The 230,686-nt window shown below is 61.3% G+C and carries 204 protein-coding genes, 2 tRNA genes and 3 pseudogenes (1 of these 209 running past the window's edge); 106 read left to right on the top strand and 103 right to left on the bottom strand.

From position 1 onward, the window contains the following. A protein-coding gene (locus tag PSH86_RS02465) for a PAAR domain-containing protein (protein WP_109752063.1) crosses the window boundary here: on the bottom strand, positions 1-196 show its 5' portion. 338 nt of this gene lie to the left of the window's left edge; only the first 196 of its 534 coding nucleotides appear in the window; it begins with the start codon at positions 194-196; its stop codon lies beyond the left edge, outside the window. A gap of 579 nt (positions 197-775) precedes the next feature. After that, entirely contained in the window at positions 776-1,219 is a 444-nt protein-coding gene (locus tag PSH86_RS02460; RefSeq protein ID WP_134922538.1) for a DUF2846 domain-containing protein, read from the bottom strand. Positions 1,220-1,465: 246 nt separating this feature from the next. Between PSH86_RS02460 and PSH86_RS02455 the strand changes: the two genes are divergently transcribed. Next, positions 1,466-1,879, top strand: a complete 414-nt coding sequence (locus PSH86_RS02455; protein ID WP_163855629.1) for a hypothetical protein — start codon at positions 1,466-1,468, stop codon at positions 1,877-1,879. Here the strand turns inward: PSH86_RS02455 and PSH86_RS02450 are convergent. Next, positions 1,869-2,771, bottom strand: coding sequence for a LysR family transcriptional regulator (locus PSH86_RS02450; RefSeq protein WP_116834001.1), 903 nt, complete (start codon positions 2,769-2,771; stop codon positions 1,869-1,871). The genes PSH86_RS02455 and PSH86_RS02450 overlap by 11 nt on opposite strands. A gap of 221 nt (positions 2,772-2,992) precedes the next feature. Between PSH86_RS02450 and PSH86_RS02445 the strand changes: the two genes are divergently transcribed. Continuing rightward, a complete protein-coding gene (locus tag PSH86_RS02445) occupies positions 2,993-4,168 on the top strand; it encodes an MFS transporter (protein WP_269154843.1) in 1,176 nt (391 codons plus the stop codon). Positions 4,169-4,431: 263 nt separating this feature from the next. Here the strand turns inward: PSH86_RS02445 and gspM are convergent, their stop codons facing one another. From gspM to PSH86_RS02325, 24 genes are all read right to left on the bottom strand, one after another. Next, positions 4,432-4,878 (bottom strand): type II secretion system protein GspM, encoded by a 447-nt coding sequence (gspM, locus tag PSH86_RS02440; protein WP_109752058.1) that lies wholly within the window; start codon positions 4,876-4,878, stop codon positions 4,432-4,434. Further along, on the bottom strand, positions 4,878-5,981 hold the full coding sequence (gene gspL, locus PSH86_RS02435) for a type II secretion system protein GspL (RefSeq protein WP_109752057.1): 1,104 nt from the start codon (positions 5,979-5,981) through the stop codon (positions 4,878-4,880). Before gspL ends, gspM begins: the two co-directional genes overlap by 1 nt. Further along, entirely contained in the window at positions 5,982-6,827 is an 846-nt protein-coding gene (locus PSH86_RS02430) for a type II secretion system protein GspK (RefSeq protein WP_305487519.1), read from the bottom strand. It lies immediately after the preceding gene. Beyond that, a complete protein-coding gene (locus PSH86_RS02425; protein ID WP_305487516.1) occupies positions 6,824-7,357 on the bottom strand; it encodes a type II secretion system protein GspJ in 534 nt (177 codons plus the stop codon). The genes PSH86_RS02430 and PSH86_RS02425 overlap by 4 nt, the downstream gene beginning before the upstream one ends. After that, positions 7,350-7,736 carry a type II secretion system minor pseudopilin GspI gene (gspI, locus tag PSH86_RS02420; protein WP_116833996.1) on the bottom strand — a complete coding sequence of 129 codons (387 nt, stop codon included), beginning with the start codon at positions 7,734-7,736 and terminating at the stop codon, positions 7,350-7,352. Before gspI ends, PSH86_RS02425 begins: the two co-directional genes overlap by 8 nt. Next, positions 7,729-8,196, bottom strand: a complete 468-nt coding sequence (gene gspH, locus PSH86_RS02415; protein ID WP_109752053.1) for a type II secretion system minor pseudopilin GspH — start codon at positions 8,194-8,196, stop codon at positions 7,729-7,731. The genes gspI and gspH overlap by 8 nt, the downstream gene beginning before the upstream one ends. A gap of 2 nt (positions 8,197-8,198) precedes the next feature. Then, complete coding sequence (gene gspG, locus PSH86_RS02410; protein ID WP_109752052.1) at positions 8,199-8,654, bottom strand: type II secretion system major pseudopilin GspG; 456 nt, start codon at positions 8,652-8,654, stop codon at positions 8,199-8,201. Positions 8,655-8,657: 3 nt separating this feature from the next. Beyond that, positions 8,658-9,866 carry a type II secretion system inner membrane protein GspF gene (gene gspF, locus PSH86_RS02405; RefSeq protein WP_109752051.1) on the bottom strand — a complete coding sequence of 403 codons (1,209 nt, stop codon included), beginning with the start codon at positions 9,864-9,866 and terminating at the stop codon, positions 8,658-8,660. Between the two features lie 4 nt (positions 9,867-9,870). Then, on the bottom strand, positions 9,871-11,343 hold the full coding sequence (gene gspE, locus PSH86_RS02400; RefSeq protein ID WP_305487510.1) for a type II secretion system ATPase GspE: 1,473 nt from the start codon (positions 11,341-11,343) through the stop codon (positions 9,871-9,873). Then, on the bottom strand, positions 11,340-13,256 hold the full coding sequence (gene gspD, locus PSH86_RS02395; protein ID WP_305487507.1) for a type II secretion system secretin GspD: 1,917 nt from the start codon (positions 13,254-13,256) through the stop codon (positions 11,340-11,342). Before gspD ends, gspE begins: the two co-directional genes overlap by 4 nt. Positions 13,257-13,263: 7 nt before the next feature. Beyond that, a complete protein-coding gene (locus PSH86_RS02390; RefSeq protein ID WP_116833992.1) occupies positions 13,264-13,791 on the bottom strand; it encodes a type II secretion system protein N in 528 nt (175 codons plus the stop codon). Beyond that, a complete protein-coding gene (locus PSH86_RS02385; RefSeq protein ID WP_163855644.1) occupies positions 13,788-14,330 on the bottom strand; it encodes a cytochrome b in 543 nt (180 codons plus the stop codon). The genes PSH86_RS02390 and PSH86_RS02385 overlap by 4 nt, the downstream gene beginning before the upstream one ends. Positions 14,331-14,397: 67 nt before the next feature. Beyond that, complete coding sequence (gene gbpA, locus PSH86_RS02380) at positions 14,398-15,864, bottom strand: N-acetylglucosamine-binding protein GbpA (protein ID WP_116833990.1); 1,467 nt, start codon at positions 15,862-15,864, stop codon at positions 14,398-14,400. A gap of 343 nt (positions 15,865-16,207) precedes the next feature. Continuing rightward, positions 16,208-17,275: a uroporphyrinogen decarboxylase gene (gene hemE / locus PSH86_RS02375; RefSeq protein WP_116833989.1), complete on the bottom strand. Its 1,068-nt coding sequence runs from the start codon at positions 17,273-17,275 to the stop codon at positions 16,208-16,210. Positions 17,276-17,554: 279 nt separating this feature from the next. Next, positions 17,555-18,973 carry an FAD-dependent oxidoreductase gene (locus PSH86_RS02370; protein ID WP_003196992.1) on the bottom strand — a complete coding sequence of 473 codons (1,419 nt, stop codon included), beginning with the start codon at positions 18,971-18,973 and terminating at the stop codon, positions 17,555-17,557. A 33-nt stretch (positions 18,974-19,006) separates the two neighbouring features. After that, positions 19,007-23,455, bottom strand: a complete 4,449-nt coding sequence (gltB, locus tag PSH86_RS02365) for a glutamate synthase large subunit (protein ID WP_109752044.1) — start codon at positions 23,453-23,455, stop codon at positions 19,007-19,009. Between the two features lie 349 nt (positions 23,456-23,804). Then, positions 23,805-25,388, bottom strand: a complete 1,584-nt coding sequence (locus tag PSH86_RS02360) for an AAA family ATPase (RefSeq protein ID WP_176688758.1) — start codon at positions 25,386-25,388, stop codon at positions 23,805-23,807. Between the two features lie 10 nt (positions 25,389-25,398). Further along, positions 25,399-26,499: a 3-dehydroquinate synthase gene (gene aroB, locus PSH86_RS02355; RefSeq protein WP_109752042.1), complete on the bottom strand. Its 1,101-nt coding sequence runs from the start codon at positions 26,497-26,499 to the stop codon at positions 25,399-25,401. A 148-nt stretch (positions 26,500-26,647) separates the two neighbouring features. Then, the gene (aroK, locus tag PSH86_RS02350; RefSeq protein ID WP_003196983.1) at positions 26,648-27,166 is read right to left on the bottom strand and encodes a shikimate kinase AroK; all 519 of its coding nucleotides are present in this window, start codon (positions 27,164-27,166) and stop codon (positions 26,648-26,650) included. A gap of 4 nt (positions 27,167-27,170) precedes the next feature. Further along, entirely contained in the window at positions 27,171-29,258 is a 2,088-nt protein-coding gene (gene pilQ / locus PSH86_RS02345; protein WP_116833986.1) for a type IV pilus secretin PilQ, read from the bottom strand. A gap of 13 nt (positions 29,259-29,271) precedes the next feature. After that, positions 29,272-29,799 carry a pilus assembly protein PilP gene (locus tag PSH86_RS02340; RefSeq protein ID WP_109752040.1) on the bottom strand — a complete coding sequence of 176 codons (528 nt, stop codon included), beginning with the start codon at positions 29,797-29,799 and terminating at the stop codon, positions 29,272-29,274. After that, entirely contained in the window at positions 29,796-30,419 is a 624-nt protein-coding gene (gene pilO, locus PSH86_RS02335; RefSeq protein ID WP_109752039.1) for a type 4a pilus biogenesis protein PilO, read from the bottom strand. The genes PSH86_RS02340 and pilO overlap by 4 nt, the downstream gene beginning before the upstream one ends. Next, positions 30,416-30,982, bottom strand: a complete 567-nt coding sequence (locus PSH86_RS02330; RefSeq protein WP_305487495.1) for a PilN domain-containing protein — start codon at positions 30,980-30,982, stop codon at positions 30,416-30,418. The genes pilO and PSH86_RS02330 overlap by 4 nt, the downstream gene beginning before the upstream one ends. Beyond that, the gene (locus PSH86_RS02325) at positions 30,982-32,046 is read right to left on the bottom strand and encodes a pilus assembly protein PilM (RefSeq protein ID WP_109752037.1); all 1,065 of its coding nucleotides are present in this window, start codon (positions 32,044-32,046) and stop codon (positions 30,982-30,984) included. The genes PSH86_RS02330 and PSH86_RS02325 overlap by 1 nt, the downstream gene beginning before the upstream one ends. A gap of 207 nt (positions 32,047-32,253) precedes the next feature. Between PSH86_RS02325 and PSH86_RS02320 the strand changes: the two genes are divergently transcribed. Further along, positions 32,254-34,698: a penicillin-binding protein 1A gene (locus PSH86_RS02320; protein WP_178082464.1), complete on the top strand. Its 2,445-nt coding sequence runs from the start codon at positions 32,254-32,256 to the stop codon at positions 34,696-34,698. A 294-nt stretch (positions 34,699-34,992) separates the two neighbouring features. Here the strand turns inward: PSH86_RS02320 and PSH86_RS02315 are convergent, their stop codons facing one another. After that, entirely contained in the window at positions 34,993-36,261 is a 1,269-nt protein-coding gene (locus PSH86_RS02315; RefSeq protein ID WP_109752035.1) for a malic enzyme-like NAD(P)-binding protein, read from the bottom strand. Positions 36,262-36,564: 303 nt separating this feature from the next. After that, positions 36,565-36,789, bottom strand: coding sequence for a 50S ribosomal protein L31 (gene rpmE, locus PSH86_RS02310; RefSeq protein ID WP_003196965.1), 225 nt, complete (start codon positions 36,787-36,789; stop codon positions 36,565-36,567). A gap of 207 nt (positions 36,790-36,996) precedes the next feature. On the opposite strand from rpmE, the gene PSH86_RS02305 reads away from it, so the two are divergent. The 10 genes from PSH86_RS02305 to PSH86_RS02260 all read left to right on the top strand — a co-directional run bounded on the left by PSH86_RS02305 (position 36,997) and on the right by PSH86_RS02260 (position 50,167). Next, the gene (locus PSH86_RS02305; protein ID WP_305487492.1) at positions 36,997-39,216 is read left to right on the top strand and encodes a primosomal protein N'; all 2,220 of its coding nucleotides are present in this window, start codon (positions 36,997-36,999) and stop codon (positions 39,214-39,216) included. A gap of 210 nt (positions 39,217-39,426) precedes the next feature. After that, positions 39,427-41,163: an arginine--tRNA ligase gene (gene argS / locus PSH86_RS02300; RefSeq protein WP_109752033.1), complete on the top strand. Its 1,737-nt coding sequence runs from the start codon at positions 39,427-39,429 to the stop codon at positions 41,161-41,163. A 1-nt stretch (position 41,164) separates the two neighbouring features. Further along, a complete protein-coding gene (locus PSH86_RS02295; protein ID WP_003196959.1) occupies positions 41,165-41,860 on the top strand; it encodes an SPOR domain-containing protein in 696 nt (231 codons plus the stop codon). Positions 41,861-42,127: 267 nt separating this feature from the next. Further along, entirely contained in the window at positions 42,128-42,658 is a 531-nt protein-coding gene (gene hslV, locus PSH86_RS02290; protein WP_003196958.1) for an ATP-dependent protease subunit HslV, read from the top strand. Positions 42,659-42,708: 50 nt separating this feature from the next. Further along, positions 42,709-44,046: an ATP-dependent protease ATPase subunit HslU gene (gene hslU / locus PSH86_RS02285; RefSeq protein ID WP_212801764.1), complete on the top strand. Its 1,338-nt coding sequence runs from the start codon at positions 42,709-42,711 to the stop codon at positions 44,044-44,046. A gap of 195 nt (positions 44,047-44,241) precedes the next feature. Next, a complete protein-coding gene (locus tag PSH86_RS02280; protein WP_109752031.1) occupies positions 44,242-44,619 on the top strand; it encodes a gamma-butyrobetaine hydroxylase-like domain-containing protein in 378 nt (125 codons plus the stop codon). Between the two features lie 278 nt (positions 44,620-44,897). Then, on the top strand, positions 44,898-46,577 hold the full coding sequence (gene phaC, locus PSH86_RS02275) for a class II poly(R)-hydroxyalkanoic acid synthase (RefSeq protein WP_305487485.1): 1,680 nt from the start codon (positions 44,898-44,900) through the stop codon (positions 46,575-46,577). Positions 46,578-46,836: 259 nt separating this feature from the next. Next, on the top strand, positions 46,837-47,691 hold the full coding sequence (gene phaZ, locus PSH86_RS02270) for a poly(3-hydroxyalkanoate) depolymerase (protein ID WP_109752028.1): 855 nt from the start codon (positions 46,837-46,839) through the stop codon (positions 47,689-47,691). 112 nt (positions 47,692-47,803) lie between these two features. Beyond that, on the top strand, positions 47,804-49,486 hold the full coding sequence (gene phaC / locus PSH86_RS02265) for a class II poly(R)-hydroxyalkanoic acid synthase (RefSeq protein ID WP_305487481.1): 1,683 nt from the start codon (positions 47,804-47,806) through the stop codon (positions 49,484-49,486). Between the two features lie 60 nt (positions 49,487-49,546). Then, positions 49,547-50,167 carry a TetR/AcrR family transcriptional regulator gene (locus tag PSH86_RS02260; protein ID WP_109752026.1) on the top strand — a complete coding sequence of 207 codons (621 nt, stop codon included), beginning with the start codon at positions 49,547-49,549 and terminating at the stop codon, positions 50,165-50,167. 206 nt (positions 50,168-50,373) lie between these two features. Here PSH86_RS02260 and PSH86_RS02255 read toward each other — a convergent pair whose 3' ends face one another. The 3 genes from PSH86_RS02255 to PSH86_RS02245 all read right to left on the bottom strand — a co-directional run bounded on the left by PSH86_RS02255 (position 50,374) and on the right by PSH86_RS02245 (position 52,251). Continuing rightward, positions 50,374-51,273: a phasin family protein gene (locus PSH86_RS02255; RefSeq protein WP_109752025.1), complete on the bottom strand. Its 900-nt coding sequence runs from the start codon at positions 51,271-51,273 to the stop codon at positions 50,374-50,376. A gap of 10 nt (positions 51,274-51,283) precedes the next feature. After that, a complete protein-coding gene (locus PSH86_RS02250; protein ID WP_039592410.1) occupies positions 51,284-51,706 on the bottom strand; it encodes a phasin family protein in 423 nt (140 codons plus the stop codon). Between the two features lie 269 nt (positions 51,707-51,975). Further along, the gene (locus tag PSH86_RS02245; RefSeq protein WP_109752024.1) at positions 51,976-52,251 is read right to left on the bottom strand and encodes a polyhydroxyalkanoic acid system family protein; all 276 of its coding nucleotides are present in this window, start codon (positions 52,249-52,251) and stop codon (positions 51,976-51,978) included. A 155-nt stretch (positions 52,252-52,406) separates the two neighbouring features. Between PSH86_RS02245 and ubiE the strand changes: the two genes are divergently transcribed. From ubiE to PSH86_RS02180, 14 genes and pseudogenes are all read left to right on the top strand, one after another. After that, positions 52,407-53,177: a bifunctional demethylmenaquinone methyltransferase/2-methoxy-6-polyprenyl-1,4-benzoquinol methylase UbiE gene (gene ubiE, locus PSH86_RS02240; RefSeq protein ID WP_003196937.1), complete on the top strand. Its 771-nt coding sequence runs from the start codon at positions 52,407-52,409 to the stop codon at positions 53,175-53,177. Continuing rightward, positions 53,177-53,801, top strand: a pseudogene (locus PSH86_RS02235) (SCP2 domain-containing protein). Before ubiE ends, PSH86_RS02235 begins: the two are co-directional and overlap by 1 nt. Next, the gene (gene ubiB, locus PSH86_RS02230; protein ID WP_109752022.1) at positions 53,798-55,402 is read left to right on the top strand and encodes a ubiquinone biosynthesis regulatory protein kinase UbiB; all 1,605 of its coding nucleotides are present in this window, start codon (positions 53,798-53,800) and stop codon (positions 55,400-55,402) included. Before PSH86_RS02235 ends, ubiB begins: the two are co-directional and overlap by 4 nt. A gap of 81 nt (positions 55,403-55,483) precedes the next feature. Continuing rightward, positions 55,484-55,882 (top strand): phosphoribosyl-AMP cyclohydrolase, encoded by a 399-nt coding sequence (gene hisI, locus PSH86_RS02225; protein WP_003196931.1) that lies wholly within the window; start codon positions 55,484-55,486, stop codon positions 55,880-55,882. Beyond that, a complete protein-coding gene (locus PSH86_RS02220; RefSeq protein WP_003186671.1) occupies positions 55,875-56,207 on the top strand; it encodes a phosphoribosyl-ATP diphosphatase in 333 nt (110 codons plus the stop codon). The genes hisI and PSH86_RS02220 overlap by 8 nt, the downstream gene beginning before the upstream one ends. A gap of 24 nt (positions 56,208-56,231) precedes the next feature. Further along, positions 56,232-56,519, top strand: a complete 288-nt coding sequence (locus PSH86_RS02215; RefSeq protein WP_109752021.1) for a twin-arginine translocase TatA/TatE family subunit — start codon at positions 56,232-56,234, stop codon at positions 56,517-56,519. A gap of 10 nt (positions 56,520-56,529) precedes the next feature. Continuing rightward, the gene (gene tatB, locus PSH86_RS02210; RefSeq protein ID WP_116833979.1) at positions 56,530-56,949 is read left to right on the top strand and encodes a Sec-independent protein translocase protein TatB; all 420 of its coding nucleotides are present in this window, start codon (positions 56,530-56,532) and stop codon (positions 56,947-56,949) included. Next, positions 56,946-57,743 carry a twin-arginine translocase subunit TatC gene (gene tatC / locus PSH86_RS02205; protein WP_109752019.1) on the top strand — a complete coding sequence of 266 codons (798 nt, stop codon included), beginning with the start codon at positions 56,946-56,948 and terminating at the stop codon, positions 57,741-57,743. The genes tatB and tatC overlap by 4 nt, the downstream gene beginning before the upstream one ends. Then, a complete protein-coding gene (locus PSH86_RS02200; protein WP_163855672.1) occupies positions 57,740-58,447 on the top strand; it encodes a 16S rRNA (uracil(1498)-N(3))-methyltransferase in 708 nt (235 codons plus the stop codon). The genes tatC and PSH86_RS02200 overlap by 4 nt, the downstream gene beginning before the upstream one ends. Positions 58,448-58,561: 114 nt before the next feature. Continuing rightward, on the top strand, positions 58,562-60,466 hold the full coding sequence (locus PSH86_RS02195; RefSeq protein WP_305487472.1) for a methyl-accepting chemotaxis protein: 1,905 nt from the start codon (positions 58,562-58,564) through the stop codon (positions 60,464-60,466). Between the two features lie 205 nt (positions 60,467-60,671). Beyond that, positions 60,672-61,685: pseudogene (locus PSH86_RS30500) on the top strand (methyl-accepting chemotaxis protein); the annotation flags it as partial. 9 nt (positions 61,686-61,694) lie between these two features. Continuing rightward, complete coding sequence (locus PSH86_RS30495) at positions 61,695-62,588, top strand: methyl-accepting chemotaxis protein (RefSeq protein WP_370873793.1); 894 nt, start codon at positions 61,695-61,697, stop codon at positions 62,586-62,588. A 141-nt stretch (positions 62,589-62,729) separates the two neighbouring features. Beyond that, complete coding sequence (locus PSH86_RS02185; RefSeq protein WP_163855679.1) at positions 62,730-64,646, top strand: methyl-accepting chemotaxis protein; 1,917 nt, start codon at positions 62,730-62,732, stop codon at positions 64,644-64,646. A 1,320-nt stretch (positions 64,647-65,966) separates the two neighbouring features. Further along, the gene (locus tag PSH86_RS02180) at positions 65,967-66,308 is read left to right on the top strand and encodes a DUF6124 family protein (RefSeq protein ID WP_109752015.1); all 342 of its coding nucleotides are present in this window, start codon (positions 65,967-65,969) and stop codon (positions 66,306-66,308) included. Between the two features lie 63 nt (positions 66,309-66,371). Here PSH86_RS02180 and PSH86_RS02175 read toward each other — a convergent pair. The 18 genes from PSH86_RS02175 to hutC all read right to left on the bottom strand — a co-directional run bounded on the left by PSH86_RS02175 (position 66,372) and on the right by hutC (position 89,476). Beyond that, positions 66,372-67,594, bottom strand: a protein-coding gene (locus tag PSH86_RS02175; protein WP_122568800.1) for an IS3 family transposase whose coding sequence is annotated in 2 segments (ribosomal slippage) — positions 66,372-67,243 and positions 67,243-67,594 — 1,224 coding nt in all. Because the reading frame shifts where the segments join, the coding sequence is not laid out codon by codon here. 103 nt (positions 67,595-67,697) lie between these two features. After that, positions 67,698-70,268, bottom strand: coding sequence for a glucans biosynthesis glucosyltransferase MdoH (gene mdoH / locus PSH86_RS02170; protein WP_305487468.1), 2,571 nt, complete (start codon positions 70,266-70,268; stop codon positions 67,698-67,700). Next, a complete protein-coding gene (locus tag PSH86_RS02165) occupies positions 70,261-72,030 on the bottom strand; it encodes a glucan biosynthesis protein G (RefSeq protein ID WP_109752357.1) in 1,770 nt (589 codons plus the stop codon). Before PSH86_RS02165 ends, mdoH begins: the two co-directional genes overlap by 8 nt. A 320-nt stretch (positions 72,031-72,350) precedes the next feature. After that, positions 72,351-72,788 (bottom strand): D-aminoacyl-tRNA deacylase, encoded by a 438-nt coding sequence (dtd, locus tag PSH86_RS02160; protein WP_109752013.1) that lies wholly within the window; start codon positions 72,786-72,788, stop codon positions 72,351-72,353. Further along, positions 72,785-73,756: a prolyl aminopeptidase gene (gene pip, locus PSH86_RS02155; protein ID WP_003196909.1), complete on the bottom strand. Its 972-nt coding sequence runs from the start codon at positions 73,754-73,756 to the stop codon at positions 72,785-72,787. Before pip ends, dtd begins: the two co-directional genes overlap by 4 nt. Positions 73,757-73,861: 105 nt before the next feature. Beyond that, positions 73,862-74,776: an alpha/beta hydrolase gene (locus PSH86_RS02150; RefSeq protein ID WP_305487463.1), complete on the bottom strand. Its 915-nt coding sequence runs from the start codon at positions 74,774-74,776 to the stop codon at positions 73,862-73,864. A gap of 161 nt (positions 74,777-74,937) precedes the next feature. Further along, the gene (locus tag PSH86_RS02145) at positions 74,938-75,885 is read right to left on the bottom strand and encodes a choline ABC transporter substrate-binding protein (RefSeq protein ID WP_305487460.1); all 948 of its coding nucleotides are present in this window, start codon (positions 75,883-75,885) and stop codon (positions 74,938-74,940) included. A gap of 297 nt (positions 75,886-76,182) precedes the next feature. After that, positions 76,183-76,986 carry an N-formylglutamate deformylase gene (gene hutG / locus PSH86_RS02140; RefSeq protein ID WP_116833971.1) on the bottom strand — a complete coding sequence of 268 codons (804 nt, stop codon included), beginning with the start codon at positions 76,984-76,986 and terminating at the stop codon, positions 76,183-76,185. Between the two features lie 11 nt (positions 76,987-76,997). After that, positions 76,998-78,200, bottom strand: a complete 1,203-nt coding sequence (gene hutI, locus PSH86_RS02135; RefSeq protein ID WP_109752009.1) for an imidazolonepropionase — start codon at positions 78,198-78,200, stop codon at positions 76,998-77,000. A gap of 102 nt (positions 78,201-78,302) precedes the next feature. Further along, a complete protein-coding gene (hutH, locus tag PSH86_RS02130; protein WP_109752008.1) occupies positions 78,303-79,835 on the bottom strand; it encodes a histidine ammonia-lyase in 1,533 nt (510 codons plus the stop codon). Positions 79,836-79,949: 114 nt separating this feature from the next. Further along, complete coding sequence (gene hutH, locus PSH86_RS02125) at positions 79,950-81,473, bottom strand: histidine ammonia-lyase (RefSeq protein ID WP_232201465.1); 1,524 nt, start codon at positions 81,471-81,473, stop codon at positions 79,950-79,952. A gap of 171 nt (positions 81,474-81,644) precedes the next feature. Next, the gene (locus tag PSH86_RS02120) at positions 81,645-82,475 is read right to left on the bottom strand and encodes a glycine betaine/L-proline ABC transporter ATP-binding protein (protein ID WP_050586211.1); all 831 of its coding nucleotides are present in this window, start codon (positions 82,473-82,475) and stop codon (positions 81,645-81,647) included. After that, positions 82,472-83,323 (bottom strand): proline/glycine betaine ABC transporter permease, encoded by an 852-nt coding sequence (locus tag PSH86_RS02115; protein WP_109752006.1) that lies wholly within the window; start codon positions 83,321-83,323, stop codon positions 82,472-82,474. Before PSH86_RS02115 ends, PSH86_RS02120 begins: the two co-directional genes overlap by 4 nt. A 70-nt stretch (positions 83,324-83,393) precedes the next feature. Further along, complete coding sequence (locus PSH86_RS02110) at positions 83,394-84,362, bottom strand: ABC transporter substrate-binding protein (RefSeq protein ID WP_014336129.1); 969 nt, start codon at positions 84,360-84,362, stop codon at positions 83,394-83,396. Between the two features lie 69 nt (positions 84,363-84,431). After that, positions 84,432-85,898, bottom strand: coding sequence for a cytosine permease (locus tag PSH86_RS02105; protein ID WP_176688770.1), 1,467 nt, complete (start codon positions 85,896-85,898; stop codon positions 84,432-84,434). A gap of 153 nt (positions 85,899-86,051) precedes the next feature. Beyond that, positions 86,052-87,740, bottom strand: coding sequence for a urocanate hydratase (gene hutU, locus PSH86_RS02100; RefSeq protein WP_039592729.1), 1,689 nt, complete (start codon positions 87,738-87,740; stop codon positions 86,052-86,054). A gap of 459 nt (positions 87,741-88,199) precedes the next feature. Then, the gene (locus PSH86_RS02095; RefSeq protein ID WP_109752003.1) at positions 88,200-88,769 is read right to left on the bottom strand and encodes a HutD family protein; all 570 of its coding nucleotides are present in this window, start codon (positions 88,767-88,769) and stop codon (positions 88,200-88,202) included. Continuing rightward, entirely contained in the window at positions 88,766-89,476 is a 711-nt protein-coding gene (hutC, locus tag PSH86_RS02090; RefSeq protein ID WP_170845945.1) for a histidine utilization repressor, read from the bottom strand. The genes PSH86_RS02095 and hutC overlap by 4 nt, the downstream gene beginning before the upstream one ends. A gap of 143 nt (positions 89,477-89,619) precedes the next feature. Here hutC and PSH86_RS02085 point away from each other — a divergent pair, with 143 nt between their 5' ends. Beyond that, entirely contained in the window at positions 89,620-90,984 is a 1,365-nt protein-coding gene (locus tag PSH86_RS02085; protein WP_163855691.1) for a formimidoylglutamate deiminase, read from the top strand. 120 nt (positions 90,985-91,104) lie between these two features. Here the strand turns inward: PSH86_RS02085 and PSH86_RS02080 are convergent, their stop codons facing one another. Next, positions 91,105-91,674 (bottom strand): lipocalin family protein, encoded by a 570-nt coding sequence (locus PSH86_RS02080; RefSeq protein ID WP_109752001.1) that lies wholly within the window; start codon positions 91,672-91,674, stop codon positions 91,105-91,107. 31 nt (positions 91,675-91,705) lie between these two features. Then, positions 91,706-91,960 carry a lipoprotein gene (locus tag PSH86_RS02075; protein WP_018608002.1) on the bottom strand — a complete coding sequence of 85 codons (255 nt, stop codon included), beginning with the start codon at positions 91,958-91,960 and terminating at the stop codon, positions 91,706-91,708. A 284-nt stretch (positions 91,961-92,244) separates the two neighbouring features. Between PSH86_RS02075 and PSH86_RS02070 the strand changes: the two genes are divergently transcribed. Then, a complete protein-coding gene (locus PSH86_RS02070; protein ID WP_204334266.1) occupies positions 92,245-94,137 on the top strand; it encodes a methyl-accepting chemotaxis protein in 1,893 nt (630 codons plus the stop codon). Between the two features lie 123 nt (positions 94,138-94,260). Here the strand turns inward: PSH86_RS02070 and PSH86_RS02065 are convergent, their stop codons facing one another. From PSH86_RS02065 to PSH86_RS02045, 5 genes are all read right to left on the bottom strand, one after another. Beyond that, positions 94,261-94,857: a DUF924 family protein gene (locus tag PSH86_RS02065; RefSeq protein WP_249015853.1), complete on the bottom strand. Its 597-nt coding sequence runs from the start codon at positions 94,855-94,857 to the stop codon at positions 94,261-94,263. Between the two features lie 3 nt (positions 94,858-94,860). Further along, positions 94,861-95,871 (bottom strand): class 1 fructose-bisphosphatase, encoded by a 1,011-nt coding sequence (locus PSH86_RS02060; RefSeq protein WP_116833968.1) that lies wholly within the window; start codon positions 95,869-95,871, stop codon positions 94,861-94,863. A 251-nt stretch (positions 95,872-96,122) separates the two neighbouring features. Further along, positions 96,123-97,499 carry a DUF3999 domain-containing protein gene (locus PSH86_RS02055; protein ID WP_212801753.1) on the bottom strand — a complete coding sequence of 459 codons (1,377 nt, stop codon included), beginning with the start codon at positions 97,497-97,499 and terminating at the stop codon, positions 96,123-96,125. Next, a complete protein-coding gene (locus tag PSH86_RS02050) occupies positions 97,496-101,119 on the bottom strand; it encodes a DUF2339 domain-containing protein (protein WP_305487441.1) in 3,624 nt (1,207 codons plus the stop codon). Before PSH86_RS02050 ends, PSH86_RS02055 begins: the two co-directional genes overlap by 4 nt. Before the next feature lie 284 nt (positions 101,120-101,403). Further along, positions 101,404-103,854, bottom strand: coding sequence for a glycogen/starch/alpha-glucan phosphorylase (locus PSH86_RS02045; RefSeq protein WP_109751995.1), 2,451 nt, complete (start codon positions 103,852-103,854; stop codon positions 101,404-101,406). Positions 103,855-104,106: 252 nt separating this feature from the next. Here PSH86_RS02045 and PSH86_RS02040 point away from each other — a divergent pair, with 252 nt between their 5' ends. After that, the gene (locus PSH86_RS02040) at positions 104,107-104,544 is read left to right on the top strand and encodes a YkgJ family cysteine cluster protein (protein WP_003196865.1); all 438 of its coding nucleotides are present in this window, start codon (positions 104,107-104,109) and stop codon (positions 104,542-104,544) included. A gap of 221 nt (positions 104,545-104,765) precedes the next feature. On the opposite strand, the gene typA is transcribed toward PSH86_RS02040, so the two are convergent. Further along, on the bottom strand, positions 104,766-106,586 hold the full coding sequence (gene typA, locus PSH86_RS02035) for a translational GTPase TypA (RefSeq protein ID WP_053117555.1): 1,821 nt from the start codon (positions 106,584-106,586) through the stop codon (positions 104,766-104,768). Positions 106,587-106,724: 138 nt separating this feature from the next. Then, on the bottom strand, positions 106,725-108,179 hold the full coding sequence (thiI, locus tag PSH86_RS02030; RefSeq protein ID WP_305487437.1) for a tRNA uracil 4-sulfurtransferase ThiI: 1,455 nt from the start codon (positions 108,177-108,179) through the stop codon (positions 106,725-106,727). A gap of 328 nt (positions 108,180-108,507) precedes the next feature. Between thiI and glnA the strand changes: the two genes are divergently transcribed. The 6 genes from glnA to ntrC all read left to right on the top strand — a co-directional run bounded on the left by glnA (position 108,508) and on the right by ntrC (position 114,829). Next, positions 108,508-109,914: a type I glutamate--ammonia ligase gene (gene glnA / locus PSH86_RS02025; protein ID WP_003196860.1), complete on the top strand. Its 1,407-nt coding sequence runs from the start codon at positions 108,508-108,510 to the stop codon at positions 109,912-109,914. A gap of 122 nt (positions 109,915-110,036) precedes the next feature. Beyond that, positions 110,037-110,600, top strand: a complete 564-nt coding sequence (locus tag PSH86_RS02020) for a chorismate mutase (RefSeq protein ID WP_305487433.1) — start codon at positions 110,037-110,039, stop codon at positions 110,598-110,600. A 321-nt stretch (positions 110,601-110,921) separates the two neighbouring features. Further along, entirely contained in the window at positions 110,922-111,437 is a 516-nt protein-coding gene (locus PSH86_RS02015) for a DUF4124 domain-containing protein (protein WP_109752355.1), read from the top strand. Then, the gene (locus PSH86_RS02010; RefSeq protein ID WP_116833964.1) at positions 111,434-112,057 is read left to right on the top strand and encodes a DUF4124 domain-containing protein; all 624 of its coding nucleotides are present in this window, start codon (positions 111,434-111,436) and stop codon (positions 112,055-112,057) included. Before PSH86_RS02015 ends, PSH86_RS02010 begins: the two co-directional genes overlap by 4 nt. A 253-nt stretch (positions 112,058-112,310) precedes the next feature. Beyond that, positions 112,311-113,396 carry a nitrogen regulation protein NR(II) gene (gene glnL, locus PSH86_RS02005; RefSeq protein ID WP_053117539.1) on the top strand — a complete coding sequence of 362 codons (1,086 nt, stop codon included), beginning with the start codon at positions 112,311-112,313 and terminating at the stop codon, positions 113,394-113,396. Continuing rightward, the gene (gene ntrC, locus PSH86_RS02000; protein ID WP_109751990.1) at positions 113,393-114,829 is read left to right on the top strand and encodes a nitrogen regulation protein NR(I); all 1,437 of its coding nucleotides are present in this window, start codon (positions 113,393-113,395) and stop codon (positions 114,827-114,829) included. Before glnL ends, ntrC begins: the two co-directional genes overlap by 4 nt. A gap of 527 nt (positions 114,830-115,356) precedes the next feature. On the opposite strand, the gene PSH86_RS01995 is transcribed toward ntrC, so the two are convergent. Further along, entirely contained in the window at positions 115,357-115,797 is a 441-nt protein-coding gene (locus PSH86_RS01995; protein ID WP_163855699.1) for a hypothetical protein, read from the bottom strand. Between PSH86_RS01995 and trmL the strand changes: the two genes are divergently transcribed. Beyond that, the gene (gene trmL / locus PSH86_RS01990; RefSeq protein ID WP_058546236.1) at positions 115,796-116,251 is read left to right on the top strand and encodes a tRNA (uridine(34)/cytosine(34)/5-carboxymethylaminomethyluridine(34)-2'-O)-methyltransferase TrmL; all 456 of its coding nucleotides are present in this window, start codon (positions 115,796-115,798) and stop codon (positions 116,249-116,251) included. The two genes, PSH86_RS01995 and trmL, sit on opposite strands and share 2 nt — an antisense overlap. 185 nt (positions 116,252-116,436) lie before the next feature. On the opposite strand, the gene secB is transcribed toward trmL, so the two are convergent. The 3 genes from secB to PSH86_RS01975 are packed head-to-tail and all read right to left on the bottom strand — an operon-like array spanning position 116,437 to position 117,628. Next, positions 116,437-116,919, bottom strand: a complete 483-nt coding sequence (secB, locus tag PSH86_RS01985) for a protein-export chaperone SecB (RefSeq protein WP_109751988.1) — start codon at positions 116,917-116,919, stop codon at positions 116,437-116,439. 39 nt (positions 116,920-116,958) lie between these two features. Then, positions 116,959-117,213, bottom strand: a complete 255-nt coding sequence (grxC, locus tag PSH86_RS01980) for a glutaredoxin 3 (RefSeq protein WP_109751987.1) — start codon at positions 117,211-117,213, stop codon at positions 116,959-116,961. Position 117,214: 1 nt separating this feature from the next. Further along, positions 117,215-117,628: a rhodanese-like domain-containing protein gene (locus PSH86_RS01975; RefSeq protein ID WP_109751986.1), complete on the bottom strand. Its 414-nt coding sequence runs from the start codon at positions 117,626-117,628 to the stop codon at positions 117,215-117,217. Between the two features lie 152 nt (positions 117,629-117,780). On the opposite strand from PSH86_RS01975, the gene gpmI reads away from it, so the two are divergent. The 4 genes from gpmI (at position 117,781) to PSH86_RS01955 (ending at position 122,950) form a co-directional block, all read left to right on the top strand. Then, positions 117,781-119,310 carry a 2,3-bisphosphoglycerate-independent phosphoglycerate mutase gene (gpmI, locus tag PSH86_RS01970; RefSeq protein ID WP_176688776.1) on the top strand — a complete coding sequence of 510 codons (1,530 nt, stop codon included), beginning with the start codon at positions 117,781-117,783 and terminating at the stop codon, positions 119,308-119,310. Between the two features lie 217 nt (positions 119,311-119,527). Further along, entirely contained in the window at positions 119,528-120,820 is a 1,293-nt protein-coding gene (locus tag PSH86_RS01965) for a murein hydrolase activator EnvC (RefSeq protein ID WP_109751984.1), read from the top strand. 32 nt (positions 120,821-120,852) lie between these two features. After that, complete coding sequence (locus PSH86_RS01960) at positions 120,853-122,169, top strand: S41 family peptidase (protein WP_109751983.1); 1,317 nt, start codon at positions 120,853-120,855, stop codon at positions 122,167-122,169. 1 nt (position 122,170) lies between these two features. Continuing rightward, positions 122,171-122,950 carry a divergent polysaccharide deacetylase family protein gene (locus tag PSH86_RS01955; protein ID WP_116833962.1) on the top strand — a complete coding sequence of 260 codons (780 nt, stop codon included), beginning with the start codon at positions 122,171-122,173 and terminating at the stop codon, positions 122,948-122,950. Positions 122,951-123,097: 147 nt separating this feature from the next. Here the strand turns inward: PSH86_RS01955 and PSH86_RS01950 are convergent, their stop codons facing one another. The 7 genes from PSH86_RS01950 to PSH86_RS01920 all read right to left on the bottom strand — a co-directional run bounded on the left by PSH86_RS01950 (position 123,098) and on the right by PSH86_RS01920 (position 128,884). Continuing rightward, complete coding sequence (locus PSH86_RS01950) at positions 123,098-123,844, bottom strand: ABC transporter substrate-binding protein (protein ID WP_109751981.1); 747 nt, start codon at positions 123,842-123,844, stop codon at positions 123,098-123,100. 63 nt (positions 123,845-123,907) lie between these two features. Next, complete coding sequence (hisF, locus tag PSH86_RS01945; protein ID WP_003196830.1) at positions 123,908-124,678, bottom strand: imidazole glycerol phosphate synthase subunit HisF; 771 nt, start codon at positions 124,676-124,678, stop codon at positions 123,908-123,910. Positions 124,679-124,687: 9 nt separating this feature from the next. Then, complete coding sequence (gene hisA / locus PSH86_RS01940; RefSeq protein ID WP_134922465.1) at positions 124,688-125,425, bottom strand: 1-(5-phosphoribosyl)-5-[(5-phosphoribosylamino)methylideneamino]imidazole-4-carboxamide isomerase; 738 nt, start codon at positions 125,423-125,425, stop codon at positions 124,688-124,690. Positions 125,426-125,467: 42 nt separating this feature from the next. Beyond that, entirely contained in the window at positions 125,468-125,722 is a 255-nt protein-coding gene (locus tag PSH86_RS01935; RefSeq protein ID WP_305487414.1) for a DUF2164 domain-containing protein, read from the bottom strand. Further along, positions 125,722-126,360 (bottom strand): imidazole glycerol phosphate synthase subunit HisH, encoded by a 639-nt coding sequence (gene hisH / locus PSH86_RS01930; RefSeq protein ID WP_305487412.1) that lies wholly within the window; start codon positions 126,358-126,360, stop codon positions 125,722-125,724. The genes PSH86_RS01935 and hisH overlap by 1 nt, the downstream gene beginning before the upstream one ends. Further along, positions 126,360-126,953 carry an imidazoleglycerol-phosphate dehydratase HisB gene (gene hisB / locus PSH86_RS01925; protein WP_003186751.1) on the bottom strand — a complete coding sequence of 198 codons (594 nt, stop codon included), beginning with the start codon at positions 126,951-126,953 and terminating at the stop codon, positions 126,360-126,362. Before hisB ends, hisH begins: the two co-directional genes overlap by 1 nt. A gap of 269 nt (positions 126,954-127,222) precedes the next feature. Then, positions 127,223-128,884: an OFA family MFS transporter gene (locus PSH86_RS01920; protein ID WP_109751978.1), complete on the bottom strand. Its 1,662-nt coding sequence runs from the start codon at positions 128,882-128,884 to the stop codon at positions 127,223-127,225. A 528-nt stretch (positions 128,885-129,412) separates the two neighbouring features. Between PSH86_RS01920 and PSH86_RS01915 the strand changes: the two genes are divergently transcribed. From PSH86_RS01915 to PSH86_RS01870, 10 genes are all read left to right on the top strand, one after another. Continuing rightward, positions 129,413-131,644, top strand: coding sequence for an AsmA family protein (locus PSH86_RS01915; protein ID WP_109751977.1), 2,232 nt, complete (start codon positions 129,413-129,415; stop codon positions 131,642-131,644). Beyond that, positions 131,641-132,708 carry an A/G-specific adenine glycosylase gene (mutY, locus tag PSH86_RS01910; RefSeq protein WP_109751976.1) on the top strand — a complete coding sequence of 356 codons (1,068 nt, stop codon included), beginning with the start codon at positions 131,641-131,643 and terminating at the stop codon, positions 132,706-132,708. Before PSH86_RS01915 ends, mutY begins: the two co-directional genes overlap by 4 nt. Then, on the top strand, positions 132,705-132,977 hold the full coding sequence (locus PSH86_RS01905; RefSeq protein WP_109751975.1) for an oxidative damage protection protein: 273 nt from the start codon (positions 132,705-132,707) through the stop codon (positions 132,975-132,977). Before mutY ends, PSH86_RS01905 begins: the two co-directional genes overlap by 4 nt. A 102-nt stretch (positions 132,978-133,079) precedes the next feature. After that, positions 133,080-133,155: transfer RNA gene (locus PSH86_RS01900), tRNA-Phe, on the top strand. A gap of 116 nt (positions 133,156-133,271) precedes the next feature. Further along, positions 133,272-133,601: a DHCW motif cupin fold protein gene (locus PSH86_RS01895; RefSeq protein WP_109751974.1), complete on the top strand. Its 330-nt coding sequence runs from the start codon at positions 133,272-133,274 to the stop codon at positions 133,599-133,601. A gap of 61 nt (positions 133,602-133,662) precedes the next feature. Further along, positions 133,663-134,070: a hypothetical protein gene (locus PSH86_RS01890; protein WP_109751973.1), complete on the top strand. Its 408-nt coding sequence runs from the start codon at positions 133,663-133,665 to the stop codon at positions 134,068-134,070. Positions 134,071-134,271: 201 nt separating this feature from the next. Further along, on the top strand, positions 134,272-135,321 hold the full coding sequence (locus tag PSH86_RS01885; RefSeq protein WP_109751972.1) for a YhcG family protein: 1,050 nt from the start codon (positions 134,272-134,274) through the stop codon (positions 135,319-135,321). A gap of 100 nt (positions 135,322-135,421) precedes the next feature. Beyond that, positions 135,422-136,027 (top strand): biliverdin-producing heme oxygenase, encoded by a 606-nt coding sequence (locus PSH86_RS01880; RefSeq protein WP_305487401.1) that lies wholly within the window; start codon positions 135,422-135,424, stop codon positions 136,025-136,027. Next, entirely contained in the window at positions 136,024-138,258 is a 2,235-nt protein-coding gene (locus tag PSH86_RS01875) for an ATP-binding protein (protein WP_305487399.1), read from the top strand. Before PSH86_RS01880 ends, PSH86_RS01875 begins: the two co-directional genes overlap by 4 nt. 40 nt (positions 138,259-138,298) lie before the next feature. Beyond that, positions 138,299-138,745 carry a hypothetical protein gene (locus PSH86_RS01870; RefSeq protein ID WP_109751969.1) on the top strand — a complete coding sequence of 149 codons (447 nt, stop codon included), beginning with the start codon at positions 138,299-138,301 and terminating at the stop codon, positions 138,743-138,745. A gap of 9 nt (positions 138,746-138,754) precedes the next feature. Here the strand turns inward: PSH86_RS01870 and PSH86_RS01865 are convergent, their stop codons facing one another. Next, complete coding sequence (locus tag PSH86_RS01865; RefSeq protein ID WP_109751968.1) at positions 138,755-139,192, bottom strand: carboxypeptidase regulatory-like domain-containing protein; 438 nt, start codon at positions 139,190-139,192, stop codon at positions 138,755-138,757. A 379-nt stretch (positions 139,193-139,571) separates the two neighbouring features. On the opposite strand from PSH86_RS01865, the gene PSH86_RS01860 reads away from it, so the two are divergent. The 7 genes from PSH86_RS01860 to PSH86_RS01830 all read left to right on the top strand — a co-directional run bounded on the left by PSH86_RS01860 (position 139,572) and on the right by PSH86_RS01830 (position 145,087). After that, positions 139,572-140,345, top strand: a complete 774-nt coding sequence (locus PSH86_RS01860) for an ABC transporter ATP-binding protein (protein WP_003196795.1) — start codon at positions 139,572-139,574, stop codon at positions 140,343-140,345. 13 nt (positions 140,346-140,358) lie between these two features. Then, complete coding sequence (locus PSH86_RS01855; protein ID WP_163855710.1) at positions 140,359-141,108, top strand: ABC transporter substrate-binding protein; 750 nt, start codon at positions 140,359-140,361, stop codon at positions 141,106-141,108. 77 nt (positions 141,109-141,185) lie between these two features. After that, on the top strand, positions 141,186-141,881 hold the full coding sequence (locus tag PSH86_RS01850; RefSeq protein ID WP_305487392.1) for an ABC transporter permease: 696 nt from the start codon (positions 141,186-141,188) through the stop codon (positions 141,879-141,881). Beyond that, positions 141,878-142,567, top strand: coding sequence for an ABC transporter permease (locus PSH86_RS01845; protein WP_109751965.1), 690 nt, complete (start codon positions 141,878-141,880; stop codon positions 142,565-142,567). Before PSH86_RS01850 ends, PSH86_RS01845 begins: the two co-directional genes overlap by 4 nt. Next, the gene (locus tag PSH86_RS01840; RefSeq protein WP_305487389.1) at positions 142,548-143,801 is read left to right on the top strand and encodes a methyltransferase; all 1,254 of its coding nucleotides are present in this window, start codon (positions 142,548-142,550) and stop codon (positions 143,799-143,801) included. The genes PSH86_RS01845 and PSH86_RS01840 overlap by 20 nt, the downstream gene beginning before the upstream one ends. Positions 143,802-144,111: 310 nt before the next feature. After that, positions 144,112-144,957 (top strand): FkbM family methyltransferase, encoded by an 846-nt coding sequence (locus PSH86_RS01835; protein WP_176688788.1) that lies wholly within the window; start codon positions 144,112-144,114, stop codon positions 144,955-144,957. A gap of 54 nt (positions 144,958-145,011) precedes the next feature. After that, positions 145,012-145,087, top strand: a tRNA-Thr gene (locus tag PSH86_RS01830). A 179-nt stretch (positions 145,088-145,266) separates the two neighbouring features. Here PSH86_RS01830 and PSH86_RS01825 read toward each other — a convergent pair. Next, positions 145,267-145,593: pseudogene (locus PSH86_RS01825) on the bottom strand (BRCT domain-containing protein); the annotation flags it as partial. Positions 145,594-146,071: 478 nt separating this feature from the next. Between PSH86_RS01825 and PSH86_RS01820 the strand changes: the two are divergent. Together PSH86_RS01820 and PSH86_RS01815 are read left to right on the top strand one after the other, a co-directional pair. After that, positions 146,072-146,350: a DUF3077 domain-containing protein gene (locus tag PSH86_RS01820; protein WP_305487385.1), complete on the top strand. Its 279-nt coding sequence runs from the start codon at positions 146,072-146,074 to the stop codon at positions 146,348-146,350. A gap of 283 nt (positions 146,351-146,633) precedes the next feature. After that, the gene (locus PSH86_RS01815; RefSeq protein WP_116833954.1) at positions 146,634-148,241 is read left to right on the top strand and encodes a methyl-accepting chemotaxis protein; all 1,608 of its coding nucleotides are present in this window, start codon (positions 146,634-146,636) and stop codon (positions 148,239-148,241) included. A gap of 138 nt (positions 148,242-148,379) precedes the next feature. On the opposite strand, the gene PSH86_RS01810 is transcribed toward PSH86_RS01815, so the two are convergent. Together PSH86_RS01810 and PSH86_RS01805 are read right to left on the bottom strand one after the other, a co-directional pair. After that, positions 148,380-149,057 (bottom strand): RES family NAD+ phosphorylase, encoded by a 678-nt coding sequence (locus PSH86_RS01810; protein ID WP_109751958.1) that lies wholly within the window; start codon positions 149,055-149,057, stop codon positions 148,380-148,382. Then, complete coding sequence (locus tag PSH86_RS01805; protein ID WP_109751957.1) at positions 149,057-149,467, bottom strand: MbcA/ParS/Xre antitoxin family protein; 411 nt, start codon at positions 149,465-149,467, stop codon at positions 149,057-149,059. The genes PSH86_RS01810 and PSH86_RS01805 overlap by 1 nt, the downstream gene beginning before the upstream one ends. A gap of 292 nt (positions 149,468-149,759) precedes the next feature. Here PSH86_RS01805 and PSH86_RS01800 point away from each other — a divergent pair, with 292 nt between their 5' ends. Next, the gene (locus PSH86_RS01800) at positions 149,760-150,686 is read left to right on the top strand and encodes a LysR family transcriptional regulator (protein ID WP_109751956.1); all 927 of its coding nucleotides are present in this window, start codon (positions 149,760-149,762) and stop codon (positions 150,684-150,686) included. On the opposite strand, the gene PSH86_RS01795 is transcribed toward PSH86_RS01800, so the two are convergent. The 9 genes from PSH86_RS01795 to PSH86_RS01755 all read right to left on the bottom strand — a co-directional run bounded on the left by PSH86_RS01795 (position 150,603) and on the right by PSH86_RS01755 (position 160,190). Further along, positions 150,603-150,920, bottom strand: a complete 318-nt coding sequence (locus tag PSH86_RS01795) for an AzlD domain-containing protein (protein WP_109751955.1) — start codon at positions 150,918-150,920, stop codon at positions 150,603-150,605. The two genes, PSH86_RS01800 and PSH86_RS01795, sit on opposite strands and share 84 nt — an antisense overlap. Next, positions 150,899-151,612, bottom strand: a complete 714-nt coding sequence (locus tag PSH86_RS01790) for an AzlC family ABC transporter permease (RefSeq protein ID WP_109751954.1) — start codon at positions 151,610-151,612, stop codon at positions 150,899-150,901. Before PSH86_RS01790 ends, PSH86_RS01795 begins: the two co-directional genes overlap by 22 nt. Further along, positions 151,609-152,046, bottom strand: coding sequence for a GNAT family N-acetyltransferase (locus PSH86_RS01785; protein WP_176688789.1), 438 nt, complete (start codon positions 152,044-152,046; stop codon positions 151,609-151,611). The genes PSH86_RS01790 and PSH86_RS01785 overlap by 4 nt, the downstream gene beginning before the upstream one ends. Positions 152,047-152,059: 13 nt before the next feature. Next, positions 152,060-152,806 (bottom strand): 2OG-Fe dioxygenase family protein, encoded by a 747-nt coding sequence (locus PSH86_RS01780; RefSeq protein WP_163855720.1) that lies wholly within the window; start codon positions 152,804-152,806, stop codon positions 152,060-152,062. Between the two features lie 235 nt (positions 152,807-153,041). Then, on the bottom strand, positions 153,042-154,328 hold the full coding sequence (locus tag PSH86_RS01775) for an OprD family porin (protein WP_109751952.1): 1,287 nt from the start codon (positions 154,326-154,328) through the stop codon (positions 153,042-153,044). Between the two features lie 248 nt (positions 154,329-154,576). Continuing rightward, positions 154,577-155,248 carry a DsbA family protein gene (locus tag PSH86_RS01770; protein ID WP_109751951.1) on the bottom strand — a complete coding sequence of 224 codons (672 nt, stop codon included), beginning with the start codon at positions 155,246-155,248 and terminating at the stop codon, positions 154,577-154,579. Positions 155,249-155,465: 217 nt separating this feature from the next. Continuing rightward, positions 155,466-155,666 carry a hypothetical protein gene (locus PSH86_RS01765; protein ID WP_109751950.1) on the bottom strand — a complete coding sequence of 67 codons (201 nt, stop codon included), beginning with the start codon at positions 155,664-155,666 and terminating at the stop codon, positions 155,466-155,468. Between the two features lie 244 nt (positions 155,667-155,910). Next, on the bottom strand, positions 155,911-157,017 hold the full coding sequence (gene aguA / locus PSH86_RS01760) for an agmatine deiminase (RefSeq protein ID WP_109751949.1): 1,107 nt from the start codon (positions 157,015-157,017) through the stop codon (positions 155,911-155,913). A gap of 260 nt (positions 157,018-157,277) precedes the next feature. After that, positions 157,278-160,190 (bottom strand): aminotransferase, encoded by a 2,913-nt coding sequence (locus PSH86_RS01755; RefSeq protein WP_305487371.1) that lies wholly within the window; start codon positions 160,188-160,190, stop codon positions 157,278-157,280. A 209-nt stretch (positions 160,191-160,399) separates the two neighbouring features. Here PSH86_RS01755 and rfbB point away from each other — a divergent pair, with 209 nt between their 5' ends. The 7 genes from rfbB (at position 160,400) to PSH86_RS01720 (ending at position 167,535) form a co-directional block, all read left to right on the top strand. Next, positions 160,400-161,482 (top strand): dTDP-glucose 4,6-dehydratase, encoded by a 1,083-nt coding sequence (gene rfbB / locus PSH86_RS01750; protein ID WP_109751947.1) that lies wholly within the window; start codon positions 160,400-160,402, stop codon positions 161,480-161,482. Beyond that, entirely contained in the window at positions 161,479-162,354 is an 876-nt protein-coding gene (gene rfbA / locus PSH86_RS01745) for a glucose-1-phosphate thymidylyltransferase RfbA (RefSeq protein WP_109751946.1), read from the top strand. The genes rfbB and rfbA overlap by 4 nt, the downstream gene beginning before the upstream one ends. Next, positions 162,351-162,896: a dTDP-4-dehydrorhamnose 3,5-epimerase gene (gene rfbC / locus PSH86_RS01740; protein WP_109751945.1), complete on the top strand. Its 546-nt coding sequence runs from the start codon at positions 162,351-162,353 to the stop codon at positions 162,894-162,896. Before rfbA ends, rfbC begins: the two co-directional genes overlap by 4 nt. Beyond that, positions 162,893-163,774, top strand: a complete 882-nt coding sequence (gene rfbD, locus PSH86_RS01735) for a dTDP-4-dehydrorhamnose reductase (RefSeq protein ID WP_305487365.1) — start codon at positions 162,893-162,895, stop codon at positions 163,772-163,774. The genes rfbC and rfbD overlap by 4 nt, the downstream gene beginning before the upstream one ends. A 71-nt stretch (positions 163,775-163,845) precedes the next feature. Beyond that, positions 163,846-165,654: an ATP-binding protein gene (locus PSH86_RS01730; protein ID WP_109751943.1), complete on the top strand. Its 1,809-nt coding sequence runs from the start codon at positions 163,846-163,848 to the stop codon at positions 165,652-165,654. Next, a complete protein-coding gene (locus PSH86_RS01725; protein ID WP_116833951.1) occupies positions 165,651-167,042 on the top strand; it encodes a sigma-54 dependent transcriptional regulator in 1,392 nt (463 codons plus the stop codon). Before PSH86_RS01730 ends, PSH86_RS01725 begins: the two co-directional genes overlap by 4 nt. A 37-nt stretch (positions 167,043-167,079) precedes the next feature. Continuing rightward, positions 167,080-167,535, top strand: coding sequence for a YiiD C-terminal domain-containing protein (locus tag PSH86_RS01720; RefSeq protein WP_176688793.1), 456 nt, complete (start codon positions 167,080-167,082; stop codon positions 167,533-167,535). Positions 167,536-167,625: 90 nt separating this feature from the next. Here the strand turns inward: PSH86_RS01720 and cysQ are convergent, their stop codons facing one another. Continuing rightward, positions 167,626-168,453, bottom strand: coding sequence for a 3'(2'),5'-bisphosphate nucleotidase CysQ (gene cysQ, locus PSH86_RS01715; RefSeq protein ID WP_116833950.1), 828 nt, complete (start codon positions 168,451-168,453; stop codon positions 167,626-167,628). Then, a complete protein-coding gene (nudE, locus tag PSH86_RS01710) occupies positions 168,450-169,016 on the bottom strand; it encodes an ADP compounds hydrolase NudE (RefSeq protein ID WP_116833949.1) in 567 nt (188 codons plus the stop codon). Before nudE ends, cysQ begins: the two co-directional genes overlap by 4 nt. Positions 169,017-169,104: 88 nt before the next feature. Here nudE and yrfG point away from each other — a divergent pair, with 88 nt between their 5' ends. Further along, the gene (yrfG, locus tag PSH86_RS01705; RefSeq protein WP_232201396.1) at positions 169,105-169,767 is read left to right on the top strand and encodes a GMP/IMP nucleotidase; all 663 of its coding nucleotides are present in this window, start codon (positions 169,105-169,107) and stop codon (positions 169,765-169,767) included. Between the two features lie 107 nt (positions 169,768-169,874). Here the strand turns inward: yrfG and lysM are convergent, their stop codons facing one another. Then, positions 169,875-170,315 (bottom strand): peptidoglycan-binding protein LysM, encoded by a 441-nt coding sequence (lysM, locus tag PSH86_RS01700; RefSeq protein ID WP_163855738.1) that lies wholly within the window; start codon positions 170,313-170,315, stop codon positions 169,875-169,877. A 135-nt stretch (positions 170,316-170,450) separates the two neighbouring features. Between lysM and PSH86_RS01695 the strand changes: the two genes are divergently transcribed. The 4 genes from PSH86_RS01695 to PSH86_RS01680 all read left to right on the top strand — a co-directional run bounded on the left by PSH86_RS01695 (position 170,451) and on the right by PSH86_RS01680 (position 175,393). After that, positions 170,451-171,338, top strand: coding sequence for a LysR family transcriptional regulator (locus PSH86_RS01695; RefSeq protein WP_305487357.1), 888 nt, complete (start codon positions 170,451-170,453; stop codon positions 171,336-171,338). Between the two features lie 93 nt (positions 171,339-171,431). After that, positions 171,432-172,271, top strand: coding sequence for a formate dehydrogenase accessory sulfurtransferase FdhD (gene fdhD, locus PSH86_RS01690; protein ID WP_305487355.1), 840 nt, complete (start codon positions 171,432-171,434; stop codon positions 172,269-172,271). Beyond that, entirely contained in the window at positions 172,268-174,616 is a 2,349-nt protein-coding gene (locus PSH86_RS01685) for an FdhF/YdeP family oxidoreductase (RefSeq protein ID WP_116833947.1), read from the top strand. The genes fdhD and PSH86_RS01685 overlap by 4 nt, the downstream gene beginning before the upstream one ends. A 294-nt stretch (positions 174,617-174,910) precedes the next feature. Beyond that, positions 174,911-175,393 carry a glycine zipper domain-containing protein gene (locus tag PSH86_RS01680; protein ID WP_176688795.1) on the top strand — a complete coding sequence of 161 codons (483 nt, stop codon included), beginning with the start codon at positions 174,911-174,913 and terminating at the stop codon, positions 175,391-175,393. Between the two features lie 85 nt (positions 175,394-175,478). On the opposite strand, the gene PSH86_RS01675 is transcribed toward PSH86_RS01680, so the two are convergent. The 3 genes from PSH86_RS01675 to PSH86_RS01665 form a co-directional block, all read right to left on the bottom strand. Then, positions 175,479-175,898, bottom strand: a complete 420-nt coding sequence (locus PSH86_RS01675) for a thioesterase family protein (RefSeq protein ID WP_109751931.1) — start codon at positions 175,896-175,898, stop codon at positions 175,479-175,481. A gap of 45 nt (positions 175,899-175,943) precedes the next feature. Next, positions 175,944-177,170: a 3-hydroxyacyl-CoA dehydrogenase gene (locus PSH86_RS01670; protein WP_163855746.1), complete on the bottom strand. Its 1,227-nt coding sequence runs from the start codon at positions 177,168-177,170 to the stop codon at positions 175,944-175,946. Between the two features lie 107 nt (positions 177,171-177,277). Continuing rightward, positions 177,278-179,206: an ATP-dependent DNA helicase RecQ gene (locus PSH86_RS01665; RefSeq protein WP_109751929.1), complete on the bottom strand. Its 1,929-nt coding sequence runs from the start codon at positions 179,204-179,206 to the stop codon at positions 177,278-177,280. A gap of 255 nt (positions 179,207-179,461) precedes the next feature. Between PSH86_RS01665 and PSH86_RS01660 the strand changes: the two genes are divergently transcribed. Next, a complete protein-coding gene (locus tag PSH86_RS01660; RefSeq protein ID WP_163855750.1) occupies positions 179,462-180,526 on the top strand; it encodes a S8 family peptidase in 1,065 nt (354 codons plus the stop codon). Positions 180,527-180,607: 81 nt separating this feature from the next. Here the strand turns inward: PSH86_RS01660 and PSH86_RS01655 are convergent, their stop codons facing one another. Both PSH86_RS01655 and PSH86_RS01650 read right to left on the bottom strand, forming a co-directional pair. Then, a complete protein-coding gene (locus PSH86_RS01655; RefSeq protein WP_305487345.1) occupies positions 180,608-180,862 on the bottom strand; it encodes a colicin E3-like toxin immunity protein in 255 nt (84 codons plus the stop codon). 7 nt (positions 180,863-180,869) lie between these two features. Beyond that, the gene (locus PSH86_RS01650) at positions 180,870-182,117 is read right to left on the bottom strand and encodes a colicin E3/pyocin S6 family cytotoxin (RefSeq protein WP_305487342.1); all 1,248 of its coding nucleotides are present in this window, start codon (positions 182,115-182,117) and stop codon (positions 180,870-180,872) included. A 189-nt stretch (positions 182,118-182,306) separates the two neighbouring features. Between PSH86_RS01650 and PSH86_RS01645 the strand changes: the two genes are divergently transcribed. After that, entirely contained in the window at positions 182,307-182,660 is a 354-nt protein-coding gene (locus PSH86_RS01645; RefSeq protein WP_109751924.1) for a DUF1493 family protein, read from the top strand. 138 nt (positions 182,661-182,798) lie between these two features. Here the strand turns inward: PSH86_RS01645 and PSH86_RS01640 are convergent, their stop codons facing one another. The 3 genes from PSH86_RS01640 to PSH86_RS01630 form a co-directional block, all read right to left on the bottom strand. Continuing rightward, a complete protein-coding gene (locus tag PSH86_RS01640; RefSeq protein ID WP_109751923.1) occupies positions 182,799-184,343 on the bottom strand; it encodes a phosphoenolpyruvate carboxykinase in 1,545 nt (514 codons plus the stop codon). Positions 184,344-184,521: 178 nt separating this feature from the next. After that, positions 184,522-185,424: an Hsp33 family molecular chaperone HslO gene (gene hslO, locus PSH86_RS01635; protein WP_305487337.1), complete on the bottom strand. Its 903-nt coding sequence runs from the start codon at positions 185,422-185,424 to the stop codon at positions 184,522-184,524. 256 nt (positions 185,425-185,680) lie between these two features. Next, positions 185,681-186,085: an RNA-binding S4 domain-containing protein gene (locus PSH86_RS01630; protein WP_109752348.1), complete on the bottom strand. Its 405-nt coding sequence runs from the start codon at positions 186,083-186,085 to the stop codon at positions 185,681-185,683. A gap of 296 nt (positions 186,086-186,381) precedes the next feature. On the opposite strand from PSH86_RS01630, the gene PSH86_RS01625 reads away from it, so the two are divergent. Further along, complete coding sequence (locus PSH86_RS01625) at positions 186,382-186,804, top strand: ATP-dependent zinc protease (RefSeq protein ID WP_232201460.1); 423 nt, start codon at positions 186,382-186,384, stop codon at positions 186,802-186,804. Then, on the top strand, positions 186,801-187,706 hold the full coding sequence (gene rimK, locus PSH86_RS01620) for a 30S ribosomal protein S6--L-glutamate ligase (protein WP_003196697.1): 906 nt from the start codon (positions 186,801-186,803) through the stop codon (positions 187,704-187,706). Before PSH86_RS01625 ends, rimK begins: the two co-directional genes overlap by 4 nt. Positions 187,707-187,843: 137 nt before the next feature. Here the strand turns inward: rimK and PSH86_RS01615 are convergent, their stop codons facing one another. Continuing rightward, positions 187,844-189,157: an ATP-binding protein gene (locus PSH86_RS01615; RefSeq protein ID WP_003196694.1), complete on the bottom strand. Its 1,314-nt coding sequence runs from the start codon at positions 189,155-189,157 to the stop codon at positions 187,844-187,846. 113 nt (positions 189,158-189,270) lie between these two features. After that, positions 189,271-190,011 carry a two-component system response regulator OmpR gene (gene ompR, locus PSH86_RS01610; RefSeq protein ID WP_003196691.1) on the bottom strand — a complete coding sequence of 247 codons (741 nt, stop codon included), beginning with the start codon at positions 190,009-190,011 and terminating at the stop codon, positions 189,271-189,273. 358 nt (positions 190,012-190,369) lie between these two features. On the opposite strand from ompR, the gene PSH86_RS01605 reads away from it, so the two are divergent. The 7 genes from PSH86_RS01605 (at position 190,370) to tauD (ending at position 198,705) form a co-directional block, all read left to right on the top strand. After that, positions 190,370-192,694: a Tex family protein gene (locus PSH86_RS01605; protein WP_116833940.1), complete on the top strand. Its 2,325-nt coding sequence runs from the start codon at positions 190,370-190,372 to the stop codon at positions 192,692-192,694. Beyond that, positions 192,694-193,077: a PaaI family thioesterase gene (locus PSH86_RS01600; protein ID WP_109751919.1), complete on the top strand. Its 384-nt coding sequence runs from the start codon at positions 192,694-192,696 to the stop codon at positions 193,075-193,077. The genes PSH86_RS01605 and PSH86_RS01600 overlap by 1 nt, the downstream gene beginning before the upstream one ends. A 271-nt stretch (positions 193,078-193,348) precedes the next feature. Then, the gene (gshA, locus tag PSH86_RS01595) at positions 193,349-194,932 is read left to right on the top strand and encodes a glutamate--cysteine ligase (protein WP_109751918.1); all 1,584 of its coding nucleotides are present in this window, start codon (positions 193,349-193,351) and stop codon (positions 194,930-194,932) included. A 246-nt stretch (positions 194,933-195,178) separates the two neighbouring features. Continuing rightward, positions 195,179-196,156, top strand: coding sequence for a taurine ABC transporter substrate-binding protein (gene tauA, locus PSH86_RS01590; RefSeq protein ID WP_116833939.1), 978 nt, complete (start codon positions 195,179-195,181; stop codon positions 196,154-196,156). 21 nt (positions 196,157-196,177) lie between these two features. Next, complete coding sequence (tauB, locus tag PSH86_RS01585; protein WP_109751916.1) at positions 196,178-196,972, top strand: taurine ABC transporter ATP-binding subunit; 795 nt, start codon at positions 196,178-196,180, stop codon at positions 196,970-196,972. Beyond that, entirely contained in the window at positions 196,972-197,811 is an 840-nt protein-coding gene (gene tauC / locus PSH86_RS01580; RefSeq protein WP_109751915.1) for a taurine ABC transporter permease TauC, read from the top strand. Before tauB ends, tauC begins: the two co-directional genes overlap by 1 nt. 51 nt (positions 197,812-197,862) lie before the next feature. Then, positions 197,863-198,705: a taurine dioxygenase gene (gene tauD, locus PSH86_RS01575; protein ID WP_305487327.1), complete on the top strand. Its 843-nt coding sequence runs from the start codon at positions 197,863-197,865 to the stop codon at positions 198,703-198,705. 186 nt (positions 198,706-198,891) lie between these two features. Here tauD and mgrA read toward each other — a convergent pair whose 3' ends face one another. Both mgrA and PSH86_RS01565 read right to left on the bottom strand, forming a co-directional pair. After that, positions 198,892-199,929 (bottom strand): L-glyceraldehyde 3-phosphate reductase, encoded by a 1,038-nt coding sequence (gene mgrA, locus PSH86_RS01570; RefSeq protein WP_305487324.1) that lies wholly within the window; start codon positions 199,927-199,929, stop codon positions 198,892-198,894. 206 nt (positions 199,930-200,135) lie between these two features. After that, positions 200,136-201,026: a LysR family transcriptional regulator gene (locus tag PSH86_RS01565; protein WP_305487321.1), complete on the bottom strand. Its 891-nt coding sequence runs from the start codon at positions 201,024-201,026 to the stop codon at positions 200,136-200,138. A 131-nt stretch (positions 201,027-201,157) separates the two neighbouring features. Between PSH86_RS01565 and PSH86_RS01560 the strand changes: the two genes are divergently transcribed. Beyond that, positions 201,158-201,898, top strand: a complete 741-nt coding sequence (locus PSH86_RS01560; protein WP_116833935.1) for an SDR family oxidoreductase — start codon at positions 201,158-201,160, stop codon at positions 201,896-201,898. Positions 201,899-202,051: 153 nt separating this feature from the next. Here PSH86_RS01560 and betT read toward each other — a convergent pair whose 3' ends face one another. Further along, positions 202,052-204,013, bottom strand: coding sequence for a choline transporter BetT (gene betT, locus PSH86_RS01555; RefSeq protein WP_162893935.1), 1,962 nt, complete (start codon positions 204,011-204,013; stop codon positions 202,052-202,054). A gap of 410 nt (positions 204,014-204,423) precedes the next feature. Between betT and PSH86_RS01550 the strand changes: the two genes are divergently transcribed. The 12 genes from PSH86_RS01550 (at position 204,424) to PSH86_RS01495 (ending at position 216,813) form a co-directional block, all read left to right on the top strand. Continuing rightward, a complete protein-coding gene (locus PSH86_RS01550; protein ID WP_109751909.1) occupies positions 204,424-205,422 on the top strand; it encodes a D-cysteine desulfhydrase in 999 nt (332 codons plus the stop codon). A 303-nt stretch (positions 205,423-205,725) separates the two neighbouring features. Continuing rightward, a complete protein-coding gene (tcyJ, locus tag PSH86_RS01545) occupies positions 205,726-206,520 on the top strand; it encodes a cystine ABC transporter substrate-binding protein (RefSeq protein WP_109751908.1) in 795 nt (264 codons plus the stop codon). Further along, positions 206,520-207,185 (top strand): cystine ABC transporter permease, encoded by a 666-nt coding sequence (gene tcyL / locus PSH86_RS01540; protein WP_305487316.1) that lies wholly within the window; start codon positions 206,520-206,522, stop codon positions 207,183-207,185. The genes tcyJ and tcyL overlap by 1 nt, the downstream gene beginning before the upstream one ends. A 3-nt stretch (positions 207,186-207,188) precedes the next feature. Then, positions 207,189-207,950, top strand: a complete 762-nt coding sequence (gene tcyN / locus PSH86_RS01535; protein ID WP_109751906.1) for an L-cystine ABC transporter ATP-binding protein TcyN — start codon at positions 207,189-207,191, stop codon at positions 207,948-207,950. A 501-nt stretch (positions 207,951-208,451) separates the two neighbouring features. After that, a complete protein-coding gene (locus PSH86_RS01530) occupies positions 208,452-209,219 on the top strand; it encodes a hypothetical protein (RefSeq protein ID WP_109751905.1) in 768 nt (255 codons plus the stop codon). Positions 209,220-209,587: 368 nt separating this feature from the next. Then, positions 209,588-210,829: an SfnB family sulfur acquisition oxidoreductase gene (locus PSH86_RS01525; protein ID WP_109751904.1), complete on the top strand. Its 1,242-nt coding sequence runs from the start codon at positions 209,588-209,590 to the stop codon at positions 210,827-210,829. Positions 210,830-210,852: 23 nt separating this feature from the next. After that, entirely contained in the window at positions 210,853-212,046 is a 1,194-nt protein-coding gene (locus PSH86_RS01520) for an SfnB family sulfur acquisition oxidoreductase (protein ID WP_305487309.1), read from the top strand. Continuing rightward, positions 212,046-213,404, top strand: coding sequence for an LLM class flavin-dependent oxidoreductase (locus PSH86_RS01515; RefSeq protein WP_109751902.1), 1,359 nt, complete (start codon positions 212,046-212,048; stop codon positions 213,402-213,404). Before PSH86_RS01520 ends, PSH86_RS01515 begins: the two co-directional genes overlap by 1 nt. 40 nt (positions 213,405-213,444) lie before the next feature. Then, a complete protein-coding gene (locus PSH86_RS01510; protein ID WP_109751901.1) occupies positions 213,445-214,254 on the top strand; it encodes a MetQ/NlpA family ABC transporter substrate-binding protein in 810 nt (269 codons plus the stop codon). 2 nt (positions 214,255-214,256) lie between these two features. Continuing rightward, positions 214,257-215,381, top strand: a complete 1,125-nt coding sequence (locus tag PSH86_RS01505; protein ID WP_116833930.1) for a methionine ABC transporter ATP-binding protein — start codon at positions 214,257-214,259, stop codon at positions 215,379-215,381. Then, on the top strand, positions 215,371-216,015 hold the full coding sequence (locus PSH86_RS01500) for a methionine ABC transporter permease (RefSeq protein ID WP_025211262.1): 645 nt from the start codon (positions 215,371-215,373) through the stop codon (positions 216,013-216,015). The genes PSH86_RS01505 and PSH86_RS01500 overlap by 11 nt, the downstream gene beginning before the upstream one ends. A gap of 168 nt (positions 216,016-216,183) precedes the next feature. After that, positions 216,184-216,813 (top strand): bifunctional 2-polyprenyl-6-hydroxyphenol methylase/3-demethylubiquinol 3-O-methyltransferase UbiG, encoded by a 630-nt coding sequence (locus PSH86_RS01495; RefSeq protein WP_176688804.1) that lies wholly within the window; start codon positions 216,184-216,186, stop codon positions 216,811-216,813. A gap of 161 nt (positions 216,814-216,974) precedes the next feature. Here the strand turns inward: PSH86_RS01495 and PSH86_RS01490 are convergent, their stop codons facing one another. Continuing rightward, a complete protein-coding gene (locus PSH86_RS01490; protein ID WP_109751898.1) occupies positions 216,975-217,541 on the bottom strand; it encodes a transporter substrate-binding domain-containing protein in 567 nt (188 codons plus the stop codon). A gap of 133 nt (positions 217,542-217,674) precedes the next feature. Between PSH86_RS01490 and PSH86_RS01485 the strand changes: the two genes are divergently transcribed. Then, positions 217,675-218,100: a DUF4399 domain-containing protein gene (locus tag PSH86_RS01485; RefSeq protein WP_109752346.1), complete on the top strand. Its 426-nt coding sequence runs from the start codon at positions 217,675-217,677 to the stop codon at positions 218,098-218,100. 178 nt (positions 218,101-218,278) lie between these two features. Here PSH86_RS01485 and serA read toward each other — a convergent pair whose 3' ends face one another. Further along, on the bottom strand, positions 218,279-219,508 hold the full coding sequence (gene serA, locus PSH86_RS01480; RefSeq protein WP_003186856.1) for a phosphoglycerate dehydrogenase: 1,230 nt from the start codon (positions 219,506-219,508) through the stop codon (positions 218,279-218,281). A gap of 205 nt (positions 219,509-219,713) precedes the next feature. On the opposite strand from serA, the gene PSH86_RS01475 reads away from it, so the two are divergent. The 4 genes from PSH86_RS01475 to PSH86_RS01460 all read left to right on the top strand — a co-directional run bounded on the left by PSH86_RS01475 (position 219,714) and on the right by PSH86_RS01460 (position 224,009). Further along, positions 219,714-221,108: an FAD-binding oxidoreductase gene (locus PSH86_RS01475; protein WP_109751896.1), complete on the top strand. Its 1,395-nt coding sequence runs from the start codon at positions 219,714-219,716 to the stop codon at positions 221,106-221,108. A 22-nt stretch (positions 221,109-221,130) separates the two neighbouring features. Next, positions 221,131-221,796 (top strand): fumarylacetoacetate hydrolase family protein, encoded by a 666-nt coding sequence (locus tag PSH86_RS01470; RefSeq protein ID WP_109751895.1) that lies wholly within the window; start codon positions 221,131-221,133, stop codon positions 221,794-221,796. Between the two features lie 244 nt (positions 221,797-222,040). Beyond that, the gene (locus tag PSH86_RS01465; RefSeq protein ID WP_116833928.1) at positions 222,041-222,973 is read left to right on the top strand and encodes an SdiA-regulated domain-containing protein; all 933 of its coding nucleotides are present in this window, start codon (positions 222,041-222,043) and stop codon (positions 222,971-222,973) included. Between the two features lie 121 nt (positions 222,974-223,094). Then, the gene (locus PSH86_RS01460) at positions 223,095-224,009 is read left to right on the top strand and encodes an SdiA-regulated domain-containing protein (RefSeq protein ID WP_109751893.1); all 915 of its coding nucleotides are present in this window, start codon (positions 223,095-223,097) and stop codon (positions 224,007-224,009) included. Positions 224,010-224,169: 160 nt separating this feature from the next. On the opposite strand, the gene rpiA is transcribed toward PSH86_RS01460, so the two are convergent. Continuing rightward, complete coding sequence (rpiA, locus tag PSH86_RS01455; protein WP_249015826.1) at positions 224,170-224,844, bottom strand: ribose-5-phosphate isomerase RpiA; 675 nt, start codon at positions 224,842-224,844, stop codon at positions 224,170-224,172. 137 nt (positions 224,845-224,981) lie between these two features. On the opposite strand from rpiA, the gene ilvA reads away from it, so the two are divergent. Together ilvA and PSH86_RS01445 are read left to right on the top strand one after the other, a co-directional pair. Next, positions 224,982-226,496, top strand: a complete 1,515-nt coding sequence (gene ilvA / locus PSH86_RS01450) for a threonine ammonia-lyase, biosynthetic (RefSeq protein WP_109751891.1) — start codon at positions 224,982-224,984, stop codon at positions 226,494-226,496. 44 nt (positions 226,497-226,540) lie between these two features. Further along, the gene (locus PSH86_RS01445) at positions 226,541-226,966 is read left to right on the top strand and encodes a DUF2269 family protein (RefSeq protein WP_163855766.1); all 426 of its coding nucleotides are present in this window, start codon (positions 226,541-226,543) and stop codon (positions 226,964-226,966) included. 104 nt (positions 226,967-227,070) lie between these two features. Here PSH86_RS01445 and PSH86_RS01440 read toward each other — a convergent pair whose 3' ends face one another. Further along, positions 227,071-227,727, bottom strand: a complete 657-nt coding sequence (locus PSH86_RS01440) for an HAD family phosphatase (protein ID WP_305487295.1) — start codon at positions 227,725-227,727, stop codon at positions 227,071-227,073. A gap of 143 nt (positions 227,728-227,870) precedes the next feature. Here PSH86_RS01440 and PSH86_RS01435 point away from each other — a divergent pair, with 143 nt between their 5' ends. Both PSH86_RS01435 and ptsP read left to right on the top strand, forming a co-directional pair. After that, positions 227,871-228,350 (top strand): RNA pyrophosphohydrolase, encoded by a 480-nt coding sequence (locus PSH86_RS01435; protein WP_003186867.1) that lies wholly within the window; start codon positions 227,871-227,873, stop codon positions 228,348-228,350. A gap of 22 nt (positions 228,351-228,372) precedes the next feature. Next, complete coding sequence (gene ptsP, locus PSH86_RS01430) at positions 228,373-230,652, top strand: phosphoenolpyruvate--protein phosphotransferase (RefSeq protein WP_116833926.1); 2,280 nt, start codon at positions 228,373-228,375, stop codon at positions 230,650-230,652. The last annotated feature ends 34 nt before the right edge of the window (positions 230,653-230,686 follow it).

Genomic DNA, 230,686 nt, shown 5'->3' with positions numbered 1-230,686 from the left:
GGCTACCCTCGGTGGCCACCCGGTAAATAGCGATTGGGGGATGAGCCATGACGAACGCTTTTTGTTGATTAAGAAATGTGATGACTTTTTCGTCAAAACCATCAAGCGGCTGTTGCTCCAAGTACAAATCGTCCAAATGACGGAGATATTCACGAGAGACTTCGTTGGTGTATGGGGTGTAGGAAGATGAGTGCATTTCCAAGGGCCTTATTCACGGGCTTTGGGCTACTTCCCTTTCCGCCGGGAAGGAGCATTGGGCCAGACAATTCGGAATGATGAATAAGACGTTGCTACGCTGGTGACTCGCAACCCCAGCAGCGTGGACATCTGGAGCAAATAGGAAACATCGCAACTAGGAATGCGAATTTCCCTACAGCCAACAGGAACTCTATGCAGGGCGCTCGTGGTTTGTACGGGGGGCTCCAGCATGTTCTCTTCCTGAAAGTTTTCGGAAGAAATAACCTATCGAAGACGCGCGAAGAGGGGGCGATATATAGATACCGCATGAGGCGGTGTCAGGCGGTGTACAGGTGTTGTGGATACATAATCCGTGTGGGGACGTACTAGCTCGTGATGAACCCTGGCGGTAATTGGGGGCCTCGCATCATGCTGGCCGGTTCAGGTACTGGCATGCAGTCAGTCCCAACGCTTTGACAATTTTTTGTTCAATGGTCCTGGAAAGTTCAGACAACGCATTGATCACCATCAGGCTAACCCCATAGAAAAGGGCGCTTTTCAGCGCCCTCTCAAACAGCACGGATCAGAGACAGTCGAGTCACTCAGCTTGAATCAACTTGCTTTCCACTACCCCGGCACGGCCGGTTTTTTCATCGACAACCTGCAGGTTGTTACGAGCCTTGATGAAACCCACTTTCACTTCCTGCCAGACAAAATAGTTCTTGCCCGCTTCTGTGCTGAGCTTGAGCTCTGAATCGTTTTCCGCAGACGACACCAACGTCTGCTGGCCAGCCGGTACCGATAGCATCAAATACGACTTGGCAACGGTCTGCCCGACAGCTTTACCGTTGAGCGTTACCGGCATTTTCACCCCGGCGCCCATGCTTTCGTTGCGATAAACGTAGATGTTCGCTTTGTCAGGAACGGTCTGGAAGGTTTTCGCCTGAGCATCCTGGGTGTCATCCGCCATTTTTACCGAAGCACACCCCGTGGTCAGCGCGGCGACTGCCAGCAAGGCAGTAAAGGTCAACTGCTTGAACATCCTGTTTCTCCATGATTGGGTAGGTCGAACAATGGGATATCGGCTGAGACGGTGAAAAACTGAAGCAATGTTGGCTTGCTCGGTCACGGGTGGCGCCTGGCAACAGCAAGCCTCAAGCCCAGACAGGTAACCTTCCGTAAAACTTGTAATCCATTTCCCAAGCTGTCATTAGGGCATTGAGTCTCTTATTCATGCGTGCTCAATTAGCCGTCAAAATAAGCAATGCCATGGATAGGGATAAAAATCGTGAAAACAAAACACTCTCTTTGGTCTTACCTGATGAGCCTTTCAACCACTCTAATCATTGGCAGTTATAACTTATTCGCAAACTATACAAACAACCTCTACCCAGCCGAACATGACATTATCGCCATCCCATTCGCAGCAATGATCGGCACCCTGCTCACATTACTACTCCTGCTACTTTTCCAGCATCCTTATCGCTTAAGAAAAGCAAATAACGCGCCCAATACCCTTCTTACCAAATCCGCGAGCGTCCTCGCCACGACCGTAACGGTGATCCTGTTGCTGGAGCACATACTCTATTGGTCAACGCCAAAACATTTGCCAACTTTCTGGATTTTCCTTACCACCCTCTGTTTTTACATTCATTACCAACTTCAACTTTATAGTTTCATCCGCGCCGACATTAACCACTAGGTAACTCCACCTCATCGGTCAACAACGCCACAAACGCCTTCGCCATCGGCGACCGCTGGTCCTTGCGCTGTACCAGCCACACCGCCGACACCGCCGCCGGGTCGAGCAGCGATCGATAGACCACGCCGTCGATACGCATGCGCTGGTATGACGCCGGCAGGACTGAGACACCCAGCCCCGCCGCGACCAGGCCGATGATGGTCATGGCTTCACCGGCCTCTTGGGCGAAGTGTGGGCTGAAGCCGGCGTCGCGGGCCAGGCTCAGGAGTTGCGCGTAGAGGCCGCTGCCGTAGCTGCGAGGGAAGAACACGAAGGGTTCCTGAGCCAGCGCCGAGAGGAACAGGCCCGCTTCGCTGCCCTGGGCCAGGGGATGCTTGGAGCTGAGCACGGCCACCAGCGGTTCGCGGCTGAGTTCGATTTCCTGCAAGGAGTCGGGCAGTGGCAGCGGACGCATGATGCCCACCTCGATCGCTTCGTCTACCAATGCATCCGCGACCTGGGTGCTGCTCATTTCCCGCAGGTTCAGGTGCACGGCCGGGAAGCGTTGGCGAAACGTGAAGATCGCTTGGGGAATGGTCGAGTTGAACGGCGCCGAGGAAGTGAAGCCGATTTTCAGCTCACCCAACTCGCCTAACTGGGCACGGCGGGCCACGTCAGCCGCCTTATCGACCTGAGCCAGTACCCGTCGCGCCTCTTCGAGGAACAGTCGCCCGGCCTCGCTCAGTTCGACCCGACGATTGGTGCGCTCGAACAGCCGTGCACCGATCTCCTGCTCCAGCGCCTGGATCTGCTGGCTCAAGGGCGGTTGGGAGATGCCCAGGGCCAGGGCCGCGCGGCCAAAATGCAGCTCTTCGGCCACGGCGATGAAGTAACGCAGATGACGCAATTCCATGGGCAATCCAATAGGTCGTAAAACGTCTTAAACAGGTCGAACAATATATTGGATAGAAACATTAGCCGGCTATATGCTTTTTTCATTGCCTGCCTGGCCGTGTTCGTTCGAGGTCCACCGTGAAAACTGCTGTCGCTCCACTGGCCCATGAAATCCCACCTAGTGTGCAGGATGACGTCGTCGCCGAATTGAAGGACATCTACATCGAGAAAGGCACGCCGATGTTCATGCGCACGGTGCTGGCGCTGTTCAGCGGTGGCTTTGCGACCTTCGCCTTGCTGTACTGCGTGCAACCGATGATGCCGCTGCTGTCCAAGGAGTTCTCCATCAACGCGGCGCAGAGCAGCCTGATCCTGTCGGTGGCGACCGGCCTGCTCGCCATCGGTCTGCTGGTCACCGGCCCGATTTCCGACCGCATCGGTCGCAAGCCAGTGATGGTCGCGGCGCTGTTCGCGGCCTCGGTGTGCACGATTGCCAGTGCCATGATGCCGACCTGGCAAGGCGTACTGGTGCTGCGCGCCTTGGTGGGTTTGTCATTGAGCGGGTTGGCAGCGGTGGCGATGACCTACTTGAGCGAAGAGATCCACCCCAAGCACATCGGCCTGGCGATGGGCCTGTACATCGCCGGCAACGCCATCGGCGGCATGTGCGGGCGCCTGATCACGGGGGTCTTGATCGACTTTGTCAGCTGGCACACCGCGATGCTGGTGATCGGTGGCCTGGCCCTGATCGCGGCGGCGGTGTTCTGGAGGATTCTGCCCGAGTCGCGCAACTTCCGCCCGCGCTCGCTACACCCGCGCAGCCTGCTGGACGGTTTCACCATGCACTTTCGCGACGCCGGTCTGCCGCTGCTGTTTCTCGAAGCCTTCGTGTTGATGGGCGCATTCGTGACGTTGTTCAACTACATCGGCTACCGCTTGCTGGCCGAGCCTTATCATCTGGATCAGGCGTTCGTCGGATTGTTGTCGGTGGTGTACCTGTCGGGTATCTACAGCTCGGCGAAAGTCGGTGCACTGGCAGACAAACTCGGTCGGCGCAAAATGCTCTGGGCCACCATCGCCCTGATGCTGGCCGGGCTCGCGCTGACCATGGCCACGCCACTGTGGCTGGTGGTCCTGGGCATGCTGGTGTTCACCTTCGGCTTCTTCGGCGCCCACTCGGTCGCCAGCAGCTGGATCGGCCGCCGCGCCCTCAAAGCCAAGGGCCAGGCATCGTCGCTGTACCTGTTCAGCTACTACGCTGGGTCGAGTGTGGCGGGTACGGCGGGCGGCGTGGCCTGGCACCTGGGCGGGTGGAACGGTATCGGCCTGTTCATCGGTGGCTTGCTGGTGGTGGCGTTGCTGGTGGCGGTGAAACTGGCAAAGTTGCCGTTGTTGCCGGGGAATGTGCAGGTTTAGATCCAAGGCAGGGACAGAGTAGACACTTTGTGGCGAGGGGATTTATCCCCGCTGGGCTGCGCAGCAGCCCTAAAGCAGTGAACTCAATCTTCCTGGCCCACCGAGTTGCCTGGTGTGGGGGCCGCTTCGCAACCCAGCGGGGATAAATCCCCTCGCCACAGGGCTTGTTTCTTGCTCGGCAGCGCAGCGTCGAAGACGCGGCGGCCACTCTCTCACCACAAAAACCTCATACCCCTGGCCAAAATTGCTGTGTACTCGATCGATCATTGACGTAACACCACGCGCGCCTCCAGCACACGATCACGCGCTTCCAGGGTCAACGACTGCAGTGCCGCGCCCTCCTGCTCACGTTGATCCAACCAATGAAGCAACGAATTGGCATCGCCACTGACGACGAGCCGCAACGAATCGCCGTCGACCTCCATCTCTGCAATGTCCAACCCCGCCGCGCTTGCACTGTCATTGACGCGCACCGACAAGGGTCGTGTCGCGGTGGTCAGATCCCGGGGGGGGTCGGCGCGCTGGATTCGGGCGTGCAGCTCAGCCTGTTGGCGATACTGCCGCTCGGCAACTTCCAGCCGTTGCCGGGTCGGTTGCCAAATCGAGGTGTAGGCCACGACCACCAACAACAGCCCGGCCAGGCCCAGCAACAATTGTTGCTCACGGCGTGACACCCTCCCCCAGGCCTGGATCAAGCGATTGAAGTTCATCAACTGTTCTCCAGCGTGAGCGTGGCCTGCACTCGGTTGTTCTGTTTGCTGGCACTGCCCAGGGTAACTGGCAGTCCGGTTTGCTGCCCGCGTTCGCGCAGTTGCTCAAGCTCGACAAAGCTGTTGGCGGTCAGCTGGATTTTCCAACCTTCGTCCTCACGAAAATCGACGCGTTGCACTTCGACGTTGCTCGCGCCAATGACCTGCTCCGTCAGACGGACCAGACGCGCAACCTGGGTGTCCTGACTTTGCCCACGACGACTCTGCAACGCCTGGAACTGCGCCGCCAGGTCGACGATGCGGGTTTGCTCGGGATACAGCGACCTGAATCGCTGCTCGTCCTGGGTGTACAGATAACGAGTTTCGCCTTCAAGAAATCGTATGCGAGCCTCGCTGAACGCCCAGGTGAGCAATAACAATCCCGACGCAGCAACCGCCACGCCACGCCACGGCAAAGGCTGACGACGTCGACGAAACTCGCCCTGCAACAGGTCGATGGGATGTCCGCCAGCGCTGAGCAGCCACTCATCGATACCTTCGCGATCGCGTCCCTCGTCCAGCCAGTGAATGTCCTCGGGCAAGTCAGGCTTGAGCGTTGCCAGGGCCCGGGGCGACAGCGATACCCGCGCCGGCAACGCCCCGCCCAACAGCCAGCGACCGAACCAACGCACGGCAAAAGCCTTGTCATCGGGAAGCAGGTCGGCATCGACATGCATCGCACGTACATCGAAGCCTTGCGCGGCCAGCAACGCCAGCAATGCCTGGAACCGGCTTCGCTCGGTCACCATCAGCGGGTAGCGCTGCTGACGATCCCGCGCGCCGACGCTGATGTGCAACGTCTCCAGATTTTCACTCAACTGTTCTTCGATGGCGAATGCTAGGGCCTGGGGTCGCGGCTGGCGCCGTGACGGCCACGGATCGCTGCGCAGCCAGCTGCACATTTCCATCGGCAACAGCACGTCGACGACTCGCCCGTGCAACTCGCGGGCGGCTTCATGCAAGGGCAGGCAGCGTCGTTCGCCCGTGGGCGACCACACACAACACGGCCAGTTGGCGCAAAGCGCCTCCATACCGTCGGCCGTCAGGTAAAGCCAGGTTTTCATCTAAGGGTGCTCGCTGAGGCTGATGGGTAAAAAACGACGCTGAGTCACCGTCCAGCGTCCGCTAACGGGATCTCGCTCAATGTCCGAGGCCAGGCGCAGACGGCTGCCGGCACGGGCCACGCTCACGGTGATTCGAAACCAGCGGCTACTCACGCCCAGGCCATGGCTGCCAATGCCCAACCCGGACAACAGCGGGTCATTGGTAAAAGCCTGCACGCTGGCGTATGGCGCGTGGCGACGCTGGTTGATCAACGCTTTGGCCGGCCCATCCTCCATACCCTCCAGGCTCATCAACACTGGCAGCGGGGCGGTATTGATATTCAACAGGGCCTCCCTGGGTAGCAATACCACCCAAGGCTCCAGGCGCCGCAGCGTCTGGCCGTCGATGCCCGGCAACAGACGCAGTTGACTCAACTCCTGCACCGAGCCGACCTGGGGCAATGCCTGCGCGGGTAAATCCAGCAACGCCAACAATCGCGTCCAACGACCGAGCGTGACTTGATCGGTTTGACCCTGGGCCAGCAGCGCGTTGAGGTTCAGGCGCCCGGCCAGATCCTCGATATCGACGTGAACCTCGGCGTCTTCCATTTCGAATGCAGGTTTGAGCCGGGCCCAATCCTGGCTCAGGTCTACCGGCCCGGACGAAGTGATCGCGCTATCTTCCAACACTGCCTGCGCCCAGGCTTCAGCGGCCAACCCCAACTGACGCAGCTGGACCTGCTGCAACTGCTGCGCGCTGCTCTGCAACAGCAGGCGATGACTGCGCAACAGGCCGGCGGTGAGCAGCAGCGCCAGGCTCAGGACCAACAGCACACTGATCAGCGCCACGCCCCGTTGTCGCTTCACGGCAACGCCCCAGGCAACAGCAGCACGCGACGGATCTGCTGGAAACGTCCCGTGGAAATCACCAGTTCCAGCGCCAGTGGCGCGTTGCCGCGCACGGTTTCGCCGTGCCAGCCCCGCTGCGCGTCGAACACACGCCAGCTCAGGCTACGTACGTCCTCGAGCAATTTCTGCTGTTGCACGCTGACCGGCCCTTCACCACGACTGTCGCGCCACAACACCGCTCCCTCGAGTCGATAGTTCACCGTTTGCCGCTCGCTGCGTGGCTGGTCCAGTGGATTGGCCCAATGGCTGCGCTGCAATTGCAGGCGCCCTGACGCGAGCCCGATGGAACCGGCAACGACCTGCCACACATCCCGTTCGATCACCCCCACCGCACGTTGCAAGACCCTGACTTCACGCTCATGTTGACCGGTGCCCTGCTGGGTACGCACGACACTGTCGAACAGGCGCCAACTGGCCAGGCCAAGCAGGGCAAAAATGGCGATAGCGATGACCAGCTCCAACAAGGTGAAGCCCGACTGTCTATTCATGACGGTTGCGGATCCATCCGGTGGTGCGGTGCACGGCAGCTGGGCTGCCGGCCCGGCTGACCTGAATCTCGACCTGGAGCAGACGCGGGTCGCGGGCCGGGGCGACACGCTGGTGCAAGAGCCAATCGCGCTGATCCAGGCGTCGGGCCAGGCGCTGTGCGCCAAGTGGCGTAGCGCCTTGCAGACGGAGCTCGCTGAGTTGGTTGTCCGCTAGCCAGGCGCCGAACAGACGATCCTCGAGCCCGGCGCTTTGCTTGAGCACGAACTGGCTGGCCGACAGCACCGCAGCCGCCAACGTGGCGAAAATCGCCAGCGCGACCATGATTTCCAACAGCGTGAATCCCTGGCAATCGGCGGCCAGCCTGCGAGCGTCAGCCATCGATCAGCGGCTCCGCCAAGCCATCACTCACGACCTGGGAAATCGTCTGGCCGGCAACTTTGACGAACAATCTGAACGGACTGATCTCATCACTGCTGAGCATCAGCAACTGTGGCGGGCCTTGGGCATCATCGAGCGCCAGGACATGGCCGTCCTGCTCCAGTCCAAACGTCAGGCTTTCAGGCAGCCGATGCGACGCCGACACCGCTGTCCACCCCAGGGACTCGAGGCGCAACGCCTGATAGCCGCGAGGCTGTACGCGCACCCCATACTCCAGCCCATCCAACACCGCGCGTTCGCGCAACTGCTGCACCACACGGATGAAGTCCTGGGCTTGCTGCCGGGCCTCACGCGCCGGGCTCGGACCGAGAGCCAGACTGACCATGCCCATCACGACTCCGATCAACACAATGACGACCATCAGTTCCAGCAAGGTGAAGCCCCGAGAATGACCGCCCATGTTCACTCGGCCCAATTGCCGATATCGGCGGCGAAGCCCTCGCCGCCCGGCGCGCCATCGGCGCCCAGCGAGTACAGGTCATAGCCGCCATCGAGTGACTTGAGGCCAGGGTTGAGAAACTGGTAGGGCGTGCCCCAGGGATCGACCGGCAGGCTTTTCAAATAACCCTGAGGGTTCCAGTTCTTTGCCACGGGCGTACCGGCCGGACGCTTGCTCAGCGCCTCCAGGCCTTGCTGGGTCGAAGGGTAATGAGCGTTGTCGAGACGGTACATTTCCAGGGCCGTGGCTATCGCCTGGATATCGGTGCGCGCGGCGGTGACCTTGGCTTGGTCGGGCCGGCTCATGAACTGCGGCACGACGATGGCGCCGAGGATGCCGATGATGACCACCACCACCATGATTTCGATCAGGGTGAAGCCGCGCTGAGGACGTGCCGGTCGGTTGCTGTGGAGTTTCATGGGTCAATTCACCAATTGGTTGAGGCTCAAGATAGGAAGCAGAATGGCCATGACGATCAGCAGCACGACGCCGCCCATCAGCACCAACATGGCCGGTTCGAAAAGGCTCACCACCAGCGCGATGCGCGCTGCGAGGCTGGCCTCCTGTTGTTCGGCGGCGCGGGCCAACATGCTGTCGAGTTCGCCGGCACGTTCGCCGCTGGCAATCATGTGCAGCATCAGCGGCGGGATATCCCCGCCGAGCTCCAGGCCACGGGTCAGGGTCCCGCCCTCGCGCACCGAACGAGCGACGTCGGCCATGCGTGCGCGAATGGTCAGGTTGCCGATCACCTGCGCGGCGATGTGCAAGGCGTCCACCAAAGGCACCGAACTCTTGCTCAGGATCGCCAGGGTGCTGGCGAAGCGGGCCGCTTCCATCGCCCGCAGCACCTCACCCAACAACGGCAACCTGAGCAACAAGCGATGCCAACGCAGACGCCACGACGGCTGGCGCAGGCTCCAGCGCCACAGCCCGAGCAGCCCGGCCAGGGCCCCGAGCAGCAGCAGGCCGTAGCGACGCAAGCCGTCGCTCACCGCGATCAGCGCCTGGGTCAGCCAAGGCAACGGCTGGCCACTGTCGACGAAAATCTTCACCACATCCGGCACCACGTAGCCCAACAGGAACGCGACAATCGCGACACAGGCCAACATCAGGATCAGCGGGTACACCAACGCCAGTTGAATGCGCTGGCGCGATGCCTGGCGCGCCTGGGTGTAGGTCGCCAGTTGCTCCAGCACCTGGCCCAAATGGCCGGATTGCTCACCCGCGGCAACGGTGGCGCAAAACAGCTCGGGGAAGGCCTGGGGAAATGCCCTCAGCGCCGTCGCCAAGGCGTGGCCTTCCATCACCCGGCTGCGCACCGCCGACAGCAAGTGGACGACTCGCCGCTTCTGGCTCTGTTGCGCCACGGCCCCCAAGGCTTCCTCAAGGGGCAGGCCGGCCTGGATCAAGGTGGAAAGCTGCAACGTCAGCAACGCCAGGTCAGCCGGGCTCAAACGTCCCCCCGAAGGCCGGAAGCCGATCGTTCGCGACTCCCCGGCTTCACGTAACTCGCTGGGCAGCAAGCCGCGCTCGCGCAACAACTGACGGGCATGCCGGGGGCTGTCGCTTTCCACACGGCCCTTGCAGCGGCGGCCCTGGGCATCTTCGGCCCGGTAGTCGAAGGTCGGCATGGCGCTAATCCTCCTGAGTGATGCGCAGCAGTTCATCGACGCTGGTCAGGCCTTCGAGAACCCGCTGGCGCCCGTCCTGGAACAGACTGCGGGAGCTCTTGCGCGCCTCAGAGGCCAACGCCTGCTCGGTGGCCCCCTGATGAATCAACTGCGACAACGCAGCACTGACGTTCACCAGTTCGTAAATGCCGATGCGCCCGCGATAACCTTTCTGGCATTGATCGCAGCCCTGGGCCTTGAACAGCCGTGGCGCGGCACCGGCCTCAAGGCCCAGGCGCAGACAAGTGGCGGCGTCGGCCACATAAGGTGTCTTGCAGCATGGGCACAAGGTGCGCAACAAGCGCTGGGCGACGATGCCGGCCAGGGACGAGGCCAGCAGATAGGCATCCACCCCCATGTCCATCAGCCGCGTGACCGCGCCGACGGCGGTATTAGTGTGCAGGGTCGAGAGCACCAGGTGCCCGGTCAGGGACGCCTGGACGGCGATTTCGGCGGTCTCGCGGTCACGGATTTCACCGACCATCACCACGTCCGGATCCTGGCGCAAAATAGCCCGCAGGCCGCGAGCAAAGGTCATGTCGACTTTCGGATTGACCGGCATCTGGCCGATGCCCGGCAGGTGATATTCGATCGGATCTTCGACGGTGAGGATGTTGCGGCTCTGGTCATTGATGCTGCTCAACGCCGCGTACAGGCTGGTGGTTTTGCCCGAGCCCGTGGGCCCGGTGACCAACACGATGCCGTGGGGTTTGCCGAGCAATTGGCGCAACCCGGCCAGGGTGTCGTCGGGCAGGCCCAGGCGTTGCAGGTCCAGGCGTCCGGCCTGCTTGTCGAGCAGACGCAACACCACACGCTCGCCATGGGCCGACGGCAAGGTCGAGACCCGCACATCGACTTCGTGCCCGGCCAGCCGCAAGGCCATTCGCCCGTCCTGGGGCACGCGCTTTTCGGCGATATCCAAACGGGCCATGACCTTGATCCGCGACACCAGCAGGTTCGCCAGCTCCCGGCGCGGACGGAGCATTTCCTGCAACTGACCGTCGATGCGCATGCGCACCGACAGGTATTGCTCGAACGTTTCCAGGTGCACGTCCGAGGCGTGTTCGCGGACCGCCTCGCTGAGCAGGGCATTGATCAGCCGGATGATCGGCGCATCACCTTGTTGCTCCAGCAAGTCGGTGGTCTGCGGCATCTGGTCGGCCAGGCTGAGCAGGTCCAGCTCCTCGTCCAGGCCCTGGGCCACCTGCTCGGCGGCACTCTGGCCCTGGCGATAGACGTTGGCCAGGCGCGTGGCGAACGGCGCCGGCTCCAGCACCTGGATGGGCAAATCCCGACCGCACAGGCGCCGTACTTCCGCCACGGCGGTCAGGGGCGTGTCACCGCGCATCACCAGGGTCAAGGTCGGCCCCGTGCCTTCGAGCAGCACGCCGAAACGCCTGGCGAAGCCAAAGGGCAACGGGGCCTGTGGGTCCGTCACAGGGCCCCCGAACGCTGTTGCGGATCGGCCGTGTCCGTGGATGAGTCGAACAACTGGCGGGCATCCCGGGGCAACAACAGCGAGTTGTTTTTCCGCGAGCCCGGTTTGCTCAGGTCCCGGAGCGCGTCGTAGCGTTGACGGCTGACCTCGGCCAGGTCTTCGTTACTGCGCACAATGATCGGGCGCAGGAACACCATCAGGTTGCTTTTGGTCTGGGTGTCGCGGTTCCAGCGAAACAACGCGCCCAGGTACGGAATACTGCGCAGCAAAGGAACACCGCTTTGCTGGGTGCGGACGCTGTCGCGGATCAGCCCGCCGATCACGATGATCTCACCATCGTCCGCTAGGATCGTGCTCTTCAAGGCGCGCTTGTTGGTGATCAGGTCAGAGGAATCCACACCGGAGACCGATGGCGCGATGTCCGAGACTTCCTGCTCCACTTCCAGGCGCAAGGTCGAGCCCTCATTGATGTAGGGCTTGACCTTGAGGCTGATGCCGACGTCCTTGCGCTCCACGGTGGTGAACGGATTGTCCGCACCGTTGCCGCTGGTGGCGTAGGAACCCGTTTTGAACGGGACGTTCTGGCCGACGATGATTTCCGCTTCCTGGTTATCCAGGGTCAGCAGGCTGGGGGTGGACAGCAGGTTGCTGTGGGCATTGCTCGCCAGTGCCGAGACCAGCGCACTGAAACGATCGCTGCCCAGGCGCAGGAACGCGCCTTCGGTCTTTTTATCGAGCTTATTGAGGTCCAACCCGATGATCGGGATGGCGGTTCCCGGAAAATTGATGGCCCCTGTCGCGCTGCCGCTCTCCAGCCCCCACTGCACCCCCAGCGCTTCGGAAATATCGCCGGTGACCTCGACGATGGCCGCATGAATGAGCACCTGAGCCCGGGGTTGGTCCAATTCACGGACGATGTTCTCGATGATGCGAACCTGAGCAGGTTCGGCGATCAGCACGAGGGCATTCTGGCTTTCATCGGCCTTGATCATGAACGAGCTGGCGGCGGCAGTTTCCCGCAAGCCGGTCAGTGCTGGCGTGGTTTTCTTATCCTGGCCGACAGCCTCCAGCACCTCGGCCAGTTGCTTGGCATCGCTATGGCGCAGGCGGATAACCCGGGCGTTGTCCTGAGAGGCGGCGGCCGGGACGTCGAGGGTCCGGGCCAGATCGACCAGGCGCTGGCGCACCGCCGGCGCGCCGATGATCACCAACCGATTGCTACGGGCATCGGCGATCACCAGGCCCGCCGTATCGCCATCGCGCTTGCCGCCAGAGGTTTCCATCAACGGCGCGATATCCCCAGCCTGGGCATGCCGCAACCGCACCACCACATGATTGCGGTTGCGCCCTGAGTCCAGCTGTCGAACCACGTCGGCGATGCGCTGGACATTGGCGGCGGTGTCGGTAACCACCAAGGCATTGGACGATACCGAAGGGCCGACGTAACCATTGCCCGACACCAGGGGCCGGATCAACCCGGCGACGTCGGCGGCGATACTCGATTGCAGGTCGAGGACCCGGGTGACGAACTGCGACGGCGTGGCGCTTTTGGCATCGGCGATTCCGGCCCGCGTCTTGGCATCGCTGACCGGGGTAATGAGGATCCGCTCGCCTTCGTCGATCACGGTGAAGTTATGTGCATCGAGTACCGAATAGAACAACCGACGCACACCCTCGCGGTCCAGCGCCTGGCGGGACATGACTGTAATGCGCCCTGACACCCGGGGATCGAGCACCACGGTCTTGCCCAGGATCGCGGAGAATTCCTCGACCACGTCGCGCAGTTCCGCATTGTTCATCGCCAGTTGCCATTGGGCCTCCTCGGCCCGCAGCGCACTGGGGAACATCAGCGGGCAGGCCGCGGCAAGGCAGAACAGGACGCATGACACACGGCCTCGGATAAAGCTGTTCATGATTCGATCACTCTGATTGCCCGGCCACCGGGCGTAGGTATTGCGAGGAATGAAGCGTGGCATGGCGCCCGTCTTCGAGATCCAGCCGGCGCAGCAAGGGCTTGACCGCTTGCTGCAAGGCCAACCGCTCTTCACGGCCGTTGCGCCACAACGTCACATGGCTGGCCTCGACCCGGCGCAGCACGCTGCCACCGGGCAAGCGCTCGCCCACCTGGTAAATGCGCGGGCCGGCGGCATCCGCCAGCAATGCCCGCGACAAGCCTTCGCCGGCGACAAAACTGGCCTGCAACGTAATCGGTTCGGCGCTTGGCGCCTGGGCACCTTCAGGCGCCAGGCCGAGCACGGTCGCCACGGCTTGAACGTTGGGCAAGTCGCGAGCCGGCGCCGCCGGCGAGTCCACCACCACTGGCACGTCACGGCCCAATGCATGGCGAAAACGCCATTCCTGCCCGGCCAGCAATACCCCGTAGAGCAGCGGCACGAGCACCAGCACCAGCCTCGGCAGACGGCTGTCGACCCGAAACGACAGGCTCACCGTTGCGCTCGCTCAAGCGTGCCCGCAGGCTTGGCAAAGGACATTCGCCGCACCACTCTGCGCCCGGAAAACTCATGCCAGAGCACCGCGCACAGGTGCAGCGCGACGAGCATCGAAAGCACCACGCAAGACAGGGTGTGGACGGTGTTGGCCAGCTCGATCAACGTCGGATCAGCCAATGGCTGGGGGAAGCGAACAAGGCCGAAGACACTGATGGCGCTTTTCATCATCAGCACGCCGGTCACCAGCACGACGCCGATGACCAGGTAGATCAGCGCATGCACCGCCGAGGCCAGCCTCTTGCTCCCTGAAAGCGCCGTCCCGCGCGGCTCCAGTTCGTAAAAAAACAGCCAGGCCCGCCACACGAAAAACGGAATGAACAGCGTGGTCAGCGACACATTGAGTGACCCAACCCACTGTTCGGTCGAAGCTGGCACCGGATTGAACGCCACATAAAAACCGGACGCCAACGCCCATAAGATAATGACCGCCGACAGCCAGTGCAGCAGCACCCGGCGCCTGGAGTAATGGATAGACATCACTGCGCACTCGTCTGAAGGCCCCAGGCAACCCGTATGGATCGCCTGGGACCATGCCTGTCAGGACTTACAGCTTGTCCCAGGCGCTTTGCCAGGAGGCACCGACACCCGGTTCGAAACCGTTCGCCGACGGGCTGTACTGCTTGCAGTAGCCGGACACGGCGCCAGACTTGCATTCGAAGACTTCGTCAGTCTTGGGCTGCAGCACTTTCGTGCCGGCGGTGTAGTCGCTGATGCCTTCCGGGAACACGAAGTCGTACTCGATGCCGGCGCCTTCGCCAGTCAGGGTGACGGCTTGGGTATCCTGGCGAGTCGTGCGCCCGTCTTCGGTGGTGCCCACCAGCGTCAGGGTGTGCGCGCCAGGGGCGGCGCCGCGCAGGTCCAGGCTCAGGCCTGTATTGCCTTCACCTACGGTTTGCACGATACCCACCTGCTTGTTCTTCTCATCGAACAGCGTGGCTTCAAGGTTCATCCGGCGGTTTGCCTGCGCAGTGAACGCCATGCTGACCCGACCTTTGTCGAGAACGTACTCTGGTTGCAGGGAGGAAATCTCCATGCTGGCGCTGGCGTCTTCCTGCATGTCCAGTTGCACTTCGTAGCGATTCACACCGCTTTCTTTCTGGGCGTACAGGCTGTTGGCGCCCTTGACCGGCGTGATATTGCCCTCATCATCACGAATACCGGCACGAATCAGGGCATGGGCGTTGTTGATGGCTTCGGCCAGTTTGAACGACCAGTTCTCAGCCTTGCCTTCCTCGGCGTTGTCGATGCTGATTTCTACGCTGTACTGGGCATTTTCGCCGGTGGCGGTGAATGCCCGGGCCTTGACCTTGTCACCCACCAGCAACTGGGTCGATGGCGCAATGCTGCCCACCGCCGACCAGCCGCCCGGCAACGCGGCTTCGGCGAGGATGTTCACATCGACCGGGTCGTAGAACGCGTTATCGGTGTCGCCTACTGTCCAGACGGCCAGGATGACGTGATGACCCGACTTGCTGTCAGGAATGACGCAGTTATGCGGGGCACCGCCTACCGGCACTTGATTGCCACCTTCCACCGTACAGAACGGCGCGCTGTCGAACGAGGCACGCTTGAGCGCTTCGTTCGGGTTCCAACCGTCGCGGGTAATGAAGTATTCGTGTTTGGTCGCCGGGTGCGCGGCGGAGTATTGCCATTGAAAGGTAATGTCCCGGTCCCTGATTTCAGTCAGGTGCCAGCGCGAAGCCGATTGCGCATCGAGGGCAGAGAACCGGGCAATGCCGCCACTGGCGATTTTACCGTCGATAGGGCCTTGCAGCGGCGCACCACCTGCACCATTCGGGAAGCCCTTGAAGGTTTCACCGGTACTCTGCGGTTCGTATTGCGCGCCACCGCACTGTTGGTTGACACCTTTCTGGCACAACAGCGCACGGGAAGGCGGCACTTCGACGAAACCGTGGGCAAACACACCCTGGGACGCCACCATCGCCGACAACAGAACTAACGACGAAGCACACCCCGTTAACACACTGTTCTTCTTGAAGTTGTTGTTCATATAAATTCCAGACTACTCATCGAGATTGAAAAGACGTATCACCGTCATCTTGAAAGGTGCGCTGGGTCGTTCAGCGCTGAACCTGACAAGCGCCGAACCTTATAGAAAGTTGAATATTTCCTATGTAGGAAAAATCTCTCAAAACAGAAGGAATGATCTCTGAAGCCATTTCTATTACATAGTTCGAGAAACTTCTTACGAATAGAAATAACTATCAAACAAACACAAACAGATACTTCACACAAAACAACTAACGAGTTTCACATTGAGCCGAATAAACAACCGGGCAAAAAAAAGCCTGTCCGGCACGGGTCCGGACAGGCTGGGTGACACAGGGTGGCGATTACGGGTGATATTGCGCCGACAACTCATGTACCGCCCGCAGGAAGGCACCGGCGTGTTCCGGGTCGACTTCCGGGGTAATGCCATGGCCGAGGTTGAACACATGGCCGCTGCCGCTGCCGTAGCTGGCCAGGATGCGTCCGACTTCAGCGCGAATCGCTTCGGGCTTGGCGTAAAGCACGGTCGGGTCCATGTTGCCTTGCAGGGCGACCTTGTGACCGACACGCTCGCGGGCGTTGCCAATGTCGCAGGTCCAGTCCAGGCCCAGGGCGTCGGCACCGGCATCGGCGATGCTTTCCAGCCACAGGCCGCCGTTCTTGGTGAACAGGATCACCGGCACTTTACGGCCTTCATGCTCGCGGATCAGGCCACTGACGATCTTGCGCATGTAGGCCAGGGAAAACTCCTGGTACGCTGCCGCCGACAGGTTGCCGCCCCAGGTGTCGAAGATCTGCACCGCTTGCGCACCGGCCAGGATCTGGCCGTTGAGGTAGGACGTGACCGACTGGGCCAGCTTGTCCAGCAACAGGTGCATGGCTTGCGGGTTGTCGTAGAGCATCGCCTTGGTCTTGCGGAAGTCCTTCGACGAACCGCCTTCGACCATGTAGGTGGCCAGGGTCCAAGGGCTGCCGGAGAAACCGATCAGCGGCACGCGACCGTTGAGTTCACGGCGAATGGTGCTGACCGCGTCCATGACGTAACCCAGGTCCTTCTGCGGATCGGGAATCGGCAGGGCCTCGATATCAGCCAGGGTGCTGATGACTTTCTTGAAGCGCGGACCTTCGCCGGTCTCGAAGTACAGGCCCTGGCCCATGGCATCGGGAATGGTCAGGATGTCGGAGAACAGGATCGCCGCGTCCAGTTGCGGATAGCGATCCAGCGGCTGCAGCGTGACTTCACAGGCGAACTGGGGGTTCATGCACAGGCTCATGAAATCACCGGCCTTGGCGCGGCTGGCGCGGTATTCCGGCAGGTAGCGACCGGCCTGGCGCATCATCCACACCGGGGTGACGTCTACGGGTTGCTTGAGCAGGGCGCGAAGGAAACGATCGTTCTTCAGGGCAGTCATGTCGGCATCCGGAAAAAAAGTGCGGGCATTTTCTCAGAGCGCGACGCAAAAGGCACGGCAAGAGCCGTGCCTTTTATCTATCGGGGCAATTTGTCGCGGTGCAACTCGATCTGCTTAACACTGCAAAATGACTGTGGGAGGCATTTTTGTGGGAGCAAGGCTTGCCCGCGATGAAAACACTGCGGTCTCCTGGGTACCGAGGCGCCTGAATCGCGAGCAAGCTTTGCTCCCACAAAGCTCGCTCCCACAGGTTTACTCCATTGCAACTCTGGATCGAGGTCAGACTTGCAGGTAATCCAGAATCCCTTCCGCCGCATTGCGGCCTTCGAAGATCGCTGTCACCACCAGGTCGGAACCCCGGACCATGTCGCCACCGGCGAAGATCTTCGGGTTGCTGGTCTGGTGCTTGTACTGGCCCTGTTCCGGGGCCACGACGCGGCCCTGGCTGTCGGTCTGGATGCTGAACTGCTCGAACCACGGTGCCGGGCTCGGGCGGAAGCCGAAGGCGATGACCACGGCATCGGCCGGGATGATCTCTTCGGAACCGGGGATCGGCTCGGGGCTGCGGCGGCCACGGGCGTCCGGTTCGCCGAGACGGGTCTCGACCACCTTCACGCCTTCGACCTTGTCTTCACCGACAATGGCGATCGGCTGGCGGTTGTAGAGGAACTTCACGCCTTCTTCCTTGGCGTTCTTCACCTCTTTGCGCGAGCCGGGCATGTTCGCTTCGTCACGACGGTAGGCGCAGGTCACCGACTTGGCGCCCTGGCGAATCGAGGTGCGGTTGCAGTCCATCGCCGTGTCACCACCGCCGAGCACCACGACCTTCTTGCCTTTCATGTCGACGAAATCTTCCGGCGACTTTTCAAAGCCAAGGTTGCGGTTGACGTTGGCGATCAGGAAGTCGAGGGCGTCATAGACGCCTGGCAGGTCCTCGCCGGCGAAGCCGCCCTTCATGTAGGTGTAGGTGCCCATGCCCATGAATACCGCATCGTATTCTTCGAGCAGTTGCTCCATGGTCACGTCCTTGCCCACCTCGGTGTTCAGGCGGAACTCGATGCCCATGCCGGTGAAGACTTCGCGACGATTGCTCAGCACGGTCTTTTCCAGCTTGAACTCGGGAATACCGAAGGTCAGCAGGCCGCCGATTTCCGGGTTCTTGTCGAACACCACCGGAGTCACGCCACCACGCACCAACACGTCGGCACAGCCCAGGCCCGCCGGGCCGGCACCGATGATCGCCACACGCTTGCCGGTCGGCTTGACCTTGGACATGTCCGGGCGCCAGCCCATGGCGAACGCGGTGTCGGTGATGTACTTCTCCACCGAACCGATGGTCACCGCGCCGAAACCGTCGTTGAGGGTGCAGGCACCTTCACACAGGCGATCCTGCGGGCACACCCGGCCGCAGACTTCCGGCAGGGTGTTGGTCTGGTGGGACAGCTCGGCGGCCTGGAGGATGTTGCCCTCGGCCACCAGTTTCAGCCAGTTGGGAATGAAGTTGTGCACCGGGCACTTCCATTCGCAATACGGGTTACCGCAACCCAGGCAGCGATGGGCCTGGTCGGCCGACTGCTGGGGTTTGAAAGGCTCGTAGATTTCCACGAACTCTTTCTTGCGTTGACGCAACAGTTTCTTCTTCGGATCCTTGCGCCCGACATCGATGAACTGGAAGTCGTTATTCAGACGTTCAGCCATTGTTAAAACCTCATCAAACTCTTCAGGCGCATATCACTGCGGGTTGGCACGAGTGCTGGAAAGCAACGATTTCAGGTTGGCAGCCTTGGGCTTGACCAGCCAGAAACGGCGCAAGTAGTCATCGAGGTTTTCGGCGAGTTCACGACCCCACTCGCTGTCGGTTTCCGCGACGTACTCGTTCAGCACGTTTTGCAGGTGGCTGCGGTAGGCTTCCATCGCCTCGCCGCTGATCCGCTGGATTTCCACCAGTTCGTGGTTGACCCGGTCAACGAAGGTGTTGTCCTGGTCGAGCACGTAGGCGAAACCACCGGTCATGCCAGAGCCGAAGTTATAACCGGTCTTGCCCAGCACGCAGACAAAACCACCGGTCATGTACTCGCAGCAGTGATCGCCGGTGCCTTCCACCACAGTGTGGGCCCCGGAGTTACGCACGGCAAAACGCTCGCCCGCGGTGCCGGCGGCGAACAGCTTGCCGCCCGTGGCGCCGTAGAGGCAGGTGTTGCCGATGATGGCACTGTCCTGGGTCTTGTAGACGCTGCCCTTGGGCGGAACGATGACCAGCTTGCCGCCGGTCATGCCCTTGCCCACGTAGTCGTTGGCATCGCCTTCCAGGTACATGTTCAGGCCACCGGCGTTCCAGACGCCGAAGCTCTGGCCTGCGGTGCCCTTGAAACGGAAGGTGATCGGCGCCTTGGCCATGCCCTGGTTGCCGTGCTTGCGCGCGATTTCACCGGAGATCCGCGCACCGATGGAACGGTCGCAGTTGCAGATATCCAGCTCGAACTCGGCACCGCTCAGGTCGTTGATCGCCGCAGCGGCCATGTCGACCATCTTCTCGGCCAGCTCACCCTTGTCGAATGGCGGGTTGCGGTCGACCTGGCAGAACTGTGGCTTGTCCGCCGGGATGAGATCGCTGCCCAGCAACGGGGTCAGGTCCAGGTGATGCTGTTTGGCGGTCTGGCCTTCGATCACTTCCAGCAGATCGGTACGGCCGATCAGCTCTTCAAGCGAGCGCACGCCCAGCTTCGCCAGCCACTCACGGGTCTCTTCAGCCACGTAGGTGAAGAAATTCACCACCATGTCGACGGTGCCGATGTAATGGTCCTTGCGCAGCTTGTCATTCTGGGTCGCCACGCCGGTGGCGCAGTTGTTCAGGTGGCAGATGCGCAGGTATTTGCAGCCCAGGGCGATCATCGGCGCAGTGCCGAAGCCGAAGCTCTCGGCGCCGAGGATGGCGGCCTTGATCACGTCCAGGCCGGTTTTCAGGCCACCGTCGGTCTGCACCCGGACCTTGCCGCGCAAATCGTTGCCGCGCAGGGTCTGGTGGGTTTCGGCCAGGCCCAGTTCCCACGGCGCACCGGCGTACTTGATCGAGGTCAGCGGCGATGCACCGGTGCCGCCGTCGTAGCCGGAGATGGTGATCAGGTCGGCATAAGCCTTGGCCACACCGGCGGCGATGGTGCCGACGCCGGCTTCCGCCACCAGTTTCACCGAGACCAGCGCCTTGGGGTTCACCTGCTTGAGGTCGAAGATCAGTTGCGACAAGTCTTCGATCGAGTAGATGTCGTGATGCGGCGGCGGCGAGATCAGGGTCACGCCAGGGACCGCGTAGCGCAGCTTGGCGATCAGGCCGTTGACCTTGCCACCGGGCAGTTGGCCGCCCTCACCGGGCTTGGCGCCCTGGGCCACCTTGATTTGCAGCACTTCAGCATTGACCAGGTATTCCGGCGTCACACCAAAGCGGCCAGTGGCGACCTGCTTGATTTTCGAACTCTTGATGGTGCCGTAGCGCGCCGGGTCTTCACCGCCTTCGCCGGAGTTGGAACGCGCACCGAGGCGGTTCATGGCTTCGGCCAAGGCTTCGTGGGCTTCCGGGGACAGTGCGCCCAGGGAAATACCAGCCGAATCGAAACGCTTGAGCACCGATTCCAGCGGCTCCACTTCACTGATGTCCAGCGGCGTGTCGAGGGTCTTGACCTTGAGCAGGTCGCGGATCATCGATACCGGACGGTTGTCCACCAGCGAGGTGTATTCCTTGAACTTGCTGTAGTCGCCCTGTTGCACGGCCGCTTGCAAGGTGTTGACCACGTCCGGGTTGTAGGCGTGGTATTCACCACCATGGACGAACTTCAACAGGCCGCCCTGCTGGATCGGCTTGCGCGGGCTCCAGGCTTCGGCTGCCAGGGCTTTCTGCTCGGCTTCGATGTCGACGAAACGCGCACCCTTGATGCGGCTCGGCACGCCACGGAAGCTCAGCTCGCAGACTTCTTCCGACAGGCCGATGGCCTCGAACAATTGCGCGCCGCGATACGAGGCGATGGTCGAGATGCCCATCTTCGACAGGATCTTGAGCAGGCCCTTGGTGATGCCCTTGCGGTAGTTCTTGAACACCTCATACAGGTCGCCCAGCACTTCACCGGTACGGATCAGGTCGCCCAGCACTTCGTAGGCCAGGAACGGATACACCGCCGAGGCGCCGAAACCGATCAGCACCGCGAAGTGATGCGGATCGCGGGCGGTGGCGGTTTCCACCAGGATGTTGGAGTCGCAGCGCAGGCCTTTTTCGGTCAGGCGATGGTGCACCGCACCGGTAGCCAGCGAGGCGTGGATCGGCAGCTTGCCCGGCGCGATGTGACGGTCGCTGAGCACGATCTGGGTACGCCCGGCGCGCGCGGCTTCTTCAGCCTGATCGGCAACGTTGCGGATCGCCGCTTCCAGGCCGACGCTTTCGTCGTAGTTCAGGTCGATGACCTGGCGCGCGAAGCCCGGACGGTCGAGGTTGGTCAGCGAGCGCCACTTGGCCGGGGAAATGACCGGCGAGCTGAGGATCACCCGCGAGGCGTGTTCCGGCGACTCCTGGAAAATGTTGCGCTCGGCACCGAGGCAGATCTCCAGGGACATCACGATCGCTTCGCGCAGCGGGTCGATCGGCGGGTTCGTCACCTGGGCGAACTGCTGGCGGAAATAGTCGTACGGCGTGCGCACGCGCTGGGACAGCACGGCCATCGGCGTGTCGTCGCCCATGGAGCCGACCGCTTCGTAGCCCTGCTCGCCGAGTGGACGCAGCACCTGGTCACGCTCTTCGAACGTCACCTGGTACATCTTCATGTACTGCTTGAGCTGATCGACGTCGTAGAAAGCCGAGCCATGGTCGTTGTCTTCCATGGTCGCCTGGATGCGCAGGGCATTCTTGCGCAGCCATTGCTTGTACGGATGACGGGACTTGAGGCGGTTGTCGATCGCATCGGTGTCGAGGATCTGGCCGGTTTCGGTATCCACGGCAAAGATCTGGCCCGGGCCTACGCGGCCCTTGGCGATGACGTCTTCGGGCTGGTAGTTCCAGACACCGATTTCCGAAGCCAGGGTGATGAACCCGTTGGTGGTGGTGACCCAGCGCGCCGGACGCAGACCGTTACGGTCCAGCAGGCACACGGCATAGCGACCGTCGGTCATGACGATACCGGCCGGGCCGTCCCACGGCTCCATGTGCATGGAGTTGTATTCGTAGAAGGCCCGCAGGTCCGGGTCCATGGTCTCGACGTTCTGCCACGCCGGCGGCACCAGCATGCGCACGCCGCGGAACAGGTCGATGCCACCGGTCACCATCAGTTCCAGCATGTTGTCCATGCTCGAGGAGTCCGAGCCCACGCGGTTGACCAACGGGCCGAGCTCTTCGAGGTCCGGCATCAGGTCGTTGGCGAACTTGGTGCGCCGGGCCACGGCCCAGTTGCGGTTGCCGGTGATGGTGTTGATCTCGCCGTTGTGGGCGAGGAAGCGGAATGGCTGGGCCAGCGGCCATTTCGGCAGGGTATTGGTGGAGAAGCGCTGGTGGAACACGCAGATTGCGGTTTTCAGGCGCTCGTCGCTCAGGTCCGGATAGAAGGCGGTGAGGTCCGCCGGCATCATCAGGCCTTTGTAGATAATGGTCTTGTGGGAAAAGCTGCAGATGTAGTGATCGGTGTCGGCGGCATTGGCCACGGACGAACGACGACGAGAGCTGAACAGCTTGATCGACATGTCCTGGTCGCTCAGACCGTCACCTGCGATGAACACCTGTTCGATCTGCGGCAGGCGCTCAAGGGCCAGGCGGCCGAGGACGCTGGTGTCGATCGGCACTTTGCGCCAGCCCACCAGTTGCAGGCCGGCGGCCAGGATCTCGCGGTTCATGTTCTCGCGAGCCGCCTCAGCCTTCACCGGGTCCTGGTTGAAGAACACCATGCCCACGGCGTACTGCTTGGGCAGGGTCACGCCAAACGTTTCCTGGGCAACGGCACGCAGGAACTCGTCAGGCTTTTGAATCAGCAAGCCACAACCGTCGCCGGTCTTGCCGTCGGCGTTGATCCCACCGCGGTGGGTCATGCAGGTCAGGGCCTCAATGGCCGTTTGCAAAAGGGTATGGCTGGGCTCGCCCTGCATATGAGCTATCAGGCCGAAACCGCAGTTATCCTTGAATTCATCTGGTTGGTACAGACCTGCTTTCATAGACACTTTCTCACCAGGCTGCCTCTAATCGAGGCAAATTTCTTTTCAATTCAACCAGTTGCATGCCGCGCCGAACGTACGCCAGCTTTGCGGGGGCAAAAGGGAGGTCATTGTACACACCGACACAGAGGCTCACAAATTTGACGACGAACTGTCGCAAATCCATGTCGCATTTGTGAAAGGTTTAAAGCTATATGCTGTGCTAGTCAAAACTTTTTTGGGTTCGACCGCTACGACTCAAACACTACTGTGACGCAGACACCACAAGGCGCGCGGCCTGAAAGGTCGCCCGCCCTTGCGGAATTTTGAGGTTGCCGGGAGAGGCGGCCTGGGTAAGGCCGCCGAATCTTCAGCGAGTTGCAGCCAGTTCCTGTTGGACGCTGGCGACAGTGCGAGGCCAAGGTTTACCAGCCTGAACCTTCGCTGGCAAGGCCTTGATAGCGGAAACGGCTGCATCACGACTGGCAAAGCTGCCGTAGGTGATGACATACAGTGGCTTGCCGTTGAGCACTTTCTTGAAATAGCGGTACTCGCCGCCCTGCTCCTTGACGAAGTTCTGCGCCGTGGCTTCAGAGCTGGTGCCGAGGATCTGCACCACGTAGTTACCCGGTGCCTGGCCGGCGTACCAGCTACCGCCCGCGGCCTTGGCCGGAGCAGCAGGCTTGGCGGCCGGTGCTGGCGCGGCAGGCTTGGTCGCGGGCGCTGGAGCCGGGGCAGGCTTGGCGGTGGCTATCTGGGTCGGTGCCGGAGTCGGCTTGGCCGCCGGAGCAGGCGTTGGCGTCGGCGCAGGACCGGCCGGCACGCCCGCCGGTGGTGAGGTGGTGGTCACGGTCGGCGGCACGTCGCTGCTGTCGTCGATCGGTGGCGCCGCGCCGTCGTCGCCTTCGGTGATGCCACCGGCCGCTTCGGCCAGCGGGCCGCGCATGACCGGCTGCGACTGGCCGACCAACGGCAGCGGCATCGGCTGGGTGTTGCCGGCGAATTCCACTGCCGGAGCACCACCGTTGGGTTGCGGCGTACCCTGGCCGAGGGGCAGTTGCGCCTGCTCGTTGGCAGGAGTGCCCGTGGTCGGCGCCTTGTTGCGGCCCGGCATCAGCCAGGCGGCGGCAACCGCGACCACAACGACAGCGGAAATTGCCAATACGTGTTTCTTCGGCATGTTGAACCCCATACTTGGACGCTTCACCGCTGAGCGGCTGGCAATCATGACTTCGATCAGAGCATCGCGGGCGACCTGGTTGATGTTGCCAGGCCAACCACCTGCGCTTTCGTGAATCTCAGAGATCTGATCGGCGGTAAAAAGTTCGATACCCCGGCCCGCCCCCTCAAGACGCTGGGCCAGGTATTCACGCGTCTCTTCCTCGGTGTAGGGCGCCAGCTCGATAACGTGGAAGCGCTCTTCCTCAAGACTCAGTTGATCCAGATCAGCGATCAGCGACGACTCGCCGAACAGGAACACATGGGGACGACCTTCCGGCGCACCGGCAGCCAGGGCCAGCAGGGCTTCCAGGGCCGACTCGTCGAGCTGCTCGGCGTCGTCCACCAGCAGATAGACTTCCTGCCCGGTCAGCGCCAACTGCACGATCTGATCGAGAATCGCCCCGATTTCGGCCTGGGCGACATTCAGCGCCTGGGCCACCTGGCGCAACACACCGGCGGCATCGCCGGCGCCGCGGGCGGAGACCACCACGCTTTGCACCGACTGCTTGTTGGTACTGGCCACCAGGGCCTGGCGCAGCAAGGTCTTGCCGCTGCCCTGGGGACCTGTGACCACCAACAGCAACTGGCTGTAGCGTGCCAGGTGATGCAACTGGCCCAGCACCGGTTTGCGCTGGGCGGGGAAGAACTTGAAGCCCGGGACCCGTGGAGCGAAAGGGTCATGACTCAATTGGAAATGGCCGAGGAAAGCCTCGTCGGCATGCAAACTAGTCATCGGAATCTTATTAACCTTTAAGCTGAGCCAGGGCGCGGTAGTCCGCTCCCAGCGTGGCCTGTAGAACTGCTTTCGGATAATCGTCGGTCACCACCGCTTCGCCCATGTGGCGCAGCAGCACCAGACGCAGACGACCGTCGATCACTTTTTTGTCGATTGCCATGTGTTCAAGGAAATCCGCCTCAGTCATTTCCTCGGGCGGAACCACCGGCAGCCCGGCGCGCTGGAACAGACGAATGCCGCGATCGCGCTCCTGCTCGCTGATCCAGCCCAGGCGCGCAGACATCTCCAGGGCCATGACCGTGCCGGCCGCAACCGCCTCGCCATGCAGCCAGACACCATAGCCCATATGGGTTTCGATGGCATGGCCAAAGGTGTGGCCCAGGTTGAGCGTGGCCCGCACTCCCGACTCCCGCTCATCGGCACCGACCACGGCGGCCTTGGCGGCGCAGGAACGTTCAATGGCGTAGGTCAGGGCCGCCTGATCCAATGCACGTAGACGGTCGACATTCTCTTCGAGCCAGCCCAGGAACGGCTCGTCGCAGATCAGCCCGTATTTGATGACCTCCGCCAGCCCCGCAGACAGTTCACGAGCAGGCAAGGTGTTGAGGGTAGCGGTATCGATCAGCACCACGTTGGGCTGATAGAAAGCCCCCACCATGTTCTTGCCCAGCGGATGGTTGATCCCGGTCTTGCCGCCCACTGACGAATCGACCTGGGACAGCAGCGTGGTGGGGATCTGGATGAAATCGACGCCACGCTGATAGCAGGCGGCGGCAAAACCGGCCATGTCGCCGATCACGCCGCCACCGAGGGCAATCACCGTGGTGCGCCGATCGTGCCGCGCACTCAGCAGGCCGTCGAAAATAAGCTGCAAGGTTTCCCAATTCTTGAAGGCTTCACCGTCGGGCAACACCACGGAAATGACCGAGAAGGCCGACAGGCTGCGGGTCAGACGTTCCAGATACAGGGGCGCGACGGTTTCATTGGAAATGATCGCCACTTGCCGCCCGGCGATATGCGGCGCCAGCAGTTCGGGCTGGTCCAGCAAGCCTTCGCCAATATGAATCGGGTAGCTGCGCTCGCCCAGGTCGACCTTAAGTGTCTGCATGTGTCCCCACAGTGAAGATGGAATCAGGCGTCCTGCCTGCAATTAACGAAAGTCCACGGTGCTTGTTCTGACGCCAGTTAATGGCCATCCGCCACGCCCCAGCCGGGCCACGACGGGACGTCGAGGATAGCGCATTTCGCCAAGCGCATTAACGGGGAGGCAGTTGCTGAAGACGATCAAGGATGTCGAGCACCACCATCCGCGGCGGCCGCTCGTCGGTTTCCACCACCAGGTCGGCGATCTCCCGATACAACGGGTCACGCAGCTCCAGCAGATCCCGCAGGGTTTTGGCCGGGTCGGCGGTACGCAACAGCGGACGGTTGCGATCCCGGGCCGTGCGGCCGACCTGTTGTTCGACGGAGGCATGCAGGTAGACCACTCGTCCGCCGGCATGCAGCGCCCGACGATTGGCTTCGCGCATGACCGCGCCGCCGCCGGTGGCCAGCACCACGCCATCGAACGCGCACAGCTCGGCGATCATCGCCTGCTCACGGTCACGAAAGCCCGGTTCGCCTTCCTTGTCGAAAATCCATGGGATATTAGCGCCCGTGCGCAATTCAATTTCCTTGTCGGAATCTTTGAATGGCAGGCGCAGCTCTTTGGCCAGCAAACGGCCGATGGTGCTTTTTCCAGCGCCCATCGGCCCTACAAGAATCAAATTTCGCACAGAATCAACGACTCACAGCAATCGCCTGGTTGTTCATGATACGCGGAGTGAGGAACACCAGCAGCTCGGATTTTTTCTCCGAGACTACATCACGCCGGAAAAGGCGGCCAAGATACGGCACATCGCCAAGAAATGGCACCTTATCTACAACCTTGCTCTGAGTATTTGAGAAAACCCCGCCAATCACAATGGTCTCGCCGTCATTGACCAAGACCTTGGCGTTGACCTCGTTTTTCTTGATTGGCGGCACATCCTGCACCTTGTTCAAGTAGTCCGGTTCATCCTTGGTGACCTTGACCTCCATGATGATGCGGTTGTCCGGGGTGATCTGCGGAGTCACCTCCAGCGACAGCGAAGCCTCCTTGAACGACACCGACGTGGCACCGCTGGAACTGGCTTCCTGATAAGGGATTTCCGTGCCCTTGAGGATTTTTGCCGTCTCCTTGTCGGAGGTCACCACCTTGGGCTGGGAGACGATTTCGCCGTTGCCGGTCTTTTCCATGGCCGTCAGTTCAAGGTCCAGCAAGACGTTGTCGGTAATGAACGCAATGCCGATGCCCGAGGTATTGCCCGAGGCCCCCATGTCGACGAACGGCTGGTTGGTGCTGGTGCTGCCTGGCGTGCCAATGGTGGTGGAATCGCCGGTGGTCACCCCTGAGGTGTTCCAGTTGCCCTTGTTCTGAATCGACCCACCCCAGCGCACACCCAGGCTTTTGTCGTAGTCGACGTTGGCCTCGACAATCCGCGCCTCGATCATCACCTGGCGCACCGGAATATCCAGTTGCGCCACGATCCTGCGCAGTTCGTCGAGCCGGTCCTGGGTCTGGTAGGCAATGATGTTGTTGGTGCGCTCATCGACCGTGATCGTGCCGCGCTCGTCGGCTTTCGCCTCGGCACTGGTCACCGACTGGAACAGCTTGGCGATGTCCGCCGCCTTGGCGTAGTTGACCTGCAACAGCTCACGCCGCAGTGGTGCCAGGTCGGCAATCTGCTTCTGCGACTCCAGCTCCTGGCGCTCGCGAGCGGCAATTTCATCGGCCGGAGCCACCAGCAGCACGTTGCCGACCTTGCGCTTGTCCAGACCCTTGGTCTTGAGCACCAGATCCAGCGCCTGGTCCCAAGGCACGTTCTGCAAGCGCAGGGTGATGCCGCCCTGCACCGTGTCGCTGGCCACCAGGTTCAGGTTGGTGAAATCGGCGATCAATTGCAGCACCGAGCGCACCTCGATGTCCTGGAAGTTGAGCGAGAGCTTCTCGCCACTGTAGGCCGCGCGGTCGGCGTTGCGTTTTTGCAGGTCGTCGACGGTCATGGGACGGACGCTGACGGTGAGCTTGTTGTCGGTCTGGTAGGTCGAGTAGTCGAAGGTGCCGCTGGGTTCGATGCTGATGGTCGCCCGGTCGCTGCCGGCGCTGGCATTGACGAACTGCACCGGGGTGGCGAAGTCCTTGACGTCCAGGCGCACCCGCAATGGCTCGGGCAACTGGGTCCTGGCGAAATTGAGGATGATCTTGCCTTCGCGCTCCTGGATGTCCGGGGCGATGGACGGATCAGACAGATCAATTACCACGTTGCCTTCGCCCTGGGTCCCACGCTGGAAGTCAACCCCACGGATCGCCTTGCCCACTGGCGCACTGGCCCTCGCGGGCGCCGCGCTGGCAACCGCCGTGCGCGGGGCCTGGACGGTGTTCTTCGCAGCAGCGCTCTTCGCAGAGCCCCCCTTGCCGACCACCACGAACAGATGGTTACCTTCGACCCGGGTATCGTACGGCGCCAGTTGGGTAAGGCCGATGATCAACCGGGTGCGATCCCCGGCCTCGACCACGGTGGCGCTGCGTGCATTGCCCCCGCCCAGGTCGTGGTTCTTGCTAGCCAGTTGATTGGTCACCCCGGGCAGGTCCAGGGCAATCCGGGCCGGTTGTTCGGTGGTGTAGCCCCGAGGAGTCGGCGGCGGACCATCGAAGGTAAGCTTCAACTCGACACGGTCCCCCGGCAACGCCGCCACATCCAGCGTCTTCAGACTGGCCCCATGAACCATCGGCGACAACAGCGCTATCCATAGCGAAATACCGAGGGCTGAAAAAATCCTGTTCATTGTTCGAGTTCCACTATGAATGCTCTTTCAAAGGAATGGTCCGTGGTCGCTCCAGCCAGGCACCCTCGCCATCGGGAACGATTTCGACCACATCGACCTGAGTGGCACTGATGGCGACGATCCGCCCGTCGTTGCGACCCAGATAGTCGCCGACCTTGAGCCGATGCACCCCGCCCGCGCCACGCAGGAGCGCGAAGGAGCCACTGACGTTGGAGATCGTACCGACCATTTCGAACTGCTCGATGTTGAAGCCCTCCAGGTACTGCTTGACCCGGTTGGGGTCGGGCCGGACATTGCGCGAGCCCCGCTGCCGGTCGGCCTGGTCCACGCGAACCTGCCGGGAAAACGGACTGCGCAGGTTCGCGGCGCTGTAGGTAAAGGTTTCGTAGGGCCTGAACGTGGGTGTCGGCTCGATCTTGCCAGGCGGGCGCAGGCGCACTTCGTTCATATAGGCGTCCAGGTCGCTGAAACCATTGTCGTTGTTGCAGCCCGCCAGCGCGACCAGGCCTGCCAGCAGGCAGATGCGACACACCGGCCTCATGGTTGCGCCTCCTGCTCGTTGTACCGGTAGGTCTTGGCCTGAATACTCATGCGCAGCTTCGTGCCCGCCTCGGGCTCCATCGGGGCGATCTCGAAATCATGCAGCGTGACGATCCGGGGTAGCCCGGCCACCCCACTGACGAACGTCGCCAGGTCGTGGTAGCCCCCGGTCACGGTGATCTGGATCGGCAACTCGATGTAGAACGGCTGGGTGACCTCCGGCAGCAGCTTGATTTCCTCGAACTCCAGGCCGCTGCCCAGGCCGGTGCGAGTGATGTCCTCCAGCAGGCCCGGCACTTCGGTATCGCTGGGCAATTGCCGCAACAGCACACCAAAAGACGTTTCCATCTGCTTCATCTGCTCGGTGTAGCGCTCCAGGTTCGCGGCCATGTGGGCCTTGCCCGCGAATTGCGCCTTGAGGGTGTTTTCTTCCTCGCGCACCTGCTGCAACTGGTTTTCCAGGTCACTCAAGGCAAAGTTATAGCCCAGCCCCAGCACCAGGACCACCAACAGGACGCCGGCCAGCCATTTGATGGGCGCCGGCCAGGAACCGATGTTGTTGGTGTCCAGGTCACTGAGGTCGATCTTGCGCAGCGCGTCGAACCACTCCCCTGGTTTCATTGGGCGTCCTCCGCATCGGCCGGGCGGGTCTGGCGCACCGTCAGTTGGAAAACGTTGGCCTGGTCGAGTTGCCCGGCGGTGGTGGCCTTGACCTCCGTCAGGTTGGGCGTGTCGAACAGGTCCGACGAGTCCAGGTTGCGCATCAGGTCCGAGACCCGGTTGTTCGATTCCGCGACCCCCTTGATCGAGAGCGTGTGGTCTTCCATCTTCACTTCGGTGAAATAAACACCTTCCGGCAAGGTCCTCGCCAACTGGTCGAAAATGCGCCCGCTGACCGGCCGGTTCCCCTGCAAGTCCTGAATGATGCGCATACGCTCCAGCAATTGCTGGCGACGAGCCTTCAATTCGCTGATCTGCTTGATGCGCTCGTCCAGCACGGCGATCTGCTCCGAGAGATGGTTATTGCGAGCGACCTGGTGGTCGATGGCGCCGTCGATGTATCGGACCGCAACCAGGACCACGCCGACCGCACCGACCAGCGCGCCCACCAAGGCCAGCAAAAAGCGTTTGCGCCGTTCTTCGCGCAGTTCTTCGCGCCAGGGTAGCAGGTTGATCCGCGCCATCAGTCGAAGCTCCTGAGGGCCAGCCCGCAGGCAATCATCAGCGCCGGTGCATCACTGGCCAGCGCCCCGGCATTGACCTTGCTGCCCAGGGCCATGTTGGTAAACGGGTTGGCCACCTGGGTCGGGGTACCCAGGCGTTGTTCGATCAGCCGATCCAGGCCGGCGACCGAAGCCGTGCCCCCGGCCAGCAGGATGTGGTCGACCGCACTGTACTGGCCCGAGGCGAAGAAGAACTGCAGGGATCGCGAGACCTGCTGTACCAGAGCCTCGCGAAAGGGTTGCAACACTTCGCTCAGGTAATCGTCCGGCAGCCCTCCCTGCTTCTTTGCCAAGCCGGCCTGCTCGGGCGTCAAGCCATAGCGGCGCTGAATTTCCTCGGTCAGTTGGCGGCCGCCGAACAATTGTTCGCGGGTATAGATGATGCGCCCGTTGTGCAGCACGCTGAGGGTGGTCATGGTGGCGCCGATGTCGATAACCGCCACAGTCAGCCGTTCCTGGGAGGCGGCCAGTTGCGTGGCGAGCAAGCCGAAAGCACGCTCCAGCGCATAAGCCTCCACGTCGACCACCCGGGCCGTCAGCCCGGCGAGCGCCAACGCGGCCTCGCGGACCTCGACGTTTTCCTTGCGGCAGGCCGCCAGCAGCACTTCGACGCGCTCGGCACTGCGCGGCGAAACGCCCACCACTTCGAAATCGATGGCCACCTCATCCAGCGGATAGGGAATGTATTGATCGGCCTCGATCTTGAGCTGGTTTTCCATGTCATCGTCGGACAACCCGGCGTCCATCTCGATGGTCTTGGTAATCACCGCCGACCCCGCAACGGCCACCGCCACGCTACGCACGGGCGTCTTGGCCTTGGCCAACAGCCGTGACAATGCCTGGCCCACCCCTTCGAGATCGGCGATGTTCTTCTCGACCACGGCGTTGGCCGGCAACGGTTCGACCGCGTAGGACTCGACGCGATATCGCTCGCCCTGGCGGCTCAACTCGAGCAGCTTCACCGACGTGGAGCTGATGTCGATCCCCAGAAGCGTATGGGCTTTTTTATTGAAGAGTCGTAGCACTACCAATTCCCTATGACTATCCGTGAGTTACGGACTCTCTAATATGCATTGCGTTCAATCACTCCGGTCCGACGGACGTCCGGATGGCATTCGCGACGAAAAAAAATGCTTATAATGCCCAGCGTTTTTTTCGCTTTGTTGCAAGCACGGGTCCATCCCTGCACCTGGCGCCTTTTTCATTCTTTGCCTGGATATCCAAAAGCCTTGATTCGTCTGCTGAAATTTTTCGGATGGTCCATCGTCGCCGTTTTCTGCGGACTGCTCTTGGGCCTGAGCGGTGCCTTCCTTTACCTTAGTCCGGGATTGCCGTCCGTGGAGGCGCTGAGAAGTATTCAGTTGCAGATTCCTCTGCGGGTGTACAGCAGCGATAACAAGCTGATTGCCGAATTTGGCGAAATGCGCCGCACACCGATCCGTTTCGCCGACATTCCCCCCAATTTCATCAATGCGTTACTAAGTGCTGAAGACGATAACTTCGCCAACCACTATGGCGTCGATCCCGGCAGCCTGATGCGCGCCGCCAGCCAGTTGGTCAAGAGCGGGCACATCCAGTCCGGCGGTAGCACCATCACCATGCAGGTGGCCAAGAACTTCTTCCTGACCAGCGAGCGCAGCTTCTCGCGCAAGACCACCGAGATCCTCCTGGCCCTGCAAATCGAGCGACAGCTGACCAAGGATGAAATCCTCGAGCTGTACGTGAACAAGATTTACCTGGGCAACCGCGCCTACGGCATCGAGGCGGCCGCACAGGTGTACTACGGCAAGTCGATCCGCGATGTGAGCCTGGCGCAGATGGCGATGATCGCCGGCCTGCCCAAGGCACCGTCACGCTTCAACCCGCTGGCCAACCCGGCGCGCAGCAAGGAGCGTCGCGACTGGATCCTGGGGCGCATGTACAAGCTCGGCAAGATCAGCGAGGCCGACTACACCGCAGCGATCAATGAACCGCTGAACGCCAGCTATCACGTACCGACCCCGGAAGTGAACGCCCCGTATATCGCCGAGATGGCCCGTGCCGAGATGGTCGGGCGCTATGGCAGCGACGCTTATACCGAAGGTTTCCGCGTGACCACCACGGTACCGAGCAACTTGCAGGAAATGGCCAACACCGCCCTGCACGAGGGCCTGATGACCTACGACCAGCGCCACGGCTACCGCGGCCCTGAATCGCGCCTGCCGGGCAAGACCAAGGAAGCCTGGGCCCTGGAGTTGACCAAGCAACGCACCATCAGCAGCCTGGAGCCGGCGATCGTCACCTCGGTGGACAAGGACGGCATCAAGGTGCTGACCCGCAACGGCGAGCTGGAAGAGCATGTGGCCTGGGACACCATGAAATGGGCCCGTCCGTTCCTCAATACCAACAGCATGGGCGCCAACCCACGACAGCCATCCGACGTGGCCCAGGTCGGCGACCTGATCCGCGTCCAGCGCCAGGCGGACAACACCCTCAAGTTCAGCCAGATCCCGGCCGCCCAGGGCGCGCTGGTGTCCCTCGACCCGCAGGACGGTGCCATCCGTTCGCTGGTGGGTGGTTTCGCCTTCGAGCAGAGCAACTACAACCGGGCGTTGCAGGCCAAGCGCCAGCCGGGCTCGAGCTTCAAGCCGTTCGTCTACAGCGCCGCCCTGGATAACGGCTACACCGCCGCCAGCCTGGTGAACGATGCGCCGATCGTGTTCGTCGATGAGTACCTGGACAAGGTCTGGCGGCCGAAGAACGATACCAATACATTCCTCGGCCCGATTCGCCTGCGTGAGGCGCTGTACAAATCCCGCAACCTGGTATCGATCCGCCTGTTGCAGGCACTGGGCGTGGACCGCACCATCGACTACATCAGCAAGTTCGGCTTCAACAAGCAGGACTTGCCGCGCAACCTGTCCCTGGCCCTGGGCACCGCGACCCTGACGCCGATGGAAATCGCCACGGGCTGGAGTACGTTCGCCAACGGCGGGTACAAGATCACCCCGTACATCATCGACAAGATCGAAAGCCGCAACGGCGAGACGCTGTTCGTTGCCAACCCGCCACGCGTGCCCACGGGCGAGCAGGCCAGCGATGGCCTCGCCGCGCCGTCCACCGAGACGTTCACGGTCAATGCGACGCCGGGCGAAGCCACGACGGCCCCAGGCCTGCCGCAAGCGCCCGCCGTCGCGGAGCGCATTATCGATGGCCGCACCACCTATATCCTCAACAGCATGCTCCAGGACGTGATCAAGCTCGGCACCGGTCGCCGCGCACTGGCCCTGGGCCGCACCGACCTGGCGGGCAAGACCGGTACCACCAACGAATCCAAGGACGCCTGGTTCTCCGGCTACAACGCCGATTACGTGACCACCGTCTGGACCGGTTTCGACCAGCCCGAAAGCCTGGGCCGCCGTGAGTTCGGTGGCACCGTGGCGCTGCCGATCTGGATGAGCTACATGGGTGCCGCCCTCAAGGACAAACCGCCTCACACCCAGCCGGAACCGGAAGGCATCCTCAGCCTGCGGGTCGACCCGGTCAGTGGTCGCGCAGCCACGCCAGGTACCCCGGGCGCGTACTTCGAACTGTTCAAGAGCGAAGACACGCCACCGTCGGTCAACGAGCTGGGCAACGGCGCTGCGCCGGGCAGCCCGCTGCCGGCGGACGAGGCGGCGCCGATCGATCTGTTCTGACCGCCCCCCAAAGCCCCGCCTTCGGAAGAAGTGCGGGGCTTTTTTTTGCAGGCTATCTCGTGGCGAGGGGATTTATCCCCGCAGGGCTGCGCAGCAGCCCAAAAACCAGGCAGCACGGAACAACAGATGAACCGGCGCCAGCCGGATTACGACTGCTGCGCAGCCGAGCGGGGATTTATCCCCTCGCCACGGGTTCTGACTTCTGGAAAGATTTCTAACCACCCACAACCCCACAGGCAATAAAAAACCCCGACTCACAGGAGCCGGGGTTTTTCGTTGAAGCGCTACAACGGCTTAGCCGTTGAACACGTCATCCACGCTCTTGAGCGGGTAGTTCTTCGGATACGGCAGGGTCGCCACGCCAGTCTCGATGGCGGCCTTGGCCACGGCGTCGGAGATCAGGGTGATCAGGCGGGCGTCCATTGGTTTCGGAATGATGTACTCGCGACCGAACTCCAGCTTGATACCGCCGTAGGCGTCGCACACTTCCTGTGGCACCGGCAGCTTGGCCAGTTCGCGCAGGGCGTTGGCGGCCGCGACTTTCATTTCTTCGTTGATGCGCTTGGCGCGAACGTCCAGGGCACCGCGGAAGATGAACGGGAAGCCCAGTACGTTGTTGACCTGGTTCGGGTAGTCCGAACGGCCGGTGGCCATGATCACGTCGCTGCGGGTAGCGTGAGCCAGCTCCGGGGAGATTTCCGGATCCGGGTTCGAGCAGGCGAACACGATCGGGTTCGGCGCCATGCGCAGCAGGTTTTCCGGGCTCAGCAGGTTCGGACCCGACAGACCGACGAATACGTCGGCACCGTCCAGCGCGTCCGCCAGGGAGCGCTTGTCGGTCGCGTGGGCGAACACGGCCTTGTACTGGTTCAGGTCGTCACGGCCGGAGTGGATCACGCCGGTACGGTCGACCATGAAGATGTTTTCGATCTTGGCGCCCATGCTCACCAGCAACTTCATGCAGGAGATGGCCGCGGCGCCGGCACCCAGGCAGACGATCTTGGCTTCAGGCAGGGTTTTGCCAGCGATTTCCAGGGCGTTGATCATGCCGGCCGCGGTGACGATGGCGGTGCCGTGCTGGTCATCGTGGAATACCGGGATGTCGCACTGTTCGATCAGGGCGCGCTCGATCTCGAAGCACTCAGGTGCCTTGATGTCTTCCAGGTTGATGCCGCCGAAGGTGATGGAGATACGCTTGACGGTGTCGATGAAGGCTTGCGGGCTCTCGGAGTCGACTTCGATGTCGAATACGTCGATACCGGCGAAGCGCTTGAACAGCACACCCTTGCCTTCCATGACCGGCTTGGAGGCCAACGGGCCGAGGTTACCCAGGCCGAGAATCGCGGTGCCATCGGAAATGACTGCAACCAGGTTGCCTTTACCGGTGTATTTGTAGGCCAGTTCAGGGTCGCGAGCGATTTCGCGTACTGGTTCGGCTACGCCGGGGCTGTAGGCCAGCGACAAGTCGCGAGCAGTAGCGGTGGCCTTGGTGAGCTCGACACTCAGCTTCCCTGGACGAGGATTAGCGTGATATTCGAGAGCGGCAGTTTTCAGATCAGACATGTGGGCATTCCGCTTTTTACTGTGTTGGACAGACGGACCGCCGAGGATACGCGCCTCGTAAAATCCCCACAAGACTGACCAGTCACTACTGTCAAGCGCCCTGCCCTACGACTTTGGGCCAAGAGCCATGAAACACAAGGGCTACATGCATACAATCAGATAGAAAAATGTCTACAATTTTTAATCAAGCCCTCTCGCGCAGCCCGATACCTTGCTTTATCGCAGGCACAAAAAAGGCGTCCACAAGGGACGCCTTCTTTATCAATCTGGAAGGGTCGAGACGACCTTCCAAAATGATCAGCCTCAGGCTTTTGGAGTAACTTTGCCGAAAGCACCGAAACGATCGGCGAACTTCTGAACGCGGCCGCCGGTATCCAGAGTCTTTTGCTTACCGGTGTAGAACGGGTGGCATTCGTTGCAAACGTCGATCGCCAGGGCTTTGCCGTAGGTCGAACGCGTTTCGAACTTGTTGCCGCAGCTGCAGGTTACGGCAATTACTGGGTATTCCGGATGGATATCGGTTTTCATGCTGTTTTCCTCAGGCTAGCGTGCCGCCACCCAACACTATTGTTGAATACCGCACGTAAATAGGCCGCGGATTCTACCAGACAACGTCAATCACGCAAGCTATGACTTGCACCAACCGTCTGCTAGGCTCCCCGCCTCATGCGCAAGCTCTTCCACAAGGGTTGTGCCAAGCCTTCTGAATTTGTCTGTATATCGAGACCCTCCCGCGTGCCCGACGCCATCCTGCGCCTCGCCCTGCCTTCGCCCCTGCGCCGCCTGTTCGACTACCGCGCCCCGGCCGGGGTCCTGCGCGCCCAGTTGCAACCAGGCATGCGCCTGCGGGTACCGTTCGGCCGCCGGGAGATGATCGGGATCCTGGTTGAGGTCACCGATCACAGCGAAGTGCCGGCCGACAAGCTCAAACCGGCCCTGGCCCTGCTCGATGCCACGCCACCCTTGCCGGCGTCGCTGTTCAAGCTGTGCCTGTGGACCTCCCAGTATTACCAGCACAGCCTCGGCGATACCTTGAGCTGGGCGCTGCCGGTACTGCTGCGCCAGGGCGAACTGGCCGAGGCGCGCCAGGAGCGGTTCTGGTCGGTGGCCCCGGGAGCCTCGCTGGACGATCCGCGCATCGCCCGTGCCCCGCGCCAGCGCGAAGCCCTGGCGACCCTGGCCCAACATCCCCACGGTGTGGCCCATCAATTGCTGAGCAAACTGATGCTCAGCAAGGACAGCCTCGACCTGCTGCTGGCCAAGGACCTGGTCCAGGTGGAGATCCGCAGGCACGCTCCCGGCGCCCGCCATGAACATTGGCTGGCCCAGCCGGAACTGCCGCTCAACGCCGAACAACGGGCCGCTTGCGAAGCGATCCGGGCAGGCTTCGACAGTTATCACGCTTTTCTGCTGGCGGGCGTCACCGGCAGCGGCAAGACCGAAGTTTATCTACAGCTGATCCGCCAGACCCTGGAAGCCGGCAAACAGGCCCTGGTGCTGATTCCGGAAATCAACCTCGGCCCGCAAACCCTGGCGCGCTTCGAACAACGCTTCAACGCCCGGATCGCCCTGGTGCACTCGGCGGTCAACGACCGCGAACGCCTGGAGGCCTGGCTGGCCGCCCGCGATGGCGAGGCCGACATCATCATCGGCACCCGTTCGGCCCTGTTCACGCCGATGAAAAACCCCGGCCTGATCATCATCGACGAAGAACACGACGGCTCCTATAAACAGCAGGAAGGCCTGCGCTACCACGCCCGCGACCTGGCGTTGGTGCGCGCGCGCCAGGAAAACATCCCCATTGTCCTGGGCTCGGCGACGCCGTCCCTGGAAAGCCTGCACAACGCCTATACCGGCCGCTACGGCCTGCTGCGCCTGAACGAACGGGCCGGCGGCGCCAAGCAACCGCGCTTCCTGCGCCTGGATGTGAAAAGCCGTCCGCTGGACAGCGGTATTTCCGGGCCGATGCAGCAAGCCATCGGCCAGACCCTGGCCGCCGGGCAGCAGGTCCTGGTGTTTCTCAATCGCCGCGGGTTTGCCCCGACCCTGTTGTGTCACGACTGCGGCTGGATGTCCGGTTGCGAACGCTGCGACGCGCGGATGACCGTGCATCAGCGTCACGGCGAGCTGCGTTGCCACCACTGCGGCCACGTCGAGCGGGTGCCAAGGCATTGCCCACAGTGTGGCAAAGTGGATTTGCGCCCGGTCGGCGCCGGCACCGAACGTGCCGAAGAACGGCTGGGCATCCTGTTTCCCGATTACCCGGTATTGCGGGTGGATCGCGACAGCACCTCGCGCAAGGACGCGATGAACCAGTTGTTCGCCACGATCCAGAAGGGCCAGCCGTGCATCCTGGTGGGCACGCAGATGCTCGCCAAGGGGCACCACTTTCCCCGGGTCACGCTGGTGTCAATCCTCGACGCCGATGGCGGCCTGTTCTCCGGTGACTTCCGCGCCAGCGAGCGCATGGCGCAATTGATCGTCCAGGTGGCGGGGCGGGCCGGGCGGGCCGAGGAGCCGGGCAAAGTGATTATCCAGACGCACCTGGCCGATCACCCATTGTTGATCCAACTGACCGAGCAAGGTTATTTCGCTTTCGCCGAACAGGCCTTGAGCGAACGGCGCAGCGCCGGCCTGCCGCCCTTTGCCCACCTGGCGCTGCTGCGAGCCGAAGCCCACAAGCCGGGGCAGGCCGAAGCATTCCTCGACGAGGCCTGCAACGAGGCAGAACGCTTGCTGGCAGAGCAGAGCCTCACCGGTATCGAACTGTTGGGCCCGGTACCGGCACCGATGGAACGGCGGGCCGGGCGCTATCGCGCGCAGCTTTTATTGCAAGCCAATGCCCGGGCGCCACTGCATCGTCTGCTGAGTGCCTGGCTGCTGGTGCTGGAACAAATGCCCAGCGGGCGAGCGGTGCGCTGGTCGCTGGATGTGGATCCGGTGGATTTGTATTGACCCAGGCATCGTCATCGCGAGCAGGCTCGCTCCCACATGGGAATGCAATTTTCTGCGGGAGCGAGCCTGCTCGCGATGAGGCCCGAATAATCACCACACATCCCCAACCGACCCGCTACAGTTGGCAAGCCCGCCTTCGCCACGGATAATGCCCAGTTTTTCCACCAGCGCATCGAAGCGCCGCCGCGCCTGCGGTTGAAAGAGAAGACCATGAAAGACACCATTCGCCAGCTCATCCAGCAAGCCATCGCCCAACTCGTCGCTGAAGGTGTGCTGCCAGAAGGCCTGTCGCCGGCGATTCAGGTCGAAAACACCCGCGACAAGACCCACGGCGACTTCGCCAGCAATATCGCGATGATGCTCGCCAAACCGGCCGGCATGAAACCGCGGGACCTGGCGGAAAAAATCATCGCCGCGCTGCCGGCCGACGAAAATGTCAGCAAGGCGGACATTGCCGGACCCGGCTTCATCAATTTCTTCCAGAACACCCAGGCCCTGGCTTCGCGCCTGGACGCGGCCCTGGCCGACGTGCGCCTCGGCGTGCGCAAGGCCGGCCCGTTGCAGCGCACCGTGGTCGACCTCTCGGCGCCCAACCTTGCCAAGGAAATGCACGTCGGCCACCTGCGCTCGACCATCATCGGCGACGGCGTGGCCCGGGTCCTGGAGTTTCTTGGCGACACCGTGATCCGCCAGAACCACGTCGGCGACTGGGGCACCCAGTTCGGCATGCTGATGGCCTACCTGCAGGAAAACCCGATCACCAGCGACGAACTGTCGGACCTGGAGAACTTCTATCGCGCCGCCAAGCAACGCTTCGACGAGTCGCCCGAGTTCGCCGACCGCGCCCGTGGCCTGGTGGTCAAGCTGCAGGCCGGCGACGCCGAGTGCCTGGCGCTGTGGAGCAAGTTCAAGGACATCTCCCTGTCCCACTGCCAGAAAATCTACGAACTGCTGAACGTCAAATTGACCATGGCCGACGTGATGGGCGAAAGCGCCTACAACGACGACCTGATCAATGTAGTCAATGACCTCAAGGCCAAGGGCATGCTGGTGGAAAGCAACGGCGCCCAGTGTGTATTCCTCGACCAATTCAAGACCGCCGATGGCGAGCCGCTGCCGGTGATCATCGTCAAGGCCGACGGTGGCTACCTCTACGCCACCACTGACCTGGCGGCCGTGCGCTACCGCAACGGCGTGCTCAAGGCCGATCGAGTGCTGTACTTCGTCGACCAGCGCCAGGCCCTGCACTTCCAGCAGGTGTTCGAAGTCGCGCGCCAGGCCGGTTTCGTGACCCGTCCAATGGAAATGGAGCACATGGGCTTCGGCACCATGAACGGCGCCGACGGTCGTCCGTTCAAGACCCGTGACGGCGGCACGGTGAAGTTGATCGACCTGCTGACCGAAGCTCAGGAGCGCGCCTACATCCTGGTCAAGGGCAAGAACCCGGACCTGGCCGAAGACGAACTGCGCAAGATCGCCAAGGTCGTGGGCATCGACGCGGTGAAATACGCCGACCTGTCCAAGCATCGCACCAGCGACTACAGCTTCAACTTCGACCTGATGCTCAACTTCGAAGGCAACACCGCGCCGTACCTGCTGTACGCCTACACCCGCGTGGCCGGGGTATTCCGCAAGCTCGGCAAAAGCTTCAGTGAAGTAGACGGCCAGATCGTGCTTGAAGCCGCCCAGGAACAGGAACTGGCGGCGAAACTCGCGCAGTTCGGTGAAGTGCTGAACAACGTCGCCGACAAGGGCACACCGCACATCCTGTGCGCCTACCTGTACGATGTAGCCGGCCTGTTCTCCAGCTTCTACGAGAACTGCCCGATCCTCAATGCGCAAACCCCAGAGCAAATGCAGAGTCGCCTGCGCCTCGCCGCGCTGACCGGTCGTACGCTCAAGCAAGGCCTGGAGCTGCTGGGCCTGGAAACCCTGGAGCGCATGTAAGTTGGCCGCCAAGAAAAAACCTGCACCCAAGCGCGGCGCCAGTCGTTACCAGCCTCCAGCCAAGAAACCGATTCCGGGCTGGTTGTGGATGGCCATCGGCCTGACCGTCGGCGCTTTCATTGTGTTCCTGATGAAGCTGGAGCCGGGCCAGGGCGATGACGTCAAGCGCGTCCGGCAGGAGCAGCAGAAAGCCACGCGCATCGCCGAGGCCAACAAGACCCCGCCGAGCCCGACGCAACCGGTGAAGCCGAAGTACGACTTCTACACCTTGCTGCCGGAATCGGAAGTCATCGTGCCGCCCGATGCCGTGCCGGAGAAAACCCTGCCGACACCGCAAGTGCCCACGACACCGGTGACCCCGGCCGAAGCGGCGAAAATCGACACCGCTCGCGCCCAGGCAGCCCTGGCCGGCATCACGCCGCCACCGGCCCCGCCGGTGCAGAAAGCCGCGCCGGTGACCAAGTTCTTCCTCCAGGCCGGATCGTTCCGCAAGGAGGCCGACGCCGACAAGGTCCGGGCGCAGATCATTCTGCTGGGCCAGTCCGTGTCGGTGGAGTCCGGCACCGTCAAGGACGAAACCTGGTACCGGGTATTGGTCGGACCATTCAGCAACCGGGAAGAATTGACCAAGGCCCAGAAACAACTGGCCGGCAGCGGTTTCAGCAACCTGTTGTTACAACAACGCCAGAGCCGCTGATTTCTGCTGAAAACACCCGGTGCTGTGGGGCTTTTGTGGCGAGGGAGCTTGCTCCCGCTGGGCTGCGTAGCAGCCCCAAAAGCTTGGGACCGCTGCGCGCTCCAACGGGAGCAAGCTCCCTCGCCACAGTGAATGCCTTTGCCACAAACTTGATTGCCCCCCAGGGCGCCGCTCGTCCCCTCTCCCTCCCCACAGTTGAAAAACCCCGCGCCACCCCCATATGAGTTCCATCCGGGCATTTTCGCCCCGCTGCGTGGAGACTCTCCCTTGACCACCATCGTTTCAGTCCGCCGTCATGGCAAAGTCGTCATGGGCGGTGACGGCCAGGTTTCACTGGGCAACACCGTGATGAAAGGCAACGCGAAGAAAGTCCGCCGCCTGTATCACGGCGAGGTCATCGCCGGTTTTGCCGGTGCCACTGCCGACGCCTTCACGTTGTTCGAACGTTTCGAAGGCCAGCTGGAAAAACACCAGGGCCATCTGGTCCGTGCCGCCGTGGAACTGGCCAAGGAATGGCGCACCGACCGCTCTCTGAGCCGCCTCGAAGCCATGCTCGCGGTCGCCAACAAGGACGCCTCCCTGATCATCACCGGCAACGGCGATGTCGTTGAGCCCGAGGACGGCCTGATCGCCATGGGTTCCGGCGGCGCCTACGCCCAGGCGGCGGCCAGCGCGCTGCTGAAAAAAACCGACCTGTCGGCCCGTGAGATCGTCGAGACTGCCTTGGGCATCGCCGGCGACATCTGCGTCTTCACCAATCACACCCAGACCATTGAGGAGCAGGACCTCGCCGAATAAGCCTGCCACTTGCGCACCGGCTCATTCATGCTTGAGGACCGCCAATTACTATGTCCATGACTCCCCGCGAAATCGTCCACGAACTCAATCGCCATATCATCGGCCAGGACGATGCCAAGCGCGCCGTCGCCATTGCCCTGCGCAATCGCTGGCGGCGGATGCAGTTGCCCGAAGAGCTGCGCGTCGAGGTGACCCCCAAGAACATCCTGATGATCGGCCCGACCGGTGTCGGTAAAACCGAAATCGCCCGGCGCCTGGCCAAACTCGCCAACGCGCCGTTCATCAAGGTCGAGGCCACCAAGTTCACCGAAGTCGGCTATGTCGGCCGCGACGTCGAGTCGATCATCCGTGACTTGGCCGATGCCGCCATCAAGCTGCTGCGCGAACAGGAAATCACCAAGGTTCGCCACCGCGCCGAAGACGCCGCCGAAGAGCGCATCCTCGACGCCCTGCTGCCACCGGCGCGCATGGGCTTCAACGCCGACTCTGCCGCAACCCAGGACTCCAACACCCGCCAGCTGTTCCGCAAGCGCCTGCGCGAAGGCCAGCTGGATGACAAGGAAATCGAGATCGAAGTCGCCGAAATGGCCGGCGTCGACATTTCCGCGCCACCGGGCATGGAAGAAATGACCAACCAGTTGCAGAGCCTGTTCGCCAACATGGGCAAGGGCAAGAAAAAGAGCCGCAAGCTCAAGGTCAAGGAAGCGCTGAAACTGGTGCGCGATGAAGAGGCCAGCCGCCTGGTCAACGAAGAAGAACTGAAGGCCAAGGCGCTGGAGGCGGTCGAGCAACACGGCATCGTGTTCATCGACGAAATCGACAAGGTCGCCAAGCGCGGCAATGTCGGCGGCGCCGATGTGTCCCGCGAGGGTGTACAACGCGACCTGCTGCCGCTGATCGAAGGCTGCACGGTCAACACCAAGCTGGGCATGGTCAAGACTGACCACATCCTGTTCATCGCTTCCGGTGCCTTCCACCTGAGCAAGCCGAGCGACCTGGTGCCGGAGCTACAGGGTCGCCTGCCGATCCGTGTCGAGCTCAAGGCGCTGACGCCGGAAGACTTCGAGCGCATCCTGAGCGAGCCTCACGCGTCCTTGACCGAACAGTATTGCGCACTGCTCAAGACCGAAGGCCTGAACATCGAGTTCGCGCCAGAAGGCATCAAGCGCCTGGCCCAGATCGCCTGGCAGGTGAACGAAAAGACCGAGAACATCGGTGCCCGTCGCCTGCACACGCTGCTCGAACGCCTGCTGGAGGAAGTCTCGTTCAGCGCCGGCGACCTGGCCAGTGCCCATAATGAAGCGCCGATCCTGATCGACGCCGAGTACGTCAACAGCCACCTGGGTGAACTGGCGCAGAACGAAGACCTGTCGCGGTATATCCTGTAAGTAGCAGTTACAGGCGAACGCAGACCTGTGGGAGCGGGCTGTGTGGGAGCAAAGCTTGCTCGCGATCCAGGCGCTGCGGTCCTCAAGAGACCGCGGCGTTTTCATCGCGGGCAAGCCTTGCTCCCACACAGCCCGCTCCCACATTGACTGTGTCGTTTTATAGATCAAGGCTCCTTCAGAGACGGATCACAGGCCATGACCAAACTCCCCACCGCCATCAACCTGCACAAAGCCTCCAGGACCCTGACGCTCAAGTACGCGCCAGACGAGGAGTACCACCTGCCCGCCGAATTCCTGCGAGTGCACTCGCCTTCCGCCGAGGTCCAGGGCCATGGCAAACCCATCCTGCAATACGGCAAGCTCAACGTCGGCCTGACCAAGGTCGAACCGGCCGGCCAGTACGCACTGAAACTGACCTTTGACGACGGCCACGACAGCGGACTGTTCACTTGGGATTATCTCTATCAGTTGGCGGTGCGCCAGCAAGACCTGTGGAACGATTATCTTGGCGAACTCAAGGCCGCCGGAAAAACCCGCGATCCGAACGAGTCCGTCGTCAAGCTGATGCTCTAGCTCAAGGGCTGGCGCTTTAGGGGGATTTTTCTAGACTCATCTGCTTGAATGCCCGCGCAGCAACGTCAATGACTGGCCTGCTTGCGAAAAAAATTAAACTCGGGTAACCAATGGAGCTGGCAAGTTACCTGCAAAGGAACCGACGAGTTCCTGGCATACGTTTCCTCATTGGCCCTCGATGCGGAATTAATGGTCACCCGAGCAGCGTACCTGGTATTGGCTGTGTGGCTTCATGGCACGATACGGGTACTCGTCTGAAGGACAATGGAGCGTCGTAGATGAGCAACAAGAACAACGATGACCTGAAGTACCAGGCCTCGGAAAATACCCTGGGGTTGAATCCCGTCGTCGGCTTGCGCAGGAAAGACCTGCTGGCCTCTGCCCGCATGGTACTGACCCAGGCCATCAAGCAACCGCTGCACAGCGTCAAGCACGTCGCTCATTTCGGCGTCGAACTCAAGAATGTCCTGTTCGGCAGATCCGAACTGCAACCGGCCGGCGACGACCGTCGCTTCGTCGACCCGGCGTGGAGCCAGAACCCGCTCTACAAACGTTACCTGCAAACCTACCTGGCGTGGCGCAAAGAGCTGCACGCCTGGATCGACGACAGTAAGCTCTCGCCGGCGGACATCAGCCGCGGGCACTTCGTGATCAACCTGATGACCGAAGCCATGGCGCCGACCAACTCGGCGGCCAACCCGGCGGCGGTCAAGCGCTTCTTCGAAACCGGCGGCAAGAGCCTGCTGGACGGCCTGTCCCACCTGGCCAAGGATCTGGTGCACAACGGCGGGATGCCGAGCCAGGTCAACATGGGTGCGTTCGAGGTCGGCAAGAGCCTGGGCGTGACCGAAGGCGCCGTAGTGTTTCGCAACGACGTGCTGGAGCTGATCCAGTACCGGCCCATCACCGAGCAGGTCCACGAGCGACCGCTGCTGGTGGTGCCACCACAGATCAACAAGTTCTACGTTTTCGACCTGAGCCCGGACAAGAGCCTGGCGCGCTTCTGCCTGCGCAGCAACGTGCAGACCTTCATCGTCAGTTGGCGCAACCCCACCAAAGAGCAGCGCGAGTGGGGCCTGTCGACCTACATCGAGGCACTCAAGGAAGCGGTGGACGTGGTCACGGCCATCACCGGCAGCAAGGACGTGAACATGCTCGGGGCCTGCTCGGGCGGCATCACCTGCACCGCGCTGCTGGGCCATTACGCCGCCCTCGGCGAGAAAAAGGTCAACGCCCTGACCTTGCTGGTGAGTGTGCTCGACACCACCCTGGACACCGACGTGGCGCTGTTCGTCGACGAGCAGACCCTGGAAGCGGCCAAGCGCCACTCCTACCAGGCCGGCGTACTCGAGGGCCGCGACATGGCCAAGGTGTTCGCCTGGATGCGCCCCAACGACCTGATCTGGAACTACTGGGTCAACAACTACCTGTTGGGCAACGAACCGCCGGTGTTCGACATCCTGTTCTGGAACAACGACACCACGAGGCTGCCGGCGGCGTTCCACGGCGACCTCATCGAAATGTTCAAGAACAACCCACTGATCCGTCCCAATGCACTGGAAGTGTGCGGCACGCCCATCGACCTCAAGCAGGTCACTGCCGACATCTTCTCCCTGGCCGGCACCAACGACCACATCACACCGTGGAAGTCCTGCTACAAGTCGGCGCAGTTGTTTGGCGGCAAGGTGGAGTTCGTGCTGTCGAGCAGCGGCCATATCCAGAGCATCCTCAACCCGCCAGGCAACCCCAAGTCACGCTACATGACCGGCGAGGACATGCCGGCCAAGGCCGAGGACTGGCAGGAAAACTCCACCAAGCACACCGATTCCTGGTGGCTGCACTGGCAGGCCTGGCAGGCCGAGCGCTCGGGCAAACTGAAAAAAGCCCCTACCGTGCTGGGCAACAAGGCCTACCCGGCCGGTGAAGCGGCGCCTGGCACCTATGTGCATGAGCGGTAGGAAATGCAACTCGTCTGCTGCGGGAATGAGCTTGCTCACGAATACATCCCGCCAGCCGACACCGAATGCAAGGCCCACAGCGCTGGGGAACATAAAACCCATGTTCACAGCAGATCCCCTGTGGAGCGAGCCTGCTCGCGATAACGGTGTGTCAGCCCACATTGATGTTGGATGTACCGCCGTCATCGCGAGCAGGCTCGCTCCCACAGGGGATAGGGGAAAAATGAAAGACAGCGATCCAACCCATAGGGCTTGAAGCATGCCGCAACCGTACATCTTCCGTACCGTCGATCTGGATGGCCAGACCTTGCGCACCGCGGTACGTCCCGGCAAGCCTCACTTGACGCCCCTGCTGATTTTCAACGGCATCGGCGCCAACCTCGAGCTGGTGTTCCCGTTCATCCAGGCCCTGGACCCGGACCTGGAAGTCATCGCCTTTGACGTGCCCGGTGTCGGCGGCTCATCGACGCCCAACCGGCCGTATCGCTTTCCCGGGCTGGCAAAACTCACTGCGCGGATGCTCGATTACCTGGACTACGGACAGGTCAACGTGATCGGCGTGTCCTGGGGGGGCGCCCTGGCCCAGCAGTTCGCCTATGACTACCCGGAGCGCTGCAAGAAGCTGGTCCTGGCGGCCACGGCGGCTGGGGCGGTGATGGTGCCGGGCAAACCGAAGGTGCTGTGGATGATGGCCAGCCCTCGGCGCTATGTTCAACCGTCCCACGTGATGCGTATCGCACCGCTGATCTACGGTGGCTCGTTCCGCCGCGACCCGAGCCTGGCGGCCAGCCATGCGGCCAAGGTTCGTTCGGCGGGCAAGCTTGGGTATTACTGGCAACTGTTCGCCGGTCTGGGCTGGACCAGCATCCACTGGCTGCACAAGATCCACCAGCCGACCCTGGTGCTGGCCGGCGACGACGACCCGCTGATTCCACTGATCAACATGCGCATGCTGGCCTGGCGCATTCCCAACGCCCAATTGCACATCATCGATGACGGCCATCTGTTCCTGATCACCCGGGCCGAAGCGGTGGCACCGATCATCATGAAATTCCTGGAGGAAGAACGTCAGCGTGCAGTGATGCATCCGCATCCCTCGCCGCTGGGCGGCTGAAACCGCCCATTAGCGCCTGGCAGGACGCCGGACCGCGCAACGACCCGAAACAGCGACTATGTTGTCTGGTTCGGTGTGTTTGTTTTTAGCCTGATGACGAAGGAGTTGACTCATGCGCGACAAACCGGCGAAGGGTTCCATGCCCGCCCCTGCCAGCTTCATCAACGCACAAAGTGCAGTCACCGGCTTGCGTGGCAGAGACCTGCTGTCCACCTTGCGCAGCGTGGCCGCACATGGCTTGCGCAACCCGGTGCACAGTGCCCGGCATGCGTTGAAGCTGGGCGGTCAACTGGGCCGTGTGCTGCTGGGCGAGACCCTGCACCCCACCAACCCCAACGACCAGCGTTTCGCCGACCCCACCTGGCAGCTCAATCCGTTCTACCGCCGCAGCCTGCAGGCCTACCTGAGCTGGCAGAAACAGGTCACGAGCTGGATCGACGAAAGCACCATGAGCCAGGATGACCGCGCCCGCGCCCACTTCGCCTTCGCCCTGCTCAACGATGCCGTGTCGCCGTCCAATACCTTGCTCAACCCACTGGCGGTCAAGGAACTGTTCAACTCCGGCGGCGCCAGCCTGGTTCGAGGTATCAGCCACCTGGTAGACGACCTGCTGCACAACGACGGCTTGCCGCGCCAAACCACGCCCCACGCCTTTGAAGTCGGCAAGACCCTGGCGACCACACCCGGAGCGGTGGTGTTTCGCAACGAATTGCTCGAGCTGATCCAGTACCGGCCCATGAGCGAAAAACAGTACGCCAAGCCCTTGCTGATCGTGCCGCCGCAGATCAACAAGTTCTACATTTTCGACCTGAGCCCTTCCAACAGCTTCGTTCAGTACGCCCTGAAAAACGGTTTGCAGGTCTTCATCATCAGTTGGCGCAACCCGGATGTACGCCACCGCGAATGGGGCCTGTCCAGTTATGTCGAGGCTGCGGAGGAGGCCATGAATGTCTGCCGGGCGATCACCGGCGCCCGCGAGGCCAACCTGATGGGTGCCTGCGCCGGGGGCATGACCATCGCCGCCCTGCAAGGCCACCTGCAAGCCAAGCGCCAGCTACGCCGGGTCGCCAGCGCCACGTATCTGGTGAGCCTGCTGGACAGCCAGATCGACAGCCCGGCCACGTTGTTCATCGACGAACAGACCCTCGAAGCCGCCAAGCGCCGCTCCTACCAGAAGGGCATCCTCGATGGTCGCGACATGGCCCGGGTATTCGCCTGGATGCGCCCCAACGATCTGATCTGGACCTACTTCATCAACAACTACCTGCTGGGCAAGGAGCCGCCGGCCTTCGACATCCTCTACTGGAATAACGATTGCACCCGGCTGCCGGCGGCTTACCACGGTGACCTGCTGGACTTCTTCAAGCACAACCCACTGACCCATCCCGGCGGCCTGGAAGTGTGCGGCACGCCAATCGACCTGCAGAAAGTGACGGTGGACAGTTTCAGCGTGGGTGGCATCAACGACCACATCACGCCCTGGGACGCGGTGTACCGCTCGACGCTGTTGCTCGGTGGCGAAAAACGCTTCGTGCTTTCCAACAGCGGCCATGTCCAGAGCATCCTCAACCCACCGGGCAACCCCAAGGCCAATTACATCGAAAGCGCGAAACTGAGCAGCGACCCACGGGCCTGGTACTACGACGCCAAGCACGTCGAAGGCAGTTGGTGGACCCAGTGGCTGGGCTGGATCCAGGAGCGTTCCGGCGCCCAACACGAAACCCAGATGACCTTGGGCAACGCGAACTACCCGCCTCTGGACGCAGCCCCGGGGACCTATGTTCGCGTGCGCTGAAGGCCCCACTCCACGGCCAGGTTATTGGCCGTGGCACGACTTGATCACTAAGAAGAACGGATGAAAACCCGCGACCGCATCCTCGAATGTGCCCTGCAGTTATTCAACGAAAAGGGCGAACCGAACGTATCCACCATGGAAGTTGCCAACGAAATGGGCATCAGCCCGGGCAACCTCTACTACCACTTCCATGGCAAGGAGCCGCTGATCCTCGGGTTGTTCGAGCGATTCCAGAGCGAACTGGCACCGCTGCTGGACCCTCCGGCGGACGTGCAGTTGGCGCCGGAAGACTATTGGTTGTTCCTGCATCTGATCGTCGAGCGTCTGGCCCAGTACCGGTTTCTGTTCCAGGACCTGTCGAACCTGGCCGGGCGCTTGCCGAAACTGGCCAAGGGCATTCGCCAACTGCTCAATGCCCTGAAGCGAACCCTCGCCTCGTTGCTGGCGCAACTCAAGGCCCAGGGGTTGCTGGTCAGCGATACCCAGGCCCTGGGGCAACTGGTGGAACAGATCACCATGACCTTGCTGTTCTCGCTGGACTATCAACGGATCCTCGACCGTGAGGGCGAGGTCCGGCTGGTGGTCTACCAGATCATGATGCTGGTGGCCCCGCACCTGCCGCCTGCGACCAAGGTGGCGACCGAGCAATTGGCGTTGCGCTACCTGGAAGAACACGAGTAAGTACCTTGTGGGAGCGAGCCTGCTCGCGATGACGGTCGCACATCCAACATCAATGTGGCTGACACACCGCAATCGCGAGCAGGCTCACTCCCACATTATTTTCTGGGTGATTTCAATATTTGCACCACCACTCCCACAGGTTGACCTGCGTACAAACAAAAACGCCCGACCTTCACAGGCCGGGCGTTTTGGCATGTCCTCAAGAATCAGGACTGGGTGGGTGGCGTCGTTGGAGCCGGCGCGGTAGTCGGAGTGGCGACCGGGGTCGGCGCTGCGGCGGAGTTCGCCGTGCTCACCGGGGCAGCCGGTTTGGCGGCCGCGGTCGGCGCCTTCGGTGCAGTTGCTTTTGGCGCCGCCGGTTTTTTCACAGCCGGTTTTTTTGCCACCGCAGGTTTAGCGGCTGCTTTGGCAGCAGGCTTGGCAGCAGGCTTGGCTGCCGCTTTGGCCGTAGCAGGTTTGGCCGCTGCGGTTTTAGCAGCAGGTTTGGCCGCTGGCTTGGCTGCCGCTTTCGCCGCCACCGGTTTGGCCGCCGCTTTGGCAGCAGGTTTGGCCGCTGCGGTTTTAGCCGCGGGCTTGGCCGCTGCTTTGGCAGCAGGCTTGGCGGCGGTTTTTGCCGCGGCCTTGACCAATGGCTTGGCTGCCGTTTTGGTCGCCGGCTTGGCCGCTGCCGTCTTGGTCGCTACCGGTGCGACTTTGGCGCCAGTGAGTTTTTCGATCTGCTTGGTCAACGTATCGACCTTGCTGTGCAGCGCCTTCACTTCATTGCGGCTCGGCACGCCCAGACGCGAGATCGCACTGTTCAGGCGCTTGTCGAAAGCCCCTTCCAGTTCGTCCCATTTGCCCAGTGCACGATCCTTCACGCCGCCGATTCGCGACTTGGCGGACTCGGCAGTGCCCTTGGCCGCATCGACTTGTTTGCCGACGGCCGTCTTGGTGAGTTTTTCGGCCTTTTCGCCGTCCTTAACCAGGGACTCGAAGAGTTTGCTGCCGTCAGTGTCGATCTTCGAGTACACGCCTAAACCAGCAAGCCAGATTTTGCGGGAGTATTTTTCAATCTTCCCGGCCCACGAGCTGCCTTCTTTTTCAGTGATCTTTTTGCCAGCCATCCCGTTCTCCTTAATGTTTACGCGCGACACGTTCGAGCAATGCTGTCAGCTCATCGAGCTTAGCAGAGAGTGTCTCAACGTCATGTTTAGACGGAATGCCGATACGATTCAAGGCACTTGCAACACGGGCATCAAATACCTTCTCGACTTTATCGAGTTGTACTTCAACCCGGGCCTTGAAAGTATTGACGTCGGTCTTGGCTTCAATCAATTCGCTGTTGGCCGCTTCAAGTTTTCCGGCAATTTTCTTTTTGCCTTTGGTTTCAATAACTTCGCCAGCCTTTACCAACTCCTGGAAGTACTCGCTGCCTTCCTGGCCGACCTTCGTGTAGGCGCCCAGGCCAGCCAGCCAGATCTTGCGCGCGTACGTTTTCACGTCGCTGAGCGTGGAAGATTCAACGTCGGTTTTTTTCTTCAGAATAACTTTGGCCATGGTGCACCTCACTCGAAAAAAGGTTTGAGGAACTGCCCGCGCATGGACGGGCTCAGGCACAAAGTAGTGACAATAATTAGAAAGGGCACCCTAACAACTGACAGACATCCTGTTGGCGCTGACTTCCCATGTGGGAGCGAGCCTGCTCGCGATAGCGGAGCGTCAGCCAACTTTGATGTGACTGATGCAATGCAATCGCGAGCAAGCTCGCTCCCACAGGTGAATAGGTGGTGAACTTGAGTCACGCATTCCATCCACCCTTCGATCAATCAAACCAACGCCTTATCCAGCGCCTTTTCGATTTCCGTCTTGATCGTGCCGCTCATGGCCGACATCAACATGCCCAGCTCCACATCGACGCGGATCGAATCCTCGCCCACATGCACTTCGCCCTTGACCCCGGAACGCTTGAGTTTCAGGGTATCGCCCTCCCACTGCGGCTCCAGGCCATAGCTGTCGGACAACTTCTGGGCCAGCTTGTCGGCCTTCTCTCGCGCCGCTTCCTTGCCCAGGCCATGGGCACGCTCAACAGTTATACGGGCCATCGGGTGACTCCTGTTTTATCGGGACTTGCCTGAACGTTTCAGACCCTGGCTGCGTCAAAACGTCCCGGCGGTAGCCCATCTTACCTTCAGCCTTGCCAAGACAAAGCCCTCCACCGGGATTAGAATGTCCCGCATTCTTTTTTGGTGACCGCGATATGACTGATCAGCGCAAAGGCAGCGATGCCGAACCCACCACTCACTTCGGCTTCAAGAACGTGCCGGAAAGCCAGAAAGCGGAAAAAGTCGCCGAGGTTTTCCACTCCGTGGCCGCCAAGTATGACTTGATGAACGACCTGCTCTCGGGCGGCATGCACCGCCTGTGGAAGCGTTTTGCGATCGAGCTGTCGGGCGTGCGCAGCGGCAACCGCGTACTGGACATCGCCGGCGGCACGGGCGACCTGACGAAGAAGTTTTCCCACATCGTCGGGCCGACCGGCCAGGTGGTGCTCGCCGACATCAACGAATCCATGCTCAAGGTCGGCCGCGACCGCCTGCTGGACCTGGGTGTGGCCGGCAATGTCGAGTTCGTCCAGGCCGACGCCGAGAAGCTGCCGTTCCCCGACAATCATTTCGACTGCGTGACCATCGCCTTCGGCCTGCGCAACGTCACCCACAAGGAAGACGCCCTGCGCTCGATGCTGCGCGTGCTCAAGCCCGGCGGTCGCCTGCTGGTGCTGGAATTCTCCAAGCCAACCAACGCGCTGATGTCCAAGGCCTACGATGCCTACTCGTTCGCCTTCATGCCGCTGATGGGCAAGCTGATCACCAATGACTCGGAAAGCTATCGCTACCTGGCCGAATCGATCCGCATGCACCCGAACCAGGAAACCCTGAAGTCGATGATGGTCGAGGCCGGTTTCGACCGCGTGACTTACCACAACATGACCGCAGGCATCGTCGCCCTGCATCGCGGCATCAAACCCTGATGCTGCTCACCGGCCTGCTCGCCAGCGTCGAACTCGGCCTCAACCGGGTGCTGCGCCTGGACAGCACGGCGCTCGCGCGCCTGGCGCACTTGAGCGGCACAGTGATCGCCGTGGACTGCCGCAGCCCGGCGTTGCGGCTGTTCATCCTGCCCAGCGACGAAGGCCTGATGCTCGCCGCCCACTGGGAAGCCGAGGCCGACTGCACGCTGCGTGCCCCGGCGTCGAGCCTGCTGAACCTGGCCCTGGGCAAGGACAAGACTGCCGTGCTGCACAGCCCTGACGTGGAACTCGACGGCGACAGTGGCGTGCTGCTGGAGCTGGCGGCGACTCTCCAGGACCTGGAGCTGGATTGGGAATACGAAGTGTCTCGCTGGATCGGCCCGGTGGCGACCCAATTGCTCAGCGGCCATTTGCGTAGCCGCGGCCGCTGGTATCGCCAGGGCTTCGCCAGCCTGGGGCAGAATCTGAGTGAATACCTGGCCGAAGAATCGCGTACCCTCGTAGGCCAACGCGAAGCCCAGGCCCGCTTTAATGAACTGGACCAGGTCAAGCTTGACCTGGAACGTCTCGAGGCGCGTTTCGAGCGCCTTTCCCGATCCCTTGAAACCAAGCGATAACGCATGAAGCTGCTTGCCGTCCGCCGTTTGTTGCGCATCCAGCGCGTCGTGATCCGCTACCGCCTCGATGACCTGCTGTTCGCCCTGCCGTTGCCCTGGTTTCTCCTGGCACTGCGTTTCGTGCTGCCGTGGCGCTGGTTCCCCCGGCGAACGCTGGACCTGACGCGCGGCGCACGCCTGCGCCTGGCCTTGCAGGACCTGGGCCCCATCTTCATCAAGTTCGGGCAGATTCTCTCGACCCGTCGCGACCTGTTGCCCGAAGACATCGCCGATGAGCTGATGCTGCTGCAGGACCGCGTGCCGCCGTTCGACTCCAAGCTGTCGGTGGCGCTGATCGAAGAGCAACTGGGCAAGAAGGTCAGCGAAGTCTTCAGCCGTTTCGACGTCGAGCCCCTGGCCTCGGCCTCGGTGGCCCAGGTGCATGCCGCGCAGCTCAAGAGCGGCGAAGAAGTGGTGGTCAAGGTCATCCGCCCGGGCCTCAAGCCGATCATCGCCCAGGACCTGGCGTGGCTGTTCATCCTCGCTCGCGCCGCCGAGCGGCTGTCGGCCGACGCCCGCCTGCTGCATCCGGTGGACGTGGTCCAGGACTACGAAAAAACCATCTACGACGAACTCGACCTGCTGCGCGAAGCCGCCAACGCCAGCCAGTTGCGCCGCAACTTCGAGGGCTCGCCGCTGCTCTATGTGCCGCAAGTCTATTGGGACTGGTGTCGCCCGAAAGTGTTGGTGATGGAGCGCATCTACGGCATCCAGGTCACCGACCTGGCAACCCTGGCCGACCAGCGTACCGACATGAAGCTGCTGGCCGAGCGTGGCGTGGAGATTTTCTTCACCCAGGTATTTCGCGACAGCTTCTTCCACGCCGACATGCACCCGGGCAACATCTTCGTCAGCACCGTGCAACCGTGGAGCCCGCAATACATTGCCATCGACTGCGGCATCGTCGGCAGCCTGACTCCCGAGGACCAGGATTACCTGGCGCGCAACCTGTTCGCCTTCTTCAAGCGTGATTACCGTCGTGTCGCCCAACTGCACATCGATTCGGGCTGGGTCCCGGCCGAGACCAAGCTCAACGAATTCGAAGCGGCGATCCGTACCGTGTGCGAACCGATCTTCGAAAAACCGTTAAAAGATATTTCCTTCGGCCAGGTGCTGATGCGCCTGTTCCAGACCGCGCGCCGCTTCAACATGGAGGTTCAGCCACAGCTGGTACTGTTGCAGAAAACCCTGTTGAACATCGAAGGCCTCGGCCGCCAGTTGTATCCGGACCTCGACCTGTGGAACACCGCCCAACCGTTCCTCGAACGCTGGATGCGCGAGCGCGTCAGCCCCAAAACCTTGCTGGGCAACGTGCAGAGCCAGTTCGAGCAGCTCCCGCACCTGGCCAACATGACCCGCGACCTGCTCGAACGCATGTCCCAGCCCCATGCCCACGACCCGGCGCCACCATGGCACCGACGCAAGGATGACTGGTTCCTGCGCCTGCTCGGCGCAGCTCACCTGGGAGGTGGCGCAATGCTGGCGGCTGGTGGGCCGTTGAGCGAATTGGGCCATTGGCCCGCCGCAATCATGGTGATCGTCGGCTTGTATCTGGTCGTTCGCCGATAGCCAGCACCGGTTCGCGCTGGCACACTGTTTCAACGCTGGGCCCGCCGACTTCAGGTGCGTGGCCCATGGTCGGAGTCAAAGATGAAAAACTGGCAGGACGAGATCAAATGGGACGCTGACGGCCTGGTGCCAGCCATCGCCCAGGACCACAAGACCGGGCGCGTACTGATGATGGCCTGGATGAACCGCGAAGCACTGGCCCTGACCGCCGCCGAGAACCGCGCCATCTATTGGTCACGTTCCCGTGGCAAGCTGTGGCGCAAAGGTGAAGAATCCGGGCATGTGCAGCACCTGCATGAGATGCGCCTGGACTGCGACGGCGACGTCATCATCCTGATGGTCGAACAAGTCGGTGAGATTGCCTGCCACACCGGCCGTCAAAGCTGCTTCTATCGCGTCTTCGAGAACGGCGACTGGAAAACCGTCGACCCGGTGCTCAAGGACCCGCATGCCATTTATTCAGGACATACCCATGAGTGACACCCTGACCCGCCTGGCCCAGGTGCTGGAAGAGCGCAAAGGCGCCGCGGCCGACAGTTCCTATGTCGCCAGCCTGTACCACAAGGGTTTGAACAAGATTCTGGAAAAAGTCGGCGAAGAGTCGGTCGAGACCATCATCGCCGCCAAGGACGCCGCCATCAGCGGCGATTGCAGCGACGTGATCTACGAGACCGCCGACCTGTGGTTCCACAGCCTGGTCATGCTGGCCCAACTGGGGCAGCATCCGCAGGCCGTACTGGATGAACTGGACCGTCGCTTCGGTCTGTCCGGGCACGTCGAAAAAGCCTCGCGCCCGTCCGCCTGATCAACTTTTGAGAGGAATAGCCACATGGGTATCTTTGACTGGAAACACTGGATCGTCATCCTGGTTGTCGTGGTGCTGGTATTCGGTACCAAGAAACTGAAAAACCTCGGCACCGATGTCGGCGAGTCGATCAAGGGCTTTCGCAAAGCCATGAACGATGACGAAAAACCGGCCGACCCGACGGCTGCCCCGGCGCAACCGGTACAGCCAGCCCAACCGGTACATCCCCAGGCCACCCAGCCTGTGAATGCGCCGCACACCATCGACGTGCAGGCACAAAAAGTCGAAGAGCCCGTCCGCAAAGACTCGTGAGCACTGACTAATGTTTGGGATCAGCTTCACTGAACTGCTGCTCGTCGGCCTCGTCGCCCTGCTGGTACTGGGCCCAGAGCGCCTGCCGGGTGCTGCGCGTACCGCCGGTCTGTGGATCGGGCGCCTGAAGCGCAGCTTCAATGCGATCAAACAGGAAGTTGAACGTGAGATCGGTGCCGACGACATCCGTCGGCAACTTCACAACGAACATATCCTGTCCCTGGAGCAGGAAGCGCGGAAAATCTTCACGCCGACCCAACAGGAGCCGACGCCGGTTCAGCCTGCGGTCGAGCCGACGATTGCGCCACAGGCGTCGGTGGACAACACGACGCCCGTGGTGGCCGAGCCGGCCCAACCGGTGGAACCCGCCGCGACAGTAACAACGCCAGCAGCTCCCAACGACCCTACTTTGCCGCCGCGAGCCCCATGAGCGATATCCCTGAAAACGACCAGCCGATGCCGCTGGTATCGCACCTCACCGAGTTGCGCACCCGCCTGCTGCGTTGCGTCGCGGCGGTTTTCATCATCTTCGCCGGGCTGTTTTCCTTCACCCAGCAGATCTACACCTTCGTTTCCACGCCGCTGCGCCAGTACCTGCCGGTAGGGGCAACGATGATCGCTACCGACGTGTCGTCGCCGTTCCTGACGCCACTGAAGCTGACGATGATGGTCTCGCTGTTCCTGGCGATCCCGGTGATCCTGCACCAGATCTGGGGCTTCATCGCACCGGGCCTGTACAAGCATGAAAAACGCATCGCCGTGCCGCTGCTGGTGTCCAGCATCCTGCTGTTCTATACCGGCATGGCCTTCGCCTATTTCCTGGTGTTCCCGCTGATCTTCAAGTTCTTCGCCGCCGCTACGCCGGCAGGCGTGGAGATGATGACCGACATCACCAGCTACCTGGATTTCGTCATGACGCTGTTCTTCGCCTTCGGCGTGGCGTTCGAAATCCCCGTGGCGGTGGTCCTGCTGGTGTGGATCGGCGTGGTGGACGTGGCCTACCTGAAGAGGATCCGCCCCTATGTGATCATCGGCTGCTTCGTGGTCGGCATGATCCTGACCCCGCCGGATATCTTCTCCCAGACCCTGCTGGCCGTTCCGATGTGGCTGCTGTTCGAGATCGGTATCCTGTTCGGTGGCCTGGTGCGCAAGCGCCGGGAAGAAGAGCCCGAGGACCAGCCGGTCGATGACCACAACGACCAGCCGCCTGCGACCCAAGCGTGAACCTGCTGCTGCTCGAAGAGGCCGATTTCATCGGGCCTGACCGGGTCGTGCTGAGCGATCGCCGGTTGACCCACATGCAGGAAGTCCATCGCAGCGCTGTCGGCGACAGCCTGCGGGTCGGGCGTATCGGCGGCTTGATGGGCACGGCCCAGGTGCTGCGCCTGGAGGCTCGCGAGGCCGAACTGCAAGTGACCCTCGACCAGCCGCCACCGGCCAAGTTGCCGCTGACCCTGGTGCTGGCGCTGCCGCGTCCGAAAATGCTCAGGCGAGTGTTCCAGACCGTCGCCACCATGGGTGTGCCGCGGGTGGTACTGGTCAACAGCTATCGCGTGGAAAAGAGCTTTTGGCAGACGCCGTTCCTCGAACCCGAGGCTATCCGCGAGCAACTGATCCTGGGCCTGGAACAAGCCCGGGACAGTGTGCTGCCAGACATCATTATCGAAAAACGCTTCAAACCCTTCGTCGAGGACCGCCTGCCGGCCATCGCCAACGGCACCCTCGGACTGGTCGGGCACCCTGGCAACCACCCGCCCTGCCCGCGAGCGCTAACAGAACCGGTGACCTTGGCCATCGGCCCCGAAGGCGGTTGGATTCCCTACGAGATCGACCTGCTGGGCAAGGCCGGCTTGCAACCGGTGCAGTTGGGCGAGCGGATCCTGCGGGTCGAGACCGCGGTTACGGCGCTGCTCGCACGACTGTTCTGATCCCTTTGGTTTACCACGGTATTCAAAACGCATCTAACTCATTTCTCCTGTTCCCCCTTTCTGGGCCGATAACGCTTTATACAAAGCAGTTCCGCCCTTCAAGGGAGTATCAGCATGTTCCAATGGCTAGGTAACGTAGGCGTTAATCGCAAACTTGGCTTCGGTTTCGGCCTGGTGCTGTTCTTAACCTTGATGATCGCTTTCACCGGATGGATCGGCCTGGGCCGCGTGATTGCCCACGGCGACATGCTCGGGCTCATTGCCAGCCTGAACGACCAGACCAAGGACCTGCGTACCGCGCGCATGGACTATTTTTCGACCCGCGGCGAAAAGGGCCCAGGGGAAATCAACGATCTGCTCGGAAAATTGGAGCCTGGGCTCCAAACCGCCCGTCAATCGATCGAGCAGCCAGCCGACATGGCGCTTCTCGACAAACAACTGGGGGCTATCGCCGACTACAAAGTTGCCTTCACCGAACTGACCCGCGCCATTGCCAATCGTGAGGATGCACGCGGCAAACTGGGCGCCAATGCCGATAACGCCGTAGCCCGTGTCGCCACCGTTGAAAACGCCCTGCGGCAAAGCGACAACGTGGCTCAATTCGACAGCGTGGTCAGCCTGAGCAAGGCCATCCAGCAAGCCCGCTATCAGGTTCGTGGCTACACCTACAGCGGCCAGGCCGACGCCGAACAGCCTGCCCTGGATGCCATCGATAACGCGTTGAAAATCCTCGCCAGCCTGCCGCCCCAACTACCAGACGAACACGCCGCCAACCTGCAGCAGGCCAACGAATCGTTCAAGACTTATCGTGCAGCGGTCGGCCAGTTCCGTGATGCCCAGACCGCAAGCGCTGCCGCGGTCAAGCGCATGTCCGACTTGGGGGTGGTGCTACGCGAGGCCAGCAGGAATCTCACCCAGTCCCAGACCATCGTGCGCGACCATGAAGCCAGCGATGCCAAGATTTTGCTGGCATCGGCCGCCGCGCTGGCCTTCCTGTTCGGCGTGATCGCCGCCCTGGCGATCACCCGGCAGATCGTCACCCCGCTGGAGCAGACCCTCAAGGTCGCCGAACGCGTGGCGGCAGGCGACTTGACCCACAATCTCACCTCCGAGCGCCGCGACGAACTGGGCCAACTACAGCGCACCATGCAGAGCATGACCGTGGGCCTGCGGCAATTGATCGGCGGCATCAGCGAAGGCGTCACGCAAATCGCCAGCGCCGCCGAACAGCTTTCAGCCGTTACCGAACAGACCAGCGCCGGGGTCAACAGCCAGAAGGTGGAAACCGATCAGGTCGCCACCGCCATGCACGAAATGACCGCTACGGTGCAGGAAGTGGCGCGCAATGCCGAGCAAGCGAGCGAAGCAACGGCCGCCGCGGACCAACAGGCTCGCGAAGGCGAAAAGGTGGTCGGCGAAGCCATCGCCCAGATCGAGCGCCTGTCCAACGCGGTGGGCAATTCCACCGATGCCATGGGCCACCTCAAACGCGAGAGCGACAAGATCGGCAGCGTCCTGGACGTGATCAAGTCCGTGGCCCAGCAAACCAACCTGCTGGCCCTCAACGCGGCCATCGAGGCGGCCCGGGCCGGTGAAGCCGGGCGTGGGTTCGCGGTAGTGGCCGACGAGGTGCGCAGCCTGGCCCAGCGCACCCAGAAGTCCACCGAAGAGATCGAGCAACTGGTCCTTGGCCTGCAGACCGGAACCGAACAGGTCGCGACCAGCCTGGACAACAGTCGCAGCCTGACCGACAGCAGCGTCGAACTGACCCGCCGTGCCGGTGGCTCACTGGAAAACATCACCCGCACCGTCTCGGCGATCCAGTCGATGAACCAACAGATCGCCGCCGCGGCCGAGCAACAGAGCGCCGTGGCCGAAGAGATCAACCGCAGCGTGCTGAATGTTCGCGACGTGTCCGAACAAACGGCTGCTTCCAGTGAAGAAACCGCCGCCTCCAGCGCCGAACTGGCGCGGCTTGGGGTTCATTTGCAGACGCTGGTGGGACGCTTCAAGGTCTAACCTGAAGGGCAGGCATAAAACCCGTGGCGAGGGCGCTTGCTCCCGCTAGGGCGCGAAGCGGCCACCGGCGGGCGTTCGGAGGGGCAACGACTTCGCAGCCGAGCGCCCTCACCAAGGAAACGCCCCTACCTATTTCCTACAGATCCCCGTCACATAGTCGATACTCTCCTCATAAGACCTACAAAAGGTTCGAAGGAGTATCAGCATGTTCAGTTGGCTGACCGAAAAGCTGGGAAACGTAAGCGTCAATCGCAAACTGGGTTTCGGTTTTGGCCTGGTACTGCTCATGACCCTCCTGAGCACCTTCGCGGGCTGGAACAGCCTGGGCAGCGTGATCAGCCGCGCTGACAAGCAGGCGTCTATCGCCAGTCTCAATGAGTTGGCCAAGGATCTGCGAGTCGCCAGTCTCGACTATGAGATGCGGCGTGGCGAACAAGGGCCCGCTGTCGTCAGCGAGTTCCTGGGCAAGCTTCAGGAAAGCATACAAGCGGCCCTCAAACGGTTTGTACGTCCGGCAGACCAGGAGTTGCTCAATCAGCAACTGGCCATCCTCGATGAGTACAAACGCGCCTTCGGCGACCTGACCCAGGCGACGCAGAACCGCGAATCGGCCCGATCCAAGCTTGGCGCCAACGCCGACAATGCCGTGGCCAAAGTGAAGGAGGTCGAAAATGCCTTGCGCCAAGGCGACAGTGTTGCGCAATTCGACAGTGTGATCGAGCTGAGCAAACTGCTACAGCAAGCGCGCTACCAGGTTCGCGGCTACACCTACAGTGGCAAGGCCGATGCCGAGCAACCGGCGCTGGAGGCCATCGATAGTGTCTTGAAAAACCTTGAAAGCCTGCCGGGCAAACTGCCGGAACAACACACCGCCAACCTGCAACAAGCCACTGAATCGATGAAGGCCTATCGTGCCGCCGTCAGCCAGTTCCGCGATTCGCAGGTGGCCAGCGCATCAGCCCTCAAGAGAATGGTCGACCAGGGCGCCCGTTTGAATGACCTGAACAACCATTTGACTACCTCGCAGATTGAGAAACGCGACCTGGAGACGACGCATGCGAAAGAAGTGCTGATCATCGTCACCATCCTGGCATTAGCGTTTGGCCTGCTAGCGGCCTGGATCATTACCCGGCAGATCGTTGTTCCACTGCAGCAGACCTTGGTTGCCGTTGAACGTGTCGCCTCCGGCGACTTGAGCCATAACCTGGTGGTCACCCGCCGTGACGATATGGGCCAATTACAAGGCAGCCTACAGCGAATGGTGATCAGCCTGCGGCAACTGATCGGAGGCATCGGCGAAGGCGTTACGCAAATCGCCAGCGCCGCTGAACAGCTCTCCGCCGTCACCGAGCAGACCAGCGCCGGGGTCAACAGCCAGAAAGTGGAAACAGACCAGGTCGCCACCGCCATGCACGAAATGACCGCCACGGTGCAGGAAGTGGCGCGCAACGCCGAAGAAGCCTCCGAAGCGGCCGTCGCCGCAGACCAACAGGCTCGCGAAGGCGAAAAAGTCGTGGGCGAAGCCATTGCCCAGATCGAACGCCTGTCCAAGGAAGTAGGCAATTCCACCGAAGCGATGGGCCATCTCAAGCGCGAGAGCGACAAGATCGGCAGCGTGCTGGATGTGATCAAGTCTGTGGCCCAGCAAACCAACCTGCTGGCCCTCAACGCGGCGATCGAGGCGGCCCGTGCCGGTGAAGCCGGACGTGGGTTCGCGGTGGTGGCCGACGAGGTTCGCAGCCTGGCCCAGCGCACCCAGAAGTCCACCGAAGAAATCGAAGAGCTTATCCTCGGCCTGCAATCGGGCACCGAACAGGTCGCGACCACCCTGGACAACAGCCGCAACCTGACCGATAGCAGCGTCGAATTGACCCGCCGCGCCGGTGGCTCGCTGGAAAACATCACCCGTACCGTCTCGGCAATCCAGTCGATGAACCAACAGATCGCCGCCGCCGCCGAGCAGCAGAGTGCCGTGGCCGAAGAGATCAACCGCAGCGTCGTGAACGTTCGCGATGTGTCCGAACAGACGGCTTCTTCCAGCGAAGAAACCGCCGCCTCCAGTGCCGAACTGGCACGGCTGGGGGTTCATTTGCAGACGCTGGTTGGACGCTTCAAGGTCTGACCCAAAAGAGCTGGCATAAGCCTGTGGCCAGGGCTTGCTCCCTCGCCACAGGAATGCATTACGTCTATTTTTCTACAGATCCCGGCAAAACCGCCGATACAACCCTGATAAAACCAATCAGCGCTACAAGGGAGTATCAGCATGTTCCGGTGGCTTGCCCAGGGTCTGGGAAACGTAGGCGTTAATCGCAAACTCGGCGCAGGCTTCGGCCTGGTGCTGTTCCTCACCTTGATGATTGCATTCACCGGCTGGTCCGGCCTGGGCAATGTCATCAGTCGGGGCGACAAACTGGGCTTCATTGCCAGTCTCAACGACTTGAGCAAAGACTTGAACCTGGCCAGCATCGACTACAACACCACGCGGGGCGAGAAAGGACCGCAAGCGGTCAACGACCTGCTGGGCAAGCTCGAAGAGGGCCTGAAGACTGCTCGCCAGTTGATCGAACAACCGGCCGACGTCGCGCTGATCGATGCGCAACTGGCCGCCGTCGCCGAATACAAGGGCGCCTTCGCCCAGATGACCCGCGCCACCGTCAACCGCGAAGATGCCCGTAGCAAACTCGGCGCCAGCGCCGACAACGCCGTGGCCCGCGTCGCTGAAGTTGAAAAGTTGTTGCTGCAAGCCGGCGACATCACCCCGTTCAACAGCGTGGTCACCCTGAGCAAGGCCATCCAGCAAGCCCGCTACCAGGTTCGTGGCTACACCTACAGCGGCAAGAGCGAAGCCCAGCAACCGGCCCTCGATGCCATCGACACCGTCCTCAAACTGCTCGCGCGCCTGCCAGACCAATTGCCCCAGGAACACGCCGCCGACCTGCAGCAGGCCAGCGACTCGTTCAATCTCTATCGCGCGGCGGTCGCCCAATTCCGCGACTCGCAAATCGACAACGCTGCGGCCCTCCAGCGCATGACCGAGCAAGGTCAAATACTGATCGACGCCAGCCAGAAGCTGACCGTATCCCAGACCGCCGTGCGTGACCACGACGCCGCCCAAGCCAAGACGGTCCTGATCGTAGCGGCCGCCCTGGCGCTGCTGTTTGGCGTGATCGCCGCCCTGTTCATCACCCGGCAGATCGTCGGACCGCTCGGCCAGACCTTGAAGGTTGCCGAACGCGTGGCCGCCGGTGACCTGACCCACAACCTGACCTCCGAACGCCGCGACGAACTGGGCCAGCTGCAACGCGCCATGCAGAGCATGACCGTGGGCCTGCGGCAGTTGATCGGTGGCATCAGCGAAGGCGTTACCCAGATCGCCAGCGCCGCCGAACAACTCTCGGCCGTGACCGAACAGACCAGCGCCGGGGTCAACAGCCAGAAAGTGGAAACCGACCAGGTCGCCACCGCCATGCACGAAATGACCGCCACCGTGCAAGAAGTCGCACGCAACGCCGAGGAAGCTTCCGAAGCCGCCGTCGCTGCCGACCAGCAGGCCCGCGAGGGTGACAAAGTGGTTGGCGAGGCCATTGCCCAGATCGAACGTCTGGCTAAGGAAGTCGGCAACTCCACCGCCGCCATGGGCGACTTGAAGCGTGAAAGCGACAAGATCGGCAGCGTCCTGGACGTGATCAAGTCCGTGGCCCAGCAGACCAACCTGCTAGCCCTCAACGCCGCCATCGAAGCCGCCCGCGCCGGCGAGGCCGGACGTGGTTTTGCGGTGGTGGCCGATGAAGTCCGCAGCCTGGCCCAGCGCACCCAGAAGTCCACCGAAGAAATCGCAGAACTGATTGTCGGCCTGCAAAGCGGCACCGAACAAGTCGCGACCATCATGGACAACAGCCGCAGCCTGACCGACAGCAGCGTCGAACTGACCCGCCGCGCGGGGGGCTCGCTGGAGAACATTACTCGCACGGTTTCGGCGATCCAGTCGATGAACCAGCAGATCGCCGCGGCGGCGGAGCAGCAGAGTGCGGTGGCTGAGGAGATCAACCGTAGTGTGCTGAATGTGCGTGATGTGTCGGAGCAGACGGCGTCGTCCAGTGAGAAGACTGCCGCTTCGAGTGCTGAGCTGGCGCGGTTGGGGGTTCATTTGCAGACGTTGGTGGGGCGGTTCCGGGTCTAGCAGGCCTACGCAAAACCTGTGGCGAGGGAGCTTGCTCCCGCTTGAGTGCGCAGCGCTCACAATATTGCAGGGAGCAGCGGCTGCGCCATCTTGAGTTGGTGGTCTGTGGGTCTTGGGTGTATATCCGTTATTTAGGTAACGGCTGCTGACGGTTCCGCCCTTACGGCGGCTCACTTTTGAAAAGCGCAAAAGTAAGCAAAACGCTTCTGCCCACCACTCGGCACCTCGCCTAGGCTCGGTGTGCCCTCACTCCGGCATTGCTCCGTGGGCCGCCGCGAAGGGCCATCCATGGCCCAGCGCGGCTAACCCGGCATCCATGCCGGGTTGCCCACTGCGCAATGCCTGCGTTCGGCCAGCGTGGTTAACGGGGCGCCCGAGATCAACGTCCACCGCGAGGCGGCCTGATAGCCGACCTAGCTCTTGGTAAAACCGCGTTCCTCCTGTGGGAGCGGGCTTGTTCGCAAAGACCATGTCACAGCCAATGAAGATATCGAATGTGTCGGCCTCTCACCGTTGATCTTCAGCGGGCACAACATTCATGTACACCGCAAAGCCATTGTGGGAGCGAGCCTGCTCGCGAAGGCGGTGCTACAGTGGATGAAGATGTCGGATGTGGTGGCCTCATCGCGAGCAGGCTCGCTCCCACAGGGGAGTGCGGTCACCCAGAACCAGGTCGGCTCTCAGGCCGCCTCGCGGTGGACGTTGATCTCGGCGCCCCGTTAACCACGATGGCCGAACGCAGGCATTGTGGAGTGGGCATCCCGGCATGGATGCCGGGATAGCCGCGCTGGGCCATGGATGGCCCTTCGCGGCGGGCCCACGGAGCAATGCCGGAGTGAGGGCACACCGAGCCTAGGCGAGGTGCCGAGTGGTGGGGCAGGAGCGTTTTGCTTACTTTTGCGCTTCTCAAAAGTGAGCCGCTGTAAGAGCGGAACCGTCAGCAGCCGTTACCTAAATAACGGATATACACACAAAAATCCCCCTCCCACAATCCGTCATCCCAAGGCTACGGCGCCTTGCGCCATTGCCTACAACTACGCCAGAATCCGCCGGCTTGTACGCCTTAGGCCTGGGCTTTAACGTTTGCAGGTCGCTGTCAGTTCAGCGATCGGGTTTAGCAGCCTGAACAATCCTAGACGTACGCTCTCCACATGCGTGAGCAGGCTTCAGCGCCTGCACATCTATGTCATGGCGGTTGTGCGTGGGAGACCTTCGGGTCTGCCGGGTTCTAGGGTCCCGGTCTGCTAACCCGCGTACAGTCGCCACCCTTCTCGTTTAGCAGCGATATCTGGCGGCTCCATTACCCTAGGAGCGTCAACCATGTACAAGGTCACACCCAACCCACCAGAACCCGAAACCGATCCCAAGAAACTCCAGGAAGCCACCGATCGCGCGCTCGATTACTACCTGAACCCCAAGCAGCCCAAACCAGAAAACGAACAACCATCGGGCCAGCTTTTCACCGTCCTGGACCACATCGACACCGAAACCCTACTGGCCAACCTCAGCGAAACCCTGGCCTCAGCCGATGCCATGACCAACGACCTCGCATTCGACCTGGAAGGTTCACGACGCCATATTGCTCTGGGCATCCAACAACTGATCGAACTGAGCGGCCTGTTGGCAAACCGAGTGCTGGACAGAATCAATGCACAACCCTGACCTCGCCACGGCGAACTAAAACAGCCTGTCTAGTCCTGAAATAGGTTTACACCTGTTTCAGTCTCAAAACGCCCGATGCACCGCATCGGGCGTTTTGTATTTCAGGGCCAAATGAGGTCGCTTACGGTTATAGATTTCTATCGATTCCTCAACCATGCGCTTGGCTTGGGCGAGGTCTTTGGGACGGTGTAAAAGAAATTCTGTTTTCAGAATCCCATTCACTCGTTCCGCTAGGGCATTCTGGTAGCAGTCGTAGCCATCCGTCATCGAACACCTGACGCCATGCTTGGCGTGCAGCTTTTGGTAGAGATCAGAGCAGTATTGCGAGCCCCGATCGGAGTGATGTACCAGTGGCTGATTGGTTCTTCGGTGTCGAAGAGCTTTCGTCATCGCCCGGATGACTGACTCGGTATGCAGGCTTTCATGCACATGATGGCCGACTATTTTGCGCGAGAACGCATCAGTGACCAGACTTACGTAAGCGACGCTTTGCTCGGTCGGTAAATAGGTTATATCCGCCACCCACACCTGTTCCGGGCCGGTGGCAGTGACTTGGTCAGGGCCGGGCTTGAGCCGATTCGGATGTCGACGGAAGCGATGATGACTGTCGGTAGTCTTGTGATAAGCGCGTTTGCGTGGGACCAGTTGTCGATGGTCTCGCAGAATATCGAACAATCGATCTCGGCCTACCGTTTGCGTTAGTTCAGGTTCGGCTTGCATTAGCCCATGCAGCTTACGGGTGCCCAACCGAGGCATTTCAAGGCGTGCCTCCAGCACAAACCCCAGCACCTTTTGCGCATGGCTAGCTTGCGCGTCGTAAGCTCGATTGCGCTTGTAATACGCCTGCCGTGAGATGCCCAGAAACTGGCAAGCCCTGGTGACACTCAGGCCTTCGATTTGCCCTTGGCTGAGGACTTGCCGGATCGCTTTTTTACGACAGAAACACCGTAATCGTTTTTCAGCACGTCAACGACAGCTTCAAAAAATTGGGCTTTCTGGTTGGCAAGGGCCAGCTTTTCTTCCAGCTCCTTGATTCGCTGCTCTGGTGTCAGCGGCAAATTTGGCTCGGCCATCGGTCGGTTCCTCTGGGCACGAATGGAGGCGCCTTGGCTCCAGTCCTGCCGCCCATGCTTGCGTAACCATACCAACACAGTCGACCGGCCCTGAATCCCATAACGCCGTTGAGCCTCTTTATAACTCAGTTCGCCCTTTTCAACCTGATCGACAACCGCCAATTTAAAGCCCAGCGTGTAATCACGCTGACTACGCCTTCTTCCTGAATCCATTGGTTCCTCCTGAGGATAGGTCAGAAGGTGTAAACCTTATTCAGGACGAGACAGCCCCCAACAAAAAGCCCCGCTTCCTTTCAGAAGCGGGGCTTTTTGCGTATCAAGCCACTTGCGATTGTACGCTCACCGGCTGTAGCGGCAGCAGCGGTGCATGGGGATCGGCCTTGACCGATTCACGCCAGGCCGCCAGCCACTCGGGATGCGCCTCGCTCCAAACCTGCTCGTGCAGGCGGGACAAGGCCACCGGATCGCTCAGCAGTGCCAGTCGCTCAGCGTTGCTGAGACCGGCAGGACCGGCCTTCAAGGCGTGACGAACACGTTCGACCCGCAGCCATTCAATCGGCTCGGCCTGGCCGTGACGCGAAGTGGCCAGGGCATACGCCAAGGCATTCTGTTGTGGATCGACCACTGCCCGGATGAAGCCGTCGTTCAGCGCGTGCCAACGGTTTTCATGGGTGTACTGGTCCGTCGACAGCAGTTCCTGCGGCGGTGCGTATTCCTCAGGGATCAGGAACAGGCTCTCATCACGGGACTTCAAGCCCAGGCCCACGCGACTGGAGATCACCGACACCGGGATCGACAGCATCAGCGAACCGACGATCGGCACCAGCCACCACAGGAAGCTCGGGTTCAGCCAGATCACCAGCAAGGCCCAGAAGAAGCCCAGCAGGGTCTGCGGACCGTGGCGCTTGACCGCTTCGCTCCAGGGCGTGGAGTCGTCGTCACGTTGTGGCGAGTTCCAGGTCGCGGCCCAGCCCAGGAACGCGGCGAGCACGAAGCGGGTGTGGAAAATCATCCGCACCGGCGCCAGCAACATGGAGAACAACATCTCCAGCAGCATCGACAGCGTCACCTTGAACTTGCCACCGAACTCCTTCGCACCCTTGGCCCAGATCAGCACGATGCTCAGCAGCTTGGGCAGGAACAGCAGCACGATGGTCGTCGAGAACAAGGCGATGGCCTTGTCCGGATGCCATTGCGGCCACAGCGGATAAAGCTGGCGTGGTTCGAGGAAGTATTGCGGTTCCATCAGGGTGTTCACCGCCAGTAGCGCAGTGGAGAGCACCAGGAAGAAGAACCACAGCGGCGCCGACAGGTAGGACATCACGCCCGTCAGGAACACCGCACGGTGCACCGGGTGCATGCCCTTGACCAGGAACAGCCTGAAGTTCATCAGGTTGCCGTGGCACCAGCGACGGTCACGCTTGAGTTCGTCCAGCAGGTTCGGCGGCAGCTCTTCGTAGCTGCCCGGCAGGTCATAGGCAATCCACACGCCCCAGCCGGCACGGCGCATCAGCGCGGCTTCGACGAAGTCGTGGGACAGGATCGCACCGGCGAACGCGCCTTTACCGGGCAACGGCGCCAGGGCGCAGTGCTCGATGAACGGTTTCATGCGGATGATCGCGTTGTGGCCCCAGTAGTGGGATTCGCCCAACTGCCAGAAGTGCAGGCCGGCGGTGAACAGCGGACCGTACACCCGGGTGGCGAACTGCTGCATGCGCGCATACAGCGTGTCCATGCCCGAGGCACGTGGCGCTGTCTGGATGATGCCAGCGTCCGGCGTGGCTTCCATCAGGCGCACCAGGCTGGTCAGGCACGTGCCGCTCATGACGCTGTCGGCGTCGAGTACGACCATGTACTTGTAGTCGCTGCCCCAACGACGGCAGAAGTCGTCGAGGTTGCCACTCTTGCGCTTCACGCGACGGCGACGGCGGCGATAGAAGATCTTGCCGAAGCCGCCGGCTTCACGGCAGACGTCCAGCCAGGCCTGTTGTTCGGCGACGCAGATGTCGGTTTCGTTACTGTCGCTGAGGACGAAGAAGTCGAAGCGATCCAGGTCACCGGTAGCGGCCACCGACTCGAACGTCGCGCGCAAACCGGCAAATACCCGTGGCACGTCTTCGTTGCAGATCGGCATTACCAGCGCGGTGCGGGCGTCCTTGGGAATCGGCTCGTTGCCGGCGCTGGCACCAGAGATCCGGTACTTGTCGTGGCCGGTGAGCAATTCGAGGAAGCCCATCAGCGCCGTCCAGAAACCTGCCGACACCCAGCAGAACAGGATCCCGAACAGAATCAGGATGCTGGTTTGCAGCGCATACGGCAGCACTTGCGTGGCGGTCTGCGATAGCGGTTGGTGCAGGACTTCGTCCAGGTCCACCAGCGACCAGCCCTGGTACGGCATGATGCCTTTCATGTACCAGCCGGCGACGATGGTCTGGCCGAGCATCAATATCAGCAGGATGTAGCGACGGGTCGAACCCACGGTACGCCAGCGTGCATGGGGCAGCACGCGTTCATCCTTGGGCGGCTTCGGCGGGTTGGTACGACCGGTCAGGCGCCGCCAGGCGCGCACCAGGATATTGGTGCGCCACGGCTCCGGCACGACCTTGGTCCGACGGATCGGCGGCGTCGCCTTGAGGCACACCCGACCACTGGCGTCGAGCCCGAGCATTTCGGCTTCTTCGAGCTCTTCGGCGGTGCTCAGGGTCAGTCGGCGGCCTACCGAGGCTTGCACCGCCTCGGCGGGCGCGTCGAAGGTCGAAGACGACAGGCGTTCGTGCAATTCGCTGAAGGACTTGCAGCCCGCCAGTTCGGCGCGCTGCTCGTCGGTCATGGGTAAATGCGCCAGGTACTCGCTGAGCGTCTCTGGCTGTACTGGAGTATTACTCATCGGCTGGCAACTGATAGCTCCAGGTCTCGGTCAGGACTTGTTCAGTCGGTTCCGGTTCCTGCGGGGTTGGGGTCGGTTCAACAGCGGCGTCCGCCGCCTTGACGGCTTTGGCTTCGTCTTTCGCTTTTTCTATCGCGAGTTCTTTTTCGGTCTGCTGGCGGGCGACTTTGTCGGCCTTGGCCAGGGTCGTGGTCACGGAGTGCGAGGCGGCCGGGGCTTCGACAGGCGTCAATGGACGCACCAGCGCCGCACGCATTTCGGTGGCCTGTTTCGAGTCCTTGATCTTCAACCGCAAGGTCAGGCGCCAGCCCTTGGTTTCCGGGTTGTAGCGCACGCTATTCTCGACGATCTCGCCGTTTTCGCCGACGCTCACCTGGCTACGCACATCGGCGTCTTCCGGCAGGGCTTGCAGGGACGGGCCTTCGAAATCCACCAGGTAGGCCACGCTGCCATCCGGCTGACGGATCAGGTTGGATTGCTTCACGTCACCGGTGGAACGCAGGGTCTGCTTGACCCAGGCACTGTCCGGCGAGTGCAGGCTGGCCTCGTCGAGGGTCCAGTGCAGGCGGTAGCTGAAGTCCAGCGGCTGGCCTGGCTCAGGCAGTTTTTCCGGGCTCCAGAAGGCAACGATGTTGTCGTTGGTTTCGTCGGCGGTCGGAATCTCTACCAGGTCGACGGTACCCTTGCCCCAATCGCCTTTCGGTTCGATCCAGGCACTTGGGCGCTTGTCGTAGCGGTCGTCCAGGTCTTCGTAATGGCTGAAGTCACGGCCACGTTGCAGCAGGCCGAAACCGCGCGGGTTTTCCACCGAGAAGTTGCTCACGGCCAAGTGCTTGGGATTGTTCAGCGGGCGCCAGATCCACTCGCCATTGCCGGCATGGATCGACAGGCCGCTGGAGTCATGCAGCTCGCGACGATAGTTCAGCACCTTGGACGGCTGGTTGGCGCCGAACAGGTACATGCTGGTCAACGGGGCCACACCCAGCTTGGTCACGCGGTCACGCAGGAACATGCGCGATTTTACGTCGACCACAGTGTCGGTGCCCGGACGCACGGTCAGGCGATAGGCACCGGTAGCCCGTGGCGAATCCAGCAGGGCGAAAATCACCAGGTGCTTGTCGGTCGGTTTCGGACGTTGGATCCAGAATTCGCGAAAGCGCGGGAATTCCTCGCCCGATGGCAGCGCGGTGTCGATGGCCATGCCACGTGCGGACAGACCGTAGGTCTGGCCTTTGCCGATGACGCGGAAATAACTCGCGCCCAGCATGGTCATGATCTCGTCCTGCTTGTCAGCCTTGTTGATCGGGTACAACACGCGGAAACCCGCGTAACCCAGCTGCTCAGTGGCCTTCGGATCGAATGTCACATCGGCGAAGTCGAAGCGCGACGGGTCGTACTTGATCTCCTCGACGGTCGTCGCGGTGATTTCGTTGATCTTCACCGGCGTGTCGAAATGCATGCCCTGGTGATAGAAGGAAAGCCTGAACGGCGTCTTCTGGTCGGCCCATTCGGCTTTTTCGGTGCGGAAACGGATTTTTTGATAGTCAGCGAATTTCATCTCGCGGAATTCGTTCGGCAGATTGCTGCGCGGGGCTTCGAATTTTTGCCCGGCCAGTTCTTGAGCCTTCGCCGATACATCATCCAGGCTGAATGCCCACAGTTGGCCCGCGCCAAACAGGCACAACAGGGCCGAGCCCGCTACCAGAGCGTTTCTAAACCGTTTGGCAGTCATTTTTGGTGCATTACAGGGACTAACAATCACGAGCAACCCTCGCCGAAAACAGATCAAAAAACCAACGGCCAGATAAAGTATCCACACGGTATCGGCATTGAAAAACCGATCCTGCAGACCACTCTTGCCAAGTTGGCGAGCATTGTTCCGACTCCGGTGGGAGAAAATGATTCCCCAAACGGACCAGGACAAGTCTCTACCTAAGTCAAATGGACCAGCGAACGCTGGTCCCCCGTAGCGCGCGATTATCTAGTAGCCCGCGTGACAACGCATCAGGGATAGCAAAGTATTTATCGAGAAAACTCCCCGTTTAGCCTCGAAACAGATCCGAAAAGATGTTTCAAACGCTTTCAGGCCTGTAACAGGAAGGTTACCGGGCCATCATTGACCAAATGCACTTGCATGTCGGCGCCGAATCTACCTGATGCCACAGTGCCATGCACCTGTTTCGCCCGGGTTAGCAAATAGTTGAACAACTCTTCTCCCAGGGCCGGAGGCGCGGCGGTCGAAAAACTCGGGCGCAAACCGCTTTTGGTGTCTGCCGCCAAGGTGAACTGCGACACCAGCAGCAACCCGCCACCGACATCCGCCAGGGACAGGTTCATCTTGCCGTCGGCGTCGCTGAACACTCGGTAGTTAAGCAGCTTATGCAGGAGCTTGTCGGCGCTGGCCCGGGTATCCCCGGGCTCGACGGCTACCAACACCAGCAAACCCTGATCCACCGCCCCGACGATCTCGCCTGATACTTCGACCCGTGCGCCGCGAACTCGTTGCAACAACCCCTTCATGCTTCTTCAGGCGGCAGGTCAAGCAAGCGCCGGGCCATTTGCGCCGCGGCGCGCACCAGGGCGTCGGTGATCCCTGGCTCCGAAGCGGCGTGGCCGGCGTCGCGAATCACCTGCAGTTCGCTGTTGGGCCAGTTCTGGTGCAGCTCCCAGGCATTGTCCAACGGGCAGATGACGTCGTAGCGACCATGCACGATGACACCCGGCAAATGGGCGATCTTGCCCATGTCGCGAATCAACTGGTTAGGCTCGAGGAAGGCATTGTTGGTGAAGTAGTGGCATTCGATCCGGGCGATCGACAGAGCCCGCTGCGGCTCGGAGAAGCGATCGACCACCAGCGGATTCGGACGCAGGGTCGCGGTGCGGCCCTCCCAGGTGGACCAGGCCTTGGCCGCGTGCATCTGGGCGATCTGGTCGTTGCCGGTCAGGCGCTTGTGGAAGGCGCTGAGCAGGTCGTCGCGCTCGTCCAATGGGATCGGTGCAATGTAATCCTGCCAGTAGTCGGGAAACAGGCGACTGGCGCCAGCCTGATAGAACCACTCGATTTCCTGCGGACGGCAGAGAAAGATCCCACGCAGGATCAGGCCATGCACCCGCTCCGGGTGGGTCTGGGCATAGGCCAGGGCCAGGGTCGAGCCCCAGGAGCCGCCAAACAGCACCCATTTTTCGATGCCCAGGTGCTTGCGGATACGCTCCAGGTCTTCGACCAGATCCCAGGTGGTGTTGTTCTCCAGGCTCGCGTGGGGGGTGGACCGACCGCAGCCGCGCTGGTCGAAGGTGACGATGCGGTACAGGTTCGGATCGAAGTAGCGGCGGCTCTGTGCATCGCAGCCAGCACCCGGGCCGCCGTGAATGAACACCACGGGCAGGCCTTCCGGGGAACCGCTTTCATCGACGTAGAGCGTGTGGGTGTCATCGACAGCCAGATCGTGCCGGGCATGGGGTTTGATCTGCGGGTACAAAGTCTGCATTGAGCGCTCCGTAAGGGGTCGAGTCATCCCTGTGGGGACTTCTATTTAGTCTGCCGTCCGGCATCATAAACCCGAATTACCTTAATGAGCATGCCCCCTGCGCAGTCAAAGCGTGTCAGCCAGGTACGCCAGCAGCGTGCGATACATCTGATCGACCTCCGGCACCAGACTCCGACCGCGCAGGCAACCATGGACCAACCCTTCGCCGACATACAACACGGCATCCACCCCTGCGGCGTTCAGCCGCTCGCTGTAAAGGACGCCATCGTCACGCAGCGGGTCCCACTGCGCCACGACGATCAACGCCGGCGGCAGCCCGCTCAGGTCATCAGCGAGCAATGGCATGGCGCCGGGCAACGGTGCGAGGCCGCCCAGGTAAAGCGCGTGATAGCTGTCCAGGTCGCGGCTGCTCAACAGCGGCGCATTGGCATGTTCGCGGCGCGACGGCAGAGGCGCTGGGCCAGCGAGCGCCGGGTAGATCAACACCTGGGAACGGGGCAACGGTTGCCCGGCATCGCGCAAGGCCAGGCATAACGCAGCGGCGAGATTGCCTCCGGCACTGTCACCGGCCACCAGCCGGCGACGCGGGTCGATGGCAAAGGGGGCGGCTGCCAGATGGCGCCACACGGCGAGGCAATCGTCCAAGCCTGCCGGAAACGGATGCTCTGGCGCCAGCCGATAATCCACGGCCACCACCAACGCGCCCAGGGCGGCAGCCAGTTCCATACAGATGAAGTCATGGGAGTCCAGGTCTCCCACCACCCAACCACCGCCGTGCATATAGAGGATGCACGGCCAGCCTGCGGGCGGCGCTGCGCGCCGTGGGTGATAAGCACGTACGCCCACACCGGCCCACTCGAAATCCTCGATGGCCAGCGTTGGCGGATATGGAGGGGTGAACGCCCGGCACATCTGACTGTAGGCCTGGCGCAAACCGGCGAGGCTGTCGTCCGGGCTGGTGAAGCTCAGGGTTTTGTCGATGAAGGCGGACATCTGTTCAGAGAGTGGATATGAGGCCATGAAGAACACCACCTATTGAAATGTGGGAGCAAGGCTTGCCCGCAATGGCAGCGGTACATCCAATAGTTATGTCGACTGATACATCGCTATCGCGGGCAAGCCTTGCTCCCACAGATAAATCACTCCACCACAGATGAATCACCCCGCCACAGCCAGGTAGGTCAATTCTTGAGACTGGCCTGCACCGCCGCCACGCCATCCTTGCCGTCGAAGCTGGTGACACCGGCCAGCCAGCGCTGAAGATCCTCGGGATGGTCACGCAGCCATTGCCGGGCGACGTCCTGGGGCGTCTTGCGTTCCATGATCGGCACCATCAACTGGCTTTCCTGGGCGGCGGTGAAGGTCAGGTTCTCCAGCAGGCGATTCACATTCGGGCAGCGCTGGGCGTAGTCCGGCGCAGTCACGGTGGAGACGGTCGCCGCGCCCTCGTTCGGGCCGTAGACGTCCTCACTGCCGGTCAGGTAGGTGATGTTCATGTTGATGTTCATCGGGTGCGGGGTCCAGCCGACGAAGACCACGAACTCCTTGCGATTCACCGCCCGTTGCACCGCGGCCAGCATGCCCGCCTCGCCGGATTCGATCAGCTTGAAGTCCTTGAGGCCGAAGTGGTTGGTTTCGATCATGGTCTTGATGGTGGTGTTGGCTCCACTGCCCGGCTCGATGCCGTAGATCTTGCCACCCAACTGATCCTTGAACCGGGCGATGTCGGCAAAGGTCTTGAGCCCCGCCACCGCCACATAGTCGGGTACCGCCAGGGTGGCTTGGGCATCGGCCAGGCTCGGTTTGTCCAACACCTTCACCTGGTTGGCCGCCAGGAACGGGGCGATGTTCTTGTCCATCGCCGGTTTCCAGTAGCCCAGGAAGATATCGAGGCGCTTGTCGCGGATGCCGGCGAAGATGATCTGTTGCACCGCGCTGGTCTGCTTGCTTTCGTAGCCCAGGCCCGTGAGCAGTACATCGGCCATGCCGCTGGTGGCGATCACATCGGTCCAGTTGACCACGCCCATGCGCACGGTCTGGCACGACGCTGGCTCGGCGGCCATGGCCCCGCCGCTCAGGATGGCGGTACCGCAGAGGATCGACAGACAGCGTTTGAACAGTCTTTTCATCGGGAAGGTCTCGTGCGGCAGCGATTATTGTAGGTCGGTGTCTTGGTGCACCGTGACCGGAACATTACGCAGCGTCGAGGGGCTGAAGATGAACTGTGGCGACGCGGTTTTGCACGGTGGCGACCGTTCCCCTCCGAGGTTCAAGGACAACACAACCCTGTGGCGAGGGGATCTGTGGGAGCAAGGCTTGCCCGCGATGAAGACACCGCGGTTCCCCTGAAACCGAGGCGCCTGTATCGCGAGCAAGCTTTGCTCCCACAGATGACTCCCCTCGCCACAGAGGAATCGCGCAGGTGTTTATTTTTTGTAAGCCTGCTGCCCCCACGCCAGCAAACCTTCCAGCAATTGCTTGAGCACCACCTGGGTCGGTTCCGCCAAGTCCGCGCGGTAGTTGAACGGTTCGAACTCTTCCATGTAGGTGCTCTGGCACAGCTCCAGTTGCACCGCGTGGATGTCTTCGGTCGGGTTGCCATAGTGCCGGGTGATGTGTCCGCCCTTGAATCGCCCGTTGAGCACATGAGTGAATTGATCGTGGCGGGCACAGATGGCTTCGAGCTGGCTGGCCAGGGTCGGGTCGCAACTGACGCCGTTGAACGTGCCAAGGTTGAAATCCGGCAGTTTGCCGTCGAACAGGTGCGGGATCACCGAGCGGATCGAATGGGCATCGAACAGCAAGGCATAGCCGAATTCGGCCTTGAGCCGCGCCAGTTCCTGCTGCAGCGCCTGGTGATAAGGCATCCAGACCTGTTGCAGATAAGTCGCCCGCTCCTCGGCCGACGGCTCCAAGCCTTCGCGAAACAATGGCACGCCATCGAACAACGTCGCCGGGTACAAACCGGTGGTGGCGCCAACGTACATCGGCTTGTCATCGGAGGGTCGGTTCAGGTCGATGACGAACCGCGAGTACTCCGCGGCCAGGGTGCTGGCGCCCAGCTCGGCGGCAAATTCGTAGAGCCTTGGGATGTGCCAGTCGGTATCCGGCAGGCTTTGCGCCTCGGGGATCAACCCGGCCTGTACCGCCGGGGTCAGGCGCAGGCCGGCGTGGGGCATGCTGATCAACAGCGGCACGCGCCCTTGCTTGAAATTCAGGACCTTCTCCACAACCGTTCTCCTCAATCGATTTCAACGCCGTGACGCACGACGCGCTTTTCCAGATCGCCACCAAGCCAGTACGCCAGGTCGGCCGGGCGGTCGATGTGCCAGGCGACAAAATCCGCCGCCTTGCCGGCTTCCAGCGAACCGTGGGTGTCCGCCATGCCCAAGGCCTGGGCGGCATGAATGGTCACCCCGGCCAGGGCTTCTTCCGGGGTCATGCGAAAACAGGTGCAGGCCATGTTCAACATCAAGCGCAGCGACAGCGCCGGCGAGGTGCCGGGGTTGAGGTCGCTGGCCACGGCGATCTTCACGCCGTGCTTGCGCAGGGCGTCCATGGGCGGCAGCTGGGTTTCGCGCAGGAAATAAAACGCCCCCGGCAGCAGCACCGCCACCGTGCCGGCCTCGGCCATGGCCTTGGCATCGTCTTCGGTCATGAACTCCAGGTGATCGGCCGACAGCGCCTGGTAACGCGCCGCCAGGCTTGAACCGTGCAGGGACGACAATTGCTCGGCGTGCAGCTTCACTGGCAGCCCCAGTTGCTGCGCTGCGATAAACACCCGCTCGACTTGCGCTGGGGAAAACGCCAGGTATTCGCAGAAGGCATCCACCGCATCCACCAAGCCTTCGGCTGCCAGGGCCGGCAGCATCTCGGTGCAGATGTGCTCGATGTAGTCATCGGCGCGATCTTTGTATTCCGGTGGCAAGGCGTGGGCCGCCAGACAGGTGCTGCGCACGCTGACCGGCAGTTCGGCACCGAGACGGCGGATGACCCGCAGGATCTTGCGTTCGCTGGCCAGGTCCAGGCCGTAGCCGGATTTGATTTCCACCGTGGTCACGCCGTCGCGCATCAAGCTTTGCAGGCGCTTGGCGGCACTGGCGAACAACTCTTCTTCGCTGGCGGCGCGAGTGGCGCGCACGGTGCTGGCGATGCCACCGCCGGCCGCCGCGATTTCGGCGTAGCTGACACCTTGCAGGCGCTGTTCGAATTCACCACTGCGGTTGCCACCAAACACTGTGTGGGTGTGGCAGTCGATCAGCCCCGGGGTGACCCAGGCGCCCTTGAGATCGTTGACCGCCGGGTAGTCACCCGTCGGCAATTCGGCACGCGGGCCGATCCATTGGATGTGCCCGCCCTGGGTGACGATGGCGGCGTCTTCGATGATCGAGTAGACGCCCTGGGCCATGGTCGCGGCGTGGCAGTTTTGCCAGAGGGTTTTCATCCCGAGTCTCCTCGTCTCATTCAAAATCGATTCGCGAGCAGGCTCACTCCCACAAGGATTGCGCTGAACCTTGTGGGAGCGAGCCTGCTCGCGATGAGGCCCTTACAGGCTCGGCAGCAATTGCGCCGTGACCAGTTCATTCAGGCAACGACTGGCCAACAACTCGCTCGCCGCGTTGATGTCCGGCGCAAAGAACCGGTCCTTCTCATAAAACGGCACTTCTGCGCGCAACAGGCTGCGAGCCTGTTCCAGCTTCGCGGAGGTCTTCAAACCACCGCGCAGGTCCAACCCCTGGCAAGCCGCCAGCCATTCCACCGCGAGAATCCCGCGAGTGTTCTCGGCCATTTCCCACAGGCGCTTGCCAGCGGCCGGGGCCATGGAAACGTGGTCTTCCTGGTTGGCCGAGGTCGGCAGGCTGTCTACCGAATGAGGATGGGACAGCGCCTTGTTTTCACTGGCCAGGGCGGCAGCGGTGACCTGGGCGATCATGAAGCCCGAGTTCACCCCACCATTGGCCACCAGGAACGGCGGCAGTTGCGACATGTGCTTGTCCATCATCAACGAAATACGCCGCTCGCTCAGGGAGCCGATTTCGGCGATCGCCAAGGCCATGTTGTCGGCAGCCATCGCCACCGGTTCGGCGTGGAAGTTGCCACCGGAAATCACGTCACCCTCGGCGGCGAACACCAGCGGGTTGTCCGACACCGCGTTGGCCTCGATCACCAGCACTTCGGCGGCCTGGCGGAACTGGGTCAGGCAGGCGCCCATCACTTGCGGCTGGCAGCGCAGGGAGTAGGGGTCCTGGACCTTGTCGCAGTTCTGGTGCGAATCGGAGACTTCGCTACGTTCGCCCAACAGGTCGCGGTAGGCAGCGGCGGCATCGATCTGGCCTTTCTGGCCGCGGGCGGCATGAATGCGCGCGTCGAATGGCGAACGCGAGCCGAGCACCGCTTCCACCGTCAGGCTGCCCAGGGCCAGGGCACCGGCGAACAGGTCTTCGCCTTCGAACAGGCCACGCAGGGCAAACGCGGTGGACACCTGAGTGCCGTTGAGCAGCGCCAGGCCTTCTTTCGCCGCCAGGGTCAGCGGCGCAAGGCCGGCCACTTTCAGCGCTTCGACAGCCGGCAGCCATTCGCCCTTGTAGCGGGCCTTACCCTCGCCCAGCAACACCAGGGACATGTGGGCCAGTGGTGCCAGGTCGCCGGAAGCGCCGACCGAGCCTTTCAGCGGAATGTGCGGATAGACCTCGGCATTGATCAGCGCAATCAGCGCATCGATCACCTGCCGGCGGATCCCGGAAAAGCCCCGGCTGAGGCTGTTGACCTTGAGCACCATGACCAGCCGAACCAACGCATCGCTGATCGGCTCGCCCACCCCGGCGGCATGGGACAGCACCAGGGAGCGCTGCAGGTTTTCCAGGTCTTCGCTGGCGATGCGGGTCGAGGCCAGCAAGCCGAAACCGGTGTTGATGCCGTAGGCGGTGCGGTTCTCGGCCAGGATCTGTTCAACGCAGGCGACACTGGCTTCGATCTGCGCCGACGCGCTGGCGTCGAGGCTCAGGGTCACGGGTTGCTGATAGATGTCACGCAATTGAGCCAAGCTCAATTGGCCGGGAATCAGGTTTAAGGCAGTCATGTATTGCTCCTTTTGAGAGTTTTGTTTTCACCCGCCAGTCGCTCCGGAATGTTCCGTTATCCGTCACCCTCGCCTTTTGGGCGATGGGTGCCTTGGCACGCTGGCGGTTTTTGATCAGTTCAAATTCGGTAAAGCGTTGTGCAGCACGGCTGGATCTTTAAGCAGCGCGGCGGCGCTGGCGATGTCCGGCGCCAGCCAGCGGTCCTGGTCGTAGGCCGGGACATGCTCGCGCAGCAGTTTCCACGCAACGTCGGTGCCGGCACCGAAGCGTTGCGTCTTGAGAAACTCAAAGGCCTGGGCCGCCAGCAGGTATTCGATGGCGAGGATCTGCGTGCAGTTTTCCAACGCCCGATGCAGCTTCAGGGCGGCGTTGGTGCCCATGCTCAAGTGATCCTCTTGCAGCCCTGAAGTGACGAAGTTGTCGAGCACCGCCGGTTGCGCCAGTTGCTTGTTCTCGGCGCACAGCGACGCGGCGACGTATTGCACGATCATCATCCCCGAATTCACCCCGGGGTTGGCCACCAGGAATGCCGGCAGGCCGCTGACATGGGGGTTGATCAAACGGTCGAGGCGGCGCTCGGCGATGGAGCCGATTTCGGCCATGGCAATCGCCAGCAGATCCGCCGCCAACGCCACCGACTGGCCGTGGGGGTTGGCCTGGGACATGACGCGGAAGTTTTCCGGCGTGCCCAGCAGCAGCGGGTTATCGGTGGTGGCGTTGAGTTCGGTTTCGATCTGTTTACGGGCATGCTCCAACTGATCGCGAGCGGCTCCGTGCACTTGGGGAATCGAGCGGATACTCAAGGCGTCCTGGGTGCGAATGCCCAGGCTCGCGGCGATGACTTCGCTGCCGTCGAGCAAGGCCCGCAAGTTGCCCCCGACTTGCTGCATGCCCGGGTGCGGCTTGAGGGCGATGATCTCGGCATCGAACGCTGCGATCTGCCCGCGCTGGGCCTCGAAGCTCATGGCACCGATCACATCGGCCCATTGCAGCAGGCGCGTCGCATCGGCGAGAGCCAGGCAGCTCAGACCGGTCATGCACGGTGTGCCGTTGACCAGGCACAAACCGTCCTTGGCCCCCAGTTGCACCGGTTGCAGGCCTTCGGCAGCCAGGGCCTGTTGCGCCGGGACTGTTTGCCCGCGATAGCTGACATTGCCCACGCCCAGCAGCGCGATGCTGATGTGGGCCATGTGGGTCAGGTAGCCCACCGAACCTTGGGAGGGCACTTGCGGTGTGATGCCACGATTGAGCAACGCCAGCAGCGCTTCGACCACCCGACGATGAATGCCGGACTTGCCCTGGCTGTAGTTGAGGATGGCGGCGCAGAGAATCGCCCGGGTCTGCTCATCGGAAAGCGGCGCGCCGACACCACAGGCATGGCTGAGCAGGGTGTTGCGTGACAGTTGGCTGAGTTGTTCGTCCTTGAGCGAGACATTGCACAAGGCTCCCAGGCCGGTGTTGACGCCGTAGGCACGCTCACCGCTTTCGACGATGCGCTGGACAATGGCCTGGGCATTGTCGATCCGTGCCCAGGCCTGGGCCGACAGCTCGAGCACAGCGCCGAAGCGGGCGACGGCGACCACGTCCTGCCAGCGCAACGGGGCATCGGCGATTACGATTTTTTCAGCCTGGGACATCTTCAACCTCATGAAAAATTCATTTCAGCATCACATCTGCTTAAGGCATAGCCTCTGTGGCGAGGGAGCTTGCTCCCGCTGGACTGCGCAGCAGGCCCAAAAGAAGCGGCCGCTGCGCGCCCGAGCGGGAGCAAGCTCCCTCGCCACAAAAGCGCGCCGACCACCACAACCTCAAACCACCGCCGCCCTGCGCTGCACGAACCGATCGACATACTCATCCGCCGGCGAGTGCAGGATCTCGCGCGGCGTGCCGACCTGGATCAGTTTGCCGTCCTTGAGAATCGCGATGCGGTTGCCGATGCGCACGGCCTCGTCGAGGTCGTGGGTGATGAACACAATGGTCTTGTGCAGGGTCTTTTGCAGCTCCAGCAACTGGTCCTGCATTTCCGCGCGGATCAGCGGGTCGAGGGCGCTGAAGGCTTCGTCCATCAGGATGATGTCGGTGTCCGCCGCCAAGGCACGGGCCAGGCCCACGCGCTGGCGCATGCCGCCGGAGAGCTGGTGCGGGTACTTGTTCTCATAGCCCTTCAGGCCCACGGTGTTGATCCAGTGCAGCGCTCGCTCAGCGCACACCTGCTTGCTCTCGCCGCGCACTTTCAAGCCGTAGGCGACGTTGTCCAGCACGCTCTTGTGGGGCAGCAGGCCGAAGCTCTGGAACACCATGCTGATCTTGTGCCGGCGAAACTCGCGCAGGGCGTCCATGTCCAGTTGCAGGATGTCTTCACCGTCCACCAGGATCGCCCCACTGGTAGGATCGATCAGCCGGTTGAAGTGCCGCACCAACGTGGACTTGCCGGAGCCGGACAGGCCCATGATCACGAAGATCTCACCGGTGCCGATACTCAGCGATAAGTCGTTCACGCCGACCACGCAACCGGTTTCGGCCAGTACCTGGTCCTTGGTCTTGTTCTGGCGGATCAGCTCCAGGGCTTCCTTGGAGCGATTGCCGAAAATCTTGAAGACGTTCTTGACTTCGATCTTGCTGATGGCTGCGTTGCTCATTTGCTCACCTCGTGCCGAGGACGACCATAGGCCTGGGTAATGCGGTCGATGACCACGGCGAGAATCACGATGGCCAGCCCCGCTTCGAGGCCGCGTCCGACGTTGAGGGTCTGGATGCCCACCAGCACGTCTTCACCCAGGCCTCGGGCGCCGATCATCGAAGCGATGACGACCATCGACAGGGCCATCATGGTGGTCTGGTTGATCCCGGCCATGATGCTCGGCAGGGCCAGGGGCAGTTGCACGCCGAACAGCTGTTGCCAGCGATTGGCGCCAAACGCGTTGATGGCTTCCATCACTTCGCCGTCCACTTGGCGAATGCCCAGGTCGGTCAGGCGAATCAATGGCGGCGCGGCATAGATCACCGTGGCGAAAATCGCCGGGACCTTGCCCAGGCCGAACAGCATCAACACCGGAATCAGGTACACGAAGCTCGGCATGGTCTGCATGATGTCCAGCAGCGGCATCAGCACCGAACGCAGGCGATTGCTGCGCGCCGAGAGGATGCCCAGCGGGATGCCGATCAACACCGAGATCAGCGTCGCCACCAGCATCAGGGCGAGGGTCTGCATCAGTTTGTCCCACAGGCCCACCGCCCCCACCAGGAACAACAGGCCGACGATGACCGCCGTGGCCACGACCTTGCGGGTGGCGTGCCAGGCAACGCCGCCGACGATGGCCAGCATCAGCCACCAGGGCGCCATGCGCAGCAGGCCTTCGAGGTTGACGATGGCCCACAGCAGGGTGTCGGAGATGTGCCGGAACACATCGCCATAGTTGGTCACCAGGGAGTCAACCCAACCGTTGACCCAGTCGGCGATGGAGAAGGTAAAGCTTTCGGGAAACATAAGAGACTCTCGATCAAGTGGATGCGGTGAACGTCCCGGCCAGCCCTACGACTGGCCGGGGGTATTCGACCTACAGAGCCGCGTCGATTTTCTTGGCAGCGTCTTCGCTTACCCAGGCGTGCCAGACTTCAGGATGTTCCTTCAGGAAGATCTTCGCCAGTTTTGGCGACTCGATCCGCTCCTTGGCCATGCGTCCGAGGTTCTGGTTCAGGATGTCGATGGGCAGGTTGACCTTTTCCAGCACGGCCACCAGTTCCGGTGCTTCGTCATGGAAGGTCTTGGACAGGCCGACCTTGATGCTCACGCTCTTATCCACGCCCGGTTTTTCTTCCAGTTTCACCAGATCCACCTGGCCCATCAGCGGCGTTGGCGACCAGTAGTAGAACAGGATCGGTTCGCCACGCTTGTAGCTCGACAGCACCGCCGCATCCAGCGCCGGGCCAGTGCCGGGGCGGAAGTTGGTGTAGGTTTTTTCCAGGCCATAGCTCTTCAGCATTTCGCTGTTGTCCAGCTCGCAGGTCCAGCCGGCCGGGCAGTTGTAGAAACGGCCCTTGGACGGTTCTTCCGGATCCTTGAACACGGCGGCGTACTGCCCCAGGTCGGCGATGTTCTTCAGGCCTGGCGCCTTGGCTTCGAGCTTGCGCTTGGCATCGCCTTCCACCACGTAGCGCGGCACGTACCAACCTTCGATGGCGCCTACGACCGGGGCACCGACACCGACCACTTTGCCGGCCTTCTCGGCCTTGTTCCAGACTTCGCTGCGGCCGACCCACTCTTCGGCAAACACCTGGATGTCGTTGCTGCTCAGGGCGTTTTCCATGGTGATGGAGTTGCCTGGCAGGCTGTCGGTCTTGCAGTCGTAGCCTTTTTCCAGCACCACTTGCAGGACGTCGGTCAGCAGCATGCCACTTTCCCAGTTCAGGCCGGCGAACTTCACCGGTTTGCCCGACTCGCACCAACCCGCCGCTTGCGTGGCGCCGGCACTGGCCAGCAGGCCCATGGAAAGCAATGTGGTCAGCAGGGTCTTGTTCGATTTCATTGTGTGACGCTCCTAATCAGTGAATTGGCTTACGGCAGTCAAGAGGCATCCAGCCCTGTCAACGTCCCATCAGACCGCTTGAACGCGGCCCGCCCTGCTCGGTTGTGCGTCAACCGTGTCCTGCTCGACCGGCAGGATCAATTGATCGGGTACAGCGCTATGCCACTTCTTGGCGGCGAGGTAATACAGCACCGCCGGGACCACCAGACCGATGATCCAGGAAATATCCACACCCCCCATCGCTCCCACCAGCGGACCGGTATAGAACTTGGTGGCAATGAACGGCAATTGAATCAGTACACCTACCGCATAGATGCTGATACCGAGGGCGTTCCAGCGACCGTAGCGACCGTTCGGGTCAGCCAGTGCCGGCACGTCATAGCGCTCGCGAGTGATGCAGTAGTAGTCCACCAGGTTGATCGCGCTCCACGGCGTAAAGAACGCCAGCAAGAACAGGATGAAGGACTTGAACGCACCGAGGAACGAGTGCTGGCCGAGCAGCGCGATCAGGGTCGCGGCGCCGACGATGACCAGCACGAAGACCAGGCGCTGCAAGCGCGTGACGTTCAGGTGCCCACGAAAACCGCTGATGATGGTGGCAATGCACATGAAGCTGCCGTAGGAGTTCAGCGTGGAGATGGTGACCTTGCCGAACGCGATGCTGAAGTACAGCAGCGCAGCGGTGGCGCCGGTCCCCCCCAGGCCAACGATGTAGGCCACTTCGTGACCTGCGAACTGCCCGTTGGCCGAGGCGGCGGCAAACACGCCGAGAATCATCGCTACCTGCGCACCGATGACTGAACCGGCGCCTGCGGCAAAAAAGGTTTTCACCGAGGACGTCTTGCTCGGCAGGTAACGCGAATAGTCCGCCACGTAGGGGCCGAAGGCGATCTGCCAGGATGCCGCAAGCGACACCGCCAGCAGGAAGCTGCTCCAGCTGAAATGGCGGATTTGCAGGAGTGCGCCAACGTCTGTCTGGCTAATCAGGCGAGCGAACAGGTAAACAAAGGCAATCACGCCAAGGATGCTGGCGACACGACCAATGAAGTGAATCACCCGATAACCGAGCACCGTGACCAGCACGATGACACTGGCGAAAATGAGGATGCCGACACTGTCGCTGACGCCGAACAACTGGCCCAGCGCCTGGCCGGAAAGCACGGTTCCGGTTGCGGTGAAACCCAGGTACATCAGGCACACCAGCACGATCGGGATGGCCGCGCCGTAGACACCGAACTGCACCCGGCTGGAGATCATCTGCGGCAGGCCAAGCTTGGGTCCTTGTGCGGCATGCAACGCCATCACGCCACCGCCGAGCAGTTGGCCGATCAGCAAACCGATCAACGACCAGAACACGTCACCGCCCAGCACCACCGCCAATGCGCCGGTGACAATGGCAGTGATTTGCAGGTTGGCCCCCATCCAGAGAGTGAACTGGCTCAACAACCGACCGTGCCGCTCCGCTTCCGGGATGTAGTCGATCGAACGTTTCTCGATCAACGGCTTGCTGCTTGCGCGTGTGCTACTGACAGCCATGGTTCAACCTCTGGTGGATTGTTCTGGAATTCATTGGCGCTGCAATTTCCATGTGGGAGCGAGCCTGCTCGCGATTGCGATCTATCAGCCGACACCTGAATTGAATGTGCTGACGTCATCGCGAGCAGGCTCGCTCCTACAGGGGAATTTGCATTATTTGCCGGTGATCATCGGCAGGTTCAGCCCCTGTTCTTTCGCGCAGTCGATAGCGATCTGGTAACCGGCATCGGCATGGCGCATCACCCCGGTACCCGGGTCGTTATGCAGCACACGAGCAATGCGCTCGGCCGCTTCGTCGGTACCGTCGCAGACGATCACCATGCCCGAATGCTGGGAGAAGCCCATGCCGACGCCGCCACCGTGGTGCAGCGAAACCCAGGTCGCGCCGCTGGCGGTGTTGAGCAAGGCGTTGAGCAGCGGCCAGTCGGAGACCGCGTCGGAACCGTCCTGCATGGATTCGGTTTCACGGTTGGGGCTGGCCACGGAACCGGAGTCCAGATGGTCGCGACCAATCACGATAGGGGCCGACAATTCGCCGCTGCGCACCATCTCGTTGAAGGCCAGGCCCAACTTGGCGCGCTGGCCCAGGCCAACCCAGCAGATACGTGCCGGCAAGCCCTGGAAGCTGATGCGCTCGCGGGCCATGTCCAGCCAGTTGTGCAAATGAGCGTCGTCGGGAATCAGTTCCTTGACCTTGGCGTCGGTCTTGTAGATGTCCTGCGGATCACCCGACAGCGCGGCCCAACGGAACGGGCCGATGCCACGGCAGAACAGCGGACGGATGTAGGCCGGGACGAAGCCTGGGAAATCGAAGGCATTTTCGACGCCTTCTTCCTGGGCCATCTGACGGATGTTGTTGCCGTAGTCGAAGGTCGGCACGCCCATTTTCTGGAAAGCCAGCATGGCTTTGACGTGGACGGCCATCGATTGCTTGGCGGCCTTCACCACGGCGGCGGGTTCGGTCTTGGCGCGGGCGCGGTATTCGTCCCAGGTCCACCCGGCCGGCAGGTAGCCGTTGAGTGGGTCGTGGGCGCTGGTCTGGTCGGTGACCATGTCCGGGCGCACGCCACGACGGACCATTTCCGGCAGGATTTCAGCGGCGTTCCCACACAGCGCGATGGAAATCGCCTTGCCTTCGGCGGTGTACTTCTCGATACGGGCCAGGGCGTCGTCGAGGTCTTTGGCCTGCTCGTCGACGTAACGGGTCTTGAGGCGGAAATCGATGCTGACCTGCTGGCATTCGATGTTCAGCGAGCAAGCACCGGCCAGGGTCGCGGCCAATGGTTGTGCGCCGCCCATGCCGCCCAGGCCGGCGGTGAGGACCCAGCGGCCCTTGAGGTTGGAGTCGTAATGTTGGCGACCAGCCTCGACGAAGGTTTCGTAGGTGCCCTGGACGATGCCCTGGCTGCCGATGTAGATCCAGCTGCCGGCGGTCATCTGGCCGTACATGGCCAGGCCCTTGGCGTCGAGTTCGTTGAAGTGTTCCCAACTGGCCCAGTGCGGCACCAGGTTGGAGTTGGCGATCAGGACGCGAGGCGCATTGCTGTGGGTCTTGAACACGCCCACCGGCTTGCCGGATTGCACCAGCAGGGTTTCGTCGTCGTTCAGGTTGGTCAGGCTTTCGACGATCTTGTCGTAGCACTCCCAGTTGCGCGCCGCGCGGCCGATGCCACCGTAGACCACCAGTTCCTTGGGGTTCTCGGCCACTTCCGGGTCGAGGTTGTTCATCAACATACGCAGCGGCGCTTCAGTCAGCCAGCTCTTGGCGGTCAGCGTGTTACCGCGAGGCGCGCGGATTTCAACGTCACGGTATTTTTCGGGTTTGCGGGTAGCGTCGGTCACAGCAAAAACTCCTCAGCGATCAATCCAGACCAGCCCGGGCAGTGGGCAGCGATTTCTACGAACGTTGCGTTGAATATCGGTGACTCATACGCATACGTCTTTACTTGTATGTACAAGCATATGCAATCAAGCGGCCAACTTGTTGGAGGCGGTGTTCAGGAACGGTCGGGGAATTGGCTGAAAGCCTTGTGACTTAAGGGCTGCTGAGCTGCATGAAATTTTTTAAGAGGGTTTTCGAGGGGAAAATCGGCGAGGCACAAAAGCGTGGTATTGCGCCACGCTGGGGCATTCGGTAACAAGTTGGTGCGTACAGAAACAGCAGGCTGGTACCTTGTGGCGAGGGGATTTATCTGTGGGAGCAAGGCTTGCCCGCGACGCAGGCGACTCGATTTTCTGGCAGACCGCATCGCCTGCATCGCGGGCAAGCCTTGCTCCCACAGGGTACTCAAGAAGCTGAAATTAGTGGGCCGTCAACTCGATCACGCAGCACTGGCCGTGGCTGGAGATGTCCAGCAGCCCGGTGTTACCGCTCAATTGCAGGCAGTCGTAGAGGCCCAGGTTGATGGCGGACTCGCCAATCTTGATCGCCAATCCCGGGGCCGCGCTGAACACCAGCACCGTCCCTGCCTCGCTGAAAAACCGCTGTTGGCCCCCCATCCACTGCAACCGCGCGCGGTAACGCTGCGGTGCATAGATCAGGTTGAAGTCACGGATCGGTCCGCCCAGCAACGTGCAAAAGACATGACTTTCGCCGCTGAACGCAAAGGGGTCCAGCGGATGCAATGGCCGCGTAACCTGGCCATCGACGTTCAGTGTCATGCCGTCACCCTGCAAGACGCTGATGATCCGCTCGTAACCGGTGAATGTAGAAAAACCGCCCGACTCAGCGATATCGGCAATCGACAGACGCCAGCCAAAACCCTCCAGGCCGGTTCCGGCATCGCGAGTGATTTCCTCGGTGCTGCCGCCGCCGTTTTTCCATGGCATGCGTGGATAATCCGCAGCGCGTAAAACCTTCAAGTCACTCATTTATGAAACCGTCCTTCCAGACTATGACGCGAGCCCGGGTGGATCAGGCGTGCGGCGGTCACCGGCTGGCGTCCGGACCAGGTACGACGGCGGATCAACAGGCACGGCTCGCCCCTTTCGATCTGCAGCAGCTTGCATTCGCTCGGCTCGGCCAGGATCGCCTCGACCACATGCTCGCCCTCGGTCAGCGGTGCGACCTGGTTCAGATAGGCGTAGGGCGTTTGTACGGTGAAATCCTGCTTGAGGTAGTCCGGCGCCACCAATGCGTTGACGAAACGGTCCTCGATTTGCACGGGAATGTCGTTCTCGAAATGCACGATCAGCGAATGGAAGACCTTCTGGCCTTCACGCATGTCCAGGGCCAGCGCACGCTCGGAACCGGCCGCCTCTTCTTCGAGGGTGATGACCTTGCAGGTGTGGCGATGACCACGGGAGGCGATTTCGTCGGCGATGTTATGCACTTCGAACAGCGCGGACTGGCTCTTGGGCTCGGCCACGAACGTGCCGACGCCCTGCATGCGCACCAACAGGCCATCAGCGGTCATTTCCCGCAGGGCACGGTTGATGGTCATGCGGCTGAAACCCAACTGGCTGACCAGTTCGCTTTCCGACGGCACACGGTAGTGCGGCGGCCAGTTTCCACTGTCGATCTGCTGGGTGATCATCTGTTTGACGCGGGCGTACAAGGGCGCCGGACTGTCACCCATGTTTGCGGCCAGCGGCGGTTTGGCAGGCGGAGTCGGCACGGCGGTTCCCTGTTCTGCGGATAAGGTTGCTAGCTTGCCGGAGTTTACCGGCCAGGCAAACGTCTGTATATGTATATACAAATTACGCACAATGAGGTTGAACCATGTCCGCCTTCTTTGCCGAACGCGCGCTGCTGCCTAATGGATGGGCCAATGATGTACGTCTTGAGGTCGACGCCGAGGGCGTGCTGACCCATATCCAGGCCGGCTCCCATGCAGACGGTGCCGAACGGCTGGGTGGTCCGCTGTTGCCGGGCATGCCGAACCTGCACTCCCACGCCTTCCAACGGGCCATGGCCGGGCTGGCGGAAGTGGCCGGCAATCCCAACGACAGTTTCTGGACCTGGCGCGACTTGATGTATCGCCTCGTCGGAAAAATCAGCCCCGATCAACTCGGCATCATCGCCCGCCAGCTGTACATCGAAATGCTCAAGGCCGGCTACACCTCGGTCGCCGAATTCCACTATGTGCACCACGACACCGACGGCACGCCCTACGCCGACCCGGCGGAGCTGGCCTTGCGCATCAGCCACGCCGCCAGCGCCGTCGGCATTGGCCTGACGCTGCTGCCGGTGCTCTACAGTCATTCCGGTTTTGGCGGCCAGGCGCCCAATGATGGGCAGCGTCGGTTCATCAACAGCAGCGAAAACTACCTGAAGCTTCAGTCACGCTTGCAGCCGGTCCTGGCCGGACAACCGTCCCAGACCCTGGGTTTGTGCTTCCACTCGTTGCGCGCCGTGACACCCGGGCAGATCCAGGATGTGCTGGCCGCCAGCGACCGTGAGTGCCCGGTGCATATCCACATCGCCGAGCAGCAGAAGGAAGTCGACGACTGCCTGAGCTGGAGCGGCGCCCGCCCGCTGCAATGGCTGTACGAAAACACCGAAGTCGACCAACGCTGGTGCCTGGTCCACGCCACCCATGCCAACGCCGAGGAAGTCAGCCTCATGGCCAAGAGTCGGGCGATTGCCGGCCTGTGCCTGACCACCGAAGCCAACCTGGGGGACGGGATTTTCCCCGCCGTGGATTTCCTCGCCCAGGGTGGGCGCCTGGGTATCGGTTCCGACAGTCATGTGTCGTTGAGCGTGGTGGAAGAACTGCGCTGGCTGGAATACGGCCAGCGCCTGCGGGACCAACGGCGTAACCGTTTGTATCGTGCGGATCAGCCGATGGTCGGCCGCACGCTGTTTGACGCGGCGCTGGAAGGCGGTGCCCAGGCCCTGGGGCAACCGGTGGGCGCCCTGGCAATCGGCAAGCGCGCCGACTGGCTGGTGCTCGATGGCAACGACCCGTACCTGGCCACGACCCAGGGCGACGGGATCCTCAATCGCTGGCTGTTTGCCGGCGGGGATCGTCAGGTGCGCGATGTGATGGTCGGCGGCCAATGGGTCGTGCGCGATGGGCGTCATGCCGGCGAAGAGGAAAGCGCCCGGGCGTTTACCCAGGTGCTGCGCGAACTGCTGGGCTAACGCGGATAAAAATGTGGGAGCGGGCTTGCTCGCGAATGCGGTGTGACAGCCGACATCTATGTGTCTGATACACCGTATTCGCGAGCAAGCCCGCTCCCACATTGTGGTCCCAGGCGTCGATCAATCCGAAGTCTTGGCCATCTGCCGATCCGACGCTCGCCAGATCAACCGTGTCGTGTCGTAGCCCTGCTGGCGCGCGATGCTCAGCAGTTCCTCGCGCACGACGCTATTGACGGTCGGCGTACGGGACAGCAGCCACATGTAGCGACGGCTCGGGTCGCCAACGATAGCGGTCTTATAGTCATCGCTGACGTACAACACCCAGTATTGCCCTTTCGCCACGCCCGGCACGATCCGCGAAAACCAGTTGTCGAATTCGACCCAGAGCTTGTCGGTCTTGCCCGGCACCTGGGGCGTGGCGGTGCCCCTGGCTTCTTCCCACTGCCAGTCCGAGGTCAGGCAGCGATTGAGCACACCCATGTTGCCGTCTGGCTTGAGGGTGTAGTGAGCTTCCGATTGCGCGCAATTGCGCTGGAAATACATGGGCAGGCGGGCCAACTCATACCAGGTCCCTTGGTAACGCTTGAGATTGACGCTGTTGACCGTCTTGGGTGCCAACGGATCTTCGCCAGAAGTGGCACAGCCAGCCAAAACCAGGCCAGCCAAAAGCACAAAAACTAACCGCATCATTATTTTTCTCCCGTGGGCCCATGGCCCCGGTTTACTTCAGGCCTTGGCCGGAAAACATCAACACTTTGTCACCGGCGTACTGCACGCTGATAAAGCTTTTCTGGTCGCCCCAGGTGCAGCTGGACATGCCGAGCGCGCCTGAACAATCGGTCGGTTTCCCCAGCAACGTTTCGACTTCGGACTTGGGCATGCCAGCCGACAGTTTCGAGTAGTTTTCCTGGTTGACCTTGCTGCATGCGGTCAACACGACGCACATAAACAGCAGGGCGATAGATCGCAGCGACATGGTGTAACTCCTGAAGCGGAAGGGAGGTGGCAGGGTGCCAACCTGATCCTTAGAAGAGAAAACCCCTATCTGGTTCCCTGACGCCCCCAGTATTTATTGGCTGTACAGAGGTGTTTCATCGGTGAATCAATCGATTTGTGACAGCGTCGTACCTTTCGTCGGGATTGGGCCCTTGACGCCTGATGGGCCGGGCTTTTGCGCCGATAAAAAGTAACGGCGCAAAATCCTGCGTTATGGCAAATTGACAGCCCGTCCTGACTCATCCCCCCGCGGTAGTGTTATTAATGACCAGAAACATGAAATTCAGCCATAAAATCCTGTTGGCTGCCGCCCTTGTGGTGGCCATTGCTTTCGCCTGTTTCATCCTGTTCAACGACTATCGTCAACGCCAGAGCCTGCACGCCAGCACCGAGACTTCCATGCAGGAACTCGGCAGCCTGACCAGCCGTAACATCCAGACGTGGGTCGAAGGTCGCATCCAGTTGCTGCAATCGCTGGCCCAGCAGATCGCCGTGGACGGCAGCGGCGCCGACAGCCTCAAGCGCGCCGTGGGCTTGCCGGCCTACACCAGCAACTTCCAGCTCAGCTATTTTGGCGGCACCGACGGTGTGATGTTCTCGGTACCGGCCGGCAATCGTGCCGCCGATTACGACCCCCGCGCCCGTGGCTGGTACAAGGCCGCCAACAGCGCACAACAAACCATCGTCACCGAACCCTATATCGCCGCTTCGTCGGGCAAGCTGGTGATCACCGTCGCCACTCCGGTGCAGCACCAGAACCAGATGATCGGCGTGGCCGGTGCGGACATCGACCTGTCCAGCATCAGCGCCATCATCAACTCGCTGAACTTCGGCGGCCACGGCCACGCGTTCATCGTCAGCGCCGACGGCAAGATCCTGATCCACCCCGACAGCAAGCGCGTGCTCAAGACCCTGGCCGAGGCCTACCCCAACGGCGCGCCGCAAATCAGCCCCGGCGTGAAAGAAGTCGACCTCGACGGCAAGACCCAGTTCATCTCCTTCACCCACGTCAACGGTGTGCCGGGCGCCGACTGGTACGTGGCGCTGGTGCTCGACAAGGACACCGCGCTGGCGATGCTCAGCGAGTTCCGTACTTCGGCACTGATCGCCATGGTCATTGCCGTGGTGTTCATCATCGCCCTGCTTGGCATGTTGATCCGCGTGCTGATGCAACCGCTGCTGACCATGGGCCGCGCGATGCATGACATCGCCGAGGGCGAAGGCGACCTGACCCGGCGCCTGATCATCCACGGCCACGATGAATTCGGCGCCCTGGGGACTTCGTTCAACCGCTTTGTCGAGCGTATCCATACCTCGATCCGCGAAGTGGCCTCGGCCACCGGCCAAGTCAACGAAGTCGCCCTGCGTGTGGTCAGTGCGTCCAACTCGTCGATGTTCAACTCCGACCAGCAGGCTTCGCGCACCAGCAGCGTCGCCGCGGCCATCAACCAACTCGGTGCCGCCGCCCAGGAGATCGCCCAGAACGCCGCCCTCGCCTCGCAGCACTCCAGCGATGCCCGCAGCCTGGCCGAAGACGGCCAGCAAGTGGTGGATAAAACCATCGCCGCCATGCAGCAGTTGTCAGCCAAGATCAGCGATTCGTGCGGCAACATCGAAACCCTGAACAGCAACACGGTGAACATCGGCCAGATCCTGGAGGTGATCACCAGCATTTCCCAGCAGACCAACCTGCTCGCCCTGAACGCCGCCATCGAAGCCGCCCGGGCTGGTGAAGCCGGACGCGGCTTCGCGGTGGTCGCCGATGAAGTGCGCAACCTGGCCCACCGGACCCAGGACTCGGCGCAGCAAGTGCAGAAGATGATCGAGGAACTGCAAGTCGGCGCCCGGGAAGCGGTGCTGACCATGACCGACAGCCAGCGCCAGAGCGAAAGCAGCGTCGGCATCGCCAACCAGGCCGGCGAACGCCTGGGCAGCGTGACCCAGCGCATCGGTGAAATCGACGGCATGAACCAGTCCGTGGCCACCGCCACCGAAGAACAGACCGCCGTGGTGGAGTCGATCAACGTCGACATCACCGAGATCAACACCCTGAACCAGGAAGGCGTGGAAAACCTGCAGGCTACCTTGCGCGCCTGTGCCGACCTTGAACAGCAGGCGGCGCGGTTGAAGCAGTTGGTGGGGAGTTTCCGGATCTAACGCTCTCAAGGGCCCCATCGCGAGCAGGCTCGCTCCCACAGTTGACCGAGTTCCTTCAGGGAAACACGATCGACTGTGGGAGCGGGCTTGCTCGCGAAAGCGGCATCAGCCTTACAGAAAAAATCAGAACCTGGACCCAGGCCTGTTCAAGAACTCGATTTCCTCAGCCGTGGACTCGCGCCTCAACACCGCATTGCGATGAGGAAAGCGTCCAAACCGGGCAATGATCTTCTGATGCCGTTCGGCATAATCCAGGTTGTCTTCAAACACCGCCCGCTGCGCCTCAGGCTGCTCCCGCACCAGATCGATAAACCGTGACACGGCTTCGTTCTGCACTGCGAGGTTTTCGCAGTGTTCCAGTACCAGGTAGATGAACACGCGCTGGATCGGCTTGAGTTGCCGGTCAAAACCCGCCGCCAGGCCCTGGGCCACCAGCGCTTGGGCACGCAGGTCACCGGAAAAAGCCTTGGGAGTGTCGCGAAAGATCATTCGCGGGAGCTGATCGAGTAGCAGCACCAGGGCCAGCCAACCTTCCGGGCGTTGCGCCCAGTCGGTCAATCCACCGGCCAGTGCCTGCTCGACCAGATCGCCGAAGCGCTCACGCGCCTGGCGATCATGACCTTTGCCAAACCACAGCTTGCCCTTGTCAGCCGATATTTCGTCTGGCGTGTCGGCTGAGCCAAACCACCAATCGAGCAACGACTGCCAGGGCTCGGCCATGCCTTATTCCTTGTGGTAGGCCGTGACGCGGGCGACTTCTTCCTTCGAACCGAGGAACACCGCCACACGCTCGTGCAGGCCTTCAGGCTGGATGTCGAGGATACGCTGGTGACCGTTGGTAGAAGCGCCACCCGCCTGCTCCACCAGGAACGACATCGGGTTGGCTTCGTACATCAGGCGCAGCTTGCCCGGCTTGGACGGCTCACGGCTGTCGCGCGGGTACATGAACAGACCGCCACGGGTCAGGATCCGGTGCACATCGGCAACCATCGCGGCAACCCAACGCATGTTGTAGTTCTTCTTCAGCGGACCTTCCTCGCCTGCCAGCAACTCTTCAACGTAGCGTTTTACCGGAGCTTCCCAGTGACGCTGGTTGGACATGTTGATGGCGAATTCCTGGGTGGTTTCAGGAATGGTGATGTCTTCGTGGGTCAGGACGAAGCTGCCCATCTCGCGGTCCAGGGTGAAACCCTTGACGCCGTCGCCCAGGGTCAGCACCAGCATGGTCTGCGGGCCGTAGATGGCATAACCGGCGGCGACCTGCTGGGTGCCTGGTTGCAGGAAGGCCTTTTCATTCAGGGCTTCGTTCTGGCTCAGGTATTCGTTCGGGCAACGCAGTACCGAGAAGATGGTGCCGACCGGGGCGTTGATGTCGATGTTCGACGAACCGTCCAGTGGGTCGAACACCAGCAGGTAGGCACCCTTGGGGTATTTGCCCGGGATCTGGTAGGCATTGTCCATTTCCTCGGACGCCATGCCGGCCAGGTGACCGCCCCATTCGTTGGCTTCGAGCAGGATTTCGTTGGACAGCACGTCGAGCTTCTTCTGCACTTCGCCCTGTACGTTTTCAGTGCCCATGCTGCCCAGGACACCACCCAGCGCGCCTTTGGAAACGGCGTGGCTGATCTCCTTGCACGCACGCGCCACCACTTCGATCAAAAAGCGCAGATCGGCAGGGGTGTTGTTGCTGCGGGTCTGCTCAATCAAATAGCGACTCAAGGTAACGCGGGACATGGACGGCTCCGAAGAATAGGGGGCGGAAAAACCAGCGCAGTTTAGCGCGAGTCGGGACTTAATTCCTCCTATGAGACGGGATATGGAGGATTGAGTTCACGGGCTGGCGCCTCGCTTGGGTATTTCTGTTGATTGAGAGGACGCTATCGCGAGCAGGCTTGCTCCCACATTTGATCTTCTGCGGACACAATTTTGTATACGACATAAATCCAGTGTGGGAGCGAGCCTGCTCGCGATGGGTGCGCAGCACCTCAGTTTTTGACCGGCGGCTTGCGCAGCAGGCTGAACGCCATCGCAGCCAAGAACAGCACGCTGATCAACAGCACTGCCCACAAGCCGATTTTCTTCCAGTTGGTCTCGACCGTCGCAGGCGAGGTTGCCGTGGCCGCAGCCGGGATCGACGTGGCCACCCCGTTCACCGTCGCCGTACCCAGCGTCGCCAGGCGCGACGGCTTGTAGTCGGGCACCAGGGTGGTCAATGGCAGGCTGGCCGCTTTGACTGTCGCACTGCCCAGCGCCAGGCTATAAGGCCCCTCGCCGCGCGCCAGGAACACCACCTGGGTCGGACGTACGGCAAAGCGCAGGGCCGGAGCTTCGGTTCCCAGGCCGCCGCCGCGCTCGTCCACGGTCAGTTTCAATTGCTGCACGGTCTGACCAGACAGTTGCAATTGGTTTTGCAGCACATCCTGGCCATTCTGGGTCAGGCGATAGAGCAAGCCACTGCCCAGCGATTGCCACGGATGGCTGCTTTCTCGACGCCCGGCCAGGGTCACCGGCGCCAGGCTGTTGGCCTGGCTCAGCTCGACCTGCACCTGCTCGATGTTCAGCCCCATGGGCAACTGCCAGGTGTACTCACCGGCCTTCGCGGTGCTGCCGGCCAACGGCTGCGACCACACCAGTGGCAACGGCAAACTTTCGCGGCTGGCGCTTTGCAGTTGGGCCGAGGTCAGCACTGGCGCGGAGGATGGCGAATCCCACAGCAACCGCAGGTAACGCGCCGGCTGCCCCGGCAAGCTCACTTCATGTTGTTCGACCCGCTCATCGGCAAAGGTCAGGCGTGCCACCTGGCCTTCGCCCCACGACTGCCAATGCTGCAAGTCGTCACTGGCTTCGATGGTGAACCGCTGGAAACCGTCCCGCTCACTGGTCCAGTCGAGGATCAGTTGCTGCAATGGCGCCTTGATCGCGCTGGCATCCAACAGCCAACCACGCAGTTCCTCCTCCCCCGCTTCGAGGCGGCTGGAGGGTTGAACTTCCACCAGGGTGCCGTTGGCGTTCGATTGCACCCGCACACTGGGCGCACGCTCGTTGTCATCGGCGGCGTTGTACAGCGGGAACCATTTCACGTCGGTGAGGGTACGGTTTTCCCGGCTCTGGGCCGACTCGCGCAGCAACGCGTAGGCCTGGGCCTGGCCAGCCGCATTGAAGACCCGCAGGTCGCTCAGGTCGGTCTGCCGCGCTTGCAACTGAACGTCCAGTGGCAACGGCAGGCGATACCACGGCCCTTCGCCGCTCAGGGCCAAGGGCACCTGATGGGCGAAATCCGCCGGTTGCTCCTGGGCCGTAGCCGACAATGCCACCCACAACCCAACCACACCCAGTCCGATGCGACTCAACTTGCGACTCAAGACGACACTCCCTCACTGACAGGCATCGGCGGCTCGGCCGGCGAGGCCGTTTCCGGGCGCTTGGGCGGCAGCGGCGCGAAATAGCCCACCACCAGCAACAACACGCCCACGCCGATAAACGACACGATCCGCGCCAGACCGCCACGGTTACTCAACTCGACAAAGAACAACTTGGCCACGACCACGGCGATCAACGCCGCGCCGATCAGCCACACCTCTCGACGGTGACGCAGGTGCCCACCGATCATCAGGCCCAGGGCGATCAAGGTCCAGACGATGGACAGCCCGGCTTGCACGAACATGGATTCAAGCAGCGCATCGAGCTCGAACGGCACGCCCATCCACTGGTGGGCACTGCGCATCACCAAGGCAGTGAAGAACGCGAACAGCGACACACCAGCGATCAACTGGGCGATGTGTCCGACGCGGTTCCAACGATTCGTCGATTGCGCCACGGCGTTGCGGGCCCACACATAGACACCGAACAAGGCGAACAGCAGGCCCAGCTCCAAGGGATTGAGCAACGGCACGTAAGGCAGTGGCTCTGCGGTTCCATCGCTGAAGGTGTTGGTCAGCCAGAACCAACCGAGCATCAACAGCGCCATGGGCGCCGCCGCATAGACCCGGTATTCGCGCGACTGGGCCGAGATCGGCCATGGCCAGGCACGCGGCGCGGCCATCAACACCAGGTACAGGCTCGGCAGGATCGCCCAACCCAGCCAGCGCCAAGCGTTGTACTGCTCGGACAGCAACAGCAGGCCGTAACGCAACTCCAGCATCAACACCGCCATCAGCAACCAGCAACCGAGCACATGGGCCGTGCTGCGCGCCCGGGCCGGCAGCATCGCCGCCAGGCGCTTGAGAGAGAAAAAGTGCACGGCAAATACCGCCAGCCAGGCCAACCAGCCGAAATCCGCGGCAGGGTGATAGTAGCCGTGCCCCGTCGCCACCAGCACGCAACCCGCCGCCGGAATCAACAAGGTGCACAGCAGCCCCAGCGCCGGCCATTTCAAACGCAGCGCCAAGACGGTCCACACCGCCACACTGATCGCCGCGACCAGCAGCAACAAGCTACCTTGCAGGTTCGCCGGGGCGAAGCGCAGCACTTCGCTGACCCACGCCAGCGCCCACCAACCGGCACCCCAGATCAGCAGCAACTCGGACAGACGCTGCAAGCCCAAGGCTTGCAACTCCTGCGCCGCGTGGGCCCGTTGCAGTCGCCACGCCCCCACCAGCGCTGCCAGCCCCAGCACCAGCGGCGTCCAGAAGCCGCTGTGGGCCAAGGGCCGCAGATCCTCGGCGCTGAGCGGCCCCAACAGCGTCGGCCCTGCCGTCAGGAACGCCGCACCGCCCAGCAGTTGCAGCAGCAGGCCGAAGACAAAGCTCACGCGTTGTTTGAGGTACAGGCTCAGCCAGATGATCAACAGACCGCTGGCCGCCCACACGCCACTCGCCGTTTGCCATGGCAGCACGAACAGCACCGCTAGATTGATCAGCACCAGTCCTGCCAGCAACACCACTGAGAGGCCGCGCAGCAACCGGACATCGTTGCGCACCATATCGTCGCGTGCCGCCAGCAACATGCCGCCAATCAACGCCAGGCCGATCAGCGAGGCGCTGAGCAAACCGCTCCAGCCCGCGCTGAACACCGCCGCCGAATCACCTTCGGCGCCTTGCAAGCGCACCAGGAACAACGCGCCACCGAGCAATTGCACCGCAAATGCAGTGAACAGGAAGCTGCGCGATTGCAGGCGCAGGCCGACAAACAGCGTCGCCAATCCGGCCAGGGCCCAAGCGATGGCGGTGCCGTGAGTGAGGAAGAACAGCGGTGCCAGCAGATAGAGGAAACTCAGCCCCAGCACCGCCAGCACTGGCAGGCCCCGGCGCTCCCAGGCTGCACAGTGTTCAGGCGCAGCCTTGAGCAGTTGGTAGAACGTGAACAGCAAGGCGCCGCCGAGCATCAATGCCCCCAGTGGTGAACCATCGAGCAGGCTGCCGTCGCCGTTGCGCAACTCGCTGACAAACGCCAGTGCCGAGCCCAATTGCAGCAACAAGGCAAACGCTCGGGCCAAGGGTCGTTGCTGGCGCAGGCCCAGCCAGAAAATCCCTGCGCCCTCCACGGCCCAGGCCGCCGAGGTCCAACGCGCGTCAAGCCCCAAGGGAATCGCCAGGCTGGCAAAAATCACTCCCAGGGCCAGGCAGGTTTCGGCCAGCAGCAAGGCGCGCCCGCCCATCAGCACGCGGGCCAGGCCCATGTAGATCATGCCCAGGGCCAGAGCGCTGAACGCGGCGGCGAATTCCAAATGCTGCACCAAGGCGAACTGCAAACCGAAACCCACCAGCGGCGGTGCGAACAACATCGTGCCGTCGACGTAATCACCCTTGCGCGCCGACCAGCGCAGCAATGCGTCGCGGCTGCCGTCCTCTGGGGCATCGCTCATTTCCAACAGTTTGCGACGGGTGAACAGCAAGCCGATCGCCAGGTAAATGAGGAAGAACAGAATCAGGAACGGCTCGGTGCTCCAGAGCAGTTCCGGCGTGTAAGAACGCAGGCCCCAGGCGAATCCAATGCCGAAGGTGCCGACGAAGCCGATCAGGTTCAGCAGGCGCCAGGCCTTGAACCAGGCTATCGCGAGGATGCCGGCATTAAGCAGGATGAAATAGCTGAACAGGGCAACGTGGTTACCGCTGCCGGTAGACGTCAGGATCGGTGCGGCAAACCCGCCCAGCGCCGCAGCCGCAGCCAGGCCCAGGGCGTTCTGGGTAATTGCCAGGATCGCCGAGAACACGGTAACTGCCACCAGCAACCCCAAGGCCGCCTTGGAATCGAGCAACGGATGCAGGCGCATGGCGGCGAACACCGTCAGGTACAGCACGGCGATCCCGGTGCCCTGGAGCATCAACGCATAACTACTGTTGCGTTGACGCAACCACCAGCCCAGGCCCAGCAGGCCCAACGCGCTGGCCGCGACGCCGGCGTAACGCAGTTCGATCGGCACCACCATGCCTTCGGTGGCGTAGCGCAACAGGAACGCCAGGCCGAGGAACAGCAGCACCACGCCGACCCGCAGCACCGTGTTGCCGCCGAACAGCCAGTTGCGCGCGCCGATAATGGCGCGGTCGAACAAGTTAGGACCACGCGGCGCCGTCGGTTGCGCAACCATCGGTTCCAGAGGCAGAGGGGCAAAGTCGCGCTGGGCACGCCGACTGGAGGTCTCTGGCGCGGGCTTCCAAACGTCATCGGGCAACGGCTGGCTGGCCTGGGTGGCCATCGAGGGAACGGGCTCGAGGTCTGGCGGCAATTCCCAGATGAGCTCTGGCTCGGTGCGCGTCTCGGGTTTCGCGGCCTGGGGTACGACAACCTCGGGCGCTGGGGCCGGATCACTCGATTCGGCCACCTTGCCGCGTTCGAGAACCGCCAGACGGGCTTGCAGCGTGAGCAAGCTCTGCTGGGCCTCTTGCAACAAGACCTGTTGCTTGGTCGCCTGGAGACCCAGGCGGCCCAGTCGAAACGATTGGGCAATGCCAAGCCCCACCAGCGCGCCTATCAGCGCATCGGCGAACGACTCGTCCACCACCCAGCCGAGTGCCAGGCCCAACAGCGTCAAGATCCATTGCATGGTCGATATCCCTAAGCGGCCCGTTGCGGGCGTAACCGGGGTGATGCGGTGCCTGGATCAGTCTAGTGGAAAGCCCCAAACCCTGTGGGAGCGAGCCTGCTCGCGATAGCGGTCTTCACATCCAACATTGGTGTTGGCTGACAGACCGCTATCGCGAGCAGGCTCGCTCCCACATTGGACACTTTTGACTGAGCGACAACACCGCAGCCCGGCGAAACTGGCGCTTAGTATATCGACGAAGCCCAACCGCCGTTGGGCTTCGCTCACATTTCTTACAGCAAATGCTATTCCAGGGCTTTCCAGATGTCGGTGGCGTACTCGCGGATGGTCCGATCCGAGGAGAACCAGCCCATGCGCGCAGTGTTGAGCACCGCCGAACGCCACCATTGCTTGGAATCATGCCAACGTTCTTCGACCTTGGCCTGGGCGTCCCAGTAGGCGTCGAAATCGGCGCAGACCAGGAAACGGTCGTAATTGATCAATGAGTCCACCAGCCCGGCGTAGCGCATCGGATCATCCGGCGAGAACACCCCGCCGCGAATCGCCTGCAACACATCATTGAGCCGATGGGAGGCGGCGATGTCCGGCTCGGCGCTGAATTCACCATTGCGCTTGCGGGCTTCGACCTGCTCAGCCGTCAAGCCGAAGATGAACATGTGCTCACCACCGACGCGCTCATGCATTTCCACGTTGGCGCCGTCCATGGTGCCGATAGTCAACGCACCGTTGAGACCGAACTTCATGTTGCTGGTGCCCGACGCTTCGAAACCGGCGGTGGAGATCTGCTCCGACAAATCCGCCGCAGGAATGATGCTCTCGGCCAGGCTGACGTTGTAGTTGGGCAGGAACACCACTTTGAGCAAGCCACGCACGGTTGGGTCATTGTTGACCACTCGGGCGATGTCGTTGGTCAGCTTGATGATCAGCTTGGCCTGGTGGTAACTGGCGGCGGCCTTGCCGGCGAAGATTTTCACTCGCGGCACCCAGTCCACTTCCGGTTCGGCGCGGATCGCCTGGTACAGCGCCACGGTGTGCATCAGGTTGAGCAACTGGCGTTTGTACTCGTGGATCCGCTTGACCTGCACGTCGAACATCGCCGCCGGGTTCACGGCAATCCCCAACCGCTCGTGGATCAGGTAAGCCAGGGCTTTCTTGCTATGCAGACGCTGCTCGGCGAACTGTTTACGAAACGCCGGTTTATCGGCAAACGGCTCCAGTTCGATCAGACGCTGCTCGGGGTTGTCCAGCACGCTCGGGCCGAGGGCATCGACCATCATCGAGGTCAGTTCGGCGTTGGCCTGGAACAACCAGCGGCGGAAGGTGATGCCGTTGGTCTTGTTATTGATCCGGTCCGGATAGAGTTTGTGCAGCTCGGAGAACACCGTGCTGCGCATCAGTTGGGTATGCAGTCCGGACACGCCGTTGACGCTGTGGGAACCGAGGAACGCCAGGTTGCCCATGCGCACCCGGCGACCGTTGTCTTCTTCGATCAGCGACACCGAGCGCAGCACATCGAAATCGTGCACGCCCTTGGCCCGCAGCGAATCGATGTGCTGGGCATTGATCAGGTAAATGATTTGCATGTGCCGGGGCAGCATGCGCTCCATCAGCCCTACCGGCCAGGTTTCCAGGGCTTCGGGCAGCAGCGTGTGGTTGGTGTAGGACAGCGTGTCCTGGGTGATCTGCCAGGCAGCGTCCCAGGCCACGTCGTAGACGTCCACCAGTTGCCGCATCAGTTCGGCCACGGCGATCGACGGGTGGGTGTCGTTGAGCTGGATCGCCGCGTGATCGCCCAGGGTCAGCACCGAGGTGTGCATGTTGCGATGGCGGCGCAGCAAGTCCTGCAGCGAGGCGGCAACGAAGAAGTACTCCTGGCGCAGGCGCAGTTCCTGGCCGGCCTCGGTGCTGTCAGCCGGGTACAGCACACGGGAAATACTTTCCGCCCGGGCCACCTCCGCTACCGCGCCCAGGTGGTCGCCGGCGTTGAAGCGCTCCAGGTGCAGGTCTTCCACCGCCCGGGCGCGCCACAGGCGCAAGGTATTGACGCTGGCACCGCGCCAGCCCACCACTGGCGTGTCATAGGCAATGGCCCGCACGGTTTCCGCCGGGGACCAGACTTGCCGGGTCTTGCCGGCATCGTCGGTGACGGTCTCGACACTGCCGCCAAAGCCGATCGGGTAGACCACCTCTGGCCGCTCGAACTCCCACGGGTTACCGAAATCCAGCCAATGCTCGGTCTGCTCCTGCTGCCAGCCATCGACGATCGCCTGGCGGAACAAGCCGTGCTCATAGCGAATGCCGTAGCCGTGGCCGGCGATGCCCAGGGTCGACATGCTTTCCATGAAACACGCCGCCAGACGGCCGAGGCCGCCGTTGCCCAGTGCCGCATCCGGTTCGAGCAGGCGAATGCGCTCCAGGTCCACGCCCAGCTCAGTCAGGGCCTCACGCGCAGTGTCCAGCAGGCCGAGGTTGCTCAGGCTGTCGTAGAGCAAGCGACCGATGAGGAATTCCAGGGAGAGGTAATAGACACGCTTCTGGCCCTTGCGATAGATCTGCCGCGTGTGGTCCATCCAGTGTTCGACCATATGGTCGCGGGCGGCAAGGGCAATGGCTTCGAACCAGTCGTGATCAAACGCATGATCCGGGTCCTTGCCGACGGCATAAGTGAGCTTGGTCAAAACGGCGTCGCGAAATGCAGCGACTTCAGCTTCGCGAACAAGTGGTTCTTGAGTCATTGATGAGACCTCGAACGAGCATGGAATTGTCTGAGCCTAGTCGGTCTGACAGACGGCACAGGCTCTGGTTCGGTGGTTTTTCCCTGTGACGGAGAATCGTCGCCAGGGAATTGCCGGATGAGCGAATGAATGCAGGGGCCGTGCCGGTCCGGGAGCGGTTTGGCCGGGATGAAAAAAAACTGGCGGATGGTCGTTCAAAATTTCACCAGTCCCGGTATGATCGCGCGCCCTGATGCATGCTGGTAAACCGTGATGATGAAGCCCAACCTGATCGCCGCCGCGGAGATCGACCGACTCGATACCTGGGCCAAGTACTCCGCCCCGATGTGCGGTTCCTGCGTGTCGAGCTGCTGCACGCTGCCGGTGGAGGTCAAGATCAAAGACCTGATCCGCATCGGCATCGTCGATGAGTTCGAACTGGGCGACCCGCCGAAAAACATCGCCAAGCGCCTGCAAAAGGAAGGGATCGTCGAGCGCTACAACCAGAAGTCGGAAATCTTCACGCTCCAGCGCATGAGCAACAACGATTGCCTTTATCTGGACCGCAAGAGCCGCTTGTGCACCATTTATGAAAAGCGCCCGGACACTTGCCGCAACCATCCGCGGGTCGGGCCACGGCCGGGCTATTGTGCCTACAAGCCCAAGGAAGTGGAGCGCGAGCGTAATCCGCGGACGTTGGACAAGTTCTGATCCATAGAAGGTTCAGCGGTGCCTGGACCACTGTCATCGCGAGCAGGCTCGCTCCCACACTGGATTTGTATCGGACACAAAAAAGCGGTGGTCGCTGCAGATCAACTGTGGGAGCGAGCCTGCTCGCGATGAGGCCTCAACAGGCGCCACATCACTTCCAGGCATAAAAAAACGCCCCCGATCTCGCGACCGGGGGCGTTTTTCATTCAGCCTGGGCTAAATCAGTTCTTGGCTTTCTTGGCAGCGCGGGTACGCTCGCTTTCATCCAGGATCTTCTTACGCAGGCGGATCGACTTCGGCGTCACTTCACACAATTCATCGTCCTGGATGAATTCCAGGGCCTGTTCCAGGGTGAAGCGAACAGGTGGAACCAGGGCGATGGTTTCGTCTTTGCCCGAAGCACGCATGTTGTCGAGCTTCTTGCCCTTGGTAGGGTTAACGCCCAGGTCGTTGTCACGGCTGTTCAGACCAACGATCTGGCCGCCGTAGATTTCCTGGCCGTGCTCGACGAACAGCTTGCCACGCGCCTGGAGGGTTTCCAGGGAGTAGGTCAGCGCCTTGCCGGTTTCAACCGAAACCAGAACGCCGTTCTGACGGCCAGACATGTCGCCAGACTTCATCACGTCGTAACGGTCGAAGATCGAGGTCAGAATGCCAGCACCGTTGGTCAGGGTCAGGAATTGGTTACGGAAACCGATCAGACCGCGAGCAGGGATGTTGTATTCCAGACGTACACGGCCTTTGCCATCCGGCACCATGTTGGTCAGGTCGCCCTTACGCAGGCCCATCTCTTCCATCACCTTGCCCTGGGATTCTTCCGGCAGGTCGATGGTGACGTTTTCGAACGGTTCGTGCTTCACGCCGTCAACCAGACGGATGATCACTTCCGGACGGCCTACAGCCATTTCGAAGCCTTCGCGACGCATGGTTTCGATCAGAACCGAGAGGTGCAGTTCGCCACGGCCGGAGACCTTGAACTTATCGGCCGAGTCGCCTTCTTCAACGCGCAGTGCAACGTTGTAGAGCAGTTCTTTGTCCAGGCGTTCCTTGATGTTACGGGACGTCACGAACTTGCCTTCTTTACCGCAGAATGGCGAGTCGTTGACCTGGAAGGTCATGGAAACGGTCGGCTCGTCGACGGTCAACGGCTTCATCGCTTCAACGGTGTCCGGGTGGCACAGGGTGTCGGAGATGAACAGCGAGTCCATGCCGCTGATGCAGACGATATCGCCGGCAGCCGCTTCTTCAACGTCTACACGGTGCAGACCGTGGTGACCCATCAGCTTCAGGATACGACCATTGCGGCGCTTGCCGTCGGCACCGATAGCCACGACCGGGGTGTTCGGCTTGACGCGACCACGAGCGATACGGCCAACACCGATAACACCCAGGAAGCTGTTGTAGTCCAGTGCCGAGATTTGCATCTGGAACGGACCGTCACGGTCGACTTTCGGTGCGGGTACGTTGTCGACGATCGACTGGTACAGCGGGGTCATGTCTTCAGCCATTTCGGTATGGTCCAGACCGGCAATACCGTTCAGGGCCGAGGCGTAGACGACTTTGAAGTCCAGCTGTTCTTCGGTGGCGCCCAGGTTGTCGAACAGGTCGAAGATCTGGTCCAGGACCCAGTCCGGACGCGCGCCTGGACGGTCAACCTTGTTGATGCACACGATCGGACGCAGGCCGGCTTCGAAAGCCTTCTTGGTCACGAAACGGGTTTGCGGCATAGGGCCGTCCTGGGCGTCGACCAGCAGCAGCACGGAGTCGACCATCGACATCACGCGCTCTACTTCACCACCGAAGTCGGCGTGGCCCGGGGTGTCCACGATGTTGATGTGGTAGCCATTCCAGTTGATGGCGGTGTTTTTCGCCAGGATGGTAATACCGCGCTCTTTTTCCTGGTCGTTGGAGTCCATCACGCGCTCGTCGTTGAGCTCGTTGCGCTCCAGGGTGCCGGATTGACGCAAGAGTTTGTCTACCAGGGTGGTCTTACCATGGTCAACGTGAGCAATGATGGCGATGTTGCGTAGATTTTCGATCACTTGTGTATCTCGATCAGAGGATTCGGTGTGCTGACAGGTCGTGGCAGCGATTTACGTTGAGTCCGACAAAGCCGTTACAGCCTGTCGGCGGCGTCGGGGGGCCGGTGACGCAGGCCACAGGCAAACAGCCCCGGGCACTTAGCTCGGTCGATAAACGCGCACATTGGCATGCCCCTCACTGAGCAAATGGTGGGCATGCAGGCGACTCATCACGCCTTTGTCGCAATACAACAGGTACTGGCGAGTAGGGTCCAGTTCCTTGAAACGCGCGTTCACTGCATAGAACGGCATCGTTTTTACCTCGATGCCGGCAACACTCAGCGGGTCGTCTTCAGCGTCGTCCGGATGACGGATGTCGATGATGATCTGACCGGCCAGCGCTTCGCCGACTTCTTCAATCTGTATGTCCTGGCCCAATTCGTCGATGACGCGATCGATCGGTACCAGCCTGGCGTTTTCGAGCGCCCGCTCGAGTATCGCCATGTTGAATTCTTTCTCTTCGTGCTCGACCCGCCCGCGCTTGGCCGCCGTCTTCGGGTTGACCGAGATGACGCCGCAGTACTCCGGCATATGTCGGGCAAACTCGGCGGTGCCAATGGCATTGGCCTGGTCGATGATGTCCTGCTTGTGGCTGGCAATCAGCGGCCGCAGGACCAGCTTCTCGGTCACGCAGTCGATCACCGACAGGTTCGGCAACGTCTGGCTCGACACCTGGGAGATCGCCTCGCCGGTCACCAGCGCGTCGATTTGCAGGCGGTCGGCAATTCGTGAAGCGGCGCGCAACATCATACGCTTCAAAATGACGCCCATATGACTGTTATCGACTTTGCCGAGAATCTCGCCCAGGACTTCCTCGAACGGCACACTCACAAATAACACGCGCTGGGAGCTGCCGTACTTCTTCCAGATGAAGTGCGCCACTTCCATCACGCCCAGTTCATGGGCGCGCCCGCCGAGGTTGAAGAAGCAGAAATGGCTCATCAGGCCGCGACGCATGATCTGGTAGGCGGCCACCGTGGAATCGAAACCGCCGGACATCAGCACCAGGGTCTGCTCCAGCGAGCCCAGCGGATAACCGCCGATGCTGTTGTGCTGGCTGTGGATCACGAACAGCCGCTGGTCGCGAATTTCAATGCGCACTTCGATCTGTGGGTCTTTCAACGAAATACCGGCCGCACCGCACTGTCGGCGCAACTGGCTGCCGACGTACTTTTCCACATCCATCGAACTGAATGGGTGCTTGCCGGCACGCTTGCAACGCACCGAAAAGATCTTGCCGGCCAGGGCATCACCATAATGAAGCATGCACTTGGCAAGGATGTCGTCGAAATCCCCCAGCGGGTACTCATCGACTTGCAGGAAATGCGCGATGCCCGGCATGCAGCTCAGGCGCTCGGTCATTTCCTTCAGGACCTTGGGTTCGCTGACACGGGTTTCCAGCTCGAGGTTGTCCCACACGCCGTTCACCACCACGGCCGGGTCCAGGTCTCGGAGCACGGCGCGGATGTTCTTGGCCAACTGGCGGATGAAACGCATCCGTACCGGGCGGCTCTTGATGGTGATCTCGGGGAAGACTTTTACGATTAGTTTCATGAAAACAGCGCGCGAACGGCCAGCCGAAAAAGGGGGGCGCGGATTATAGCGGAAATTGCTCAAGGTTTAACCAGTTAATGTGCAGATCGTTTTGCATGCACCAAAACAGATCATTATCGATTGACGACGCCACATTGCAGTGCGTTATTGTCTGACAATCCGCGATTAAGGCCCTCAAAAGCGTGGATTTGGTGCAAAAAACCCATGCTGGGGCACTGGCATGCAATTTGCTCCCTTGTGAGGCAGGTTGCCTTGGCAGAGTATTCGCGCCGGCATCACCCATATCTAAGGGCACTCCACTACCCGCCCGAAGCCACCCGGAGGACATATGTCGAAGTCGGTTCAACTCATCAAAGATCATGACGTCAAGTGGATTGATCTGCGCTTCACTGACACCAAAGGTACTCAACATCACGTGACCATGCCGGCCCGTGATGCGCTGGACGACGAATTCTTTGAAATCGGGAAAATGTTCGACGGCTCCTCCATCTCCGGCTGGAAAGGCATCGAAGCCTCCGACATGATCCTGATGCCGGACGACGAAACTGCCGTCCTGGACCCGTTCACCGAAGAGCCGACCCTGATCCTGGTCTGCGACATCATCGAACCTTCGACCATGCAAGGCTATGACCGCGACCCACGCGCCATCGCCCACCGCGCCGAGGAATACCTGAAGTCCACCGGTATCGGCGACACCGCTTTCTTCGGTCCTGAGCCTGAGTTCTTCATCTTCGACTCGGTCAAGTTCAAGTCCGACATCTCCGGCTCCATGTTCAAGATCTTCTCCGAACAAGGTTCGTGGATGTCCGACCAGGACGTGGAAGGCGGTAACAAAGGCCACCGTCCAGGTATCAAGGGCGGCTACTTCCCGGTTCCACCGTTCGACCACGACCACGAGATCCGTACCTCCATGTGCAACGCACTGGAAGAGATGGGCCAGACCGTCGAAGTTCACCACCACGAAGTGGCGACTGCCGGCCAGAACGAAATCGGCGTGAAGTTCAACACGCTGGTCAAGAAGGCTGACGAAGTCCAGACCCTGAAGTACTGCGTGCACAACGTTGCCGATGCCTATGGCCGCACCGCGACCTTCATGCCGAAGCCTCTGTACGGCGACAACGGTTCGGGCATGCACGTTCACATGTCGATCTCCAAGGACGGCAAGAACACCTTCGCAGGCGAAGGTTATGCCGGTCTGTCGGACACCGCCCTGTACTTCATCGGCGGTATCATCAAGCACGGTAAGGCCCTGAACGGCTTCACCAACCCGTCGACCAACTCCTACAAGCGTCTGGTACCAGGCTTCGAAGCCCCGGTCATGCTGGCCTACTCGGCTCGCAACCGCTCCGCCTCGATCCGTATTCCTTACGTGAACAGCCCGAAAGCCCGCCGTATCGAAGCTCGCTTCCCGGATCCGGCTGCCAACCCATACCTGGCCTTCGCTGCACTGATGATGGCCGGCCTGGACGGTATCCAGAACAAGATCCACCCTGGCGATGCCGCTGACAAAAACCTGTATGACCTGCCGCCTGAAGAGGCCAAGGAAATCCCACAGGTTTGCGGTAGCCTGAAAGAAGCCCTGGAAGAGCTGGACAAGGGCCGTGCGTTCCTGACCAAGGGCGGCGTATTCAGCGATGACTTCATCGACGCTTACATCGCACTGAAAAGCGAAGAAGAAATCAAGGTTCGCACCTTCGTACACCCACTGGAATATGAGCTGTACTACAGCTGCTGATCCGGTAAGCGCCGCCACGCACGGCGTGAATTAAAGAGAGGCCTCCTTCGGGAGGCCTTTTTTATGGGCGCAGGTTGCGTGCATGATGCCTCCCCGCCCCTCCATAGAAGACGAGACTGCCCATGACTTTGCGCTTCAAGCTCTGCCTTGCCCTGTCTGCCGCGCTGTTGGCCGGCACCGCCGAAGCCGCCTCCACTCCCGCTCCTGACGCCCTTACCCCGCTGTTTAACGCCATTGGCGAACGCCTGGCCCTCGCCGATGATGTGGCGTTGAGCAAATGGGACAGCCATAAACCGGTAGAAGACCGTCAGCGCGAGCGGGAAGTGATTGCCGCTGCCGTCGCCCAGGCGCCGGCCTACAAGCTGAGTGGCGAAACCGTGGAAGCGTTTTTCGCAGCCCAGATAGAAGCCAACAAAATGGTGCAGTACATCGATTTGTCCGACTGGGCCCTGGTAGGCAAGGCCCCGGACCTTCCGCGCCCGGACCTGGTGGGACAGATCCGCCCGCAACTCGACCGACTGCAAAAGCGGCTGCTGCAACAACTGGCCGACTTCGCCCCCTACCGCACCGACCCGCAGTGCCCGCAATGGCTGGCCCGAGCTACCCACCACAACAAGCAGCACCCGATACACCGGCTGGCCCTGATCCGGGCAACCGGAGAACTGTGCCTCTCCCCAAAATCCTGAGCCCCCCCCCTTCCCCTGTGGGAGCGAGCCTGCTCGCGATGAGGCCTGCACATCCAACACCTCAGCGCCTGACACGCCGCCATCGCGAGCAGGCTCGCTCCCACAGGGATCCAGCGTCGGCCATAAAGGCTGTGAACACCACAGATCCAATGTGGGAGCGGGCTTGCTCGCGAAGGGGCCGCCACATCCAACATCTCAGCGACTGACACACCGCTTTCGCGAGCAAGCCCGCTCCCACAAGGGGTGCGATACAACAACTTGGGCCATCCGCGTCGCCTGGCCTATGCTGCACCTATCACTTTTCGTTTTCGGTCGATTTTCATGGGTCGTGGTTTTTCAATCATCCTGTTGTTGCTGGCTCTGCCAGCCGCCGCGCAGATCTACAAGTACACCGATGCCGAGGGCAACACCGCCTATAGCAACCAGCCGCCCCAAGGCGTACCGGCTCAGACGGTGGAATTACCGCCGCTCAACAGCATCGAACGCCAATCCCCGGCCAGCCCGGGCGCACCACCAGCCTCCGCGAACAGCGACGAGCCACGCAATGCCTACGAGATACTGGAACTGACGGACATTCCCACCGACGAGGCCCTGCGCGCCAACAACGGCACCTTCACTGTTGGCGTACAGGCTCAACCGCGACTGCGCAGCCCGCATCTGTTCCGGCTGCTACTGGACGGGCACCCCTACGGCCAGCCGACCAACGTGCCACGCCTGCAATTGGTGAATATCGACCGGGGCGAGCACAGCCTGGCGGTCCAGGTGATTGATGGGGAAACCCTCGTGCAACAAAGCGAAACCGTCACCTTCACCGTGCAGCGGGTGCACCGGCCATGATCCGCCGGTTGCTGGCGCTGGGCCTGTTGCTGATCGCTCAGTCAGGCGCGGCCCAGGTCTACACCTACATCGATGCCCAGGGCAATCGCGTGTTCACCGATCAACCGCGCCCCGGCAATGCGAAGAAAGTCCAACTGCCACCCAGCAATCGGATGCCGGCGCCGCCTTCAGGAACGTCCGCGGCGCCTACGGCCGAAGCGCGGCCCGAGCCGCTGTTTCATTACGAAATGCTCCGCCTGCTGATACCCGAGCCGGACGCGACGATACGTAGCACCGCAGGCGAACTGATCGTCAGCGTCACCAGCGAACCCGGCCTGCAAAAAGGCCACCGCTACCGCCTGCTGCTCGACGGCCAGCCCACGGGCGCACCAGGGCCGAGCCCGGTGTTTGCCTTGAGTAACATCGACCGAGGCACCCATCATCTGGCGGTAGAGATCCTCGATGAGCAAGACCGTATCGTCGAACGCACCGCCAATCAGCCCTTCCATATGCAACGCATGTCCCTGGCGCAGAAGCGTCGCATCAAACCCTGCGCCACGACCGATTACGGTCAACGTCCCGAGTGCCCCCTGGCCGAAAAACCCGAAGAAGAAAAAAGCAGCATCCTGCCGTTCTTTTAACGCCGCTCAGGTTGGCGCACTATCTTGGTGCAATACATTGCACGCTACCCAGATTCCAAACCCATTTTGGTTCGAAAGTACCCGAAAAAGCTGGCAGAACGCCACGCAACCGGGCGAAAAACACCCTTTTGAGGCTCTAAACGCTTCTTTTCGGAGCCTTGGTTTGGTTTTTGCATTTTCCTTGTAACAGCGCATTAATCGCGCGCGCAATTTGGGACCGGCCCCGAGTTGCTACGCTCCAAAAGAGGTCCTGATGACCATTAGCGACGCACTACACCGCTTGCTGCTCGACAACCTCACCACCGCAACCATTCTGCTCGACGCCGAATTGCGCCTCGAGTACATGAACCCGGCGGCGGAGATGCTCCTGGCCGTCAGCGGCCAGCGCAGCCACGGGCAGTTCATCAGCGAGTTATTCACCGAATCCGCCGAGGCGCTCAACTCCCTGCGCCAGGCAGTGGAACAGGCCCATCCGTTCACCAAGCGCGAGGCGATGCTCACCGCGCTGACCGGCCAGACCCTTACAGTGGATTATGCGGTCACGCCGATCCTGAACAACGGCGCCACCTTGCTGCTGCTGGAAGTCCACCCCCGTGATCGCCTGCTGCGCATCACCAAGGAAGAGGCCCAGCTATCCAAGCAGGAAACCAGCAAGATGCTGGTGCGTGGCCTGGCCCATGAGATCAAGAACCCCCTCGGCGGGATTCGTGGCGCGGCACAGTTGCTCGCCCGTGAACTGCCGGAAGAAAGCCTCAAGGACTACACCAACGTCATCATCGAGGAAGCCGACCGTCTGCGAAACCTGGTGGACCGCATGCTCGGCTCGAACAAGCTGCCATCGTTGGCGATGTGCAACGTCCATGAAGTGCTGGAGCGCGTCAGCAGCCTGGTAGAAGCGGAAAGCCAGGGTTGCATCACCTTGGTGCGCGACTATGACCCGAGCATTCCCGATGTCCTGATCGACCGCGAGCAGATGATCCAGGCCGTACTGAATATCGTGCGCAACGCGATGCAAGCCATCAGCAGCCAGAACGAACTGCGCCTGGGCCGTATCAGCCTGCGCACCAGGGCCATGCGCCAGTTCACCATCGGCCACGTGCGCCATCGCCTGGTGACCAAGATCGAGATCATCGACAACGGTCCGGGCATCCCTGCCGAGCTGCAGGAAACCATTTTCTTCCCCATGGTCAGCGGCCGCCCGGACGGTACCGGGCTGGGCCTGGCCATCACCCAGAACATCATCAGTCAGCATCAGGGCTTGATCGAGTGTGAAAGCCACCCCGGCCACACCACCTTCTCGATCTTCCTGCCACTGGAACAAGGAGCCACATCGACATGAGCCGTAGTGAAACCGTGTGGATCGTCGATGACGACCGTTCTATCCGTTGGGTCCTGGAAAAAGCCTTGCAACAGGAAGGCATGACCACCCAGAGCTTCGACAGCGCCGATGGGGTGATGAGTCGCCTGGCGCGTCAGCAACCGGACGTCATCATCTCCGACATCCGCATGCCTGGCGCCAGCGGCCTGGATCTGTTGGCGCGGATTCGCGAGCAGCATCCGCGGCTACCGGTGATCATCATGACCGCCCATTCCGACCTGGACAGCGCCGTGGCGTCCTACCAGGGCGGGGCCTTCGAATACCTGCCCAAGCCATTCGACGTCGATGAAGCGGTGTCGCTGGTCAAGCGCGCCAATCAACACGCCCAGGAACAACAAGGCATGGAAGAGGTGCCGGCCCTGGCCCGCACCCCGGAAATCATCGGCGAAGCGCCGGCGATGCAGGAAGTGTTTCGCGCGATCGGGCGCTTGAGCCACTCCAACATCACCGTGCTGATCAACGGCGAATCCGGCACCGGTAAAGAACTGGTGGCTCACGCCCTGCACCGCCACAGCCCACGGGCGGCGTCGCCGTTCATCGCGTTGAACATGGCGGCGATTCCCAAGGACCTGATGGAGTCCGAGCTGTTCGGCCACGAAAAAGGTGCGTTCACTGGCGCGGCCAACCTGCGGCGCGGGCGCTTCGAGCAAGCCGACGGCGGCACATTGTTCCTCGATGAGATCGGCGACATGCCGGCCGACACCCAGACGCGCTTGCTGCGTGTACTGGCGGACGGCGAGTTCTATCGGGTGGGCGGGCATACGCCGGTCAAGGTCGATGTGCGCATCATCGCCGCGACCCACCAGAACCTGGAAACCCTGGTTCACGCCGGCAAGTTCCGCGAAGACTTGTTCCACCGTCTGAACGTGATCCGCATTCATATCCCGCGCCTGGCGGATCGTCGCGAAGACATCCCGACCCTGGCCCGGCACTTCCTCAGCCGCGCGGCCCAGGAGCTGGCGGTGGAGCCCAAGCTGCTCAAGGGCGAAACCGAGGAATACCTCAAGAACCTGCCGTGGCCCGGTAACGTGCGCCAGTTGGAGAATACCTGCCGCTGGATCACGGTGATGGCTTCGGGTCGCGAAGTGCACATCAGCGACCTGCCGCCGGAGCTGTTGAGCCTGCCACAGGACTCGGCCCCAGTGACCAACTGGGAACAAGCCTTGCGCCAGTGGGCCGACCAGGCCCTGTCCCGCGGCCAGTCGAGCCTGCTGGACAGCGCCGTGCCGAGTTTCGAGCGGATCATGATCGAAACCGCCCTCAAGCACACCGCCGGTCGCCGTCGCGATGCCGCCGTGCTGCTGGGCTGGGGCCGCAATACCTTGACCCGCAAGATCAAGGAATTGGGGATGAAGGTCGATGGTGGGGATGATGATGACGGGGATGAGGGCTGATCGGCCTGTAACCCTTCGCTGAACTTGAAGGCCCAATCGCGAGCAGGCTCGCTCCCACAATGGATTTTCGGTGTTCGCGATATTTGTGAGCACCACCAAACCCTGTGGGAGCGAGCCTGCTCGCGATGCTTTTTAAGGGTGCCATGCACCGCACCAATGCACCATGAACCGCAATTGCGCATGCCTTATGAGCAGGAGCCACTCGATCCTCCTCGGGAAAACCAGCTCAAATAAAAGCCAAAGCCCCGGAATACGGGGCTTCGCGCACCATCAGCAGTTTTTTTGTGACAAGCCATTAAAAACTGGCACGACCCCTGCAATAACTCAATCACTACCCAGTTTCGGGGACCTTGGTACAGGCAGGCCGGGGATTCCCCACTTTTATACCGGGCTCATCGAGCCCACTGTTTTGGGGGCCTTGATACAGGCAGGTCAAGGTTTCCCTTCTTTACACCCAGGGCTATGCGCCGAGCGCCAGCCCTCCCGTTTTGGGGACCTTGGTACAGGCAGGCCGGGGATTCCCTCTTTTATTGCTCCTGGAGACGGACCTCCAACCGCCAGCGGTCATCCACCTCGCTGCCGGTCCACTCTCCCCGCAATGGACGCGCCGCCACCAGTGTCAGCAACAATCCCTTGTCACTCAATCGCACTCGCCAGTTCACGTCCTTGCCATTGAGCTTCAACTGACCGCTCTGCGGTCGACCTTCTGCTTCGAACAACAGCGCTACTGAGCCGTCGATGACTTCCCCGTGTAGCTTGGGTTCGTTGTTGAACCAGACCACCACCCCACCATCAGCCATCTCGACCTGCTGCAATACGCTCGGTTCGGGCGTGGTCAGGCGTCCGATCATCAGTCCGACCATCATGCCGAAAATCGCCAACGAGCCCATCACCCGAGGCATTAGCTTCGAACGTTCATCGGTTTGCGGCGTAGAATGCCGCTCATCTTTGTCTGCGGAGCCGTGCATGTTTCACGTCATCCTTTTTCAACCGGAAATTCCGCCGAATACCGGCAACGTCATCAGGCTGTGCGCCAACAGCGGCTGCCACCTGCATTTGATCGAACCGCTGGGCTTCGAGATGGACGACAAGCGCCTGCGCCGAGCCGGCCTCGACTACCACGAGTATGCCACTTTGCAGCGTCACGCCGACCTTGCCAGTTGTCTGGAAAGCCTCGGGCATCCACGCCTGTTCGCCTTTACCACCAAGGGTTCGCGGCCATTCCATGACGCCAGCTTCGTCGCCGGTGATGCGTTCCTGTTCGGCCCGGAAAGCCGTGGCTTGCCAGCCGAGGTGCTGGACGCCCTGCCCGCCGACCAACGCCTGCGCCTGCCGATGCGCGAAGGCTGCCGCAGCCTAAACCTGTCCAATACCGTGGCGGTGGCGGTTTACGAGGCGTGGCGGCAGAACGGTTTCGCCTGAGCCCTTGCTGTCAGCCAGAAACACCTGTGGGAGCGAGCCTGTGGGAGCTGAGCTTGCTCGCGATGAGGTCGACACGGTTCAACTGCAAAACCGCGTCATCGTTCATCGCGAGCAAGCTCAGCTCCCACAGGGCTCGCTCCCACAGGTTTTATGCTCGGCTGACGGACGCTAGCCCGCCCTGCCGCTTACTGAACGGTCGCGCCGCCTTCTTGCTGCATGCGTTGCAGCTCTTGGGCGTACAGGGCGTCGAAGTTCACCGGAGCCAGCATCAGGGCCGGGAACGAACCACGGGTCACCAGGCTGTCCAGGGTTTCGCGAGCGTACGGGAACAGGATGTTCGGACAGAACGCGCCCAGGGTGTGGCTCATAGAAGCGGCATCCAGGTTCTTGATCAGGAAGATCCCGGCCTGCTGCACTTCGGCGATGAACGCCACTTCGTCGCCGTTCTTCACGGTCACCGACAGGGTCAGCACCACTTCGTGGAAGTCTTCTTCCAGGGCTTTCTGACGGGTGTTCAGGTCCAGGCCTACGCTCGGTTCCCACTGCTGGCGAAAAATCGCCGGGCTTTTCGGGGCTTCGAAGGACAGGTCACGGACATAAATGCGCTGCAAGGAGAATTGCGGTGCGGCTTCTTCTTCGCTGGCAGCTGTGTTCTGTTGGTCAGTCATCGCAGATCCTTCTTACTTTCAGGTTCTATTAATGGAAAATCAGGCCTTGAGCATCGCATCGAGCTTGCCGGCGCGCTCCAGGGCATACAGGTCATCACAACCGCCCACGTGGGTGCTGCCGATCCAGATCTGCGGCACGGAGGTGCGCCCGGCTTTCTGGGTCATTTCGGCGCGCAGTTGCGGCTTGCCGTCGACCTTGATCTCTTCGAAAGCCACGCCTTTGTTCTGGAGCAGGAACTTGGCTCGGGAGCAATAGGGGCAGTAATCGCTGGAATAGACAACGACGTGGGTCATCTCACTTCACCAGCGGCAGATTGTCGGCTTTCCAGCTCGCCACACCACCGGACAGCTTGGCGGCGGTGAAACCGGACTTCATCAGCTCGCGAGCATGGGTACCGGCGTGCTGGCCTTGGGCATCCACCAGGATCAGCGTCTTGGCCTTGTGTTTTTCCAGTTCGCCGATACGGGCGATCAGTTTGTCCTGAGGAATGTTCACCGCCCCGACAATGTGGCCTGCGGCGTAATCCTTGCTCGGACGGATGTCCACCACCACGCCGGCATCCTTGTTGACCAGCGCGGTCAGCTCGCCGGTGCTCAGGCTGCGACCGCCGCCCTGCATCGTGTGGGCAACCAGCAGCGCCAGCAGCACGACGAAGATACCGACGAGAATGTAGTGGTTAGTGGCAAATTGAATCAGGTGAGCAACCATCGAAGGAGGTTCCAGGGCGTTAAAATGTCGGCCAGTATACACAGCACGCAAGGCCGGCCAAACCCCGCCCGGCGGTGACGCCGTCGGAACTTACCTTTAAACTGCCCGTCCCTTTTCCATCGTCTTCTTTTAACCAGCCACGAGTGGATTCCATGACTACCACGCCTAAACCTTTGGTCCTGATGATTCTCGACGGCTTCGGTCACAGTGACAGCCACGAATCCAACGCCGTGTATTCGGCCAGGAAGCCTGTGCTGGACCGCTTGTGGGCTACCGTGCCCAACGGCCTGATCTCCGGCAGCGGCATGGACGTCGGCCTGCCCGACGGGCAGATGGGCAACTCCGAAGTCGGCCACATGAACCTCGGCGCAGGCCGCGTGGTGTACCAGGACTTCACCCGCGTGACCAAATCGATCCGCGACGGCGAGTTCTTCGAAAACCCGACCATCTGCGCCGCCGTGGACAAAGCCGTGGCCGCCGGCAAGGCCGTGCACTTCATGGGCCTGCTGTCCGACGGTGGCGTGCACAGCCACCAGGACCACCTGATCGCCATGGCCGAACTGGCCTTCAAGCGCGGTGCCGAGAAAATCTACCTGCACGCCTTTCTCGATGGCCGTGACACCCCGCCGAAAAGCGCCGCCTCGTCCATCGAGCTGCTGGATGCGACGTTCCAGGCCCTCGGCAAGGGGCGCATCGCCAGCCTCATCGGCCGCTACTACGCCATGGACCGTGACAACCGTTGGGACCGCGTGGCCCAGGCCTATAACCTGATCGTCGACGGCAGTGCCGAATTCAACGCCGCCACCGCCCAGGAGGGCCTGCAAGCGGCCTACGAGCGCGGCGAAAGCGACGAATTCGTCAAAGCCACCACCATCGGCGAGCCGGTGAAGGTTGAAGACGGCGACGCCGTGGTGTTCATGAACTTCCGTGCCGACCGCGCCCGCGAGCTGACCCGCGTGTTTGTCGAAGACGACTTCAAGGAGTTCGAGCGCGCTCGCCAGCCAAAACTGGCCGGTTTCGTCATGCTGACTCAATACGCTGCCAGCATCCCCGCGCCGTCGGCCTTCGCCGCTGGCAGCCTGGAAAACGTGCTGGGCGACTACCTGGCGAAGAACGGCAAGACCCAGCTGCGCATCGCCGAGACCGAAAAGTACGCCCACGTGACGTTCTTTTTCTCCGGCGGCCGTGAAGAACCCTTCCCGGGCGAAGAACGCATCCTGATCCCTTCGCCGAAAGTCGCGACCTACGACCTGCAACCGGAGATGAGCGCGCCGGAAGTGACCGACCGCATCGTCGACGCCATTGAAAACCAGCGTTACGACGTGATCGTGGTCAACTACGCCAACGGCGACATGGTCGGCCACAGCGGCGTGTTCGACGCGGCAGTCAAGGCCGTGGAATGCCTGGACACCTGCGTTGGCCGTATCGTCGAGGCCCTGGAAAAGGTCGGCGGCGAAGCGTTGATCACGGCTGACCACGGCAACGTCGAGCAGATGTCCGACGAATCCACCGGCCAGGCCCACACCGCCCACACCACCGAGCCGGTGCCGTTCATCTATGTCGGCAAGCGCGACTTCAAGGTTCGCGATGGCGGCGTACTGGCTGACGTGGCACCGACCATGCTGATGTTGTTGGGCATGGAGAAGCCGGCGGAGATGACCGGGACGTCGATCCTGGTCTGATTCAACACAAATCCCCCTGTGGGAGCGGGCTTGCTCGCGAATGCGGTCTGCAGTCGACATTTATGTGTCTGGTCTACCGCATTCGCGAGCAAGCCCGCTCCCACATTGGTTTTTGGTGTTTTTTGGGCCAGTTATCACACAGTCCCAAATGGGCGTTTTTTTTGCAGCGTGGGGCGGGCATACTAGGCCGTCCCTTTCCCTGGTGTCGCCCGCCTCTATGCTTCGCGTCCTGATAGCCCTCGTTCTGACCTGCCTGCTCCAACCGGCCTTTGCCGACGAGCGCGCGCAAACCCAACAGCAGTTGGAAGCCACGCGCCAGGACATTGCCGAGCTGAAAAAGCTGTTGGGCAAGTTGCAGGAAGAGAAATCCAGCGTGCAGAAAGACCTGCGCGGCACCGAGACCGAGATGGGCAAGCTGGAGAAGCAGGTCGACGCCCTGCAAAAAGAGCTGAAGAAAAGCGAATCCGAGCTGCAGCGGCTCGATGGAGAGAAAAAAAAACTCCAGAGCGCGCGCACTGAACAGCAAAAGCTGATCGCCATCCAGGCCCGGGCGGCCTACCAGAACGGTCGCCAGGAATATCTCAAGCTGCTGCTCAACCAGCAGAACCCCGAGAAATTCGCTCGCACCCTCACTTATTACGATTACCTGAGCCAGGCCCGCCTGGAACAGCTCAAGAGCTTCAACGAAACCCTGCGCCAGCTGGCCAATGTCGAAAAAGACATCGAGCTGCAGCAGGCCCAATTGCTGGTGCAAAAGAGCAGCCTCGACACCCAGCGCGAAGAACTCGAGAAAGTTCGCAAGGAGCGCCAGGTGGCCCTGGCCAAGCTCAATGACGACGTGAAGGCTCGCGACAGCAAACTCAAAGCCCGCGAGCAGGACCAGGCCGAACTGGCCAACGTATTGAAAACCATCGAGGAAACCCTGGCCCGCCAGGCCCGAGAGGCGGAAGAGGCGCGCCAGAAAGCGCTGATCGCCCAGCAGGAAGCCGAAAAAAAGCGTTTGCGTGAGGCCCAGGCCGAAGCGGACTCCGGCGACGCTCCGCGCAAACCGGTCAAATCCAGTCCTGGCGCGCTGGTTTCCAGTGATGGCGAAACCTTCGGCGGCGCTTTTGCTTCAGCCCGAGGCAAACTTCCATGGCCGGTCAATGGTCGATTGCTTGCACGCTTCGGTGAAACCCGTGGCGACGATACTCGCACCAAGTGGGATGGCGTGATGATCAGCGCTTCGGCGGGCAGCCAGGTGCATGCTGTTCATGGCGGGCGCGTGGTATTCGCCGACTGGCTGCGCGGTGCCGGCCTGCTGGTGATCCTGGATCACGGCAACGGTTATTTGAGCCTGTACGGCCACAACCAGACGCTGCTCAAGTCGGCGGGGGATGTGGTCAAGGCCGGTGAGTCCATCTCCACGGTCGGTAACAGTGGCGGGCAGGATACGCCAGCACTGTATTTCGCTATTCGTCAGCAGGGTCGCCCCAGTGACCCGGCCCAATGGTGTCGTGCGCAAGGATAAGCGCGCCCATCCTATTAAGGAGTTCGTTCGACATGCTGCATTTGTCCCGCCTTACCTCGCTGGCCCTGGCGATCGCCCTCGTGATCGGTGCGCCCCTGGCTTTTGCCGCCGACCCGGCCCCGTTGGCGCCAGCCAGCACGGCCGCGACCACCAAGGCCCCGCTGCCGCTGGACGAACTGCGCACCTTTGCCGAGGTCATGGACCGGATCAAGGCCGCCTATGTGGAACCGGTGGATGACAAGGTGCTGCTGGAGAACGCCATCAAAGGCATGCTCAGCAACCTTGACCCGCATTCGGCCTACCTGGGGCCAGAAGACTTTGCCGAGCTGCAGGAAAGCACCAGCGGCGAGTTCGGTGGCCTGGGTATCGAGGTCGGCAGCGAAGACGGCTTCGTCAAGGTGGTCTCGCCGATCGACGACACCCCTGCATCCAAGGCCGGCATCCAGGCCGGAGACTTCATCGTCAAGATCAACGGCCAGCCGACCCGCGGCCAGAGCATGACCGAAGCCGTGGACAAGATGCGCGGCAAGATCGGCCAGAAGATCACCCTGACCCTGGTGCGCGATGGCGGCACACCGTTCGATGTGACCCTGACCCGCGCGGTTATCCAGGTCAAGAGCGTGAAGAGCCAGTTGCTGGAGTCGGGCTACGGTTACATCCGCATCACCCAGTTCCAGGTCAAGACCGGCGAAGAAGTCGCCAAGGCCCTGGCCAAGATGCGCAAGGACAACGGCAAGAAGCTCAACGGGCTGGTCCTGGACCTGCGCAACAACCCCGGCGGCGTACTGCAATCGGCGGTGGAAGTGGTCGATCACTTCATCACCAAGGGCCTGATCGTCTACACCAAGGGCCGTATCGCCAATTCCGAGCTGCGCTTCTCGGCCACCGGCAACGACTTGAGCGAAGCCGTGCCACTGGTAGTGCTGATCAACGGCGGCAGCGCCTCGGCCTCGGAAATCGTCGCCGGCGCCCTGCAGGACCAGAAGCGTGGCGTGGTCATGGGCACCACCAGTTTCGGCAAGGGCTCGGTGCAGACCGTGTTGCCACTGAACAACGACCGCGCCCTGAAGATCACCACCGCGCTGTACTTCACGCCCAACGGCCGCTCCATCCAGGCCCAGGGCATCGTCCCGGACATCGAGGTGCGCAAGGCCAAGATCACCAACGAGCAGGACAGCGAATACTTCAAGGAAGCCGACCTGCAAGGTCACCTGGGCAATGGCAACGGTGGCGCCGACAAACCGACCGGCTCCGGCGCCAAGGCCAAGCCAATGCCCCAGGATGACGACTATCAGTTGGCCCAGGCCCTGAGCCTGCTCAAAGGATTGAACATCACGTCCGGCCGCTGAGATGGGCCTGCGTTTCACCTTCGTCCTGCTGTGCCTGCTGGCAGGGGCCGTTAATGCGGCTCCCGCCACATCCTCCTCGCCGCACAAGGCGTACCTGAGCCTGATCATCGACGACCTGGGGCAAAACCTGCCTCGGGATCGCCGGGTACTGGCCCTCCCCGGCCCCGTCACCGCCGCGATCATGCCGGACACGCCCCACGCCGCCGAATTCGCCCGCGAGGCCCATCGCGCCGGCAAACTGGTCATGCTGCACATGCCCATGGATCCGGCCACAGGGCCGTTCGCCTGGCATCCGGAACTGCCCATCGAAGAACTCGGCAAACGCCTGGACGCCGCATTCGCCGCCGTGCCCTACACCAGCGGGATCAACAACCACATGGGCAGCCGCATGACTGCCCAACCCCAGGCCATGGCGTGGTTGATGGCGAATTTGCAACAGCGCCACAAGTTTTTCGTCGACAGCCGCACCAGCGCCCAGACTGTCGCCGCCGCCGAGGCGCAGAAGATTGGCCTCGCCAGTGTCTCGCGGGATGTGTTCCTGGATGACGAGCGTACCGAAGCCGCCATTGCCCACCAGCTTCAGGTGGCCATTGAACTCGCCCGTCGGCAGGGTTCGGCAGTAATGATTGGGCATCCCTACCCGCAGACCCTCGCAGTGCTCGAACGCGAACTACCTCGGCTCAAGGCCGAGGGCATCGAATGGATCGACATCAAGTCGATGATCAGCCTGCGCAGTAATCGCGCGATGGTCGGGCATGGGAAAGATGGGGTTTATCGGTAGCGGCTGAGCGCCATCTCAAACCGCGACACCGCCATCGCGAGCAGGCTCGCTCCCACAGATTTCCGGGCGCCTACAGAAGTCAGTTCCACCGCCAAGCCTGTGGGAGCGAACCTGCCCGCGATGCGGTGGTACGGTCGGGTACAGCGCTCAGAGATACCGCGCCAGGATCGCATCCACCGCACCTTCCTTACGCAGCTGGTCCAGGGCCGCTTGCAGCCGGGCAACCACGTCGTCAGGCACGTTTTTATTCAACGCCAGGTACAGCTCGGCACTGTTGAATCGCAGTACGGTCTTGAGGTCGTTCACGCCTTCCTGGCGCGCCAGGTAACGCCCGGCAGGATCTCCGGTGGCCCACAGGTCGATCTGGCCGCTCAGCAGTTTTCTGGCGTTGTCCTGATCGCGCAATACCACAATCGGCTTCAGGCCCTGCTTGGCCAATGTCTCGGCAATCGCGTCGCCCTTGTAGGCGCCAATCCTGTATTGGCGCGCCTGTTCCAGCGAGTCGAGGGCGATCTTGCTGTCAGCCTTGGCGAGCATGATCCAATCATCCGGGCCGATGGGGCCGACCCATTTGAAAAGCTTTTCGCGCTCCGGCAATCGCGCCATGACAAACACGCCATAGCCAGGGTTTTCCAAGGCGAGTTTGTAGATTCGCTCCCAAGGGAAACGTAGCGTCAGGCTATAGGAGATGTCGGCGCGCTTGAATATTTCGCGGACGATGTCCACGGCAATGCCGTTGATGTTCTCGTCCTGGGCGAAGTTCTTGCCGTTCTTGGCCATGTTGTACGGCGGGAAGTTTTCCGTCAGCAATACCAATGACGTATCGGCGGCGCGGGCGGTACCTGCAAGTAGCAACGTGACGCCGGCAAAGGCAAGAACGAGACGTTTGAGCATGTCGGGCTACCGCAATCCATGGTGTGCCCAAGAGTGCCTTGGGCCCGCCATGGTGTCCAGCGATCAGCGAATGCAGATACCGCGATGCGCCATATAGGCCTTGGCTTCCGGCACGGTGTATTCGCCGAAGTGGAAGATGCTCGCCGCCAGTACTGCACTGGCGTGGCCTTCGAGGATGCCGTCAGCCAGGTGTTGCAGGTTGCCGACGCCGCCGGAGGCGATGACCGGGATGCCCAGGGCATCGCTGATGGCGCGGGTGACTCCGAGGTCGAAGCCGTTTTTCATGCCGTCCTGGTCCATGCTGGTCAGCAGGATTTCACCGGCTCCCAGGCCTTCCATCTTCTTCGCCCATTCAACGGCGTCGAGGCCCGTGGGTTTACGACCGCCGTGGGTGAAGATTTCCCAGCGCGGAGTTTCGCCCGGGCCGGAGACCTTCTTGGCATCGATGGCCACGACGATGCATTGCGAGCCGAAGTGCTGGGCCGCTTCGCCAACGAATTCCGGGTTGAACACCGCCGCGGTGTTGATGGACACCTTGTCCGCACCGGCGTTGAGCAGGTTGCGGATGTCCTGCACGGTGCGCACGCCACCGCCCACGGTCAGCGGGATGAACACCTGGCTGGCCATGCGCTCGACAGTGTGCAAGGTGGTATCGCGGCCATCGACGCTGGCCGTGATGTCGAGGAAGGTAATCTCGTCCGCACCCTGTTCGTCGTAGCGACGGGCGATTTCCACCGGGTCGCCGGCGTCACGGATGTTCTCGAACTTCACGCCCTTGACCACCCGACCGTTGTCCACGTCCAGGCAAGGGATGATGCGTTTGGCCAGCGCCATGGTGAGTCCTCAGCCTTTGTAGGAGTCGCAGAAGGCCTGGGCCTCGGCGACGTCCAGGGTGCCTTCGTAGATCGCGCGACCGGTGATCGCGCCGATGATGCCCGGCGCCTTGGCGTCGAGCAGCGCCTTGATGTCGCCCAGGTTATGGATACCGCCGGAAGCGATCACCGGGATCTTCGTGGCGGCGGCCAGGGCGGCGGTGAACGGGACGTTGCAGCCCTGCATCATGCCGTCTTTGGCGATGTCGGTATAAACGATGGCGGACACGCCGTCAGCCTCGAAACGCTTGGCCAGGTCGATCACCTGCACGCTGCTGACTTGCGCCCAGCCGTCGGTGGCAACAAAACCGTCCTTGGCGTCGAGGCCAACGATGACCTTGCCCGGGAAGGCGCGGCAGGCTTCGGCGACGAACTCCGGTTCCTTGACGGCCTTGGTGCCGATGATCACGTAGCTCACACCAGCCTTGACATAGTGCTCGATGGTTTCCAGCGAGCGAATGCCGCCGCCGATCTGGATCGGCAGGTTCGGGTAGCGCTTGGCGATGGCCGTGACCACTTCACCGTTCACCGGCTGCCCTTCGAAAGCGCCGTTCAGGTCAACCAGATGCAGGCGACGGCAGCCGCCCTCCACCCACTTGGCGGCCATGCTCACCGGGTCATCGGAGAACACCGTGGAGTCTTCCATGCGGCCCTGACGCAGACGTACGCAAGCGCCGTCCTTGAGATCGATAGCGGGGATAATCAGCATCTGGCAAACCTTCAAATACGAATATTCAGCTTGGCTCGAAAATCAATTCTTCTCGAGCGCCCACAAGTCGCTTTCAATGCTTTCGAACCTTTCTTTAAGGTGCGTCTGCACATCGAAAATCGCCCTGTTGTAATAGTGCGGCGCAATTTCGCGGGTAAACAGGTCAAGAATTTCCGCCGCTTCGAACGAACCCAGGTCCAGTTCGAAACGCTCCTCCATGAACCGCTGGATCTTGCGGTTCGCTTCACCCTCCTGCTCGGGCGTGAGGGTGAGGATCGGCGGTTTCTTGCGGACCATTACCAGCGCCCGTCCCACGCGGCGAAGTTCTGCAGCAGTTGCAGGCCATGGGTATGGCTCTTCTCCGGGTGGAACTGCACGGCGAAGCGCGAACCATCGGCCAGGGCCGCGGCGAAATCGACGCCATAGTGACCGCTGCCCACTACCTGCCGCGCATTGCCGGCCGCGATGTAGTAGCTGTGCACGAAGTAGAAGCGCGCCAGGTCCGGAATGTTGTGCCACAGCGGGTGATCCACTGTCTGCTTCACTTCGTTCCAGCCCATGTGCGGGACTTTCAGGTGCTCGCCGTCTTCATGCAGACCCTTGCCAAAAAACTTCACCTGGCCTGGGAACATGTTGATGCAATCGACACCGTCGTTCTCTTCGCTGTGTTCGAGCAAGGCTTGCATGCCCACGCAAATACCAAGGAACGGACGGTCCTGGCTGACTTCATGCACCAGCTTGTCGAAGCCCAGGCGACGAATCTCGGCCATGCAATCGCGAATCGCACCGACGCCGGGGAAGACCACCCGGTCGGCTTCGCGAATCACATCGGCATCGCTGGTGATCAGCACCTTGCCGGCCCCCACGTGCTCGAGGGCCTTGGCCACCGAGTGCAGGTTGCCCATGCCATAGTCGATAACCGCGACCGTCTGCATTACAGCACGCCCTTGGTGGAAGGCATCTGGCCGGCCATGCGGTCATCGAGCTCCACGGCCATGCGCAGCGCGCGGCCGAAAGCCTTGAACACGGTTTCGATCTGGTGGTGGGTGTTGTGCCCGCGCAGGTTGTCGATGTGCAGGGTCACGTTGGCGTGGTTGACGAAGCCCTGGAAGAACTCCTGGAACAGGTCAACGTCGAAGCCGCCGACGGTGGCACGGGTATACGGCACATGCATCTGCAGGCCCGGGCGGCCGGAGAAGTCGATGACCACACGCGACAGCGCTTCATCGAGCGGCACGTAGGCATGGCCGTAGCGACGGATGCCCTTCTTGTCGCCGATGGCCTTGGTAAAGGCCTGGCCCAGGGTGATACCGACGTCTTCCACCGTATGGTGGTCGTCGATATGCAGGTCGCCCTTGCTGACGATGTCCAGGTCGATCAGCCCGTGACGGGCGATCTGGTCCAGCATGTGCTCAAGAAAAGGCACGCCGATATCAAACCGGGCCTTTCCGGTGCCATCCAGGTTGATCGAGGCTTTGATCTGGGTTTCCAGAGTGTCGCGCTCGACAGACGCCTTACGTTCGGCCATCACCAGCTCCGCAAAATCATTGGGCGAAAAAGGCAGCCATTATAGGCGCGCGAGCGGCAAACAGAAACACGGGAGGTGATATCCCTGACGGGTTGTCGGCGATAGACATGTCCATACAAGCTTTCGCCTACACACAAAACAAATGTGGGAGCGAGCCTGCTCGCGATAGCGGTGCATCAGAAGACAATGATGTCGACTGACACGCCCTCATCGCGAGCAGGCTCGCTCCCACATGGGTTGCCCTTACCCAATGGGTCAGGGCAACGGTCTTAGCGGAACAACACCGCCGTCTTCTGCAGGGTCACCCACACACCCCACGCCAACGGAATGCCCACCACCAGCCAGGCAGCGACCGCCAGGGGCTTGGTGCCTGGCGCGGCTTTCCACTCCAGCGAAGTGGTGCTGTCTGCGCCCTTGTCATGGCCCAGCGCCTGTTCGGCGGCCAGTTCAGCGTCGGTCATGAAGTACTTGTCGGCGACCGGACGGACCAGCAGGTTGCACAGGAAGCCCAGCACCAACAGACCGGAGAGGATGTACAAAGTGATGTCATAGGCCGCGGCGCGTTCAACGCCGATGCTCAGTTGATATTCACGCAGGTAGTTCACCAGCACCGGACCCAGCACGCCCGCCGCAGCCCATGCGGTCAACAGGCGACCGTGGATCGCGCCGACCATTTGCGTACCGAACAGGTCCGCCAGGTAGGCCGGCACGGTGGCGAAACCGCCGCCGTACATCGACAGGATGATGCAGAACGCCGCCACGAACAGCGCGACGCTACCCAGGTGCCCCAGGTTCGGGATCAGCGCGTACAGGGCAAAGCCCAGGGCGAAGAACACGAAATAGGTGTTTTTACGACCCAGGTAATCCGAGAAGGATGCCCAGAAGAACCGGCCACCAATGTTGAACAGGCTCAGCAGACCGGTGAAACCGGCGGCGATAGCCGCGATCTGACCCAGTTGCGTAGCGTCCAGCTGGCCGAACGGCAGGTCATTGCCGAGCAACTTGCCGCCGAACACTTCCTGCAGCAGTGGCGAAGCCATGCCGAGGATGCCGATACCGGCGGATACGTTCAGGCACAGCACCAACCAGACCAGGCGGAACTGCGGGGTTTTCCAGGCAACGTTCACGTGAACGTGGCGATGGGTGATCATCGCGTTCGCGGCTTTCTTCGGTGCCGGGGTCCAGCCTTCAGGCTTCCAGCCAGTCGGCGGAACGCGGTACGACAAGGCGCCACCGATCATGAACACGAAGTAGATCGCGGCCATGACCAGGAAGCTCTGCCATACGCCCACGCCAGTCGGCGAGGCGAAATGGCTCATCAGCGCTGCGGCCAGCGGTGCACCGACCATCGCACCACCGCCGAAGCCCATGATCGCCATGCCGGTGGCCATGCCACGCTTGTCCGGGAACCACTTGATCAGGGTCGATACCGGGGAGATGTAGCCCAGGCCCAGACCGATACCACCGATCACCCCGGAACCGACCCACATCAGCCAGATCTGGTGGGTATAGATGCCCAACGCGGAAATCAGCAGGCCACCGCACCAGCACAATGCCGAGACAACACCGGCCTTGCGCGGCCCGGCGTGTTCCAGCCAGCCGCCCCAGATGGCTGCCGAGCAACCCAGGAAGATGAAGAACAGGGTGTAGATCCAACCGAGCATCGAGATCGGCCAGTCACATTGGGACGAAAAGACTTGCGAGATGAAGCTCATGTCCGGTGCACAGGCCACAGGCTTGGAGATACCCAAGGCTTTGGACAGTGGCAACCAGAACACCGAAAAGCCGTAGGCCATGCCGATGCACAGGTGAATGGCCAGTGCGGCCGGTGGAACCAGCCACCGGTTGAAACCGGGCTTGGCGATGATGCGTTCCTTGGAGAGGAACGCTGGCTGGTCGGCGATGCCGCCCGCCGTGATGCTCGTGCTCATTGTGTATCCCCCAGTTATTGGAATGGTTCGCCAGCCACGCATCACCCTCAGCCTTCATTGCACGCAGGCATGGCTGTATTTTCTGGTGAAGCTCCATAGTGTGCGACATCAAGTCGCAGAAGGGCGGACGAACGGGCAAAGGTTACCATTTGCTCGCGGCAGAAAAACCAAAGTGATATCACCTTTTTCGTGCCATCTGTCTTATCGCACACTTGCTCGCTTTCTGTAGGGGACTAACGATTTATTTTTTCAGGAGTTGAGCCCCCTCTCTGTGGCGAAGGGATTTAGCGAAACGTCGCACCAGCCCGCTTGGGTGCACGAAGTGGCCTCGAAACCAAACGCTTCGATCCATCAGGTTGTGATTGTCTTTGCTGATATCAGTGTTGCTTCGCAACCCTGCGGGGATAAATCCCCTCGCCACAGGTCTATGTTCGGCAGCCTGGCAGGAGAACGATCCGCCAACGCGCCACCAACTCAGGGCGTTATACTCCCGGCTAAATTTTGAACTCAACCTACAAGGATTCGCCCATGAAAGCGTTCGGCAAAATCCTGGGTCTGGTACTTCTCGGGCTGTTGCTGATCATTGTGGCCCTGGGCTTTGCCCTGACCCACCTGTTCGATCCCAACGACTACAAAGAAGAGATCCGCCAGATAGCCCGCGACAAGGCCCACATCGAGCTGACCCTCAATGGCGACATCGGCTGGAGCCTGTTTCCATGGCTGGGCCTTGAGTTGCACGACGCCAGCGTCGCTACCTTGGCCAGTCCTACCCAACCTTTCGCCGACCTGCAGATGCTCGGTCTTTCGGTACGGGTGATACCGCTGCTGCGCCGGGAAGTACAAATGAGCGATGTGCGGGTCGAAGGCCTGAACCTGCGGCTCAACCGTGACAAGAACGGTCACGGTAACTGGGAAGACATCGGCAAGGTGCCAGCCTCCACGACGACGGCGAACGCCCCGGCACCGGTGCCGACCGAGCAACCGACTTCGCCCGCCAGCACCCCGGCGGAAAAACCGGCCCAGCCAACCCGCCTGGACATCGACAGCCTGACCGTGAACAACGCCCGCGTCGAATACACCGACGAGCGGACCGGCAAGCTGTTCACGGCCGAGAGCATCCAACTGAGCACCGGCCCGGTCCACGACTCCACCAATATCCCGGTCACCCTGACCGCCTTCCTGTCCAGCAATCAGCCAGCCGTACGTGTACGCACCGAAGTGACGGGTGAACTGCGTTTCGAACGCGCCCTGCAACGCTACAAGTTCGAGGACCTGAAACTGTCCGGCGAAGCCACGGGCGATCCCTTGCAGGGCAAAACCCTGAACTTCGCCGCCCAAGGCCAACTGTTCCTGGACAAGGCGGCAAACGTCGCCGAGTGGACCGGTATCAAACTGTCGCTCAATCAACTGCGCGCCCTGGGTGAACTGAAAGTCAACGACCTCGACAAGACCCCGCAATTGAATGGCGGTGTGTCGATCGCCCAGTTCGATCTGGCGAAGTTCGTCGACAGCGTCGGCCAGACACTCCCGGCCATGGCCGAAGGCAGCCTGAGCAAGGTCGAACTGGTCAGCCGCATTGCCGGCACGCCGACCAGCGTCGAACTCAACAACATCAACCTGAAGATCGATGACAGCAGCTTCAACGGTCGCATCGCCGTGGAAGACTTTGCCAAACAGGCCTTGCGCGTGCAGCTCAAGGCCGACACGTTCAACGTCGACCGTTACCTGCCGCCAAAGTCCGCCGAAGCCGACAGTTCCAAGGCCGCCCGCGAGGCCGAAGTCAGCAACACCGAGGTCAGCGCCATGGCCGGTGCCGGCAGCACACCGCTGCCGAGCTCTCCGACTCAGGGGGCCTGGAGTAATGATCGGCTGTTCCCGGTGGAGCGCCTGAGCAAGCTGGACCTCGATGCCGACCTGACCTTCGGGCAACTGACCCTCGATAAACTGCCGATCCAGAACGCTGCACTCAAGGCCACCGGCCTGGGCGGCCTGCTGACCCTGGAGAACCTGCGCGGCGATCTGTACAGCGGCAACTTCGAAACCAAGGGCACCCTGGACGTGCGCCAGCCTACGCCACAGTTGAGCCTGCAAACACGCATCAACCGGGTCCCTGCCGAGAAGATCATCGAAAGCCAAGGCAAGAATCCGCCGGTCAAAGGCCTGGTCACCGTCAACAGTGCGATCACCGCCAGCGGTAATAGCCAGAAGGCCCTGATCGACAGTCTCAACGGCAACGCCGGGTTCGTCATCAACGATGGCGTACTGCTCAATGCCAACCTCGAACAGCAATTATGCAAAGGCATCGCCACCCTCAATCGCAAGACCCTCAGCGGCGAACCGCGGGGCAAGGACACGCCGTTCCAGCAACTCAACGGCAATCTCACCTTCAACAATGGCGTTGCCAACAACCCGGACCTGAAAGTCCGCATCCCCGGCATGACCGTCAATGGCAACGGCGATATCGACCTGCGGGTGTTGGGCATGGATTACCGCGTCGGCGTCATCGTCGAGGGCGACAAGAGCGACATGCCCGACCCGGCCTGCCAGGTCAACGAACGCTACGTCGACGTTGAATGGCCATTGCGCTGCCGTGGCCCACTGGAGCTCGGGGCGAAGGCCTGCCGCCTGGACAACGACGGGCTGGGCAAGGTCGCGGCGAAACTGGCCGGCGACCGGCTCGGCGACAAGATCGATGAGAAGCTGGGCGACAAGGTCAGTCCGGAGCTGAAAGACGCACTCAAGGGGCTGTTCAAGCGATGAGAGCCGAGCAGTTTTCCACCGCCGTCCTGGACTGGTTCGACCGCCACGGGCGCCATGATCTGCCCTGGCAGCAGGACATCACGCCCTATCGGGTGTGGGTCTCGGAAATCATGTTGCAGCAGACCCAGGTCAGTACCGTGCTCAACTACTTCGACCGGTTCATGGCCGCGCTGCCCACCGTCCAAGCCCTGGCCGCCGCGCCGGAGGACGAAGTGCTGCACCTGTGGACCGGGCTGGGCTATTACACCCGCGCGCGCAATTTGCAGAAAACCGCGAAAATCGTTGTCGACCAATACGGTGGGGAGTTTCCCCGGGACGTGGAAAAACTCACCGAGTTGCCGGGCATCGGCCTGTCCACCGCTGGCGCCATCGCCAGTATCAGCATGGGCCTGCGGGCACCGATCCTCGATGGCAACGTCAAACGGGTGCTGGCGCGTTTCACCGCTCAGGAAGGCTATCCGGGCGAGCCCAAGGTAGCGAAACAGCTGTGGGCCACCGCCGAGCGCTTCACGCCACAGGACCGCGTCAACGCCTACACCCAGGCGATGATGGACCTGGGCGCCACCCTTTGTACCCGCAGCAAGCCCAGTTGCCTGCTCTGCCCGCTGAAGCAAGGCTGCGAAGCCCACATGCTGGGCCTGGAAACCCGCTACCCCATTCCCAAGCCACGCAAGGAAGTGCCCAAGAAGCGTACCTTGATGCCAATGTTGGCCAACCACGAGGGCGCGATCCTGCTTTACCGCCGCCCTTCCACAGGGTTGTGGGGCGGGCTGTGGAGCCTGCCGGAACTCGACGATCTCGACGACCTGCAACACCTGGCCCTGCAACACTCGCTGGAATTGGGTAGCCAACAGCAAATGCCAGGCCTGGTGCACACCTTCAGCCACTTCCAGTTGGCGATCGATCCCTGGCTGGTCCGGGTCCGGGAAACCGGCCATCACGTGGCCGAGGCCGACTGGCTCTGGTATAACCTCGCCACCCCGCCGCGCCTGGGCCTTGCCGCCCCGGTCAAAACCTTGCTCGAACGCGCGGCCGCCGTAATGAACGCAGGAGAGTTGCAATGACCCGCACCATCATGTGCCGCAAGTACAAAGAAGAACTCGAAGGCCTGGAGCGCGCGCCGTTCCCGGGAGCCAAGGGCCAGGACATCTTTGACCACGTCTCGGCCAAGGCCTGGGCCGACTGGCAGAAACACCAGACCCTGCTGATCAATGAAAAACGCCTGAACATGATGAACGCTGAAGATCGCAAATACCTTCAAGGCGAGATGGACAAGTACTTTTCCGGTGAAGATTACGCCAAGGCCGAAGGCTACGTGCCGCCGTCCGAATAAGCTGTTCAGCGCGGGGGTGGATCGTAAGCGACGGTAATAATTAAATATTTTTTGATAACGTGCTTGACGCCCCCCTGAAAAACCCGTTTAATGCGCCCCGTTGCCCAGATAGCTCAGTCGGTAGAGCAGGGGATTGAAAATCCCCGTGTCGGCGGTTCGATTCCGTCTCTGGGCACCAAATACCGAAAACCCCGATCAAGAAATTGATCGGGGTTTTTTATTGCGTGGGATTTTCTTCCTGCACATTGTCGACTCAGCTACATTCGTCCGCTCCCCTCCAGCAAGCGAGTCGACATGGACATCACCGGTATCCCCTTTGGCACCACCGACTGGTCAACCATCGAGCCCACCGAACACAAAGGCGTCACCGGAACCGCCTATTGGCGCACGCGGCAATTCGGGGATATTCGGGTACGCATGGTGGAGTACACCGCCGGGTATCTGGCCGACCATTGGTGCACCAAGGGTCACATCCTGTTTTGCCTCAAGGGCGAGCTCCATACTGAGCTCGAAGACGGTCGGCAATTTTTGCTCAAGCCCGGCATGAGCTATCAAGTCGCCGACCAGGCCGAGCCTCATCGATCCTCCACTTCATCGGGGGCGACGCTCTTCATAGTGGATTGAGATTCGAAGCGTGCGCGTTGAAGCTGTAGGATAGATGGCCTTATCCATCAGGAATCCGACCATGTCATCGGCGAACAAACAGCACAAGCGCAGCCAGCGCGCCAAGGCGAAAGCCAAGCAGAACCGCACTCAGCGTGCTGCTGCGCCAAACGATTTCCTGGACCCGAACGACGAGCGCATCGATCTGGAAACCGTGGACCTGACGGAGCTGTTCCAACTCATGAGTGCCGCCGAAAAGATCAGCCAGAAGGCGATGTGCGAAGCGTTCCTGGCCCATCCCCTGCTGGCGCTGGTGCTGGAGCAGGAAGGTGAGGAAGAAGCGACCGACTTCATCTTTACCGCACTGATCGAATACCGCCGTCTGACCACGGGCGTGGATGAGCAGACCGCGCTGGATTGGGTGGAAAGCAAGCAATTCCAGGCCGATTATGTGGCTGCATCCCAGGCGCTGACGCAAGGCCAGGACTGACTGTCTGGCCGGGGCCGCGGTGGATGACGCCCTGCGGGGATAGTTCCTACAAACCGGGGTCAACCAAGACGGGGCGGCGTCATCCCCGTCCTGCATCAATCCGCTATTTTTCCTCCCAAGCAATCAGCCCCGTCCGGCATCATCGAAACACCGCCCGGAGCATCCTTGCGGTCCGCCCCTTCTCAATGGCTGGACACTGCGATGACGCCACTGCTGCCCCAAGATGACCCACAGCTCGCCCCCTTGATCAACGAACTCGGCGAGTTGATTCGCCAGGCACGCCAGAAGGTCCTGCGAGCCGTCGATACGCTCCAGGTACAAACCTGCTGGCAGATCGGCCGGCATATCATCGAGTTCGAACAGGGTGGCGCCGAACGGGCGGCTTACGGGGCACGGTTGTTGCCATCGTTGGCTAAAGTGCTGACGGCACGGTTCGGGAAGGGATTCGATGCCTCGAATCTGCGCTACATGCGACTTTTTTATCAAGCATTTCCAATGTGTGACGCACTGCGTCACGAATTGAGTTGGACCCACTATCGAGTATTGCTGCGTGTCGAAAATACTCCTGCACGCCATTGGTATATGAACGAAGCCGCAACGCAAAACTGGTCCACCCGCGCCCTGGAACGCCAGATCGGCAGTTTCTATTACGAACGCCTGCTGGCAAGCCGCGACAGGCCGGCGGTGGAGCAGGAAGCCACCACCCATATCAAGGAGATGAACCTCGGCCCCCGGGATATCGTCAGGGATCCGGTGGTCCTGGAATTCCTCGGCCTGCCCAATGCCGGCGCGCTACTGGAAACGGAACTGGAGCAGGCCTTGATCGACCAGCTACAGGGTTTCCTTCTCGAACTGGGCAAGGGCTTCGCCTTCATCGCCCGTCAGCAACGCATCAGCACCGAAAGCAAAGACTTCTACCTCGACCTGGTCTTCTATAACTACCTGCTCAAGTGCTTCGTGATCGTCGACCTCAAGCGTGGCGAACTGAGCCATCAGGACATTGGGCAGATGGACATGTACGTGCGCCTCTACGACGAGCTGAAACGCGGTCCTGATGACAAACCCACCGTCGGCATCATTCTCTGTTCCCGGAAAGACGAATCAGTGGTGCGTTACTCCGTATTGCAAGGCAATGAACAACTGTTCGCCAGCCAATACCAACTGGTGCTCCCCACGGAAGAAGAGCTGCGCAAAGAGCTGGATCGCGAGCGAGCGCGACTCGAGGAGGGGCAATCGGGCACAACGGCTTGAAGAAATGAGAGCCGATCTGATGGACGCGCACTCAAAAAACCCATGTAAGATTGGTGCGCTTTTTTTCCAGCAACGCTTCAATCAAAGAGCGTCATCCTGCATGTCATCGGCCCCGCCCCACCCTTCTCTGATTCAGGCATTGCGGACCGAAACCGCTGAACTGCACGTCGCCCTGGAAAAACGCCTGCCGTTTTTCTCGCAACAGCTGGACCTGGATCTGTACCGACGCCTGATGGCGGCTTACTACGGTTTTTATCAGCCGCTGGAGCAACAGCTTCATGTGCTGGCGCTGATTCCAACCGGGCTGGACCAATCCCTGCGCATCAAACTGCCGGTATTGCGAGCCGACCTCAAGGCACTGGGCCTGGATGAAGCCGCTATCGAGGCATTGCCCACCTGCCAGGCGCTGTCACGAATCGACTCCCGAGCCGCCGCCCTCGGCGTTTCCTACGTGCTGGAAGGTGCGACCCTCGGCGGGCAGATCCTGCGGCGCAGGGTTGCCGAGCAGCTCGGCCTTGATGCCTCCAGCGGCGCGGCCTTTCTCAATGTGTATGGCGAACTCACCGGCCGACGCTGGAAGGATTTCCTTCAATACCTGGACGACAGGAACCTTGGCGAGGCCCAGGTGTTCGAAGTCACACGCGCCGCCAAGGCGACGTTCTCTCATTTTGAACACTGGCTGGACAGCCAAAAGGTACTGTTATGACCCCGGAAAACCAGGAAGCCTTCGACGAACTGCTGGCCAATTGCGCAGACGAACCGATTCGCTTTCCTGGGGCCATCCAGCCTCACGGCGTGTTGTTGATGCTGTCCGAGCCCGATTTCGTGATCCGTCAGGTCAGCGCCAACGCGTTGCAGTTGATGGGGCAAGATCCCCACAGGCTGTTGGGCCAGACACTCGACGCACTGCTGGGGCTGGAACAGGCCGAGGCGATCCTCATCGCCTGTCGCGCCGCCCCGGAAAGCGACAGCGTGCCCGTGGCCATTATCGTGAACCAGCAGCGTTTTGATGCCCTGGTACATCGCCACCAGGGCGCCCTGATCGTCGAACTGGAACAGCACCTGAGCGACTATCGCCCCGAAGGCGTCAGCGGCGAGGCGAACATGGGGCGTATGCTGCAACGTCTGCAAAGTGCGAAGACCCTTCAGGCACTGTACGAAATCAGCGTGCGGGAAATCCAGGCCATGACCGGTTACGACCGGGTGCTGATCTACCGCTTCGAGGAAGAAGGCCACGGTCAGGTGATTGCCGAGGCCAGCGCGCCGTCGATGGAACTCTACAAAGGCCTGTTTTTCCCGGCGTCGGATATTCCCGAACAGGCCCGCGAGCTGTATCGCACCAACTGGCTGCGGATCATTCCCAATGCCGACTACGCGCCGGTACCGCTGGTCCCGGAACTGCGGCCCGACACCCAGGCGCCGCTGGACCTGAGTTTTGCCACGTTGCGCAGCGTCTCGCCGATCCACCGCCAATACATGAAAAACATGGGCGTGCTGTCCTCCATGAGCATCTCGCTGATGGAAGGCGAGCGCCTGTGGGGGCTGATCAGTTGCGGCAATCGCCAACCGCTGCTTGTTCCCCATGAAATGCGCATGGCCTGCCAGACCATCGGCCAGGTGCTGTCGTTGCAGATCAGCGCCATGCAGGCCCTGGAGCTGACCCGGCAGAGGGACGCCAAGCTGGAAGACCTCAAGGTCCTCGCCGCGGTCATGGCCGAGTCCAGCGATAACGTGTTCGACGGCCTGTCCAATGAGCCACAACGCCTCATGGACCTGACCGGGGCCAGCGGCGTCGCGATTTTCGAAGACAACAAGCTGCACCGCCACGGCCAATGCCCGGAACCGGAGCAGATCCGCGAGCTGCACAAATGGATTCTGGAAACCGACAAGCCGGTGTTCTCCCACCACAACCTGAGCAGCGTCTTCGCGCCTGCCCAGGCTTATCAGGACGTAGCGAGCGGGGTGCTGGCGATCCACCTGCCCAAGCCGGTGGAAAACGGTGTGCTGTGGTTCCGTCCCGAGGTGAAGCAAACCCTGCAATGGAGCGGTGACCCGCAAAAGCCCCTGGACCTGGAAAACAGCGAGACCGGCCTGCGCCTGCGACCCCGGACGTCTTTCGAGATCTGGAAAGTCGAAATGGCCGGCATCAGCACCAAATGGACCCATGGCGAGCTGTTCGCCGCCAACGACCTGCGACGCTCGGCCCTGGAAAACGACCTGGCCCGCCAGGTACGCAAGGAGCGCCAAGCCGTGCAGGCGCGCGACGAACTGGTGGCCGTGGTGTCCCATGACCTGCGCAGCCCGATGACGGTCATTTCCATGCTCTGCGGCATGATGCAAAAGGCCTTCAGCTCCGACGGCTCCCACAGTTCCAAGCGAATTTCTTCCGCCATCGACACCATGCAACAGGCCACCAGCCGCATGAACACGCTGCTGGAAGACCTGCTCGACACCTCGCGCATCGACGCCGGACGCTACACCATCAATCCCCAGCCGATGGATGTCAGTCAGATCTTCGACGACGCCTGCTCGCTGCTGACGCCGCTGGCCACTGCCAAGGCCATCGACATGTCCTTCCATGCCGAACCCAACCTGAGGATCAGCGCCGATCCCGAGCGGTTGTTCCAGGTGCTGTCCAACCTGATTGGCAATGCCATCAAGTTCACACCACAACAGGGCTCCGTGGGCATCAGCGCGATGTCCGTTGGCAACGAGATTGTATTCAGCGTGCGCGACACCGGTGAAGGTATTGCGCCAGAACAGCTGCCTCATGTTTTCGAGCGCTACTGGACGACCAAGGAAGGCAACCCCAACGGCACCGGATTGGGGTTGTACATTTCCAAGGGGATTGTCCTGGCCCATGGCGGTAAACTGCACGCCGAAAGCCAGCCAGGCCAGGGCAGCGAATTTCGCTTTACCGTGCCAAAAATCGACTGAACCGGGCGCCGCCCCCTAATGAATTGGAAACCGAAGCCCAATGGCCTCACTGAACAAACAGCAGAAACGCGCCAAGCGCGCCAAAGACAAAGCCAAGCAGATCCGCATGACCGGGCGCAAATCGATCCCGATGTATGGCGACCCGGCACACGCCACCGCCCAACCACCGGTCTACGTGCTGGAACTGTTCGCCAAGCTGCGCGAAGCCGAGGCCGTCAGCCGCAGTGAAATGCTCGATACGCTGCTCACGTCCCTGAGCGTAATGATCATCGAACGCCCAGGCCTGCTCGACCTGAAAAACGCCGAAAACGAAAGCATGGCAGCCACCAACCTGGCCGCCGACATGCTGGTGGACTACCGCATGTGGGTCGATGACATGGATCGCGAGACGGCCCAGCGCTGGCTCAGCACTCCGGAGTTCATCGAGGATTTCAGCCAAGCGCTGGACCGTTATCGCCAGTCCATGGAAGAGCCCGCCAGCGAGTAAGCCGGCTGGCTATTCGTCACCGTTCCAATGGAACACCAGGCTGCGTGGGGCGCCACTGCCTACCTGGGCGGTGTCGTGCCGCGCCTCGCCGTTGCGCGTCGCCACCACCGTGTACTTGCCCGGCGGCAACTGCACGTAAACCAGCGGTCCCGCGTCATCCAGCGTCAGCAGCGTTTGCCCCGACGCGTTCTGGACGGTGACATCCACATCCGGGATGTATTTGTTTTCCACGCCAATCGCGAATGTCATGTGCAGGTTATAGCCCTGGGCCTGGCCGATGGCGTGGGCTTCATCCTCGCCGATACCGCCGGATAGATAGGTGATGCCGTTCTGCTGTAACGGTTGGACTTGCACGCCTGCGCTGTCTATTGGAGCCAGGTTGGTGGCGTTGGGCGTGATGGGAAATAGCAGTGCACCGATGGCGATAAGACAGTAAAGGAACTTCATGGCGGCAACTCCTGGTTCTGGGAAAGCCATCTCATTTGATGGATTCAGGACCATTCCGGTTTAGATCGATTGGAAGTTGGGCCGACTGCGGATTGGAATAGCACGCTCATCCGGTTAACCCTTCCAACCCCCGCCCAAAGCTGGCACCATCGCGCCTTTTTTTACGCGACTCCCCGGACTTTTCACCGGTAAACAAGGTTCAAACGGCCGTTCGGTTGTTGATGGCGCGACAGACTGCTGTGCCGATGCGACAACCTGCCGCACATCACCGGTTTACCGCCCGTAGCGCTGTTGGCTGCCATTCGGACGCATGCTAGCTTGGCCGCCTCGCCAAGGAAGGCCGCCAACAGCAAGGGAGCACACATCATGAGGACCGCACATGGCCCAGGCCACGCCCGCGCTTGAAATCCGCAACCTGCACAAACGCTACGGACAGCTGGAGGTGCTCAAGGGCGTCTCGCTGACCGCCCGCGACGGCGATGTGATCTCGATCCTGGGTTCCTCCGGGTCCGGAAAATCTACGTTCCTGCGCTGCATCAACCTGCTGGAAAACCCCAACCAGGGCCAAATTCTGGTGGCCGGTGAAGAACTCAAGCTCAAGGCAGCGAAAAACGGTGAACTGGTGGCCGCCGACGGCAAGCAGATCAACCGCATGCGCAGCGAGATCGGGTTTGTGTTTCAAAACTTTAACCTTTGGCCGCACATGAGCGTGCTCGATAACATCATCGAAGCCCCGCGCCGAGTGCTTGGCCAAAGCAAGGCCGAAGCCGTCGAAGTTGCCGAAGCCCTGCTGGCCAAGGTCGGCATCGCCGACAAGCGCCATGCCTACCCGGCCGAACTGTCCGGCGGCCAGCAGCAACGCGCCGCCATCGCCCGCACCTTGGCCATGCAGCCCAAGGTGATTCTGTTCGACGAACCCACTTCCGCCCTTGACCCGGAAATGGTCCAGGAAGTACTTAGTGTGATCCGCGCCTTGGCCGAAGAGGGCCGCACCATGCTGTTGGTGACCCACGAAATGGGCTTCGCCCGTCAGGTTTCCAGCGAAGTCGTGTTCCTCCATCAAGGCTTGGTCGAAGAGCAAGGATCGCCACAGCAGGTCTTCGAGAACCCGCTTTCGGCGCGCTGCAAACAATTCATGTCCAGCAACCGCTAACGGAGCAGTACACATGCAGACCTACAAGAAATTCCTCCTGGCCGCAGCGGCCAGCCTGATTTTCTCGGCCAGCGCCACGGCGGCCGAAAAACTGAAGATGGGCATCGAGGCGGCCTATCCGCCGTTCAACAACAAGGACGCCAGCGGCCAGGTCGTGGGATTCGATAAAGACATCGGCGACGCCCTGTGCGCCAAGATGAAAGTTGAGTGCGAAGTAGTCACTTCCGACTGGGACGGCATCATCCCGGCCCTGAACGCCAAGAAGTTCGACTTCCTGATTTCTTCGCTGTCGGTCAACGACGAACGCAAGCAGGCCGTGGATTTCACCGACCCGTACTACTCCAACAAACTGCAATTCATCGCACCGAAAAACGTCGATTTCAAAATCGATAAAGCATCTCTCCAAGGTAAGGTCATCGGGGCACAGCGCTCCACGCTCGCCGGCACCTGGATGGAAGACAACATGGAAGGCGTCGAGCTGAAACTCTACGACACCCAGGAAAACGCCTACCTGGACCTGACCTCCGGCCGTCTCGACGGGATCCTGGCAGACAAATACGTGAACTACGACTGGCTGAAAACCGACGCTGGCCGTGCTTACGAATTCAAAGGTGACCCGGTGGTAGAGGGCGACAAGATCGCCATTGCCGTGCGCAAGGGCGATCCACTGCGTGACCGACTGAACGCAGCACTGAAAGAAATTGTTGCTGACGGCACCTATAAAAAGATCAACGACAAGTACTTCCCGTTCAGCATCTATTGATGCCGACGCGCCTGGCCGACGCTGCTCCTGGCAGCGCCGGCCCTTAGCAAAGCCTGCCGCGATATGAATTCTTACCCATGATGATCGATCTCTACGGATTCGGCCCGGCGCTCGCTGCCGGCGCGCTGATGACCGTCAAGTTGGCGCTCACGGCCCTCTGCCTGGGGCTGGTGCTCGGCCTGCTCGGTGCCCTGGCCAAGACCTCGCCATACAAGCCGCTGCAATGGCTTGGTGGCACTTATTCAACACTGGTTCGCGGCATCCCGGAATTACTCTGGGTGCTATTGATCTATTTCGGCACCGTTAACCTGATGCGTGCCTTGGGTGAGTACTTCGGCAATCCCGACCTTGCCCTCAACGCCTTCGCCGCCGGGGTCATTGCCCTGGGCCTGTGCTTTGGCGCCTACGCCACGGAAGTGTTTCGCGGCGCGATCCTGGCGACTCCCAAGGGCCACCGCGAGGCCGGCGTCGCCCTGGGCCTGTCGAAGTGGCGGATCTTCACCCGGTTGATCATGCCGCAGATGTGGCGCATCGCCCTGCCCGGCCTGGGCAACCTGTTCATGATCCTGATGAAGGACACCGCGCTGGTCTCGGTGATCGGCCTGGAAGAAATCATGCGTCATGCGCAAATCGGCGTGACCGTGTCCAAGCAACCGTTCACCTTCTATATGGTCGCAGCCTTCATGTACCTGGGCCTGACGGTGTTCGCCATGATCGGCATGCACTTGCTGGAACGACGCGCCGCCCGTGGCTTTACCAGGAGCACCCAATGAACTGGGACGTCATCATCAAGTGGCTGCCGAAGCTGGCCCAGGGCGCCACGTTGACCCTGGAGCTGGTAGCCATCGCCGTGATCGCCGGGCTGCTGCTGGCGATTCCACTGGGCATCGCCCGCTCTTCGCGCCTGTGGTACGTACGGGCGTTGCCCTACGCCTACATCTTCTTTTTCCGTGGCACGCCGCTGTTGGTCCAGCTGTTTTTGGTCTACTACGGCCTGGCACAGTTCGATGCCGTGCGCAGCAGCGCGCTGTGGCCGTACCTGCGGGATCCGTTCTGGTGCGCCACGGTCACCATGACCCTGCACACCGCCGCCTACATCGCCGAGATCCTGCGCGGCGCGATCCAGGCCATCCCAAAGGGCGAGATCGAAGCCGCGCGGGCCCTGGGCATGTCCCGACCCAAGGCGTTGTTCTACATCATGCTGCCCCGTGCTGCGCGCATCGGCCTGCCGGCCTACAGCAACGAAGTGATCCTGATGCTCAAGGCCAGCGCCCTGGCGAGTACCGTGACTCTGCTGGAACTCACCGGCATGGCACGCACCATCATTGCCCGGACCTACCTGCCGGTGGAGATTTTCTTCGCCGCTGGCATGTTCTACCTGCTGATGTCCTTTTTCCTGGTGCAAGGCTTCAAGCAGCTGGAGCGCTGGTTGCGCGTCGATGCCTGCCAGGGGCGCTGACAGCGGCGTGCTGACGGGCGAGGCATTGCTCGCCCGCTTCACGGCGCTGGACGCTTTTCTCACGGCGCACCAAGTGCTGTGGAAGCCGCGTCCGTTCACCTATCTGCAACTGCCTTGGGAAACGTCCCACCCGGAATTGGCCCGATGGCTACGCCAACGTTCGCTGGAAGCTGCGGAAAACGACCATCATCAGCCGTGGTTGATGGAAGGCGCACCAGCGCCCTTCCCGGAATTGGCCGCAATCTCCCGCACATTGAGCGCTGTCGCAGAATTGCCCGCCAGCACGCTCGAAGCGCCAAGCCATCGCCTGAACGTCGACGTGCCCGGGCGCAAATGGCAGCAGGTCGAAGCCTTCGCCAGCCGTCTGCACTTCACCACCCAGCCGACCCACTGGCTGGATTGGTGCGCCGGCAAAGGCCATCTCGGTCGACGCCTGCTGCACGACAAACAGCAACTGACCTGCCTGGAATACGACCCTGCACTGGTCTCCAGCGGCCAACAACTGAGCCTGCGCCATCGCCTGCCCGCCACGCACCTGCAACAAGACGTGCTAGCGGCGGACGCCACCCAGGCGCTCCACCCCGAACACACCCCCGTGGCCCTGCACGCCTGCGGAGACCTGCATGTTCGCTTGATGCACCTGGCCAGCGCCGTTGGCTGTGCACAACTGGCTATCGCGCCGTGCTGTTACAACCGCATCAACACCGAACGCTATCAAGCGCTATCCGACGCCGCCAAGGCCTCTGCCCTACAGCTGTCGCTCGACGATCTCAGCCTGCCCCTGAGCGAAACCGTCACCGCAGGCGCGCGCGTCAGAAGACAACGGGACCACTCCATGGCCTGGCGCCTGGGCTTCGATTTGCTGCAACGGCAAATCAGAGGGTGCGACGACTATCTGCCCACGCCGTCACTGCCCACCGTTTGGTTGGAAAAGTCCTTCGCCCAATACTGCATCGATCTGGCATCTCTGAAAGACTTATCCACAGTCGGCACGCCTGATTGGGCCGCCTTGGAAGCAGCGGGCCATCAGCGCTTGGCCGAAGTGCGCAATCTGGAGTTGCTGCGAGGCCTGTTCCGGCGACCACTGGAGCTTTGGCTGGTGCTGGACCGAGCGCTTTTCCTTACCCAAGAAGGCTACGACGTGCACCTTGGCACCTTCTGCGATACGCCGCTGACGCCACGCAATCTGATGTTGTTGGCAGAACGTTACGACGCCGAAACAGCCTGTGGATAACTCTGTTGATGAAATAAACCTGGATCCAAGAAATCCGCGATTTCCTGACCGAATCAAGGCTGGTCATTTTTTGTTCACATGGATAAAAAACCATGAAAACAGGCATTTGCGACGAAACGCGAAAGCGGTCACAAAATCGCAAGATGCCCTTCGCCTCCTCCTGCCCGTTGTGCATAAGCGCCCAAGCAAAACGACATAACCGCCGAATTCAGTGCTGCCCCGCGCCAGTAATTGCGTCCACCGCGCCCGTGCTATACAACAGCCCAACGTATCGTGATTGACACAATGCCGACACACTCAAGGACTGGCCGTGACGTTCATTTCCTACGCACAAAACTTCGAAGACATACGCCTGTGGCGCGCCCTTCAATCGGTGGAAAACGGCTTTTACCTCGACGTCGGCGCCAATCACCCGACCGATGATTCGGTCACCCGAGCGTTTTACGACCGCGGCTGGCGCGGCATCAACATCGAACCGGTACCGGCCTACTACGACGCCCTCTGCCAACAACGCCCCCACGACATCAACCTGCAATGCGTGGCCGGTGAAAACGCCGAAAGCCTGACCTTCTACACCATCGCCGACACCGGCTTATCCACAGTGGAAGCCAGCGTCGCCCAGCAACACCGCGACGCCGGCATGGACGTGCGCAACCAGACCGTCCAGTCCCGCACACTGGCCTCCATCTGCGAGCAATACGCCCAGGACCGCCCCATCCACTTCCTGAAAATCGACGTCGAAGGCCACGAAGAAACCGTGCTGCGCGGCATGGACTTCAGCCGCTGGCGCCCCTGGATCATCCTCATCGAAACCCCATGGGCCCGCGACCAGACCTGGGAAAACCTGGTGACCGACGCCGGCTACCAATCCATCTTGTTCGACGGCATCAACACCTACTACCTCGCCGAAGAACACCTGGCCCTCAAGCCCGCCTTCGACATCCCCCCGTGCAACCTCGACGGCTTCCAACTCTGCAAAGGCCACAAATTCAGCCACCCCCTCAGCGATACCGACCAACAACTCAGCGCCGCCCTACAACGCGCCGAACAGGCCGAAGCCCAACTCCACGCCATCCAAAACAGCCGCACTTGGCGAGCCCTGAACAAACTGCGCACGCTGCTGCACCGCGCCCAAGCCGGACCTGCGCAAAAATAGTCAGAATTCAGGGGTTTACAGAACGCACCCAATCGCTATAATCGTCGCCCACACGCCGGTATAGCTCAGTTGGTAGAGCAACTGACTTGTAATCAGTAGGTCCCGGGTTCGACTCCTGGTGCCGGCACCATACAAAACGAAGCCCTCGCAGAAATGCGAGGGCTTTGTTGTTTCTGGAACGTCCACTTTTCATCCACACGCTGAAACCTGTGGGAGCGAGCCTGCTCGCGATGAGGCCGTCAAACCCACCGACAATCCACCGGCCGGACGAAGGGTTGCCTTTCTTAGAACACAACGAACGAAGCGACCTCAACCAAACAGCATCTTTTGCCAGTGGTCCTCACCCACAATGGCAATCGAAGCGCCCGCCTCCCGCAGCTCCACTGCCTTCATGATCTTCGTTCCGTACGTGCTGTGGCGCCACTGCTCATTACCCACGCTGCCGACCACCAAGTAATGCACCTTCTTACTCACACCGCCCCCAATTAAACCACCCCGCTCCTCGACCAATGCCTGACAATCTTTGCGCGGCCCAAAGGCCATGACACCCGTAAACACAAACATCCGACCACCCCACACCAAATCAGGGGCCGGCGAGTTGAATGGAAGATCCGTAGGCGCAACGGCACCAGCACCACCGACCTTTGGCCTCTCGATGTCCATTCCAGAAAAGCCCTCTGTCCGACCTTACTTCGTACCGGTGGTCACAGGTGCGTTAATCCCGCACACACAATTTCTAACCCCGCCAGCATCGCGCCACGATTGCGCCCCCCAATCGCCCGCTACTCTCCAACTGTCGCTGCCAATTCAGCGACCGGGCCTGAGAACCCGAGTAAGATGCAGGCGCCACAGCGCCCGAACCACGTTTGCGGCGTTTTTTTATGTCCGCATTCCGTGCAATGGCGGCTGTGCGTGGGAGACCTTCGGGTCTGCCGGGTTCCTGTATCTCCGGTTTCTCAGCCTGCGCACAACTGCCACCCATTCGCCTGAGAACGAACGTGGCAGCTCTCATTTGATATGGGAGTTTATCGATGCACGCCATGGATCTGCTGCAATCTCGCTTTATCGCTTTGCTAGTCGCCGTCCGCCGCCAATTGGCAAAAGGAGGTGCGCAATGACCCATCCCAAAGACCTCAAAACCCCATGCCTAACCCCCTTCGCCTACCACTCCGACCGCCCGCTATTCCGCGTCAACAGCGGCATCCCCATCGGCGAAGCCCTGTCCCATGCCTCCGACCTGCTCCACGTCGCCAAGGTTCTGGCCGAGGACGCGGCGATGATTCGCGGCACGGATCGGTATGCCTGGGCGTCGTGTTATTTGCAGGATATGAGCAAAGCCGTCATCGATGATGTGGTGAAGGTGCTGGAGGCGCCGGGGAGTAATCCGGCTTAACCGTCGTTGGCGCCATGCTGCTCACGGAGGTGGGCAGCATTGGGTTTTGATCTGTCGCAGCGCCGCGAGAACGGGGCGCAGGTTACAAGGAGGGCGGCTTCGCAGCCATCGGGGATAATTCTCTCGTCACAGGTTCACTGTCCCTGGCCCAAACAATTTGAAGCATATTCATCAAATCATTCCCCCCGCCGATAGCCTCAGATAAGAGCATCGCCTGACCCAAGGCTCGGCCGGCACTCGACTACACTTTCCCAGAATTCCTCCGCTCCAGGAGCAGTAAGCGATGAAGATCCGCACCAAGGTCATAGGCTCGGGGTTGGTCAGTCTTTCTTTTGCGCTGTTGCTTGGCGGTATCGGGCTGTGGGGTTATCACTCCATGACCGAGGCCCTGGTGCAGAACGAGACCAGTATTTCGGCCATGCGCAAGCACATGGAGGCGGACATGATGCATGACGCCATTCGGGCCGATGTGTTGGCCGCTTTGCTGGTGACACAGGGGGATGCCCAGGCGGCCAAGGAGGTGACGGAGGCATTCGATGAGCATACGCAGCGCATGCGCAAGGTCATCGCCGAAAACGCCGAGGCCAAGTTGCCGGCGGATGTCGCCAAGGCGATTGCCGAGCTCAAGCCACAAGTCGAAACCTACATCGACAAAGCCAAGCAAATCATTGGCAAGGCACTCAGTGGTGCCCAGGACGGCCATGCGCTGCGGGCGGAGTTCGACGGGGCGTTTTCGGCTCTGGAAGAGCGCAACGAGGCGGTGAGCGAGCTGATCGAAAACCAGGCGCAGACATCCCGCGAGCATCAGGACGGCAGCATTCAAAGCTCGGAGCGCTGGCTGATCGCGACCTTGCTGGCCACTTGCGTGGCGCTGGCGCTGTTGTCGTGGAGCCTGCTCAAGGCCGTGCTCACACCGCTGAACAAGATCATCCTCAACACCCAGGCAATTTCCCAGGGGGATTTGCAGCGCTCGATGGGCGCGCAAAGCAAGGATGAGCTGGGCCAGTTGCAAGGTGTGATCGAGCAGATGCAGACCAATCTGCGGCAGATGATCGCCACGATTCGCGGCCAGAGCGATGAGTTACACGGCACCTCCCGCAATCTGGGCGATACGGCGCGGCAGATCGTGTCCAGTGCCGATCAACAGGCCCAGAGCGCGACCAGCATGGCGGCCAGCATGGAGCAGATGATGGCGAACATCAGCCAGATCCATCAGCACGCCGACAGCGCCCGGACGATTTCGGCGCAGTCCGAACAACTGGCGAGCAGCGGTGGCCAGGTGATTCTCGGGGTGGTGGAAGGCATGAACCGGATCGCCGAGGTGGTCAACCAGTCATCCAGCAAGATCACGGCGCTGGATGCATCGTCCGAGGACATTCACTCCATCATCCAAGTGATCAAGAGCATCGCCGAACAGACCAATCTGCTGGCCCTTAACGCCGCCATCGAAGCCGCCCGCGCCGGTGAGGCGGGCCGTGGTTTCGCGGTGGTGGCCGATGAAGTACGTAACCTGGCGGCGCGCACGACCCAGTCGACCCAGGAAATCACCGCGATGATCGAGCGCATCCAGTCCAGCGCCCGGGATGCGGTGGCGAACATGCAGGCGTGCGTCAGCCGCGTGGACGAAGGCGTCAACCTGGCCCAGCAGGCCGGGGTGTCCATCAGCGAAATCCGCACTGGCGCCCGGCATGCCGCCGAAGTGGTGGAGGAAATTTCCCAGACCATTGCCGAGCAATCCAAGGCCAGTGACGAGATGGCCCAGCGGGTAGAGTCGATTGCCGAGCAGTCCCGCGAGAACACCCGCTCGATTCACACCCTGACGCAAACGGCGGATCAATTGAACCATGCGGCGGGATCGATGCAGGCTTCGGTGCAGCAGTTCAAGATCTGATCAATCGACACTGTTGTGGCGAGAGTGCTTGCTCCCGCGGGCGGCACAACATCCTCTGCTTTCAATAATCGCGAATTATTGAAAATTATGGCTGGGCAATAATGATTGCCCAGCCATAAACACTGCAAAAGCCCTGGCTCACACCTGACTCACCTCAAACACAAACGAAATCTCCCGCTTCTGGGCACTCCAGACGTACCGAATATGCTTGCCCTGCACCGGAATCGATACCGCCGGTGGGCGAAACGCCGCCACGCATTCGTGGCCGGGCAGGCGCACGCTGTTGTACAGCAGCCCCCACGACAAGGTTTCCCGCAGTTGCCGGGCGAACACTTGGGACGGGCCGTAGGCAGTAGGGTCCGGGTCGTGAAGGTGGGGGTAGTCGTGGCGGATGTCGTGCAAGGGTTTGACGACCTTGTTGACGTAGGTGCGCATGGTCAACTCCAGGTCTGGCTCGTTGGTCGCGCCGAGGAATCGTGCCTGGTGGTAGCAGGTTTCAGCGATGGCGGCTTCCTGGCTGCTGGCGGCGTAGTAGACACCGAAGGTGCCGTCGCTGAAGCGGCTGCTTTTGCCGATGTGGGTAAACGCCGCCATCACCGGCGAGGAACCGGGCCCCGAAACGCGGTCCTCGGGGCGAACCCGGGACAGCACGCCAGCCTGTTCCATCAGCCGGTCATTGGTCAGCGCCTCCAGAGCGTAGGCCGTGGGCAGGTCTTCAGGGTCGAGTACGTCTTCAAACAGCGAAATCGGTGGGAAGCTGCTGTTGACGATCCGATAGGCCCGTTTCCATTGCGGGTCCGCCAAGGGTGGCATCATCAACCGCGCACTCCGTCGAGATATCGCCGCACATCGGCGATGTCCACCACCCGCCCGGTCAGCATGTAGGACAGCGCCGACTGGCCGTTGAACGGTGCCGCGGTATTCGGGCTGCTGACCCACTGATAGGCACGGTCCCGGCTATTGCTGAAGATGATGCTCAGCGCCTTGTGAATACCCATGAGGTAAGAGATACGCTCCAGCGTATCGCGAGGCAGCTTCACGTTTTCCGGCAACTGTTTGTATTTGTAGAAGGTCGTGTTTCCCACCTTGCCCAGCAATATGCGCTGCTGCTCGACACTGCAGCCCCAGAGCTCCATGAGGTTGAAGAAAAACTTCAACGCGACTCGACCCGCGCCCGGGGAGTCCAGTTGTTGCTGTGCATTGAGGTTGATGGAGGGAGTCGCCATGGGTCTAGGCTCCTTTGTCGCGGGGTGGTGCTTAGAGGATAGTACAGATATGGATTATTTTTAAGTTTTTATTCGCAAGTGAATTAAAGCGTTCCCCGCCGACCGATCCTGCCAGCATCGACTGGGCAAAATCCCTAAATCCCGCATAAGCTCCAACCATCGCTTGCCGGCGCTTTTCGGCACAAAATCGCGACAAGCGTGGCAAGGTGCTTGATGATAGCCAGCATGCACTGCCTGGCCCGGACCAGGTGCACAACAATAGCGAGCCCACTTAAGCAGAGGGCATTACCTCATGGATAGCAGAACCCTACGCAACCTCATGCGCATCGTGCAGACCGGCTCCTTGTCGGCAGCGGCCGAACATTCGTGCCTCACGGTGCAGGCGTTGGCGGCGCAGTTGAACAAGGTCGAGGAACAGTTCGGTTTCCGGTTGTTCCGGCGCTCGAACAAAGGCCTGACCTTGACGAGCCAGGGCTCGGAACTGACCCCCTTCATGGATCAGGTGCTGGTTGCCACCCGACAGTTGGAGGAGAAAGTCGCGGCGCTCAAGACACCGCGACAGCGCACGCTCAGAGTGGCACTCAATACCACCCTGCCAGCGGAATTCAACCGGCGGATGATCGACCGGTTGATCGCTGTGTTTCCCCAGTATCAGCTGGAATTCAGCTATGCCGAGTCGATGGAGAACCTGAGCAAGCTCAGGAATGAAGATTTTGACCTGGCGATCCTGATCGGGCAGCAACAGGGCGGTTTTTCCAGCATCACCATGCCGGATGTGCAGGTGCAGGTGGTCGGCGCCCATTGCGGCGACGAAGACGACTCCCTTGGCTTGCTCGGTGACAAGTTTCAGGTGCGTCCGGCAGAAGAATGCCCGTATTCCCAAAGCTTCCTGCGTTTTCTCGACGCAGGCCTGGGTGAGTACGGGTCGAGCCAGCGAATGGTGTACTCCTGCAGTGAAACACTGACGTTGTCGTTGATCACCCAGCTCGACGGCCTGGGGCTGGTGTCCCGGGAAGCGGCGCTGCGCAATGGCTTGGCGATTTTCCCGGACTTCGAGGATTTCCTTGAAGTCCGCCTGGCGGTGAACAATCCGGAGTTGTCGGGCCAGGCGCTGCACGATGTGGTGGACCTGACGCTACAGGAACGAACCGAGCGCGATGTACGCCGCCGTGCCCACCGCCACGCTGAGAAACAGGTTGCGGCTGAAATACGCACATAACAACGTCGGAATCGCTGCATAAAACTCAGGGCGGTCGAGTTGTATCTGCTGATCCTTGATCAACAAGGGGGTCAGGCTGATGGCAGCGACGATCGCCACTGGCAGGTATTCCAAGGCTCGGGCAACGAAGGGCGGCCAGTGCTCGGTATTGACCTGCAGTGGCAAGGCGCGTGGCAGGAAAGTCACGGCCATCATCAGGGCCACGACCAGGATCAGGAACGTTTGGTCAGGCATACGCCCACCCCGCAGCCAACGAACGTGGCAATGAAGACGTTGAATGGCGAGCTGCCCAGCAGGCTCAGCCCTCCCATGCAGACGACAGCCGCCAGGGCCGCGATCAGTTTGTTGCGGGTGTTGCACAACGAAACCAGCACGTAGAGCATCATCGCGGTCAGGGCATAGTCGAGCTTGTACTTGATGAGGTGCGCCGCGTACTGCGCGCAAACGGCCCCCAGCAAGCCGCCGAGCACCCAGGAGGTGTGGCAGAACAGGTTGAAGCCGACCAGGTAGCGCACGCTGACCGGTGCCCCACTGCCAAGCTTGACGCTATGGAACGCGAACGACTCGTCCGTCAGCCCAGCCGCGTAACACCAGCGCTCGAAACGGCTGAGCCCCAATGCACGCAGGGCCTTGGCCATGTAGACCGACATCAACATGTGCCGGGCATTGATCAGGAACGTGGTAAGCACGATGGTGGTCAGCGACGCACCGCTGGAAATCAACGCCAGCGCGGCGAATTGCGAAGCGCCCGCGTAAACGAACAGGCACATCGCTACTGGCAACCACAGGGGCAGCCCGGCGTTGACCGCCATCAGACCGAACACAAACGAAACCGTGAAATAACCCGCTACCACCGGACTGGCTTCAGCGAAGGTACGCGAGGCTTGTGGTTCGACCGCCAGCGGCTGGCTGGAAGTCTTGTTCATAAATCCCTCTCGAAGGTGATTTCACCCCGAGGCTCACAGAACCCCTGGGCAGCCCAGAAGCGCTTGCCGGCCAGATTAGCATCGTCGACGAAAAGGAACATGCGCAGCACGCCGACCCGTTTCATGTCGGCCGAGGCCGCCTCCACCAGGCGCTGGCCCAGGCCTCGGGTACGATGTGCCGGACTGACGGCCAGGTGATTGATCGTGCCGCGGGTGCCGAGCATGCCCCCAATCACAGCACCGACCACTTCACCACTGGCATCGACCGCCAGGTAGGCGGTGGTGGTGTCCTGCAACAACACCCCCCGCAAAAATCGAGCATCCTGCCATTCGCAGAACGACACTTCGTTGAATCCGCGAAAAAACTGCTCCAGTCGTTCCGCGTCCCTGACCTGGGCCCGGCGCAACAGGACCTGCTGCACCGAATCGTCCATGGGTTCGAGCCGTTCAGCGAACAATGTCGAAAGCGGTCCCGGGCCGCGAGAAGGAAATGGCCAGGATTTGCCGGAACGCCATTTCATGGGCGTGAACATTGCGGGCCGGCGTCACGTAATGGCGCATATCGCGATCGAGGAAGAACGTGGTGTCGAGGATGTCCTCGTAGGTAATCGCCGCCAGTTGTTCTTCCTGGGCGGTGTACAAACGGCTTTCGGCGCCCGTCACATTATGGCGGCCCCAGAAGTGCACGCCGCTGAACGGATACCCGTCGCAGTGGATTCCTTCGGGTGTGATTTCCAGCTGTTTACCTGGCTTGATCTCGATGCGGATCTGGTGGATCTGGCACTGCCAGATTTCATCGTGCAGTTCCTGCGGCAGGACGTTCTTGTAGACCTCGAAGTCCGTGTCGATCAGGCTGCGCATCACCGGCGAGTTGATCACTTCGTTGGAAAAGTCCTGGAAGTGCCGCTCCAGGCCGCCGACATAGCTGTTGTTAGCCTTGGACTGGATGTAGGCCCGGTGTTCGAGCTGCGTGAGCTCACGAGTCGTCGGGTTGTATTCGAAGTCGCTGTAGCGGCGAAAACGCATGCCTGACTCGGCCTGGCCGTAGTAGCTGTCGGGTTCCATGTTTTCCCAGCTTTTGGTCAGCCGGACAAAATCGCCGAAATGACCGTAGAGGTTGAAGTCCCCACCGCGAACGTTGACGTATTTGTCACGTCTTAGCGCTTCGCCCACTTCCCTGTTCAGAACGATCATTTTTCATAGGTCTCCACTGCATTGAGCGGCCTAATCTAGTAGGTGCAGGATTTACGTCCATGAGAAAGTATTTGAGGCACTTCAAGCCGTGCTTGAAACGGCGGTTGAAGTTTCATTAGTACGACTTTTCCTCGGGGAAACGCGCGTTTTTTGCGACTTTTCTGGCGTCAAAAGGTAAAAAACCCCCGAGTTGACGTCGGGGGTTTCTATCAGGCGCTTGTCACGCAATCAGGCATCAGAAGACATTGATCGGGTAATCCACGAACACTCGCAGCTCGTTGCCGCTGACGTTGTACTCGCTCGACTTCTGCGACACACGCAGCACGGAACTGCGCAACCTGACGCTCAAGTCCTTGGCCGGACCACCTTGGACCACGTACTTGAACTGGTTGAAGATCTCGCGCTCGGTGCCGCCTTCGCTGGTGGAGGTGGTGATGTTATCGCCACGCACGTAAGCGACGTTATAGGTCAGGCCCGGTACGCCGAAGGTGGTGAAATCCAGGCCATAGCCCAACTGCCAGCTGCGCTCGTCTTCAGCGTTGAAGTCGGACCAGTAGGAGTTGGCCAGGTAGATCGTGTTACCACCATCACCCACGCGATTCTGCCCGCGCTGATAACCGCCGTAGGCGTAACCCAGGTTGCTGTCGCCGGTGCTGCGCTGGTGGGCGAGGGTGAAGCTGTGCGGGCCCGTGGCGAAGGTGGCAGCCAGGCTCCAGATCTTGTTGTCGTCGCCGGTGACGTTGTTTTCGCGAACGTAGCTGTTGTCCAGCTTGGTGCGATAACCGTTGAAGTCCAGGGTCAGGGACTGATCCTTGGCCAGCGGGAACACATAGTTGGCGTTCACGTATTGCTTCTTCAATACGTCCTCGACATCCGAGGCGTAGAGCGAAGCCTTGAACTGCTCGGTGAACTGATAGCTGCCGCCCAATACGTTGATCGACTTCAGGCCACCGCTGTCACGGCCTTCGGCGCTCTTGCGCGATTCGGCGGTAAAACGGCCGGCATTCAGTTCCAGGCCTTTGATCTCCTTGGAAGTGATCAGCGTGCCGGTGTAGCTTTCCGGCAGCAGGCGCGAATTGTCATAGCTCAGCACCGGCAGGGCCGGCATCTGGTCACCGTAGGCCAGCACGGTATTGGAGACGCGGAACTTGACCGCTGCACCGAACTTGGAGAGGTCATCGGCTGCGTTGCCGCTGTCGCCTTGCTTGAAGAAGTCGATGCCTTGGGCACCGCTACGCCCCTTGCCGCCGTCCAGACGCAACGCGTACAGGCCGAAGGCATCTACACCCACGCCCACCGTGCCCTGGGTGAAACCGGACGAGAAGGTACCGATGGCCGCCTGGCCCCACTCGGCCTTGTCCTCGTTGCCATCTTTGTAGTCGCGATTGATATAAGCGTTGCGCAACAGCACTTTCAAGCTGCTGTCTTCAACGAACCCCTTGGACTCAGCCTGGTCATTGGCCATGGCGTGTGTCGTGCTCAAGATCCCCAGTGCGATCAAACTAATGCGCTTGTTCAACATGATTATTTTCCTTGTACGGGTTGATACGCACTGCGGCGGGCAGCCGAAATGGCGCTTTTTGCGCTCTTTTTCGGACTCTTGCTCCTGAAATAATGAAAAGGCCCGCCCACGAGTGATCGTGTCGGGCCTTTTTATTATTTAAGAGTCATGGCTGTTAGCCACAGGCGTGAGCGAATCCTAGTCGCGCGCTCAACGGTGTGTCAATTTCGTGAATCGTCTGTAATTAGGCGAAAAACGTCTAAGAACGATCAGAACGAACAGCCGTCCAGACCGCACGCCGCGGACGGTGTGGAGGGCTGCGCCGGTAGGGTTTGCGCCAGCCACTGGGCGAATGCCTCGGGCTTGCCGAGCCAGGGGCCGATGTCGATCAGCGTGAACTGACCGTCCTGCTCCAAGGCCAAGGTTGGGAAACCCTGGCCACCGACCTGGGCCAGCAAGGTGCGACTGGCCTTGATGTGCCCTTGCACATCAACCGTGCTGAACGCGGCCAGGAACGCCTGGGCCGGCAGGCCAACGGATTGAGCGAGCTCCAGCAGAACGGCTTCGTCAGCGATGCGCCGACCTTCGACGTAGTGTGCGGTTTGCAGGCGCCCGAGCAATTCCAGGCCATGGCCGCCGAGTTGTTCGGCGGCGAGGATGGCGGCGGTCGGTGGCGTCGAATCGAACACGGCACTGTGGTCTCGCAGCAAACCTTCGAAATAGGCCTCGCCAAATGGCTGCCCGGAATATTCGGCGATGCGCCGGTCGTGGGGCATCACGTAATTGCGCAGCTGCGGCGAGACCTGTTGGCGATTGGCACCGGTCATCATGCCGCCACCATGGACGATCACCGGCAGCACCGCCCGGGCGGCCTGCACCAGCGGTTTGGCGCCGTAGCACCAGCCACACAGCGGGTCGTAGATGTAATGAAGGGTGGTCATGGGAACTCCGCTAGCCATGTAGATTGGTTGGCGGCAGGTTAATCCCGTGGGCGTTGCAGAAAAACGCCGGAATGGCTTTCAGTGTGTTTCGTGGATCGGTCGAATCCCCCGCCTGAATGAACTCTGATCCTGTGGGATTTTGTGTGAGCTCGAAAACCAGCGGACACAAAAAAAGCGCTGCCATCCCGGCCAGCGCTTTTTATCAATCCGTCGAATTCTATCCTTGCATCACATCCCACAACGCTTCCAGCTCCGCCTCGCTGAACAGGCCAGCGGGGTAGCGTTCAACGATCACCCGGCGCGGATCAGGTTCTCTGATCTGACGCGTTCCGTTGGACTTCAACCACTGCGCCAAGGCTTGAAGCGACTCACCATTAACGGCCAAGGGATGGCATGTGCGCTCGCTTATCATATTCATTCCAGCGCCCTCTCCTGGTTGATGAGCGGCCAATTTATCCAAGGTTTATGACAAAACAACGCAGTCCCGCTCCCCGAAACTGCCAAGATGCTGATACAAGAGCTATGCCAATGTATCCCCGACAACCATAAAACAGACACAAAAAAAACCGCGACCCAATCGGGCCGCGGGCTTGCCAGGATGGATCCAAAAACGCCGACCTAGAGCGGGCGCCATTGATATCACCAAGCTGTTACATCGCCACTCATTTTGTGCGCGGCGCGGGTTGCTGTTGGGTAAGGCAATGGATATTGCCGCCCCCCAGTAACAGTTCACGCCCAGGCACCATGACCACTTCGTGCTCCGGGAACAGGCTCTGCAGGATGTCTTTGGCCGGGCCATCGAGCGGGTCGTCAAAACTTGGCGCAATGATGCCGCCGTTGACGATCAGGAAGTTCACGTAGGAGCCGGCCAGCCGCACAGTTGGGTTGCGCTCCTGGGAACCTTCCACTGCGTCCACGCCTGCACATTCCTCTTCGGTGGCATACAACGGCCCCGGAATCGGCATTTTGTGCACTGTGAACGGGCGTCCCTTGGCGTCAGTGCTGTTTTGCAGCACGTTTATCGCCGCGTGGCAGCGAGTGTAGTTCGGGTCTTGCGGGTCGTCGGTCCAGGCAAGCAGCACTTCACCAGGCCGCACGTAACAGCAAAAGTTATCCACATGGCCGTCGGTTTCGTCGTTGAACAGACCATCCGGCAGCCAGATGACCTTGTCCACCGCCAACTGCGCACTGAGCACCGCCTCGATCGCTTCACGGCTCAAGTGCGGGTTGCGATTGCGGTTGAGCAGGCATTCCTCGGTGGTGATCAGGGTACCTTCGCCATCCACGTGGATCGATCCGCCCTCGAGCACAAAACCTTCGGTGCGGTAGCGCGGGCTGCGTTCGATCTCGAGAATCTTGCCAGCCACTTGCGAATCACGGTTCCATGGCGCGTACAGGCCACCGTCGAAACCGCCCCAGGCATTGAAGTCCCAGTCGACGCCACGCACCTCGCCGCTGTCATTGATCACGAACGTAGGGCCCGTGTCACGGACCCAGGCGTCGTCGCTGGACATTTCCACCAGGCGGATATTCGGCACGTCGAGACGCGCCCGGGCATTTTCGTATTGGGCCGCGGACACCGCGACGGTCACCGGTTCAAAACGGGCGATGGCCTTGGCGACCGCCACGTGGGCAGCCTGCGCGGGCTTGCCACCCAGACGCCAGTTGTCCGGGCGCTCGGGCCAGACCATCCAGACCTGGGTCTGAGCCGCCCATTCGGCAGGCATGTGAAAACCATCCGCGCGGGGAGTGCTGTGCAACGTTGTCATGGGTCATCTCCTGGGCGATGGGCAATGTCGACTTTATAGACGATAAATATCGACTAATAAAGTCTAAAAATATAATAACCACCAGATATAAGCTAAAAATATCGACAAAAATCGATTTTAAAACGCTAAACCCCTGTGCGAGCGAGCTTGCTCGCGATAGCGGGGAGCCAGCCACATTAATGTTGGCCTGGACACCGTCATCGCGAGCAAGCTCGCTCCCACAGGGGAACACAGCTTCGCAGCTTGGCGTTCCAGATCGATTACAGCCCCTCGTTCAATACCTTCGCCAGCATATCGACGAAGAAATCCACACTCTGGCGCGTGGTGACCATCGGTGGCTTGATCTTGAGGATGTTCAGGTAATCGCCGGTCGGTTGCATGAAGATCCCCAGCTCTCGCAGGCGGTTGCACAACGCCGTGGTTTCTTCAGTGGCCGGCTCCAATGTGGCGCGATCGCGGATCAGTTCCACGCCCAGGTAGAACCCGGAGCCATGCACCGCGCCAACCAACGGATAGCGGTCGATCAAGGCCTCCAGCCGAGCCTTGAAATGCCCGCCAACCACGCGGGCGTTTTCCCAGAGGTTTTCCTCTTCCATGACATCCAGCACCGCCATGCCGATCTGGCAGCTGACCGGGCTGCCACCGGCCGACGAAAAGAAATACCCCTCGGCCTCCAGCGCCTCGGCGATTTCCCGGCGGGTGATGACCGCGCCCAGCGGCTGGCCGTTGCCCATGCCCTTGGCCATGGTGATGATGTCCGGGACCACGCCTTGCTCTTCGAAGCCCCAGAAAAACTCACCCATGCGCCCATAACCGACCTGTACCTCGTCGGCGATGCAGACCCCACCGCGCTCGCGCACCATCGCGTAGACCTGCTTCAGGTAACCGGCCGGCAGTGCGATCCCGCCGGCATTGCCGTACACCGGTTCGCAGATGAAACCGGCGAGCTGGCGCTTGCTCTCGGCGATTTTCGCCAGGTTGTGTTCGACGCTGCGCACGTAGTCCGGCGCACTGTCGGGGCCACGGAATTGGCCGCGATAGGTGTTCGGTGCGGTCACCGGGTGCACCCAGTCCGGGCGGCTGCTCAGGGCCAGGGGGTTGTCGGCGATGGAGGTCGAGACCGCATCGGCCGCCACCGACCAGCCGTGGTAGGCCTCCAACACGCTGAGCATGTCCCGTCCGCCGCTGTAGGCCCAGGCCAGGCGGATCGCCAGGTCGTTGGCCTCGGTGCCGCTGTTGACCAGGAACACCCGGTCCATGTTGGACGGTGACAACGCCAGCAGGCGCTCGGAAAAATCGGCGATCGCCGCATAGTGGAAACGCGAGTTGGTATTGAGCAGCGACCACTGCCGGGCAGCCACTGCCGCCATGCGTGGATGGCCGTGGCCCAGCACGGCGACGTTGTTGAGCATGTCCAGGTACGAGCGGCCCTGCATGTCGATCAGGTGGTTGCGCCAGCCACGCTCGATACGCGGCGGGTCGACGTAGTAGTGCTTCTGCGAACGGGCAAAGCTCGCATCGCGACGGGCCAGCAGCGCCTCGGGGTCGATCTCCGGCTCAGCATCGCAAGCCAGCCCCAGCAGCACCGCCGGCGAAGGGCAAAGCGCTTGCCAGGCCAGGGCACGGGAGGGCGTGCAGAACAGCGGCGGATTCACCTGCCCCCCTCTGCACAACTGGACCCGCAACGGCCCCGTCACTTCGCCCAGCACCTGCCCCTTGACCAGCGCCGCGCCGGAATGCAGCGGCGACGTCACACCCCATAGCCGCACGCTCAGCTGGGCACTGTCCAGTTGCAACAAGCCCTCGGCGCTCTTGTGCACGACCCCGGCGAACGGCGATTCGAGCGGTGTACCCCGAGGCACACTCAACTCTACGTGCAGTGGATAAGTATCGGGTTCGACGGCGCTGTCCGGTCGGGTGCGGGATAACCGGTACTGTCCGTAGCGGCTGGCGGCCAGACCGTGGACGCCAGCGGCTTCGCTCAACAGACGCTGGTCGATCCCCGGTTGTTCCCAATTGCCGGCCTCGAAATGCGGGCTCAGCACACCCAGGTCTATCAAGGCGAACTCACGCCCTACCAGGGTCGGCAACAGCGGCGCAAAGCCTTCGCTGGCAATGGCCGGGAGGCTGTGGCCGACGGCGGTGAGAATCGCCGCTTCCATCAGTTCGAGGGGCACCGAGTGGGCGACCTGGAAAATCTCCCACTCATGGGCCAGATTGTCGCGGCTGTATTGGTTGTTTGGGTCGATGGAAACCTGCTGTTCACCACTGAGCACCAGCACCGCGGCGCGCGCCACGATCAGCGGCCACAGCGCCAACAGCTCCTGGTGTTGCAGGGGGTTGGCCGCGTGGTAGGCCTTGATCGCCGGCAAGATGAACAACGGATCGCCGTCGGCGTGATGCAGCAGGGCCGCGCACGTCACCGACAAGTCAGTGATGCGCCAGGTACGGACCAGGTCGCCAAAATCAATGACGCCCTGCAATTGCCACTGGCGCTGGGCATCGCGCTGCCAGACCACGTTGTCATCGGTGATGTCCATGTGGATCGCCTGCACCGGCAGGCTGGCCTTGAGCGGCTGCAAGCGTCGCTCGGCCTGTTGTGCAACCTCGGCGACCAGATGGCGCCGTTGTTCATCCTCAATGACAGGCAACAGGTACTCGACCAGAGCCGGGGCGTGGCGCGCGTCCCATTGCAGGGTGCGCTCCAGGCCAGGGTGGTCGAATGTCGCCAGGGCCAGGTCCATTTCCGCGCACAGGCGGCCCAGGCCGGTCACCAGTTCGGGCGTCAAGTGCTTGAGCTGCGTGAGGGACTGGCCATCGATGTACTCCAGCAGTCGCATGTGAACCGCTTGGCCGTCGACGTCCAAGGTCAGCAGGTCCTGCCCGTTGCTGGCGGTAATCACTCGCGGCACTTTCACCGCGGCGTGTCCGGCCAACTGCTTGAGGGCGGCGTGCTGGGCCTGGATTTCCGGGACAGCGTAGTCGCCGTGGCAAATTTTCAACACAAAGCGCCCGCGGTCGCTGTCGACGCGGTAGTTGAGGTCCTGGTTGCTGCCAAGGGGTCGCAGGTCGCCGCTGAGTCCGTAATTCGAGCGCAACAGCACCAGCGCTTGCTCGGCGCTGATCTGTGGGCTTGGCAAACTGGCACGGTGAACCAACGTAGCGAATGGCATACAAGGACCCCTGAAGTGGTTTTGTTCGGATGCCTATCTCGCCACTGAGTCGGGGGATAAGCAACCCCTCCTGTTCAAAAATATGCACAGTCTTCCTGAAACGCCGTGTTGGGAGGGCGTGTCCATGGGATATTCGCTTGCACCGCTCCCGCCATGCCGACAAGCTATGCTCTTGTGCTTTGTCGTCCAACGGAAAAAGGCTTAACCGGATGCGCATTTTCATCACTGGCGGTGCTGGCTTCATCGGCTCGGCGCTCATACGGCACTTGATTCTCGATACCGAGCACCAGGTCCTGAACTTCGACAAGCTGACCTACGCTGGCAATCTCGAATCGCTGAGCAGCATCGATCACGACAGCCGTTACGAATTCGTCCAGGCCGACATTGTCGATCAAGCGACTGTCAGTGCGGTGCTCGCGCGATTCAAGCCTGACGCCATCATGCACCTGGCGGCCGAGTCCCATGTAGACCGCTCCATCGATGGCCCGGCGGACTTCATCCAGACCAATATCGTGGGCACCTACAGCCTGCTGGAAGCCACTCGCGCTTATTGGCAGGCCCTGGCCGAGCCGCAGAAGCGCGCGTTTCGCTTCCACCACATCTCCACCGACGAAGTGTATGGCGACTTGCACGGTGTGGATGACCTGTTTACCGAAACCACCGCCTATGCCCCCAGCTCACCGTATTCGGCGAGCAAGGCGGCGTCCGACCACCTGGTCCGCGCCTGGCAACGTACCTACGGCTTGCCCGTGCTGCTGACCAACTGTTCGAACAACTATGGTCCGTTTCACTTCCCCGAGAAGCTGATCCCACTGGTAATTCTCAACGCACTGGCCGGTAAGCCGTTGCCGGTCTACGGCAACGGCCAGCAAGTACGCGACTGGCTGTTCGTCGAAGACCATGCCCGCGCGCTGCTCAAGGTCGTCACCCAAGGCACGGTCGGCGAGACGTACAACATTGGCGGGCACAACGAGCAGAAAAACATCGACGTGGTACGCAGCATCTGCGCGCTGCTCGAAGAACTGGCGCCACGCAAACCCGAAGGCGTCGAGCACTACGCCGACCTGATCAGCTTCGTCCAGGATCGCCCCGGCCACGACCTGCGCTACGCCATCGACGCGAGCAAGATCGAACGGGAACTGGGCTGGACACCTCGGGAAACCTTCGAGACCGGTCTGCGCAAGACCGTGCAGTGGTACCTCGAAAACCTGCTGTGGTGCCAGCGTGTCCAGGACGGCAGCTATCAGGGCGAGCGCCTGGGCTCGCTCGACAACAAGGATGCAATTGCATGATGAAGGGTATTGTTCTGGCCGGCGGTTCCGGCACACGCTTGCACCCGATTACCCTCGGGGTTTCCAAACAGCTACTGCCGATTTATGACAAGCCGATGATCTATTACCCGATCTCGGTGTTGATGCTCGCGGGCATCAAGGACATCCTGATCATTTCCACCCCTCAGGATCTGCCGCAATACCGCAACCTGTTGGGTGACGGCCATCAGTTTGGCGTGCAATTCAGCTATGCCGAGCAGCCGTCGCCCGATGGCTTGGCCCAGGCATTCCTGATTGGCGAGCAGTTCATTGGCGGCGACTCGGTGTGCCTGATCCTGGGCGACAACATTTTCCACGGTCAGTATTTCGGCGAGCAATTGCAGACGGCCATCAACCGGCCAAGTGGCGCGACGGTGTTCGGCTACTGGGTCAAGGACCCTGAGCGTTTTGGCGTGATCGACTTCGACTCGCAAGGGCGGGCGATGTCCATCGAGGAAAAACCCACCGCGCCTAAATCCAGCTACGCGGTGACCGGCCTGTATTTCTACGACAACGACGTGATCGAGATCGCCAAGGCCATCAAGCCATCCAAACGCGGCGAACTGGAAATCACCGACGTCAACAATGCCTACCTGCAACGCGGCGACCTGCATGTCGAGCGCTTCGGCCGTGGCTTCGCCTGGCTGGATACCGGCACCCACGACAGCCTGCTGGAAGCCTCGCAGTACGTGCAAACCATCGAACATCGCCAAGGCCTGAAAGTGGCGTGCCTGGAAGAAATTGCCTACCAGCAAGGTTGGGTCAGCCGCGAGCACATCCTTGAGCGCGCCCAGTATTTTGGCAAGACCGGCTACGGCCAGTACCTGTTCAAGATCGCAGGAGAAACACGTTGAACGTCATCGCTACCCGTTTGCCGGATGTCCTGATCATCGAGCCGAAAGTCTTCGGTGACGATCGGGGTTTTTTCTACGAAAGCTTCAACGCCCGGGCGTTTGCCGAGGCGACTGGCTCTACCCTGCAATTCGTCCAGGACAACCATTCACGCTCCACCCGGGGCGTGCTGCGGGGCCTGCACTACCAGATCGAACAGGCCCAGGGAAAACTCGTGCGCGTCACTGCCGGGGAGGTGTTGGATATCGCGGTGGACATTCGCCGCAGCTCGCCGACCTTCGGTCAGTGGGTCAGCGTACGCCTGTCGGCGCAGAACCATCGGCAGATGTGGGTCCCACCAGGGTTCGCCCACGGCTTCGTCGTGCTGAGCGAGTCGGCGGACTTCCTCTACAAGACCACTGATTACTACGCGCCCTCCGCCGAACGTTGCATTCGCTGGGACGACCCGCAACTGGCCATCGACTGGGAGCTCGAAGGTGCACCGGTCCTCTCGGCCAAGGACCAGAACGGCAAGACCTTGCACGAGGCAGACCTGTTTCCATGAGTGCTTCCTTGCGCATCTTGATCATCGGCCAGCATGGCCAGGTTTCCCGGGCACTGCAATCGCGCCTGTCCGGCATGGGCGAGTTGCTCGTACACGGCAGCGACCAGTTCGATCTGGCGCAACCGGATTCCCTGCGTACGCCCATCGAGGCCCTGCGGCCCGGCCTGATCATCAACGCCGCCGCCCACACGGCCGTCGATCAGGCCGAGAGCGAACCGGAACGGGCGTTCGCCATCAATGCCATGTCCCCGGGTATCCTGGCCCAGGCGGCGGTCGGGCTGGGCATCCCGTTGATTCATTACTCCACCGACTACGTCTTCGATGGTCTCAAGCCCGCCCCCTACACCGAGGACGACACGCCCAATCCGCTGAGTGTCTACGGACGCAGCAAACTGGCCGGCGAAAATGCCATCCGCCAGGCCGGCGGCCTGCACCTGATTCTGCGCACCAGTTGGGTGTACTCCACCGAAGGCCGCAATTTCCTGTTGACCATGCAGCGCCTGTTGCAGGAAAAACCGCAGTTGCGGGTGGTGGCCGATCAGATTGGCGCACCGACCTGGGCGGGCACCATCGCCGACAGCACCGCCCAACTGATCGAGCGCTGGCAAGCCGGCCGACCCGGCGCGTGGGGCACCTATCACCTGACAGCCCAGGGCGAGACGTCCTGGTTCGGTTTCGCCCAGGCCATCGGCGAAAACCTGCTCGAACGACACAAACCGTGCGCACTGCTTGAGCCCATTGCGTCGAGCGCCTATCCGACTCCAGCCCCTCGGCCGCTGAACTCGCGCCTGGATTGCACGCGACTGTTCAGGGAATGGGGAGTGAGCCAGCCGGACTGGCGAAGCGCGTTGCAACGGTGCCTTGCCGGACAAGCCTAGTGCTGCCTTACAAATAGTATTTGCGAGGCAACTAGGCATAATACGCCTGTCACCACAGGCGCCCGATGCTCATGAATTCCACCCTTCCCCGCAGACCCCGTTGGCGCAGCCTGGCCTTGCTCGCGATGTGCCTGGCGCCGCTGCTGTGGCCATTGGAGCACTTGGCCGAACGTTATTACCGCAGCGAACTGGCCGGGCAGAACCGCCAGACCCTGGACCTCTATGTCGCCAACCTGTTGGGCACCCTGCACCGTTATGAGATGCTGCCACAGATTCTCGGCGACCTGCCGGCCTTGCGCGCCGCCTTGTCGGCACCGGACGATGGCGTGACCCAAGGCAATGCCAACCAGCTGCTGAAAAACATCAGCGTCCAGACCGGTGCCGAAGTCATGTACCTGATGGACCCTTCCGGCAAGACCCTGGCCGCATCGAACTGGGACAAACACGACAGTTTCGTCGGACGCAATTTCTCCTTCCGGCCATACTTCATCGAAGCCATGGCCGGGCGCCTGGGCCGTTTCTTCGGTTTGGGCACCACCTCGGGCAAACGCGGTTACTTCTTTGCCGCTGCCGTGCGCGAGCGCGAAAAAGTCATCGGTGTGCTAGTGGTCAAGGTCGACCTGGATCACACCGAAAGCCTATGGGGCAAGACCCCCGAACAATTGCTGGTGACCGATCACAACGGCGTGGTCATCCTCACGTCGCGACAGGAATGGCGATTTCGCGCGACCCGGCCCCTCAATGACGACGAGCGCAAGGCCATCAGCGCGGTACAACCTTATCCGACCCGCGATCCTAAGCCGCTGAACCTGGACGCCAATGCCTGGCTGCCCCAGACCCAATCCATCGAGGAAACCGGCTGGAGCGTAAGCATTCTCGCCCCGCGCACGCTGATCGATCGGCCGGTGCGCACCGTGGTCGCTATCGGAGGCGCGGCATTGCTGGTCTTGATGTTGTTGCTCGGGTTGATGATGCAGCGCAGGCGCCATTATCTGGATCGAATCGCCTTCGAAGCCAAGGCCCGCCACGAGCTGGAGGGCCGGGTGGCCGAGCGTACCAGTGACCTGGAAGGGCTGAACCGGCGATTGAAGCAGGAAGTACTGGAGCGCGAGCAGGCCCAGCAGGAATTGGTCCGTGCCCAGGATGACCTGGTGCAAGCCGGCAAGCTGTCGGCCCTGGGCACCATGTCGGCAAGCATCAGCCACGAACTCAATCAACCGCTGGCAGCGATTCGCAGCTACGCGGAAAACGCCGAGATTCTGCTCGACCACCAACGCACCGAAGACGCCCGGGGCAACCTCAAGCTGATCAGCGAACTGACCGGGCGCATGGCCTCGATCATCGCCCATCTGCGCGCCTTTGCCCGCCGCGACCGCCATGCCCCGGAAAGCGTCGCCCTGCAACCGGCGCTGGACGATGCCCTGGCACTGCTCGCCAAACGCCGGCGCAGCATGGAAGTGGAACTGATCCGTGACCTGCCGGCCGCCACGCTGTGGGTCGAAGCCGGCGAAACCCGCCTGCGCCAGGTACTCGGCAATCTGCTGGCCAACGCCCTCGATGCGCTTACCGAAAAAGGCCCGCCACGCAAACTCTGGCTCAGCGCCCAAGCCACCGAAACCGGCGTCAACCTGTACATCCGCGATAACGGCCCAGGGTTTTGCATGGAAGCCCTGGGGCGCGCCGGCGAACCCTTCTATACCACCAAGACCCGCACCCAGGGCCTTGGCCTGGGGTTGGCGATCTGCGACACCCTGATGCGCGCCTTTGGCGGCGAACTGTCGTTCGCCAACCACAAGGAAGGCGGCGCCCTGATTACCCTGAAGCTGCGCGCCGGCGCCCCCGGGGTGAGCCTGCAACCGTCCGAGGACCGAAGTGTATGACCATCGATAACCGGATTGAGGTAGTGCTGATCGACGACGATCCCCATTTGCGTCAGGCCTTGAGCCAGACCCTCGACCTGGCCGGCCTGAAAATCCTGCCCCTGGCCGAAGCCAAGGGCGTGGCCGGGCAACTGCCCCGTGACTGGCCGGGTGTGGTAGTCAGTGATATTCGCATGCCGGGCATGGACGGCCTCGAACTACTGCACGAACTCCATGCCCAGGATCCTGAGCTGCCGGTGCTGCTGATCACCGGCCACGGTGACGTGCCACTGGCAGTACAGGCGATGCGCGCCGGGGCCTATGACTTTTTGGAAAAACCGTTCGCCAGCGATCATCTGCTCGACAGCGTTCGCCGGGCCCTGGCCCTGCGCCGATTGGTGCTGGACAACCGCAGCCTGCGCCTGGCCCTGAGCGATCGCCATGAACTCAGCGCTCGCCTGGTCGGCCAGTCGACACCGATGCTGCGCCTGCGCGAGCAGATCGGCGCACTGGCCGCCACCCGCGCCGACGTGCTGATCCTCGGTGAAACCGGCGCCGGCAAAGAAGTGGTCGCCCGGGCCCTGCATGACCTCTCAAGCCGACGCAACGGCCCCTTCGTCGCGATCAACGCCGGAGCCCTGGCCGAGTCGGTGGTGGAAAGCGAGCTGTTCGGCCACGAACCCGGCGCCTTTACCGGCGCGCAGAAACGCCGTATCGGCAAGTTCGAGTTCGCCAACGGTGGCACGCTGTTTCTCGATGAAATCGAAAGCATGAGCCTGGATGTCCAGGTCAAGTTGCTGCGTCTGCTGCAAGAACGCATGGTGGAGCGACTGGGGGGTAATCAACAGATCCCGCTGGATATCCGCGTCATCGCCGCGACCAAGGAAGACCTGCGCCAGGCCGCCGATCAGGGGCGTTTTCGCGCCGACCTGTATTACCGCCTGAACGTCGCGCCGCTACGCATACCGCCGTTGCGCGAACGAGGGGAGGATGCGCTGATGCTGTTCCAGCACTTCGCCGACGAAGCCAGTGCTCGCCATGGCCTGCCGCCCCACGAATTGCTGCCGGCGCAACGGGCACTGCTGTTGCGCCACAGCTGGCCGGGCAATGTGCGCGAACTGCAAAACGCCGCCGAGCGCTTTGCCCTGGGCCTGGAACTGGCCTTGGACAACAGCGCGCCGGACGGCAGCCCCGGCGCACCGGTGGAGGTGGTCAGCGGCGGCCTGAGCGAGCAGGTGGAAAATTTCGAGAAAACCCTCATCGCCGCCGAACTGGCCCGCCCCCACAGCTCGGTGCGCAGCCTGGCCGAAGCTCTCGGCATCCCACGCAAGACCCTGCACGACAAGTTGCGCAAACACGGCCTGACCTTTGGCGACAGCAGCCACGGCTCGCCCGATGAATCCGATTGAATTTTCCTCGTCATCCTTTCAAGCAAGAGGCCCCGCAATGAACCGCGACAGCCGTTACCTGGAATCGATCCTGCACCACGACATCCCCTTGACCCGGGACATGGGCCTCAAGGTGCTTGATTGGCAGGCCCGGCAACTGCGCCTGTCCTTGCCGCTGGCGGCCAACGTCAACCACAAGAGCACCATGTTCGGTGGCAGCCTGTATTGCGGCGCGGTGCTGGGCGGCTGGGGTTGGTTGCACCTGGCCTTGCGTGAGGAAGGCATCGAAGACGGGCATATCGTGATCCAGGAAGGGCAGATCAGCTATCCACTGCCAGTGACTCGCGACGCGACCGTGGTCTGCGAAACGCCTGAGGAAAAGCTCTGGAAACGCTTCCTCGCCACCTACCGGCGTTACGGACGGGCGCGACTGGCCTTGCAGACGCAGGTGATGAACAGCGGCAGCAATGACGTGGCGGTGCAGTTTGAGGGGCAGTACGTGTTGCACCGCTGAAACAGGCGCATGACCCTGTGGCGAGGCACTTCTGTGTGGGAGCAAGCTTTACTCCCACAATCCTCTCTGCCACAGGGGATTGAGCCGGGCTCAGGAGCGAGCAAGCTCCAACAACTTCCCACGCCACGCCGCTTTCGCCGGCAACGCCAGGAACGACGCATTCAACAGCGACTCCCGCGGTGGGTAACAGAACGGCTCACCGCCCAAATCCAACACCTCGCCACCCGCTCCTTCCAATACCCCCTGGGCGGCGGCAGTGTCCCACTGGGACGTCGGCGCCAGCCGTGGATAGCAATCCGCCGCGCCTTCGGCCACCAGGCAGAACTTCAATGAGCTGCCGATGCTGGTCAGTTGCAATTCACCCAGGCTCCCACTCAAGCCATCCAACAGGCGCTCCTGCTCGGGGCTGGTGTGTCGCCGACTGGCGACCACAGTGAAAGCCTCGCCCGGCGCCAGGACATTACGCACCGCGATAGGCGAAGGCTCGCCGCCACGATCGCCACGCCAGGCACCCAGCCCTGCGCCGCCAACGTAAAAGCGCCCATTGGTGGGCATCGACACCACGCCGAACACCACGCGCCCCTGTTCCACCAACGCAATGTTGACGGTGAACTCCTCGCTGCCGGAAATGAATTCCTTGGTTCCATCCAGCGGGTCCACCAGCCACCAGCGTTGCCAGCTGGCACGCACGCTTTGGGCAATATCGGCGTCTTCTTCGGAGAGGATCGGAATATCCGGGGACAGCGCCAACAACCCGGCCACGATCACATCATGAGCGGCCATGTCTGCGGCGGTCACCGGCGACTCATCGGCCTTGTGGTTGACCTGCACGTTGGCGCGCCAGAACGGCAGGATCGCCTCACCGGCCTTGAGTGCCAGCTCGACCACAGGCGCCATCAACGGATGAGGGTAAGTCATGACAGGAACACTCCACGCTGGGCCAGCAGGTCACGGGCCAGGTACAAAGCCGCCAAGGCCCGGCCCTCCGTGAACTGCGGGTTCTGTGCCAGGGCCGACAGTTCATGCAGGTTGACCTTGTCCACACGCATCGGCTCGGGCTCATCGCCCTCCAGCCGCTCTTCATACAGGTCAGTTGCCAACACCACCTGGATTTTCTGGCTCATGTAACCAGGAGACAGCGACAACTCGGTCAGGTGTTCCAACTGTCGCGCACCGAAACCGGCCTCTTCCTTGAGTTCCCGCTCAGCCGCCGCCAACACGTCTTCACCCGGCTCGATCAAGCCCTTGGGCAGGGACAGTTCATAGGCGTCGGTCCCCCCGCAATACTCCTCCACCAACACCGCGTGGTCGGCGTCGAGCATCGCCACGATCATCACCGCGCCGTAACCCGCGCCCTTGCTCGCCAGACGTTCATAGGTGCGCTCCACACCGTTGGAAAAACGCAATTTCAGTTCTTCCACGCAAAACAGGCGGCTGGTGGCGACGATCCGGCGATCGAGTATGGTGGGTTTCTGGCGCATAAACGGCTCCCTGGGCGATAGCGGGCTACTATACCCGGCCTATTCTGATTGTTTGTGTCGGATATCCGATTACCGCTGGAGAAGTTGTATGGCTTTGCTGCCCTGGCATGAGATCGATACGGTTCTGCTGGACATGGACGGCACCCTGCTGGACCTGCATTACGACAACCATTTCTGGCTCGAACACCTGCCCCAGCGCTACGCCGAGTTGCATGGCGTGAGCCGGGCGATGGCCGAGATGGAGCTGCAGCCATTGTTCGAGCGCAATGCCGGCCAGTTGCAATGGTATTGCCTGGACTTCTGGAGCAGCGAACTGAAACTGCCGGTGCGCGAACTGAAGTTGGAAACCGCGCACCTGATTGCCTTGCGCCCGGACGCCGATACCTTCCTGGCGGCGATCCAGCGCGCCGGCAAGCGCGTGGTGATGATCACCAACGCCCACCGCGATTCGTTGTCCCTGAAGCTGGAGCGCATCGAACTGGCTCCCTACTTCGAGCGCTTGATCAGTTCCCACGACTACGGCTTCCCCAAGGAAAACCCGCAATTCTGGGACGCGCTGCAAGCCGACCTGAATTTCGACCCGGCCCACAGCCTGTTCATCGACGATACCCTGCCAGTATTGCGCAGCGCCCGGGACTTCGGCGTGGCGCACTTGCTGGCCGTCAGCGAGCCGGATAGCCGCAAGGGGCCGAAGGATACGGGGGAGTTCGAAGCGCTGGGGGATTACCGGGATTTGATCGCCGGCCTCTGACAGGACCAGTGTGGCGAGGGAGCTTGCTCCCGCTCGGCTGCGCAGCAGACGCATTGGGGTCGCTTCGCAACCCAGCGGGAGCAAGCTCCCTCGCCACAGGGGCCCGGTTATTCAGGGATACGCAACACCTGCCCCGGATAGATCTTGTCCGGGTGCGACAGCATCGGCTTGTTGGCCTCGAAGATCTTGTTGTACTTGTTCGCGTCGCCGTACTCGGCCTTGGAGATGGCACTGAGTGTGTCGCCCTTCTTCACGGTCACGAAACGCGCGGCTTTTGCCACCGGACCGGTCACCGTGATCTGGTCGTCAACACTGCCGACACCGGCGATGTTGCCCACCGCTAGCAGGATCTTTTCTTTCTCTTCCTGGCTCGCGACTTCACCGGTGACGATGACCTTGTCGCCCTCGATCGTCGCCTGAACGTTCGGATTGCCCAGGCCGACCTTTTCAATGTGCTGTTTCAGTTGTTCGCTGGCATTGGCATTGCCAGGGGTCAGCAGATCGATCAGCTTTTCACCTGCTTCTTTCACGAAGCTAAAGATACTCATGGCACACGCTCCTTGGGTTTAAGTGTCCAGACGCCAAAGACTAGACCAGGCGAGCCGAACCCGGTTCCCAGCCGACCAATGACCCCACCCCCCACAAGCGCTAGAATCCGACTCTTCCTGCGCCTTGGAGCGAAGATGGACATCAAGCAGCTGAAATTTCTTATTGCGCTGGACGAAACCCGCCACTTCGGCCAGGCCGCCGCTCGCTGCCACATCACCCAGCCGACCCTGTCGATGCGCCTGCGCAGCCTTGAAGAGGAACTCGACCTGCCGCTGGTCAACCGCGGCCAACGCTTTGAAGGCTTTACCGCGCCGGGAGAACGGGTGCTGGCCTGGGCGCGCACGGTACTGGCAGCCTATGACGGGCTGCAGGCCGAAGCGGCGGCCTGCCGTGGCAACCTGGTGGGTACGCTGCGCCTGGGCGTGGTGCCGTTGTCGGACTTCGACCCGCTGGCAATGATGCAACGCTTGCACGCCGAGCACCCCAACCTGCGTTTCGAATTGTCGTCCCTGAGCTCCGAACGCATCCTTGAACAGCTGGCGAACAACCGTATCGACCTGGGTATTTCCTACCTGGAACGCCTGGACAACGAACGCTTCGAGGCCCTGCCCTTCAGCCACACCCGCATGGGCCTGCTCTATGACCAGCGCTTTTTCTTTTTCGGCGAACAACCGCTTAGCTGGGAAGCGCTGATCGACCTCCCCCTGGGCATGCTCACCAGCGGCATGCATTTTCGCCAATCCATCGACCATAACTTCCACAGCCGGGGCCTCACGCCACAACCGCTGTTGCAAACCGACGCGGTGCATCAATTGTTACAAGCTGTGCACGGCGGGTTGTGTTGTGCGGTGATGCCCTTGGACAGCGGCCTGAACGTCCTGACCGAAGACTTGCGCATCCAGCCCATCGAAAGCGCGCAGACGTTGGTCCCGCTGGGTCTGATCATGCGCCGCGCCGCCCCACGCTCGGCCTTGGCCGAAGCGTGTTTTGCCCTCTATCAGAAATCAGTAACGACTTCTTGATCGACGTCATCTATTGAGAGATCAGTAATAGCGATTAGACGTGGCAGATTGCCGCATTTAGTCTTAACACTATTCCTACTCTCAGTGATGCCTATGAACGACAAGCCTCCGGTCAGTCCAGCGCCTGCGATGGAAACATCCGCGCCGGTCGCCAGCCAGAGCTATCGCTACTGCAATCTGGACCGCTCCCATTCGGACAGCACCGCGCTGGCCGAGGAAGTGGCGCTGGCGATTGCTTATAACGGCATCAGCCAGGCGGTCATGCTGGTCACTCCCACCGACCTTGAAGACTTCATTGTCGGCTTCAGTCTCGGCAGCGGCATCATCGAAGACTCATCGGACATCTATGACCTGCAACTGAGTGGCACGGGTGCCGCGCACCACGCCCAGGTGACCATCGCCAACCGCGCCTTCTGGAACCTCAAGCAGCAACGCCGGCAGTTGGCGGGCACCAGTGGCTGCGGGCTGTGCGGCGTGGAAGCGGTGGAGCAGGCATTGCCAAACCTCAAGGTGCTGCCCGGCGCGCCGCTGCCGCCGGCGCAATGGCTCGAAGGCCTGCGTGACCGTATCGGCCAGTTCCAGCCCCTGGGCCAGTACTGCGGCGCGGTCCACGCCGCGTTGTTCATGAATGCCCAGGGCGAATTGCTGCTGGGCCGCGAAGACATTGGCCGGCACAACGCCCTCGACAAGCTGATTGGGGCATTGGTCCGGCAGCGGATCCCGGTGTCCGGTGGCGTGGCGATCGTCACCAGCCGTTGCAGCCTCGAATTGATCCAGAAAGTACTGCGTGCCGGCATCCAGACCCTGGTCAGCCTGTCGTCGCCCACGGGCCTCGCGGTGCAGTGGGCCCGCCAACACAACCTCAACCTCATCCACCTGCCGCAAAAAAGTGCGCCGCGGGTCTACAGCCCTGCGATGGAGAAACAAGCGTGAGCAATCATCAACAAGCCGACCAGAAACCCGTACCGCGCTACAAGCCCTATAAGGGTCCTGCCGGTGGTTGGGGTGCGCTGATCAGTGTCGCTCAGGCCTGGTTGACCAGCGACAATGCGCTGAAAAACATCCGCATGATGCTCAAGACCAACCAGAATGGCGGTTTTGACTGCCCAGGCTGTGCCTGGGGCGACTCACCGGAAAGCGGCATGGTCAAGTTCTGCGAGAACGGCGCCAAGGCGGTGAACTGGGAAGCCACCAAGCGCCGCGTCGATGGTGCGTTTTTCGCCAAGCACAGCGTGACCTCGCTGCTGGAGCAGAGCGACTACTGGCTCGAGTACCAGGGTCGCCTGACCGAGCCAATGCGTTACGACGCCGAAACCGACCGCTACAAGCCCATCAGTTGGGAAGCGGCGTTCGCCCTGGTCGGCAAGCACCTGCAAGGGCTCTCCAGCCCTAACCAGGCCGAGTTCTACACTTCGGGCCGGGCCAGCAACGAAGCGGCCTACCTGTATCAATTGTTCGTACGGGCCTATGGCACCAACAACTTCCCCGACTGCTCGAACATGTGCCATGAGGCCAGCGGCGTAGCGCTGGCCCAGAGTGTCGGCGTGGGCAAGGGCACGGTAACCTTCGACGACTTCGAGCACGCCGACGCGATTTTCGTCTGGGGCCAGAACCCCGGCACCAATCACCCCCGGATGCTCGAACCGCTGCGCGAGGCGGTCAAGCGCGGTGCCCAGGTGGTGTGCATCAACCCGCTCAAGGAGCGGGGCCTGGAGCGCTTCCAGCACCCGCAGCACCCGCTCGAGATGCTCACCAACGGCGATAAACCCACCAACACCGCGTACTTCCGCCCCGCACTGGGCGGCGACATGGCGATATTGCGCGGCATGGCGAAGTTCCTGCTGCAATGGGAACGTGAGGCGCAGAACACCGGCGCTGCGGCGGTGTTCGACCACGCATTCCTTAACGAACACAGCACCAACGTGCTGGATTACCTGGCCGTTGTCGACGACACCTCCTGGGAGCAAATCGTTGAGCAATCGGGGCTGCCCCTGATCGAAATCGAGCAAGCGGCGCGCATGTACGCCAAAAGCGAGAACGTGATCATGTGCTGGGCGATGGGCATCACCCAGCATCGCCATTCGGTGGCGACCATCCAGGAAATCGCCAACGTGATGATGCTGCGCGGCAACATCGGCCGGCCAGGCGCAGGCCTGTGTCCGGTACGCGGCCACAGCAACGTTCAGGGCGACCGGACCATGGGCATCAACGAGCGCCCGCCAGCGGTGTTCCTCGATGCGCTGGAGCGACGCTTCCAGTTCAAGGTGCCACGCGAGAACGGTCATAACGTGGTCGAGGCAATCCATGCCATGGCCGACGGCCAGGCGAAGGTGTTCATCGCCCTGGGCGGCAACTTCGCCCAAGCCACGCCAGACAGCCATCGAACGTTCCAGGCCTTGGCCAATTGCGACCTGACAGTGCAGATCAGCACCAAGCTCAATCGCAGTCATCTGGCCCACGGCAAGGAAGCGCTGATCCTGCCGTGCCTGGGCCGCACCGACATCGACCTGCAAGCTGAAGGCGCGCAAGCGGTGACCGTGGAAGACTCCTTCAGCATGGTGCATGCCTCCAATGGCCAGTTGCAGCCGCTGTCGAGCCAGATGCGCTCCGAACCGTGGATCATCGCCGGCATCGCCGCCGCCACGCTGGGCAGCCGCCCGGTGGACTGGAACTGGCTGGTGGCAGACTACAGTCGAATCCGCGACCTGATCGCCGACACTGTGCCCGGCTTCAAGGACTTCAACGAAAAACTGAAGAACCCCGGTGGATTCTATCTGGGCAACAGCGCCGGTTCGCGGCGCTGGAACACCCCGTCGGGCCGCGCCAACTTCAAGCCCAACCTGTTGCCGACCGACCTTGTGCATGAACGCACCCGCGCCACCGGCCAGTTGCCCGACCTGATCATGCAGTCCATGCGCTCCCACGATCAGTACAACACCACCATCTATGGCCTGGATGACCGCTATCGCGGCGTAAAGGGCCAGCGTGACGTATTGTTCGCCAACGAAGCGGACATCATTCGCCTGGGCTTCAAGCCGGGACAGAAAGCCGACATCGTCTCGCTCTGGGATGATGGCCGCGAGCGTCGGGTCAAGGGCTTTACCCTGCTGGCGTTCGACATTCCTGCCGGGCAGGCTGCGGCCTATTACCCGGAAGTGAACCCGCTGGTGCCACTGGAAAGCACCGGCGACGGCAGCCACACCCCAACGTCGAAATTCGTCGCGATTCGCCTGGAAGCGGCGAGCGAGAATGGGTTGATCCTGGCCAAGTCGGCCTGACACGACCCTGCTTGGATCATGCGGACCTGTGGCGAGGGGATTTATCCCCGCATCACGCCCAACGGGGATAAATCCCCTCACCACAAAGTACTTTCCAGCGCCCACAAAAAAAGGCCGTTTTCCATAGAAAACGGCCTGTCCGAAGTAGCTACAGACCGACCAATTCGCCTTAAGTTCCCACCTAAAAACAATAACTTAGAGAATTGTGCACAAGTCGTGCTACTCGTCGGATTTCTATTGTAAGCAAGCGAAGCGAGCCTCAGGATCGCGCCGTCATCCCTTTGAGGCTCCTCTATGAAGTTCTCCTCCATTCTCTTGTTGTCCCTTAGCCTGGCCAGTGGCGTCGCTTCTGCCGGTGGTACTGCCGAAGCAGGTGTGGGCGGCGCATTGGGCGGGGTTTTGGGTTCGGTCGTCGGCCAGTCCCTGGGCGGCAACACCGGTTCCACTATCGGCGCGGCGCTGGGCGGCGCGGGCGGCAGTGCGGTCGGTGCAGACAAACATAGCCGCGGCGAAGCGGCCATCGGCGGCGCGCTGGGCGCAGCCGGCGGCAACGTGGTTGGCCGTAGTGTCGGCGGCACCACCGGCAGCCTGATCGGTGCGGCAGCGGGCGGCGGCGCCGGTGGCGCGCTGGGTAACTACATGGGCAAGGATGACGACGATGATCGTTATGAAGGTCGCCGTGGTGATCGTCGCTACTATCGCGACGGCCATCCGGGTCGCGGCCATGCCTATGGGCATCGCAAGCACAAGCATAAGCATCGCTATCACGATGACTGACCGCTGGCTTTAAACCCAGTTGGTAAAAGATCGCAGCCTTCGGCAACTCTTCCAAGAGCCTGACCGGAAGCTGCGATTTTTTGTTTCAGACCACCAACCGTTCCAAAGCCCCACGTAGCCGATCCGGAATCGCCACCGGTCGATTCGACGCCCGATCCACGAATACGTGAACAAAACGCCCCGCCGCACAGGCCTCCTCCTCGCCCAGCTTGAACACCGCGAGTTCGTACTGCACCGAACTGCTGCCCAGTTTCCCGACCCGCAGGCCGATTTCAATCCGGTCTGGAAAGGCGATCGAAGCAAAGTAGTCACAGGCCGAACTCACCACGAACCCCACTACCTCTCCGTCATGGATATCCAGGCCGCCGACTTCGATCAGGTAAGTATTCACTGCGCTATCGAAGAAGCTGTAGTAGGTGACGTTATTGACGTGACCGTACACATCGTTGTCGTGCCAGCGCGTGGTGATGGGTTGCAAGTGGGGGTATTCGTTGCGTTGCGGCATCAGGTGTCCTTTACGATTGTTCAATGATCTTGACGTGACATGGCCTCAGGCCTGCGCGAAACCCTTGCCCTGCGCTGCCAGCTCGCCGATCAGGCGCGCGGGCTTCCATTGGTCACCCTGCCTCGTTTCGAGCTCCAGCAGGCGTGCGTGGATATCCTCCAGCCCCTGCCCGTCGGCCCAGGCCATCGGTCCGCCCTTGTCCACAGGGAAGCCGTAGCCATTGAGGTAGACCAGGTCGATATCGTGGGCTGACTCGGCAATGCCTTCCTGGAGGATCTTCGCCCCTTCGTTGACCAACGCCAGCAAGCAACGCTCAAGGATTTCCTCCGGGCCGATCACGCGACGCTGGAAACCCAGCGCGTCACTGACCCGTAGCACCAGCGCATCAACCTCGACATCATGCTCGGCCTGTCGACTGCCCGGCTCGTAGTGATAGTACCCATTGCCGCTTTTCTGGCCGAACCGTCCCAGCTCGCACAACCGGTTGTCCACCTGCACCTCGGGTGCGTCCTGGCCCTTGCCCGCCAGTTCACGGGCACGCCATTCCAGATCGATGCCAACGACGTCGTACATACGGAACGGCCCCATGGCGAAGCCAAAGCCTTGCAACGCAGCATCCACCTGATGGGGAAACGCCCCCTCCAGCAGCATCTTGCGCGCCTCCAGCACATAAGGATGAAGCATTCGGTTGCCGATGAACCCATGGCAATTGCCCGAGACAACGCTGACCTTGCCCATGCGCTTGCCGAGCACCAGCGCCGCATCCAGTACCGCGGTGGAGGTTTTTTTGCCGCGAACGATTTCCAGCAGCCTCATGATGTGCGCCGGGCTGAAGAAATGCAGGCCCAGGACCTGGGTTGGCCGGCGAGTGACAGCGGCGATGGCATCGATGTCCAGCGCCGACGTGTTGCTCGCCAGGATAGCCTCGGGCTTGAGCAAGCCGTCCAGCTCGCGAAAGATGGTCTGCTTGAGTTCCAGGTTTTCGTAGACGGCTTCGATCACCAGGTCCACATTGCGGATCGCCGCGTAATCATCCGCCCGTGTCACCCGGGCGATCCGCGCGTCGGCCTCGCCCTGGTCGATACGGCCCTGGCGCACGCCATGGGCATAGGTCTCGGCCACGGCGACCAGTGCCTGCTCGAGCATCTGCGGATTGTTGTCGACCCACTGCACTGCCACGCCAGCGTTGGCCAGGCACATCACGATGCCCCGGCCCATGGTGCCTGCACCGACCACCGCCGCACGTTGAATATCGAAAGGTGTCTGGCTCATGTTTGCTCTCTTATTGGCGATCCGAAGACAGCCTTCACCTTAGTCAGCCGCCGAATATTTTTGAAATTTATTCGTGTGATGAAGGGCATTCAGCGGATGGATGCAGCTCACAGGTGCGCTTGAGTCCATTGGCGAACCTGCGCGTACGGATACTCTTGCAGTGCGGCATATCCGCGGATCGTCCGCGCCTTCAAGCGAGTGAACAACGGCACACTGATCCCACACAGGAAGCGGGTGAGGCGTTCGGCAGACGGCACACTGCCGCTGTGCTGCTCATGCTTGTGGATAAAGTCACCACACAGCGCCTCGAAGTTTTTATCCACAAGCGCCGGCAACGCAGGCGGCTCTGGCAGGCGCGCGACATGACCATGGCACACAGAACAGTGACCGCACTGGCGTGGCGCATTGTCGTCGCCGAAATACTGCGCCAGGCGATAACCCAAGCAATGGTCGGTGGCGAACAATTCGAGCATGGCGTGGATCCGCGCGATTTCACTGTGCTCGTGCCGGGTGAAATAGGCATGTAGCTCGGCGCTCAAGACCTGCGCATCCAGGTCCGCTTCCAGCACGCTGTACACCTCGGTCATCTGTTTGCTTTCCAGCTCGATCCAGCCCTTTTCCTGGAAATAATCCAGCGCCTTGACCACGCGATTACGCTCAGCGTGATACTGCTGGTACATCCCGTCGAAATTCACCGTGGCCCAGGTCCGGGCGCGACTGGAAGTCTGGATAATGGCCGAGACGAAGTCCCTTCGCTCGCCTTCGAAGCGCTCCAGCAGTTCATGCGGCTCAACCAGGAACTTGAAGCGGTACTCCGCGAAATAGGCATAGCGCGGCGCGATCAGCCGGCGTAGCTCCAGCTGGACCAACAACGTCTTGAGCGGCAGTTGCCGGATGTTGCTCTGGTCCGCCAGTGGTCCCAGCAAAAATTCCCATTGCCCATCGGGGGCGGCGGCCTTCAGTTCGTCGAGCACGCAACGAATGCCGGCGAGCTCCGGCGTATCGCCATACACAAAATTCTCCAGCACGTTGAGACTGTCGCGATTGGCCAGCACCAGGCAATCGGAAGGCTGCCCATCCCGCCCGGCACGGCCGATCTCCTGGCTGTAGTTTTCGATGGACTTGGGCAGGTCGAAATGCACGACGTTGCGGATATCGCTCTTGTCGATGCCCATGCCAAACGCGATGGTCGCGACGATACAATTGGATCGCCCGCCCATGAAGCGCTGCTGGATGGCTTCGCGTTGTTCATGGGGCAAACCGGCGTGATAGGCCTCGGCCTCGATACCGTGCCGGCCCAGATGCTCGGCAATCTGTTCGGCGGTTCGCTGCAAGGTGACGTAGACAATGCTCGGTTGCCCGGCACGCTCGCCCAGCCATTGCACCAGCCGCGCGCGCTTGTCGGCACCCCGCACGGGCTCGACCAACAGATTGAGGTTTGGCCGGTAGAAACCGGTCGTCACCACATCAGTGGCGGCAATGGCGAATTTCGCCTGCATGTCGGCGATGACCTTGGGTGTAGCGGTGGCCGTCAGTAGCAATACCTGGGGAATGTTGAACTGATGCTGGTAATCGGGAAGCTTGAGGTAGTCAGGTCGAAAGTTATGCCCCCATTCCGAAATACAGTGAGCCTCGTCCACCACCAGCAACGAGATCGGCACCTGCTGCAGGAAATTGCGAAAACGCTCGTTCTTCAGGCGTTCCACGGAAATCATCAGGATCTTCAACCCACCCGAACGGGCCCGCGCCATGGCGTCGCTGGTTTCGTCACGGCCCTGGGCCGAATCGATACTCGCCGCCGCGATACCGTGGCGCTTGAGGAACGCCAGTTGGTCCTGCATCAGCGCCAGCAACGGCGAGACCACCACGGTCAGGTGCGGCAATAACAGGGCCGGCAATTGATAGCACAGGGACTTGCCCGAGCCCGTAGGGAAAATGGCCGCCGCCGACCGACCGGCAAGCACGGCACCGATGGCCGCCTCCTGGCCGGGACGAAACTGTGGATAACCGAAAACCTGTTCCAGGGTGCTGTGCATGCGCGGTCGCTCCTTTGACTGCTGCGATGCCCAAAGCCTAGCGGGCCAACGCAGCGAGTCGAGAAAAGGTCGGGGTCAAAAACGATACTGGATGATACAGCCTCGGCGTTCTTTGGCTTTGCCACAAAGCGATACAACCCCGGGCTCTCTGCTATCTCGTTCCCATTCAGTTTGCGGGTTAAGGTACGCGTCCAATTCAGGCGTTACATCGAGGCCAGGAGGCCTGGTGTGCAAAACTTGTTCAAGGAATGAACGATGCCCTACCCATTTCTCGCGCTATGCGCCCTGGCGATAACGTCAGCCTTCCTTCTGTCCGGTTGCCTGGCAACTCCAGGGCAACCTGGCGTGGAACCGGCCGTGTTTGAAACTCCGGAATATCACGCACAGAGAGGCTTGGCGGTGGTCAAGGCTTCGGCCTTGTATGCACGCGGCGGCACGGGCCAGGACGTAACCGTGGCGCTGATCGACTCGGGGCTCGACGCCAGCCTGGAGGAATTCGAAGGCAGGCTGAGTGATCCCGGGTTCGATTACGTCGAAAACCGTCCAGGTACGATTGACCGTGTCGGCCATGGTACGCAAATGGCCGGCATACTCGCCGCCAACAAGGACCACCAGGGCATGCATGGCATCGCGTTCAATGCCCGACTGATCCCCTTTCGCTTTGGCGATGACAACGAGCCGTTCTTCTTCGACAGCGAAATTGCCCAATCCTGGCAAAGCGGCTTCGACAAGGGTGCCCGGCTGTTCAACAACTCATGGGCCAACGCGATTCCCGCCACCGAAATAAACGAAGCGCGCTACAACCAGGTAATGCCCGACGCCCTGGCCGTTGCTCGAAAGCTGGTCGCGGACGGCGCCGTGTTTGTCTTTCCCACCGGTAACGAGCTCAAACGCGAGCCCCTGGCCGAGCCAGGACTGCCGGTCGCCTTGCCGGAACTGGAAAAAGGCTGGATCGCAGTGGTGGCGTTAAGAAGCGACGGCAGCGCCATTAACGCAAAATCCAACTATTGCGGCGTCGCGGCAGCCTGGTGCATCGCGGTACCCGGTGGCGATGCGGGCGCACAGGCAGGTCTGCTGACGGTAGGCAAAGATGGGCGCTACATGCAAACCGCCGGCACCTCCCCTGCCGCCGCCCTGGTCAGTGGCGCACTGGCCGCCCTGCAAAGCCTTTATCCACAACTCGGCCCACAACAAGTGCGCGAACACCTGCTGGCGACAACCAATCGCACGGGTATCTACGCCAATAGCGAAGCCTATGGCAGAGGGCTGATGGACCTTGAGGCGGCTTCGCGGCGCGTTCCTGGGCCAATGGTTGACTGAGTCTTTGCAACGTGGTCGGAAGAAGTTGCAGAAGCAACGGGAGAGCATTCATCGTTGCGTTGAGAGAGGAGAGTCTGGTGGTCACCAGATATCCCGATAATCAAAAGATACTTGGTAGTCATACATCGACAAATCCAAAGCATGTTCGAAATGTGGCTGTAGTATCCCAGCCCACTCATCATTTACGTTAAAACCACCCACATTAATATTGTCCTCTACAGGAACCCCAAGAGCATCAAGCACCCAAGGGTCGTCGCCGAAATCTTTCGAGTACTCACGCCCCTCTCCGAGCTCAGTTTTTTTGTCATACCAACTCAACTTCAGTTTTAATCCCATACGCTCCTCACAAATATTTTTTTATATTACGATTTCGTTTAGGGGGATCAATTTGCTCGCCCGTTAAATGATCATAAGAACCTAGATGGCTCCCATCGCTTGCACGGTATGCCTCTAGCTCGCCGTGCATGAAATCCCACTCGTAAATAGTTCTCCCTTTTTTATCGATCCAGCGCTCTCGAAAGCCACCGCCGCCCTGGCGCGGCGTCTTTTGTTTGGCGATCTTTAAGTCAGAAAAGCCAGTAATTTCCTCTGTCTTCGGTGCCCTATGATAATCATGCCCCGCCTCGGGCAGGCCTTTGCGCCGAATGTTGAAAACAACATACAACGGCGAAACCCCAGAATCCGCCGGAAACACAAGAATGAAATCCTTGTACTCCGGTGGATAGATCGGGTTGACGATGATGCTGTCCGCCGCAGGCGTTGGCGGAAAAATCCAGATGTGCGGCGCCTGTGGCGCGGCCTCCAGCGCCGGGATGCCCAACGTCGCGGATGCATCGACCGCCGGCGTCCAGATCAACTCGACCCCATCGCCAAAGTCCGCCACTTGATGCTCGCCGCGAACCTGGAACGTCACCACCGGAATCATTTCCCAGTCACGTCGCGCCTGGGTGTTGTAGCCGTACCCCTTGAGCGTGCCATCGGTCTGGGTTTCGATATGCAACCGCACCCGCGTACGTGCCTGCTCCAGGGAACGCAGTTGCTCTTCGGTGTACAACGAACCGTCACCCAGGTTCGTGGGCATCAGCAACCCCACCAGGCCGATCAGCACACCCGCCGCCACAGGAGCGGTGACCGCGCCAGCAGCCCCGGCCGCCATACCAAGGGAAACCGGCGGCGTCCGACCCAAGGCAAACGTGCCAAAGCTTGCCGCTAACGACCCGCTGATGCTCTTAAGCTGAATGCGCCCTGACTCATCGGCTTGACGTCCACCCAACAAGGTAAACTGGCCGTAGTCCCTCAGGGCTTCAGTCGGGATGTAACCGGTCGGGTTGTGGTAGTCGATAACGGAATCAGGCAGCTTGCAGGACTTTGCAAATACGCAGCCCTTCATGTCGGAGGGTTGCTCTTCGCGCACCTGGGCCAGACGCTTGCTCATGTACGCCGCTTGCCTGGCGAGCATGTCCTCATAGGCCTGCTGATCGGCGCCTCTTTTCGCCAGTTCGCTGGGCGTCATGTCCCGCAGGATCCTGTAGCCCCGATCGCCACCGTAATGCTCCCAGACCTGCGGAACACTGCCCTTTCCTTTCGTCATGCTTCGTCCTTGCTCGGTAGCCATTACCCCATTGAAAGGGCGTGGCGAACCTTACCGGGCGACCAAAGGATTACTCAGCAGACGGTTCCGAGACTGCTGTGAGATCTTTCTTCTTTTCCAATGCGCAGCGATTTCCCCCTAAACTTTCCCTCTGTACAGACGCGCGCCAACCCCTCCGGAAACTTCGCCATGCACCTCGCCCCAGACTTCCCCGACGATCACACCATGCGCCAGCTCATGGAGTTGCTTCACGAAGAAATCGGCCTGCCTGAACGCAAGACGATTCGCCTGGAAACTGCGATCAATCTCGACTTGGGTTGCGATGGCGCGGACGCCCGTCATTTGATGGAGGCGCTGGAGGAGCGGTTCGCCCTCGAGCTGATCGATTACGACGCGTACCGCTATTTTCAGCCTGAAGGGTTTGATGTGTTTCAAAAGCGCAGGGCCAAGGGCCGTGGCAACAAGATACCGTTAACCATCGGCATGCTTTACAAGGCGATCAAGGCACAACGATGGGATACGCGGGAAGTGGAAGCAGCCTAGCTAACCGGGCGGTCTCAAGTGGCACTGCTTGGCCCGATTTCAGCAGGAATAATGGCAGCTTCCATACCATGTACGAGTAAATAGCCGGCCATAAAAAAACCGCCCATGAAGGGCGGTTTTTCATTCACCAACCAAACCTTACAACTGCGGACCTGCCGCCTTGATCGCGTCGCTCACGTCGAACTTCTTGAAGTTCTCGATGAACAGGCCGGCCAATGCCTTGGCCGCTTCGTCGTAGGCAGCTTTGTCGGCCCAGGTGTTGCGCGGGTTCAACAGGCCAGTCTCGACGCCCGGTACAGCCAGTGGCACGTCCAGGTTGATGATGTCCAGGTGTTCGGTTTCAACACCGATCAGCGCGCCGCTCTGGATCGCCGCGATCACCGCACGGGTGGTCGGGATGTTGAAGCGCTTGCCAACGCCATAGCCGCCACCGGTCCAGCCAGTGTTGACCAGGTAGACCTTGGAGCCGAAGCCACGGATACGCTTGATCAGCAGTTCCGCGTACTCACCGGCAGGGCGCGGGAAGAACGGGGCGCCGAAGCAGGTGGAGAACGTCGACTTGATGCCGCTGCCCGAGCCCATTTCGGTCGAGCCCACCAGCGCGGTGTAGCCGGACAGGAAGTGGTAGGCGGCTTGTTCTTCGCTGAGGATCGAGACTGGCGGCAGTACGCCGGTCAGGTCGCAGGTCAGGAAGATCACGGCATTTGGCTCGCCACCGAGGTTTTTCGGTGCACGTTTTTCGATCAGCTCACGTGGGTAAGCAGCGCGGCTGTTCTGGGTCAGGCTGTCGTCGGCGTAGTCGGCTTTCTTGGTGACCGGGTCCAGGACGACGTTTTCCAGTACGGCGCCGTGCTGGATGGCCTTCCAGATCACCGGCTCGTTTTTCTCGGACAGGTCGATGCACTTGGCATAGCAGCCGCCTTCGATGTTGAAAACCACGCCCACGCCCCAACCGTGTTCATCGTCACCGATCAGGTAACGGCTTTCATCGGCGGACAGAGTGGTCTTGCCAGTGCCCGACAGGCCGAAGAACAGGGTCACATCACCCTCTTCGCCCATGTTGGCGGCGCAGTGCATCGGCAGCACGTCAACAGCCGGCAGCAGGAAGTTCTGCACGGAGAACAGGGCTTTTTTCATTTCACCGGCGTAGCGCATGCCGGCGATCAGCACTTTCTTGGCCGCGAAGTTGATGATCACGGTGCCGTCGGAATTGGTGCCGTCGCGCTCAGGCTCGCAAACGAAGTTCGGTGCGTTGAGGATCTGCCACTCGTCCTTGCCACCGGCGTTGTACTGCTCGGGGTTGATGAACAGGCAACGGCCGAACAGGTTGTGCCAGGCGGTTTCGGTGGTCATCTTGACCGGCAGGTAGTGCGCAGGATCGGAACCTACATGCACGTGGGAGACGAAACGCTCGCGCTCGCCCAGGTAGGCTTCGACGCGGTTCCACAGGGCATCGAACTTGTCGGCCGGGAACTTGCGGTTGATCGGGCCCCAGGCGATGGCGTCCTGGGTGGTTGGCTCTTCTACGATGAAACGGTCGACTGGCGAGCGACCGGTACGATGACCGGTACGAACAACCAAAGCGCCAGTATCGGCAAGCTCGCCTTCACCGCGATTCAGGGCTTCTTTGACCAGATCATCGACACTCAGATCGGTGTACACGGCGTTATTGGCTTGCGTCATGAGATTCCCCGTCGGCCCGTGGCCGAGTGCTCCAAACGTTTTGTAGTAGGAAGTCGCGCACTACTACCCGAAAAAAGTGGGCCGGATTATGCCAGAAAAGCCCAAAAAAAGTAGGGCCCTCCGGTCAGTACGGCGTAAATCCGGCGTTTGCCAGGAGATTTACCTGCGCTGAACCGTTTTAGTGACGAGTATCTGACGGTGTGTCGACACCCGCACCGGCGAACAATTGAGCGATGTCCGCCGCGTCGAACAGGTAGCGCTCGTTGCAAAACTGGCAATCGATCTCGATGGCGCCGCCATGCTCGATCACCAGTTGCTGCGCATCTTCCAGACCCAGACTGACCAGCGCATTGCCGGAACGTTCACGGGAGCAGCTGCATTCGAAGCGCAACGGCTGGCCGTCGAACAGGCGTACCTGCTCCTCGTGATAGAGGCGATGCAGCACGGTTTCGTTGTCCAGGCCCAGCAGTTCATCGGCGCTCAGGGTGCTGGCCAGAGCGGTAATGTGCTGCCAACTGGCGTCACGTTCTTCCGGGTCGCGCAGGCGATCGGCGGGCAGTTGTTGCAGCAGCAAACCGCGAGCGCGCCGCCCGTCGGCGTAGAGCCAGAAGCGGGTATTGGTCTGCTGGGACATGACGAAGTAGTTGGTGAAACATTCAGCCAGGGTTGTGCCGTCGAGATCGACGATGCCCTGGTAACGCTTGCCATGGGTCGGGTCGACCGTCAGGGCCAGTACGCCATTGGGCATCATGTCGGCCAGGGTCGCGTCGGGCGCGATCTGCTCGGCGTGGTAACGGGCCAGGCCACGGATCTCACGTTCGCTGGAACATTCGATCATCAGCAGCGGGACCGGCCCTTCGGAACGTGCCTGGAGAATCAGCAAGCCATCGAACTTCAAGGTGCCCACCAGCAGCGCCGCAGCCGCCATCAGCTCGCCGAGCAGTTGCGCGACCGGCTCCGGATAGGGGTGCTTGGCGAGGACTTCGGCGTAGCTACGCTCCAACGCCACCAGCTCGCCACGGGCGTCGCTGTCATCGAAGATGAAACGTTGGGTGTAGTCGGTATCCGGTAAATCAGTCATAGGGTCTGGTATCTGCGGTGATGACAAATGATAGCGGGCATTTTATGGGCATTCGGGGTGGGTTCCAAGCAAGGCTTGGGCTGGCCTGACGGGAAGGCGCTGCCAACTCATCTGAATATGTGGGCCTGACACACTGTGGCGAGGGAGCTTGCTCCCGCTGGGCTGCGCAGCGGCCCCAAAATCTTACGGTCGCTGCGCAACCGAGCGGGAGCAAGCTCCCTCGCCACGGGTACTCTGACCTCAAATGGCCAGTGCTTTATTCGCTATTGCTGCCATGAAACTTGAACAGGTCCCGGCGCTGCTTCTTGCTCGGTTTGCCATCGGTGCTGACGCCCAGGGCGCCGGCCTTGCGTTGCGCGGCGGCGGCTTCGCGCTTGGCGATGCTGGCTTCGGTTTCGCGATACAGGGCCTGTGCCTCAGGTGCGCCGCGACGCACGATCGACAGGGCCTCGACCACCACGGTCTTTTCATCGAACCCGGTGCGGATGACAAATTCGTCGCCGATACGTGGTTCCTTGCCCGGCTTGCAACGCTCTCCCCGGTGATGAACCTTGCCGCTTTCGATGGCGGTCTTGGCCAGGGCCCGCGTCTTGTAGAAGCGCGCCGCCCACAACCATTTATCGAGACGGACCTTGTCGTCCTCTGCGTTTTTTTGTGCCACTGCCATTCCTCTTTCTGCCAATAGCCCGAACTGTACTACCGTTTTTGTCGGGCGCACGAATCCGACGCGACAGATAGAATGCCCGCCAAAACCGACGCCATACGCATCCCTCGGGTCGGAATCGGTTACAAGCACAAACAAGTGCGTAGATAACTGTCGCCATTTTGTGATTATTCTGCGTGAATACCGCGATTCGCGGAGTCCACGATCCGATGTACTGATCGCAGGTTTTTTTATTGAAGACTTTTGACCATTTGACCGTTGTCGGTCTGCGCGAGTGGGTGGCGCTCCCGGATCTGGGAGTCGTGGGCCTGCGGGCAAAAATCGACACCGGTGCCAGCACTTCCAGCCTGCATGCCACCGACATCGAGCCGTTCGAGCGCGATGGCGAAAAGTGGGTTCGCTTCACTGCGCACCTCGGCACCGTGGTGCAGTTGCGCCATCGTCGCTGCGAAGCTCCGCTGGTGGCCCGCAAGACCATAAAGAGTTCCAACGGCCACGCTCAGGTCCGCTACGTGATCAGCACCACGTTGGCGCTGGGTGACCGGATCTGGCGAGTCGAATTCACCCTTGCCTGCCGAAAATCCATGCGATATCGCCTGTTACTGGGTTCCAAAGCCTTGATCGACGGCCAACTGGTGGTCAATCCGGGTACCAAATACGTTCAAGACAAGCCGGCATTCCCGGTGTCCACTACCTCTGCCACAGGTGTTGCATGAAGATCGCTGTGCTGTCGCGTAATCCGCGTCTGTATTCCACTCGTCGACTGGTTGAAGCCGGAACCGAACGAGGCCATGAAATGGTGGTGATCGATACCCTGCGCGCCTACATGAACATTGCCAGCCACAAGCCGCAGATCCATTACCGTGGCAAGCCGCTGGAAGGGTTCGATGCGGTGATCCCGCGCATCGGCGCATCGGTAACGTTCTATGGCTGCGCGGTGTTGCGCCAGTTCGAAATGATGGGCGTGTTTCCCCTCAACGAGTCGGTGGCCATCGCCCGCTCCCGGGACAAGCTGCGCTCGCTGCAGTTGCTGTCACGGCGCGGGATCGGCCTGCCGGTCACCGGTTTTGCCCACTCTCCCGACGACATCCCCGACCTGATTGCGATGGTCAACGGCGCACCGCTGGTGATCAAGGTGCTGGAAGGCACCCAGGGCATTGGCGTGGTCCTGTGTGAAACCGCAACGGCGGCGGAGTCGGTGATCGAAGCGTTCATGGGCCTGAAGCAAAACATCATGGTCCAGGAGTACATCAAGGAAGCCGGTGGCGCGGACATCCGCTGTTTCGTGGTCGGCGACAAAGTCATTGCCTCGATGAAACGCCAGGCCAAGCCCGGTGAGTTCCGCTCCAACCTGCATCGCGGTGGCAGTGCCAGCTTGATCAAGATCACCCCGGAAGAGCGCATGACCGCCCTGCGCGCGGCAAAAGTCATGGGCCTGGCGGTGGCAGGCGTGGATATCCTGCGTTCCAACCACGGACCGCTGGTGATGGAGGTCAACTCCTCGCCGGGCCTGGAAGGCATCGAGACCACCACGAGCAAGAACGTGGCGGGGATCATCATCGAGCACCTGGAAAAGAATGGCGGGCCGAACATGACCCGGACCAAGGGTAAAGGCTAAGTCAGAACAACAACTGTGGGAGCGAGCCTGCTCGCGATAGCGGTGGGTCCGTCAGCATCGATGTGACTGATATACCGCCATCGCGAGCAGGCTCGCTCCCACAGGCTCTTCCACGGGTCTCAGCCAGACTGGGATGGCTACACCGCATCCCGCGGCAGCATCAACCCCAACGGCAAGCGCACCCGCGCTTCCAGCCCGCCGCCAACGCGGTTGCGCAGTTCGACATTGCCGCCGTGCATCGAGGCGATGCGCTTGACGATGGCCAGGCCCAACCCCGTGCCCTTGCCGCCCCGGGCGCGGTCGCCGCGAGTGAAGGGGTTGAAGATGGCTTCCAGCTCCGAGGGATCGATACCAGCACCACGGTCCATGACACTCAACACCACGTAAGGCGCGCTGGTGTCACCGGAGACATAGGCTGCCACTTCAACGCCGGTGCCAGCATGGTTCAGGGCGTTGCCGATCAGGTTGTTCAGCAAACGCTTCATCGACACACGGCGCAACGGGAACGGCTGGATCGGTTCCAGGCGCAGGTGCACTTTCTCATCGTTCTGGTTATAGGGCGCGGCCACTTCCCGCACCAACTCACTGAGATCCACCTCTTCCACCGACTCGTCACGACCGTCGCGAATGAAGGCCAGGAACTGGTCGAGAATCGCGTCCATGTCCTCGATGTCGCGAACCATCTCGTCGGTCAGGTCGGTGTGCTCGCCCATCAACTCCAGCGACAACCGTAGCCGGGTCAGCGGAGTGCGCAGGTCATGGGATACGCCAGCGAGCATCAGTTCACGTTCCCGCCCGGCTTGCTCGACGTCCTCGGCCATCTGGTTGAAGGCGCGATAGACCTCGGTCATCTCGCTGGGTGTATCGCTGATGGGCAGCCGTACGCTGCGGCCCTGGCCCAGTTGGCGGGCCGCGTAGACCAGGCGTTTCAACGGTTGGTTGAGCTGGCTGACGAAGATCCAGGCCGATGCCGTCGACAACAGGCCGATGGCCAGGAACCAGCCAAGCACATTCCAGATTTTCTGGCCGCGCAGCGGATGCGGGTACAGCGGCACTTTCAGCCAGCCATCCCCCAGGCTCGGAGCCCGCACCCAAAGCGCCGGCGGCGAGTGCATGCGCAATCGCACCTCGGTATCGGCGCCCAGTTCGGCCTGCATCTGGCGTTGATAGATTTCGCTGTAGGGCCAGTGCTGCTCACCCTCCGGCACACCGGCGCCGACGACGCGGATCAGTGTCGCCGCCTCGGCTATTTTCGCTCGGTTGGTTTCATCCGCCGCCCAATAAGCCCGCAGGGTCAGGGCCACGCCGTGGCTGTACTGCCGGTCCACGAGCACGTCTTCGTTCATCAGCAGGTACACCAGCGTCAGTGCCTTGGAGAAGAGCACGACGATCAGCACCAGCCAGAGGGTGCGGGAGAAGAAGCTCTGGGGGAACCAAACGGGGGTTTTCATGAATAACCGCTACACACTTGCAGGAGCGAGCGATGCTCGCACATGACAGACCGCGAGTCGCCTGGAAGAAGACATTTCAACCCTCCAGGCCACCCGCTCCTACAAATCGCCGATCACTTGCTGGCGGCGCCATCCGGCACGAACACGTAGCCCACGCCCCAGACCGTCTGGATATACCGCGGCTTGGAAGGATCAGGCTCGATCATCCGGCGCAGGCGGGAAATCTGCACGTCGATGGAGCGCTCCAGCGCATCCCATTCACGGCCACGGGCCAGGTTCATCAGCTTGTCGCGGGTCAGCGGCTGGCGGGCGTTCATCACCAGGGCCTTGAGCACGGCGAACTCACCCGTGGTGAGCATGTGCACCTCATCGCCGCGCTTGAGCTCACGAGTGGCCAGGGACAACTCATAGTCGCCGAAGGTCACGCTTTCGTCTTCGCTGCCCGGCGCGCCAGGTACCGGCGCCGACTGACGACGCAGCACCGCCTTGACGCGGGCCATCAGCTCGTCGGGGTTGAACGGCTTGGCCAGGTAATCGTCGGCGCCCAGTTCAAGGCCCTTGATACGGCTCAGCTCGTCGCCCTTGGCGGTGAGCATGATGATCGGGATCTGGTTGTTGGCGCCACGCAGGCGGCGGCAGGCTGTCAGGCCGTCTTCACCGGGCAGCATCAGGTCGAGCACCACCAGGTTGAAAACTTCACGGGCCAGCAGTCGATCCATCTGCTCGGTGTTCGGTACGGTGCGGGCGCGGTAGCCCTTGCTGACGAAAAAACGTTCCAGCAGGCTGCTCAGCCCCGGATCGTCGTCAACGATAAGAATTTTTTCGCCTTCAGCAGTTTGTGCAGTGCTGCTCATAGGAAGCTCCTTTGATCTCGGCGCGCATTATGGCCTAGCTGCCGTTATACGCACCGTGTGCATTGTTAGCAGATTTTTCCTCTATCTCCACCAATCCGGGTATCGAGCCTACAGACCATGTCCCCCCCTCAAGGCGCAACGCTGGTTATAATGCGCGGCCTTTTGTGCCTGGGAATGTCGGATCGTGACCCCCGGGGTGCCATCTTTTCTCCTTGGCCAGGCAGCACTTTTTGAATTTCGCGGGTCAACAGGCAGCCTTTTGACCCAGGCAGCGGCGCATGCCAGGCCGCTCAACCAGTCTCGCCGAGCCCGGCTTCTGCGGTGGCGAGCCTGATTTCACAATTTGTCAGGTGGTTTTATGGACAGCATCAACAGCCGCATCGCCGAGGAACTCGGTGTACGCCCACAACAGGTCGAAGCGGCCGTCGCGCTACTCGATGAAGGCTCCACGGTGCCTTTCATCGCCCGTTACCGGAAAGAAGTGACCGGCAGCCTCGATGACACCCAATTGCGGCATCTGGAAGAGCGCTTGCGCTACCTGCGAGAACTCGACGAACGGCGTATCAGCATCCTGGCCAGCATCCAGGAGCAGGGCAAGCTGACTCCGCAACTTGAGCGCGACATCAAGCTGGCCGACACCAAGACCCGCCTCGAAGACTTGTACCTGCCCTACAAGCAAAAACGCCGCACCAAGGGCCAGATCGCCCTGGAGGCCGGACTCGGCGAGTTGGCCGACGGCCTGTTCAACGACCCGAGCCTGACCCCGGAAACCGAAGCTGCGCGCTTCGTCGATGCCGAAAAAGGCGTGGCGGACGTAAAAGCGGCGCTGGAAGGCGCCAAGTACATCCTCATGGAGCGTTTCGCCGAAGACGCCAACCTGTTGGAAAAACTGCGCAATTTCCTCAAACAGGAAGCTATCCTCAGCGCCCGGGTGATCGCCGGCAAGGAAGAGGAAGGCGCGAAGTTCCGCGACTACTTCGAACACGACGAACCGCTCAAGAGCATGCCATCACACCGCGCACTGGCGATTTTCCGGGGTCGCAACGAAGGCATTCTCAGTTCCGCACTGAAGGTCGGAGAAGAACTGCCCGGCACCATGCACCCATGTGAAGGCATGATCGGCCAGCAATTCGGCATCCAGAACCAGAACCGCGCCGCCGACAAATGGTTGGCCGAGGTGGTGCGCTGGACCTGGAAGGTCAAGCTTTACACCCACTTGGAAACCGACCTGCTGGGCGAGTTGCGCGACAACGCCGAGACCGAGGCGATCAACGTCTTCGCCCACAACCTGCACGACCTGCTGCTAGCCGCTCCGGCCGGCCCACGTGCCACCCTCGGCCTGGACCCGGGCCTGCGTACCGGTTGCAAGGTGGCGGTGGTGGACTCCACCGGCAAACTGCTGGACCACGCGACGGTTTACCCGCACGTGCCACACAACAAATGGGACCAGACCCTCGCCGTGCTCGCCGCCCTGTGCGCCAAGCATTCGGTGGACCTGATCGCCATCGGCAACGGCACCGCCAGCCGCGAGACCGACAAACTGGCCGCCGAGCTGATCAAGAAATACCCAGCCATGAAGATGACCAAAGTCATGGTCTCCGAGGCCGGCGCTTCGGTTTATTCGGCGTCGGAACTGGCCTCCAAGGAATTCCCGGACCTGGACGTCTCGATCCGTGGCGCGGTGTCCATCGCCCGACGCCTGCAAGATCCGCTGGCGGAGTTGGTGAAGATCGATCCGAAATCCATCGGTGTCGGCCAGTACCAGCACGACGTTTCCCAGTTGAAACTGGCTCGTGGCCTGGACGCCGTGGTGGAGGATTGCGTGAACGCCGTGGGCGTGGACGTGAACACCGCTTCGGTGGCGCTGTTGGCGCGTATTTCGGGCCTCAATGCCACACTGGCGCAGAACATCGTCACCCACCGTGACGAACATGGCGCGTTCAAGACCCGCGCGGCGTTGAAGAAAGTCCCGCGTCTGGGGGAAAAAACCTTCGAGCAGGCTGCCGGTTTCCTACGTGTCATGAACGGTGACAACCCGCTGGACTCTTCGGCCGTTCACCCTGAAGCCTACCCGCTGGTGCAACGCATCGCCGCCCAGACCGACCGCGACATTCGTTCGCTGATCGGCGACGCCGCGTTCCTCAAGCGCCTGGATCCGAAGAAATTCACCGACGAAACCTTCGGCCTGCCCACCGTGACCGACATCCTTCAGGAACTGGAGAAACCCGGCCGTGACCCACGTCCCGAGTTCAAGACCGCCGAGTTCCAGGACGGTGTCGAAGACCTAAAGGACCTGCAACCGGGCATGATCCTCGAAGGCGTGGTGACCAACGTCACCAACTTCGGTGCCTTCGTCGACATCGGCGTGCACCAGGACGGCCTGGTGCACATCTCGGCCCTGTCGGAGAAGTTCATCAAGGACCCGCGCGAAGCCGTGAAGGCCGGTGATGTGGTGAAAGTGAAGGTCATGGAAGTCGACATCCCGCGCAAACGCGTCGGCCTGTCGATGCGCATGAGCGACACGCCGGGCGAAAAAGTCGACGGTGCCCGTGGGGCTCGTCCGGGCTCGACCCCACGTCAGTCGCAGAACACCGCGCCGCGCAAGGAAACCGCCACCGCGGCCCCGACGAACAACGCCATGGCTTCGTTGTTCGCCAACGCCAAGCAGTTGAAGAAACGCTGATGGACGTGCCGGCCGGGTTGGTGGAGAGCGCGTTTTTCAAGCTGCTCGGCTGCCGTCTGCACAGCCTGGGGGACGGGGTGGCGCAAGTCGCCCTGGGCCTCGAGCCGCCGTTGCGCAACCGTGGCAACAAGCTGCATGGCGGCGCGCTGTTCAGCCTGGTGGACATCGCCATGGGCCTGGCCTGCTCCAGCGTCCACGGCTTTGACCAGCAGAGCGCCACCATCGAATGCAAGATCAATTACATTCGCGCCGTGTCCGACGGCGAAGTGTTGTGCACCGCCCGGGTCATCCACCCCGGCCGGCGCACACTGGTGGTCGAGGCCGAGGTGATGCAAGGCGACAAGCTGGTCGCAAAAGCGCAAGGCACGTTCGCTGTCCTATAGCTCACCGTCATCGATTTGAGTTAATTTCGACGCCACGAATGCGGTATCGATACCCCTTGTGGGAGCGAGCCTGCTCGCGATAGCGGTATGTCAGTCAGCCCGATATTGACTGCTCCACCGCTATCGCGAGCAGGTTCGTTCCCACAGAGGGTTGAGGTGACTTGTCCTTGGCCGCATGAAAACCAGGCGAAAACGCCAGTTTTAACTTCACCCTTGTAGACCGTCTTGCCCACCCCCATATTGGGGCGACTGACGCGTGAAGGAATTCAACTTGAGCGACCTTTTAAACCGCCGCCTGGCCCTGCTCGGCGAGCGCGCCAACCTCTCCCTGCTCGAACAATGCCTGCACGGCATCGAGCGTGAATGCCTGCGCGTCACGGACGATGGCCACCTGGCACAGACCCCGCATCCCAAGGCCCTGGGTTCGGCACTGACCAACGAACAGATCACCACCGACTATTCCGAGTCGCTGCTGGAGTTCATCACCCCGGCCCTGGCCGACCCGGCCGATACCCTGCGCAGCCTCGACAAGATCCACCGGTTTGCCTACAGCAAACTCGGTGACGAGTACCTGTGGAGTCCTTCGATGCCGTGCCCGCTGCCGGAAGAGAAAGACATCCCGATCGCCTACTACGGCACCTCGAATATCGGTCGGCTCAAGTACGTCTACCGCAAGGGCCTGGCCCTGCGCTATGGCAAGACCATGCAATGCATTGCCGGAATCCACTACAACTTTTCCCTGCCGGAAAAGCTCTGGCCGCTGCTTCGGCAGAACGAAGCCGCCGACGTGAGCGACCGTGATTTCCAGTCTTCGTCCTACATCGCGCTGATCCGTAATTTCCGCCGCTACAGCTGGTTGCTGATGTACCTGTTCGGTGCCTCGCCGGCCCTGGACGCTGGTTTCCTGCGAGGTCGCCCGCACCAATTGGAGCAATTGGACCCGGACACCTTGTACCTGCCCTATGCCACCAGCCTGCGCATGAGCGACCTGGGTTACCAGAGCAACGCCCAGGCCGGCCTCACGCCTTGCTACAACGACCTGACGAGCTACACCGACAGCCTGCGCAAAGCGGTGGCGACACCCTACGCGCCCTACGTCGAAGTCGGCACTCACCAGAACGGCGAGTGGGTGCAGCTCAATACCAACATCCTGCAGATCGAAAACGAGTACTACTCCAACATCCGCCCCAAACGCGTGACCTACACCGGCGAGCGGCCGATCCAGGCCTTGATGGCCCGGGGTATCCAGTACGTCGAAGTGCGCTGCCTGGACATCAACCCGTTCCTGCCGATGGGCATCGACCTCACCGAATCGCGCTTCCTCGATGCGTTCCTGCTGTATTGCGGCCTCAATGACAGCCCGCAGCTGGAAAACAACGAATGCGGCAACGCCACGAGCAACTTCCTCACGGTAGTCAAGGAAGGTCGCAAGCCAGGCCTGCAATTGCAGCGACAAGGCCAAGCAGTAGACATGCAGGCCTGGGCCGTCGAACTGCTGGAAAAAATCGCCCCGCTGGCCTCGCTGCTCGACCAGAGCCACGGTGGCGACGCCCACCGCCAGGCCTTGGACGCGCAACTGGCGAAGGTCCGTGATCCGTCCCTGACACCTTCCGCCCAAGTGCTGGCCGCCATGGCCGAGCATCAGGAAAGCTTTGCCCAGTTCTCCCTGCGCCAAAGCAAGGTCCACGCCGAATTCTTCCGCGCCGAGCCGTTACCAGCCCAGGAGCAGACAGCGTTCGAAGACGCCGCCCGGGAATCCCTGGTTCAACAAACTGAACTGGAGCAGAACGAAGTGGGGGATTTCGATGTGTTCGTGGGTTCGTATCAAGCGAGCATTCTGGCGATCAGTAACTGATCCCTCTTTGATCAGGACGCTTTTTGTGGCGAGGGAGCTTGCTCCCGCTGGACTGCGAAGCAGGCCCCTTTTACGGCTGCTGCGCAGCCGAGCGGGAGCAAGCTCCCTCGCCACAAGGGTTTCCAGTGTGGCTTATAGATTTTTTCGAAAATAAGCTCATTCGAAAAAGTTATTTATTTTTGAATTCTTAGATCATTTAGTCTCCTCCAACGCCGAACATCCGGCGGCCTGTTGAGGAGCTTTCCCATGACTTTGCGTTTCCCCCTTCGCCTTCTCGCGGCCGCCTCCCTGGCCGTCACCAGTTTTTTTGCCCAGGCAGCTGACCTGACCGTTGCCTACCAGACCACCGTCGACCCGGCCAAAGTCGCCCAGGCCGATGGCGCCTATGAAAAAGCCACCCAAGCCAAGATCGACTGGCGCAAGTTCGACAACGGTGCCGATGTCATCACCGCCATCGCCTCGGGCGACGTGCAGATTGGCTACCTCGGCTCCAGCCCGTTGACCGCGGCCATCACCCGCAAGGTCCCGGTGGAAACCTTCCTCATCGCCACCCAGATCGGCGCCGCCGAGGCCTTGGTGGTTCGCGACGGTTCCGGGATCAAAACCCCACAAGACCTGATCGGCAAGAAGATCGCCGTGCCGTTCGTCTCCACCGGCCATTACAGCCTGCTCGCCGCGTTGAAGCACTGGAACATCGACCCGTCGAAAGTCACCGTCCTCAACCTCGCGCCACCGGCCATCATCGCCGCCTGGAAGCGCGGCGACATCGACGCCACCTACGTCTGGGATCCAGCCCTGGGCGTGGCCAAGGAGAACGGCAAGGTATTGATCACATCCGCGGAACTGGCCAAGTTCGGCGCACCGACCTTCGACGCCTGGATCGTGCGCAAGGACTTCGCCCAGAAGCATCCTGAAATCGTCACCGCTTTCGCCAAAGTCACCCTGGATGCCTACGCCCAGTACCGCAAGGATCCACAAGCCTGGCTGGCCGATGCGTCCAACGTCGACAAACTGGTGAAGCTCTCCGGCGCCAAGGCCAGCGACATTCCGCTATTGCTGCAAGGCAACGTCTTTCCCCTGGCGGCCGATCAGGTCGTGAGCCTCGGCGCACCAACCACCCAAGCCATCACCGACACCGCGGCGTTCCTGAAAGAACAAGGCAAGGTCGAAGCCGTGCTGCCGGACTACGCGCCTTACGTCAGCGCCAAATACATCACTCGCTGATTGGAAAAAGGGAGACACGCGATGGCCTTGCTACAGCTGGAGCGCATCAGCGCACAGTACCCCGGCGCGGCGGAACCTGTGCTGGCGGATATTTCCCTGACCCTGGGGCCCCGGCAACTGCTGGTTGCCCTCGGCCCGTCCGGCAGTGGCAAGACTTCGCTGTTGAACCTGATTGCCGGGTTCGTCGAACCCAGCGCCGGGCAGATCACCCTGGACGGCGTACCGGTCAAGGGGCCGAGTGCCGAACGCGGCGTGGTGTTCCAGGACGATGCGCTGCTGCCTTGGCAGGACGTGCTGGCCAACGTTGGGTTCGGCCTGGAACTGGCCGGGGTTGCCAAGCAAAAGCGCGAAGCCCGGGCCCGGGAAATGCTTGCCCTGGTGGACCTGGCCGGTTTCGAGCAACGCCGCGTCTGGCAGCTCTCCGGCGGCCAGAAGCAGCGTGTTGGCCTGGCCCGGGCATTGGCGGCCGACCCGCGCGTGCTGTTGATGGACGAGCCTTTCGGCGCGCTGGACGCTTTCACCCGCGAGCAGATGCAGGAACTGTTGCTACAAGTCTGGCAGCGCACCGCCAAGCCGGTGTTCCTGATTACCCATGACATTGAAGAGGCCGTGTTCCTCGCTACCGACTTGATCCTGTTGGCGCCAAACCCGGGGCAAGTCGTCGAGCGCCTGAGCCTGGATTTCGGCCAGCGCTATGGGGCCGGGGAGTCGGCGCGATCGATCAAGTCCGACCCGCGCTTTATCGAAACCCGCGAGCATGTACTCGCCAAGGTGTTCGCCCAACGCAGCGCCACTCGACCACAGGAGAGCGCATGATGAGCAGCTACGAAATTCCAGCCGTGGTCAGTGACGCGGCGCCCCAGCGCTCGGCCATCGGCCCGAGCCCCAACCTGAGCACACGTTGGATCAGCGGCTTGACCCTGATCGCACTGCTGGCGGTCTGGTGGGCCGTCACGGCCAGTGGCCTGATCGAACCGCTGTTCCTGCCCTCGCCGTCTGCCGTGCTGCAAAAGGGCTGGCTGCTTGCGACCAGCGGCTACATGGACTCCACCCTCTGGCAACACTTGGCCGCCAGCCTTGAACGCATCGGCCTGGGCCTGTTGTTCGCGGTACTGACGGCGGTGCCGGTAGGCATCGCCATTGGTGCCAACCGCATCGCGCGCGGCGTGCTCGATCCGTTGATCGAGTTCTACCGGCCAATTCCACCGTTAGCCTACCTGCCGTTGATCGTGATCTGGTGCGGCATCGGTGAGTTGTCGAAAGTGCTGTTGATCTACCTGGCGATCTTCGCCCCGATCGCCATCGCCACCGCCACGGGTGTGCGCACCGTCGACCGGGCCAAGTTGCGCGCGGCACAATCGTTGGGCGCCACGCGGGCCCAGTTGATTCGCCATGTGATCGTGCCCAGTGCCTTGCCGGACATTCTCACCGGCATTCGCATTGGCCTGGGCGTGGGTTGGTCGACCCTGGTGGCCGCCGAGCTGATTGCCGCCACCAGTGGCCTGGGGTTCATGGTTCAGTCAGCGGCGCAGTTCCTGGTCACCGATGTGGTGGTGCTGGGGATCCTGGTGATCGCACTGATCGCCTTCGCCATGGAAATGGGCTTGCGCGCCCTGCAACGCAAACTGGTGCCGTGGCACGGCCAGACCCATTGATAGCCAATGACCACGCCGACCATTCGGCGCCCCCACTGCGAGAACACGACAATGAGCCGCCCGACCATTACTCCTTTGAGCATCGCCCTCGGCGCGCAGATCAGCGGGATCGACATCAGCCAGCCCTTGAGCCCGGAACATCGCGACGTCATCGAGCAGGCCCTGCTTGAGCATCAGGTGCTGTTCTTTCGCGACCAGCCCATCGAGCCGACGCAGCAAGCGCGATTCGCCGGATATTTTGGCGACCTGCACATTCATCCGATCTACCCCAACATACCGGAGCAGCCGCAAGTCCTGGTGCTCGACACTGCCGTCACCGATGTTCGCGACAACGCCGTGTGGCACACCGACGTGACCTTTCTCCCGACGCCCGCGATGGGCGCGGTGCTCAGCGCCAAACTGCTGCCGGCGTTTGGCGGCGATACGTTGTGGGCCAGTGGCATCGCGGCTTACGAAGCCTTGTCGGCGCCGTTGAAACGCTTACTGGAAGGCCTGACGGCGACCCACGACTTCAGCCGCTCGTTTCCCTTGGAGCGTTTTGGCAACAGCGCCGAAGACCTGGCGCGCTGGGAAGAAGCACGGCGGAAAAACCCGCCGCTGTCCCATCCGGTGATCCGCACCCACCCGGTGAGTGGGCGTCGGTCGCTGTTCGTCAATGAAGGCTTCACGACAAGGATCAACGAGCTATCGGAAAGCGAAAGCGAGGTGATCCTGAAACTGCTGTTCGCCCACGCCACCCGCCCGGAATTCACCCTGCGCTGGCGTTGGCAGGTCAACGACGTGGCGTTCTGGGACAACCGCGTCACCCAGCATTTCGCCGTGGACGACTATCGCCCGGCCCGGCGGGTGATGCACCGGGCGACGGTGTTGGGGGATGTGCCGTTTTTCAAGTAAGGCACTGAATCTGAATTGCTCTTGTGGCGAGGGGATTTATCCCCGCTGGGCTGCACAGCAGCCCCAAAACAGATAACTCGATTCCACCTGATACACCGCGTGCTCAGGTTTGGGGTTGCTTCGCAGCCCAGCGGGGATAAATCCCCTCGCCACAGGGTTTTGTGTTCACCGTACTTGCAGAGGTGGTTACTCCGCCGACGAAGGTTTCTCCCAAAGATTGATCCCGCCTTCCTGGGCAAACCGGTCGATTTCGGCCAGTTCTTCGGCGCTAAAGCTCAGGTTCTTCAGTGCCCCGACGTTCTCGATGATTTGCTCCGGACGGCTGGCGCCGATCAGGGCGGAGGTGACCCGGGGATCACGCAGGGTCCAGGCCAGGGCCATTTGCGCCAGGCTCTGCCCGCGCCGCTGGGCGATCTCATTGAGCGCGCACACGTGGGCGATGTTCTCCTCCGACAGGTGCGAAGCCTGCAACGAGCCGCCGCCCGGACGGTTCACCCGCGCATCGGCCGGAACGCCCTTGAGGTACTTGTCGGTCAGCAGGCCCTGGGCCAGTGGCGTGAAGGCGATCACACCGGTACCCAGTTCGTCGGTGGCGTCCAGCAGGTCTTTCTCCACCCAGCGGTTGAGCAGGTTGTAGGCCGGCTGGTGGATCAGCAGCGGGACTTTCCACTCCTTGAGCAGCGCCGCCATTTCCCGGGTCTTCACCCCGGAATACGAGGAGATGCCAATGTACAACGCCTTGCCCTGCTGCACTGCGGTGGCCAGCGCACTGGCGGTTTCTTCCAGTGGCGTATCGGGGTCAAAGCGGTGGGAATAGAAGATATCCACGTAGTCGAGCCCCAGGCGTTGCAGGCTCTGGTCCAGGCTGGCGAGCACGTATTTGCGCGAGCCACCGCCCTGGCCGTAAGGCCCCGGCCACATGTCCCAACCGGCCTTGCTGGAGATGATCAATTCATCGCGGTACTGCTTGAAGTCTTCGCGCAGCAGTCGACCGAAATTGATCTCGGCGCTGCCGTACGGCGGGCCGTAGTTGTTCGCCAGGTCGAAGTGGTTGATACCCAGGTCGAACGCCGTGCGCAGCAGGGCGCGCTGGGTGTCGATGGGCGTACTGTCACCAAAGTTGTGCCACAACCCCAGCGACAGCGCTGGCAGCACCAGCCCACTGCGACCGACGCGGCGGTAAGGAATGGACTCGTAACGGTTTTCGGCAGCGGTGTAGGTCATCGAAAGGCTCTCTGTTCGCACGCTTGTGGCACAAGCTAACATTTCACAGACGCCTCGGTCAGGCTGAAAGTTCGCATATCAGGTGTGGGAGCGGGCTTGCTCGCGAAAGCGGTGTGTCAGTCAGCACAAATTTCGAATTTGCCGACGCATTCGCGAGCAAGCCCGCTCCCACAGGGTTTGGCAGTGCCAGGAAATCGGAGGGCACACTAACGCGCCTGCGCAAACACCTCCGCCACCCAATCCACGAACACCCGCACCCGTGGCGACATGAGTCGGTTGTGCGGATAAAGCACCGAGACCGGCATGGACGGTGGTGGGGTGGCGGGGAGGACTTCCTGCATCAGGCCCTGCCGGATCGGCTCTTGCATTCGGTAATACGGGCATTGGATCAAGCCCAGGCCGGCAATGGCCGAGGCGGCGTAGATTTCGGCACCGGACACCGACAACGTCCCCCCGATCGGCACCTCCTTGAGTTCGCCATCGACCATGAACTCGAACGGATAGAGCTTGCCGGTGGTCCGCGAGACGTAATTCACCGCCCGGTGATGTTTCAAGTCATCGAGGCTTTTCGGTTCGCCGTTCTGGCGCAGGTAACCGGGGCTGGCACAGGTGATCTGCCGAAGGTTGGCGACACGTCGGCCAATCAATGACGAGTCCGTCAGCGCACCGGAGCGCAACACGCAATCGACGCCCTCGGCAATCAGGTCGACGAAACGATCCGCCTCGCTGATAAACAGTTCTATTTCGGGGTAGCGGGCCATGAATTGCGGCAACGCCGGGATCACGAAATACCTGGCCTGAGTGCCATGCAGGTCTACTCTGAGTTTGCCCTTGGGCGCCACGCCGCGAAACGCCAGCTCGGCTTCTTCGAGTTCCGCCAGCAATTGCACGCAGCGCGGGTAGTAGGCTTCGCCGTCGAGGGTCGGGCGCACCTTGCGAGTGCTGCGCTCCAGCAAACGCACGCCCAGCCAGGCTTCGAATTGATTGAGCGTGTGGGTCAGCGTGGCCCGGGGCATGTTCAAGTCTTCAGCGGCCAGGGTGAAGCTGCTGCGTTCGTATATGCGGACAAATACCCTCATCGCCTTGACCTGGTCCATTTGAATCCCGCGCGCTGATTGTTGAAAAAAATTGAACAGTCAAGGCAACTCTCGTGCATTTATCGCCAAGAGTAAACATGTGAATCTGGCTGCAACGAATCACAACCCCTCACTCTCAAAGGAACCCTCACATGACTGTTCAAAACTCGAAAGTTGCCATCGTGACCGGCGCCTCCCGCGGCATCGGCGCCGAAATCGCCAAGCAACTGGCCAGCGAAGGTTTTGCCGTCGTCATCAATTACGCCAACAGCGCCAGCGAGGCGTCCAAATTGGTGGTGCAGTTGCGCCAGGCCGGCCACCAGGCCATAGCGATCAAGGCAGACGTGTCTTCTGCCGCGGATGTCCGCCGGATGTTCGATGAAACCGAAGCGCAACTGGGCAAGGTCGATGTGTTGATCAACAACGCCGGCATCCTCCAGGTGATGCCCCTGGCGCAGCACAGCGACGAGCTGTTCGAGCAGACGTTCGCCATCAACACCCGTGGCACCTTCAATACCCTGCGCGAAGCCGCGACCCGCCTGAACGACGGTGGCCGGATCGTGAATTTTTCCAGCAGCACCGTTGGCCTGAACCTGCCCGGCTACTCGGTGTACATCGCCAGTAAGGCGGCGGTGGAATCCCTGACCCAGGTGTTCGCCAAGGAACTGCGCGGCCGCCAGATCACGGTCAATGCCGTGGCCCCCGGCCCGGTCGCCACTGAACTGTTCATGCATGGCAAGAGCGAGGAGCAGATCCAGAACTACGCCAAGATGCCGCCCTTGGAACGCCTCGGCCAGCCGGAAGACATCGCCAGCATCATCGCGTTCCTGGTCAGCCCCGCCGCTGGCTGGGTGAACGGGCAAATCTTGCGGGCCAACGGCGGCCTGGTCTGAGGCTTTATTCTCCGTCGCCAGCCACACCGCCATCGAGAGCAGGCTCGCTCCCACAAGGCAATCACTTAAACCTGTGGGAGCGAGCCTGCTCGCGATGGGGCCAGAGCGGTGCAGATGAAGATCTGCTCGGCTACCTTTATCCTTGGGCTTCGATCAGCGCACCAGATGCAGGAACTGCAGGTGCCGCTCGTACTGGTCGAGAATGTCGTTGATCACCTGCTCCTTGGTGTAGCCCACCAGGTCGTAATCCTGGCTGCCTTCGCTCAGGTGTACTTCGGCACGGTAGTAACGACGGTTGTTGAGTTCCTTCGAGCCCATGCCACCGCGAGCGAAGGATGGCGTGAAGTAGCCGCGCATCTGCACCTGGTAAATGAACGGATGTTGCTCGCCGTGACCGATCTCCAGGCTGACGCTGTCATTGGCCGGGTCTGGCTGGGTCACCACCGTCAGGCCCTTCTCGACGAACACCGCGGTCACTTCTTCAATGGCCGGACGTACCGTGGTGTCGAGGAAACGGTACACCTCATCCCGAGACGGGAAATGTACCGCCTGGCTCAACCGCTGGCGCCAGCCGCCCGTGCCCCGGCGCGATCCAGATACCGGCGCCAGGGAATGCAATTGCGCGATCTGCTTCTGGGATTCCAGGTAGAACGCCTTGTGCAGGCCCCACATCATCAACAGCAGAATCAGCGAGAACGGCAAGGAAGTCAGCACCACCGCCGACTTCAAGGCATCGATACTGCCGGAGAACAGCAACGCACTGGTCACCAGGGCGGTCATCGCGCCCCAGAACACTCGCAGCCATTTCGGCCCGTCCTCATCAGGGTTGCCGCCCTTGGCCGACAACGTCGACAGCACCACGGTACCGGAGTCGGCGGACGTGACAAAGAACACGAAGCTGATGAACACCGTGACCGCGATGACAGTCTTGCTCCACGGGTAGGTTTCCAGCAGCAGGTAAAGGCTCATCGATGGATTTTCCAGGGCCGACATGCCCAGGGCGCTCATGCCGTGGTTCAGCACTTGGTCGATGGCGCTGTTGCCAAAGATCGACATCCACGCCAGGGTGAACCCCAGGGGAATCAGCAGCACACCAAACACGAATTCGCGGATGGTGCGACCACGGGAAATCCGCGCGATGAACAGCCCCACGAACGGCGACCAGGCGATCCACCAGGCCCAGTAGAACACCGTCCAACCGCCCAGCCAGTCGCTGGGTTTGTCATAGGCGTACAGGTCGAAGCTCTTCATCGGCAAGGCACCGAGGTAATCGCCGATGTTCTGGATCAAGGTGTTGAGCAAATGCTGGGTGGGCCCGGCAAACAGCACAAACAACAGCAACGCACAGGCCAACAACATGTTGATGTCGGACATGACCCGCACGCCTTTGTCGACACCGGCCACCGCGACGATGATCGCCGCGCCCATCATCAGCACGATCAGGCCGACTTGAATCCATTGGGTGTGGGCGACACCGAACAGGTAATCGAGCCCTGAATTCAGGTGCAATACCCCGAAGCCCATGTCCGCGCCGAGACCGAACACCGTGGCGATGATGCCGAAACCGTCCACCGCATAGCCGATGGGGCCGTTGATGCGCTTGCCGATCAGCGGGTACAACGCCGAACGCAGGGCCAGAGGCAAATTGTGCCGATAGGCGAAGTACGCCAGGGCCATGCCGACGAAGGCGAACACGCCCCAACCGTGCAGGCCCCAGTGCAGAAACAGAATCTGCATGGCCTGGCGCGCCGCGTCAGCGGTACCGGCCTCGCCCTGGGGCGGCTGCACCAAGTGGGTCAACGGCTCGGAGACGCAGAAGAAAAATAGCGTGATGCTGATGCCGGCGGCGAACAGCATGCCAGCCCAGGACAGGTAACTGAATTCGGGTTCGTCGTGGTCGGCACCGAGCTTGATCTTGCCGTAGCCGGACAAGGCGGTGACCACCACGAAGACCAGATACAGCGTCATCGCCAGCATGTAATACCAGCCGACCGTATTGGCCGCCCAGTTCTGCGCCGCCAGCAGCCAGGCACCGGCCTGCTCCGGCACGGCAATCACCACCAGGCCGAACAACAGGATGAAAGTCGCCGCGAAATAAAACACCGGCGGGTTCATGCGGACCAGGCCGCTGGGTGGGAGGGACGAGGCACTCATGGGCAGTGCACTCCGGAAAGCGAAAGGATGGCGGTCGAAAACGGACTCGGCAAAGGCAAGCCTCCTGTTGTGAGCGGGCAGCAAACCGACGGTTTAACTTGAATGAGCGTTCAAGTTAAACATGAATAGGTAGCTAAGGACTAATCGCAAGGCTCGACGGCACGTTTCCTACGCTAGCCTACGGAAGGGTATGACGTTGCCTGGAGAGCATTCGTTCACAGATGCCCTTGCAAATACAGACCCTGTGGGTTTTTTGGTGTTCATCCATTTGCGTCCCCTCCCCCGTTTACGCCCCGACAAACGATTGCCGGTTGCCCATGAATATCGGCGTGCCTATAGTCCAGACATCGCCTACAACCAGTACGGACCCCATGATCAAACAACAGTTGTCTCGCTTTAACCGTCTCGACCTGCTCGGCCATCCGACACCGCTGGAAAAACTCGAGCGCCTCTCCACCTGGCTCGGCCGGGACATCTATATCAAGCGCGACGACCTGACGCCCCTGGCCTTGGGCGGCAACAAACTGCGCAAGCTCGAATACCTGGCCGCCGATGCAATCGCCCAGGGCGCCGACACCCTTATTACCGCCGGCGCGATCCAGTCCAACCATGTACGCCAGACCGCCGCCCTGGCCGCGAAGCTGGGCCTGGGTTGCGTGGCCCTGCTGGAAAACCCCATCGGCACCGAGGACAGCAATTACCTGGGCAACGGCAACCGATTGCTGCTGGAGCTGTTCGACACCAAGGTCGAGCTGGTGGAAAACCTGGACAACGCCGATGAGCAGCTCCAGGCCCTGGCCGGTCGCCTGCGCAGCAACGGGAAAAAACCCTACCTGGTGCCGATTGGTGGTTCGAACGCCTTGGGCGCGTTGGGGTACGTGCGCGCCGGCCTGGAACTGGCCGAGCAGATCAAGGACACCGGGATCGAGTTCGCCGCCGTGGTACTGGCCTCGGGCAGTGCCGGCACCCACAGCGGCCTGGCGCTGGGGTTGAGTGAAAGCCTGCCGACGCTTCCGGTCATTGGCGTCACGGTTTCACGTAGCGAGGAGGACCAGTTTCCAAAGGTCCAGGGTTTGGCCGAACGCACCGCCCAGTTGCTGGACGTGGCCCTTCCCGAGGCTTTCAAAGTGAACCTGTGGGATGAGTACTTCGCGCCCCGCTACGGTGAGCCAAACGCCGGGACCCTGGCGGCGGTCAAGCTGCTGGCCAGCCAGGAAGGCCTGTTGCTGGATCCGGTCTACACCGGCAAGGCCATGGCCGGCCTGCTCGACGGCATTGGCCGCGACCGCTTCGACGACGGCCCGATCATCTTCCTGCATACCGGCGGTGCGCCCGCGTTGTTTGCCTATAACGCGGCGTTCCAGGCTTAGTGAAGTTCCCAATGTGGGAGCGAGCCTGCTCGCGATGGCAGTGTTTCAGCGGAATAAATTTCGACTGATCCACCGCCATCGCGAGCAAGCTCGTTCCCACAGGCACTCATTCCAAATAAGCATATATGCTTGATTTAATATTATTTTAGAATCTATAACGGCCACCCTATAGTCTCGCCACAGGCGCATTTGCCGCGAGACGCCCAGGCTGCTTTAAGGCAGGATGTGGCAATCTTTTCGGATCGCGGCTACGCCTTATCTCAGCCAAAATAACCTCTTCATAAGAAAACACAGGGGCTTGTCATGAATTTTTCCGCATTACGTCGCAACCTGTTGGTAGGTTCGCTGGGCCTGGCATTGAGCGCCGGCCTGTTGGGGCAAGCGGTTGCCGGTGAGCAACTGCAAAAAATCAAGGACGCAGGCGTAATCAACGTCGGCCTGGAAGGCACTTACCCACCGTTCAGTTTCGTCGACGCCGACGGCAAGCTGGCCGGTTTCGAGGTGGAGTTTTCCGAAGCCCTGGCCAAGGAACTGGGGGTGAAGGTCAAGCTGCAGCCGACCAAATGGGACGGCATCCTCGCGGCACTGGAATCCAAGCGCCTGGACGCGGTGATCAACCAGGTGACCATCTCCGAAGAACGCAAGAAAAAGTATGACTTCTCCACGCCGTATACCGTTTCCGGGATTCAGGCGCTGACCCTGACCAAGAACAAAGACACCATCAAGACCGCCGCCGACCTGGCAGGCAAGAAAGTCGGCGTAGGCCTGGGCACCAACTACGAACAATGGGTGAAAGCCAACGTCCCCGGCGCTGACGTACGTACCTACGAAGATGACCCGACCAAATTCCAGGACCTGCGCGTTGGCCGTATCGACGCCATCCTGATCGACCGCCTCGCCGCGCTCGAATATGCCAAGAAAGCCAAGGACACTGCCGCCGCCGGCGAAGCGTTCTCCCGCCAGGAAGCCGGTATTGCCCTGCGCAAAGGCGAGCCTGAACTGCTGGATGCAGTGAACAAGGCCATCGACAAACTCCGCGCCGATGGCACGCTGAAAAAGCTCTCGGAAAAATACTTCAGCGCTGACGTCACTCAATAATGGAAGAGGCTTTTCAACTCGCGCTGGACTCCGCGCCCTTCCTGCTCAAGGGCGCGTATTACACGATCATCCTCAGCCTGGGCGGGATGTTTTTCGGCCTGCTGCTGGGGTTCGGCCTGGCGTTGATGCGCCTGTCGCGCTTCAAACTGGTGAACTGGATCGCCCGCATCTACGTGTCGTTCTTTCGCGGCACGCCGCTGCTGGTGCAGTTGTTCGTGATCTATTACGGGTTACCGCAACTGGGTGTCGAACTGGATCCGCTGCCGGCGGCCCTGATCGGCTTCTCGCTGAACATGGCCGCCTATGCCTGTGAAATCCTGCGGGCCGCCATCAGCTCCATCGAGCGCGGCCAGTGGGAAGCGGCGGCGAGTATCGGCATGACCCGCGCCCAGACCCTGCGCCGGGCCATCCTGCCACAAGCCGCACGCACGGCCCTGCCGCCGCTGGGCAACAGCTTCATTTCCCTGGTCAAGGACACCGCGTTGGCGGCGACCATCCAGGTTCCGGAGCTGTTCCGCCAGGCGCAGTTGATCACCGCGCGAACCTTCGAAATCTTCACCATGTACCTCGCCGCCGCGCTGATCTATTGGATTCTGGCGAGCGTGCTCTCGCACCTGCAGAACGTCCTGGAAGCCCGGGTCAATCGGCATGACCAGGAGTCCTGACCCATGATTGTCGTGGAAAAACTGACAAAGCAGTTCAAGGGTCAGGTGGTGCTCAACGGCATCGACCTGCAAGTCGAAGAGGGTGAAGTGGTGGCGATCATTGGCCCCAGTGGTTCGGGCAAGACCACTTTCCTGCGCTGCCTGAACTTCCTCGAAGAACCCAGCAGTGGCCGGATCAAGGTCGGCGACATCGAGATCGATGGCAGCCGTCCGTTGAACCAGCAGCAGAATCTGGTGCGTCGTTTGCGCCAGCAGGTGGGTTTTGTGTTCCAGAACTTCAATCTGTTCCCCCATCGCACCGCGCTGGAGAACGTGATCGAGGGTCCGCTGGTAGTGAAAAAGACCCCGCGCGCAGAAGCCGAAGCACTGGGCCGTAAACTGTTGGCCAAGGTCGGCCTGTCTGGCAAGGAAGACGCCTACCCTCGGCGCCTTTCCGGCGGTCAGCAACAGCGCGTGGCGATTGCCCGGGCGTTGGCGATGGAACCGGAGGTGATCCTGTTCGACGAGCCAACCTCAGCCCTCGATCCGGAATTGGTGGGCGAAGTCCTGGCAACCATTCGCGGCCTGGCCGAAGAAAAACGCACCATGGTCATCGTGACCCACGAAATGGGCTTCGCCCGGGATGTCGCCAACCGCGTGGTGTTTTTCGATAAAGGCGTGATCGTCGAACAAGGCGAAGCCAAGGCCTTGTTTGCAGCGCCCAAGGAAGAACGCACTCGACAGTTCCTCAGCAAATTCCTCTCGTCCAGCCAGCACTCGCAGTAAGTTATAAAACGACATCACTTCCAGGGAAGGACGTGATGTAACTGCAATGTGGCCAGCACAACACCTGAACTTTATTCACGACAAAACAACCGGCAATTTCTCGCCAATTTAAAACACTGTTTGTTTCATGCGCGCTATAACCCCTCGTTACACTTCCCTCCCCCAAGCCTACACCTCCGCCTTATCCACCCGGCTTTTACCAGGTTTCCATTACAAGGCCCAAGCCGAGGAAAAGGTTGTTTGATGCCCGGCATTATTAACGCCAGCCCGTAGGAAACTTCTGAAGCCTCGCACAATTAATTATTAAGCAAGTGCCTCTATTGACACTGAAACTTTTGAACCCTTATCTAGGAAACCACAGGCGATGCACATTATTTTATTTCTGCGCAGTGACTAACTGCAGTCAGCCTCCACGACTGCGCAAAATGAAATATGTCTCGATTATCCATTGCCTTTGATCTTCCCAAACGGACTTCGTTTTCAAGTATCAAGGAGAACACCATGACAAGTATGTCGAATCTTGCTGAACTGTCCGCGCCGACCCTGGCCAATGCCCATCCCACCGGCATCAACATCGCCAGCGCCGCTCACCTGGAAGTCGCCATAGCCCCCTATCCCGGCATGGACGTCGGCGACCTGATCGAGCTGTTCTGGGACAACTGCTACGTCGGCTCTCGCCAACTGTCCCAAGCAGACCTGCAAGGCAGTATCACGCTGCGGGTACCGGAGAGCTTCGTCGTCAACGGCACCTCGCACATCCACTATCGCGTGATGCAGGTCGGGCGCGGGCCGGCACTGTCCGCCAGGCAACAAGTGCAGGCGAAGCTCGACTGCCCCGGCGGCCAACCATCAACCCTTAGCGGCGATGAAAACCAGGGACTGGCGCCGGTGCATATTCCCGGCGCCATCCGCCGCCAAGGGGTCAACCCCAACCAGATCAAGCGCGGCGTACCGCTGACGATCGAACCCTACCTGAACATGGCCGCCGGCGATGCGGTCACCCTGCGCTGGGGCGATGTGCGCATGGACCTGCCCCCGGTCACACCGGACGAGGTCGGCCTGCCCATCCATATCTGGGTGCCGCCGCAGATCATTCTCGAGGCCGGCGAAGACCTGCGGCTGGAAGTGACCTATTGCATCCTCGACCGCGTAGGCAACAACTCCCTGTGGGCACCACCGCGAACGTTGAAGATCGGTTGCGCCAATCCTTATCTGAAAAGCCCGGCGAAAGAGACCCTCATGGCTGCCGAGCCGCGCCGCAGAACGTGAACTCTCTGAGGAAGCTTTTGTGGCGAGGGGATTCATCCCCGCGGGGCTGCGAAGCGGCCCCCAAATCTGCAATCCCGGTGCATCAGGTTGCTGGGTTGCCTGCTTTGGGGCCGCTCCGCAGCCCAACGGGGATAAATCCCTCGCCACAACATCACACGGCAAAAGCCCTCTATTGATATTCCTAAAAGTTAGTTCAAAAATAATTTATACACGCTTAGGGTATATATACCGGACCACCGGACATTCTTGATTTTCGCTCGCCGCATTCATCGCGGCGTTTCTAAAGATGTGAGGTGGGTAATGGTACGGAACACAATCACCCCAGTGCAGTACGCCCCGGCACTGCCCGCAGCCACGGAGTGGCTGTAATGTCGGATTTGGCCCAAGCAAAGGTCCAGAGCGACCAGGACATCGCACCGCTGTTGTTGCCTGCCCAAGTACTGCGCAACGATGCCGAGGCCATCAAGGCCGCTCATGAGCTGGCCCAGGTCGCCCGCCAGCAAGCCGCGCGACGTGACCAGCAACGCAAGCTGCCCTGGGCAGAAATCGAGCAATTCACCCGCAGCGGACTGGGTAGCATCGCCGTTCCCCGGGCGTACGGCGGTCCCCAGGTCTCGTTCGTCACCCTGGCCGATGTATTCGCAATCATCTCCGCTGCCGATCCGGCCCTCGGACAGATTCCACAGAACCAGTTCGGCGTGCTCCAGCTGATTCTCGGCACGGGCACCGAACGGCAGAAAAAAATTCTTCTGCAGAGCGTCCTCGAAGGCTGGCGCATCGGCAACGCCGGACCGGAACGAGGTGTTCGCAATACCCTTGAGCTGAAGGCACGGATCACCGCCGACGGTGACAGCTTCGTCATCAATGGCCAGAAGTTCTACTCCACCGGTGCGCTGTTTGCCCATTGGGTGGCCGTCAAGGCGCTGAATGACGAGGGTCGCCAAGTATTGGCGTTCGTGCGGCGCGGCACCCCGGGCCTGCGGATCGTCGACGATTGGTCGGGGTTCGGCCAGCGCACCACCGCCAGCGGCACCGTGCTGCTGAACAATGTGCGGGTAGATGCCGAGTTGGTCCTGGACAACTGGCGGATCAACGAAACGCCTGGCGTGCAAGGCGCGATTTCCCAACTGATCCAGGCCGCCATCGATGCAGGCATTGCCCGTGGCGCCATCGACGATGCCATCGCCTTCGTGCGTGAACGCGCCCGGCCATGGATCGACGCCAAGGTCGACCGCGCCAGTGACGACCTTTACGTGATCGCCGACATCGGCAAGCTAAAAATCGAATTGCACGCCGCCGAAGCGCTACTGCGCAAGGCCGGACAAGTGCTGGACCAGGTTAGCGCCGCGCCCATCACCGCGCAATCGGCTGCCCGCGCTTCGATTGCCGTGGCCGAGGCCAAGGTGCTCACCACCGAGATCGCCCTGCAAGCCAGCGAAAAACTCTTCGAGCTGGCCGGCAGTCGCGCCACCCTCGCCGAATTCAATCTCGACCGCCACTGGCGTAACGCCCGAGTGCACACCCTGCACGACCCAGTGCGCTGGAAGTATCACGCCGTAGGCGCCTACCACCTGAACGGCACCTTGCCGGCCCGGCATTCCTGGATCTGACGACCCGACCTCTGGAGCAGTACATGACGTTTTCTCAACACGTCGCGGTGATCACCAGCGATGAACAAGCCCTGATCGTGGCCAGCGACCTGGCCGATGACTTCAAGCGCGACAGCGCCCTGCGCGACCGCGAGCGTCGCTTGCCGCACCCGGAACTGGAGGCGTTCTCCCGCTCCGGCCTGTGGGGCATCAGTGTGCCCAAGGCCTACGGCGGCGCCGGTGTGTCCAACGTCACCCTGGCCAAAGTGATTGCCTTGATCTCTCAGGCTGACGGCTCTCTCGGGCAGATTCCACAAAATCATTTCTACGCCCTGGAAGTGCTACGGGTAAACGGCAGCGAAGCGCAAAAACAACGCCTGTATGCCGAAGTACTGGCCGGCCAACGCTTTGGCAATGCGTTGGCGGAGCTCGGTACCAAGACCGCCCACGACCGCATCACTCAACTGCGCCGCGACGGCAAGGGTTATCGCATCAACGGCCGCAAGTTCTACGCCACGGGGGCGATCTACGCCCAGCGCATCCCCACGTCGGTGGTGGATGAAAACGGCGTGCAACAACTGGCGTTTGTCCCTCGCGACAGCAAAGGCCTGACGGTAATCGACGACTGGACGGGGTTCGGCCAGCGCACCACGGGCAGCGGCTCGGTGGTGTTCGAAGACGTCCCCGTCGCCGCCGAAGACATCGTGCCGTTCCAGAGCGCCTTCGAACGCCCGACACCGGTGGGCCCCCTGGCGCAGATTCTTCACGCTGCCATCGACACCGGCATCGCCCGCGCCGCCTATGAAGACGCCTTGTACTTTGTCCGCAACAAAACCCGCCCATGGATCGACGCTACCAGCGACATCGCCACCGAAGACCCGCACACGCTCAAGAGCTTCGGCCAACTGAGCATCCGCCTGCACGCCGCCGAAGCCCTGCTGGAGCGAGCCGGTGAGTTTCTCGACCGGGCCCAGGCCGACACCCAGGCCGACACAGTCGCCGCCGCCTCGATTGCCGTGGCCGAAGCCCGGGCCATCAGCACCGAGATTTCCCTCGCCGCTGGCAGCACGCTGTTCGAACTGGCCGGCAGCCAGGCGACCCTGGCCGAACATGGCCTGGATCGCCACTGGCGCAACGCCCGAGTGCACACCCTGCATGACCCGGTGCGCTGGAAATACCACGGGGTCGGCAACTTCTACCTCAACGATGAAAAACCGCCGCTGCGGGGGACCATTTGATGGCCCACGGCAAGAAAAAAATCCTGCTCAACGCGTTCAACATGAACTGCATCGGGCACATCAATCACGGCCTGTGGACCCATCCCCAGGACACCTCGACCCAGTTCAACACGATCGAATACTGGACCGCCCTGGCGCAGTTACTCGAACGCGGATTGTTCGACGGGCTGTTTATCGCCGATATCGTCGGGGTCTACGACGTGTACCAACAGTCGGTGGACGTCACCCTGAAAGAGTCGATCCAGCTGCCGGTCAATGACCCGTTGCTACTGGTGTCGGCGATGGCCGCCGTGACGAAAAACCTCGGCTTCGGCCTGACCGCCAACCTGACCTACGAACCGCCCTACCTGTTTGCCCGCCGCATGAGCACCCTCGATCACCTGAGTCGCGGCCGGGTCGGCTGGAACATTGTCACCGGTTACCTGGACAGCGCCGCCAAAGCCATGGGCCTGACTGCCCAGGTCGAGCATGACCGCCGCTACGACCAGGCCGACGAATACCTGCAAGTGCTCTACAAACTGTGGGAGGGCAGTTGGGAAAACGACGCCGTGCTCAACGACCGTGAGCAGCGGATTTATGCCCGGCCGGAAAAAGTGCACAAGGTCCGGCACCAGGGTGAGTTCTATCAGGTCGAGGGTTATCACCTGTGCGAACCGTCGCCCCAGCGCACGCCGGTATTGTTCCAGGCCGGCAGTTCCGAGCGCGGCCTGCTATTCGCCGGGCGGCATGCCGAGTGCGTGTTCATCAGCGGTCAGAACAAACCGGCGACCAAGGTCCAGGTGGACAAGGTCCGCGCCAGCGCCGTCGAAGCCGGGCGCAACCCCGAGGACATCAAGGTGTTCATGGGTCTTAACGTGATTGTCGGCCAGACCGAAGCGGCCGCCTGGGCCAAGCATGCCGAGTACCTGGGCTACGCCAGCGCCGAGGCCGGGGTGGCGCATTTTTCCGCGTCGACGGGGATCGATTTTTCCCAGTACGAACTGGACGAGCCGATCCAGTACGTGAAGAGCAATGCCATCCAGTCTGCCACCAAGACTCTGCAAAACAACGATTGGACCCGACGCAAATTGCTGGAGCAACACGCCCTCGGTGGTCGCTACATCACCGTGGTGGGCTCGCCCGAGCAGGTGGCCGACGAACTGGAGTCGTGGATCGCCGAAACCGGCCTCGATGGTTTCAACCTGACCCGCATCGTCACGCCGCAAAGCTATGTGGACTTCATCGACCTGGTGATTCCCGAGCTGCAGCGACGCGGTTCGTACAAGACCGAATACGACAACGGCACCTTGCGTGAAAAGCTGTTTCAGGCAGAGGCCTATTTACCCAAGCAACATACCGGCTCGACCTACCGGCACTGAGCCCCTGAAGAGCTCTTCTAAAATGACTGGAATATCCGACATGACCAAGCAACTCCTGACCCTGCCAGTCAAAGCACTGGCCCTGGCCCTCGGCCTGTTCAGCTCGGCGCTGTTCGCCGCCGATGCACCGTTGAAAATCGGCACCACCGCTGCGTTCGCCATTCCCCTGGAAGCCGCCGTGGAAGAAGCCGGCAAGCAAGGCCTGAAGGTCGAGTTGGTGGAGTTCAGCGACTGGATCGCGCCCAACGTCAGCCTGGCGTCCGGCGATATCGACGTGAATTACTTCCAGCACATCCCGTTCCTGGAAAACGCCAAGGCCGCCGCCGGGTTCGACCTGGTGCCCTTTGCCCCGGGGATCATCAACAACGTCGGCCTCTATTCGAAAAAATACAAAAGCTTTGATGAGTTGCCCGAAGGCGCGAGCGTGGCCATTGCCAACGATCCGATCAACAGCGGGCGCGGCCTGCAACTGCTGGCCAAGGCCGGGCTGATCACTCTCAAGCCCGGTGTCGGTTACAAGGCCACCGAAGACGACATCGTGGCCAACCCGAAGAAGCTCAAGATCCTCCAGGTCGAAGCCGTGCAACTGGTGCGCGCCTATGAAGATGCCGACCTGGTACAGGGCTACCCGGCCTACATCCGTTTGGCGAAAACCTTCGATGCCACGTCAGCCTTGCTGTTCGACGGCCTCGATCACAAGGAATACGTGATCCAGTTCGTGATCCAACCCAAGAGCAAGAACGACCCGCGGCTGGCCAAGTTCGTCGATATCTATCAGCACTCGCCTGTCGTGCGCGCCGCCCTGGACAAGGCCCACGGCAAGCTCTACCAAGCCGGTTGGGAAGGCTGACCATGAACGCCGTCAACGCGCGACTTCGACAGGAAGCCCCCACGCCCCACAGTGCCGAACAGACTGAACTGCATCCAGAGCTGAACCGTGCCCACGTGCGCTTCATCGGTCTGGGCAAGACCTACAACGGCGCCCAGGGTCCGGTGGCCGCACTGCAAGGCATCGACCTGGCGATCCAGCGCGGCGAAGTATTCGGCATCATCGGTCGTAGCGGTGCCGGCAAGTCCTCGTTGATCCGCACCATCAACCGGCTCGAACAACCCACCAGCGGCCGGGTATTGATCGATCAGGTGGACATCGGCGAGTTCGATGAAGACCGCTTGGTGGAACTGCGTCGACGCATCGGCATGATCTTCCAGCACTTCAACCTGATGTCGGCCAAGACCGTGTGGCAGAACGTCGAATTGCCCCTGAAAGTCGCAGGTGTACCCAAGGAGCAGCGCCAGCGCAAAGTCCGCGAGTTGCTGGAACTGGTCGGCCTGCAAGGCAAGCACAAGGCCTACCCGGCGCAACTCTCCGGCGGGCAGAAGCAGCGGGTCGGCATTGCCCGGGCGCTGGTGCATGACCCGCAGATCCTGTTGTGCGACGAAGCCACTTCGGCCCTGGACCCGGAGACCACCCAATCGATCCTCGGCCTGCTGCGCGAGATCAACCAGCGCTTGGGCCTGACCATCGTCTTGATCACCCATGAAATGGCGGTGATTCGCGAAGTCTGCGACCGGGTGGTGGTGCTCGAGCAGGGGCGGATCGTCGAGCAGGGGCCGGTCTGGGAAGTGTTTGGCAACCCGCAGCACGAGGTCAGTCGAACGCTGCTGGCGCCCTTGCAACACGCCATACCGGAGGAACTGCAAAGCCGCCTGCAAGCGCAGCCGGCGTCGGCGGATGCCGCTACCGTGCTGCGCCTGCAATTCACCGGCGCGGGTCGCGATGAAGCGGATCTCGCCGCTCTGTTCAGCGCCCTTGGTGGCCGGGTGCGGCTGCTGCACGGCGGCATCGAGCGCATTCAGGGCCATGGGCTGGGGCAATTGCTGCTGGCCGTGAGCGGTTCGTCGTGGGGCGCCGAGGAATTGCGTCAACGTGCGGGCAATTGGGCGCAACGGGTGGAGGTGCTGGGCTATGTGGTTTGATCGGTTGTTGCAGGGTTTCATCGACACGTTCCTGATGGTTGGCGTGTCGTCGCTGATCGCGCTGCTGGCGGGCATACCGCTGGCGGTGATCCTGGTCACCAGCGGCAAGGGCGGGATCTATGAAGCGCCAGCCTTGAACCGCGCCTTGGGCGCGTTCGTGAACCTGTTCCGCTCGATACCGTTCCTGATTCTGATGGTGGCGTTGATCCCGTTCACCCGGCTGATCGTCGGCACCACCTACGGTGTCTGGGCAGCAGTCGTGCCGCTGACCATCGCCGCCACGCCGTTCTTTGCCCGCATCGCCGAAGTCAGCCTGCGCGAGGTCGATCATGGCTTGATCGAAGCCGCCCAGGCCATGGGTTGCCGCCGTTGGCACATCGTCTGGCATGTGCTGCTGCCCGAAGCCCTGCCGGGCATCGTCGGCGGCTTCACCATCACCCTTGTGACCATGATCAACTCTTCGGCCATGGCCGGGGCCATCGGTGCCGGCGGCTTGGGCGACATCGCCTACCGCTATGGCTACCAACGCTTCGACAGCCAGATCATGCTCACGGTGATCGTGTTGCTGGTGGCGTTGGTGGCGGTGATTCAACTGGGCGGAGACCGCCTGGCGCGGGGTCTGAACAAACGCTGACCTATGGGAGCAGTTGACCTGTGGGAGCAAAGCTTGCTCGCGATAGCAGTATTCCATCCAACATGGATACCAACTGGACGACTGCAGTCGCGAGCAAGCTTTGCTCCCACAGGCAGATCAGCGGCCTTGCGGTATAGTCGCCTGACACTCCTCACCAAGCCCACACCCATGAAACACACCGCCGACGACCTCCACGCCATCACCGCCACGACCCTGGGCCATTACAACGCCGTGGCAGAAAGCTTTCGCGAAGGCACCCGCGACCACGACGTCAGCCAGAACATCGACGCCTTGTTGCGCCACATCCAGGGCCAGGCACCGTTGCACATCCTGGACTTCGGCTGCGGTCCGGGGCGCGATTTGCGCACGTTCACGGCCATGGGCCACGTCGCGGTCGGTCTCGACGGCTCGGCGGAATTTGCCCGGATGGCGCGCCAGGACAGCGGCTGTGAAGTATGGCAACAGGACTTCCTGGCGCTCGACCTGCCAGCCGACCGCTTTGACGGGATTTTCGCCAACGCGGTGCTGTTTCATGTGCCGGTCCAGGAGCTGCCTCGGGTGCTCAGGCAATTGCACGCCACGCTCAAGCCCGGCGGCGTGCTGTTCAGCTCAAACCCTCGGGGCGAAAACCAGGAGGGCTGGAGCGGCCAGCGCTTCGGCGCCTACCACGACCTCGCGGCCTGGCGCACTCTGCTTGGCGACGCAGGTTTCGTGGAACTGGAGCATTACTACCGACCGGCGGGGCTGCCACGGGAGCAGCAGCCTTGGTTGGCGAGTGTCTGGCGTAAACCTGCTTAGGATTTGAGGACGCCATCGCGAGCAAGCTCGCTCTCACATTGGATCTGTGTTTGCTCACCGATCATGAGTTCACAGCTGATCAAGTGTGGGAGCGAGCCTGCTCGCGATAGCGGTGCAACAATCAATGAAACTCGATGGTTTGGCCTCATCGCCTGGAAGCTTCACTCCTGTTTTTTCAACCACTTCTGCGACAACTGCTCCAACCTCCCGTCATCCTTGATGCGCGCCAGGGCATTGTCCAGGCTGGCCTTGAACGCCGGATTACCCTTCTGGAACGGAATCACCAGGCTCGGCGCCGGGACGCTCTTTTCTTCCGGCTGGAACGACGGCGCCATGACCAAAGGACGTTGCGTCTCATCCTTGTTCGCCAGCAGTTGTGCATCGGGATGGCTGTAAGCGGCACTGAGGTCGAAACGTTCCGCCAGTTCCGGGGTCATTGCTATGTGGTTGATGGCAACATCGTACTTGCCGCTCTCCACGCCAGTCAGCAGATCCCCGGCATCGGTGACCACGAAGTCAGGGCGTACATCGAGCTCACTGGCAAGCATTTCGCCCAGTTCCACTTCGAAACCGGTGAGTTTGCCGTCTTCCTTGAAGTTGAAGGGTGCGGTGTTGGCCTCCAGGGCAATGCGCAGTTCGCCACGGTCATTGATGTCATCGATCAGTTCGGCATGAGCCAGGGGACTCAAAAGGGGTAGCAGGCAAATCAGGCCAGGCAGAAAACGCATGGTCACTCCTATGTATTTATACAAGCGACGCTCGTTTCAGGCTCGCTTTGCTATGGTTGTTGCAGGCTTCGACAACGATTGGTCATGAAGTTGTCATGGCCAGGCGGATTTCATGGAAAAACTGGAGAAAAAAATGAAAAGCTTTATGTCTCGTGCTGCGTTGGCCGGTCTGTTGCTGGGTGCTTCGGTGCTGGCAAGCGCCGCGACCCCGGCGCCCAAAGGCGCAGAAGTCTTCATCGTTTCCCCGGAAGACGGCGCCACCGTCTCCAAAGAATTCAAGGTCAAGTTCGGCGTCAAGGACATCGCCCTGGCTCCGGCGGGTGATGTGACCAAAAATACCGGACACCATCATTTGCTGATCGATGTGGACAAACTGCCGGCAGCGGGCGCGCCGATTCCCACCGATGCCAACCACATGCACTTCGGCAAGGCACAAACCGAGGCCGACATCAAACTGACCCCAGGCAAACACACCTTGCAACTGATCCTGGGCGACAGCGGCCACATGCCGTTCGATCCGTCGATCGTGTCCAAGAAAATCACGGTGAACGTGAAGTAACAGCACTCACTGAAAAAAATGCGTCCCCCCTGTGGGAGCGAGCCTGCTCGCGATAGCGGTCTATCCGACACATTAATGTTGGCTGACACGCCGCTATCGCGAGCAGGCTCGCTCCCACAGGTCATATAAAAAAACGGGAGCCCTTTCGAGGCTCCCGTTTTTTTCAGCGACCGCTCTGTTAGAACAACACGCGGCAACGAATGGTGCCGTTGATGTGCTGCAGCTTCTCTTGCGCCAGGTCCGAGTATTCGGCGTCGACGTCGATCACGACGTAGCCGACTTTCTCGTTGGTCTGCAAGAACTGACCGGAAATGTTGATGCCGTTTTCGGCGAAGACCTTGTTGATCTCGCTCATCACACCCGGGATGTTCTCGTGGATGTGCAACAGGCGGTGCTTGCCAGGGTGAGCCGGCAGGGCCACTTCCGGGAAGTTCACGGACGATACCGAAGTACCGTTGTCGCTGTACTTGACCAGTTTTTCCGCCACTTCCAGGCCGATGTTGGCCTGGGCTTCAGCGGTGGAACCGCCGATGTGCGGGGTCAGGATCACGTTGTCCAGGCCACGCAGCGGGCTTTCAAAGATGTCGTCGTTGGAGCGTGGCTCCACCGGGAACACGTCGATGGCGGCGCCGATCAGGTGCTTGTCCTTGATCGCGTCGGCCAGGGCGTCGAGCTTGACCACGGTGCCGCGCGCGGCGTTGATCAGGATGCCGCCCTTCTTGATGGCGCGGATTTCCTTCTCACCGATCATCCACTGGGTGGCAGCGGTCTCCGGCACGTGCAGGGTCACGATGTCGGACATGCCCAGCAGCTCGTGCAGGTTGTTGACCTGGGTAGCATTGCCCAGCGGCAGCTTGGTCACGGTGTCGTAGAAGAACACCTGCATGCCCAGGCCTTCAGCCAGTACCGACAACTGGGTGCCGATCGAGCCGTAGCCGACGATACCCAGCTTCTTGCCGCGAATTTCGAAGGAGTTGGCCGCGCTCTTGATCCAGCCGCCACGGTGGCAGGAAGCGTTCTTCTCAGGGATGCCGCGCAGCAGCAGGATCGCTTCGGCCAGCACCAGTTCGGCAACGGAACGGGTGTTGGAGTACGGCGCGTTGAACACTGCGATACCGCGCTCACGCGCCGCGTTGAGGTCAACCTGGTTGGTGCCGATGCAGAAGCAGCCGACCGCGACCAGTTTCTTGGCGTGGTCGAAGATCTCTTCGGTCAATTGCGTACGGGAGCGAATGCCGATGAAGTGAGCATCGGCGATCTTTTCCTTGAGCTGGGCTTCCGGCAGAGAACTGGTGATGTACTCGATGCTGGTGTAGCCCGCCGACTTGAGGACGTCGACAGCCGATTGGTGGACGCCTTCGAGAAGAAGGAACTTGATCTTGCTCTTATCGAGAGAAGTCTTGCTCATCTGCGTAAACCTGTGTCCCGGAGAAAAATGGCAGGGAATCGGACAGCGCATGCTGACCCGACCGGCGTGACAGCCGTCGCCGCAGAACAGCCGTTGGGCACTACGCTGCGGGGTCGGTATGCTAGCATATGCACCCCGCTAAACACTCATTCCTGCGACGTGAAGCGTTCTCAGGATGACCATGAATTGTTCGAGAGTTCTGTCGATGACCAATCCTGCCCTGATAGATGAGCTGAAGACCCTGGTTGAGCCTGGCAAGGTCCTGACCGATGCCGACTCCCTGAACGCTTACGGCAAGGACTGGACCAAGCATTTCGCCCCGGCGCCGAGCGCCATCGTCTTCCCCAAGACCACCGAGCAGGTCCAGGCCATCGTGCGCTGGGCCAATGCGCACAAGGTCGCGCTGGTGCCATCGGGCGGACGTACCGGGCTTTCCGCCGCAGCCGTGGCGGCCAACGGCGAAGTGGTCGTGTCATTCGACTACATGAACCAGATTCTCGATGTGAACCTCACCGACCGTACCGCCGTCTGCCAGCCAGGCGTGGTCACCGAACAATTGCAGAACAAGGCTGAAGAACATGGCCTGTACTACCCGGTAGACTTCGCTTCGGCAGGTTCCAGCCAGATTGGCGGCAACATCGGCACCAATGCCGGCGGGATCAAGGTCATTCGCTACGGCATGACCCGTAACTGGGTGGCGGGCATGAAGGTCGTCACTGGCAAGGGTGACCTGCTGGAACTGAACAAGGACCTGATCAAGAACGCCACCGGCTACGACTTGCGGCAGCTGTTCATCGGTGCCGAGGGCACCCTGGGCTTCGTGGTCGAGGCCACCATGCGCCTGGACCGCGCGCCGAAAAACCTCACCGCCATGGTGCTCGGCACGCCGGACTTCGATTCGATCATGCCGGTGCTGCACGCTTTCCAGGGCAAGCTGGACCTGACCGCCTTCGAGTTTTTCTCAGACAAGGCCCTGGCCAAGGTCTTGGGCCGAGGCGACGTGCCAACACCGTTCGAAACCGAGTGCCCGTTCTACGCCCTGCTGGAATTCGAAGCCACCACCGAGGAAGTCGCCAACCACGCCCTGGAGACCTTCGAACACTGCGTGGAACAAGGCTGGGTGCTGGACGGCGTGATGAGCCAGAGCGAAACCCAACTGCAGAACCTGTGGAAACTGCGCGAGTACATCTCCGAGACCATCTCGCACTGGACGCCATACAAGAACGATATCTCGGTGACCGTCTCCAAGGTCCCGGGCTTCTTGCGGGAAATCGACGCGATCGTCGGCGAACACTATCCGGATTTCGAAATCGTCTGGTTCGGCCACATCGGCGACGGCAACCTGCACCTGAACATCCTCAAGCCGGAAAACCTGAGCAAGGATGAGTTCTTCGCCAAGTGCGCGACCGTGAACAAATGGGTCTTTGAAACCGTCGAGAAGTACAACGGTTCGATTTCCGCCGAACATGGCGTGGGCATGACCAAGCGCGACTACCTGACTTATAGTCGTTCGCCAGTGGAAATCGAGTACATGAAAGCCGTGAAGGCTGTATTCGACCCGAACGGCATCATGAACCCGGGCAAGATTTTCGCTGTTTGAATCAACGAACCAGGAGTCGGTAATGAGCTATCAGCACCAGTATGTCGACGGTACACGTATCCATTTCCCGGTAGGGAAAGTGGTGTGCATTGGCCGCAACTACGCCGAACATGCCAAGGAATTGGACAACCCGGTGCCCACCGAACCCTTGCTGTTCATCAAGCCGGGCAGTTGTGTGGTGCCACTGGAGGGCGGTTTCAGCATTCCTGCCGACCGTGGCTCGGTGCACTACGAAGCGGAAATCGCCGTGCTGATCGGCAAGCCGCTGTCGCCCCGCCCGAGCGCCGAGGAAGTGCTGGACGCCATCTCCGGCTTCGCCCCGGCCCTGGACCTGACCCTGCGGGACAAACAGGCCGAGCTCAAGGCCAAGGGCCTGCCGTGGGAAATCGCGAAATCCTTCGACGGCGCGGCGGTGATCGCACCGTTCGTGTCGAGCGGCACCTTTGCCGACCTGACCGACATCCCCGTTCGCCTGACCATCAACGGTGAAGTGCGCCAGGATGGCAACAGCAGCCTGATGCTCAACCCTATCGTGCCAATGATCCAGCACATGGCCGGGTGCTTCTCGCTCCAGGCCGGCGACGTGATCCTCACCGGCACCCCGGCGGGCGTCGGGCCGCTGAATGCAGGGGATGAATTGGTACTGGAACTGCCGGGGGCGAGCCGCTTCGAAAGCAGCGTTCGCTAACTCGGTTTTGTAACCTCTATAGATCAAATGTGGGAGCGGGCTTGCTCGCGAATGCGGTGTATCAGTCGACCTTTATGTGTCTGATACACCGCATTCGCGAGCAAGCCCGCTCCCACAGGTATCTGGCTTTTTCCTGAAGACCGACGTTTTACCGTTTTTTTCACATGCCATCCGGATAATTCCGGGGAATGCGGCATCTGAGCCAGCCATTCCCCTAGCCGAATTTTCTGGAACGCATTCCCCGATGGCCAAAACCCAAACACTGTCTGCCGCCAAACCTACCCGCCGCTCCCGCTTCGCCCTGCCCTGGTATGCCTGGTCGCTGCTGGCGCTGGCCGCCGCCTATGGCCTGGCGTTTGCGATGCATTGGGACGACCGCGGGCTGCTTTGGCTATCGGAACACTTCCAGAGCCCGGCCCAGCGCCAGGAGAGCATCTGGCTGCCGGACTACCGCGCCGTGATCGACGCCAAGCCACTGCCGGGCATGGAGAAGGACGAGGCGTCCGATGTGACCTACAACCCGCAGACCAAGACTCTGTTCGCCGTCATGGGCAAGAACCCGTTCCTGGTGGAGCTGACCCTGCAAGGCGATGTGCTGCGCAAGATGCCTTTGGTGGGCTGGAACAACCCCGAAGGCGTGACCTATATGACCAATGGTCTGCTGGCGATTACCGACGAGCGCAATCACACGCTGTCGATCGTCCAGGTGGATGCCAGCACCCGCGAGCTGAACAGCACTGACTTCCCCAAATACGACCTGGGTGCATCAGAGAACCAGAACAAAGGGTTCGAAGCGATTGTCTGGGATCCGCGTAACCAGCAACTGGTGCTCGGGGAGGAACGCCCGCCAGCACTGTTCACCTGGACAAGCGATGGCAGCCAATTGCTCAAGGGCGACAAGCAGATCCACGTCAGCAATGAACTGGACTTGCGCAACCTCTCGGCACTGGCGATCGACCCGCGCACCGGTCACATGCTGGTGCTTTCGGCCGACTCCCATCTGCTGCTGGAACTGGATGAAAAAGGCGAGCAAGTCAGCTTCATGACCTTGCTGGGCAGCTTCAACGGCTTGAAAGACACGATCCCTCGCGCCGAAGGCGTGACCGTCGATGAGGCCGGCAATCTGTACATGGTCAGCGAACCGAATCTGTTCTATCGTTTCGAAAAACAGCGCTGATAGCACTAACTCTGTAGGATAAATTCTCCTTCGTTGTAGGGTGTGGCACACAGCCATTAAGCTTCAGTTCAGGCAGCCGTGGTATTTCCACCCACCTGTTCTTATCCGAGCCCACCCCAACATGCGTCGACTCGCCCGCCCCAAACCCCTGGTCCTGATACTGCTGACCCTGGTGCTGATCTTCCTGATCGCAGCCGGTCAGCACCTGCGTCTGTTCGAACGCGCCTGGTTCAATCTCAACACCCTTTGGAAAACCACCAGCGAACAGGCCATCGCCTTGGACCAGTACCGGGTCACGGTCGAGGCGCAGGTGATCGAAGGCCTGGACGATGACGTTTCAGCGCTGACGTTCGATCCCGTACGCAAGAGCCTGTTCACCGTCACCAACAAGAATGCCGAGCTGATCGAATTGTCCCTGGACGGCAAGATTTTGCGGCGCATCGCGCTGATCGGCTTTGGCGATCCAGAGGCGGTGGAGTTCATCAGCGAAGACACTTACGTCATCACTGACGAGCGCCAGCAGCGCCTGATCAAGATTCACCTGGATGACGACACCCAATTCCTCGACGCCGCCGATGCCGAGCAGATGACCCTCGGCGTGCACATGAGCGGCAACAAAGGCTTCGAAGGGCTGGCCTACGATTCGGTGGGCAAACGGCTGTTCGTGGCCAAGGAACGCGACCCGATGCTGATTTATGAAGTGCATGGGTTTCCCCACCACAATCCGGAAAAATCCTACGCGGTCCACGTGATCAACAACCCCAAGCGCGATGCCGGGCTGTTCGTGCGCGACCTTTCAAGCCTGCAATACGATGAGCGCAGCGGCCATTTGCTGGCGCTGTCCGATGAGTCGCGGTTGATTATCGAGCTGGATATAGACGGCCGGCCGTTGAGCACGCTGTCGTTGAGCAAAGGCCGCCAGGGCCTGCAGAAAACCGTGCCGCAGGCCGAAGGCCTGGCCATGGACGACGACGGCAACCTGTATGTGGTGAGCGAGCCGAACCTGTTCTATGTGTTCAAGAAGCCGCAGCCTTGATGCACTCGCCCTGAAACACCACAACAACCCAATGTGGGAGCGAGCCTGCTCGCGATAACGGTGTGTCAGCCGACATTGATGTGTCGGATAAACCGCTATCGCGAGCAGGCTCGCTCCCACAGGGAATACTTCACTCAAAAGAGCAGGTTATTTCGTCGACTTACTCAGCCCGCAGGGTCTTCACCCCTTCAGCGGTTCCCAGCAACAGCACATCCGCCGGACGAGACGCGAACAAACCGTTGGTGACCACGCCGACGATGGCGTTGATCTGGCTTTCCAGTTCCACCGGGTTGGTGATCTGCAAGTTGTGCACGTCCAGGATGATATTGCCGTTATCGGTCAGCACGCCTTCGCGATACACCGGGTCGCCGCCCAGCTTCACCAGTTCGCGGGCCACATGACTGCGGGCCATCGGGATGACTTCCACCGGCAACGGGAATGCGCCGAGCACAGGCACCAGTTTGCTGGCGTCGGCAATGCAGATGAAGGTCTTGGCCACGGCCGCGACGATCTTCTCGCGCGTCAGGGCCGCGCCACCGCCCTTGATCAGGTTCAGGTGCGCGTCGCTTTCGTCGGCGCCATCGACGTAGAACTCCAGGTCGCTCACGGTGTTGAGCTCATACACCGGGATCCCGTGGCCCTTGAGGCGCGCGGCGGTGGCTTCGGAACTGGCGACCGCGCCGTCGAACGCGCCCTTGTGGCGAGCCAGCGCGTCGATGAAGCAGTTGGCCGTGGAGCCGGTACCGACCCCGACGATGCTCTTGTCATCCAGTTTCGGGAGGATGAGGTCGACGGCGGCCTGGGCCACGGCCTGTTTGAGTTGATCCTGGGTCATGCGGGCTCCGAAAGCGGGCAGGAAGTAAAGAGGGGCGCGAGTATAACCCAACAAAACCTTGGGATTCGTGTGGTCGCCCAGCCAAAAGCCGGGTTAGACTCCTTGGCCCTGCCCAACTCGCTCAGTGATGCTTTCCGATGCTTGAACAGTACGTCAAAAAGATCCTCACCTCGCGCGTTTATGACGTTGCCGTAGAAACCCCGTTGCAGACCGCTCGCCAGCTCTCCGAGCGGCTGGGCAACAGCATTTTGCTCAAGCGTGAAGACTTGCAGCCGGTGTTCTCGTTCAAGATTCGCGGAGCCTACAACAAGCTGACCCAGCTCAGCGACGAAGAACGCGCACGCGGCGTGGTCACGGCTTCGGCGGGCAACCACGCCCAGGGCCTGGCCCTGGCGGCCAAGGTGCTGGGCGTCAAGGCCACCATCGTGATGCCCAAGACCACCCCGGAAATCAAGGTCGAAGGCGTGCGCTCGCGGGGCGGCAAAGTGGTGCTGCATGGCGATTCGTTCCCCGAAGCCCTGGCCTATTCGCTGAAACTGGTCGACGAAAAAGGCTACGTCTACATCCACCCCTATGACGACCCCCACACCATTGCCGGGCAGGGCACGGTGGCGATGGAAATCCTGCGCCAGCACCCCGGGCGCCTGGATGCGATCTTCGTCCCGGTGGGCGGTGGCGGGCTGATCGCAGGGATCGCAGCCTACGTGAAATACCTGCGCCCGGACATCAAGGTCATCGGCGTCGAGCCGGACGACTCCAATTGCCTGCAAGCGGCCATGGCCGCTGGTGAGCGCGTGGTGCTGCCGACCGTGGGGCTGTTCGCCGATGGCGTCGCCGTGGCACAGATCGGCCAGCACACCTTCGATATCTGTAAACACTACGTGGACGAAGTCATTACCGTCAGCACCGACGAGATCTGCGCCGCCATCAAGGATATCTACGACGATACCCGCTCGATCACCGAACCTGCCGGCGCCCTGGGCGTGGCCGGGATCAAGAAATACGTCGAGTCACGGGGCGTCAGCGGCCAGACCCTGGTGGCCATCGACTCCGGGGCCAACGTCAACTTCGACCGCTTGCGCCACGTGGCCGAACGCGCCGAACTGGGCGAGGGCCGCGAAGCGATCATCGCCGTGACCATCCCTGAGAAGCCAGGTAGCTTCAAGGCGTTCTGCGAAGCCGTCGGCAAACGCCAGATCACCGAATTCAACTACCGCTATAACACCGGCAGTGAAGCGCACATCTTCGTCGGCGTGCAGACCCACCCGGAAAACGACCCACGCAGCGCGCTGATCGCCAGCCTGACCGAACAAGGCTTCCCGGTGCTGGACCTGACCGACAACGAACTGGCCAAGTTGCACATCCGCCACATGGTGGGCGGGCACGCGGCGCACGTCATCGACGAAGTGGTGTTGCGCTTCGAATTCCCGGAACGCCCGGGCGCACTGTTCAATTTCCTCAACAAGCTGGGTGGGCGCTGGAATATTTCGATGTTCCACTACCGCAACCATGGCGCAGCGGATGGCCGAGTGGTCGCCGGACTGCAAGTGCCCCACGATGAGCGCCACCTGGTGCCAGCCGCCCTGGAAGAAATCGGCTACCCGTACTGGGATGAAAGCGATAACCCGGCCTATCAGTTGTTCCTGGGTTGATAAAGCCGGGCTAGGCTGTGAGCAGGACTTAAGGAAATCGAACAATGGAAACACTGACCACGCTGAAGATCGCTCACATCGTCGCCACGGTATTGCTGTTGGCGGGCGCCCTGGGGCTGGCCATCTGGGTCTGGCGCACGCGCCGCAACGGCGATGCCACGGCGGCGGCTCGTACGCTGCAACGCCCGCGGCTGTTCATCTGGTTGGTGATGATCCTTGCACTGGCGAGCCTTCCATTCACGGGCTGGTGGATGGTGCACCAGGTCGGCTGGCCACTGGGGCAGACCTGGTTGCTGGCTTCCAGCGTGCTCTACACCTTGGCGGCACTGGCGGGGTTCTGGCTGGTGGTGCGGCTGAACAAGTTGCGCAAGGCGCCGGGAGGTAGCGGTAGGTTTACCTTTGCCTTGGCGTTGTTCAGCGTTGCCTGTTTTATCGCCATTGCGGGGTTGATGGGGGCCAAGCCGGTTTAAAGGTTTAGACCGCGCTGACCTCATCGCGAGCAGGCTCGCTCCCACACTGGATTTGCGTTGTTTACAAAATCCCTGTGGGAGCGAGCCTGCTCGCGATAGCCCTATCAGCCGCGCAACGAAATCACCGGCCAACCACGTCTTTCGGCCTCGGCCCGCAGATTCGGATCCGGATCCACCGCCACCGGATGCGTCACCACCTCCAGCAACGGCAAGTCGTTCATCGAATCACTGTAGAAATAGCTGCCGTCGAGCGAATGCCCGGTCTCTTCCAGCCAACGGTTCAACCGGGTCACCTTGCCCTCGCGAAAACACGGGATGTCGGTGCTGCGCCCGCTGTAGCGCCCGTCAATCATCTCGCACTCGGTGGCGATCAGGGTTTCCACACCCAGGCGTTCGGCAATCGGCCCGGTGACAAAACGGTTGGTGGCGGTGATGATCACCAGCTTATCGCCAGCGGCGCGGTGCTTTTCCAGCAATTCGACGGCCTGGGGCAACACGATTGGCTCGATGCAGTCGCGCATGTAGTCCAGGTGCCACTGCGCCAGCACGTGCATTTCGGTCCGACCGAGGATTTCCAGGCAAAAGTTCAGGTACTCGGCGTTGTCGAGCTTGCCGGCCAGGTAATCCTGGTAGAACTCGTCGTTGCGTGCCTTGTAAGTGACAGCATCCAGGAAACCGCGCTCGCACAGGTAATCGCCCCACGCGTGATCGCTGTCGCCGCCCAGCAATGTGTTGTCCAAGTCGAATAAAGCCAGCCGCATTGCAGTTACTCGCTGAAAAATCTGAAGAAAGGCGTCCAGAATACGTACTTTTCACAAGAGTGCACATAAGCTAGGCGGGCTCGTTGCTGCTTTCACAACCTTTGTGGAACAATGCGGCGACATGCGTTTGCGAGGTTGTTGCCGTGATCGACCCCGATGGTTTCCGCCCCAATGTGGGGATCATTCTTACGAATGATGCAGGGCAGGTGCTATGGGCTCGCCGTATCAATCAAGACGCCTGGCAGTTTCCCCAGGGCGGGATCAACCCCCAGGAGACGCCGGAAGAGGCCTTGTACCGCGAGTTGAACGAAGAAGTGGGGCTTGAGCGAGAAGATGTCGAAATACTCGCCTGCACCCGAGGCTGGTTGCGCTATCGTTTGCCGCAACGCCTGGTCCGCACGCACAGCCAACCGCTGTGTATCGGCCAGAAGCAGAAATGGTTTCTCCTGCGCCTGATCTCCAACGAGCAACGGGTGCGGATGGATTTGACCGGTAAACCGGAGTTCGATGGCTGGCGCTGGGTCAGCTATTGGTATCCGTTGGGCCAGGTGGTGACATTCAAGCGCGAAGTGTATCGACGCGCTCTCAAAGAGCTTGCCCCGCGCCTGCTGACGCGCGACTGACGACGGAGTTCGACCCCGAGCCATGCTCAATACGCTGCGCAAGATCGTCCAGGAAGTTAACTCCGCCAAGGATCTCAAGGCGGCGTTGGGGATTATTGTATTGCGCGTCAAAGAGGCCATGGGCAGCCAGGTCTGCTCGGTCTACCTGCTGGACCCCGAGACCAACCGTTTTGTGCTGATGGCCACCGAGGGCTTGAACAAGCGCTCGATCGGCAAGGTCAGCATGGCGCCCAATGAAGGTCTGGTCGGCCTGGTCGGCACGCGCGAAGAACCCCTGAACCTCGAAAACGCCGCGGATCACCCGCGCTATCGTTACTTTGCCGAAACCGGGGAAGAACGCTACGCCTCGTTCCTCGGCGCACCGATCATCCACCACCGCCGCGTTGTCGGCGTATTGGTCATCCAGCAAAAAGAGCGCCGCCAGTTCGACGAGGGGGAAGAAGCCTTCCTCGTGACCATGAGCGCGCAACTGGCCGGGGTTATCGCCCACGCCGAGGCCACCGGCTCGATCAGCGGCCTGGGTCGCCAGGGCAAGGGTATCCAGGAAGCCAAGTTCGTCGGCGTACCGGGCTCACCGGGCGCGGCGGTGGGCACGGCGGTGGTCATGCTGCCGCCCGCCGACCTCGACGTGGTGCCGGACAAGGCCATCACCGACATCGATGCCGAGCTGGGCTTGTTCAAGACCGCCATCGAAGGCGTACGGGCCGACATGCGCGCCCTGTCGGCCAAGCTGGCGACGCAGCTGCGGCCTGAAGAGCGCGCGCTGTTCGACGTCTACCTGATGATGCTCGACGACGCCTCCCTGGGCAGCGAAGTGACCACCGTCATCAAGACCGGCCAGTGGGCCCAGGGCGCGCTGCGCCAGGTGGTGACCGACCACGTCAACCGTTTCGAACTGATGGACGACGCCTACCTGCGCGAGCGTGCCTCCGACGTCAAGGACCTTGGCCGCCGGTTGCTGGCCTATTTGCAGCAGGAACGCCAGCAGACCCTGGTCTACCCCGATAACACCATCCTCGTCAGCGAAGAGCTGACCCCGGCCATGCTCGGCGAAGTGCCGGAAGGCAAGCTGGCGGGGCTGGTCTCGGTATTGGGCTCGGGCAACTCCCACGTGGCGATCCTGGCCCGGGCCATGGGCATCCCGACGGTGATGGGCCTGGTGGACCTGCCGTACTCCAAGGTCGACGGCATCCAGATGATCGTCGATGGCTACCACGGCGAGGTCTACACCAACCCCAGCGACGTGCTGCGCAAGCAGTTCGCCGATGTGGTGGAGGAAGAGAAACAACTGTCCCTGGGCCTGGACGCGCTGCGGGACCTGCCTTGCGTGACCCTCGACGGCCACCGTATGCCGCTGTGGGTCAACACCGGCCTGCTGGCCGACGTGGCCCGGGCACAGAAACGTGGCGCCGAGGGTGTGGGCCTGTACCGCACCGAAGTGCCGTTCATGATCAACCAGCGCTTCCCGAGTGAAAAGGAACAGCTGGCGATCTACCGCGAACAACTGGCCGCGTTCCACCCGCAACCGGTGACCATGCGCAGCCTGGACATCGGCGGCGACAAGTCCCTGTCCTACTTCCCGATCAAGGAAGACAACCCGTTCCTCGGTTGGCGCGGCATTCGCGTGACCCTCGATCATCCGGAAATCTTCCTGGTCCAGGCCCGCGCCATGCTCAAGGCCAGCGAAGGCCTGAACAACCTGCGCATCCTGTTGCCGATGATCTCCGGCACCCATGAACTGGAAGAAGCCCTGCACCTGATCCACCGGGCCTGGGGCGAAGTGCGCGACGAAGGCACCGACGTGCCGATGCCGCCGGTGGGCGTGATGATCGAGATTCCGGCAGCGGTGTACCAGACCAAGGAACTGGCGCGGCAGGTGGACTTCCTGTCGGTGGGTTCCAACGACCTGACCCAGTACCTGCTGGCCGTGGACCGCAACAACCCACGGGTCGCCGATCTGTACGATTACCTGCACCCGGCCGTGCTGCAAGCCTTGCAGAACGTGGTGCGTGACGCCCATGCCGAAGGCAAGCCGGTGAGCATCTGCGGCGAAATGGCCGGTGACCCGGCAGCGGCGGTGCTGCTGATGGCGATGGGTTTCGACAGCCTGTCGATGAACGCCACCAACCTGCCGAAAGTGAAGTGGATGCTGCGCCAGATCAACCTCAGCAAGGCCCAGGAGTTGCTGGCCGAGGTGATGACCATCGACAACCCGCAGGTGATCCACAGCTCCTTGCAATTGGCACTGAAGAACCTTGGGTTGGCGCGGATGATCAATCCGGCGTCGAACAAAACCCTCTGAACCTGTAGCGCCCCTATCGCGAGCAGGCTCGCTC

This window comes from Pseudomonas sp. FP2300, from assembly GCF_030687595.1.
In the GTDB taxonomy this organism is placed as follows: domain Bacteria; phylum Pseudomonadota; class Gammaproteobacteria; order Pseudomonadales; family Pseudomonadaceae; genus Aquipseudomonas; species Aquipseudomonas bijieensis.
The sequence above is the reverse complement of the archived record's forward strand: the minus strand, read 5'-3'. Positions and strand labels throughout refer to the sequence as shown.

Coding starts and splice junctions, on each gene's coding strand:
- PSH86_RS02370 (WP_003196992.1), bottom strand. CDS start 18,973: ATGGCTGAACGTCTGAATAACGACTTCCAGTTCATCGATGTCGGGCGC.
- PSH86_RS01505 (WP_116833930.1), top strand. CDS start 214,257: ATGAACGCCGTCAACGCGCGACTTCGACAGGAAGCCCCCACGCCCCAC.
- mutY (WP_109751976.1), top strand. CDS start 131,641: ATGAGAGCCGAGCAGTTTTCCACCGCCGTCCTGGACTGGTTCGACCGC.
- PSH86_RS01530 (WP_109751905.1), top strand. CDS start 208,452: ATGACAAGTATGTCGAATCTTGCTGAACTGTCCGCGCCGACCCTGGCC.
- PSH86_RS01960 (WP_109751983.1), top strand. CDS start 120,853: ATGCTGCATTTGTCCCGCCTTACCTCGCTGGCCCTGGCGATCGCCCTC.
- PSH86_RS02360 (WP_176688758.1), bottom strand. CDS start 25,388: ATGACTAGTTTGCATGCCGACGAGGCTTTCCTCGGCCATTTCCAATTG.
- gspI (WP_116833996.1), bottom strand. CDS start 7,736: ATGGCTGACGCTCGCAGGCTGGCCGCCGATTGCCAGGGATTCACGCTG.
- PSH86_RS01920 (WP_109751978.1), bottom strand. CDS start 128,884: ATGAGCACGAGCATCACGGCGGGCGGCATCGCCGACCAGCCAGCGTTC.
- gpmI (WP_176688776.1), top strand. CDS start 117,781: ATGACTACCACGCCTAAACCTTTGGTCCTGATGATTCTCGACGGCTTC.
- gspM (WP_109752058.1), bottom strand. CDS start 4,878: ATGAACTTCAATCGCTTGATCCAGGCCTGGGGGAGGGTGTCACGCCGT.
- PSH86_RS01950 (WP_109751981.1), bottom strand. CDS start 123,844: ATGCTCAAACGTCTCGTTCTTGCCTTTGCCGGCGTCACGTTGCTACTT.
- fdhD (WP_305487355.1), top strand. CDS start 171,432: ATGAACGACAAGCCTCCGGTCAGTCCAGCGCCTGCGATGGAAACATCC.
- ilvA (WP_109751891.1), top strand. CDS start 224,982: ATGCTTGAACAGTACGTCAAAAAGATCCTCACCTCGCGCGTTTATGAC.
- hisA (WP_134922465.1), bottom strand. CDS start 125,425: ATGCTGATTATCCCCGCTATCGATCTCAAGGACGGCGCTTGCGTACGT.
- hisH (WP_305487412.1), bottom strand. CDS start 126,360: ATGCAGACGGTCGCGGTTATCGACTATGGCATGGGCAACCTGCACTCG.
- PSH86_RS01520 (WP_305487309.1), top strand. CDS start 210,853: ATGACGTTTTCTCAACACGTCGCGGTGATCACCAGCGATGAACAAGCC.
- PSH86_RS01810 (WP_109751958.1), bottom strand. CDS start 149,057: ATGATGCCACCCTTGGCGGACCCGCAATGGAAACGGGCCTATCGGATC.
- PSH86_RS01440 (WP_305487295.1), bottom strand. CDS start 227,727: ATGCGGCTGGCTTTATTCGACTTGGACAACACATTGCTGGGCGGCGAC.
- phaC (WP_305487485.1), top strand. CDS start 44,898: ATGAGCAACAAGAACAACGATGACCTGAAGTACCAGGCCTCGGAAAAT.
- PSH86_RS01645 (WP_109751924.1), top strand. CDS start 182,307: ATGCACCTCGCCCCAGACTTCCCCGACGATCACACCATGCGCCAGCTC.
- tauB (WP_109751916.1), top strand. CDS start 196,178: ATGGCCTTGCTACAGCTGGAGCGCATCAGCGCACAGTACCCCGGCGCG.
- PSH86_RS01490 (WP_109751898.1), bottom strand. CDS start 217,541: ATGCGTTTTCTGCCTGGCCTGATTTGCCTGCTACCCCTTTTGAGTCCC.
- gspG (WP_109752052.1), bottom strand. CDS start 8,654: ATGAAACTCCACAGCAACCGACCGGCACGTCCTCAGCGCGGCTTCACC.
- argS (WP_109752033.1), top strand. CDS start 39,427: ATGAAAGACACCATTCGCCAGCTCATCCAGCAAGCCATCGCCCAACTC.
- PSH86_RS01975 (WP_109751986.1), bottom strand. CDS start 117,628: ATGGTTGCTCACCTGATTCAATTTGCCACTAACCACTACATTCTCGTC.
- gbpA (WP_116833990.1), bottom strand. CDS start 15,864: ATGAACAACAACTTCAAGAAGAACAGTGTGTTAACGGGGTGTGCTTCG.
- PSH86_RS02085 (WP_163855691.1), top strand. CDS start 89,620: ATGTCCGCCTTCTTTGCCGAACGCGCGCTGCTGCCTAATGGATGGGCC.
- PSH86_RS01500 (WP_025211262.1), top strand. CDS start 215,371: ATGTGGTTTGATCGGTTGTTGCAGGGTTTCATCGACACGTTCCTGATG.
- PSH86_RS01765 (WP_109751950.1), bottom strand. CDS start 155,666: ATGAATATGATAAGCGAGCGCACATGCCATCCCTTGGCCGTTAATGGT.
- PSH86_RS02040 (WP_003196865.1), top strand. CDS start 104,107: ATGATGAAGCCCAACCTGATCGCCGCCGCGGAGATCGACCGACTCGAT.
- PSH86_RS01495 (WP_176688804.1), top strand. CDS start 216,184: ATGAAACACACCGCCGACGACCTCCACGCCATCACCGCCACGACCCTG.
- ompR (WP_003196691.1), bottom strand. CDS start 190,011: ATGAGCAGCACTGCACAAACTGCTGAAGGCGAAAAAATTCTTATCGTT.
- PSH86_RS02185 (WP_163855679.1), top strand. CDS start 62,730: ATGTTCCGGTGGCTTGCCCAGGGTCTGGGAAACGTAGGCGTTAATCGC.
- tatC (WP_109752019.1), top strand. CDS start 56,946: ATGAGCGATATCCCTGAAAACGACCAGCCGATGCCGCTGGTATCGCAC.
- PSH86_RS01475 (WP_109751896.1), top strand. CDS start 219,714: ATGACCAATCCTGCCCTGATAGATGAGCTGAAGACCCTGGTTGAGCCT.
- PSH86_RS02250 (WP_039592410.1), bottom strand. CDS start 51,706: ATGGCCAAAGTTATTCTGAAGAAAAAAACCGACGTTGAATCTTCCACG.
- PSH86_RS01820 (WP_305487385.1), top strand. CDS start 146,072: ATGACCCATCCCAAAGACCTCAAAACCCCATGCCTAACCCCCTTCGCC.
- PSH86_RS02065 (WP_249015853.1), bottom strand. CDS start 94,857: ATGGCCGAGCCCTGGCAGTCGTTGCTCGATTGGTGGTTTGGCTCAGCC.
- gspF (WP_109752051.1), bottom strand. CDS start 9,866: ATGCCGACCTTCGACTACCGGGCCGAAGATGCCCAGGGCCGCCGCTGC.
- PSH86_RS02245 (WP_109752024.1), bottom strand. CDS start 52,251: ATGGCCCGTATAACTGTTGAGCGTGCCCATGGCCTGGGCAAGGAAGCG.
- PSH86_RS02195 (WP_305487472.1), top strand. CDS start 58,562: ATGTTCCAATGGCTAGGTAACGTAGGCGTTAATCGCAAACTTGGCTTC.
- PSH86_RS01515 (WP_109751902.1), top strand. CDS start 212,046: ATGGCCCACGGCAAGAAAAAAATCCTGCTCAACGCGTTCAACATGAAC.
- pip (WP_003196909.1), bottom strand. CDS start 73,756: ATGCAGACTTTGTACCCGCAGATCAAACCCCATGCCCGGCACGATCTG.
- PSH86_RS01880 (WP_305487401.1), top strand. CDS start 135,422: ATGTCATCGGCCCCGCCCCACCCTTCTCTGATTCAGGCATTGCGGACC.
- grxC (WP_109751987.1), bottom strand. CDS start 117,213: ATGACCCACGTCGTTGTCTATTCCAGCGATTACTGCCCCTATTGCTCC.
- PSH86_RS02110 (WP_014336129.1), bottom strand. CDS start 84,362: ATGAAATCGAACAAGACCCTGCTGACCACATTGCTTTCCATGGGCCTG.
- PSH86_RS01650 (WP_305487342.1), bottom strand. CDS start 182,117: ATGACGAAAGGAAAGGGCAGTGTTCCGCAGGTCTGGGAGCATTACGGT.
- PSH86_RS01855 (WP_163855710.1), top strand. CDS start 140,359: ATGCAGACCTACAAGAAATTCCTCCTGGCCGCAGCGGCCAGCCTGATT.
- PSH86_RS01770 (WP_109751951.1), bottom strand. CDS start 155,248: ATGACCACCCTTCATTACATCTACGACCCGCTGTGTGGCTGGTGCTAC.
- PSH86_RS01965 (WP_109751984.1), top strand. CDS start 119,528: ATGCTTCGCGTCCTGATAGCCCTCGTTCTGACCTGCCTGCTCCAACCG.
- PSH86_RS01665 (WP_109751929.1), bottom strand. CDS start 179,206: ATGCACAGCACCCTGGAACAGGTTTTCGGTTATCCACAGTTTCGTCCC.
- PSH86_RS01865 (WP_109751968.1), bottom strand. CDS start 139,192: ATGAAGTTCCTTTACTGTCTTATCGCCATCGGTGCACTGCTATTTCCC.
- gltB (WP_109752044.1), bottom strand. CDS start 23,455: ATGAAAGCAGGTCTGTACCAACCAGATGAATTCAAGGATAACTGCGGT.
- PSH86_RS02150 (WP_305487463.1), bottom strand. CDS start 74,776: ATGGCCTCATATCCACTCTCTGAACAGATGTCCGCCTTCATCGACAAA.
- PSH86_RS01640 (WP_109751923.1), bottom strand. CDS start 184,343: ATGACGCAAGCCAATAACGCCGTGTACACCGATCTGAGTGTCGATGAT.
- tcyL (WP_305487316.1), top strand. CDS start 206,520: ATGGAAGAGGCTTTTCAACTCGCGCTGGACTCCGCGCCCTTCCTGCTC.
- PSH86_RS02280 (WP_109752031.1), top strand. CDS start 44,242: ATGACCAAACTCCCCACCGCCATCAACCTGCACAAAGCCTCCAGGACC.
- PSH86_RS01660 (WP_163855750.1), top strand. CDS start 179,462: ATGCCCTACCCATTTCTCGCGCTATGCGCCCTGGCGATAACGTCAGCC.
- gspD (WP_305487507.1), bottom strand. CDS start 13,256: ATGAACAGCTTTATCCGAGGCCGTGTGTCATGCGTCCTGTTCTGCCTT.
- PSH86_RS01800 (WP_109751956.1), top strand. CDS start 149,760: ATGGATAGCAGAACCCTACGCAACCTCATGCGCATCGTGCAGACCGGC.
- PSH86_RS02450 (WP_116834001.1), bottom strand. CDS start 2,771: ATGGAATTGCGTCATCTGCGTTACTTCATCGCCGTGGCCGAAGAGCTG.
- PSH86_RS01805 (WP_109751957.1), bottom strand. CDS start 149,467: ATGGCGACTCCCTCCATCAACCTCAATGCACAGCAACAACTGGACTCC.
- lysM (WP_163855738.1), bottom strand. CDS start 170,315: ATGAGTATCTTTAGCTTCGTGAAAGAAGCAGGTGAAAAGCTGATCGAT.
- PSH86_RS01560 (WP_116833935.1), top strand. CDS start 201,158: ATGACTGTTCAAAACTCGAAAGTTGCCATCGTGACCGGCGCCTCCCGC.
- PSH86_RS02080 (WP_109752001.1), bottom strand. CDS start 91,674: ATGATGCGGTTAGTTTTTGTGCTTTTGGCTGGCCTGGTTTTGGCTGGC.
- PSH86_RS02445 (WP_269154843.1), top strand. CDS start 2,993: ATGTTCATGCGCACGGTGCTGGCGCTGTTCAGCGGTGGCTTTGCGACC.
- pilO (WP_109752039.1), bottom strand. CDS start 30,419: ATGAAACCAGGGGAGTGGTTCGACGCGCTGCGCAAGATCGACCTCAGT.
- PSH86_RS01600 (WP_109751919.1), top strand. CDS start 192,694: ATGGACGTGCCGGCCGGGTTGGTGGAGAGCGCGTTTTTCAAGCTGCTC.
- PSH86_RS01850 (WP_305487392.1), top strand. CDS start 141,186: ATGATGATCGATCTCTACGGATTCGGCCCGGCGCTCGCTGCCGGCGCG.
- trmL (WP_058546236.1), top strand. CDS start 115,796: ATGTTTCACGTCATCCTTTTTCAACCGGAAATTCCGCCGAATACCGGC.
- hisB (WP_003186751.1), bottom strand. CDS start 126,953: ATGGCCGAACGTAAGGCGTCTGTCGAGCGCGACACTCTGGAAACCCAG.
- glnL (WP_053117539.1), top strand. CDS start 112,311: ATGACCATTAGCGACGCACTACACCGCTTGCTGCTCGACAACCTCACC.
- tauC (WP_109751915.1), top strand. CDS start 196,972: ATGAGCAGCTACGAAATTCCAGCCGTGGTCAGTGACGCGGCGCCCCAG.
- PSH86_RS02460 (WP_134922538.1), bottom strand. CDS start 1,219: ATGTTCAAGCAGTTGACCTTTACTGCCTTGCTGGCAGTCGCCGCGCTG.
- PSH86_RS01785 (WP_176688789.1), bottom strand. CDS start 152,046: ATGGACGATTCGGTGCAGCAGGTCCTGTTGCGCCGGGCCCAGGTCAGG.
- PSH86_RS02015 (WP_109752355.1), top strand. CDS start 110,922: ATGGGTCGTGGTTTTTCAATCATCCTGTTGTTGCTGGCTCTGCCAGCC.
- rpiA (WP_249015826.1), bottom strand. CDS start 224,844: ATGACCCAGGATCAACTCAAACAGGCCGTGGCCCAGGCCGCCGTCGAC.
- PSH86_RS02255 (WP_109752025.1), bottom strand. CDS start 51,273: ATGGCTGGCAAAAAGATCACTGAAAAAGAAGGCAGCTCGTGGGCCGGG.
- hslU (WP_212801764.1), top strand. CDS start 42,709: ATGTCCATGACTCCCCGCGAAATCGTCCACGAACTCAATCGCCATATC.
- tcyJ (WP_109751908.1), top strand. CDS start 205,726: ATGAATTTTTCCGCATTACGTCGCAACCTGTTGGTAGGTTCGCTGGGC.
- secB (WP_109751988.1), bottom strand. CDS start 116,919: ATGACTGACCAACAGAACACAGCTGCCAGCGAAGAAGAAGCCGCACCG.
- hutH (WP_232201465.1), bottom strand. CDS start 81,473: ATGTCCCAGGCTGAAAAAATCGTAATCGCCGATGCCCCGTTGCGCTGG.
- PSH86_RS02105 (WP_176688770.1), bottom strand. CDS start 85,898: ATGGCTGTCAGTAGCACACGCGCAAGCAGCAAGCCGTTGATCGAGAAA.
- PSH86_RS01845 (WP_109751965.1), top strand. CDS start 141,878: ATGAACTGGGACGTCATCATCAAGTGGCTGCCGAAGCTGGCCCAGGGC.
- PSH86_RS01605 (WP_116833940.1), top strand. CDS start 190,370: ATGGACAGCATCAACAGCCGCATCGCCGAGGAACTCGGTGTACGCCCA.
- nudE (WP_116833949.1), bottom strand. CDS start 169,016: ATGCGCCAGAAACCCACCATACTCGATCGCCGGATCGTCGCCACCAGC.
- PSH86_RS01510 (WP_109751901.1), top strand. CDS start 213,445: ATGACCAAGCAACTCCTGACCCTGCCAGTCAAAGCACTGGCCCTGGCC.
- PSH86_RS02220 (WP_003186671.1), top strand. CDS start 55,875: ATGAGTGACACCCTGACCCGCCTGGCCCAGGTGCTGGAAGAGCGCAAA.
- PSH86_RS01680 (WP_176688795.1), top strand. CDS start 174,911: ATGAAGTTCTCCTCCATTCTCTTGTTGTCCCTTAGCCTGGCCAGTGGC.
- PSH86_RS02260 (WP_109752026.1), top strand. CDS start 49,547: ATGAAAACCCGCGACCGCATCCTCGAATGTGCCCTGCAGTTATTCAAC.
- PSH86_RS01915 (WP_109751977.1), top strand. CDS start 129,413: ATGAAAGCGTTCGGCAAAATCCTGGGTCTGGTACTTCTCGGGCTGTTG.
- PSH86_RS01725 (WP_116833951.1), top strand. CDS start 165,651: ATGACCATCGATAACCGGATTGAGGTAGTGCTGATCGACGACGATCCC.
- PSH86_RS01695 (WP_305487357.1), top strand. CDS start 170,451: ATGGACATCAAGCAGCTGAAATTTCTTATTGCGCTGGACGAAACCCGC.
- PSH86_RS01885 (WP_109751972.1), top strand. CDS start 134,272: ATGACGCCACTGCTGCCCCAAGATGACCCACAGCTCGCCCCCTTGATC.
- PSH86_RS02020 (WP_305487433.1), top strand. CDS start 110,037: ATGACTTTGCGCTTCAAGCTCTGCCTTGCCCTGTCTGCCGCGCTGTTG.
- PSH86_RS02070 (WP_204334266.1), top strand. CDS start 92,245: ATGACCAGAAACATGAAATTCAGCCATAAAATCCTGTTGGCTGCCGCC.
- PSH86_RS01675 (WP_109751931.1), bottom strand. CDS start 175,898: ATGCCGCAACGCAACGAATACCCCCACTTGCAACCCATCACCACGCGC.
- PSH86_RS02315 (WP_109752035.1), bottom strand. CDS start 36,261: ATGTCTGATCTGAAAACTGCCGCTCTCGAATATCACGCTAATCCTCGT.
- hutI (WP_109752009.1), bottom strand. CDS start 78,200: ATGAAAACCCTCTGGCAAAACTGCCACGCCGCGACCATGGCCCAGGGC.
- PSH86_RS02115 (WP_109752006.1), bottom strand. CDS start 83,323: ATGTTTCCCGAAAGCTTTACCTTCTCCATCGCCGACTGGGTCAACGGT.
- PSH86_RS01890 (WP_109751973.1), top strand. CDS start 133,663: ATGTCATCGGCGAACAAACAGCACAAGCGCAGCCAGCGCGCCAAGGCG.
- phaC (WP_305487481.1), top strand. CDS start 47,804: ATGCGCGACAAACCGGCGAAGGGTTCCATGCCCGCCCCTGCCAGCTTC.
- PSH86_RS01485 (WP_109752346.1), top strand. CDS start 217,675: ATGAAAAGCTTTATGTCTCGTGCTGCGTTGGCCGGTCTGTTGCTGGGT.
- PSH86_RS02060 (WP_116833968.1), bottom strand. CDS start 95,871: ATGTCCCGCGTTACCTTGAGTCGCTATTTGATTGAGCAGACCCGCAGC.
- aroB (WP_109752042.1), bottom strand. CDS start 26,499: ATGCAGACACTTAAGGTCGACCTGGGCGAGCGCAGCTACCCGATTCAT.
- PSH86_RS01995 (WP_163855699.1), bottom strand. CDS start 115,797: ATGCACGGCTCCGCAGACAAAGATGAGCGGCATTCTACGCCGCAAACC.
- rimK (WP_003196697.1), top strand. CDS start 186,801: ATGAAGATCGCTGTGCTGTCGCGTAATCCGCGTCTGTATTCCACTCGT.
- dtd (WP_109752013.1), bottom strand. CDS start 72,788: ATGAAGGGGTTGTTGCAACGAGTTCGCGGCGCACGGGTCGAAGTATCA.
- hisF (WP_003196830.1), bottom strand. CDS start 124,678: ATGGCGCTGGCCAAACGCATCATCCCTTGCCTGGACGTGGACAACGGT.
- PSH86_RS02120 (WP_050586211.1), bottom strand. CDS start 82,475: ATGAGCAACGCAGCCATCAGCAAGATCGAAGTCAAGAACGTCTTCAAG.
- PSH86_RS01525 (WP_109751904.1), top strand. CDS start 209,588: ATGTCGGATTTGGCCCAAGCAAAGGTCCAGAGCGACCAGGACATCGCA.
- PSH86_RS01905 (WP_109751975.1), top strand. CDS start 132,705: ATGACCCGCACCATCATGTGCCGCAAGTACAAAGAAGAACTCGAAGGC.
- ntrC (WP_109751990.1), top strand. CDS start 113,393: ATGAGCCGTAGTGAAACCGTGTGGATCGTCGATGACGACCGTTCTATC.
- PSH86_RS02215 (WP_109752021.1), top strand. CDS start 56,232: ATGGGTATCTTTGACTGGAAACACTGGATCGTCATCCTGGTTGTCGTG.
- hemE (WP_116833989.1), bottom strand. CDS start 17,275: ATGACTGCCCTGAAGAACGATCGTTTCCTTCGCGCCCTGCTCAAGCAA.
- cysQ (WP_116833950.1), bottom strand. CDS start 168,453: ATGACTTACCCTCATCCGTTGATGGCGCCTGTGGTCGAGCTGGCACTC.
- PSH86_RS01460 (WP_109751893.1), top strand. CDS start 223,095: ATGCGTCGACTCGCCCGCCCCAAACCCCTGGTCCTGATACTGCTGACC.
- rfbD (WP_305487365.1), top strand. CDS start 162,893: ATGAGTGCTTCCTTGCGCATCTTGATCATCGGCCAGCATGGCCAGGTT.
- ubiE (WP_003196937.1), top strand. CDS start 52,407: ATGACTGATCAGCGCAAAGGCAGCGATGCCGAACCCACCACTCACTTC.
- PSH86_RS01465 (WP_116833928.1), top strand. CDS start 222,041: ATGGCCAAAACCCAAACACTGTCTGCCGCCAAACCTACCCGCCGCTCC.
- rfbB (WP_109751947.1), top strand. CDS start 160,400: ATGCGCATTTTCATCACTGGCGGTGCTGGCTTCATCGGCTCGGCGCTC.
- aguA (WP_109751949.1), bottom strand. CDS start 157,017: ATGACAACGTTGCACAGCACTCCCCGCGCGGATGGTTTTCACATGCCT.
- hisI (WP_003196931.1), top strand. CDS start 55,484: ATGAAAAACTGGCAGGACGAGATCAAATGGGACGCTGACGGCCTGGTG.
- PSH86_RS02340 (WP_109752040.1), bottom strand. CDS start 29,799: ATGAGGCCGGTGTGTCGCATCTGCCTGCTGGCAGGCCTGGTCGCGCTG.
- mgrA (WP_305487324.1), bottom strand. CDS start 199,929: ATGACCTACACCGCTGCCGAAAACCGTTACGAGTCCATTCCTTACCGC.
- PSH86_RS01445 (WP_163855766.1), top strand. CDS start 226,541: ATGGAAACACTGACCACGCTGAAGATCGCTCACATCGTCGCCACGGTA.
- PSH86_RS01670 (WP_163855746.1), bottom strand. CDS start 177,170: ATGAGCCAGACACCTTTCGATATTCAACGTGCGGCGGTGGTCGGTGCA.
- mdoH (WP_305487468.1), bottom strand. CDS start 70,268: ATGAGTAATACTCCAGTACAGCCAGAGACGCTCAGCGAGTACCTGGCG.
- rpmE (WP_003196965.1), bottom strand. CDS start 36,789: ATGAAAACCGATATCCATCCGGAATACCCAGTAATTGCCGTAACCTGC.
- PSH86_RS01730 (WP_109751943.1), top strand. CDS start 163,846: ATGAATTCCACCCTTCCCCGCAGACCCCGTTGGCGCAGCCTGGCCTTG.
- PSH86_RS02145 (WP_305487460.1), bottom strand. CDS start 75,885: ATGAAAAGACTGTTCAAACGCTGTCTGTCGATCCTCTGCGGTACCGCC.
- PSH86_RS01755 (WP_305487371.1), bottom strand. CDS start 160,190: ATGCCATTCGCTACGTTGGTTCACCGTGCCAGTTTGCCAAGCCCACAG.
- PSH86_RS02050 (WP_305487441.1), bottom strand. CDS start 101,119: ATGCAATGGATCTTGACGCTGTTGGGCCTGGCACTCGGCTGGGTGGTG.
- PSH86_RS01895 (WP_109751974.1), top strand. CDS start 133,272: ATGGACATCACCGGTATCCCCTTTGGCACCACCGACTGGTCAACCATC.
- PSH86_RS01815 (WP_116833954.1), top strand. CDS start 146,634: ATGAAGATCCGCACCAAGGTCATAGGCTCGGGGTTGGTCAGTCTTTCT.
- PSH86_RS02385 (WP_163855644.1), bottom strand. CDS start 14,330: ATGTCTATCCATTACTCCAGGCGCCGGGTGCTGCTGCACTGGCTGTCG.
- PSH86_RS01775 (WP_109751952.1), bottom strand. CDS start 154,328: ATGTTGAACAAGCGCATTAGTTTGATCGCACTGGGGATCTTGAGCACG.
- PSH86_RS02075 (WP_018608002.1), bottom strand. CDS start 91,960: ATGTCGCTGCGATCTATCGCCCTGCTGTTTATGTGCGTCGTGTTGACC.
- PSH86_RS01780 (WP_163855720.1), bottom strand. CDS start 152,806: ATGATCGTTCTGAACAGGGAAGTGGGCGAAGCGCTAAGACGTGACAAA.
- glnA (WP_003196860.1), top strand. CDS start 108,508: ATGTCGAAGTCGGTTCAACTCATCAAAGATCATGACGTCAAGTGGATT.
- thiI (WP_305487437.1), bottom strand. CDS start 108,179: ATGAAACTAATCGTAAAAGTCTTCCCCGAGATCACCATCAAGAGCCGC.
- PSH86_RS01615 (WP_003196694.1), bottom strand. CDS start 189,157: ATGAAAACCCCCGTTTGGTTCCCCCAGAGCTTCTTCTCCCGCACCCTC.
- PSH86_RS02045 (WP_109751995.1), bottom strand. CDS start 103,854: ATGACTCAAGAACCACTTGTTCGCGAAGCTGAAGTCGCTGCATTTCGC.
- ptsP (WP_116833926.1), top strand. CDS start 228,373: ATGCTCAATACGCTGCGCAAGATCGTCCAGGAAGTTAACTCCGCCAAG.
- PSH86_RS01935 (WP_305487414.1), bottom strand. CDS start 125,722: ATGGTCCGCAAGAAACCGCCGATCCTCACCCTCACGCCCGAGCAGGAG.
- PSH86_RS01870 (WP_109751969.1), top strand. CDS start 138,299: ATGGCCTCACTGAACAAACAGCAGAAACGCGCCAAGCGCGCCAAAGAC.
- PSH86_RS01720 (WP_176688793.1), top strand. CDS start 167,080: ATGAACCGCGACAGCCGTTACCTGGAATCGATCCTGCACCACGACATC.
- PSH86_RS02095 (WP_109752003.1), bottom strand. CDS start 88,769: ATGAGTGACTTGAAGGTTTTACGCGCTGCGGATTATCCACGCATGCCA.
- gspL (WP_109752057.1), bottom strand. CDS start 5,981: ATGAAAACCTGGCTTTACCTGACGGCCGACGGTATGGAGGCGCTTTGC.
- hutC (WP_170845945.1), bottom strand. CDS start 89,476: ATGGGTGACAGTCCGGCGCCCTTGTACGCCCGCGTCAAACAGATGATC.
- tauD (WP_305487327.1), top strand. CDS start 197,863: ATGAGCCGCCCGACCATTACTCCTTTGAGCATCGCCCTCGGCGCGCAG.
- PSH86_RS01840 (WP_305487389.1), top strand. CDS start 142,548: ATGCCTGCCAGGGGCGCTGACAGCGGCGTGCTGACGGGCGAGGCATTG.
- PSH86_RS01955 (WP_116833962.1), top strand. CDS start 122,171: ATGGGCCTGCGTTTCACCTTCGTCCTGCTGTGCCTGCTGGCAGGGGCC.
- tauA (WP_116833939.1), top strand. CDS start 195,179: ATGACTTTGCGTTTCCCCCTTCGCCTTCTCGCGGCCGCCTCCCTGGCC.
- phaZ (WP_109752028.1), top strand. CDS start 46,837: ATGCCGCAACCGTACATCTTCCGTACCGTCGATCTGGATGGCCAGACC.
- serA (WP_003186856.1), bottom strand. CDS start 219,508: ATGAGCAAGACTTCTCTCGATAAGAGCAAGATCAAGTTCCTTCTTCTC.
- PSH86_RS30495 (WP_370873793.1), top strand. CDS start 61,695: ATGGGCCAATTACAAGGCAGCCTACAGCGAATGGTGATCAGCCTGCGG.
- PSH86_RS01550 (WP_109751909.1), top strand. CDS start 204,424: ATGATCAAACAACAGTTGTCTCGCTTTAACCGTCTCGACCTGCTCGGC.
- PSH86_RS01790 (WP_109751954.1), bottom strand. CDS start 151,612: ATGAACAAGACTTCCAGCCAGCCGCTGGCGGTCGAACCACAAGCCTCG.
- PSH86_RS01795 (WP_109751955.1), bottom strand. CDS start 150,920: ATGCCTGACCAAACGTTCCTGATCCTGGTCGTGGCCCTGATGATGGCC.
- PSH86_RS02180 (WP_109752015.1), top strand. CDS start 65,967: ATGTACAAGGTCACACCCAACCCACCAGAACCCGAAACCGATCCCAAG.
- PSH86_RS01565 (WP_305487321.1), bottom strand. CDS start 201,026: ATGGACCAGGTCAAGGCGATGAGGGTATTTGTCCGCATATACGAACGC.
- ubiB (WP_109752022.1), top strand. CDS start 53,798: ATGAAGCTGCTTGCCGTCCGCCGTTTGTTGCGCATCCAGCGCGTCGTG.
- PSH86_RS01875 (WP_305487399.1), top strand. CDS start 136,024: ATGACCCCGGAAAACCAGGAAGCCTTCGACGAACTGCTGGCCAATTGC.
- hutH (WP_109752008.1), bottom strand. CDS start 79,835: ATGACTGCCTTAAACCTGATTCCCGGCCAATTGAGCTTGGCTCAATTG.
- gspH (WP_109752053.1), bottom strand. CDS start 8,196: ATGGGCGGTCATTCTCGGGGCTTCACCTTGCTGGAACTGATGGTCGTC.
- betT (WP_162893935.1), bottom strand. CDS start 204,013: ATGAACCCGCCGGTGTTTTATTTCGCGGCGACTTTCATCCTGTTGTTC.
- yrfG (WP_232201396.1), top strand. CDS start 169,105: ATGGCTTTGCTGCCCTGGCATGAGATCGATACGGTTCTGCTGGACATG.
- PSH86_RS01470 (WP_109751895.1), top strand. CDS start 221,131: ATGAGCTATCAGCACCAGTATGTCGACGGTACACGTATCCATTTCCCG.
- rfbA (WP_109751946.1), top strand. CDS start 161,479: ATGATGAAGGGTATTGTTCTGGCCGGCGGTTCCGGCACACGCTTGCAC.
- pilQ (WP_116833986.1), bottom strand. CDS start 29,258: ATGAACAGGATTTTTTCAGCCCTCGGTATTTCGCTATGGATAGCGCTG.
- PSH86_RS01655 (WP_305487345.1), bottom strand. CDS start 180,862: ATGGGATTAAAACTGAAGTTGAGTTGGTATGACAAAAAAACTGAGCTC.
- PSH86_RS02425 (WP_305487516.1), bottom strand. CDS start 7,357: ATGAATAGACAGTCGGGCTTCACCTTGTTGGAGCTGGTCATCGCTATC.
- tcyN (WP_109751906.1), top strand. CDS start 207,189: ATGATTGTCGTGGAAAAACTGACAAAGCAGTTCAAGGGTCAGGTGGTG.
- tatB (WP_116833979.1), top strand. CDS start 56,530: ATGTTTGGGATCAGCTTCACTGAACTGCTGCTCGTCGGCCTCGTCGCC.
- PSH86_RS01860 (WP_003196795.1), top strand. CDS start 139,572: ATGGCCCAGGCCACGCCCGCGCTTGAAATCCGCAACCTGCACAAACGC.
- PSH86_RS02010 (WP_116833964.1), top strand. CDS start 111,434: ATGATCCGCCGGTTGCTGGCGCTGGGCCTGTTGCTGATCGCTCAGTCA.
- PSH86_RS02330 (WP_305487495.1), bottom strand. CDS start 30,982: ATGGCGCGGATCAACCTGCTACCCTGGCGCGAAGAACTGCGCGAAGAA.
- hslO (WP_305487337.1), bottom strand. CDS start 185,424: ATGACTGATTTACCGGATACCGACTACACCCAACGTTTCATCTTCGAT.